This is a genomic window from Streptomyces cyaneus (assembly GCF_004028635.1).
Taxonomy (GTDB): Bacteria; Actinomycetota; Actinomycetes; order Streptomycetales; family Streptomycetaceae; genus Streptomyces; species Streptomyces cyaneus.
Genome location: NZ_RQJW01000011.1, coordinates 1 through 230,686, shown reverse-complemented (window position 1 = coordinate 230,686; position 230,686 = coordinate 1). Strand labels below are relative to the sequence as shown.

The 230,686-nt window shown below is 70.4% G+C and carries 194 protein-coding genes, 5 tRNA genes, 2 pseudogenes and 1 riboswitch (1 of these 202 cut by a window edge); of the genes and pseudogenes, 63 read left to right on the top strand and 138 right to left on the bottom strand.

The features are described from left to right. On the top strand, window positions 1-1,155 hold the 3' portion of the coding sequence (locus EHO50_RS34860; protein WP_128435237.1) for a sulfotransferase family protein. The gene continues 33 nt to the left of window position 1, outside the view; the window shows 1,155 of its 1,188 coding nt (coding positions 34-1,188); its start codon lies beyond the left edge, outside the window; the stop codon is at window positions 1,153-1,155. A gap of 24 nt (window positions 1,156-1,179) precedes the next feature. On the opposite strand, the gene EHO50_RS34855 is transcribed toward EHO50_RS34860, so the two are convergent. From EHO50_RS34855 to EHO50_RS34825, 7 genes are all read right to left on the bottom strand, one after another. Beyond that, complete coding sequence (locus tag EHO50_RS34855) at window positions 1,180-1,896, bottom strand: glycoside hydrolase family 12 protein (RefSeq protein ID WP_164905035.1); 717 nt, start codon at window positions 1,894-1,896, stop codon at window positions 1,180-1,182. Window positions 1,897-1,944: 48 nt separating this feature from the next. Then, the gene (locus tag EHO50_RS34850) at window positions 1,945-4,164 is read right to left on the bottom strand and encodes a glycosyl hydrolase family 95 catalytic domain-containing protein (RefSeq protein ID WP_128435235.1); all 2,220 of its coding nucleotides are present in this window, start codon (window positions 4,162-4,164) and stop codon (window positions 1,945-1,947) included. Next, window positions 4,161-6,155, bottom strand: a complete 1,995-nt coding sequence (locus EHO50_RS34845) for a beta-galactosidase (protein WP_128435234.1) — start codon at window positions 6,153-6,155, stop codon at window positions 4,161-4,163. The genes EHO50_RS34850 and EHO50_RS34845 overlap by 4 nt, the downstream gene beginning before the upstream one ends. Continuing rightward, window positions 6,155-8,380 (bottom strand): WD40/YVTN/BNR-like repeat-containing protein, encoded by a 2,226-nt coding sequence (locus EHO50_RS34840; protein WP_128435233.1) that lies wholly within the window; start codon window positions 8,378-8,380, stop codon window positions 6,155-6,157. The genes EHO50_RS34845 and EHO50_RS34840 overlap by 1 nt, the downstream gene beginning before the upstream one ends. Window positions 8,381-8,508: 128 nt before the next feature. After that, a complete protein-coding gene (locus EHO50_RS34835; RefSeq protein ID WP_128435232.1) occupies window positions 8,509-9,444 on the bottom strand; it encodes a carbohydrate ABC transporter permease in 936 nt (311 codons plus the stop codon). Beyond that, window positions 9,441-10,475 (bottom strand): ABC transporter permease, encoded by a 1,035-nt coding sequence (locus tag EHO50_RS34830; RefSeq protein WP_128435231.1) that lies wholly within the window; start codon window positions 10,473-10,475, stop codon window positions 9,441-9,443. Before EHO50_RS34830 ends, EHO50_RS34835 begins: the two co-directional genes overlap by 4 nt. A gap of 27 nt (window positions 10,476-10,502) precedes the next feature. Then, a complete protein-coding gene (locus EHO50_RS34825) occupies window positions 10,503-12,194 on the bottom strand; it encodes an extracellular solute-binding protein (RefSeq protein ID WP_128435230.1) in 1,692 nt (563 codons plus the stop codon). Window positions 12,195-12,566: 372 nt separating this feature from the next. Between EHO50_RS34825 and EHO50_RS34815 the strand changes: the two genes are divergently transcribed. Beyond that, entirely contained in the window at window positions 12,567-15,407 is a 2,841-nt protein-coding gene (locus EHO50_RS34815) for a glycoside hydrolase family 3 C-terminal domain-containing protein (protein WP_128435229.1), read from the top strand. Between the two features lie 136 nt (window positions 15,408-15,543). Here the strand turns inward: EHO50_RS34815 and EHO50_RS34810 are convergent, their stop codons facing one another. From EHO50_RS34810 to EHO50_RS34800, 3 genes are all read right to left on the bottom strand, one after another. Continuing rightward, a complete protein-coding gene (locus tag EHO50_RS34810) occupies window positions 15,544-16,989 on the bottom strand; it encodes an aldehyde dehydrogenase family protein (RefSeq protein WP_128435228.1) in 1,446 nt (481 codons plus the stop codon). A 349-nt stretch (window positions 16,990-17,338) separates the two neighbouring features. Beyond that, window positions 17,339-19,018 carry a PucR family transcriptional regulator gene (locus EHO50_RS34805; protein WP_128435227.1) on the bottom strand — a complete coding sequence of 560 codons (1,680 nt, stop codon included), beginning with the start codon at window positions 19,016-19,018 and terminating at the stop codon, window positions 17,339-17,341. 181 nt (window positions 19,019-19,199) lie between these two features. Continuing rightward, on the bottom strand, window positions 19,200-21,611 hold the full coding sequence (locus tag EHO50_RS34800; RefSeq protein ID WP_128435226.1) for a type IV secretory system conjugative DNA transfer family protein: 2,412 nt from the start codon (window positions 21,609-21,611) through the stop codon (window positions 19,200-19,202). Between the two features lie 250 nt (window positions 21,612-21,861). Here EHO50_RS34800 and gabT point away from each other — a divergent pair, with 250 nt between their 5' ends. Both gabT and EHO50_RS34790 read left to right on the top strand, forming a co-directional pair. Next, window positions 21,862-23,196 carry a 4-aminobutyrate--2-oxoglutarate transaminase gene (gene gabT, locus EHO50_RS34795; protein WP_128435225.1) on the top strand — a complete coding sequence of 445 codons (1,335 nt, stop codon included), beginning with the start codon at window positions 21,862-21,864 and terminating at the stop codon, window positions 23,194-23,196. Between the two features lie 221 nt (window positions 23,197-23,417). Continuing rightward, complete coding sequence (locus EHO50_RS34790) at window positions 23,418-24,251, top strand: phosphatase PAP2 family protein (protein ID WP_246101716.1); 834 nt, start codon at window positions 23,418-23,420, stop codon at window positions 24,249-24,251. On the opposite strand, the gene EHO50_RS34785 is transcribed toward EHO50_RS34790, so the two are convergent. From EHO50_RS34785 to EHO50_RS34750, 8 genes are all read right to left on the bottom strand, one after another. Continuing rightward, complete coding sequence (locus tag EHO50_RS34785) at window positions 24,190-25,989, bottom strand: chitinase (RefSeq protein ID WP_164905034.1); 1,800 nt, start codon at window positions 25,987-25,989, stop codon at window positions 24,190-24,192. The two genes, EHO50_RS34790 and EHO50_RS34785, sit on opposite strands and share 62 nt — an antisense overlap. Window positions 25,990-26,092: 103 nt before the next feature. Further along, the gene (locus EHO50_RS34780; RefSeq protein ID WP_128435223.1) at window positions 26,093-26,545 is read right to left on the bottom strand and encodes a hypothetical protein; all 453 of its coding nucleotides are present in this window, start codon (window positions 26,543-26,545) and stop codon (window positions 26,093-26,095) included. 135 nt (window positions 26,546-26,680) lie between these two features. Beyond that, window positions 26,681-28,108: an NAD(P)/FAD-dependent oxidoreductase gene (locus EHO50_RS34775; RefSeq protein WP_128435222.1), complete on the bottom strand. Its 1,428-nt coding sequence runs from the start codon at window positions 28,106-28,108 to the stop codon at window positions 26,681-26,683. A gap of 22 nt (window positions 28,109-28,130) precedes the next feature. Next, window positions 28,131-28,931 carry an ABC transporter permease gene (locus tag EHO50_RS34770; protein ID WP_128435221.1) on the bottom strand — a complete coding sequence of 267 codons (801 nt, stop codon included), beginning with the start codon at window positions 28,929-28,931 and terminating at the stop codon, window positions 28,131-28,133. Next, window positions 28,932-29,861 (bottom strand): ABC transporter permease, encoded by a 930-nt coding sequence (locus EHO50_RS34765; RefSeq protein ID WP_048587175.1) that lies wholly within the window; start codon window positions 29,859-29,861, stop codon window positions 28,932-28,934. It lies immediately after the preceding gene. Continuing rightward, on the bottom strand, window positions 29,861-31,024 hold the full coding sequence (locus tag EHO50_RS34760; protein WP_181449740.1) for an ABC transporter ATP-binding protein: 1,164 nt from the start codon (window positions 31,022-31,024) through the stop codon (window positions 29,861-29,863). Before EHO50_RS34760 ends, EHO50_RS34765 begins: the two co-directional genes overlap by 1 nt. Before the next feature lie 5 nt (window positions 31,025-31,029). After that, window positions 31,030-32,277, bottom strand: coding sequence for an ABC transporter substrate-binding protein (locus EHO50_RS34755; RefSeq protein WP_128435219.1), 1,248 nt, complete (start codon window positions 32,275-32,277; stop codon window positions 31,030-31,032). Window positions 32,278-32,372: 95 nt separating this feature from the next. Continuing rightward, on the bottom strand, window positions 32,373-33,953 hold the full coding sequence (locus EHO50_RS34750; protein WP_128435218.1) for a gamma-aminobutyraldehyde dehydrogenase: 1,581 nt from the start codon (window positions 33,951-33,953) through the stop codon (window positions 32,373-32,375). A 200-nt stretch (window positions 33,954-34,153) separates the two neighbouring features. On the opposite strand from EHO50_RS34750, the gene EHO50_RS34745 reads away from it, so the two are divergent. Beyond that, window positions 34,154-34,708, top strand: a complete 555-nt coding sequence (locus EHO50_RS34745) for a riboflavin biosynthesis intermediates N-glycosidase (RefSeq protein WP_246101692.1) — start codon at window positions 34,154-34,156, stop codon at window positions 34,706-34,708. Between the two features lie 279 nt (window positions 34,709-34,987). Here the strand turns inward: EHO50_RS34745 and EHO50_RS34735 are convergent, their stop codons facing one another. Continuing rightward, the gene (locus tag EHO50_RS34735; RefSeq protein WP_246101690.1) at window positions 34,988-35,233 is read right to left on the bottom strand and encodes a DUF4190 domain-containing protein; all 246 of its coding nucleotides are present in this window, start codon (window positions 35,231-35,233) and stop codon (window positions 34,988-34,990) included. Between the two features lie 205 nt (window positions 35,234-35,438). Between EHO50_RS34735 and EHO50_RS44280 the strand changes: the two genes are divergently transcribed. From EHO50_RS44280 to EHO50_RS34725, 3 genes are all read left to right on the top strand, one after another. Then, a complete protein-coding gene (locus EHO50_RS44280; protein ID WP_164905030.1) occupies window positions 35,439-35,618 on the top strand; it encodes a hypothetical protein in 180 nt (59 codons plus the stop codon). A gap of 502 nt (window positions 35,619-36,120) precedes the next feature. Next, window positions 36,121-37,182 carry an adenosine deaminase gene (locus EHO50_RS34730; RefSeq protein WP_128435216.1) on the top strand — a complete coding sequence of 354 codons (1,062 nt, stop codon included), beginning with the start codon at window positions 36,121-36,123 and terminating at the stop codon, window positions 37,180-37,182. An 82-nt stretch (window positions 37,183-37,264) separates the two neighbouring features. After that, window positions 37,265-37,948 (top strand): glycerophosphodiester phosphodiesterase, encoded by a 684-nt coding sequence (locus tag EHO50_RS34725; protein ID WP_181449739.1) that lies wholly within the window; start codon window positions 37,265-37,267, stop codon window positions 37,946-37,948. Here the strand turns inward: EHO50_RS34725 and EHO50_RS34720 are convergent. Then, window positions 37,945-38,547 (bottom strand): NADPH-dependent F420 reductase, encoded by a 603-nt coding sequence (locus tag EHO50_RS34720; RefSeq protein WP_128435214.1) that lies wholly within the window; start codon window positions 38,545-38,547, stop codon window positions 37,945-37,947. The two genes, EHO50_RS34725 and EHO50_RS34720, sit on opposite strands and share 4 nt — an antisense overlap. A 40-nt stretch (window positions 38,548-38,587) precedes the next feature. Between EHO50_RS34720 and EHO50_RS34715 the strand changes: the two genes are divergently transcribed. Continuing rightward, a complete protein-coding gene (locus EHO50_RS34715; RefSeq protein WP_128435213.1) occupies window positions 38,588-38,947 on the top strand; it encodes a winged helix-turn-helix transcriptional regulator in 360 nt (119 codons plus the stop codon). Here the strand turns inward: EHO50_RS34715 and EHO50_RS34710 are convergent. Further along, the gene (locus tag EHO50_RS34710) at window positions 38,929-40,623 is read right to left on the bottom strand and encodes an RNA polymerase sigma factor (protein ID WP_246101689.1); all 1,695 of its coding nucleotides are present in this window, start codon (window positions 40,621-40,623) and stop codon (window positions 38,929-38,931) included. The two genes, EHO50_RS34715 and EHO50_RS34710, sit on opposite strands and share 19 nt — an antisense overlap. Before the next feature lie 374 nt (window positions 40,624-40,997). Between EHO50_RS34710 and EHO50_RS34705 the strand changes: the two genes are divergently transcribed. After that, complete coding sequence (locus EHO50_RS34705) at window positions 40,998-42,158, top strand: serine hydrolase domain-containing protein (RefSeq protein ID WP_128435211.1); 1,161 nt, start codon at window positions 40,998-41,000, stop codon at window positions 42,156-42,158. On the opposite strand, the gene EHO50_RS34700 is transcribed toward EHO50_RS34705, so the two are convergent. Further along, a complete protein-coding gene (locus tag EHO50_RS34700) occupies window positions 42,148-42,684 on the bottom strand; it encodes a hypothetical protein (protein ID WP_128435210.1) in 537 nt (178 codons plus the stop codon). The genes EHO50_RS34705 and EHO50_RS34700 overlap by 11 nt on opposite strands. Before the next feature lie 119 nt (window positions 42,685-42,803). Between EHO50_RS34700 and EHO50_RS34695 the strand changes: the two genes are divergently transcribed. Continuing rightward, window positions 42,804-44,153, top strand: coding sequence for a diacylglycerol/lipid kinase family protein (locus EHO50_RS34695; protein ID WP_128435209.1), 1,350 nt, complete (start codon window positions 42,804-42,806; stop codon window positions 44,151-44,153). 7 nt (window positions 44,154-44,160) lie between these two features. Here the strand turns inward: EHO50_RS34695 and EHO50_RS34690 are convergent, their stop codons facing one another. Both EHO50_RS34690 and EHO50_RS34685 read right to left on the bottom strand, forming a co-directional pair. Next, window positions 44,161-45,351 (bottom strand): polyamine ABC transporter substrate-binding protein, encoded by a 1,191-nt coding sequence (locus EHO50_RS34690; protein ID WP_128435208.1) that lies wholly within the window; start codon window positions 45,349-45,351, stop codon window positions 44,161-44,163. A 108-nt stretch (window positions 45,352-45,459) separates the two neighbouring features. Then, the gene (locus EHO50_RS34685) at window positions 45,460-46,899 is read right to left on the bottom strand and encodes a gamma-aminobutyraldehyde dehydrogenase (RefSeq protein ID WP_128435207.1); all 1,440 of its coding nucleotides are present in this window, start codon (window positions 46,897-46,899) and stop codon (window positions 45,460-45,462) included. 190 nt (window positions 46,900-47,089) lie between these two features. On the opposite strand from EHO50_RS34685, the gene EHO50_RS34680 reads away from it, so the two are divergent. The 7 genes from EHO50_RS34680 to EHO50_RS34650 all read left to right on the top strand — a co-directional run bounded on the left by EHO50_RS34680 (window position 47,090) and on the right by EHO50_RS34650 (window position 53,954). Further along, complete coding sequence (locus EHO50_RS34680; protein ID WP_128435206.1) at window positions 47,090-47,608, top strand: Lrp/AsnC family transcriptional regulator; 519 nt, start codon at window positions 47,090-47,092, stop codon at window positions 47,606-47,608. A gap of 19 nt (window positions 47,609-47,627) precedes the next feature. Then, window positions 47,628-49,001, top strand: coding sequence for an aspartate aminotransferase family protein (locus tag EHO50_RS34675; protein ID WP_128435205.1), 1,374 nt, complete (start codon window positions 47,628-47,630; stop codon window positions 48,999-49,001). Between the two features lie 257 nt (window positions 49,002-49,258). Then, complete coding sequence (locus EHO50_RS34670) at window positions 49,259-49,999, top strand: ABC transporter ATP-binding protein (protein ID WP_128435204.1); 741 nt, start codon at window positions 49,259-49,261, stop codon at window positions 49,997-49,999. Beyond that, entirely contained in the window at window positions 49,981-51,399 is a 1,419-nt protein-coding gene (locus EHO50_RS34665) for a hypothetical protein (protein ID WP_128435203.1), read from the top strand. Before EHO50_RS34670 ends, EHO50_RS34665 begins: the two co-directional genes overlap by 19 nt. 128 nt (window positions 51,400-51,527) lie before the next feature. Then, the gene (locus EHO50_RS34660) at window positions 51,528-51,947 is read left to right on the top strand and encodes a VOC family protein (RefSeq protein WP_128435202.1); all 420 of its coding nucleotides are present in this window, start codon (window positions 51,528-51,530) and stop codon (window positions 51,945-51,947) included. A 45-nt stretch (window positions 51,948-51,992) separates the two neighbouring features. After that, window positions 51,993-53,114: an LOG family protein gene (locus EHO50_RS34655; protein WP_128435201.1), complete on the top strand. Its 1,122-nt coding sequence runs from the start codon at window positions 51,993-51,995 to the stop codon at window positions 53,112-53,114. 126 nt (window positions 53,115-53,240) lie between these two features. Beyond that, window positions 53,241-53,954: an LAETG motif-containing sortase-dependent surface protein gene (locus EHO50_RS34650; RefSeq protein ID WP_128435200.1), complete on the top strand. Its 714-nt coding sequence runs from the start codon at window positions 53,241-53,243 to the stop codon at window positions 53,952-53,954. Between the two features lie 62 nt (window positions 53,955-54,016). On the opposite strand, the gene EHO50_RS34645 is transcribed toward EHO50_RS34650, so the two are convergent. The 11 genes from EHO50_RS34645 to rpsB form a co-directional block, all read right to left on the bottom strand. Continuing rightward, window positions 54,017-54,814 (bottom strand): maleylpyruvate isomerase family mycothiol-dependent enzyme, encoded by a 798-nt coding sequence (locus EHO50_RS34645; RefSeq protein WP_128435199.1) that lies wholly within the window; start codon window positions 54,812-54,814, stop codon window positions 54,017-54,019. Window positions 54,815-54,839: 25 nt separating this feature from the next. Continuing rightward, window positions 54,840-55,859, bottom strand: a complete 1,020-nt coding sequence (locus EHO50_RS34640) for an ABC transporter ATP-binding protein (protein WP_128435198.1) — start codon at window positions 55,857-55,859, stop codon at window positions 54,840-54,842. Beyond that, entirely contained in the window at window positions 55,860-57,542 is a 1,683-nt protein-coding gene (locus EHO50_RS34635) for an ABC transporter permease (RefSeq protein WP_128435197.1), read from the bottom strand. After that, entirely contained in the window at window positions 57,518-58,627 is a 1,110-nt protein-coding gene (locus EHO50_RS34630) for a thiamine ABC transporter substrate-binding protein (RefSeq protein WP_128435196.1), read from the bottom strand. The genes EHO50_RS34635 and EHO50_RS34630 overlap by 25 nt, the downstream gene beginning before the upstream one ends. A 79-nt stretch (window positions 58,628-58,706) precedes the next feature. Further along, window positions 58,707-58,812, bottom strand: a riboswitch (TPP riboswitch). A gap of 24 nt (window positions 58,813-58,836) precedes the next feature. Further along, window positions 58,837-59,943: a dual-specificity RNA methyltransferase RlmN gene (gene rlmN / locus EHO50_RS34625; RefSeq protein ID WP_128435195.1), complete on the bottom strand. Its 1,107-nt coding sequence runs from the start codon at window positions 59,941-59,943 to the stop codon at window positions 58,837-58,839. Between the two features lie 118 nt (window positions 59,944-60,061). Then, window positions 60,062-60,511: an SRPBCC family protein gene (locus tag EHO50_RS34620; protein ID WP_128435194.1), complete on the bottom strand. Its 450-nt coding sequence runs from the start codon at window positions 60,509-60,511 to the stop codon at window positions 60,062-60,064. Between the two features lie 107 nt (window positions 60,512-60,618). Beyond that, window positions 60,619-61,776, bottom strand: a complete 1,158-nt coding sequence (locus EHO50_RS34615; protein ID WP_128435193.1) for a phosphatidate cytidylyltransferase — start codon at window positions 61,774-61,776, stop codon at window positions 60,619-60,621. Further along, complete coding sequence (gene frr / locus EHO50_RS34610; RefSeq protein ID WP_030943211.1) at window positions 61,776-62,333, bottom strand: ribosome recycling factor; 558 nt, start codon at window positions 62,331-62,333, stop codon at window positions 61,776-61,778. Before frr ends, EHO50_RS34615 begins: the two co-directional genes overlap by 1 nt. A 170-nt stretch (window positions 62,334-62,503) precedes the next feature. Next, window positions 62,504-63,262: a UMP kinase gene (gene pyrH, locus EHO50_RS34605; protein WP_128435192.1), complete on the bottom strand. Its 759-nt coding sequence runs from the start codon at window positions 63,260-63,262 to the stop codon at window positions 62,504-62,506. Window positions 63,263-63,457: 195 nt separating this feature from the next. After that, window positions 63,458-64,294 (bottom strand): translation elongation factor Ts, encoded by an 837-nt coding sequence (gene tsf / locus EHO50_RS34600; RefSeq protein WP_128435191.1) that lies wholly within the window; start codon window positions 64,292-64,294, stop codon window positions 63,458-63,460. A gap of 182 nt (window positions 64,295-64,476) precedes the next feature. Then, entirely contained in the window at window positions 64,477-65,397 is a 921-nt protein-coding gene (rpsB, locus tag EHO50_RS34595) for a 30S ribosomal protein S2 (RefSeq protein ID WP_128435190.1), read from the bottom strand. Between the two features lie 305 nt (window positions 65,398-65,702). Here rpsB and EHO50_RS34590 point away from each other — a divergent pair, with 305 nt between their 5' ends. After that, on the top strand, window positions 65,703-66,293 hold the full coding sequence (locus tag EHO50_RS34590; protein ID WP_246101687.1) for a murein hydrolase activator EnvC family protein: 591 nt from the start codon (window positions 65,703-65,705) through the stop codon (window positions 66,291-66,293). Window positions 66,294-66,436: 143 nt separating this feature from the next. On the opposite strand, the gene EHO50_RS34585 is transcribed toward EHO50_RS34590, so the two are convergent. From EHO50_RS34585 to EHO50_RS34500, 18 genes and pseudogenes are all read right to left on the bottom strand, one after another. Continuing rightward, window positions 66,437-66,994, bottom strand: coding sequence for a TetR/AcrR family transcriptional regulator (locus EHO50_RS34585; RefSeq protein ID WP_128435331.1), 558 nt, complete (start codon window positions 66,992-66,994; stop codon window positions 66,437-66,439). A 95-nt stretch (window positions 66,995-67,089) separates the two neighbouring features. After that, complete coding sequence (whiG, locus tag EHO50_RS34580; RefSeq protein ID WP_128435188.1) at window positions 67,090-67,932, bottom strand: RNA polymerase sigma factor WhiG; 843 nt, start codon at window positions 67,930-67,932, stop codon at window positions 67,090-67,092. Between the two features lie 305 nt (window positions 67,933-68,237). Then, window positions 68,238-69,398 carry a DNA-processing protein DprA gene (gene dprA / locus EHO50_RS34575; protein WP_128435187.1) on the bottom strand — a complete coding sequence of 387 codons (1,161 nt, stop codon included), beginning with the start codon at window positions 69,396-69,398 and terminating at the stop codon, window positions 68,238-68,240. Then, window positions 69,395-71,020 (bottom strand): YifB family Mg chelatase-like AAA ATPase, encoded by a 1,626-nt coding sequence (locus EHO50_RS34570; RefSeq protein WP_128435186.1) that lies wholly within the window; start codon window positions 71,018-71,020, stop codon window positions 69,395-69,397. The genes dprA and EHO50_RS34570 overlap by 4 nt, the downstream gene beginning before the upstream one ends. 1 nt (window position 71,021) lies before the next feature. Further along, on the bottom strand, window positions 71,022-71,384 hold the full coding sequence (locus EHO50_RS34565; protein WP_128435185.1) for a YraN family protein: 363 nt from the start codon (window positions 71,382-71,384) through the stop codon (window positions 71,022-71,024). Window positions 71,385-71,535: 151 nt separating this feature from the next. After that, a complete protein-coding gene (locus tag EHO50_RS34560) occupies window positions 71,536-71,844 on the bottom strand; it encodes a DUF2469 domain-containing protein (protein WP_003965949.1) in 309 nt (102 codons plus the stop codon). Between the two features lie 56 nt (window positions 71,845-71,900). After that, entirely contained in the window at window positions 71,901-72,437 is a 537-nt protein-coding gene (locus tag EHO50_RS34555; RefSeq protein WP_425472333.1) for an NUDIX hydrolase, read from the bottom strand. Further along, window positions 72,427-73,203, bottom strand: a complete 777-nt coding sequence (gene lepB, locus EHO50_RS34550; RefSeq protein WP_128435184.1) for a signal peptidase I — start codon at window positions 73,201-73,203, stop codon at window positions 72,427-72,429. Before lepB (EHO50_RS34550) ends, EHO50_RS34555 begins: the two co-directional genes overlap by 11 nt. Window positions 73,204-73,349: 146 nt before the next feature. Next, window positions 73,350-74,318, bottom strand: coding sequence for a signal peptidase I (lepB, locus tag EHO50_RS34545; protein ID WP_128435183.1), 969 nt, complete (start codon window positions 74,316-74,318; stop codon window positions 73,350-73,352). Then, window positions 74,206-75,297: a signal peptidase I gene (lepB, locus tag EHO50_RS34540; RefSeq protein ID WP_128435182.1), complete on the bottom strand. Its 1,092-nt coding sequence runs from the start codon at window positions 75,295-75,297 to the stop codon at window positions 74,206-74,208. The genes lepB (EHO50_RS34545) and lepB (EHO50_RS34540) overlap by 113 nt, the downstream gene beginning before the upstream one ends. Then, window positions 75,290-76,006 (bottom strand): signal peptidase I, encoded by a 717-nt coding sequence (gene lepB, locus EHO50_RS34535; protein WP_128435181.1) that lies wholly within the window; start codon window positions 76,004-76,006, stop codon window positions 75,290-75,292. Before lepB (EHO50_RS34535) ends, lepB (EHO50_RS34540) begins: the two co-directional genes overlap by 8 nt. Window positions 76,007-76,066: 60 nt before the next feature. Next, window positions 76,067-76,417: a 50S ribosomal protein L19 gene (gene rplS / locus EHO50_RS34530; protein WP_128435180.1), complete on the bottom strand. Its 351-nt coding sequence runs from the start codon at window positions 76,415-76,417 to the stop codon at window positions 76,067-76,069. Window positions 76,418-76,551: 134 nt separating this feature from the next. Continuing rightward, complete coding sequence (trmD, locus tag EHO50_RS34525) at window positions 76,552-77,385, bottom strand: tRNA (guanosine(37)-N1)-methyltransferase TrmD (RefSeq protein ID WP_128435179.1); 834 nt, start codon at window positions 77,383-77,385, stop codon at window positions 76,552-76,554. Continuing rightward, the gene (rimM, locus tag EHO50_RS34520) at window positions 77,382-77,927 is read right to left on the bottom strand and encodes a ribosome maturation factor RimM (RefSeq protein WP_128435178.1); all 546 of its coding nucleotides are present in this window, start codon (window positions 77,925-77,927) and stop codon (window positions 77,382-77,384) included. Before rimM ends, trmD begins: the two co-directional genes overlap by 4 nt. A 163-nt stretch (window positions 77,928-78,090) precedes the next feature. Further along, window positions 78,091-78,330 carry an RNA-binding protein gene (locus EHO50_RS34515; RefSeq protein ID WP_003973401.1) on the bottom strand — a complete coding sequence of 80 codons (240 nt, stop codon included), beginning with the start codon at window positions 78,328-78,330 and terminating at the stop codon, window positions 78,091-78,093. A gap of 2 nt (window positions 78,331-78,332) precedes the next feature. Continuing rightward, window positions 78,333-78,752 carry a 30S ribosomal protein S16 gene (rpsP, locus tag EHO50_RS34510; RefSeq protein ID WP_030048919.1) on the bottom strand — a complete coding sequence of 140 codons (420 nt, stop codon included), beginning with the start codon at window positions 78,750-78,752 and terminating at the stop codon, window positions 78,333-78,335. Window positions 78,753-79,183: 431 nt separating this feature from the next. Beyond that, entirely contained in the window at window positions 79,184-79,780 is a 597-nt protein-coding gene (locus EHO50_RS34505; protein WP_062709177.1) for a hypothetical protein, read from the bottom strand. A 261-nt stretch (window positions 79,781-80,041) separates the two neighbouring features. Next, window positions 80,042-80,374, bottom strand: a pseudogene (locus EHO50_RS34500) (proline--tRNA ligase); the annotation flags it as partial. 302 nt (window positions 80,375-80,676) lie between these two features. On the opposite strand from EHO50_RS34500, the gene EHO50_RS34495 reads away from it, so the two are divergent. Then, a complete protein-coding gene (locus tag EHO50_RS34495; RefSeq protein WP_128435177.1) occupies window positions 80,677-81,534 on the top strand; it encodes a class I SAM-dependent methyltransferase in 858 nt (285 codons plus the stop codon). 39 nt (window positions 81,535-81,573) lie between these two features. Here the strand turns inward: EHO50_RS34495 and ftsH are convergent, their stop codons facing one another. The 6 genes from ftsH to nsdA all read right to left on the bottom strand — a co-directional run bounded on the left by ftsH (window position 81,574) and on the right by nsdA (window position 91,342). Further along, window positions 81,574-83,511 (bottom strand): ATP-dependent zinc metalloprotease FtsH, encoded by a 1,938-nt coding sequence (ftsH, locus tag EHO50_RS34490; RefSeq protein WP_128435176.1) that lies wholly within the window; start codon window positions 83,509-83,511, stop codon window positions 81,574-81,576. A 121-nt stretch (window positions 83,512-83,632) separates the two neighbouring features. After that, window positions 83,633-85,186 carry a signal recognition particle protein gene (gene ffh / locus EHO50_RS34485; protein ID WP_128435175.1) on the bottom strand — a complete coding sequence of 518 codons (1,554 nt, stop codon included), beginning with the start codon at window positions 85,184-85,186 and terminating at the stop codon, window positions 83,633-83,635. Between the two features lie 118 nt (window positions 85,187-85,304). Beyond that, a complete protein-coding gene (locus EHO50_RS34480; RefSeq protein WP_128435174.1) occupies window positions 85,305-87,752 on the bottom strand; it encodes a [protein-PII] uridylyltransferase in 2,448 nt (815 codons plus the stop codon). Between the two features lie 70 nt (window positions 87,753-87,822). Continuing rightward, a complete protein-coding gene (locus tag EHO50_RS34475; protein ID WP_003997576.1) occupies window positions 87,823-88,161 on the bottom strand; it encodes a P-II family nitrogen regulator in 339 nt (112 codons plus the stop codon). Then, a complete protein-coding gene (locus EHO50_RS34470; protein ID WP_128435173.1) occupies window positions 88,158-89,513 on the bottom strand; it encodes an ammonium transporter in 1,356 nt (451 codons plus the stop codon). The genes EHO50_RS34475 and EHO50_RS34470 overlap by 4 nt, the downstream gene beginning before the upstream one ends. Before the next feature lie 335 nt (window positions 89,514-89,848). After that, the gene (gene nsdA, locus EHO50_RS34465) at window positions 89,849-91,342 is read right to left on the bottom strand and encodes a transcriptional repressor NsdA (RefSeq protein ID WP_128435172.1); all 1,494 of its coding nucleotides are present in this window, start codon (window positions 91,340-91,342) and stop codon (window positions 89,849-89,851) included. A 458-nt stretch (window positions 91,343-91,800) separates the two neighbouring features. Here nsdA and EHO50_RS34460 point away from each other — a divergent pair, with 458 nt between their 5' ends. Continuing rightward, window positions 91,801-92,457, top strand: coding sequence for a bifunctional DNA primase/polymerase (locus tag EHO50_RS34460; RefSeq protein ID WP_128435171.1), 657 nt, complete (start codon window positions 91,801-91,803; stop codon window positions 92,455-92,457). 133 nt (window positions 92,458-92,590) lie between these two features. Here EHO50_RS34460 and ftsY read toward each other — a convergent pair whose 3' ends face one another. After that, on the bottom strand, window positions 92,591-93,802 hold the full coding sequence (ftsY, locus tag EHO50_RS34455) for a signal recognition particle-docking protein FtsY (RefSeq protein WP_128435170.1): 1,212 nt from the start codon (window positions 93,800-93,802) through the stop codon (window positions 92,591-92,593). Window positions 93,803-93,908: 106 nt separating this feature from the next. Between ftsY and EHO50_RS34450 the strand changes: the two genes are divergently transcribed. Further along, window positions 93,909-94,880 (top strand): LLM class flavin-dependent oxidoreductase, encoded by a 972-nt coding sequence (locus EHO50_RS34450; RefSeq protein ID WP_128435169.1) that lies wholly within the window; start codon window positions 93,909-93,911, stop codon window positions 94,878-94,880. 52 nt (window positions 94,881-94,932) lie between these two features. Continuing rightward, window positions 94,933-95,310, top strand: coding sequence for a hypothetical protein (locus EHO50_RS34445; RefSeq protein WP_128435168.1), 378 nt, complete (start codon window positions 94,933-94,935; stop codon window positions 95,308-95,310). A gap of 128 nt (window positions 95,311-95,438) precedes the next feature. Here EHO50_RS34445 and EHO50_RS34440 read toward each other — a convergent pair whose 3' ends face one another. The 4 genes from EHO50_RS34440 to EHO50_RS34420 all read right to left on the bottom strand — a co-directional run bounded on the left by EHO50_RS34440 (window position 95,439) and on the right by EHO50_RS34420 (window position 101,864). After that, a complete protein-coding gene (locus EHO50_RS34440) occupies window positions 95,439-96,854 on the bottom strand; it encodes a sugar porter family MFS transporter (RefSeq protein ID WP_128435167.1) in 1,416 nt (471 codons plus the stop codon). A gap of 239 nt (window positions 96,855-97,093) precedes the next feature. Next, window positions 97,094-100,741 carry a chromosome segregation protein SMC gene (smc, locus tag EHO50_RS34435; protein ID WP_128435166.1) on the bottom strand — a complete coding sequence of 1,216 codons (3,648 nt, stop codon included), beginning with the start codon at window positions 100,739-100,741 and terminating at the stop codon, window positions 97,094-97,096. Between the two features lie 253 nt (window positions 100,742-100,994). Continuing rightward, window positions 100,995-101,198, bottom strand: a complete 204-nt coding sequence (locus EHO50_RS34430) for a hypothetical protein (RefSeq protein WP_007493378.1) — start codon at window positions 101,196-101,198, stop codon at window positions 100,995-100,997. Between the two features lie 384 nt (window positions 101,199-101,582). Next, complete coding sequence (locus EHO50_RS34420) at window positions 101,583-101,864, bottom strand: acylphosphatase (protein ID WP_128435164.1); 282 nt, start codon at window positions 101,862-101,864, stop codon at window positions 101,583-101,585. Window positions 101,865-102,016: 152 nt separating this feature from the next. Between EHO50_RS34420 and EHO50_RS34415 the strand changes: the two genes are divergently transcribed. After that, window positions 102,017-103,171, top strand: a complete 1,155-nt coding sequence (locus tag EHO50_RS34415) for a CAP domain-containing protein (RefSeq protein ID WP_128435163.1) — start codon at window positions 102,017-102,019, stop codon at window positions 103,169-103,171. 3 nt (window positions 103,172-103,174) lie between these two features. On the opposite strand, the gene EHO50_RS34410 is transcribed toward EHO50_RS34415, so the two are convergent. Then, a complete protein-coding gene (locus EHO50_RS34410) occupies window positions 103,175-103,531 on the bottom strand; it encodes a hypothetical protein (protein WP_246101685.1) in 357 nt (118 codons plus the stop codon). Between the two features lie 150 nt (window positions 103,532-103,681). Here EHO50_RS34410 and EHO50_RS34405 point away from each other — a divergent pair, with 150 nt between their 5' ends. Beyond that, entirely contained in the window at window positions 103,682-104,083 is a 402-nt protein-coding gene (locus EHO50_RS34405; protein ID WP_128435162.1) for a winged helix-turn-helix transcriptional regulator, read from the top strand. Here the strand turns inward: EHO50_RS34405 and mutM are convergent. The 8 genes from mutM to EHO50_RS34365 form a co-directional block, all read right to left on the bottom strand. Beyond that, window positions 104,056-104,916, bottom strand: a complete 861-nt coding sequence (gene mutM, locus EHO50_RS34400; protein WP_128435161.1) for a bifunctional DNA-formamidopyrimidine glycosylase/DNA-(apurinic or apyrimidinic site) lyase — start codon at window positions 104,914-104,916, stop codon at window positions 104,056-104,058. The two genes, EHO50_RS34405 and mutM, sit on opposite strands and share 28 nt — an antisense overlap. 108 nt (window positions 104,917-105,024) lie before the next feature. Then, on the bottom strand, window positions 105,025-105,831 hold the full coding sequence (gene rnc, locus EHO50_RS34395) for a ribonuclease III (RefSeq protein ID WP_425472329.1): 807 nt from the start codon (window positions 105,829-105,831) through the stop codon (window positions 105,025-105,027). A gap of 7 nt (window positions 105,832-105,838) precedes the next feature. Beyond that, window positions 105,839-106,012: a 50S ribosomal protein L32 gene (rpmF, locus tag EHO50_RS34390; protein ID WP_015657589.1), complete on the bottom strand. Its 174-nt coding sequence runs from the start codon at window positions 106,010-106,012 to the stop codon at window positions 105,839-105,841. Window positions 106,013-106,014: 2 nt separating this feature from the next. Further along, window positions 106,015-106,656, bottom strand: a complete 642-nt coding sequence (locus tag EHO50_RS34385) for a YceD family protein (protein ID WP_128435160.1) — start codon at window positions 106,654-106,656, stop codon at window positions 106,015-106,017. Between the two features lie 138 nt (window positions 106,657-106,794). After that, the gene (locus EHO50_RS34380; RefSeq protein WP_128435159.1) at window positions 106,795-107,874 is read right to left on the bottom strand and encodes an ATP synthase F0 subunit B; all 1,080 of its coding nucleotides are present in this window, start codon (window positions 107,872-107,874) and stop codon (window positions 106,795-106,797) included. Between the two features lie 58 nt (window positions 107,875-107,932). Further along, window positions 107,933-108,412 carry a pantetheine-phosphate adenylyltransferase gene (gene coaD / locus EHO50_RS34375; RefSeq protein WP_181449745.1) on the bottom strand — a complete coding sequence of 160 codons (480 nt, stop codon included), beginning with the start codon at window positions 108,410-108,412 and terminating at the stop codon, window positions 107,933-107,935. Between the two features lie 26 nt (window positions 108,413-108,438). Next, on the bottom strand, window positions 108,439-109,026 hold the full coding sequence (gene rsmD / locus EHO50_RS34370) for a 16S rRNA (guanine(966)-N(2))-methyltransferase RsmD (RefSeq protein WP_128435157.1): 588 nt from the start codon (window positions 109,024-109,026) through the stop codon (window positions 108,439-108,441). An 80-nt stretch (window positions 109,027-109,106) separates the two neighbouring features. Beyond that, window positions 109,107-112,337 (bottom strand): helicase-related protein, encoded by a 3,231-nt coding sequence (locus tag EHO50_RS34365; RefSeq protein ID WP_128435156.1) that lies wholly within the window; start codon window positions 112,335-112,337, stop codon window positions 109,107-109,109. A gap of 190 nt (window positions 112,338-112,527) precedes the next feature. On the opposite strand from EHO50_RS34365, the gene EHO50_RS34360 reads away from it, so the two are divergent. Continuing rightward, window positions 112,528-114,363, top strand: coding sequence for an HSP90 family protein (locus tag EHO50_RS34360; RefSeq protein WP_128435155.1), 1,836 nt, complete (start codon window positions 112,528-112,530; stop codon window positions 114,361-114,363). After that, entirely contained in the window at window positions 114,363-117,326 is a 2,964-nt protein-coding gene (locus EHO50_RS34355) for a tetratricopeptide repeat protein (RefSeq protein ID WP_128435154.1), read from the top strand. Before EHO50_RS34360 ends, EHO50_RS34355 begins: the two co-directional genes overlap by 1 nt. A 16-nt stretch (window positions 117,327-117,342) precedes the next feature. On the opposite strand, the gene EHO50_RS34350 is transcribed toward EHO50_RS34355, so the two are convergent. After that, on the bottom strand, window positions 117,343-119,328 hold the full coding sequence (locus tag EHO50_RS34350) for a DAK2 domain-containing protein (RefSeq protein WP_128435153.1): 1,986 nt from the start codon (window positions 119,326-119,328) through the stop codon (window positions 117,343-117,345). 248 nt (window positions 119,329-119,576) lie between these two features. Here EHO50_RS34350 and rpmB point away from each other — a divergent pair, with 248 nt between their 5' ends. The 3 genes from rpmB (at window position 119,577) to EHO50_RS34335 (ending at window position 124,153) form a co-directional block, all read left to right on the top strand. After that, a complete protein-coding gene (gene rpmB, locus EHO50_RS34345; RefSeq protein WP_003993230.1) occupies window positions 119,577-119,762 on the top strand; it encodes a 50S ribosomal protein L28 in 186 nt (61 codons plus the stop codon). A 132-nt stretch (window positions 119,763-119,894) separates the two neighbouring features. Beyond that, window positions 119,895-122,912, top strand: a complete 3,018-nt coding sequence (locus EHO50_RS34340; RefSeq protein ID WP_128435152.1) for an AfsR/SARP family transcriptional regulator — start codon at window positions 119,895-119,897, stop codon at window positions 122,910-122,912. A gap of 35 nt (window positions 122,913-122,947) precedes the next feature. Continuing rightward, on the top strand, window positions 122,948-124,153 hold the full coding sequence (locus EHO50_RS34335) for an FAD-dependent monooxygenase (protein WP_128435151.1): 1,206 nt from the start codon (window positions 122,948-122,950) through the stop codon (window positions 124,151-124,153). On the opposite strand, the gene thiD is transcribed toward EHO50_RS34335, so the two are convergent. Further along, the gene (gene thiD / locus EHO50_RS34330) at window positions 124,128-124,928 is read right to left on the bottom strand and encodes a bifunctional hydroxymethylpyrimidine kinase/phosphomethylpyrimidine kinase (RefSeq protein WP_128435150.1); all 801 of its coding nucleotides are present in this window, start codon (window positions 124,926-124,928) and stop codon (window positions 124,128-124,130) included. The genes EHO50_RS34335 and thiD overlap by 26 nt on opposite strands. Beyond that, entirely contained in the window at window positions 124,925-125,893 is a 969-nt protein-coding gene (locus EHO50_RS34325) for a thiamine-phosphate kinase (RefSeq protein ID WP_128435149.1), read from the bottom strand. Before EHO50_RS34325 ends, thiD begins: the two co-directional genes overlap by 4 nt. Before the next feature lie 206 nt (window positions 125,894-126,099). Here EHO50_RS34325 and EHO50_RS34320 point away from each other — a divergent pair, with 206 nt between their 5' ends. After that, the gene (locus EHO50_RS34320; RefSeq protein WP_003997603.1) at window positions 126,100-126,333 is read left to right on the top strand and encodes an Lrp/AsnC family transcriptional regulator; all 234 of its coding nucleotides are present in this window, start codon (window positions 126,100-126,102) and stop codon (window positions 126,331-126,333) included. 20 nt (window positions 126,334-126,353) lie between these two features. Then, window positions 126,354-126,887 (top strand): DUF3515 domain-containing protein, encoded by a 534-nt coding sequence (locus tag EHO50_RS34315; RefSeq protein WP_128435148.1) that lies wholly within the window; start codon window positions 126,354-126,356, stop codon window positions 126,885-126,887. On the opposite strand, the gene EHO50_RS34310 is transcribed toward EHO50_RS34315, so the two are convergent. The 3 genes from EHO50_RS34310 to EHO50_RS34300 form a co-directional block, all read right to left on the bottom strand. Beyond that, window positions 126,880-128,037: a D-alanine--D-alanine ligase family protein gene (locus EHO50_RS34310; protein WP_128435147.1), complete on the bottom strand. Its 1,158-nt coding sequence runs from the start codon at window positions 128,035-128,037 to the stop codon at window positions 126,880-126,882. The genes EHO50_RS34315 and EHO50_RS34310 overlap by 8 nt on opposite strands. Before the next feature lie 70 nt (window positions 128,038-128,107). Further along, window positions 128,108-129,118, bottom strand: coding sequence for an NAD(P)H-dependent glycerol-3-phosphate dehydrogenase (locus EHO50_RS34305; RefSeq protein WP_128435146.1), 1,011 nt, complete (start codon window positions 129,116-129,118; stop codon window positions 128,108-128,110). Further along, window positions 129,115-129,930 (bottom strand): lysophospholipid acyltransferase family protein, encoded by an 816-nt coding sequence (locus EHO50_RS34300; RefSeq protein ID WP_128435145.1) that lies wholly within the window; start codon window positions 129,928-129,930, stop codon window positions 129,115-129,117. The genes EHO50_RS34305 and EHO50_RS34300 overlap by 4 nt, the downstream gene beginning before the upstream one ends. A gap of 169 nt (window positions 129,931-130,099) precedes the next feature. Between EHO50_RS34300 and cofC the strand changes: the two genes are divergently transcribed. Both cofC and EHO50_RS34290 read left to right on the top strand, forming a co-directional pair. Continuing rightward, a complete protein-coding gene (cofC, locus tag EHO50_RS34295) occupies window positions 130,100-130,738 on the top strand; it encodes a 2-phospho-L-lactate guanylyltransferase (RefSeq protein WP_128435144.1) in 639 nt (212 codons plus the stop codon). Window positions 130,739-130,777: 39 nt separating this feature from the next. Beyond that, a complete protein-coding gene (locus tag EHO50_RS34290; RefSeq protein ID WP_128435143.1) occupies window positions 130,778-130,981 on the top strand; it encodes a hypothetical protein in 204 nt (67 codons plus the stop codon). Between the two features lie 74 nt (window positions 130,982-131,055). On the opposite strand, the gene EHO50_RS34285 is transcribed toward EHO50_RS34290, so the two are convergent. The 4 genes from EHO50_RS34285 to leuC form a co-directional block, all read right to left on the bottom strand. Beyond that, window positions 131,056-131,700, bottom strand: a complete 645-nt coding sequence (locus EHO50_RS34285; protein ID WP_128435142.1) for an HU family DNA-binding protein — start codon at window positions 131,698-131,700, stop codon at window positions 131,056-131,058. A gap of 137 nt (window positions 131,701-131,837) precedes the next feature. Continuing rightward, window positions 131,838-132,068, bottom strand: coding sequence for an SCO5555 family protein (locus EHO50_RS34280; protein WP_128435141.1), 231 nt, complete (start codon window positions 132,066-132,068; stop codon window positions 131,838-131,840). A gap of 279 nt (window positions 132,069-132,347) precedes the next feature. Beyond that, window positions 132,348-132,941 (bottom strand): 3-isopropylmalate dehydratase small subunit, encoded by a 594-nt coding sequence (gene leuD / locus EHO50_RS34275; protein WP_128435140.1) that lies wholly within the window; start codon window positions 132,939-132,941, stop codon window positions 132,348-132,350. A 6-nt stretch (window positions 132,942-132,947) separates the two neighbouring features. After that, complete coding sequence (gene leuC / locus EHO50_RS34270) at window positions 132,948-134,378, bottom strand: 3-isopropylmalate dehydratase large subunit (RefSeq protein ID WP_128435139.1); 1,431 nt, start codon at window positions 134,376-134,378, stop codon at window positions 132,948-132,950. Window positions 134,379-134,577: 199 nt separating this feature from the next. Here leuC and ndgR point away from each other — a divergent pair, with 199 nt between their 5' ends. Beyond that, a complete protein-coding gene (gene ndgR / locus EHO50_RS34265) occupies window positions 134,578-135,294 on the top strand; it encodes an IclR family transcriptional regulator NdgR (RefSeq protein ID WP_010984119.1) in 717 nt (238 codons plus the stop codon). A 72-nt stretch (window positions 135,295-135,366) separates the two neighbouring features. Here ndgR and EHO50_RS34260 read toward each other — a convergent pair whose 3' ends face one another. Continuing rightward, window positions 135,367-135,888 carry a DUF4188 domain-containing protein gene (locus tag EHO50_RS34260; protein ID WP_128435327.1) on the bottom strand — a complete coding sequence of 174 codons (522 nt, stop codon included), beginning with the start codon at window positions 135,886-135,888 and terminating at the stop codon, window positions 135,367-135,369. Between the two features lie 87 nt (window positions 135,889-135,975). Between EHO50_RS34260 and EHO50_RS34255 the strand changes: the two genes are divergently transcribed. Next, complete coding sequence (locus tag EHO50_RS34255) at window positions 135,976-136,620, top strand: MerR family transcriptional regulator (protein ID WP_128435138.1); 645 nt, start codon at window positions 135,976-135,978, stop codon at window positions 136,618-136,620. Between the two features lie 51 nt (window positions 136,621-136,671). On the opposite strand, the gene EHO50_RS34250 is transcribed toward EHO50_RS34255, so the two are convergent. The 9 genes from EHO50_RS34250 to EHO50_RS34210 form a co-directional block, all read right to left on the bottom strand. Next, window positions 136,672-136,747: transfer RNA gene (locus tag EHO50_RS34250), tRNA-Glu, on the bottom strand. A gap of 28 nt (window positions 136,748-136,775) precedes the next feature. Next, window positions 136,776-136,847, bottom strand: a tRNA-Gln gene (locus EHO50_RS34245). Between the two features lie 20 nt (window positions 136,848-136,867). Then, window positions 136,868-136,940, bottom strand: a tRNA-Glu gene (locus tag EHO50_RS34240). 29 nt (window positions 136,941-136,969) lie between these two features. Next, window positions 136,970-137,042 (bottom strand) — tRNA-Glu (locus EHO50_RS34235). Window positions 137,043-137,063: 21 nt separating this feature from the next. After that, window positions 137,064-137,135 (bottom strand) — tRNA-Gln (locus EHO50_RS34230). A gap of 93 nt (window positions 137,136-137,228) precedes the next feature. Further along, window positions 137,229-137,972 carry an HAD family hydrolase gene (locus tag EHO50_RS34225; RefSeq protein WP_128435137.1) on the bottom strand — a complete coding sequence of 248 codons (744 nt, stop codon included), beginning with the start codon at window positions 137,970-137,972 and terminating at the stop codon, window positions 137,229-137,231. A 36-nt stretch (window positions 137,973-138,008) separates the two neighbouring features. Further along, complete coding sequence (locus EHO50_RS34220; protein ID WP_128435136.1) at window positions 138,009-140,222, bottom strand: hypothetical protein; 2,214 nt, start codon at window positions 140,220-140,222, stop codon at window positions 138,009-138,011. A gap of 166 nt (window positions 140,223-140,388) precedes the next feature. Beyond that, complete coding sequence (gltX, locus tag EHO50_RS34215) at window positions 140,389-141,873, bottom strand: glutamate--tRNA ligase (protein ID WP_128435135.1); 1,485 nt, start codon at window positions 141,871-141,873, stop codon at window positions 140,389-140,391. Then, entirely contained in the window at window positions 141,857-142,642 is a 786-nt protein-coding gene (locus tag EHO50_RS34210) for a fumarylacetoacetate hydrolase family protein (RefSeq protein WP_128435134.1), read from the bottom strand. Before EHO50_RS34210 ends, gltX begins: the two co-directional genes overlap by 17 nt. Window positions 142,643-142,910: 268 nt before the next feature. Here EHO50_RS34210 and EHO50_RS34205 point away from each other — a divergent pair, with 268 nt between their 5' ends. Together EHO50_RS34205 and EHO50_RS34200 are read left to right on the top strand one after the other, a co-directional pair. Continuing rightward, window positions 142,911-143,351, top strand: a complete 441-nt coding sequence (locus EHO50_RS34205; RefSeq protein ID WP_128435133.1) for a peptidase inhibitor family I36 protein — start codon at window positions 142,911-142,913, stop codon at window positions 143,349-143,351. 113 nt (window positions 143,352-143,464) lie between these two features. Further along, window positions 143,465-144,385 carry a hypothetical protein gene (locus EHO50_RS34200; protein ID WP_128435132.1) on the top strand — a complete coding sequence of 307 codons (921 nt, stop codon included), beginning with the start codon at window positions 143,465-143,467 and terminating at the stop codon, window positions 144,383-144,385. Window positions 144,386-144,449: 64 nt separating this feature from the next. On the opposite strand, the gene EHO50_RS34195 is transcribed toward EHO50_RS34200, so the two are convergent. Beyond that, window positions 144,450-144,641: a hypothetical protein gene (locus tag EHO50_RS34195; RefSeq protein ID WP_128435131.1), complete on the bottom strand. Its 192-nt coding sequence runs from the start codon at window positions 144,639-144,641 to the stop codon at window positions 144,450-144,452. A 605-nt stretch (window positions 144,642-145,246) separates the two neighbouring features. Between EHO50_RS34195 and EHO50_RS34190 the strand changes: the two genes are divergently transcribed. The 8 genes from EHO50_RS34190 to EHO50_RS34155 all read left to right on the top strand — a co-directional run bounded on the left by EHO50_RS34190 (window position 145,247) and on the right by EHO50_RS34155 (window position 155,772). Then, window positions 145,247-148,972: a sensor histidine kinase gene (locus tag EHO50_RS34190; protein WP_128435130.1), complete on the top strand. Its 3,726-nt coding sequence runs from the start codon at window positions 145,247-145,249 to the stop codon at window positions 148,970-148,972. Between the two features lie 9 nt (window positions 148,973-148,981). Continuing rightward, window positions 148,982-149,395 carry a roadblock/LC7 domain-containing protein gene (locus EHO50_RS34185; RefSeq protein ID WP_128435326.1) on the top strand — a complete coding sequence of 138 codons (414 nt, stop codon included), beginning with the start codon at window positions 148,982-148,984 and terminating at the stop codon, window positions 149,393-149,395. A gap of 113 nt (window positions 149,396-149,508) precedes the next feature. Continuing rightward, window positions 149,509-149,907 (top strand): DUF742 domain-containing protein, encoded by a 399-nt coding sequence (locus EHO50_RS34180; protein ID WP_003997626.1) that lies wholly within the window; start codon window positions 149,509-149,511, stop codon window positions 149,905-149,907. Continuing rightward, window positions 149,888-150,463 carry a GTP-binding protein gene (locus tag EHO50_RS34175; protein WP_030051303.1) on the top strand — a complete coding sequence of 192 codons (576 nt, stop codon included), beginning with the start codon at window positions 149,888-149,890 and terminating at the stop codon, window positions 150,461-150,463. The genes EHO50_RS34180 and EHO50_RS34175 overlap by 20 nt, the downstream gene beginning before the upstream one ends. Before the next feature lie 388 nt (window positions 150,464-150,851). Beyond that, a complete protein-coding gene (locus EHO50_RS34170) occupies window positions 150,852-154,118 on the top strand; it encodes a sensor histidine kinase (RefSeq protein ID WP_164905033.1) in 3,267 nt (1,088 codons plus the stop codon). 10 nt (window positions 154,119-154,128) lie between these two features. Then, window positions 154,129-154,542 carry a roadblock/LC7 domain-containing protein gene (locus EHO50_RS34165; RefSeq protein ID WP_004983065.1) on the top strand — a complete coding sequence of 138 codons (414 nt, stop codon included), beginning with the start codon at window positions 154,129-154,131 and terminating at the stop codon, window positions 154,540-154,542. A 95-nt stretch (window positions 154,543-154,637) separates the two neighbouring features. Further along, entirely contained in the window at window positions 154,638-155,210 is a 573-nt protein-coding gene (locus EHO50_RS34160; protein ID WP_128435128.1) for a DUF742 domain-containing protein, read from the top strand. Then, window positions 155,191-155,772, top strand: a complete 582-nt coding sequence (locus EHO50_RS34155; protein ID WP_026248371.1) for a GTP-binding protein — start codon at window positions 155,191-155,193, stop codon at window positions 155,770-155,772. Before EHO50_RS34160 ends, EHO50_RS34155 begins: the two co-directional genes overlap by 20 nt. Before the next feature lie 444 nt (window positions 155,773-156,216). Here the strand turns inward: EHO50_RS34155 and EHO50_RS34150 are convergent, their stop codons facing one another. From EHO50_RS34150 to EHO50_RS34140, 3 genes are all read right to left on the bottom strand, one after another. Continuing rightward, window positions 156,217-156,411: an acyl-CoA carboxylase subunit epsilon gene (locus EHO50_RS34150; RefSeq protein WP_128435127.1), complete on the bottom strand. Its 195-nt coding sequence runs from the start codon at window positions 156,409-156,411 to the stop codon at window positions 156,217-156,219. A 57-nt stretch (window positions 156,412-156,468) separates the two neighbouring features. After that, window positions 156,469-158,052, bottom strand: coding sequence for an acyl-CoA carboxylase subunit beta (locus EHO50_RS34145; protein ID WP_128435126.1), 1,584 nt, complete (start codon window positions 158,050-158,052; stop codon window positions 156,469-156,471). A gap of 154 nt (window positions 158,053-158,206) precedes the next feature. After that, on the bottom strand, window positions 158,207-160,531 hold the full coding sequence (locus EHO50_RS34140; protein WP_128435125.1) for a polysaccharide lyase 8 family protein: 2,325 nt from the start codon (window positions 160,529-160,531) through the stop codon (window positions 158,207-158,209). A 177-nt stretch (window positions 160,532-160,708) separates the two neighbouring features. Between EHO50_RS34140 and EHO50_RS34135 the strand changes: the two genes are divergently transcribed. Further along, the gene (locus EHO50_RS34135) at window positions 160,709-161,263 is read left to right on the top strand and encodes a YceI family protein (protein ID WP_128435124.1); all 555 of its coding nucleotides are present in this window, start codon (window positions 160,709-160,711) and stop codon (window positions 161,261-161,263) included. A gap of 229 nt (window positions 161,264-161,492) precedes the next feature. On the opposite strand, the gene EHO50_RS34130 is transcribed toward EHO50_RS34135, so the two are convergent. Continuing rightward, on the bottom strand, window positions 161,493-162,062 hold the full coding sequence (locus EHO50_RS34130; RefSeq protein WP_128435123.1) for a YdeI/OmpD-associated family protein: 570 nt from the start codon (window positions 162,060-162,062) through the stop codon (window positions 161,493-161,495). Between the two features lie 99 nt (window positions 162,063-162,161). Between EHO50_RS34130 and EHO50_RS34125 the strand changes: the two are divergent. From EHO50_RS34125 to EHO50_RS34115, 3 genes and pseudogenes are all read left to right on the top strand, one after another. Next, window positions 162,162-163,102, top strand: a pseudogene (locus EHO50_RS34125) (MFS transporter). A 16-nt stretch (window positions 163,103-163,118) separates the two neighbouring features. Beyond that, window positions 163,119-163,349 carry a hypothetical protein gene (locus tag EHO50_RS34120; RefSeq protein ID WP_128435122.1) on the top strand — a complete coding sequence of 77 codons (231 nt, stop codon included), beginning with the start codon at window positions 163,119-163,121 and terminating at the stop codon, window positions 163,347-163,349. A gap of 186 nt (window positions 163,350-163,535) precedes the next feature. Next, complete coding sequence (locus EHO50_RS34115; protein WP_128435121.1) at window positions 163,536-164,318, top strand: S1 family peptidase; 783 nt, start codon at window positions 163,536-163,538, stop codon at window positions 164,316-164,318. An 81-nt stretch (window positions 164,319-164,399) separates the two neighbouring features. On the opposite strand, the gene EHO50_RS34110 is transcribed toward EHO50_RS34115, so the two are convergent. The 11 genes from EHO50_RS34110 to ureA all read right to left on the bottom strand — a co-directional run bounded on the left by EHO50_RS34110 (window position 164,400) and on the right by ureA (window position 178,598). After that, the gene (locus EHO50_RS34110; protein ID WP_128435120.1) at window positions 164,400-165,761 is read right to left on the bottom strand and encodes a hypothetical protein; all 1,362 of its coding nucleotides are present in this window, start codon (window positions 165,759-165,761) and stop codon (window positions 164,400-164,402) included. Window positions 165,762-165,845: 84 nt separating this feature from the next. Then, window positions 165,846-168,872 (bottom strand): glycoside hydrolase family 3 protein, encoded by a 3,027-nt coding sequence (locus EHO50_RS34105; RefSeq protein ID WP_128435119.1) that lies wholly within the window; start codon window positions 168,870-168,872, stop codon window positions 165,846-165,848. A 195-nt stretch (window positions 168,873-169,067) separates the two neighbouring features. Next, window positions 169,068-169,508 carry a VOC family protein gene (locus tag EHO50_RS34100; protein ID WP_128435118.1) on the bottom strand — a complete coding sequence of 147 codons (441 nt, stop codon included), beginning with the start codon at window positions 169,506-169,508 and terminating at the stop codon, window positions 169,068-169,070. A 55-nt stretch (window positions 169,509-169,563) separates the two neighbouring features. Next, window positions 169,564-171,168: a citramalate synthase gene (gene cimA / locus EHO50_RS34095; RefSeq protein ID WP_128435117.1), complete on the bottom strand. Its 1,605-nt coding sequence runs from the start codon at window positions 171,166-171,168 to the stop codon at window positions 169,564-169,566. Between the two features lie 307 nt (window positions 171,169-171,475). Continuing rightward, a complete protein-coding gene (locus EHO50_RS44275; RefSeq protein ID WP_164905032.1) occupies window positions 171,476-172,741 on the bottom strand; it encodes a TolB family protein in 1,266 nt (421 codons plus the stop codon). Window positions 172,742-172,800: 59 nt separating this feature from the next. Further along, a complete protein-coding gene (locus EHO50_RS34085; protein ID WP_128435115.1) occupies window positions 172,801-173,889 on the bottom strand; it encodes a TolB-like translocation protein in 1,089 nt (362 codons plus the stop codon). Window positions 173,890-174,012: 123 nt separating this feature from the next. Next, window positions 174,013-174,561: a TetR/AcrR family transcriptional regulator gene (locus EHO50_RS34080; RefSeq protein ID WP_128435325.1), complete on the bottom strand. Its 549-nt coding sequence runs from the start codon at window positions 174,559-174,561 to the stop codon at window positions 174,013-174,015. A gap of 56 nt (window positions 174,562-174,617) precedes the next feature. Beyond that, complete coding sequence (locus EHO50_RS34075) at window positions 174,618-175,109, bottom strand: hypothetical protein (protein ID WP_128435114.1); 492 nt, start codon at window positions 175,107-175,109, stop codon at window positions 174,618-174,620. A 9-nt stretch (window positions 175,110-175,118) separates the two neighbouring features. Beyond that, window positions 175,119-176,168 carry an agmatine deiminase family protein gene (locus tag EHO50_RS34070; RefSeq protein WP_128435113.1) on the bottom strand — a complete coding sequence of 350 codons (1,050 nt, stop codon included), beginning with the start codon at window positions 176,166-176,168 and terminating at the stop codon, window positions 175,119-175,121. Window positions 176,169-176,208: 40 nt separating this feature from the next. Beyond that, complete coding sequence (locus EHO50_RS34065) at window positions 176,209-177,882, bottom strand: urease subunit alpha (protein WP_128435324.1); 1,674 nt, start codon at window positions 177,880-177,882, stop codon at window positions 176,209-176,211. A gap of 5 nt (window positions 177,883-177,887) precedes the next feature. Beyond that, window positions 177,888-178,598 (bottom strand): urease subunit gamma, encoded by a 711-nt coding sequence (ureA, locus tag EHO50_RS34060; protein WP_128435112.1) that lies wholly within the window; start codon window positions 178,596-178,598, stop codon window positions 177,888-177,890. Window positions 178,599-178,729: 131 nt separating this feature from the next. Here ureA and EHO50_RS34055 point away from each other — a divergent pair, with 131 nt between their 5' ends. Next, complete coding sequence (locus EHO50_RS34055) at window positions 178,730-180,181, top strand: cytosine permease (protein ID WP_128435111.1); 1,452 nt, start codon at window positions 178,730-178,732, stop codon at window positions 180,179-180,181. Here EHO50_RS34055 and EHO50_RS34050 read toward each other — a convergent pair. Beyond that, window positions 180,178-181,266 (bottom strand): branched-chain amino acid aminotransferase, encoded by a 1,089-nt coding sequence (locus tag EHO50_RS34050; RefSeq protein WP_128435110.1) that lies wholly within the window; start codon window positions 181,264-181,266, stop codon window positions 180,178-180,180. The two genes, EHO50_RS34055 and EHO50_RS34050, sit on opposite strands and share 4 nt — an antisense overlap. A 275-nt stretch (window positions 181,267-181,541) precedes the next feature. Next, window positions 181,542-182,585, bottom strand: coding sequence for a 3-isopropylmalate dehydrogenase (locus EHO50_RS34045; RefSeq protein ID WP_128435109.1), 1,044 nt, complete (start codon window positions 182,583-182,585; stop codon window positions 181,542-181,544). Between the two features lie 142 nt (window positions 182,586-182,727). Between EHO50_RS34045 and EHO50_RS34040 the strand changes: the two genes are divergently transcribed. Next, window positions 182,728-184,326: a purple acid phosphatase family protein gene (locus tag EHO50_RS34040; RefSeq protein ID WP_128435108.1), complete on the top strand. Its 1,599-nt coding sequence runs from the start codon at window positions 182,728-182,730 to the stop codon at window positions 184,324-184,326. 112 nt (window positions 184,327-184,438) lie between these two features. Here EHO50_RS34040 and EHO50_RS34035 read toward each other — a convergent pair whose 3' ends face one another. Both EHO50_RS34035 and EHO50_RS34030 read right to left on the bottom strand, forming a co-directional pair. Next, entirely contained in the window at window positions 184,439-184,579 is a 141-nt protein-coding gene (locus tag EHO50_RS34035; RefSeq protein WP_107083653.1) for a hypothetical protein, read from the bottom strand. A gap of 259 nt (window positions 184,580-184,838) precedes the next feature. Further along, window positions 184,839-185,396 (bottom strand): GNAT family N-acetyltransferase, encoded by a 558-nt coding sequence (locus tag EHO50_RS34030; protein ID WP_128435107.1) that lies wholly within the window; start codon window positions 185,394-185,396, stop codon window positions 184,839-184,841. Window positions 185,397-185,483: 87 nt separating this feature from the next. On the opposite strand from EHO50_RS34030, the gene EHO50_RS34025 reads away from it, so the two are divergent. Continuing rightward, a complete protein-coding gene (locus EHO50_RS34025) occupies window positions 185,484-185,690 on the top strand; it encodes a DUF5988 family protein (protein ID WP_128435106.1) in 207 nt (68 codons plus the stop codon). Between the two features lie 68 nt (window positions 185,691-185,758). Here the strand turns inward: EHO50_RS34025 and pruA are convergent, their stop codons facing one another. Further along, window positions 185,759-187,390, bottom strand: coding sequence for an L-glutamate gamma-semialdehyde dehydrogenase (gene pruA, locus EHO50_RS34020; RefSeq protein WP_128435105.1), 1,632 nt, complete (start codon window positions 187,388-187,390; stop codon window positions 185,759-185,761). 40 nt (window positions 187,391-187,430) lie between these two features. Further along, entirely contained in the window at window positions 187,431-188,357 is a 927-nt protein-coding gene (locus tag EHO50_RS34015; RefSeq protein WP_128435104.1) for a proline dehydrogenase family protein, read from the bottom strand. Window positions 188,358-188,530: 173 nt separating this feature from the next. On the opposite strand from EHO50_RS34015, the gene EHO50_RS34010 reads away from it, so the two are divergent. The 5 genes from EHO50_RS34010 to EHO50_RS33990 all read left to right on the top strand — a co-directional run bounded on the left by EHO50_RS34010 (window position 188,531) and on the right by EHO50_RS33990 (window position 195,154). Continuing rightward, window positions 188,531-189,868 (top strand): PucR family transcriptional regulator, encoded by a 1,338-nt coding sequence (locus EHO50_RS34010; protein ID WP_128435103.1) that lies wholly within the window; start codon window positions 188,531-188,533, stop codon window positions 189,866-189,868. A 352-nt stretch (window positions 189,869-190,220) separates the two neighbouring features. Continuing rightward, window positions 190,221-191,717: an ABC transporter substrate-binding protein gene (locus EHO50_RS34005; protein ID WP_128435102.1), complete on the top strand. Its 1,497-nt coding sequence runs from the start codon at window positions 190,221-190,223 to the stop codon at window positions 191,715-191,717. Next, window positions 191,714-193,504 (top strand): ABC transporter permease subunit, encoded by a 1,791-nt coding sequence (locus EHO50_RS34000; protein WP_128435101.1) that lies wholly within the window; start codon window positions 191,714-191,716, stop codon window positions 193,502-193,504. The genes EHO50_RS34005 and EHO50_RS34000 overlap by 4 nt, the downstream gene beginning before the upstream one ends. Next, complete coding sequence (locus tag EHO50_RS33995; protein ID WP_128435100.1) at window positions 193,494-194,477, top strand: ABC transporter ATP-binding protein; 984 nt, start codon at window positions 193,494-193,496, stop codon at window positions 194,475-194,477. Before EHO50_RS34000 ends, EHO50_RS33995 begins: the two co-directional genes overlap by 11 nt. Beyond that, window positions 194,474-195,154, top strand: coding sequence for an ATP-binding cassette domain-containing protein (locus EHO50_RS33990; RefSeq protein WP_128435099.1), 681 nt, complete (start codon window positions 194,474-194,476; stop codon window positions 195,152-195,154). The genes EHO50_RS33995 and EHO50_RS33990 overlap by 4 nt, the downstream gene beginning before the upstream one ends. On the opposite strand, the gene EHO50_RS33985 is transcribed toward EHO50_RS33990, so the two are convergent. Further along, window positions 195,141-195,725, bottom strand: a complete 585-nt coding sequence (locus EHO50_RS33985; RefSeq protein WP_128435098.1) for a TetR/AcrR family transcriptional regulator — start codon at window positions 195,723-195,725, stop codon at window positions 195,141-195,143. The genes EHO50_RS33990 and EHO50_RS33985 overlap by 14 nt on opposite strands. A gap of 96 nt (window positions 195,726-195,821) precedes the next feature. Here EHO50_RS33985 and EHO50_RS33980 point away from each other — a divergent pair, with 96 nt between their 5' ends. Next, a complete protein-coding gene (locus EHO50_RS33980; protein WP_128435097.1) occupies window positions 195,822-197,366 on the top strand; it encodes an MFS transporter in 1,545 nt (514 codons plus the stop codon). A gap of 24 nt (window positions 197,367-197,390) precedes the next feature. Here EHO50_RS33980 and serA read toward each other — a convergent pair whose 3' ends face one another. The 6 genes from serA to EHO50_RS33945 all read right to left on the bottom strand — a co-directional run bounded on the left by serA (window position 197,391) and on the right by EHO50_RS33945 (window position 207,514). Further along, window positions 197,391-198,980 (bottom strand): phosphoglycerate dehydrogenase, encoded by a 1,590-nt coding sequence (gene serA / locus EHO50_RS33975; protein WP_128435096.1) that lies wholly within the window; start codon window positions 198,978-198,980, stop codon window positions 197,391-197,393. Between the two features lie 231 nt (window positions 198,981-199,211). Continuing rightward, entirely contained in the window at window positions 199,212-200,210 is a 999-nt protein-coding gene (gene ilvC / locus EHO50_RS33970) for a ketol-acid reductoisomerase (protein WP_126395275.1), read from the bottom strand. A 176-nt stretch (window positions 200,211-200,386) separates the two neighbouring features. After that, complete coding sequence (ilvN, locus tag EHO50_RS33965) at window positions 200,387-200,911, bottom strand: acetolactate synthase small subunit (protein WP_043504310.1); 525 nt, start codon at window positions 200,909-200,911, stop codon at window positions 200,387-200,389. A gap of 21 nt (window positions 200,912-200,932) precedes the next feature. Beyond that, on the bottom strand, window positions 200,933-202,789 hold the full coding sequence (locus tag EHO50_RS33960; protein WP_128435095.1) for an acetolactate synthase large subunit: 1,857 nt from the start codon (window positions 202,787-202,789) through the stop codon (window positions 200,933-200,935). Window positions 202,790-203,137: 348 nt separating this feature from the next. Then, window positions 203,138-206,179 (bottom strand): putative bifunctional diguanylate cyclase/phosphodiesterase, encoded by a 3,042-nt coding sequence (locus EHO50_RS33955; protein ID WP_246101683.1) that lies wholly within the window; start codon window positions 206,177-206,179, stop codon window positions 203,138-203,140. A 393-nt stretch (window positions 206,180-206,572) separates the two neighbouring features. Next, window positions 206,573-207,514 (bottom strand): 2-hydroxyacid dehydrogenase, encoded by a 942-nt coding sequence (locus tag EHO50_RS33945; RefSeq protein ID WP_128435094.1) that lies wholly within the window; start codon window positions 207,512-207,514, stop codon window positions 206,573-206,575. Window positions 207,515-207,590: 76 nt separating this feature from the next. On the opposite strand from EHO50_RS33945, the gene EHO50_RS33940 reads away from it, so the two are divergent. After that, window positions 207,591-208,589, top strand: coding sequence for an aldo/keto reductase (locus tag EHO50_RS33940; protein ID WP_128435093.1), 999 nt, complete (start codon window positions 207,591-207,593; stop codon window positions 208,587-208,589). 651 nt (window positions 208,590-209,240) lie between these two features. Continuing rightward, the gene (locus EHO50_RS33930; protein WP_164905031.1) at window positions 209,241-210,389 is read left to right on the top strand and encodes a PQQ-dependent sugar dehydrogenase; all 1,149 of its coding nucleotides are present in this window, start codon (window positions 209,241-209,243) and stop codon (window positions 210,387-210,389) included. Between the two features lie 10 nt (window positions 210,390-210,399). On the opposite strand, the gene EHO50_RS33925 is transcribed toward EHO50_RS33930, so the two are convergent. From EHO50_RS33925 to EHO50_RS33895, 7 genes are all read right to left on the bottom strand, one after another. Continuing rightward, window positions 210,400-210,657 carry a DUF6191 domain-containing protein gene (locus tag EHO50_RS33925; protein WP_128435091.1) on the bottom strand — a complete coding sequence of 86 codons (258 nt, stop codon included), beginning with the start codon at window positions 210,655-210,657 and terminating at the stop codon, window positions 210,400-210,402. 38 nt (window positions 210,658-210,695) lie between these two features. Further along, on the bottom strand, window positions 210,696-213,785 hold the full coding sequence (locus EHO50_RS33920; protein ID WP_181449743.1) for a helix-turn-helix transcriptional regulator: 3,090 nt from the start codon (window positions 213,783-213,785) through the stop codon (window positions 210,696-210,698). Between the two features lie 179 nt (window positions 213,786-213,964). Then, window positions 213,965-214,162: a hypothetical protein gene (locus EHO50_RS33915; RefSeq protein ID WP_128435090.1), complete on the bottom strand. Its 198-nt coding sequence runs from the start codon at window positions 214,160-214,162 to the stop codon at window positions 213,965-213,967. A 216-nt stretch (window positions 214,163-214,378) separates the two neighbouring features. Next, window positions 214,379-214,957 carry a hypothetical protein gene (locus EHO50_RS33910; protein WP_128435089.1) on the bottom strand — a complete coding sequence of 193 codons (579 nt, stop codon included), beginning with the start codon at window positions 214,955-214,957 and terminating at the stop codon, window positions 214,379-214,381. Window positions 214,958-215,022: 65 nt separating this feature from the next. Further along, entirely contained in the window at window positions 215,023-215,598 is a 576-nt protein-coding gene (locus tag EHO50_RS33905) for a GNAT family N-acetyltransferase (protein ID WP_128435088.1), read from the bottom strand. Then, window positions 215,576-217,822 (bottom strand): MMPL family transporter, encoded by a 2,247-nt coding sequence (locus EHO50_RS33900; RefSeq protein WP_128435087.1) that lies wholly within the window; start codon window positions 217,820-217,822, stop codon window positions 215,576-215,578. Before EHO50_RS33900 ends, EHO50_RS33905 begins: the two co-directional genes overlap by 23 nt. A gap of 211 nt (window positions 217,823-218,033) precedes the next feature. Continuing rightward, complete coding sequence (locus tag EHO50_RS33895) at window positions 218,034-218,390, bottom strand: hypothetical protein (protein ID WP_128435086.1); 357 nt, start codon at window positions 218,388-218,390, stop codon at window positions 218,034-218,036. Between the two features lie 188 nt (window positions 218,391-218,578). On the opposite strand from EHO50_RS33895, the gene EHO50_RS33890 reads away from it, so the two are divergent. Beyond that, on the top strand, window positions 218,579-219,382 hold the full coding sequence (locus EHO50_RS33890) for an SAM-dependent methyltransferase (protein WP_128435085.1): 804 nt from the start codon (window positions 218,579-218,581) through the stop codon (window positions 219,380-219,382). 62 nt (window positions 219,383-219,444) lie between these two features. On the opposite strand, the gene gatB is transcribed toward EHO50_RS33890, so the two are convergent. The 6 genes from gatB to EHO50_RS33860 are packed head-to-tail and all read right to left on the bottom strand — an operon-like array spanning window position 219,445 to window position 223,993. Continuing rightward, window positions 219,445-220,959: an Asp-tRNA(Asn)/Glu-tRNA(Gln) amidotransferase subunit GatB gene (gatB, locus tag EHO50_RS33885; RefSeq protein ID WP_128435084.1), complete on the bottom strand. Its 1,515-nt coding sequence runs from the start codon at window positions 220,957-220,959 to the stop codon at window positions 219,445-219,447. A 15-nt stretch (window positions 220,960-220,974) separates the two neighbouring features. Further along, the gene (locus EHO50_RS33880; protein ID WP_128435083.1) at window positions 220,975-221,217 is read right to left on the bottom strand and encodes a hypothetical protein; all 243 of its coding nucleotides are present in this window, start codon (window positions 221,215-221,217) and stop codon (window positions 220,975-220,977) included. Continuing rightward, window positions 221,214-222,707, bottom strand: a complete 1,494-nt coding sequence (gatA, locus tag EHO50_RS33875) for an Asp-tRNA(Asn)/Glu-tRNA(Gln) amidotransferase subunit GatA (RefSeq protein WP_128435082.1) — start codon at window positions 222,705-222,707, stop codon at window positions 221,214-221,216. Before gatA ends, EHO50_RS33880 begins: the two co-directional genes overlap by 4 nt. Window positions 222,708-222,714: 7 nt before the next feature. After that, window positions 222,715-223,011: an Asp-tRNA(Asn)/Glu-tRNA(Gln) amidotransferase subunit GatC gene (gene gatC, locus EHO50_RS33870; RefSeq protein ID WP_007384860.1), complete on the bottom strand. Its 297-nt coding sequence runs from the start codon at window positions 223,009-223,011 to the stop codon at window positions 222,715-222,717. 43 nt (window positions 223,012-223,054) lie between these two features. Further along, a complete protein-coding gene (locus EHO50_RS33865) occupies window positions 223,055-223,597 on the bottom strand; it encodes a cupin domain-containing protein (protein ID WP_128435081.1) in 543 nt (180 codons plus the stop codon). A gap of 24 nt (window positions 223,598-223,621) precedes the next feature. Beyond that, a complete protein-coding gene (locus tag EHO50_RS33860; RefSeq protein WP_128435080.1) occupies window positions 223,622-223,993 on the bottom strand; it encodes a DUF4267 domain-containing protein in 372 nt (123 codons plus the stop codon). A gap of 109 nt (window positions 223,994-224,102) precedes the next feature. Here EHO50_RS33860 and EHO50_RS33855 point away from each other — a divergent pair, with 109 nt between their 5' ends. After that, window positions 224,103-224,690 (top strand): TetR/AcrR family transcriptional regulator, encoded by a 588-nt coding sequence (locus tag EHO50_RS33855; protein WP_128435079.1) that lies wholly within the window; start codon window positions 224,103-224,105, stop codon window positions 224,688-224,690. Window positions 224,691-224,741: 51 nt separating this feature from the next. Here EHO50_RS33855 and EHO50_RS33850 read toward each other — a convergent pair whose 3' ends face one another. The 3 genes from EHO50_RS33850 to EHO50_RS33840 all read right to left on the bottom strand — a co-directional run bounded on the left by EHO50_RS33850 (window position 224,742) and on the right by EHO50_RS33840 (window position 230,465). Further along, window positions 224,742-226,976 carry a putative bifunctional diguanylate cyclase/phosphodiesterase gene (locus EHO50_RS33850; protein ID WP_128435078.1) on the bottom strand — a complete coding sequence of 745 codons (2,235 nt, stop codon included), beginning with the start codon at window positions 226,974-226,976 and terminating at the stop codon, window positions 224,742-224,744. Window positions 226,977-227,249: 273 nt separating this feature from the next. Continuing rightward, window positions 227,250-229,442, bottom strand: coding sequence for an NAD-dependent DNA ligase LigA (gene ligA / locus EHO50_RS33845; RefSeq protein ID WP_128435077.1), 2,193 nt, complete (start codon window positions 229,440-229,442; stop codon window positions 227,250-227,252). Window positions 229,443-229,457: 15 nt separating this feature from the next. Further along, on the bottom strand, window positions 229,458-230,465 hold the full coding sequence (locus tag EHO50_RS33840) for a methionine synthase (RefSeq protein WP_128435076.1): 1,008 nt from the start codon (window positions 230,463-230,465) through the stop codon (window positions 229,458-229,460). Window positions 230,466-230,686 lie beyond the last annotated feature (221 nt).

The window sequence follows — 230,686 nt, the reverse complement described above, 5'->3', positions numbered from 1 at the left end:
GACCTGCTGCTGCGTCCGGGCTTCGGGTCCCGCCGCGGGCACGACCGGGTCTTCGACCGGATCGCGGTGGAGGCCGGGCAGACGCCGGGAGACCGGCAGTTCGTCGACGACTTCCGGTCGCTGCTGGGCTGGTGGGCGCGGGCCGAGAATCTGACCCCGGTCGGCTGGCAGTCCGCGCAGGTCTTCGTGCGCCGGCATCTCACCAACCGGGCCCGGGTGCGGCGGTTGATCGCCGAGCATCCCGAGATCGAGCGGGAGCCGATCGAGAAGCCGGTGTTCGTCGTGGGTCTGCCACGCACCGCGACCACCGTCACGCACGCCGTACTGTCCCTCTCTGCCGAGCATCGAAGCCCGCTGCTGTGGGAACTGCTCGCGCCCGACCTGGAGTTGCCGCCCCGGCAGCGCCGGAAGGCGGTCACGGCGGGGCGTCGTCTGGTCCAGGGCACCAACCTGTTCGCGCCGCGCTTCCGCGACATCCACGCGATGGCCGCCGAGGGCCCCGAGGAGTGCACCTTCGCCCTGCCGCACGCCCTGATGCCGCTGTCGCAGGCGCTGATCCCCGAGTACGCGGCGTGGTACCGCGAGCGGGACTTCGTCGACGACTACCGGTACCTCGAGCAGGTGTTCCAGGTCCTGCAGTACGGCCGCCCGCGCCGCCGCTGGATCCTCAAGTCCCCCCTGCACCTGGGCAACCTCGACGCGCTGCGCACGGTCTTCCCGGACGCCACGATCGTGTGGTGCCACCGCGATCCGGTGACCGTCGTGGCCTCCTTCTGCAGCCTGATCGAGCACGGCATGGCCGTCAGCACCCGCCCCCTCGATCTGCACGGCATCGGCACCCTCTGGCTCGACCTGCTGAGCCGCGCCATGACCCGCGGCCTCGCGGCCCGCGCCGCCATCCCGCCCCACGCCCTGGTGGACGCCCCGTACGCCTGGCTCGCCGCCGAGCCGGCCACGGGCGCCCCCAAGCTCTACGACGCGATCGGCGCCCGCTGGTCCGACATCGAGGCCGCCCGGCTCCCCGGTGCAGTCGCCCGCCCGAAGGGCACCCGACCGCACCGCTACGACCTGGCCCGCTACGGTCTGACCCGCGCCGAGGTCGAGTCGGCGTTCGCGGACTACAACGCGCTGCGGGCCGAGGTCGACCCCACCTGAGGCGACCCCGGCCCTGTTGGCACGTCAGCTGCTGCTGACGGTCAGGTTGTTGGTGGTGAAGTCCAGACCGCCGGACGACGAGGTGATCTCGTAGCCGAACTGGACGTCACCGATGGTCTCGTTGGAGGACATCCAGCCCTTGGTGCCCGAGATCCAGGTCAGGATCGGCTTGATGTTCACGGTGCCGGAGCTGGAGTCGGAGGTCCGCAGGAACGAGAACACCTCGTTCGCCCCGTTGGTGCCCTTGTAGACGGTCCAGGTGTGGCCGCCGAGCGTGACGTTGCCCTGCGAGGTGCCGAGCGGACCGACGGCTCCGTTGTAGTTGACCCAGAGCATGATCTCGTAGTCGTAGTCGGTGTCCCAGATGTCGTACGACGTGTTGTACGCGCCGGAGGACGGGACGGTGACGTTGTAGCTGCTGGTGAGCGAGCCGAGGGAGGCGATCGTCTTGTTGATCACCTTCTTGGAGTTGGGGTAGGACTTGATACCGCCGGTGTTGGGGTGGTTGGCCCAGACACCCCAGTTGGTACCGGAGTTGGCCCATATGCACTGGCTGCCGGCGCCGGAGCCCCAGATGTTGTTGTAGAGCGTGTAGCCGTTCAGGCTGGTGTTGCCCCACTGGTCGCAGGAGTTCCAGACCGCGGCCGAGGCGGGGGCGGAGGCGAGGCCGACGACGGCACCGAGGGCCATCGCCGGAGCCAGCACGGCCGTGGTGATCTTGCGCAGTGCGCTCTTTGCCATGGTGTCCCTTTCCATGGGTGGGGGGAATTGCGGGGGATTTGTGGGGGGTTACCACGTCCCCAGGGTGAGGACGTGATCTTCTCCGGCGACGAGGTCGAGCGGTTGTGCGTCACCGTCGCCGAAGGAAGTCCGGAGTTCGATGCGGAGGGAGCGGGACGGTTGCAGGACGGCCGTGGCCCCGTCCGGCGTCCAGGTCAGATCGATCTCGGCGCCGAACCGCGTACGCACGCCTCGGAGTCGGCCCTCCGGGAGGGCGGCCGGCAGCGCGGGCAGCAGGACCAGCCGGTTTGGGGTCGACTGCACCAGCATCTCGATCAGTACGGCGGGCAGGGTGTGCGCGGCGTCCGCGTTGTAGACGTCGCGCTTCGGGTAGTGGGCGCTCATCAGGGAGGCGTGGAAGAAGTCGCCGTCCAGCACCTGGTCGAGGGCATGGGCGACCCGGCCGCCGTCCCTGAGGCGGGCCGCGATCAGGGCGTGATGGAGGTGGCCGTGCGCTGAGTCGTTCTCGGCGCCGCGGAGTTCCAGGGCGCGGTGGGCCGCTGCCGCGAGGTCGGGGGTGTCGTACGGGGTGATCTCGTCGAGCGGCCAGACGCCATAGAGGTGGCTGAGGTGGCGGTGGTCGTAGGTGTCCTCCAGGCCTGGCCAGGCCCATTCGGCGAGGGCGCCGTCGTCGTTGATCCGGTGCGGCGGGAGGCGGTCGGCGAGAGCGCGCCAGCGGTCGGCGTCCGGGGTGCCCGGGTGGTAGTCGGCGGCCGTGCGCAGGGCGTGCCGGGCCGCCGAGAGGTCCATGGCGGCGTTGAGCGTGCCCCAGCTCGCGTTCGCCGGGCGGTTCTCGGGTGAGTAGGAGGGGACGACGACCAGGTTGCCGTCGCTGTCGGTCCGGGTGAGGAAATCCTCGTAGAACCGGGCCACTTCGGCGAGGAGGGCGGCGGTGCGCGGGTCACGGTCGCCGCGTGTCTCGTCGTGGTCGACGAGGGGCTTGAGGAGCCAGTCGGCGCCCGCGGTCCACAGGTGGAGGGGGTACTCGCGGCTGAAGTGGTAGAGGTGACCGGACTCGCCGTCGGTGTGGGCGGGGGCCACCACGCCACGGGTGCCGAAGATCGCGCGGGCGTTGTCGCGCCAGTGGTCGACCTGGCCGTGGATCAGGGCGGCGTGGGCCTCGGTGACCTCCGGGAGCGCTGCGGCGGCGGCCGACGCGGTCTGGAGGTTGACGTTGGCATCGGTGGTGAACGCGCCGGACCACGCCGTGTCCCAGTCGCCGGTCCACAGGCCGGTGAGGCGGGGCGGGAGCATGCCGGAGGCGGAGAGGAGATGGTAGCGGCCGGCCGCGAAGAGACGTTCCAGCAGGGCGGGGCTCTTCGGGCGGCGCACCAACTCCGAGCCGGGCAGGGCCCTTTCGCTGTCGTCGGCGCCGAGGTCGAGGCCGACGCGGTGGTAGGCCGGGCGGTGCAGGTCGGCGTGGCGGGCGAGGAGGTGGTCGTACGGGTTCTCGTCGCCGTCGGGGAGCAGGGCGCGCAGTGCGCGCGCCTCGGCGAGGGCGTCCAGCTCGCCGGTGTGGCGCTGGACCCGGGTGAGGAGGAGCAGTGACCGGGCGCTCTCGACGCGCATGCCGGGCAGGGAGGTGCGGGTGCTGCCGCCGGTGACCAGGGCGAGCGTGACGCCGGTGTACGCGCGGTCGCTGCCGGGGTAGCGGACGCGGAGGGTGAGGAGTGCGCCGTCGGGGGTGAGGACGGCGCTGTGTCCGACCGCCAGGTTGTAGAGGGCGCCGGGCAGTTGGTGGTCCAGGGTCACGTCGGCGGTGAGGCCGGGTTCGGTGACGTACTGGACGATGACGTCGTCCGCGCGGGAGACGAAGACCTGGCTCCGCCAGCCGCCGCGAGTGGCCGTGCAGGCGCCGGTGGTGAAGTCGACCTCGCGGCGGTAGTCGTCGGGTTCCCCTCCGGCTGCCGACCGGCGCAGCCGTATCTGGAAAGCGGGATGGAAGGGCTGCACCCACTGCAGCTCCCGTCCGTCGGTGAAGCCCTCAGCCGCCGTGACGTCTCCGGCGAGCAACCGGTCCTGAAGCCGCGGGAGTTCGGCGGCGAGGGCCGGTGGGCGGGCGTGTTCGCTGCCGTTGGGGCGGACCAGGGTGTGGTGGTTGACGATGACCCGGTCGCTGTTCGGATCTCCGAACGCCATGATGCCGTGTCGGCCGTTGCCGCTCAGGAAGGCGTCCTCCCAGCGGGCGGCGGGTGCCGGTTCCCAGGTGTCGTGTACCGGTCCGCTCATGAGGCGGCCTCCAGCACGGCCACGCCGTACCGGCCCAGCTCCACCGCGTCGGTGACATCCGCGCCGGTCAGCAGGGAGCGGTGGCGTCCGGGCACCGGCACGGTGACACCGTCGCGCCCGTGGTTGAGCAGGAACAGCAGCCCGCCCCGGCGGACCGCCTCCACCCCGGCCGGGAGCCCGGTGAGGGTCGGTCGTACGCCCGCGTCGGCGGCGATGTCGGCGAGCAGTGTGCGCAGCGTGTGCGGCTCGGGAAGGGTGGAGACGTACCAGGCGCGGCCCCTGCGCAGGACCGCGGGGAGCCCGTCCAACTCGCCGCCCTTGTAGGGCATCACGGCGTCCACGTCGTCCGCCGCCTCGATCTCCTCGGACCACAGGGTGCCGTGGAAGCCCTCGACTTCGGCCTTCTCCCCCGCGTCCAGCGGCCACCACTCGTGCAGGACGCGAATGCCGAAGAGGTCACGGAGACGGGCGTCCATGCCGCCCGCCCGCACCCGGTCGTCCTCGTCGGCGACGCCGGTCTGGAAGCCGGCGACGAGGGTGCCGCCGCCCTCGACGTAGGCGAGGAGGTTGTCGATGGCCGCGTCCGTCATCAGATACAGCTGCGGGACGACGACCAGCTTGTACGTGGACAGGTCGTGCTCGGGGTGGGCGAAGTCGGCGACGGTGTGCGCCTCCCACAGGGCGCGATGCCAGGCGCGGACCACCTGCGGGTAGTCGGCCTCGGAGGACAGCCGCCCGTCCTGCTGGCTCGCCCACCACGCGTTCCAGTCGAGGAGTACGGCGACCTCGGCGGCCTCGACCCGGGCGTCGGCCACCTTCTCGCTCAGCAGGGCGAGTTCGGCGCCGATCCGCTTGACCTCCTGGAAGGTACGGCCGTGCTCCCCCGCGTGGCTGACCATCCCGGAGTGGAACTTCTCCGAGCCCTGCCGGGACTGGCGCCACTGGAAGTAGCAGACGGCGTCGGCGCCGCGGGCCACGGCCTGCAGGGACCACAGGCGGTTGAGGCCGGCCGGCTTGGGGTGGTTGACCCCGCGCCAGTTGACCGGCCCTGCGGCCTGCTCCATGACCATCCAGGGGCCGCCGCACGCCTGCGAACGCGTCATGTCGTGCACCAGCGCCCCGTACTGCCCGCCGAACGGATCACGCGGATCCGGATAGATGTCGACGGAGACGACGTCCTCCCGCTCCGCCCAGACCCACGCGTCCTGCCCCTGCCAGAACGGCATGAAGTTGGTCGTCACCGGGATGTGCGGGGTGTGCCGGGCGACGATGTCCCGCTCGGCGAGGTAGCACTCCAGCAGCGCGTCGGAGGTGAACCGCTTGAAGTCGAGCACCTGGCCGGGGTTCTTCATGTAGTGCGCCCGGCGCGGCGGCAGGACCTCGTTCCAGACGCCGTAACCCTGGCTCCAGAAGGCCGTTCCCCAGGCCTCGTTGAGGGCGTCGAGGGTGCCGTACTTCTCCTGCAGCCAGCGGCGGAAGGCGGCCTCGGCCTCGTCGCCCCAGTCGTAGGTGCAGTACTCGTTGTTGATGTGCCACATCCGCAGGGCCGGGTGGCTGCCGTAGCGGGCGGCGAGGTCCTCGGTGATGGCGGCGGCGTAACGCCGGTAGGTGGCGCTGGAGTGCGAGAAGTGCTGGCGGGAGCCCCACCATTCGGTCCGGCCGTCCTCGTCGCGCGGGAGCGTCTCGGGGTGCAGCCGGCCCATCCAAGGCGGGGGCGAGGAGGTGGGGGTGGCGAGGACGACACCGATGCCGTTGTCGTGCATCAGGTCCATCAGCCGGTCCAGCCAGCCGAACTCCCGTGCCCCGGGGCGGGGTTCGAGCTTCGCCCAGGAGAAGACGCCGAGGGTGACCGAGTTGACCCCGGCGTCCTTCATCAGCCGGACGTCCTCGTGCCAGGTCTCCTCGGGCCACTGCTCGGGGTTGTAGTCGCCGCCGAAGAGGATGCGGCCACGGGTGGCGTCGGCGAGGCTCGGCCGCTGTGGCTCCGGCATCACACCAGGTCCCCGTACTGGACGCCGCGCCCGTTGGTGGCGACGTAGACGCGGCCGTGGATCCGCGGGTCACCGGTGATCGTCTCGCCGATCCAGCCCCACTGGTGCTGGTCGTCGTTGATCCGCACCCAGGTCTTCGCCCCGTCGTCGGAACGGTGCACGGCGGTGATCGTCCCGGTGGAGCCGACCATGTAGATCGCCGGGTAGTCGGCGCCGTCGGCGGCCTTGCCGAAGCCGAGGGTGTACGAGGCCCAGCAGCTGGCGACCTTGGTGAAGGTCGCGCCGCCGTCGGTGGACCGGTAGAGCCCGTTCCCCTTGGTGGAGAGCCACAGATCACCGCTCCGCCCGGGCGCCGCGACCAGCTCGAACTGGCTGTCCCCGGAGGGCAGTCCGCTCGCCCGGGCGGTGAAGGTACGGCCACTGTCAGTGCTGGCGAGTAGCGTTCCTGTGTCGGTGTCGTACGCGTAGAAGAGCGTCGGGTCGGCCGGGTCGGCTACCGGCGTGGCGCCCTTCGGGAAGGAGGAGACCTCGGACCAGGTGGCGCCGTTGTCCGCCGAGCGGTAGGCGGGGTACTTCGTGCCGTCCCAGTGCACGAAGACCCAGAGCAGCACACTGCCGTCGGCGTTGGTGGCGATCGGCCCCGGTGCGTCCTTGGCGATGGAGGGCTGGGCCGCGAAGGGCGCCCAGGTCTGCCCGCCGTCGTTCGAGTAGGCGCCGTTGCCGTGGTCGCCCCAGCCGGTACGGACGACATACGCCGACTTGGCCGCCGCCTGGGCGAGCCCCGTCGCCGACCCGAACACGGGGTTCGATGCCATGCCGCGCGAGGGGGATGCCGTGAGCGACTCGTGGTACATCACGCCGATGTCCCCGTTGCCGCTGATCAGATGCGCAGCTCCGACCGGCGGCGAGATCAGCTGGCGAACGGACGTCTCCTCCAGGCCGCGGATCTGCGGGGCCCAGTTCCTCAGGTCCCGCGTGCCGTAGAGGGTCGCGCCGGTGCCGTAGACGATGTGCCGGGAGTCGTACGGGTCGAGGGCGAGGGCCTGGATCCACCAGCCGAACTTGGGCTTGTCCTGGCCCCACTTGAGGAAGGGGGTCTCGGAGACGTCGAGGACGGCCGTGTCCTTCAGGGACGTCCAGGTGCGGCCGCCGTCGGTGCTGCGGAACACCGTGTCGACCGCCGCCCAGCGGTTGTTGGTGGAGACGACGAGCGTGCCGGGCCGGCGGGCGTCGACGGCGACACCGCCGTACCCGAAGGTGTCGGCCGATCCGTCGGCGGTGGTACCGCCGGGCTTCACGGGCGTGACCTCGGTCCACTTGCCGTTGAGGGTGCACAGCTTGTGCACACTGCCGTCGGACTGGCCGTTGGGGCCGGGTGCGTTGGCGTACGTCACGTACAGGTGGCTGGTGCTCCGGTCGTACGCGGCGCGGATCGGGACCTTGGCGGCGGTGCCGGAGGGCTGGCCGGGGACGGCTTCCCAGGTGGTGCCGTCGCTGGTCCGGTACAGGTTCTTCGTCCCCGACGTGCCGTCGCCGTCACCCCACCCGGCGTAGAGGGTGCGCCCGGCGGCGACGAGGAGGGTGACGCCCTGGCCGCTCGCGCTCGGGGTGCCCGGGAAACCGGAGGCGGCGGCCCAAGTGGCCCCTCGGTCGCTCGACTTCAGCAGCCCGTCGTGCCGGGTGCCCAGCCACAGCGTGTCGCTGTCCCTCGGATCGACGAGCAGCCGCTCGCCCGCACCCCGGCCGTCCTCATTGCCGCCGAGCTTCACGGTGAGGTCGGTGCGAGCCCAGGTGGCGCCGCGGTCGTCGGAGCGCAGGACGGCACCGTTGGTGGCCCAGGACTGGGCGTAGGTGCCGAGGGCGAGGTAGAGGCGGCCCGGGTGGGCGGGGTCGACGGCCATGGCCTCGACACCGAGAAGGTTCCAGTCGTCCCAGCCGAGGTGGTCGGTCAACGGGGCCCAGTTCGCGGTGCGGTCGTCCCAGCGGTAGGCGCCACCGATGTCGGTACGGGCGTAGGCGAGGCCGCGCACGGAGGGGTGGAAGAGGACGCCGGTGACGAATCCGGTACCGCCCATGACGGCGGTGCGCCAGCGGTAGGCCTGGCCGGCGGCGGCAGCGGGCTCGGCGGCGGAGGCGTGCCCCACGAGGGGCGGGAGGGCGGTGACCGCGGCGGCGGCTGCGGTGCCGGCGAGAACGGCTCGTCTGCTAGGGCGGGACGCGTGCATGACACATACCTCGTTGTTGAAAGAAGGGGGAGTGGAGCGCCCCAAAGGGGCGCGGGGAACTGCGCGACCAGCCACATACGACCCGCAGCCGCCGGACGAACCGAAGCACCCCACTGAGAGGGCGCCAATCAACCCTTGACGGCCCCGGTGAGCATGCCCTTCTTGAAATGCCTCTGGACGAAGGGCGAAAGCACAGCCACCGGCAGCAAAGCCATCACCATTACCGCCATCTGCACAGCCAGCCCCGAAAGCTGCCCCGTCTTGATGGCCTGCCCCAGCCCGACCGGGGCCTCCTGCTTCTGCACCAGCTGGATCATGACGTTCTGCAGCGGCATCATGTCCTGGTCGTTCAGATACAGCGACGCGTTGAACCACGCGCTCCAGTACCCGACCGCGTAGAACAGCGTGATCACCGCGATGACGGCGCGCGAGAGCGGCATGACGATCTGCCAGAGGATCCGGAAGTCCCCGGCCCCGTCGATCCGCGCACTGTCGGTCAGCTCCGGCGAGATCCCCATGAAGAATCCGCGCAGCACCAGAATGTTGAAGACACTGATCGCGCTCGGCAGGATCAGCGAGAGATAGCTGTCCGTCAGCCCGAGCGTCTGCACCAGCAGATACGTCGGGATGAGACCGGCGCTGAAGAACATGGTCGCGAGCAGGGTCATCAGAATCCAGCGATGCCCCAGCGACCCGGTCCGCGACAGCCCGTACGCGCACAGCACGGACACGGTCATGGAGAAGGCCGTACCGACCAGGGTGACCAGGACGCTGATGATCGCCGCGCGGGTGACCTGACCGCCGCTCAGCAGCTCCTGGTAGGCGATGAAGGTGATGTCCTTCGGCACCATCACCAGACCGCCGGCCTCGTCGATGGTCTTGCGCGTGGAGAGGCTGGTGACGATGACGATCCACAAGGGGAAGAGGATCGCGAGGCAGGCAAGGCCGAGGACGAGACCCTTGCTCGCCAGCCCTACCTGGCTGGGCCGCTCCTCCCATACGGGCCGGGGCGGCGCGCCCCACCGGCCGGGCTTGGGTACAGGCTTGTCGATCACGGCGGTCATTTCTTGTACACCCCCTGCTCGCCCATCAGATGGGCCACCTTGTTCGCGGCCAGGACGAGACCGATGCTGATGACGCCCTTGACGAGTCCGGCGGCGGCCGCGTAGCCGAAGTCCTGGTTGCGGACGCCGTTCCACCACACGAAGGTGTCGAGCACTTCCGCCGCGCCCGGTCCCACGGCATCCCGTTGCAGCAGGATCTGTTCGAAGCCGACCGTGAGGGCATCGCCCACGCGCAGGACCAGCAGCAGCGCGATGACCGGCCGCAGCGCGGGCAGGGTGACGTGCCACATACGACGCCAGCGTCCGGCGCCGTCCATCGCGGCGGCCTCGTAAAGGTCGGGGCTGACCGCGGCCAGCGCGGCGAGGAAGACGATGATCCCCCAGCCCGCGTCCTTCCACACCGCCTGCGCGGTGACCAGGAACTTGAAGGTACTCGGGTCGGTCATGATGTCGAGGCCGTCGTACCCGTGATCGCGCAGCAGCGTCGAGAGCAGTCCTGCGCCGCCGAGCAGTTGCTGGAAGACCGCGATCACCAGCACCCACGAGAAGAAGTGCGGCAGATAGAGAACGGCCTGCGCGATCGCCCGAACCCGGGGCCTGACCACGCTGTTGATGAGCAGCGCGAGCAGGATGGGAATCGGGAAGAACAGCACGAGCTGGAGGAAGAACAGTACGAGGGTGTTCTGGACCGCCTGCCAGAACGCGGAGTCCTCGAAGATCCGCTGGAAGTTCTCCAGCCCCACCCACGGGCTGTTCAGCATGGACACGACGCCGTTGTCGCTGATGTAGGGGTCGTAGTCCTGGAACGCCACCACATTGCCGAGGATCGGCACGTAGTTGAAGAGCAGGACCAGGGCGACCGCCGGCAGCGTCATCAGGAGCAGGACGCGGTCGCGTCTGAGCCTGATCCGCAGACTCAGCTTTCCCGAGGGTGGTTTCCTACCGGATCCGGTAGCGCCGCCGGATGCCGCCGGGGTCTTCGCCGTCGTGTCGGCCTCGGTCCTGCTCCGAGGCACCGTGCTGTGGGACACGGCCGTTCTCCTTGCCTCGGTACCGGGTCAGCTGGCCGCGGAGCCGTTCTCGTCGAGGATCTGCTTGTACCAGTCGCGCAGCTTGTCGCCGCCCTTGCTCTTCCAGTCGGAGACGGCCTGCTGCATGTCGCTGATCTTCTTGCGGCCGCGGACGATGTCGTCCTCCAGCTGCTCGAAGTCGTTGGCGAGGTTGGTGTAGCGGTTCGGCTCGGTGATCTGCATGCCCCAGAAGGTGGACTTCTTGGTGAAGGCGCCCATCCGCTGCTGCCACTCGACCTGGCCCTTGGCGACATCGGGGAAGTCGGGGTGCGCGATGGTCGAGGCGGGGCCGTCCACCATGACGTAGGCGTTCATCACCTCCAGGTTGCCCTGGTCGGTCTTGGTGGGGACGCCGTCCTTGACGGTGTAGTGGGTGCCCTCCACGCCGTAGTTGGTCATCATGTACTCCTTGGTGCCGTACGGCGCCGCGGTGACGTTCGCGACGGCCAGCACGTCGCGGATGACCGACTCGGGGGCCTTCTTGTTGACGAAGGCGAAGATGCCGGCGGGCTGCTCGGCATAGATGGTGGGGTTGCCTCCGTCGTGGCCCCAGACGTCCATGCCCCAGATCTTGAAGTCCGGGTTCTGGATGGCCTGTTCGGCGGTGCGGCCCCACCACTGGGAGATGTTCTGGGCGTAGATGAGGAACTCGCCCTTCGCGAACTTGGGGCCCGGGTCGGGGGCGTTCTTGCCCATCTCGGCATCGGGGTGGACGACCCCCGCCTCGAAGAGCTTGCGGGACCACTCCAGCGCTTCGAGGTACTGCTCGGTCTCGATGCGGTAGACCAGTTTGCCGTCGACCATGTTCCAGCCGAGGGGCTTCTCGCTGCCCGAGAAGACACCGAAGGCCTGCCAGGCGGTCCACTTCATGTCCAGACACGCCCAGCGCTTGGCCTTGGCGTTGGTGATCTCCTTGGCCAGCGCCATGAACTCGTCGCAGGACTTGGGTATTTCGTACCCTTCCTTCTCGAAGATGTCCTGGCGGTACAGGGGCACGATGCTGGGGGCCCACGGCGCCGGCTGCGGCAGGCCGCGCAGCTTGCCGCCGAAGATGGAGCGCTGCCAGGCTTCCGAGGGGATCGCGGCGAGGTTCGGGTACTCCTTCACCGCGTCGCCGGACAGGTAGGGGCCGAGGTCGGCGAACTTGCTGATGATGGCGGTGGGTATCTTGCCGTTCATGTTCCAGCCGGGGACGACCACCACGTCGGGGACGTCGCTGGAGGCCAGCACCGCGCCGAGCTTCTGCTCGTAGGTGTTGCCGTCCTGGTTCTGCCAGGCGACGTCGACGCCGATCAGGTCGTTCATCGCCTTGTAGTAGGCGTTGCCGCTCTTCGGCGGGGAGCCCCAGAACGGCGACATGATGGTGACCTTGCCGCCCTTGCCGAGCTTCTTCGGGACCGAGGTCTTGAGGGTGGCCAGGTCCAGCTTGCTGGTGAAGCCGACCGCCGAGCCGTTCTTGGACGGGATGTCCGGCGTCACCACATTGCTGGCCACGTACGCCGGAAGGATCTTCTTCGCGTCCTTGCCCGACGTGGTGCCGTCTCGCGACCCACTGTCCGACCCACCGCAGGCGGAGAGCAGCGGCATCCCTCCCGCCACCGCTGCGGTGGCGACCGCCGTAGAGGCGAGGAAGCTTCTCCGGCTGGGTCCGGAGGAGGCGGAGGCGGCATTCGGCGTCATTGCGTCAACCCTTCATGGCGCACCTGGACACCCGGCGGTGGGCCGTCGGCTGCGGTGTCTTAAGTGGATCTGGCTGAGCTGAAGCGATCCTTCGACCACTGCCGAGGGCCGTGCACCCCTGAAGTGGACGAGCCTCGTAGTCGAAGCGCTTCGATGTTGCTGCGAGGTTAAGTGAAGGCATGGGGGCGCACAAGGGTCGCTTCCAAGATTCCTCGGGGCCGTAGAGGATCCGACCACTCTCTTACAGTGCTTGAAATAACGGTCAGGAGTCGGAGTTGTTGCGCCGGGGTGTCTTGACACCCACCCCTGGATCGAATGAGCATCGAAGCGCTTCGAAAGCGCCTCGCCGCTCCACCGCAAGGGGATCCCCACGTGACCGCACAAACGCCGCCTACGCCGCCTTTCCGCGATCAGCGACTGCCGTTCGCGAAGCGCATCGACGACCTGCTGTCGCGGCTCACCCTCGACGAAAAGATCGGATTCCTGCACCAGTTCGCCCCGGCCGTCGAGCGGCTCGGCATCGCCGAGTTCCGCACCGGCCAGGAAGCGCTGCACGGCGTGGCCTGGATGGGTCCGGCCACCGTCTTCCCCCAGGCGGTCGGCCTCGGCGCCACCTGGAACACCGATCTCGTACGACGGGTCGGCGAGGCGGTGTCCAAGGAGGTCCGGGCGATGCGCGCCCGCGACGACCGCGTGGGCCTGAACGTCTGGTCCCCCACCGTCAACCTCCTGCGCCACCCCTTGTGGGGCCGGGGCGAGGAGGGCTACTCCGAGGACCCGAAGCTCACCTCGGCCATCGCCACCGCCTACACCCAAGGCCTGCGCGGCGAGCACCCGACGTACTGGCGCACCGCCCCCGTCCTCAAGCACTGGCTGGCCCACAACAACGAGACGGGCCGCGACGTCACGTCCTCCTCGGTGCGCCCGCGCGTCCTGCACGAGTACGACCTGCGCGCCTTCCGCGAGACGGTCGAGGCCGGCGCGACGGCCGGGGTGATGCCGGCGTACAACCTGGTCAACGGCCGCCCCAACCACGTCTCGCCGTATCTGCGCGAGCACCTGCGCGCCTGGACCGACGAGGACCTGCTGGTCTGCTCCGACGCGGGCGCGCCCTCCAACCTGGTCGACTCCGAGCACTACTTCGACACCCACGAGGAAGCCACGGCCGCCGCGATCCTCGCCGGCGTCGACAGCTTCACCGACCACGGCACCGACAGCTCGAAGATCACCGCACGGGTCCGCGGTGCCCTGGAGCAGGGCCTGCTGACCGAGGCCGACATCGACACCGCGGTCCGCCGCCAGCTCTCGGTCCGCTTCCGCCTCGGCGAGTTCGACCCGGAGTACGACCCGCACGCCCTCACCAGGGACTTCGACACCCCGGCCCACCGCGCCCTCGCGCAGGAGGCCGCCGAGCAGTCGGTCGTCCTGCTCAAGAACAGCGGCGGGCTGCTGCCGCTCGCGCCCGACACCCGGCTGGCCGTGGTCGGCCTGCTCGCCGACGAGTGCAAGCTCGACTGGTACAGCGGCACACTCATCCACCGCTCCACCCCGCTGGAGGGCCTGTACGAGCGGTTCGGCGCGGAGCGGGTCGAGTTCGCCGAGGGCGTGGACCGCATCCGCCTGAAGACCTCGGCCGGAGCCTTCCTGCACGTCCCCGAGGCAGACGCCGCCGACGAGGTCCGCGGCGCCGAAGGTGCCCTCGACCCGGCCCTGCTCGCCGGCCGTACGGATCTGCCCCCGCTGGCCACCGACCCGACCGGCACCGAGTTCGCGCTCGTCGACTGGGGTGAGGGCGTGCTGACCCTGCGCGCCCCCGACGGCCGCTATCTCTCCGTCGCCGAGGACGGCTGTGTCCGCGCCTCCGCCGACCAGCCCGGAGGCTGGGTCGTCCAGGAGACGTTCCGCCTGGAACCCCACGAGAACGGACACCTCCTCCGGCATCTCGGCACGGGTCGCCACGTCTCAGTCGCCGCCGAGGGCGTCAGGGTTGCCGAAGCGAATCCGGAAATCTTCGAGCTCATCGTCGTCGAAAGCGGCGAAGACGCAGTGACCAGGGTCACCTCACAGGCGGACGTGGTCCTGGTGGTCGCGGGCAACGACCCGCACATCAACGGCCGCGAGACCGAGGACCGTACGACGCTCACCCTCCCCGCCCACCAGGAGCGCCTGCTACGCGCCGCCCACGCGGCCAACCCGAACACGGTGCTGGCACTGGTCTCGGCGTACCCCTACGCCGTCGACCCGGCCGCCCTCCCGGCGATCCTCTGGACGTCCCACGGCGGCCAGGCAGCCGGCACCGCCCTCGCCCGGATCCTGGCCGGCGACGTCTCCCCCGCCGGCCGCCTCCCGCAGACCTGGTACGCCGACGACGCCGACCTGCCCGACCTCCTCGACTACGACGTGATCGGCAGCCGCCAGACATACCTGTACTTCGAGGGGACCCCGCTGTTCCCGTTCGGCCACGGCCTGTCCTACGCGACCTTCTCCTACGCCGACCTGAAGACCCGCGTGACGGACGAAGCGCTGCACCTCTCCTTCACGGTCACCAACACCGGTGACGTGCCGGCCGACGAGGTCGCCCAGCTCTACACCCGGGCCGTGGACCCGGCGGTGCCGCGCCCGCGGCGGGAGCTGGTGGCGCACAGCCGGGTGCGGCTGGAGCCCGGCGAGCAGCGGGAGCTCACCTTCGAAGTCCCCTTGTCGTCCTTCGACTTCTGGGACGTGGCGCGAGGTGGCTGGCGCCGCGAGCCGGGCCCGTACGAGATCCTGGCCGGCGCCTCCAGCGAGGACATCCGCCTGCGGACGACCGTGCTGCTGGACGGCGAGGCGGCCGCACCACGCCCCGTGCTCCGACGCGGACTGCAAGCGGCCGACTTCGACGAGCAGAGCGGCGTCGCGATCGTCGACCGCACGAAGGCGTCGGGTGACGCGGTGACGCCGGCGCAGGGCAGGTCGGGCGAACTGGTCTACCGCGACTGCGACTTCGAAGACGGCGTCACGGCGGTGACGGCGACCGTGTCCGGCGACGGCGCGGTCGAGGTGTCGCTGGACGGGGGCCCGGTGCTCGCCGTGCTGACGTCCCGGGCGCCGGACGACGCGAGCCCGTACGACTACTCGACGCAGCGCGCCGAGATCATCGCCGAGGGCGTCCGGGACGTCCACCTCAGGCTGCGCGGCCCGGTGCGGCTCGCGCACGTCGGCTTCTCCGGTTGAGGGTCCGGAGCAGCCGACGTAAATGAAGGGGCCCGGCACCGGAAGGCATCGGTGCCGGGCCCCTTTTTTCATCCCGGGATGCGGACCACTCTAGCTGAAAACGATTGTCACAAGCTAGAGCGGATCCCGAATCGGCTCAGAGAGCGAGGCCGGTGAGAACCATCACCCGCTCATACGTGTAGTCGTCCATCGCGAACTTCACGCCCTCACGACCCACACCGGACTGCTTGGCGCCGCCGTACGGCATCTGGTCGGCGCGGTAGGAGGGCACGTCACCGATGACGACGCCGCCGACCTCGAGGGCGCGGTGGGCCCGGAAGGCGGTCTGCAGGTCGTGGGTGAACACACCCGCCTGGAGGCCGTACTTGGAGTCGTTGGCGGCAGCGAAGGCGGCGGCCTCCCCGTCGACCTTCTGCACGGTGAGGACGGGCCCGAAGACCTCCTCGCAGGCGAGGGTGACGTCGGCCGGTACGTCGGTGAGGACGGTCGGCGCGTAGGAGGCACCGTCGCGCTTGCCACCGGCGAGGAGGGTGGCTCCGGCAGCGACAGCCTCGTCGACCCACGTCTCGACACGCTTGGCGGCGTCCTCGCTGACCAGCGGCCCGACGTCGGTCGCGTCGTCACCCGGGTCACCGGTGACCTGGGCCTCGACGGCGGCGACGATGCGCGGCACAAGCCGGTCGTACACGGAGGCGTCGGCGATCACCCGTTGCACGGAGATGCAGGACTGGCCGCCCTGGTAGTTGGAGAAGGTGGCGATACGGGTGGCGGCCCAGTCGAGGTCCGCGTCCGAGGCGAAGTCGGCGAGCACGACCGCCGCGCCGTTGCCGCCCAGCTCCAGGGTGCAGTGCTTGCGCGGCACCGAGTCCATGATCGCGTAGCCGACCTTCTCGGAGCCGGTGAAGGAGATGACCGGCAGACGCTCGTCCTGGACCAGGGCGGGCATACGGTCGTTCGACACCGGGAGGATGCTCCAGGACCCTTCCGGCAGCTCGGTCTCGGCGAGGAGCTCACCGATGACGAGCCCGGAGAGCGGGGTGGCCGGGGCGGGCTTCAGGATGATCGGCGCGCCGGCGGCGATGGCCGGGGCGATCTTGTGGGCGCACAGGTTGAGCGGGAAGTTGAAGGGCGCGATGCCGAGGACGACGCCCTTGGGGAAGCGCCGCGTGAACGCGAGCCGCCCCTGACCGCCGAGGTCGGTGTCGAGCCGCTGGGCCTCGCCGCCGTTGAACCGCCGGGCCTCCTCGGCCGCGAACCGGAACACGGACACGGCACGGCCGACCTCGCCGCGGGCCCACTTCATGGGCTTGCCGTTCTCGGCGGAGATCAGCCGGGCGATCTCCTCGGTCCGCTCCACGAGCCGCCTGCTGACGTGGTCGAGCGCGGCGGCCCGCACGTGGGCCGGGGTCGCGGCGAAGTCGTCGCGGACGGCGTACGCGGCGGCCACCGCCTCCTCGATCTGCGCGTCCGTCGGCACACTCACCTTGCCGACGACCCGCCCGTCCCACGGGGAGGTCACATCAAAGCTGTCCTCGCCGCTGACCTGGCGGCCGGCGAGCCAGAAAGCGTGGGTGGAAGTCATGTGGATTCCCGGCCCTTCCGCGTTAGGGGTGTCCTGGTGTGTTGGGGTCCACGGTAGGGGGGCGGGGACGGAGGGACGTTTGTCCGCGATGTAGTGGTGGGGGCAGGGGGTGCGCCGGTTTGGCGGGGTGGGTGGTGCGGCCCGGAAATTCTCGCCCCCGCCGCCCCTACCCGTCCCGTTCCCAGGGGGCTCCGCCCCCTGGACCCCCGCTCCTCAAACGCCGGAGGGGCTGAATTCCAGCCCGTCCGGCGTTTGAGGACGAGGCCCGTTCAGGGCCGAAGCGGGGGTCTGGGGGCGGCAGCCCCCAGGGACGGGAAGGGTAGGGGCGGCGGGGGCGAGGAAAACCCGCCTACTCCCCCGAGGTCGCCTTCAACGCCAGCCAAAGCTCCATCCGCACATCCGCGTCATCCAGCGACCGCCCCAGAATCTCCTCCACCCGCCGCATCCGATACCGCAACGTGTGCCGATGCACCCCCAGATCCGCAGCCGCCGCGTCCCACTGCCCGTGCCGCGACAACCACGCCCGCAGCGAGGCGACCAGATCCCCCCGCCCCGTAGCGTCATGTTCGTGCAGCGCCCGCAGCAACCCGTCCGCGAACGCCTTCACCGCATCGTCCGCGAGCAACGGCAGCACCGACCCCGCCGCCAGCTGCTCGTGCTCCACACACACCCGCCCCCGCCGCCGAGCCACCGACAGAGCCTGCTCGGCCTGCTTGTACGCCGCCGCGGCGGCGATGGGCCCGGCCGGCGCCGAGAGCCCCACGACCAGCTCGTCCTCGCCGACGCCGCCCGGCGGCTCGGGTACGTCCCCCGCGCGCGCCGCCTCCAACGCCGCCGCGTAATCCGCACATGCCGCCACCGCCGCACCCCCGTCCGTGGCGAGCACCACGAGCCGCGCCGCTTCGCCCTCCCCCTCCGGCACGACGAGCACCGCCTCCCCGGCCCGGGCCGCCGCGGACTCCACGATCTCGGTGAGGGCGCCCAGCGGATCGCCGTGCGTGTCGGACGCGGCGGCCAGCACCGCGGCGGACGCCTTGGTGAGCGCCACCCGCGCCCCGGAGTCCACCACCCGCGCCGCCGACACCGGCGCCGCCTCGGCGACGATCACTCGGAACGGCGCGTCCAGCAGCCCGCCGTAGAGGTCTCCCGCCACGGCCCGCGCATGGTCCGGCTCCCCGGCGAGCAGCATGCGCAGCACCGCCGCGCCCACCCGCTGCTCGGCCGCGTGCAGCGACCGCGACCGCTCGGTGGTCAGCGTCAACAGCGCGATCGCCGAGTGAACGGCGTACCGCTCGGCCGTGCCCAGCGCCGCCGCCGTCCCCACGGCCAGCGCGGCCCGCGGCCGGCGCCCCGTGCCCAGGGTGTGCAGTTCGACCCGGTCCTCGTGTTCCGGCCCGCCGACCACGGACGACGCCGGCGCGGGCCGCTCCCTCAGTCGCTCCACGTCCGCCGTGAGCCGCGCCGCCCGCCGTCCCGCCCACTCGGGTGCCGTCGCGACCACGGCACCGGACGCGTCGTACAGTGCCGCCCAGCCGTCCACCTGGGACGCCAGCGCGGCCAGCAGGCCCTCCGGCCCGTCGGTCAACGCCTGCTTCGTCAGCTCCCGTTGCGCCGCGAACCCCGCCGTCACCGCCCGGTACTGGTCCGCCGCGATCGCCGCCGACACGGCCTTGCTGATGGCGAGGAACGGTGTGCGGCGCGGCACCTCCAGCAGCGGCAGGCCCTCCTCCGCCGCCGCGTCGACCAGCGCGGTGGGGATGTCCTCGTAGTTGACGCCGACCGCGAAGCCGAGCCCGACCACGCCCGCACCGACCAGCCGCCGCACATAGCGCCGCATCGCCTCGGGGTTCTCCGCGTCCAGCTTGAGCGCGGTGATCAGCAGCAGTTCCCCGCCCTCCATGTAGGGGACGGGGTCGGCGAGCTCACTGACGTGCGCCCAGCGCACGGGCACGTCCAGGCGGTCCTCGCCCGCCCGCACGGTCAGCTTGAGCGCGGAGTGGTGGACGAGCGAGGCGAGCGTGGGGGGCATGAGGCCTTCAAGTCGGTGTGATCGCGGTGATCGCGGTGATCGTGATGACCATCGGCGTGATCTCGGTGATCTCTGAAATCTCAGCGATCCTTGTGATCTTTTGGCCGCCGCGTATGAACGACCTGTGCCGATTCTGCCTCACCGTACGGTCACCGCGTGACCTGCCGCCCGGACGCCGAGGTCAGCCCCGCAGGTCCACCAGCAACGGCGGCGCGTGCTCGCCCTGGACGCTGGTGAGCGACAGCACCGCATGGCCCGGCGGCACGCCGTGCGCCAGCTCGGACGCCGACCACCGCTCCCGCTCGACCTGCTTCACGGTCACCGCGTCCGTCGTCACGGCCTTGCCGGTGACGAGCTTGCGCAGGGCGTGGATCAGGCGGGTCATCGGCTGGTCGGCGAAGACCGTGTGCTTGGCCACCTCCCGCGTCTCCACCCATTCGGTGCCCCAGGCCTGCGCGAACCGGCTGCCGTCCCATGTCGTCACGCCGGAGAACGCCATACGGCAGCCGATCGCCCCGTACAGCGGACCGTGCAGGGCCTCGGGGACGTCGCCGATCGTGCGCAGGGCGAGGACGACGCCCGCGTTCTGGGAGCGCAGCCGCTGGATCCGGCGCACCGACTCGGCGGTGACCGCCCCGGTGGCGTCGTCGAGGACCAGACAGGCGAAGTGGCGGTGCTTCCCGCTGCGTACGACCGCGCTGAACTGGGCGAGGACGAGCCTCGTCAGCAGGCGGGCGGCCTCCTCGTGGTTCTGTTCCGGGAGGTCGATACGGACCCGCAGCGGGTGATGGGCCACGGCACGCAGGGAGAACGGCCGGGTGTCACCGCCCCCGCCGAAGAACTCGGTGAAGGCCGGCCGGTTGAGGAGTGCGAGCCGGTCGGAGAGGGCGCGGCCCACATCGGCCGGGCTCCCCATCTGCCGGATACGGGCCTGCAGTTCACGGCGCATCACGGTGTCGCCGTCGGACGACAGCGCGCCCTCCAGGGCGGACAGCGCCGAGGGCTCGCCCTCCAGGAGCTCACGCAGTACCGGCAGGGTCGGGAAGCGGCCGTGCACCGCCCGGTAGGGGCCGAGCAGCTGGGCGAGCGCGGTGGCGGCGCTCTGGCTGCCCACCGTGTCGAGGTCGCCCACCAGGCCCTCGGCGAGAATGGCGGCCGCCTCGTCCGGGTCCTCCGACTCCGCGTACGGATCCAGGTCGTGGACGGAGGTGGGATCCCCGATCCGTACGACCACGTCGAACGCCGAGTCCGCGGCGAGCCGGGTGCCCGCGGCGGAGACCGCGACGACGGCGCACCGCCCGGCGAGCGCCTGCAACGCGAGCGACTCCGTCACGGGCTCGATCAGGTTCCGCGTCTTGCCCGCCCCGGACGGTCCGATCGCGAGGAGCGAGGTACCCAGCACGTCCGGGCCGAGCGCGGCGCCCACGTCGTGGTAGGCGCGCGGAGCCCGTTCGGCGGCCACCCAGCGCCCGATGCGCACCTGTCCTTCGAGCAGGTCGTGGCCGGCCGCGCGGCGGGGCAGGTCCCTGGCTCCGGAGGGGTGGGTCCAGGACGCGCCACCCTGTCGCAGCACGGTGTCGCGGAAGGTCTGGAGAGAACCGTCCTGCCGCGCCACGGTCCAGGCGTGCTCCAACCGGGCGCAGTCCACGTCGTTCATACGGTGGCCGGCCACCTCGCCGGTCAGCAGGTCGGCCGCCTCGTGCTGTCCCGCCCGCCGTAGTTCGGGCCACTCGGCGCGGGGCCGGTCCACGGCCGCAGCCGTGTTCTCCTGCGCCGCGGCACCGCGCGCGGCGAGGCGCGCCTTCACATATCCCCACCAGTCGCCGACCCGGGCGAACGGCCACACGACCAGCACGGTGACGACCGTGTACAGACTGTCGGTGAACAGCACCGAGGTGAACAGGTCGAAGCCGCCCGAGATCAGGGCGACGAGGGAGAACAGGGGGGCGACGACGGGGAGAGCGTCCCAGGTGACGCCGGGAAAGGCGCTCGGGAACACAAAGCTCAGCGTGACCAGGGCGCCCAGGGCGGCGAGCAGCGCCCGCGCGGGCTGTGGCCGGTTGCCCACGAAGTGGCGGACGACATCGGGCCAACTGCCCAGTCGGCCCATCGCGTAGACGAGCACGGCGAAGAAGAGACCGTTGTAGACGACGAGGGCCTCCTGCCCCTGCCAGTCCTTGGCCGACGCGAGCGTGCCGCCCCACCACCAGTCGTCCGGCGTGAACAGCCGCAGCACGGAGAACTGGTACGGGATGCTGCCTCGCCGCCACAGCGACCACACGAGCAGCGCCACGACCAGCGGGACGAGCAGCCCGACGACAGTGACCGGCGCCAGCCGTTCGGCACCTTGCTGCGCGGCCTTCGGCAGCCGGTATCCGAGCCGCCAGATCCCGGGCCGGGCGTCCGGCCGGGGCTCATTGAGCCAGTCGGCCACGGAACCGGGCCGTGGCTGCGCGAACCGCTCCGGCCCGCCCTGCGCACCGGGTGCCCGCGTCGGCCGCGGCGGCACCGCGGGCGCCTGAGGGGGCACCGCTGGACGCGGCACAGGCGTCGCGTGCGCACCCCGCGCGTCCTGCGTCCCGTCGCTGTCCATCGCCCTTGCCCCCTGACCAGCCGTTCCATCCGCCATCAGCGAGCCAATCTAACGCCCTCCTCTGGGGAGTTCACCGCTTACGCGGCCGACGGGGCGGAAGACGGGTCCCGGCCACGTCGGCGTCGCTATGTCCACCACGGACAACCGGACTCGCTGACAACGCCCACATGGAGCATGCCCACCCCCCGCTCCCCGCCCTAGCCTGCGAAAAAGAGAAGACAAGCATCCGCAAAACCCCCAGGAGCCCCTCATGAGCGCACTTCCGCAGGAGCGCCGCGTCGTCACCGCCATCCCCGGCCCGAAGTCGCAGGAGCTGCAGGCCCGCCGTACCGCCGCGGTCGCGCAGGGCGTGGGCTCCGTGCTGCCCGTGTTCACGGCGCGTGCGGGCGGCGGAATCATCGAGGACGTCGACGGCAACCGGCTCATCGACTTCGGCTCCGGCATCGCCGTGACGTCCGTCGGCGCCTCCGCCGAGGCCGTCGTACGCCGCGCGAGCGCCCAGCTCGCCGACTTCACCCACACCTGTTTCATGGTCACCCCGTACGAGGGCTACGTGGAGGTCGCCGAGGCCCTCGCCGAGCTCACCCCCGGTGACCACGCCAAGAAGTCCGCGCTGTTCAACTCCGGCGCCGAGGCCGTCGAGAACGCCGTCAAGATCGCGCGGTCCTACACCAAGCGCCAGGCCGTCGTCGTCTTCGACCACGGCTACCACGGCCGTACGAACCTCACCATGGCACTGACCGCGAAGAACATGCCGTACAAGCACGGCTTCGGTCCGTTCGCGCCCGAGGTCTACCGGGTGCCGGTGGCCTACGGCTACCGCTGGCCGACCGGCCCGGAGAACGCGGGCCCGGAGGCCGCCGCGCAGGCCATCGACCAGATCACCAAGCAGGTCGGCCCGGAGAACGTGGCCGCGATCATCATCGAGCCGGTGCTCGGCGAGGGCGGCTTCATCGAGCCGGCCAAGGGCTTCCTGCCGGCCATCAGCAAGTTCGCCTCCGACAACGGCATCGTCTTCGTCGCCGACGAGATCCAGTCCGGCTTCTGCCGTACGGGTCAGTGGTTCGCGTGTGAGGACGAGGGCATCGTCCCCGACCTGATCACGACCGCGAAGGGCATCGCCGGCGGCCTCCCGCTCGCCGCCGTGACCGGCCGCGCCGAGATCATGGACGCCGCGCACGCGGGCGGCCTGGGCGGCACCTACGGCGGCAACCCGGTGGCGTGCGCCGGCGCGCTCGGCTCGATCGAGACGATGAAGGAGCTCGACCTCAACGCCAAGGCGAAGAACATCGAGGCGATCATGAAGGCCCGCCTCACCGCCATCGCCGAGAAGTTCGACATCGTCGGCGATGTGCGTGGCCGTGGCGCCATGATCGCCATCGAGCTGGTCAAGGATCGCGCCACCAAGGAGCCGAACCCGGAGGCGACCGCCGCGCTCGCCAAGGCCTGCCACCAGGAGGGCCTGCTGGTCCTGACCTGTGGCACTTACGGCAACGTGCTGCGGTTCCTGCCCCCGCTGGTCATCGGCGAGGACCTGCTGAACGAGGGCCTCGACATCATCGAGCAGGCCTTCGCCCGTATCTGAGGTCACAGCAAAACCACTGGTGAACGCCGGTTCCCCGGCCCGGGAACCACATCCGCCCCAGCCCTGACACCGTCCGCGGTTCCGGCGCTGGGGCGGCGGTAGTCAGAGCGTGTGAAGAAGGTGTGCGAGGTGGATGTCAGGACGCGATTCCGTCTGTCTTACGCCCTCCCGCTGTCGTAGGTTCTAGGCAGATGAGAGATACACCCCGCCCAGAGGGGACTCTGGGTGACATCAGGCCGGGGCCTCCCCAGCTTCGACCTGGTCGTGCCCTCGCGCACACAACCGGAGCCTCCGGCTCCGGATCTCCTCACCGATCGGACAGTCGCCCGCCCCAAACCCCCCGGGGCGGCCGACCATCCGATCCGGACGGGCGCCTCGGAACCACCCCCCCTGTTCCGGGGCGCCCGACCTCCCTCTTCCTCCTTCTCGGTCTTCCGGCCCTCCTCTTCGCCCTGCTCACCTGGCAGGTCGTCGCGGACGGGCCGCTCTTGCGTGTGGACGAGCGGGTCAGCCGGGCCCTGGTCGACCCGGACCGGTTCTCCGAACTCCTGGCTGACCTGGGCAATGTCCAGGTGGCGGTCCCGGTCCTCGCCGTGGTCCTCGTCCACACCGCCTGGCGGTCCCGCCGCACTGGTACAGACCGGTGGTGGTTGCCGACCACCGCGGCTGCCGTCGTGATGGCACTGGTCCCGGCCCTGATCGTGCCCCTCAAGGAACTCACCGACCGCCCGGGCACCCCGGCCGTCCCCCCGGCGACCGGTTACTACCCCTCCGGCCACACCGCCACGGCGGCCATCGCCTACGGCGCCGCGACCCTGCTCCTCCTCCCCTGGCTGCGCAGCGCCTACGCCCGCCGCGAGCTCGTCATCGCCTGCGCGGTCGTCAACGCGGCCGTCGGCTTCGGCCTGGTCCGCCGCGGCTACCACTGGCCACTGGACGTCGTGGCCAGTTGGTGCCTCTGCACGGTGCTCCTGTCCTCGCTGTGGCTGTTCCTCAGCCGAAGTAGCCGTCGAACGTCCGCTGGAACTCCCAGCCGCCGTACCGGTCCCAGTTGATCGACCACGTCATCAGGCCGCGCAGCGCCGGCCAGGTGCCGTGGGTGGTGTACGAGCCGCAGTTCGTCTTCTTCGTCAGGCAGTCGAGGGTCTTGGTGACCTCGGCCGGCGGGACATGACCGTTGCCCGCGTTGGTCGAGGCGGGCATGCCAATCGCGACCTGGTCGGGGCGCAGGGGAGGGAAGACGTTGCTCGCGTTGCCCGCGACCGGGAAACCGGTGAGCAGCATGTCGGTCATCGCGATGTGGAAGTCGGCGCCGCCCATGGAGTGGTACTGGTTGTCGAGGCCCATGATCGGGCCCGAGTTGTAGTCCTGGACGTGCAGGAGCGTCAGGTCGTCGCGCAGCGCGTGGATGACCGGGAGGTACGCCCCTGCCCTCGGGTCCTGGCCGCCCCACTGGCCGGTGCCGTAGTACTGGTAACCGAGCTGGACGAAGAAGGTCTCCGGGGCCATCGTCAGCACGAAGTCGTCGCCGTACTTCGCCTTCAGGGTATTCAGGGCCGAGATCAGGTTGACGATCACCGGCGTCTTCGGGTTCTTGAAGTCCGTGTCGTCGGCGTTCAGGGAGAGCGAGTGGCCCTCGAAGTCGATGTCCAGGCCGTCGAGCCCGTACTCGTCGATGATCTTCGAGACCGACGTCACGAAAGTGTCCCGCGCCGCGGTGGTGGTCAGCTGCACCTGGCCGTTCTGGCCGCCGATGGAGATCAGCACCTTCTTGCCGGCCGCCTGCTTGGCCCTGATCGCCGCCTTGAAGTCGGCGTCGTTCTCGACGTTCGGGCACTCGGTCGCCGGGCAGCGGTCGAAGCGGATGTCGCCCGAGGTGACCGACGTCGGCTCGCCGAAGGCCAGATCGATGACGTCCCAGCTGTCGGGGACGTCGGCCAGGCGCGTGTAGCCGGAGCCGTTGGCGAAGCTCGCGTGAAGGTAGCCGACCAGGGCGTGGGCCGGGAGGTCCGTGCCCCCGCCGCCCGGTTGGGCGGTGGTCGTGGCCGTGGCCGTGACGGTGGCCGACTTCGCGGACTCGCCCGCCTCGTTCAGCGCGGCGACCTGGAAGCTGTACGCCGTGGAGGGCGAGAGTCCGGCGATCGTCGCCGAAGTTCCGGTCACCGTCTGGACCTTGGCACCGTCGCGGTAGACGGCGTAGCTCGTCGCGCCCGCGACCGCCGACCAGGACAGGGCGACGCTGGACGACGTGACCGTTCCGCTCTTCAGGCCGGTCGGCGCCGCGGGTGGTTGGCCTGCGTCCACGCCGGGTCCGACGAGCGAGATGTCGTCGGCGTGATAGGCGCCCGTGCCGTACCAGCCGTGGGTGTAGACGGTGACGCGGGTGGTGGAGGGGCCGGTGCGGAAGGTCGTCGTGAGCTGTTGCCAGGCGGGGGCCGACTGGGTCCAGGTGGAGACGTCGGTGGTGCCGGTGCCGCTCGCGCCGAGGTAGACGTACGAGCCGCGGACGTAGCCGGACAGCGTGTACTGGGAGTCCGGCTGCACGGTCACCGTCTGCCCGCACCGGGCGTTGTCGCTGCCGGCCGGGGTCGCCTGGAGTGCGGAACTTCCGCTGCGCACGGGTGAGTTGACGGTCGTACCGGCCGTGCAGGTCCAGCCGTCCAGGCCGGCCTCGAAGCCTCCGTTGCGAGCCAGATCGGCGTCGGCCGCACGGGCGGCCGACGAGAGTGCGGTGAGGCCGGGCAGGGTCAGGGCCGCGGCGGCGAGCAGGGCGAGAGGTCTGGAGCGATCCACAAGTGCCTCCGGACGTGGGGGAATTGGAGGGCGGAGCCGCACACAACTTGGTCCAGACCAATCTGTCTGTCAAGGGTTCAAGGGGTGCCGAGGGTTGCGCAGGCTAGCCCTCCCCCTCCGAGGCCAGCCGCGCCGCCGCCTCGTGCATGGCCAGTTCGAGGAGTGCCGGGTCGGTGAGGGTGCCGGTGCCGTCCGGTGGGATCAGCCAGCGGATGCCGCCGGTGGCGCGGCCCGGGTACGGGACGACGATCCAGGTGCCGGCCCCGGCCGTACGGATACCGGTGCCGAGCCAGCGGGCAGCCGTGCCGGGCGGCACGAAGAAGCCCATGCGCGAGTCGCCGAAGTCGACCAGGACCGGGCCGAGTTGGTCGATGATGCGGGTGAGGACGTCGAGCGTGGGATAGCCGAGCTCGGCCGGCAGGATGAGCACGTCCCAGGCCTTGCCGGCCGGGAGCAGCGCGACCCCGAGGGGGTTGCGCTCCCACTCCCAGCGGCAGGCTTCGGGATTCGGCGCAACGGATGCCAGCCACTCGACCGCCGTCTTCGCCCCTGTCATGACGGTGACCTCCCTGTTCTTTCGTGGACGCTGATCGCGTCATGAGGGAGAGGGAGGTCACTGCCAGGCATTACGCGGGTTCCCGCCACCAATTCATAGTGACCTGAGTCACATTGTCCGACTCGCGCGTCACCTTCAGCTGTCGAAGCCGAGGCCGAGTCGGTCCATCGCCTTCAGCCACAGGTTGCGCCGCCCACCGTGTGCGTCGGCCCGGGCCAGCGACCACTTGGTGAGCGCGATACCGGTCCAGGCGAAGGGCTCCGGCGGGAACGGCAGGGGCTTCTTGCGGACCATTTCGAGCTGCGTCCGCTCCGTGGGCTCCCCCGCCAGCAGGTCCAGCATCACGTCCGCGCCGAACCTGGTCGCGCCGACGCCGAGGCCCGTGAAGCCCGCCGCGTACGCCACCTTGCCCTGATGGGCCGTCCCGAAGAAGGCCGAGAAGCGCGAGCAGGTGTCGATCGCGCCGCCCCACGCATGTGTGAAGCGGATGCCCTCCAGCTGCGGGAAACAGGTGAAGAAGTGCCCGGCCAGCTTGGCGTACGTCTCCGGGCGGTCGTCGTACTCGGCGCGGACCCGGCCGCCGTACGGATAGATGGCGTCGTAGCCGCCCCAGAGGATGCGGTTGTCGGCGGAGAGGCGGAAGTAGTGGAACTGGTTCGCCGAATCGCCGAGGCCCTGTCTGTTCTTCCAGCCGATCGACGCCAGTTGCTCCGCGCTCAGCGGCTCGGTCATCAGGGCGTAGTCGTAGACCGGGACGGTGTAGGCGCGCACGCGCTTGACCAGGCTCGGGAAGATGTTCGTACCGAGGGCGACCTGGCGGGCGCGGACCTGGCCGTAGGGGGTGCGTACGGCCATGCCGGCGCCGTACGGCTTCAGGGTGAGGGCAGGGGTGTGCTCGTGGATGCGGACGCCGAGGTCCAGGCACGCCCGCTTCAGTCCCCACGCCAGCTTGGCCGGGTTGACCATGGCCACGCCCCGGCGGTCGTAGAGGCCCGCCTGGAAGGTCGGTGAGTCGACTTGGGCCCGTACCTCCTCGGTGTCCAGGAACTCGATGCCCTCGGCCAGGCCCTTGTCCCGCAGCTCCTCGTACCAGTCGCGCAGCTCCCACGCCTGGTAGGTCTCGGTGGCGACGTCGATCTCGCCCGTGCGCTCGAAGTCGCAGTCGAGGGAGTAGCGGGCGACCGCCTTCTCGATCTCGTCGAGGTTGCGGGCGCCCAGCTCCTGGAGTCTGTGGATCTCGTCGGGCCAGCGGGCAAGTCCGTTGGGCAGACCGTGGGTGAGGGAGGCGGCGCAGAAGCCGCCGTTACGACCCGAGGCGGCCCAGCCCACCTCGCGGCCTTCGAGCAGGACCACATCCCGCTGCGGGTCGCGCTCCTTGGCGATGAGCGCGGTCCACAGTCCGCTGTAGCCGCCGCCGACGACCAGCAGGTCGCAGGTCTCGGCCGTGGTGAGGGCGGGCTCGGGGTGGGGCTTGCCGGGGTCTTCCAGCCAGTACGGGACCGGCTGGGCTTCAGAGAGTGCCTTTGTCCAGTGATTGCCAGAACTCATGGCGCTTGGGGCCATGATTTCAACTCCCTACAGGGGCTTATGCCTTTTGCTTGTTACGGCGGTTACTGATGGCCATGGAGGCCAGGACGAACAGTACGGCGACGACGAACATGGCCGTACCGATGACATTGATCTGAACGGGCGTTCCGCGCTGGGCCGAGCCCCAGACGAACATCGGGAAGGTGACGGTGGAGCCCGCGTTGAAATTGGTGATGATGAAATCGTCGAAGGAGAGCGCGAAGGCGAGCATCGCGCCCGCCGCGATTCCGGGGGCGGCGATCGGCAGGGTGACCCGGACGAACGTCTGGAACGGTCCGGCGTAAAGGTCCTGCGCGGCCTGCTCCAGCCGCGGGTCCATCGACATCACACGTGCCTTGACCGCCGTCACGACGAAGCTCAGGCAGAACATGATGTGGGCGATGAGGATCGTCCAGAAGCCCAGCTGGGCGCCCATGTTGAGGAACAGGGTGAGCAGCGAGGCCGCCATGACGACCTCGGGCATCGCCATCGGCAGGAAGATCAGCGAGTTCACGGCGCCCCGCGCGCGGAAGCGGTAGCGGACCAGCGCGAAGGCGATCATCGTGCCGAGGAGCGTGGCGCCCAGCGTCGCCCAGAACGCGATCTGGAGGCTGACCGACAGCGAGCCGCACAGGTCGGAGACGCCGCACGGGTCCTGCCAGGCGGCCGTGGAGAACTCCTGCCATTCGTAGTTGAAGCGCCCCTTCGGTTTGTTGAAGGAGAAGACCGTGACGACGACATTCGGCAGAAGGAGATAAGCGAGCGTCAGCAGTCCCGCGATGACGACGAGATTGCGCTTGAGCCAGTTGACGAAGGTCATTTAAACCAGATCCTCCGTGCCGGACCTACGGATGTAGACGGTCACCATGACGAGGATGGCGGCCATGAGGATGAAGGAGAGGGCCGCGGCCGTCGGATAGTCCAGAATGCGCAGGAACTGCGTCTGGATGACATTGCCGACCATGCGGGTGTCGGTGGAGCCGAGCAGATCGGCGTTGACGTAGTCGCCGGCGGCCGGGATGAAGGTCAGCAGCGTGCCGGAGACGACGCCCGGCATCGACAGCGGGAAGGTGACCTTGCGGAAGGTGGTGATCGGCTTGGCGTACAGATCACCGGCCGCCTCGTGCAGCCGGCCGTCGATGCGCTCCAGCGAGGTGTAGAGCGGCAGCACCATGAACGGCAGGAAGTTGTACGTCAGACCGCACACCACCGCGAGCGGTGTGGCCAGCACGCGGTCGCCGGAGGTCATGCCGAGCCAGCTGGTGACGTCCAGGACGTGCAGGGTGTTGAGGGCGCCGACGACCGGGCCGCCGTCCGCGAGGATCGTCTTCCAGGCGAGGGTGCGGATCAGGAAGCTGGTGAAGAACGGCGCGATCACCAGGATCATGATCAGGTTCTTCCAGCGGCCCGCGCGGAAGGCGATGAGGTACGCGAGCGGGTAGCCGAGGATCAGGCACAGGATCGTCGCCGAGCCGGCGTAGAGCACCGAGCGCAGGAACTGCGGGTAGTACTCGGACAGCGCGTCCCAGTAGGTGGCGAAGTGCCAGGTGACCTTGTAGCCCTCCTCCAGGGAGCCCGTCTGCACGGACGTGGAGGCCTGGTAGATCATCGGCAGCGCGAAGAAGACCAGCAGCCACAGGATGCCGGGGAGCAGGAGCCAGTACGGGACGAGACGGCCGCGCTTGCGCGGGGGCTTCTTCTCGGGAGCCGTCGGGGTCAGAGGCGGTGGCGCCTCGGTCAGTGTCGCCATCAGACCGCCGCCTCTTCCTGGATGCCCGCGGAGCCCGTTGTCCCAGCAAGCAGGGACTGTGCGGCATCCAGGCCGAAGGTGTGCGCCGGGTTCCAGTGCAGGACGACCTCGGCGCCGGGCACGAGCCGGGCGTCACGGTCGATGTTCTGGGCGTAGACCTCGAACTCGGAGCAGACCGGGCTGTCGACGACGTACTGCGTGGAGACGCCGATGAAGGAGGAGTCGGCGATCTTGCCGGTGATGCGGTTACGGCCCTCGGGGATATCACCGGCATCGTCGGCGGGGGTGAGGGAGATCTTCTCCGGGCGGACGCCGACCAGCACCTTGCCGCCGGTCGCCGTGGGCGCGCTGCACCGCGCCTCGGGGAGGACGAGCTTGCCGCCGCCCGCCTTCAGCACGATGTCGTCGCCGCTCTTGGAGTCGACCTCGGCCTCGATGAAGTTGGAGGTGCCGAGGAAGTTGGCGACGAAGGTGGTGCGCGGGTTCTCGTACAGGTCGGTCGGCGAGCCGAGCTGCTCGACGCGGCCCGCGTTCATCACGGCGACCGTGTCGGCCATCGTCATGGCCTCCTCCTGGTCGTGCGTGACATGGACGAAGGTGATGCCGACCTCGGTCTGGATGCGCTTGAGCTCCAGCTGCATCTGGCGGCGCAGCTTGAGGTCGAGGGCGCCGAGGGGCTCGTCGAGCAGGAGCACCTTGGGGTGGTTGATCAGCGCACGGGCCACGGCGACCCGCTGCTGCTGGCCACCGGAGAGCTGGTGCGGCTTCTTGCGGGCCTGCTCGCCGAGCTGGACGAGGTCGAGCATGTCCTCGACCTGCTTCTTCACCGACTTGATGCCGCGTCGGCGCAGGCCGAAGGCGACGTTCTCGAATATGTCGAGGTGCGGGAAGAGGGCGTACGACTGGAAGACCGTGTTCACCGGCCGCTTGTACGGCGGGAGGGCCGTCACGTCCTGCTCGCCGAGGTGGACGGTGCCGGAGGAAGGTTCCTCCAGGCCGGCGATCATGCGCAGGGTGGTGGTCTTGCCGCAGCCGGAGGCGCCGAGCAGGGCGAAGAAGGAACCCTGCGGCACGGTCAGGTCGAGCGGGTGTACGGCGGTGAAGGAGCCGTAGGTCTTGCTGATGCCGGAGAGGCGGACGTCGCCGCTGGTGTCGTTCGTCATGGTGGTCACGCCCCTGTGAGCTTCGCGAACTTCTCTTCGTAGGCCGTCTCTTCCTTCGAGCTCAGTGAGCGGAAGGCATGGGAGGCGGCCTGCATGGCCTTGTCGGGGAGGATCAGCGGGTTGTTCGCCGCGTCCTCGTCGATCTTCGCAAGCTCTTCCTTCACGCCGTCCACGGGACAGACGTAGTTGATGTAGGCGGCGAGCTCGGCGGCGGCCTTCGGCTCGAAGTAGTAGTCGATGAGCCGCTCGGCGTTCGTCTTGTGACGGGCCTTGTTGGGGATCAGCAGGTTGTCGCTGGACGTCATGTAGCCGCTGTCCGGGATCAGGAAGTCGATGTCCGGGCTGTCGGCCTTGAGCTGTACGACGTCACCGGCCCAGGCGAGGCAGGCCGCGAAGTCGCCGCTGGTGAGGTCGGAGGTGTAGTCGTTGCCGGTGAACCGGCGGATCTGCTTCTTGTCGACGGCCTTCTGCAGGCGCGCGATCGCCGCGTCGTAGTCGTCGTCGGTGAACTTGGCGGGGTCCTTGCCCATGTCGAGCAGGGTCATCCCGATGGTGTCGCGCATCTCGGTGAGGAAGCCGACGCGGCCCTTGAGCTTGGGGTTGTCGAGCAGGTCGGAGACCGTCTTCACCTCGACGCCGTCGAGCGCCTTCTTGTTGTAGGCGATGACTGTGGAGATGCCCTGCCAGGGGTAGGAGTACGCCCGTCCCGGGTCCCAGTCGGGGCTGCGGAACTGCTGCGACAGGTTGGCGAAGGCGTGCGGAAGGTTGGACGGATCCAGTTTCTGGACCCAGCCGAGGCGGATGAGTCGGCCGGCCAGCCAGTCGGTGAGGACGATGATGTCGCGGCCGGTGTCCTGCCCGGCGGCCAGCTGCGGCTTGATCTTCCCGAAGAACTCGTTGTTGTCGTTGATGTCCTCGGTGTACTTGACCTTGATGCCGGTCCGCTCGGTGAACTGCTCCAGCGTCGGATGGTGCTTGCCGCTGTCGTCGACGTCCATGTACTCGGTCCAGTTGGAGAAGTTGACGACCTTCTCCTCGGCCGAGTGGTCCTCGGCGGACGTGCCGCCCTGGGTCTTGCCGGCCGCGGGGATCCCGCAGGCGCTGAGCGTGCCCAGTCCGCCCAGCGCGAGCGCGCCGCCCGTGGAAGCGCGCAGCAGGGAACGGCGGGTCATGGCGGCCCGGCCGTTGCGCAGGCTGCGCCGCATGGCGGCCACTTGGGCCGGGGACAGGCGGTCGGGCTCGTACTGCTCCATGCGCGTGGTGCCCTTTCGGGAGAGATCGGAAAGGTTGGGGAGGCCGGTCGCTGGTCGGGCACCCGGCTGCTCCCGCCTGATCTGGTCCGGTCTGACTATCGGTCCCCGAAGACGGTGCGGTGCCAGTCCTTCCTGGCCACCGCGGTGTTGTCGAACATGACGTGCTTGATCTGCGTGTACTCCTCGAACGAGTACGCGGACATGTCCTTGCCGAAGCCGGACGCCTTGTAGCCGCCGTGCGGCATCTCGCTGATGATCGGGATGTGGTCGTTGACCCAGACACACCCCGCCTTGATCTCGCGGGTGGCCCGGTTCGCCCGGTAGACGTCACGGCTCCAGGCGGAGGCGGCGAGCCCGTACGGGGTGTCGTTGGCGAGCCGGATCCCGTCGTCGTCGCCGTCGAACGGTACGACGACCAGAACCGGCCCGAAGATCTCGGACTGGACGATCTCACTGTCCTGGGCGGCGTCGGCGACAAGGGTGGGCCGATAGTACGCACCGTTCTTGAGATCGCCCTGTGGGGCCTCACCGCCGGTGACCACGCGCGCGTAGGCACGCGCACGGTCGACGAACCCCGCGACCCGGTCGCGCTGGACGTGGGAGATCAGCGGCCCGAGATCGGTGCCCGGCGCGAACGGATCACCCAGCCGGACACTCTCCATGAGGGCGGCGGTCCGCTCGACGAACTCCTCGTACAGCGATCGCTGCACGTACGCGCGCGTGGCCGCCGTGCAGTCCTGCCCGGTGTTGATGAGCGCGCCCGCGACCGCGCCGTGCACGGCGGCTTCGAGGTCGGCGTCGTCGAAGACGACGAAGGGCGCCTTGCCGCCGAGCTCCAGATGGATCCGCTTGACGGTCGCGGTGGCGATCTCGGCGACGCGCTTGCCCACGGCGGTGGACCCGGTGAAGGAGGTCATGGCGACGTCGGGATGCCCGACGAGATGCTCGCCGGCTTCCCTCCCGGTCCCGGTGACGATGTTGATGACACCGTCCGGGATCCCGGCGTCGGTGGCGGCCTGCGCGAAGAGGAGCGAGGTGAGCGGGGTGAGCTCGGCGGGCTTGAGCACGATGGTGTTGCCCGCGGCGATCGCCGGGAGGATCTTCCAGGCGGCCATCTGCAGGGGGTAGTTCCAGGGGGCGATGGAGCCCACGACACCGATGGGTTCGCGGCGGACGTAGGAGGTGTGGTCGCCGGAGTACTCCCCCGCGGACTGCCCCTGGAGATGCCGGGCGGCGCCGGCGAAGAACGCGGTGTTGTCGATGGTCCCCGGCACATCGAACTCACGGGTCAGCTTCAGCGGCTTCCCGCACTGCAGGGACTCGGCGCGGGCGAAATCCTCGGCGCGGTCGGCGAGGACGGCGGCGAAGCGGTGCAGCGCGTCGGAGCGCTCGCCCGGGGTGGCCGCCGCCCAGCCGGGGAAGGCCGCGCGCGCGGCGGCGACAGCGGCGTCGACGTCATCGGTACCGGCCAGGTCGTACCTGTACACCTCCTCGCCGGTGGCAGGGTCGACGACGGCGTGCGTACGACCCGAGGTCCCCTTCGCCGGCCGGCCCGCGATGTACTGCGCGCCCCCCGCGAAGCGGTCCTGGGCCGGGAAGCGTCCCGAGGTGGCGGTTTCCGGGGTTGCGGTGGCCGGGGTGGCGGTGGCCGGGGTGGCGGTGCCCGGGTTCTGCATGTCGCTCTCCTCCGTGTCCCCGTGGTGGGGCCGGCGTGGCTCAGGCTCGATTTGAGTGCCGATCCTGACAGAGCAGCAGGACTCCAACAAGTGATTCCGTTGTTGCCTTTTGGTTACGCGACGGAATCTGTCGACCAGGTGTCGAGTTGGCCAGAAAAACGCGGGACGGATTGTCGGTGGTGCGTGCCATGCTCGGGGGCATGGCGAAGATCGATTCTTGGGATGTCCTGATCAGGGAGGTCCGTGCGGGGGCGAGGGTCAAGTATCTGCACTTCTGGGGTCACCGGCCGTTGCCGGACGGCCGGGTGGGCGCGAGCTGTCTGAGCCAGTGGTGGCCGTCGCCGTTCACCGTGGACGGGGTGGAGTACGCGACCGCCGAGCACTGGATGATGGCCGAGAAGGCGCGGCTGTTCGGGGACGCGGAGGCGGAGCGGGGGGTGCTCGGGGCCGGGCATCCGTCGGTGGCGAAGAAGGCCGGGCGGCTGGTGCGGGGGTTCGACGACGCGATATGGGAGCGGGAGCGGTTCCGGATCGTCGTCGAGGGGTCGGTCCACAAGTTCGGCGCGGATGAGGATCTGCGGGAGTTCTTGCTGGGTACCGGGGATCGGGTGCTGGTGGAGGCCAGTCCGGTGGACCGGGTGTGGGGGATCGGGCTCGCGGCGGGGGATGAGGGGGCGGGGGATCCGGGGCGGTGGCGGGGGCCGAATCTGTTGGGGTTCGCGTTGATGGAGGCGCGGGAGCGGTTGCGGGGGTAGGGGTGTTTCTCGCCCCCGCCGCCCCTACCCCTTCCCGTCCTTGAAGGGGCTCCGCCCCTTCGACCCCGCCAGGGGGCTCCGCCCCCTGGACCCCCGCTCCTCAAACGCCGGAGGGGCTGAGTTTCTGGGGCTTCACCTCTCAGCGCCGGCCAGCATCATCCAGCCCGTCCGGCGTTTGAGGACGAGGCCCGTTCAGGGCCGAAGCGGGGGTCTGGGGGCCGCAGGCCCCCAGGTACGGGAAGGGTAGGGGCGGCGGGGGCGAGGAAAACCCGGCGGTTCCTACGACGTGGCGATCACAAGCGCCAGCATGACCAGCCCGAGCACCACACCCGCCGCCCCACAAATGACCCCGGCCAAGGCCTGCCCCGGATTCGTCGCCTCGCCCCGCCGCGCCTTGCCCCGCCCGATCGAACCGAAGATCAGAGCCAACACACCCAGGATGATCGCTATCGGCCACAGGCAGAAGACCACCGCGGAGATGATCCCGAGCACAAGCCCGGCCGTACCCATCCCGTTGCTCGGCATGCCCTGCATACCAGGCCAGCCGTAGTAGCCCCCGGCACCGAGCCCCGGCACCGGCGGCGGCGGGTACCCGTGCCCCCCGTGCCCCCCGGGATAGCCGTACGGAACCTGCCCCGGCCCGTCGGGACCGATGGGCGGCGGCGGGACGGGCTCACCGTGAGCGGCGTAGGGACCGGGCGCGGTCGGTGGCGCGAAGGGATTGCCCGGTGTGCCGACCGGCGTGGAAGACGTGGGCCCGGGAGGCGCGAAGGGGTTCCCTGTCGAGCCGTGCGTTGGCGTCAACGGGCCCGGCCCGGCCGACGGGTTCATCCACGGCGACGCCGGCGGCACCGCGTCCCGCGGCTCGGACGGCACACCCATGGGCGGCACGGACGTGACCGTCTGCTGATCGTGCACGGAAGGAGCCGGCCAGACCGGCGGCCCGTTCGAGGCGACGGTGTACCCGGGACCGCCCGGCGCGGAGGGAGACGCCTGCGCACCCGCGGCCGGAGGCGCCCACGGATCCGACTCGGGTCGGCCTTCCGGCCCACCGGGCACCGCACCACCCTGGCCCGCCGCCCCCGACTTGTCCAACGAGGTCTTCCGCTCCTTCTCCAGCGAAGTCCCCGACCCGCCTACCGCCGCGTCCCCTGGTCCCCCCGGTCCCCTCAGCATCCCCGATCCCCCCGATCCCCCCGGCCCCTCCGATCCCTCGGATCCCTCCGGCGCCTCCGGCGTCTGCGCGTCGTCGGACATGCGCGGGCCCCCTCCGTCGTACGTGCCGTCATGCTAAGGCCCGGGCATCACCGTCGCGGGCCCGGCCTACGATGATCCCGAGTAACCGATCAGCCGATCACCCGCGTCCCGCCGCCCGCACACCCGGCCGCGGACGCCGTTCCCGGGGAGGAACCTTGACCGACCGTCTCGTCGACGCCCGCGTCCCGCGCGACCTGCACGCCTTCATCGCCGGACTGCCCAAGGCCGAACTGCACGTCCACCACGTCGGCTCCGCCTCCCCCCGCATCGTCGCGGAACTCGCCGCCCGCCACCCCGACTCCAAGGTCCCCACCGACCCCGAGGCCCTGGTCGACTACTTCACCTTCACGGACTTCGCCCACTTCATCGAGGTGTACCTGTCCGTCGTGGAGCTGATCCGCACCCCGGAGGACGTACGGCTGCTGACGTACGAGGTGGCCCGCGACCTGGCCCGGCAGCAGGTGCGCTACGCCGAGCTGACCATCACCCCGTTCTCCTCCACTCGCCGCGGCATCGACGAGGTTGCGTTCATGGCGGCGATCGAGGACGCCCGCAAGGCAACCGAGGCCGAGTTCGGGACCGTACTGCGCTGGTGCTTCGACATCCCCGGCGAGGCCGGCCTGGAGGCTGCCGAGGAGACCGTGCGGCTCGCCACCGACGACCGGGTGCGCCCGGAGGGCCTGGTCTCCTTCGGGCTCGGCGGACCCGAAATAGGCGTACCGAGGCCGCAGTTCAAGCCGTACTTCGACCGGGCGATCGCCGCCGGACTGCGCTCCGTGCCGCACGCCGGCGAGACCACCGGGCCGGAGACGGTCTGGGACGCCCTCACCCACCTTCGGGCCGAGCGCATCGGGCACGGCACGAGCTCGGCGCAGGACCCGAAGCTGCTCGCGCACCTCGCCGAGCACCGGATCGCGCTGGAGGTGTGCCCGACCTCCAACATCGCCACCCGCGCGGTCCGCGACATCGACGAGCACCCGATCAAGGAGTTCGCGAAGGCCGGCGTGGTCGTCACCATCAACTCCGACGACCCGCCCATGTTCGGCACCGACCTCAACAACGAGTACGCGGTCGCCGCGCGCCTTCTCGACCTGGACGAGCGGGGCCTGGCCGCCCTGGCCGGTAATGCCGTGGAGGCGTCCTTCCTGGACGAGCCCGGCAAGGCCCGGATCAAGGACGAGATCGACACGTACACGACCACATGGCTCGCCTCCTGACGCCCCGCGCCTGAGTCCACCCGCCACCCGCCACCCCATCCCCCCACCCACGCCCGCCCGCCCGCCCGCCACAATGACGTCCATGCAGAACGTGACCGCCGTCGCGCACCGCGGCGACCCTTACCGCGTCCGCGAGAACACGCTCGACTCCCTGCGCTCCGCGCTCCGACTGGGCGCGGACGCCGTGGAGATCGACGTACGGCTCACCAAGGACGGTGTGCCGGTGCTGCTGCACGACGAGACGCTGAAGCGGCTGTGGGAGCAGGACCGGCCGCTGCTCGCGCTGTCGGCGGCCGAGGTGCGGGGGCTGACGGCGGGCGGGGTGCCGACGCTGGAGGAGGCGCTCGCGGCGTGCGACGGGAGCCGGGTGATGCTCGACCTGCCGGGCACGCCCGATGTGCGGGCGGCGCGCCGGGTCGTGGACGTGGTGCGCGGGTGCGGGGCGCATGACCGCGTGTACTACTGCGCGGGCGCCCCGGCGATGCTCGCCGTGCGCGCCGCCGACCCGGCCGCCGAGATCGCCCTGACCTGGACGACACTGGCGCCGCCGCGCCCCGCGCTGCTGGCCGCGGTACGCCCGCGCTGGCTCAACTACCGCTTCGGCCTGGTCGATCACGCCCTCGCCGAGCGCGTCCACCGCGACGGCTACTTGCTCTCCGTCTGGACCCCGGACACCCGACGCTCCATGCGCCGCCTGCTGGACGTAGGCGTCGACTCGATCACGACCAACCGCATCGACGTCCTCCTGGGCCTGCGCACGGCCTAGGCACGGTCATCGGCGAACGCGAGCGGCGGCGCGATCGCCTGTGCGTCCGCCCCCTCCCCCACCCACAGCCCGATCAGCAGCGCCGCCGTCGCCTCCACCAGCCCGGACCGGTCCAGTCCGCCGGCGTTCAGCGGCTCGCAGCCGAGGTCGCGCACGAGTCGTCGTACGACGGACAGGGCCGCCTCGTCGTCCCCGCACAGCGGCACCGCCAGCGGGCGGCCGTCGAAGACGGGCGGCGTCATCCGCCAGACGTCGACGTGGCACAGGTTGAAGGCCTTGACCACGTGCGCGGCGGGCGCGGCGGCCGCGATGCGCTGGGCCGCGGCGGGGCCGCCCGCCGTGAGCAGCCCGAAGCCCGGGCCCACCGGGTTGGTGCAGTCGATCAACACCCTCCCGCGCAGCACCGGTTCGAGCCCGGCGACCACCTCGACCACCGCCGCGTACGGCACCGCCAGCAGCACCGCGTCCGTCCCGAACACGGCGGCCTCCCGCAGCCCGCCCGCCGAGCGGCCACCGGCGACCACCTCGTGCCCGGCCCGCCGCCACTGCGTCCCCAACGCGTCCGACATACCGCCCGTACCGAGAATCCCGATTCGCATGTGCCTGACTGTAGGAAGCCGCTCGGGCACCATTCGGTAAGTGACCACCGATCAGCCCTTCCTCGCCGACTGCCGGGCCCGCCTCGCCTTCGACCTGCTCTCCAACACCTGGAACGCCGTGGCGCTCTGGGCGTTGCGGCACGGTCCCGTGCGCCATGGAGAGCTCAAGGACCGCATCGGCGGGATCAGTCAGAAGGTGCTCACCGAGACGCTGCGGCGGCTGGCGTTCAACGGGCTCGTCGAACGTCACGCGTACGACGGTTCGCCGCCCCGCGTTGAGTACGAACTCACCGAGCTGGGCAGGACGTTGCTGGCTCCCATCGACGCCTTCGGCGCCTGGGCCTTCGAACACGGCGACGAGGTGATGCAGGCCCAGGAGCGCTACACGCGCGAGCGCTGAGCCACCGTCGCCGGGTCGGCCGGTGTCTCGCGGGTGACGTACTGCGGCACCGGCGCGGTGTCCTTGCCGTTGTCGCGGACCAGGCCGTAGCGGATGGCGCCCTGCGGGGGGCCGTATCGCACGTCCTCGGTCACCTTGCCCCAGCTCGACGGCATGACGGTCAGGCCGTAGGAGGCGCCGCGCTCGTTCTGGTTGAGGGTGACGGTGCCGTCGAGGTAGAAGTACTCGTTCTGCCACATCTGCTGGGTGCCGTCGGGCAGCACCGTGTAGCCGATGTCCGGGCCGCCCATGCCGGTGACGTAGCCCCGGTCGGAACCGTCCCCGATGACGTCGTCCATGCGGCGGCCGCCACCGGAGGCGACGTGGAAGATCTTGCCCTTCAGGCCGGTCCAGGTCGGCATGGTCAGCCCGCCGGGCCGGTCGTGCGGCGCGATCTGCCAGCGCACCAGGAGATAGCCCTGTCCGCTGAGCGTGACGTTCTCGCCGCGGTGCTGCATGACGGCCTTCGCACCCCCGGTGCTGGTGATGCCGGACTCGGGGCGACGGGGAAGGGCGGCGGGCTCGGTGTTCGGGTCCGGGGCCTGGTCGACGGCGTCGACGACCGTGCCGTACAGGTCGACCTTCTTCGTCGCCGACGGCGACGGTGACAGTGACGAGGCAGGTGTGGCCGTCGGCGTCACGGACGGCGTGGACGACGGCGGGCGGGCCGTGCTTGCCGCCGTGGGGGCGGCCGCGCGCGGCGGCGGGACGTCCGGGGTCTGGGTGACGACGTACGCGCCGCCCGCGACGATCGTCGCGCCGGCCGTCACCGCAACGGCCGGCTGGGTGAGCGCGGCCATCACCTTCGCGGACCAGCCGACGGAGGTCGCCGTGGCCGTGGCCGTCGCCGCGACCGCCGTCTTGCCGCCGAGGGCCAGGGAGAGGGTGAAGCCGACGGGGATCGGGACGAGCGCGATGCCGACGAGGAGGCGTTCCGCCGGTACGACGGCCTCGTGGGTGTCCCCGCAGTAGCCGCAGCCCCTGATGTGCCGGGCCAGCCGCTTGCGCCAGACCGAGTCGGGGCGGCCGTTCCAGCGGGCGGTCAGTTCGCGCAGGTCGGGGCAGGCGCCGTCCAGCGCACGGACGATGCCGCGCGCGGTCTCCAGCCGCTCCTTCACCCGCTGGACGCGCACCGCGGCGTGCTGCCGGCTGATCCCGGCCGCCGCGGCCAGTTCGCGCCGGGTCAGCTCGCCCGCGACCTCCAGCCACCACAGCGACAGCAGCTGCCGGTCCTCGTCGTCCAGCCAGCGCACCGCCTCCGCGACCTCGCGCCGCTGCCCCTCCAACTGCAGCCTCAGCACGGTGAGTTCGGCGAAGTCGGTGGCTTCCCGCGCGGCCGACTCGTCGAGCTGGACGGGCTGTCGGCGCCGCGCCCGGTCCCGTATCTGTCGCATGGCGATGGCGACGAGCCAGGAGCGGAAGCTGTCCGGGTCGCGTAGCGAGCCGAGGTTGTCGACGGCGCGCAGCATGGTCTCCTGGACGACGTCGTCGACGTCGGCATGCCCGTTCAGGGCGCGCCCGACCACGTTGTAGACCAGCGGCAGCCAGCCCTCGACCAGCTCGTCCAGCGCATGCCGGTCACCGGCCTGTGCCGCCGCGATGGTGGAGCGCCACTGCCTGCCGGCTGCCTCGTCCACGTACGTCCTCTCCCGGGTCACTTGCTGCCCGTACGCACCTTCTCAGCCTGACCAGCACCTTTGGCTATGTCGGAGATCACATTCCGCTTTCGGTGCGAGCGAGGCGACGGGTGCGACATGGGGCGGCTCCCGGGTGTGGGGGGCGGGGGACGCGAGTGGAGACGCGGTGAAGGGGGCGGCGATAACACTTTTTCGGCGACCGGAGCCGCGACCCCGGCCCGTAAGGGCGATCCCTTACAACGCCCTTGTTCCGTACTGCACTTGCTCCGGGGAAGCCCAGGGTCCGAGCCCCTCCTCACCGACGATCCGGCCGGGCGCGTACGGCCCGACGATGATCACGGACCTCCCGACCGACCCGACTCCAGGAGCAGCAGATGCCCGTACGCCCGCTTCCCGCCCTCCTCACCTCCGCGCTCGCCCTGACCCTGGCCGCGCTGCCGCTGGCCGGGACGGCCTCCGCGCGCCCCACGTCGTCGTCGTGCAGCGCGCAGGCGATCGAGACCGCCCCGGCGGACGGCCCCGACGTCAAGGCGCTGTGTGCGGCACTCGCCGGACTGCCCGACAAGGACGCGACGGCCGCGCTGATCCGCGTGGGCGGCAAGGGAAGCTGGCACGGCGTGGCCGGGGTGCGCGACATGAGAACCGGTGCACCCGCGCTGGAGAACGCCCGCTTCCGCGCCGGTTCGACGACGAAGATCGTGACTTCGGCGATCGTGCTGCAACTCGCCGCCGAGGGGCGGATCTCCCTCGACGCGACCGTGCAGCAGTACCTGCCCGGCCTGCTCACGAAGGACTTCGCGCCGATCACCGTGCGCCAGCTGCTGAACTTCACCAGCGGCCTGCAGCCGGGCGCGTCCCTCGGCGAGGACGTCGACGACGGCTACGCCCACCGCTTCGAGACACTGACCCCCGAGGAGGTGGTGGCCGCGTCGGTCGCCAAGGGCCCCGACCCGGACCACGCGCCCGGCGAGCACCAGCGGTACGGCAACATCCACTACACCGTGCTGGGCATGCTGATCGAGAAGGTCACCGGCGACTCGTACGCCCATCAGGCGGCCGTGAGGATCTTCCGCCCGCTCGGCATGCGGCACACCTCCTTCCCCGCCGGCCCCGACCCCCGCATCCACGGTCCGCACAACCGCGGCTACGACTGGATCGACGGCAAGCTGGTCGACGTGACCGAGTGGAACATGTCGGACCGGTTCGCGGCCGGCGACATGATCTCGACGACGGCGGACCTGGAGCGGCTGCTGTTCGCCCTGTTCCGCGGTCAGGTGGTGCCCGAACCGCAGCTGCAGGAGATGTTCACGGTCCCCGACCTCGACGGGGCCACCATGAGCGCGGGGCTGCAGCGGTTCGAGCTGAACGGCAAGGTCATATGGGCCAAGACGGGCGCCCGCCCCGGCTATCACACCGTGGTCGCGGCCACCCGTGACCTGTCCCGGACGGTGGTCTACTCCGCCAACTCGACCGACGCGAAGGGCGACGGCCTGGCCATCGCCCAGCGCTTCGCGTTCCCGGCGTTCAACCGCTGACGGCGACGGCGGCGGCTGGAGGTGCCGCCGCTTCGGTCAGCGCCTCCAGCCGCTTGATCTTCTTGCGTACGACGTACAGCGGGATCACCCCGAAGACACCGAACGACATGTCGATCACCGACCACCAGAAGGGAATGTCGCGGATCGGCCCGCAGATGAGGGCGAGCGGGATGATCCCGGCGCAGGCGATCATCCCGAACTCGACGACCCAGATGTTGCGGACGGGGTCGCGGTAGGGACCGTAGAAGGCGACCGCGATGACGAGGTGGGCGAAGGCCAGCCAGTCCGTGCCGTAGAGCAGGAAGGGGTAGTCGGCGTCGGCGGTGTCGAGCCCCCGCCGGACGCGCTCGATCCAGTCCATGAGGCCGGGAAGGTGCTCCGGCACGGACAGGGCGCGCAACAGGTCCTCGGTCCAGTGCAGTTCATGGACGAGGGGGAAGGCCGTGGCACCGCTGAGCACCAGGCAGACGACGAAGGAGAACAGCCAGACACGGATGCCCTTGAGCAGGGCGGCTCTGTCGCTCATGAGGGCAGCGTACGCCTAGAGTTGAACGCGTTCGAAAGCGAGGTCGCGCAAGGCCCTCCCCTCTGCCCTCCGGTCCGTGACGGACCGGCTCTACGATGTCCGCGGCGAACGGAGAAGTCATGGGCTTGGACTTGAGCGGGCGGGCCTACCGACATCAGCGGTGGGCGGCGCGAACCGCGTTGGCCGCGGCGGGGCTGGCGGTGCTCGTGCCGCTCGCCTACGGCGGTGTCGGCGGCGTCCTGCTGCTGGTGGCCGGTGCCGCGGGTCTGGGCCTCAGCGCAGTCGCGGTGTGGTGGACGCTGACCCTGCGCGGACCGCTGCGCTGGGCCGCAGCCGTCCTGGCCCTGGCGGTGCCGGCCGCTGTCGTGGCCCTGTTCGCTGCCACCCTCTTCTGGGCGCTGCTGGCGTCCGTGGCGCTGTGGACGGTGGCCGTGTGGAGCGGGCGGTACGCGCTGCGGGGCGCGGGCAGTCCTCGGGTGCGGGTGATGCGGGAGCGGAAGGCACCGCCGCCGCAGCGACCGTATCTGATCATGAACCCGCGCTCGGGTGGCGGGAAGGTGGTCCGCTTCGAGCTCCAGGAGAAGGCCGAGCGCCTCGGCGCCCGCGTCATCCTGCTCGACCCGGACCAGCACGAGGACGTCACCGCCCTGGCCCGCAAGGCCGTGGCGGACGGCGCTGATCTGCTGGGCGTCGCGGGCGGTGACGGCACCCAGGCGCTGGTCGCGGCCGTCGCCGCCGCGTACGACATCCCGTTCCTGGTGATCAGCGCCGGCACCCGCAACCACTTCGCCATGGACCTGGGCCTGGACCGCGACGACCCCGCCGCCTGCCTCGACGCGCTCACCGACGGCGTGGAACTCCGCGTCGACCTCGGCTTCGCGAACGGCCGGCCCTTCGTCAACAACGCCTCCTTCGGGGCGTACGCGGCCATCGTGCAGAGCCCCGGCTACCGCGACGACAAGATCGGCACCAGCCTGGAGCTGCTGCCCGACCTGCTCACCCGCCAGCAGGGCCCGCGGCTGACGGCCCGTGCGGCGGGCACCACGCTCGACGCCCCGCATGCCGTGCTGGTCAGCAACAACCCCTACCGCACGGACGATCCCTTCGGACTCGGCCGCCGCGACCGTCTCGACGCGGCCGTCCTCGGCGTCCTCGGCATCAGGGTGGACAGCGCGGCCGAGGCCGCCGCACTGCTCCTCGACCCCGCGCCGGGCGGCCTGACCATCCTCACCGCACCCGACGTGGTCATCGAGGCCGACCGCGCGGAGATCGAGGCCGGCATCGACGGCGAGGCCCTCGTCCTGCCCGCCCCGGTCCACTGCCGCATCACACCCGGCGCCCTACGCGTCCGCGTCCCCCGCAAACGCCCCGGCATCCCGCAGCCCGCCCCCCGCCTGGACTGGCGTCGGCTGCGCAAACTGGCGGCGACGGTGGGACGTACGGCGGTGCACCACCGGAGCCGGGCGTAGCCGCTCCCTACAAACCCGCGATCGCGTTCCACCGTTTCCCGAACTCCACCCGCTCCTCGGACGTGATGTCCCGCGCGATGGCGAGGTGTTCGCGCATCGCCCTGTCCGGGAAGATCAGCGGGTCCTCCGCCAGGGCGGCCGTCTCCTCGTCCTTGGCGGAGGCGAGCACGTCCTGGGCGGCCGGGACCGGGCAGACGTAGTTGACCCAGGCGGCCAGTTCGGCGGCGACCTCGGGCTCGTAGTAGTAGTCGATCAGCCGCTCGGCGTTGGTCTTGTGGCGGGCCAGGTTGGGGATCATCAAGGACTCCGACCACAGCTCGGCGCCCTCCTCGGGGACAACGAAGCGGATGTCGGGATCGTCGGCCTGGAGCTGGATGACGTCGCCCGAGTACGCCTGGCAGGCCAGTACGTCGCCGCTCGACAGGTCCTTGATGTAGTCGTTGCCGGTGAAGCGGCGGATCTGGCCCTTGCGGACCTGCTTCTCGACCTGGTCGCAGACGGTGTGGAAGTCGTCCGCAGTCCAGCGGGTGATGTCGACGCCGTTGCCCTGCATGAGCAGGGCGAACGCCTCGTCCAGGCCGGAGAGCAGGGTCATCCGGCCCTTCAGGTCGCTCGCCCACAGCTCGGACACGCTGTGTATCTCGCGGCCCAGCCTGCGGCGGTTGTACGCGATGCCGGTGATGCCGGACTGCCACGGCACGGTGAACTTCCGTCCGGGATCGAAGGCAGGTGAACGCAGCAGCGGGTCCAGGTACTCGGTCACGTTCGGCTGCCGTGCCCGGTCCATCTCCTGTACCCAGCCCAGCCGTACGAACCGGGCGCACATCCAGTCACTGATGACGACGAGGTCGCGGCCGGTGCGCTGATGGTTCATCAGGGCTGGGCTGATCTTGCCGAAGAACTCGTCGTTGTCGTTGATCTCCTCGACGTACTCGACGGAGATGCCGGTGCGCTTCCGGAAGGCCTCCAGCGTCGGCCGCCGCGTCGCGTCCTCGTCGTCGGTGTCGATGTACAGCGGCCAGTTGGCCCAGGTGAGCCGCTTGTCGGTGGCGGAGAGATCGGCGGCGGCCCGCTCGCTGGGCGGCACGTAGGCGGCGGGCACACCACAGCCGGCGAGCCCGCCGAGCAGCGTGCCCGCGCCAAGGGAGCGCAGCAGGTTCCGGCGAGACAGCACGGAGTTCTTCGACGAGAGGGCCATGGCCGCAGCATGCCACCGCGGCAACGCCCTGAGGGGCGCGGGGCGGTGCCCGATATGCGGCTCCGCCGCGGGTGCGCGACCAGCCCCCACGCACCCGCAGTCGAAGAACTACACGTCCAGGGACGTCATCACGTGCTTGATCCGCGTGTAGTCGTCGAACCCGTAGGCCGAAAGGTCCTTGCCGTACCCGGACTTCTTGAACCCACCGTGCGGCATCTCCGCCACCAGCGGAATGTGCGTGTTGATCCACACGCACCCGAAGTCCAGCGCCTTGGACATCCGCATCGCCCGCCCGTGGTCCTTGGTCCACACCGACGACGCGAGTGCGTACTCGACACCGTTCGCCCACTCGACGGCCTGCGCCTCGTCCGCGAAGGACTGCACGGTGATGACCGGCCCGAAGACCTCCTTCTGGATGATCTCGTCGTCCTGCTTCAGCCCGGACACGACGGTCGCCGCGTAGAAGTACCCCTTCTCACCGACCTGGTGGCCACCGGCCTCGACCTTGGCGTGGGCGGGCAGCCGCTCGATGAACCCGGAGACCTGCTTGAGCTGGTTGGGGTTGTTGAGCGGGCCGAACAGCACGTCCTCGTCGTCCGGCTGCCCCGTCTTGGTGTCGGCTGCGGCCTTCGCGAGCGCCTGCACGAACTCGTCGTGGATGGCCTCGTGGACGAGCACGCGCGTGGCGGCCGTACAGTCCTGCCCGGCGTTGAAGAAGCCCGCGACGGAGATGTCCTCGACGGCCTTGGCGATGTCGGTGTCCTCGAAGACGACGACCGGCGCCTTGCCGCCCAGCTCCAGGTGAACCCGCTTGAGGTCCTTCGACGCCGACTCGGCGACCGACATACCGGCCCGCACGGAGCCGGTGATGGACGCCATCGCCGGAGTCGGGTGCTCGACCATCAGCCGGCCGGTGTCACGGTCGCCGGTGATGACGTTGAAGACGCCCTTGGGCAGGATCGAGCCGATGATGTCGGCGATGAGCACGGTCGACGCCGGCGTCGTGTCCGACGGCTTCAGCACGACCGTGTTGCCCGCCGCGATCGCCGGCGCGAACTTCCATACGGCCATCATCATCGGGTAGTTCCAGGGCGCGACCTGCGCGCAGACACCGACCGGCTCACGGCGGACGATCGAGGTCAGGCCCTCCATGTACTCACCGGCCGACCGGCCCTCGAGCATCCGGGCCGCACCCGCGAAGAAGCGGATCTGGTCCACCATCGGCGGGATCTCCTCGGACCGCGTGAGCCCGATCGGCTTGCCGGTGTTCTCCACCTCGGCCGCGATGAGCTCCTCGGCCCGCTCCTCGAACGCGTCCGCGATCTTCAGCAGGGCCTTCTGCCGCTCGGCGGGGGTCGTGTCACGCCAGCCCGGGAAGGCCCTGGCGGCGGCCTCCATCGCGGCGTCGACGTCCGCCTGCCCGGACAGCGGCGCGGTCGCGTACGCCTCGCCCGTCGCGGGGTTGACCACCTCGGTGGTCCGTCCGTCGGCGGCGTCCCGGAACTCACCGTCGATGTAGTTGCGCAGACGACGCAGCTCGGTGCTCACTGCCGGCCTCCTGTCAGGTCTTCTCTGCTTCTGGACTGCTTCTGACTGTCCACTCTCTGAGACACCCACCCTAATCGCCGTGCCCACGTTTTCAACACCCCCACTGTCGCCACTTCTGCGAAATCCGCAGACCTCAGTCACGTAAACAACGAATTTCATCGCCGCGGCCTTGCGGAACTGTCGAGACGTCGTGCACAGTGACGTCGTGGCCAGTCGAAGCGCAGAGCACAGGGACTCCCGCGAGTCCAGGAACGGCGGCGGTCCCCAGCTGGACGCCGTCTCCCTCGCCATCATCGAACAACTTCAAGAGGACGGCCGCCGGCCGTACGCCGCCATCGGCAAGGCCGTGGGCCTGTCCGAGGCGGCCGTGCGCCAGCGCGTCCAGAAGCTGCTCGACCAGGGCGTGATGCAGATCGTCGCCGTCACGGACCCGCTCACCGTGGGCTTCCGGCGCCAGGCGATGGTCGGTGTCCACGTCGAGGGCGACGTGGAGTCCGTGGCCGACGCCCTGACCGCCATGGCCGAATGCGAGTACGTGGTGATGACGGCCGGGTCCTTCGACCTGATGGTGGAAATCGTCTGCGAGGACGACGACCACCTCCTGGACGTCATCAACCGACGCATCCGGGCCGTCCCCGGAGTGCGCTCGACCGAGAGCTTCGTCTACCTCAAGCTCAAGAAGCAGACCTACATGTGGGGAACCCGATAACCGTGAGGACCCGATAACCGTGAGCACCGACACCCCTCAGGACCTCAGCAGGACCGCGTACGACCACTTGTGGATGCACTTCACGCGCATGTCCTCGTACGAGAAGGCCCCCGTGCCCACCATCGTCCGCGGCGAGGGCACCTACATCTACGACGACAAGGGCAAGCGCTACCTCGACGGTCTCGCCGGCCTGTTCGTGGTCCAGGCCGGGCACGGCCGCGTCGAGCTGGCCGAGACCGCCTTCAAGCAGGCGCAGGAGCTGGCGTTCTTCCCGGTCTGGTCCTACGCCCACCCGAAGGCCGTCGAACTCGCCGACCGCCTCGCGGACTACGCGCCGGGCGACCTCAACAAGGTCTTCTTCACCACCGGTGGCGGTGAGGCGGTGGAGACCGCCTGGAAGCTCGCCAAGCAGTACTTCAAGCTGGTCGGCAAGCCCACCAAGCACAAGGTGATCTCGCGTGCCGTCGCCTACCACGGCACCCCGCAGGGCGCCCTGTCCATCACGGGCGTGCCGGCCCTGAAGGCCCCGTTCGAGCCCCTCGTCCCGGGCGCCCACAAGGTCCCCAACACCAACATCTACCGCGCCCCGGTCTTCGGCGACGACCCTGAGGCCTTCGGCCGCTGGGCCGCCGACCAGATCGAGCAGCAGATCCTCTTCGAGGGCCCGGACACGGTCGCCGCGGTCTTCCTGGAGCCGGTGCAGAACGCGGGCGGCTGCTTCCCGCCCCCGCCCGGCTACTTCCAGCGGGTGCGCGAGATCTGCGACCAGTACGACGTGCTGCTGGTGTCGGACGAGGTCATCTGCGCCTTCGGCCGCCTGGGCACGATGTTCGCCTGCGACAAGTTCGGCTACGTCCCGGACATGATCACCTGCGCCAAGGGCATGACCTCGGGCTACTCCCCGATCGGCGCGTGCATCATCTCGGACCGCCTCGCCGAGCCCTTCTACAAGGGCGACAACACCTTCCTGCACGGCTACACCTTCGGCGGCCACCCGGTCTCCGCGGCCGTCGGCGTCGCCAACCTCGACCTGTTCGAGCGCGAGGGCCTCAACCAGCACGTCCTCGACAACGAGGCGGCGTTCCGCGCCACGCTGGAGAAGCTGTACGACCTGCCGATCGTCGGCGACGTCCGCGGCAACGGCTTCTTCTACGGCATCGAGCTGGTCAAGGACAAGGCGACCAAGGAGTCCTTCAACGCGGACGAGACCGAGCGCGTCCTGTTCGGCTTCCTCTCCAAGAAGCTCTACGAGAACGGCCTGTACTGCCGTGCCGACGACCGTGGCGACCCGGTCATCCAGCTCGCCCCGCCGCTGATCGCCAACCAGGAGACGTTCGACGAGATCGAGCAGATCCTGCGGGCGACGCTGACGGAGGCGTGGACCAAGTTGTGACGCCCGGATCGTTCGCCGGACCCTTCGCCGACCCGCCTCCCGGACCGGTGTTCGACGGAAGTCGATCTTCCGGCTGAATGATCAACACACCGGCCCCGGTGCCGCCCGTTCGAGTGAGACACGGCGGCCCGGGGCCGTGTGCTGTCCGGGCTCCGGGCGGCGGCTGCCTAGCGTGCCAGTGACCGATCAGCCCAGCCTTCGTTCCCCCGCACGAGGGATCAGGCCTGGGAAAACGGATCAGAACCGAGGTGTACGCGATGGTGGCCCCGCCGGACAACGACGTGCTCTGGGCACGCGCCCTGCACTTCACGCACAACGACGGTTCGCCCGCGCTCAGCGGCGTCTCGCTCGGGGTACAGGAGGGCGAGGTCCTCGCCGTCATCGGCCCGCGCGGCAGCGGGAAGACGACTCTCCTGCGGTGTCTGTCCGGGCTGGCCGCGGTGCGGCGGGGCGAGGTCTGGTTCAACAGCGTGCCGGTGCACAAAATGGGCCCGACGGCCCGCGAACGGCTCCGTCGCGACCGTTTCAGCTGGATCGACCCGGCACCGTCGCTCGTCCCCGAGCTGAACGTCTGGGAGAACACCGCCCTCCCCCTGATGCTGCGCGGCACCAGCCGCCGTCGCGCCAAGGCGGCCGCACTGGAGTGGCTGGTACGCCTGGACGTCGGCGAGGTGGCCCGCAAGCGCCCGCACCAGCTGGTCCAGGCCGAACGCCAGCGCGTCTGCATCGCCCGTGCGCTGGCCCCCTCACCCACGGTCCTGTTCGCCGACGAGCCGGCCGCCCCCCTGCACCGCGCCGACCGCGCGCACATCCTGCGCACCCTGACCGCAGCCGCCCGCTCGCACGGCATCACGGTCGTCCTCGCCGGCCTGGACGCGGACCCGGCGACCCTCGCCGACCGCACGGTCACGCTCCTCGACGGGCGGCGCGTGAACACGGTGCACCTGCCCCCGGCGACGGAGACGGAAGGCCGGGCCGCGTGCTCGCTCTCCGTCTGACCCGAGGCGCCCAACCGGCCGTACAGCTGCGCCGCCTGCTGGTGGCGGCGGCGTCGGCGGGCACGGGCTTCCTGCTGCTCTGCGCGCTGGGCTACGCGATGTCCCACGCCTCCCCCGCCGAGTCGCTCCTGCGCCTGGCCTGGTGCGCACCCCCGCTGGCCGCGACGGTCCACTTCGCCGTGGCCGCGGCCCGAACCGACCCCGGCACCAGCCCCCGCTCCGGCCTCGCGGCCATCGGCCTGGGCCCGGCCCGCCTGATGGCCGTCTCGGCCACCACCACGGCCCTGTCCTGCACCCTCGGCTCCACGGTGGCCCTGCTGTTCTTCCTCCACCTCCGGGGCGACCTGCTGGGCATGCCCTTCGACGGTGCGGTCTCGGAGTTCCTGGCAGCGGGCAGCCCCCTGCCCGTGCCGGCCACGCTGACCCTGCTGACGCTGGTCCCGGGGATCGCGTCGGTGATGGTGGCGTTGGCCCTGCGCCCGAAGGAACTCGGGCCCACCACCGCCCGGGGCACGGGACGGGCGTACGTCCGCTTCGGGGCGTACGGCAGGTCGGTGGCGCGGGAGACGTTCGGGGCGTACGGGCGGTTCGGCGCCCGACTGCGGCGTGGCGAGCGTGGCAGCGCGGACGCGAACGGGCGCCCGCAGCCTGGCGACGGCACCCCGCAGGCAGGCGACCCGGCCCGGACGCCGGCCCCCACCACGGCCACTCCACCGACCGACTGGACCGAAGCGGTAGCCGACCCCGCTCCCCCAGCCGACTCGGGCCGCGCACGCCCTGTCGCCCCCCGCAAACCCCCCGCCGGCCTCCCCTGGGGCATCGCGGTCCTCGCCGCGGGCCTCGCCGTGGAGGCCTATGCCGGCCGCACGACGACCGGCACCGCCGTCACCATGCCCGCCGCCCTCCCCACCGGCACCGCCGGAGTCGTCGTCGGCTGGCTGCTCACCGCCCTCGGGCTCGCCCTGGCCGCCCCCGGCCTCACCCACTTCTGCGGCCGCCTCCTGCAGACCGCACGCCCGGGCGCCCTGCGCCTGCTGGCCGGCCGTGTCCTGATGGAGGAAGCCGTCCGCATCGGCCGCCCCCTCGGCATCGTCTGCGCCGTCACCTCCGCCGTGTACGCCATGACCCCGCTCTCCGACCACGCGGCCACCCCGCCCTTCGGCCCCCTCACCGCCCTCGGCGTCACCCTGGTCACCGGCTGCACCGTGGCCACCCTCCTCACGGCCGCCGTGGAGGCCAAGCAGGCCCGCGCCGACACCACGGCCGCGCTGCTCCGCCTCGGCGCCCCCACCGCGCTGCTCCGCAGCGCCGCCGCTCTGCGGGTCGGCATCCTGCTGGCCTTCTTCGGCCCGCTCACCCTGATCGTGGCCGAGCTGGCCGCGCTTCCCCTGGCACAGTGAGGCCGTCGAGCGGGCCCCGACCCCCGGCGAAAAACTCGTAGGAAAAAAGTCTCCGCCCGGCGATGAGTTCCGGCCGGCCCCCCGGTCTACCCCACCGAACAGCAGCCACCCCGATGGGAGAGACCGCGATGACCGCCCCCGCGTACCAGCAGATGATCTTCGTGAACCTGCCCGTGAACGACCTCGACGCCTCGAAGAAGTTCTTCACGGAGCTCGGCTACTCGATCAACCCGCAGTTCAGTGACGAGAACGCGGCATCCGTCGTGATCAGCGACACCATCGTCGCGATGCTGCTCACCAAGCCGTTCTACTCGACCTTCACCAAGAAGGAGATCGCGGACGCCACGACGACCAGCGAGGTGCTGATCTGTCTGAGCGCCGAGAGCCGCGAGAAGGTCGACGAGCTGGTCGAGAAGGCGGTCGCCGCGGGCGGCACGGCCTCGGACCAGGTCCAGGACCCGGGTTTCATGTACGGCCGCGCCTTCGACGACCTCGACGGCCACACCTGGGAGGTCGTGTGGATGGACCCGTCGGCCATCGAGGGCTGAGGCCCGCCACACCGCCACCCTTCGCACGGTGCCTAGCATGGGCGGGTGCAGACGATGCCCGCCCATGCGGCCCACCACAACGACCGTGAGATAGAGACCCTGGAGGAGTTCGACGCGACCGTCACGGCGCGCGGCACCCTCGCCGGATTCCGTGTCCAGGCCGTCGATCTGACGGACCGTACGCGCGAACTGCTCACCACGGACACGGCAGGCGCCGTCTTCCTCGGCTGCCCGATGCGCGAGGACGCCGCCGCGAAGATCCGCACGGACGGCGCCCTGGTCTTCCCGCCCGTCCCCGGCCTGCCCTTCGACCCGTACCGGGGCCTGGTCTACTCCCCCGACGAACTCTTCGCGTCCCTGACGGACGGCTACGAGAACACGCCCGACGCCCGCGCCTACGCCTGGTTCCAGCGGACCAAGGCGGACGGGGACATCTACGCCTCCATGCTCCGCGCGGTGCACGACGACTCCGTCTCGGACGCGCTCGACGAACTCCTGTCCGGCGCCCGGGTGGTGGGCGTCATGGGCGGCCACGCCATGGGCCGCGGCACCCAGGCGTACGAGGGTGCCGCGCGGCTCGGCCGGGAGCTGGCCCGTGCCGGTTTCACGGTCGCCACCGGCGGCGGCCCCGGCGCGATGGAGGCGGCGAACCTCGGCGCGTACGCGGCCCCGCACGGCGACGAGATGCTCGCCGATGCGCTTCGACTCCTCGCCAAGGCACCGAAGTTCACGCCCTCGATCACCGAGTGGGCATCAGTCGCCTTCGAGGTGCGCTCCCGTTGGCCGAAGGGCGGCCGCTCGGTCGGCATCCCGACCTGGTTCTACGGCCACGAGCCGCCGAACCCCTTCGCCTCCCACATCGCCAAGTACTTCGCCAACGCCACCCGCGAGGACGGCCTGCTGGCCCGCTCGAACGCGGGCGTCGTCTTCCTGCCGGGCGCCGCCGGCACCGTACAGGAGATCTTCGACAACGCGACGCCGAACTACTACGAGTCGCGCGGTGAGCCCACCCCCATGGTCCTGGTCGACCGCACCCACTGGACCGAGAAGCTGCCGACGTGGCCCCTGCTGAAGTCCCTCGCCCGGGACCGCTCGATGGAGTCCCGTATCGCCCTCGTTGACCGTATCGAGGAGGCTCCAGCGGCGCTGAAACGTCTCAGCGATTAATAAGACGGCAAAGCCAACGCCCGTGGACTGCATATGCGTTGACACTGCTTATGCCACGCTTATAAACCTGTGAGACTCCTGGGGACGGTGATGTCACATCACCGCCTCGTTCAACCCCCCTCAGTGATGCAACTCGTAAGGACAAACGTGTCCATAAACCGCCGTACTGTTGCGCGTTCCGTGCGCGCTCTTGGTGTTGCCTCCGCATCGGCCGCGATCGCGCTCGGCTTCGCGGGCAACGCGCTCGCGTGCAACATCAGTGAATTCTCCGCCGAAGCCAAGTGCGACGGCGACAAGGGTGTCATCACGGTCACCGACGTGGACCCCAGCGGCATCCCGGCGACCATCAGCGTGTACCTCCAGAACAACGGCGCCGACCTGAAGAAGGTCGGCGAGCAGGAGGTCAAGGGCTCGCGCGAGGGTGTCACCATCACCTTCGCCGAGGACTGGAAGCCGAACGCCGAGTACCGCGTCCACGTCAAGGCCGCCGGCTACGTCGACGAGGACATCAAGCCGAACCTGACGACGCCATCCACGGCCTGCAAGAAGGACGAGGAGCCGCCGGCTCCGTCGGACACCCCGACCCCGTCGGACTCCGCCTCGACCCCGGCCGAGGAGACCGACACACCGACCCCGACGCCCTCTGAGAGCGAGAGCACCGCTCCCGCGGACACCGCGAGCAGCGCCCCGTCCCCGGCGGCCGGTGACTCCAACCTCGCCGAGACCGGCGCCAACTCCAACACCGGCCTGATCGCCGGCATCGCGGTCGCCCTGGTCGCGATCGGCGGCGGCGCGGTCTTCTTCGGCCTGCGCCGACGTGGGGCGAGCAGCGACCGCTGACGCACCCGCACAGCAACAGCCTTGTGGCCCGTCCCCTTCCCCGGGGGCGGGCCGTTCGCCTGTCAGCCGAAGGTCGCCCGCGCCAGCCAGAACTCCAGCAACTCCCGCTCGCCCAGGATCTCCAACTCCGCGCTGTCCAGCGGCAGTCGACGGTAGAAGGCGAGCAGTACGGCGGTGAGTGGCCCCCTGAGCGCGACCGTCGCCTTCTCATGGCCCCGCCGCCAGGCGATGACGTCCCCGGAGAGGTCGATGAACCACTCCCCGTTCACCTCGGGCGTGGTGTCGGTGGCGTGCATATGGATACTGCTCCCCGGCCGACGCAGTTCCCGCGCCGGGTCGTCCGGCAGCGTCCGCTGCGCCCACTCCACGATCTCCAGCCACTCGTCGATCGCGTCGGCGGCGACGTCCGGCGCGACTTCGTAGGGCAGCCCGGCGGCGAGGGCGGCGTCCGCCCGGTGGATCGTGATCTCGTGGGTCATACGGCGGGCCCAGAACCCGGCGTTGAGCACCCCGGCCCAGCCCCACACCTTCGCGTCGGGACCGGCCTCCCGCAGCGCGGCGACAAGCATCTCGCCGGTCTCCGCGAGCCAGGCGTCGAGTGCGGCGGGGTCGCCCTGTCCGTCGGGTCCGCCGCCGAGCGGGATCTTCTCCTCCGGGACCTCCTCCTGCGCCCGCGTCCGCACCATCAGCTCCACCCAGCGCAGGGCGCCGCCCGTGTGCCGTACGAGCTGCTCCAGCGACCAGTCCGGGCAGGTCGGCACGGTGGCGGACAGGTCGGCGCCGGAGGTCACCACGGCCCTCAACAGGCCGACCTGGTGGGCGATTTCGTCGCAGTAGCGATCGTGCGGGAGGGGCGTCATGCCCGGCACCCTACGTGCCGGGCGATCAGCCCAGCAGCACAATTTCCGCCGCGTCGAACTCCACCCCGACCGCGTCCCCGACCTCCGGCGCGTCCCGCAGGGCGCAGGCCGCCTCGAGGCGCGGCGCGTCCTCCGGCTGGAGGTGCACGGCGACGTGCGTGCCCCGGAACGTCCGCGCCGCGACCGTGCAGCGCAGCCCCGCGTCGGCGGCCACGAGCCGCACTCCGGCCGGCCGTACGAGCAGCGTCCGCGTTCCCTGTGCGGCGCCCTCGCCCACCGGGAGCTTCCCCCAGGGAGTGTCCGCGGCCTCTCCGGCGACCGTGCCCTCGACGACGTTGTCGAACCCGAGGAAGCGCGCCACGAACTCGTCCACCGGACGTTGCCACACTTCCAGCGGCGTACCGCTCTGGGCGATCCGCCCGTCCCGCATCACCACGACCCGGTCGGCGAGCGCGAAGGCCTCACCCTGGTCGTGCGTCACGGCGAGCACAGTGGTGCCCAACCGCCCGAACAGCTCCCGGAGTTCGACGACAAGGCGCTCCCTGAGCGAACGGTCGAGCTGGCCCAGCGGCTCGTCCAGCATCAGCAGCCTCGGCCGGGGCGCGAGCGCACGAGCCAGCGCCACCCGCTGCTGTTCCCCACCGGAGAGCGAGGCGACGGCACGACGGGCGGCGCCCGGCAGTCCGACCAGATCGAGCAACTCCCCTACCCGGTCGGCCTGTTCGCCCTTCGATGCACCGTGCATGCGCGCCCCGAAGGCCACGTTGCCGGCGACGTCCCGCTGCGGGAACAGCTGGTGATCCTGGAACATCAGCCCGACGCCCCGCTTGTGCGCGGGCACCCCCGCCTGATCGCGCCCGTCGAGCAACACCCGCCCGTGGGACAGGGGTTGGAGCCCGGCCACCGCCCGCAGGAGGGTCGACTTGCCGCTGCCGCTCGGCCCCAGCACGCACACGATCTCGTGCTCGGCGACATCGAGGCCGACCCCGTCCAGCACGGCCCGCCCGTCGAACCGTACCGTCGCGTCCTCAAGGCTCAGCAGCATCTAGAACTCCCCGGTCCGGTCGGTGCGCAGTCGCTCCAGCACGAGCAGCGCCACCGCGCACACGATCATCAGAATGGTCGAAAGGGCCATCGCCTGCCCGTAGTTGAGATCACCGGCCCGGCCGAGCAGCTTCGCCACGGCGACCGGCAGCGTCGGATTGTCGGGCCGCGCGATGAACACGGTCGCCCCGAACTCGCCCAGCGACACCGCGAAGGCGAACCCGGCCGCGATCAGCAGCGCCCGCCGCACCATCGGCAGATCCACCTCACGCCAGACCCGCCACGGCGAGGCCCCGAGCACCGCCGCCGCCTCCCGCAGCCGCTGGTCCACGGCCCGCAGCACGGGCAGCATGGTCCGGACGACGAAGGGCACCCCGACCAGCGCCTGGGCCAGCGGCACAAGGATCCAGGTGCTTCTGAGGTCCAGCGGCGGCTCGTCCAGGGCGATCAGGAACCCGAACCCGACCGTCACCGCGGACACCCCGAGTGGCAGCATCAACAGCGCGTCGAAGCCCCGCACGAACCGCCCCGCGTCCCGTCGGGTCAGCGCGGCCGCGGCCAGCCCGCCGATCAGCACGGCGATGAGGGTGGCGACGACGGCGTACTGCAGCGAGTTGCCGATCGCCTCGATCGGCGCCACCAGGAAGACCCCGCCGTCGTCGCTGGTCAGTGCCCGGTAGTAGCCGAAGTCGGGCGCGTCCAGCGACCGCTGCACCAGCACGGCCAGCGGCAGCAGCAGGAGTACGGCGATGACGGCCAGGACACCGGCCAGCAGCGCCCACTGCCCCGCCCCGCGCGGCCGGCGCGCGGTCACGGACGCGTCCACCAGGCGCAGGGCGCTCTCCCGCCGCCGTACCGTCCACGCGTGCACGGCGAGGATCGCGCCCACCGCCAGGAACTGGATGATCGTCAGGACGGCGGCCGTGGACAGGTCGAAGATCTCGGACGTCTGCCGGTAGATCTCCACTTCGAGGGTCGAGAAGGTCGGCCCGCCGAGGATCTGGACGACACCGAAGGAGGTGAAGGTGAACAGGAAGACCATGAGCGCGGCGGAGGCCACGGCAGGCGCGAGGGCCGGGAGGGTGACGGTCCGCCAGGCGGTGAGGCGTGATGCCCCGAGCATCCGCGCGGCCTCCTCCTGCCGCGGGTCGAGCTGCGACCAGAGCCCGCCGACCGTCCGTACGACGACGGCGTAATTGAAGAAGACGTGTGCGAGCAGGATGGCCCACACGGTGGTGTCGAGCCGTACGCCCCACCACTCGTCGAGGAGTCCGCCGCGGCCGACGAGCGCGAGGAACGCCGTGCCGACGACGACCGTCGGCAGCACGAAGGGGACGGTCACCACGGCCCGCAGGACCTGCTTGCCGGGGAAGTCGAAGCGGGCGAAGACGTAGGCGCCCGGCAGTGCGATCAGCAGGGTCAGCGCGGTGGAGGCGAGCGCCTGCCAGGTGGTGAACCACAGCACGTGCCGGATGTCGGACTCTCCGAGCACATCCGCCAGGCGCCCGAACTGCCAGACCCCGTCGACCTTCAGACCGCGCGCGACGATCGCGGCGACGGGGTAGGCGAAGAAGACCGCGAAGAACGCGACGGGCACGGCGACGAGGCCGAGCCGCACCGCCGCGCTCCGCGCGCGTCCCTTACGCGGGACTGCTTCGGCTACTTCAGTACGAGCGAGGTCCACGACTTGACCCAGTCGTCACGGTTGTCGGCGATCTTCGCCGGGTCCATGGTCTCGGGATCCTTGGCCTGCGGGCCGTACTTCACGAACTCCTCAGGCACCTGGGCGGCCTCCCGCACCGGGTAGACGAACATGTTGAGCGGCATGTCGTCCTGGAAGGTCTTGGTGAGCATGAAGTCGAGGAGCGCCTTGCCGCCCTCGGCGTTCTCGGCGTTGCTCAGCAGGCCCGCGTACTCGACCTGGCGGAAGCAGGTGCCGGTCGCGACGCCCGTCGGCGCGGTCGTCGGCTTCGGGTCGGCGTAGATCACCTCGGCGGGCGGGGAGGAGGCGTACGACACGACGAGCGGCCGGTCGGCCTTGGCCTTCTTGCCGCCGGCCGAGCCGGAGAACTCCTCGTTGTAGGCCTGCTCCCAGCCGTCGACGACCTTGACGCCGTTGGCCTTCAGCTTCTTCCAGTAGTCCTGCCAGCCGTCGTCGCCGTACTTGGCGGCGGTGCCGAGCAGGAAGCCGAGGCCGGGCGAGGAGGTGGAGGCGTTCTCGGTGACGAGGAGGTCCTTGTACGCGGGCTTGATCAGATCGTCGAACGAGCTGGGCGGGGTCAGCTTGTGCTCGCTGAAGTACGCCTTGTCGTAGTTGACGCAGATGTCGCCGGTGTCGATCGGGGTGACCCGGTGCTGGTCCTGGTCGGCCCGGTACTCGGGCAGGATCAGGTCGGAGCCCTTGGGCTCGTACGACTGGAACAGCTCGTTGTCGAGCGCCCGCGACAGCAGGGTGTTGTCGACGCCGAAGAAGACGTCGCCCTGCGGGTTGTCCTTGGTCAGGATCGCCTTGTTGACGGCCTGCCCGGCGTCGCCGTCCTCGAGGACCTTGACCTTGTAGCCGGACTGCTTCTCGAAGGCGGCGAGGACGGACTTGGAGACGGCCCACGAGTTGTGGCTGACGAGCGTGACGGTCTTGGAACCGCCGCCGCTGCCGCTGCCGCTGTCGCCGTCACTGTCGGACGATCCGCACGCGGCCAACGCGGGCAGCGCGACGAGACCGAACCCGACGGCGAAAACCGTGGCCTTGGCCTTCTTGGTGATGCTCACTGAATTCCTCCTGGGGTTGACCAGGAAGAGACGCGGCCCTGCCCGAAACCTCTGAAAGGCTCCGGGCAGGGCGCAACAGCTCGAGTGGTGACCGATCTCCCTACCCAGAATGACCTGGGCCAGGTTCGGAGGGTCTGCGGCCGGTGCCGCACTCTCAGCGCTGTGGCGCTCCCCTGTCGGAATATGAAGATGTACTTACGGCGGTCAGACTACCGCTCGGTCGCGGCGAGCTGCCCACACGCCCCGTCGATCTCCTGCCCACGGGTGTCCCGGATCGTCACCGGCACACCATGGGCGGCGATGGCCTCGACGAACGCCTTCTCGTCCTCGGGCCGGGAAGCGGTCCACTTGGACCCCGGAGTCGGGTTCAGCGGAATCAGATTCACATGCACCGGCTTGCCCCTGAGCAGCCGCCCGAGCCGGTCACCACGCCAGGCCTGGTCGTTGATGTCCCGGATGAGGGCGTACTCGATGGACAGCCGACGGCCCGACTTCTCGACGTACTCGAACCCGGCGTCGAGCACCTCGCGCACCTTCCACCGCGTGTTCACGGGGACGAGGGTGTCGCGCAGCTCGTCGTCGGGCGCGTGCAGCGAGATGGCCAGCCGGCACTTGAAGCCCTCGTCGGCGAACCGGTGGATGGCCGGGACGAGCCCGACCGTCGAAACCGTGATCCCGCGCTGGGACAGCCCCAGCCCATCGGGCTCCGGATCGGTGAGCCGCCGAATGGCCCCCACGACCCGGTTGTAGTTGGCGAGCGGCTCGCCCATGCCCATGAAGACGATGTTGGACAGTCGAGCAGGCCCCCCAGGCACTTCCCCGTCCCTGAGCGCCCGCATCCCGTCCACGATCTGATGGACGATCTCGGCGGTGGACAGATTCCGGTCCAGCCCCGCCTGCCCGGTCGCACAGAACGGGCAGTTCATCCCGCACCCCGCCTGCGAGCTGATGCACATGGTCACCCGGTCCGGGTACCGCATCAGCACCGACTCGACGAGCGTCCCGTCGAACAGCCGCCACAGCGTCTTGCGCGTGTCGCCCTGGTCGGTCGACAGATGCCGTACGACGGTCATCAGCTCGGGGAACAGCTCCTCCCGCAGCTTGGCGCGCGACCCGGCAGGGATGTCGGTCCACTGCTCCGGGTCGTGCGTGTACCGCGCGAAGTAGTGCTGCGAGAGCTGCTTGGCACGAAACGGCTTCTCGCCGACAGCGGCAACGGCGTCTTTACGCTCACCTGGCGTGAGATCGGCAAGATGCCGCGGCGGCTTCTTGGCTCCGCGGGGGGCGACGAATGTGAGTTCTCCGGGCTTAGGCATGGCTGTACCAGTGTCGCAGATCCACTGGCGTAGCCCGCTCCACCATGGACCCGCCGCCCAGGACGACAAGAAGGCCGTCCTGAACGGCCACACCGACCCGGACACCGGCAGGGACGGCTCAGTCGGTCGGGCGCTCCAGCCGGTCCTTGAGGAGTTGCTCGTCGCGTGGCAGTTCCTTGCGGACCTGTGGGCGCACTACGAGGGGCACGAGGAGCTTGCCTACGCCGTGCCCTTCGAAGTCGATGTCTATCGTCAGGCGGGAGCGCCGGCCGTCGTCGAGCGGCTCGATCTCGCCGTGGCTGCGTGGCCTGACGGGGCCATCGACGCCGTGCAGGTCCCAGCTGTGCGGAGGGTCGAGTTCGTCGTACTCCACGGTCATCGGGATCTCACGGTTCCCGATGCGCCGGGTGACCCGCACCCGGGAGCCGGGGTGGACGGGACCCGCGTCGAGCAGCTCCGCGGAGACGGCGCTCAGCTGCCATTCCGGCAGATGGGACGGGTCGGTGATATACGCGTAGACCTCGTCCGGCGTGCAGTCGAGGTCGATGACTTCTCGGATGGCGGTCATGATGACCCCCTTAGAGTGCCTTTACGGGCGTACACCGGAATCGTCCCACATACCAAGGAGCCTCCGCTCTGCAAGGGCGGAGGCTCCTCGAATGCTGTCCGATCCCGTCAGCCGGACCCCACGAACAGCACCAGCAGCAACCACACCACCGGCGCCGTGGGCAGCAGCGAGTCCAGCCGGTCCATGATCCCGCCGTGCCCCGGCAGCAGCGTGCCCATGTCCTTGATGCCCAGGTCCCGCTTGATCATCGACTCGCCGAGGTCACCGAGCGTGGCGCTGGCCGCGACCGCGAGGCCCAGCAGCAGGCCCTGCCACCAGGTGCCGTCGTCGATCAGGAACTCCATGCACAGCGCGCCCGCCACCATCGCGAAGCTCACCGCGCCGAGCAGGCCCTCGCGGGTCTTGCCGGGGCTGATGCGCGGGGCGAGCTTGTGCTTGCCGAAGCGCCAGCCGACGGCGTACGCGCCGGTGTCGCTGACGACGGTCAGGAGCAGGAACGTCAGAACGCGGAACGCCCCGTCGTCGGCGGTGAGCATCATCGCGACGAACGTCGCCAGGAACGGCACGTAGAACGCTGCGAAGACGCCCGCGGTGACGTCCTTGAGGTAGCCCTCGGGCGGCTCCGTCATCCGCCAGACCAGTACGGCCAGCGCGGTCAGCGCCATCGACACCCAGGCGCCCTCGGCGCCCCGGACGTACCCGGCGACGACCATGGCCGCACCGCCCAGCGCGAGCGGGACGAGCGGCACCTTGATGCCCTTGCGCTCGTCGAGCCGCTTGGCCAGTTCCCACAGGCCCACGACGACGGCGACCGCGACGACACCGACGAACACGGCCTTGACGACGAACAGCGACGCGATGATCACCACGCCGAGCCCGATACCGACCCCTATGGCCGCGCCCAGGTCGCGCCCCGCGCTCTTCTTCTGCGGCGGGGGCGCCGGCTGCGAGGCGTCGGGCATGGGCTCCGGATTCTGCGGCGCCGCCTCGGAGGGCCGCGCCTGCGGCGTGTCGTAAGGCCGCGTCTGCGGCGGCCGGTTGCTGAACGAGGGGCCGCTCAGCCGAGCGGCCCCCCGGTCGTCATCCTGGTCTCCGCCATACGCGGGTACGTCGGGCACGATGGGCATGGGGCGAGTCTGCTGCGCCTCAGGCGCATCGTACGCGGGACCCGCCGGGGCAGCCCCCTGGACAGGTCCACGCTCGGCGGCCCCCCAGTACCCGGCTTGCCCGGCTTGTGGCGGTGCCCCCCAGGAAGAGTCGTTCATCAGACCTCGAGCAGCTCCGCTTCCTTGTGCTTCAGGAGCTCGTCCACCTGGGCCACGTACTTGTGGGTGGAGTCGTCGAGCTCCTTCTCCGCACGGCGGCCCTCGTCCTCGCCGACCTCGCCGTCCTTGATCAGCTTGTCGATGGCGTCCTTGGCCTTGCGGCGCACGGAGCGGATGGAGACCCGGGCGTCCTCGGCCTTGCCCTTGGCGACCTTGATGTAGTCGCGGCGGCGCTCCTCGGTCAGCTCGGGGAACACCACTCGGATGATGTTGCCGTCGTTGCTCGGGTTGACGCCCAGGTCGGAGTCCCGGATCGCCTGCTCGATGTTGCGCAGCGCGGTCTTGTCGAACGGGGTGACGACCGCCATGCGCGGCTCCGGCACGGAGAACGAAGCCAGCTGGTTGATCGGCGTCGGCGCGCCGTAGTAGTCGGCCACGATCTTGTTGAACATCGCCGGGTGCGCACGGCCGGTGCGAATCGCGGCGAAGTCCTCCTTGGCGACCACGACGGCCTTCTCCATCTTCTCCTCGGCCTCGAGGAGGGTCTCTTCGATCACCACTTGCTCCTGCGTGTCTTGAGTTAAAGGCCCGGCTGCGGTTCCTGCGTGGGGGCGGCGGCCGGCTGCGTCGCGTCTTCTTCCTGCACGGTTCCCGACCGGCAGGACATTGTCCATCCCCCGGTCAGGGTCCGTCCCGTCCGTCCCCCGGACGGGCTTGCTCTCGGGCGTCAGCCCTGGCTGCCCTGCTCACCCACCAGCGTGCCGATCTTCTCACCCTTGACGGCGCGGGCGATATTGCCCTCCGCCAGAAGCTCGAAGACGAGGATCGGGAGCTTGTTGTCGCGGCACAGGGTGATGGCGGTCATGTCGGCGACCTTGAGGTCGCGGGTGATGACCTCGCCGTAGCCGAGGGAGTCGAACTTGACGGCGTCCGGGTTGGCCTTCGGGTCGGAGTCGTAGACCCCGTCCACCCCGTTCTTGCCCATCAGCAGCGCCTCGGCGTCGATCTCCAGGGCGCGCTGGGCGGCGGTGGTGTCGGTGGAGAAGTACGGCATGCCCATACCGGCGCCGAAGATGACCACGCGGCCCTTCTCCAGGTGCCGTACGGCGCGCAGCGGGATGTACGGCTCGGCGACCTGCCCCATGGTGATCGCGGTCTGCACCCGGGAGTCGATCCCCTCCTTCTCCAGGAAGTCCTGGAGGGCGAGGCAGTTCATCACGGTGCCGAGCATGCCCATGTAGTCGGAGCGGGCCCGGTCCATGCCGCGCTGCTGAAGCTCGGCCCCGCGGAAGAAGTTGCCGCCGCCGATGACGACCGCGATCTGCGCGCCGTCGCGGACGACGGCGGCGACCTCGCGGGCGATCTTGTGCACCACGTCGGGGTCGACGCCGAGGCCCCCGCCGCCGGAGAAGGCCTCTCCGGAAAGCTTCAGCAGAAACCGGCCGGGTACTTTGCCGTCGTCGCTCTTCTGGGCCTTGGTGGTCATCGAGATCCCGCCTTTGTTACGTGGTGCACATACGAAGAAGGCCATTGCCGGTTGGGGCGTGTTTCGCATCCCATGCGCGGCAATGGCCTCCTCGTCAGATCTGCTGTCGTCCGTCACGCGCGCGTGCGTGGTGACGGCGTCCGCGGACGACTTACCTCGACCCTATCGGGGTCGGGCGTCGATCGCGGTACGGACTCAGATGCCGACCTTGATGCGCGAGAAGCGCTTCAGGGTGACACCGGCCTCGTCCAGAACCTTCTGGACGGACTTCTTGTTGTCGAGCGCGTACGGCTGACCGAGCAGCGTGGCGTCCTTGAAGAAGCCGTTGAGGCGACCCTCGACGATCTTCGGCAGGGCGGCCTCGGGCTTGCCCTCGGCGCGGGTGGTCTCCTCGGCGACGCGGCGCTCGGACTCGACGACCTCGGCCGGCACGTCCTCCTTGGAGAGGTACTTCGGCGCGAAGGCGGCGATGTGCTGGGCGACGCCCTTGGCGACCTCGGCGTTCGGCTTGTCCAGCTCGACGAGGACACCGATCTGCGGGGGCAGGTCGGGCATCGTGCGGTGCATGTACGCGACCACGAAGCCGTCGGCGAACTGCGCGAAGCGGTCCAGGACGATCTTCTCACCGAGGTTGGCGTTGGCCTCGTCCACGAACGCCTGGACGGTCTTGCCGGCCTCGATCTCGGAGGCGAGCAGGGCCTCGATGTCGGCCGGGGAGGTCTTCGCGACGTGCTCGGCGATGGCGTTGGCCACGGCCTGGAACTTCTCGCCCTTGGCGACGAAGTCCGTCTCGCACTTCAGCTCGACGATGACACCGGAGGAGTTGTCGTCGGCGATGATCGAGACCACGGCGCCGTTCTCGGCGGAGCGGCCCTCGCGCTTGGCGACGCCCTTCTGGCCCTTGATACGGAGCGCCTCGACGGCCTTCTCGACGTTGCCCTCGGCCTCGTCCAGCGCCTTCTTGCAGTCCATCATGCCGGCGCCGGTGAGCTCGCGGAGCTTCTTGACGTCGGCGGCGGTGTAGTTCGCCATGAGTCTGTGAATCTTTCTCGAAGTCTGGAAGATCGAAGATCTACGGGGTCTACGGCCCCCATGAAGGCGGAAGCCGCTGACCTTCCGTCGACCTACGGGTGAACGGCGGGAGCGGACTTCACCGCGCCGGAGGCGCTATTGGTTGCAGTACCGCTCCCGCCGTCAACTCTGACGCTGACGGGTCAGGCCTGCTCGGCGTCCGCGGCCGGAGCCTCGGCAGCCGGAGCCTCAGCCGCGGGGGCCTCGGCGGCGGGGGCCTCAGCAGCGGGGGCCTCAGCAGCGGGGGCCTCAGCAGCGGCCTCGGCCGGCTTCTCGGCCTCGTCGGCCTTCTTCTCACCCTCGAGCAGGTCGCGCTCCCACTCGGCGAGCGGCTCGCCCGCAGCCTTCTCGCCCTTGTCGCCGGTGGCGACGCCGGAACGGGCGATGAGGCCCTCGGCGACGGCGTCGGCGATCACACGGGTGAGCAGGGTGACGGAGCGGATCGCGTCGTCGTTGCCCGGGATCTTGTAGTCGACCTCGTCGGGGTCGCAGTTGGTGTCGAGGATGGCGACGACCGGGATGTTGAGCTTCCGGGCCTCGCCGACCGCGATGTGCTCCTTCTTGGTGTCCACGATCCAGACGGCGCTGGGCACCTTCTGCATCTCGCGGATACCACCGAGGGTCTTCTCCAGCTTGGCCTTCTCACGCGAGAGGACCAGGAGCTCCTTCTTGGTCAGACCCGAAGCGGCGACGTCCTCGAAGTCGATCTGCTCGAGCTCCTTGAGGCGCTGCAGACGCTTGTAGACGGTCGAGAAGTTGGTGAGCATGCCGCCCAGCCAGCGCTGGTTGACGTAGGGCATGCCGACGCGGGTGGCCTGCTCGGCGATGGCCTCCTGCGCCTGCTTCTTCGTGCCGACGAACATGACCGTGCCGCCGTGGGCGACGGTCTCCTTGACGAACTCGTAGGCGCGGTCGATGTACGACAGCGACTGGAGCAGGTCGATGATGTAGATGCCGTTGCGCTCCGTGAAGATGAAGCGCTTCATCTTCGGGTTCCAACGACGGGTCTGGTGACCGAAGTGGACGCCGCTCTCCAGCAGCTCCCGCATCGTGACGACGGCCATGGCCGCTCTCCTTGAATGTTCTCGGTTGTGCCGCGGATGCCGGACGGCTTCCGCGCCTGACGCCCACATGCGCCGTGCCACGAAGGACCGAGGGGCGCTGATACGAGCCGTTGCCGGTGGTCGTATCGGGGCGTGCGAAGTCGACCCGGTGACCCGGATCGCCAGAAGAAGTGTACGGGACCCGCGAGGCCCCGGGTGACGCCGCTGTCCACAACCCGGGAGTTATCCACAGATCCCGGCCATGATCGGCTCGGATGCGGGACGGTTCCGACATGCGATGGAAGCGGCGATTGAAGCGATGTGCGATGACGGCAGGGACGTGCGGGCGGCTGGTGTTGCTGCTGCTCCTGACGGCGACCGTCCTGTTGACACCGGCCCCACGGCTGACCCTCACCGGCACGAGCGCGCCCGCCGAACCGGCCCCCGGCGCCCCGGTGCCGACGGTCGGCCGAGCATGGCCCGTGGGAGTACGTCCGCCGATCCTCCGCGGCTGGGAACCCCCGGCGACACCGTACGGCCGCGGCCACCGGGGCGTGGACCTCGCCGCCACAGCCGGGGCACCGGTACGGGCGGTGGCGCCGGGGCGGGTGTCCTTCGCGGGCCGGGTTGCGGGCAAGTGGGTGGTGTCGGTGGAGCTGACGGGGACGGGGGATCCGCCGCTGCGGGTGACGTACGAGCCGGTGCGGGCGGTGGTGCAGAAGGGCGACGAGATGGCGGCCGGGGAAGTCGTGGGCACGGTGGAGGCGACCGGCTCGCACTGCACGGGGACCTGCGTGCACTGGGGCTTGCGCAGGGGCGAGGCGTACCTGGACCCTTTGTCGCTCCTCCCCCCATGGCTGCTGCACAGGGGCCCTTCGAGACTGCTGCCGGTGCTGGGGGTGCCGTTGCCCTCTTAGCTCAGCATCGGCACCGACAGCCGGCGCAGCTGCGGGCAGTCGTGCCGCTGGGGCGGCTCCCGTCCCCAAGGAGCGGCACGCCCGCCGGCGCCGGGCTGCGCGGCCCACCCCAACACCCTCCGACCGCAGCAGTACAGCCGACGTCAGCCCGTGACGCCCCTCAAGGCCATGGCCACAGCGGCATCGGTAATCGCCCCGGGCTCCTCCGCCGCGCCCAGCTCGATCCGCCGCACAGCCGCGTCCACGACCCCCTGCAACAACATCGCCGCCAGTCGAGGCTCCCCGTGCCCCATCTCCGCCAGCGCCTCGACGATCATCGCGACCAGCCCGCCGTGCGCGGCCCGGATCTTCTCCCGGGCTCCCGCGTCCAGCTCGCTCGCGGAGATCGCCACCACGGCCCGGTGCCGCCGGTCCCCGACCAGCGCGAGCTGCCGGCGCACATACGCCTCGACCTTGCCCTCGGCCGTCGGCTCCCGCTCCATGGCCGCCGAAACCTCAGCGGCCCACACAGGAAAGTCGACCTCGCACAGCTCCTCGACGACGGCGGCCCGCGACCGGAAGTACTCGTACACGGACGACCGCGCGAGCCCCGTCCGCTCGGCGAGGGCCGGGAAGGTCAGCGCCTCCGTCCCACTCTCGGACAACAGGGAACGAGCCGCGTCCAGCAGGGCGGCTCGCTGCATCGACCGGTGCTCGGCCACGGAGGCCGCTCGAATCCTTGGCACGTCAACCACTTTACGGACGCACCACCCCCGACGGGAGTGTCTCCGCAGAACCCCACCCTCATCACGCCAGGTCAACGCCCGAAGCCGGCCAGTTTCGCCCGCAGCTGCAGCACCGACTTGGTGTGGATCTGGCTCACCCGGCTCTCGGTCACCCCCAGCACGTTCCCGATCTCGGCCAGCGTGAGCCCCTCGTAGTAGTAGAGCGTCACCACGGTCTTCTCCCGCTCGGGCAACGTGTTGATCGCCCGCGCCAGAAACCGCCGCAGCTCCCGGTCCTCGGCCACCTCCACCGGATTGTCCGCGGCGGTGTCCTCCAGCGTGTCCATGACGCTCAGCCCGTCGCCGCCCTCGCCCCCGCCGTGCAGCAACTCCTCCAGCGCCACCACGTTCGCCAGCGACAACTGGCTGAAGACCGCGTGGAGTTCGTCCACCGCGATCCCCATCTCGACGGCCACCTCGGCCTCCGTCGGCGTCCGCCGCAGCCGCGCCTCCAGCGTCGCGTACGCCCGCTCCACGTTCCGCGCCTTCTGCCGCACCGACCGCGGAATCCAGTCCAGCGCCCTGAGCTCGTCGATCATCGCGCCGCGGATCCGGGTGATCGCATACGTCTCGAACTTGATCTCCCGGTCGATGTCGAACTTCTCGATCGCGTCGATCAGCCCGAACACCCCCGACGACACGAAGTCCGCCTGCTCCACATTGGGCGGCAGACCGACGCTCACCCGGCCCGCCACATACTTGACGAGCGGCGAGTAGTGCAGGATCAACTGCTCGCGCAACCGCTCGTCCCCCGTCGCCTTGTACGACCGCCACAGCTCGTCGAGCGTCGAGGGAGCGGGCGGCCGCACGCTGCCATCGTCACGGGCGGCTGGGGGGATCGCCGCCCGGTCGGAGCCGGAGGTGTGCTGGGGCATTCGTTGCCTTGTGCCGTTCTGCCGTGAAGTGGGGGTGCTTTGGGGGAGCTGTCGGTCTGTGGTCGCGCTGGTGCCGTTCTGGGGACCTTCCGGTGTCGAGGGGCCGGTCTGCGCCGGAATCCTCGTGAGCGTAGCGTGACTGCAGCGTCGCGGTGCGCGAAGGGCGGAGCACAAGCCGTACGCAGATACGTTCCGCTGGACGCCCCGCCAGGTCATATCGATCGCTCTACGTGATCACCCGAACACCCCAACTGGGGGAATTCACAAGGGCGTCCGTGTTCCCCCGTACGGCCGAACACGCTCGGTCAACATCCACTCCGACCGGCGCGAACAGAGATCATCGCCTGGCGTGTCAACTTCCAGCCGTCGCCGTGTCGTTCGACGTAACCAAGTGAGCGGAGTTCGTACAGTCTCGCGATCGCGTCGTCCTCGGTGGTCTGCGCACCCCGTGCGACCTCCTCCGCCCGCGCCTCGCGGCGACCGGGCAGCGCGGCCAGGACTCTGCGCGCCCCCGGCTCCAGCAGATCGCGCGGCAGGACGGGCCCACGCCGCTCGGGCGCCAGCTCTCCCATGTCGCCCACGAGCTCGACGACCTCGGCGGCGTCGGTGACCAGCACGGCATCACCGCGCAGCAGTTCGTGCACGCCCGCGGAGAGCCCACTGGTGGCCGGGCCGGGGACGCCCATCGTGTGACGCCCCAATCGCTGTGCCGCCCGGGCGGTGACGAGCGAGCCGCTGCGAAGGGCGGCCTCCACGACGACCGTGCCCCGGGTCAGCGCCGCGATCACCCGGTTGCGCACGATGAACCTGCTGGGCGTGGGATGGTCCCCCGGCGGCAGCTCCCCGATCACGAGTCCCTGTTCCGCGATCCTGTTGATCAGCTGGGTGTGCCCGCGCGGATAGGGCCGGTCCACGCCGCAGGCGAGCACGGCGACGGTGGCCCCACCGGTGCCGAGCGCACCCCGATGAGCGGCGCCGTCGACGCCATAGGCGCCGCCGGACACGACCACCCACCCCCGCTCGGCGAGCCCGCCGGCGAGGGTGGCCGCCATGTGCGCCCCGTACTCGGTGCAGGCCCGCGCCCCGACGACGGCCACGGACCGCAACGCCCACATCCGCAGACTGGCCCGCCCGCGAACCCACAGCCCGACGGGCCGCGCGTCCCCGAGATCATCGAGCTGCCCCGGCCACTCGACGTCTCCCGGACACAGGAACCGCACCCCGGTCTCCAGGGCGACGGCAAGGTCCCGTCCGGGCTCGGCCCGCACCGCCCGAGCCCGTAACCCGTCCCACCGCTTGTAACTCACCCCCGGCAAGGGCTCCGCCCCCTCCCGCAACCGCCGCACCACTTCCCCCACCCCGTACTCCCGCACCCATCGCCCGGCCACCTCGTCACCGGGCTCGACGACCCGGCTGAGAAACACCCGGCCGAGCAGTTCGTCGTCGGGCTCCTCACGCCCGCTCACGTCAGCGCTCCGATGGTCATGGGCACGCCCCGCGGCACACCGGTGCGCAGTTGCAGTGCCAGGGCGACGTCCGTCGCGTCGGGCCGGTCATGACCGACGAGGTCGGCGACGGTCCAGGCGACGCGCAGGACGCGGTCGAGCCCGCGGGCGGTCAGCACGCCGCGCTCCAGGTTCCGTTCCGCCTCGTCCATGGCGCCGATCGAGGCGTACCAACGGCTGCGCAGCTCACGTCCGGGGATCTCGCTGTTCGTCCGCCACGGCGTACCGGAGAGCCGGGCCGACGCCCGCTCCCGGGCTGCCCGCACCCGATCCGCGACCGTCGCGGTGGACTCGCCCCGTGCCCCGCGCTCGGTCAGCTGGGCGCGCGTCACACGGTCCACCTCGACCCGGAGGTCGACCCGGTCGAGCAGCGGCCCGGACAGCCGGGCCTGATAGCGGCGGATCGCCGAGGGCGGGCACTCGCACATGTGGTCCGTCTGGGAGAAGCGGCCACAGGGGCAGGGATTGGCCGCCAGCACCATCAGGAACTTCGCCGGGAAGCGCACGACGCCCGCGCTGCGCGCGATCACGACATGGCCGGCTTCCAGCGGCTGCCGCAGGGCGTCGAGGGCATGGCTGTTGAACTCCGGCGTCTCGTCCAGGAAGAGCACGCCGCGGTGGGAGAGCGACACCGCACCGGGCCGCGCGATGCCGGCACCCCCGCCGACGAGCGCCTGCATCGTCGCCGAGTGATGCGGTGCGCAGTAGGGAGCCACGTCGATCAGGGGCTTGCCCGGGGGCAGCAGACCCGCCACCGAGTGGACCGCGGTGACCTCCAGCGACTCCTCCCTGCTGAGCCTGGGCAGGATGGCCGGCAGCCGCTCCGCGAGCATCGTCTTGCCGGCGCCCGGTGGCCCCTCCAGGAACAGGTGGTGCCCACCCGCGGCGGCGACCTCCACGGCCGTACGCGCCGAGAACTGGCCCACCACATCGGCGAGGTCGTGACCGTGGTCGGGCTGGGCGGCGCCCATGCTGTGCATGCCCGTGGCCGCGCCTGTCCCCGGCACGCGCAGACCCGCGAGCAGCGGATCAGGGCGGCCCTGCTCGTCCGGTTCCTCGTCGGGCACGGGTTCGTCCGCGAGGACGGCGATCAGCTGGCGCAGGCTGCGCACTCCCAGTACGGAGACTCCAGGCACCAGCGACGCCTCGGCCGCTGCGCACTCCGGGACGACCACCTGCTCGTAGCCGGCGTCGGCGGCGGCCAGCACGGCGGGCAGGATGCCCCGGACGGGACGCACCCGTCCGTCCAGGCCCAACTCGCCGATCATCACGATGTCGGCGAGAACCCGTGGGTCGATCCGCTCGGCGGCACCGAGGACGGCGCATGCCACGGCCAGGTCGAAGCCGCTGCCGGCCTTGGGCACTGATGCCGGGCTGAGCCCGACGGTGAGCTTCTTCTGAGGCCACGCGCCGCCCGAGTTCACGACCGCCGCCCGAACCCGGTCCCGGCTCTCCGACAGACTCTTGTCCGGCAGCCCCACCAAGGTGAACGCCGCCACCCCGGGCTCCAGGTCCGCCTGGACCTCGACCACAACCCCTTCGACGCCCACCAGGGCCACCGAGCACGTACGCGCGAACGCCATGTCAGGCCACCCCCCGCGCGTGCTCGACCACGGGCGCGCCGCGGTGGGGCAGGACGATGCCGACCAGGTCGATACGGACGCCTCCGGGTGGAGCTCCTCCGTGAGCGTGGATCCAGCGTTCCGCGAGGCCTCGCAGCCGCTGTGCCTTCTCGGGGGTGACTGCGGCCATCGGATGCTCGTAGCCGCTGGTCCTGCGGGTCTTCACCTCACAGACGACCACCACGTCGCCGTCCCTGGCGACAATGTCGATCTCCCCGGTCCTGCCACAGCGCCAGTTGCGCTCCAGAACCGTCATCCCGGCCTCGACCAGCCGCCGCGCGGCCAATTCCTCGCCGTACCTGCCGAGTGCACTGCGTGCGTTCATGTCGGCACCACCTCCGGCGCCAACAATGAGGGCAGCTCAGCGAGCTATTGGATCTTGGTGGACAAGTCCGCGACTGTGGATAACTCCCTCACCCCTGCGGGTGAAAACAGCGCCGAGCATCACTGATGCATTACCGACGCGATACCGAACGTCATCCGCCCGGAAGCTCCAGATCGCTCTTGTTCAGCTCCTCGATGTTCACGTCCTTGAACGTAAGCACCCGGACCTGCTTTACGAACCGCGCCGGCCGGTACATGTCCCACACCCAGGCATCCGCCATGGACACCTCGAAGAACACCTCACCCTGGACCGAATGCACCTGCATCTCGTAGTCGTTGGTCAGGTAGAAGCGCCGCTCGGTCTCGATCACATACTTGAACAGACCGACGACATCGCGGTACTCCCGATAGAGCTTGAGCTCCATCTCGGTCTCGTACTTCTCGAGGTCCTCGGCGCTCATGGCATGTTCCCCTTCAGCCGTGCGATCCCACCATTGTGCGCCAGTCCCGTCAGCACCTAGACAATTTCGGGGTCAAGGGTCACGGGCCCGGCGGGGGGACCTTCGTCGAGCAGTGTGCGCAATAGCTCGGCGAGTCTGGTCGGATACACCGTCTCATGTGCCCGGGCAAGTTCCCGACACGTCCACCAGCGCGCTCCGGCGACGCTGCGCCGCTCCAGCTCGGTGAGCCCCACGGGCCGGGTCGCCGTCTGCGTCGTACGGGCCAGGTAGTACCACTCGTCCTGGTCCCAGCGGCGTCCCGCGAACGGGAAGGAGCACCTCCGCCGCCACAGCACGGGACCGAGTTCGACCTCCGTGATGCCGGTCTCCTCGGCGAGTTCCCGCAACGCGGCTTCCTCACGGCTCTCGTCGCCCTCGATGCCGCCGCCCGGGGTGAACCACCAGTCGTCAGCCGGATCCTCCGGCTCATGTCCGTGCAGCAGCAGAATGCGGTCCTGCGGGTCGAGCAGCACGACCCGAGCGACCTTGCGCAGTCCACCGTCGTACGTGTCGCCGTAAGGGCTCTGGCCCATACCCGTGGCCTCAGCGGTCACCCGCGGGCTCCGTCCGGGGCCTGGCTCGCTTGGCCGACCTGTTCGCGATCGGCCCGTACGCCCCGCCGCCCAGGACCAGCACACCGCCCACGGCGATCAGCGCGAGGACCGTCCGCAGCGGCCCCGGCGACGACAGCGCGCCGAGTTGTTCGAAGCCCGTGGGGCGTTCCAGCATGCCGTCCATGGGCCAGACGACGGCGTCCACCCGGGCCGACACGGCGCTGCGCGCGACGGTGCCGCGGGCGGCGTCCGTGAGGTGGGCGGTGGAGTCCAATGAGCCGCTGCGCTCGTCACCGAGCAGGAAGAGCCTGCCCTTCGGCACAGTCACGCTCGGGAAGTCCTGGATCTCGGCCAGGCCGTCCTTGGCCAGATAGGGCTCGTCGATCTGCTTGCCGTTGACAGTCAGCTTGCCGTCGGTGCAGCAGGCGACCGTGTCCCCGCCGACGGCGACCACACGCTTGACCACGGGCGCGTTGGACACCCACGTCTTGTCGGTGAACACGACGACGTCACCACGGCGGACCTCACCGCCGTCGACGCGCTGGGCCAGCACCCGGTCACCCGCGCCGATCGTCGGCGCCATCGAACTGGTGGGCACGGTGTACGGCCGGTAGAGAACCGCTCCCCAGACGAACCCGCCGAGGAACAGCAACAGGCCCAGCGCCACGGCCAGCCCGGACAACCGCTGTCCGGTCCGGCTGCCCGCCGGGCCCCTGCTCGCGCCACTCTCGCGCTGCGCCGTACGTGTCGTGCTCTCGCCACCCATGGGTCCGCACCCTACCCGTCGGTACCGACAACGGGCAGCCCCTCCCGAGCACCCGCGGCCACAGGCTCGGCAAAGCTTTCCCAAGCTCGCCGCCCCAGGAAGAGAGGGGCAAGGGGAAGGACGGCGACAGGAAGGGCGCCCGGCAGTCAGCGCGTCTCGGCCGCCTTGATCCGCTGCCGGCGCCACAGCACCAGCGGCACCGCACCGACCAGGGCGAGTCCCTGCGGCGCGACCGTCAGAGCGGCGGACCGGGCGTCCAGGTTCTGCTCGAAGGTGTCCGGGACCGGCAGGTTGTCCCAGCGGTTGATCGGCCAGGCGATCACGATGGCGCGGCCGACGACCTCGTCGACGGGGACCATGCCGTGGTTCTTGTCGGCCTGGTTGTAGCGCGAGTCGCGGGAGTTCTGCCGGTGGTCGCCCATGACCCAGATGGAGCCCTCGGGGACCTTCACCTTGAACTGGCCGCCCTGGTCGTCCTGGCTGCAGGGGGTGTTGCCCGGGTAGACGTACGGCTCGTTCAGTGCTTTGCCGTTGACCTTCAGCGGCCCGGTGCGGTTGCACTCGACCGTGTCGCCGCCGACGCCGACGACGCGCTTGATGAGGTCCTTCTCCTCCGCGGACGGCATCAGGCCGATCCAGCTGAGGAAGGTCTGCAGCGCATTGGGGTCGGGGGTGGGCTCACCCGCCAGCCAGTTGTCCGGGTCGTGGAAGACGACGACCTCGCCGCGCTCGGGCTCGGAGCCGAACCAAGGGGTGAGCTTGTCGACCAGGACGCGGTCACCCTGCTGGAGGGTGTTCTGCATCGAGTCGGAGGGGATCGAGAACGCCTGCACCAGGAACGTCTTGATCAGCAGCGCGAGGACGAGCGCGATGCCGATCAGGATGGGCAGCTCCTTCCAGAAGGAGCGCTGCTTCTTCGGCGTGGGGGAAGCCCCGCCCGACCCCTGTTCGTCGGTCGGGGGCTGCCCGCCCGACCCTTCGCCGTCTCCGGCCGCTCCGGGGTCATTCCCGGAGGTCACGGCGCCGTCCGCGGCCGGGTCGGCTGCTCCCACGGGGTGTCCGCGGTGCTCCTCGCCGTCGTGCCCGGATCGTGCGCCAACCGCCACATCCCCCACGCCAACTCCTTACTCTGTGCCGCCGCCTGCCCCATACGCGGCGCAGGCCCACCACTCCCATAACGAGCGGGAGTTCCGCAGGGGTCGGGAGTTGGATCGTTCCGTTCGAATCGTCGGAAGCAACCCTATGCGACTGCTGGACGGACGCGGTCGACCCGGTCGCCGAGTCGGAGACCGAAGCGTAGGTTTTCGGTTCTTCCAGGGAGGTCCAGTGACCGAGGGGCCAGGCGATGACCATGGCCCGCCCCACCACCTCCTCCTCGGAGACCGTGCCGCCGTAGTCCTGGTCCTGGTGCGAGCGGGAGTCCGCGGAGTTGGCCCGGTGGTCGCCCATCACCCACAGCCGGCCTTGCGGGACGGTGATCTCGAACTGCGCGTTGGAGGGGGCGTTGCCGGGGTAGAGATAGTCCTCGTTCAGGGGAATGCCGTTGACGGTGACCCGCCCTTGCGTGTCACAGCACTTGACGCGGTCGCCGCCGACACCGACGACACGCTTGATGAGGTCCTTCTCGTCGTCGGACGGCAGCAGGCCGATGAAGGTGAGCGCCTCCTTGACCTGCTTGATGACGACGGGGTCCTCCTTCTTCACCGTCGTCTGCTCGTCCTGGAGCCAGCCGCCGGGGTCCTTGAAGACGACGACGTCCCCGCGCTGCGGCTTGGAGCCGAACCAGGGCGTGAGCTTGTCGACCAGGACGCGGTCGCCGATCTGGATCGTCTGCTCCATGGAGCCGGACGGGATCACGAAGGCCTGGACGAGGAAGGTCTTCAGGACGAGCGCTATGAGGACCGCTACGCCGACGAGGAGGGGTATCTCCTTCATCGCGGAGCGCCTGCGGCGCCGCTTGACCTTGCGCTGGAGCTTGCGCCGCTCCGCGCGCGTACGACCGCCGGCGGGGCTGGCGGCGCGCCGGGAACCGGTGGGCAGCAGATTTTCGGCAGGACTGCTGGGTACGCCACGCGGCTTGCCACGGTTACCCATGCGTGCCCTCCGCTACGGGCACGCGCGCGTAGGCGTCCGGACGGTGCAGGCGGGTCCAGTGCGCGGTCGGCCATACGATCCAGTCGGCGCGGCCGATGACGTCGTCGACCGGGATCATGCCGCCGCCGGGCGAGCCCAGGTGGTCGCGGGAGTCGCTGGATTCGCTGCGGTGGTCACCGAGGACGAACAGGGTGCCGTCGGGCACGACGACGTCGAACGGCACCGTGGACGGGCTGTCGCCGGCGTACAGGAATGTCGACTCGTCGACCGACCGGCCGTTCACCTGGATCCTCCCCTCCTTGTCGCAGCAGACCACGTGGTCTCCCCCCACACCCACAACGCGTTTGATGTAGTCGGCATCCCCGAAATACCCAGTTCCGTCGAACACGACAACATCACCGCGCCGCGGCTCGGCACCGAAACGGTACGCCAACTTATTTACGAGAACGCGGTCGCCGATCCTCAATCCGGACTCCATGGATCCGCTGGGAATCTCGAACGGCCGCAGCACGAACGTGTTGAGCAGCAGCAGAAACGCCAGGAAGACCAGCAGGGTCAGGCTGAGCCGCCCACCCGGGAGCCGATCGGTGATCCGCGACACCAACGCGAAGCGCGACCGTCCCTCCTGACCCTCTGTGTCCGAGATCTCCTCGGAATCGGAAGGGCGGGAGGAGCGGTCGCGCTCCGTCGGCTGTGCTTCGGTGTCCATCGGGGCCAGATGCTATCCGGCCCCGATTTGAACCCCGTGGGGGCGAGCCCCCTGAAGCGCTCAGTTCTCGCGCTTCTCCTTGATCTTCGCCGCCTTGCCGCGCAGGTCGCGCAGGTAGTACAGCTTGGCGCGGCGGACGTCACCCTTGGTGACCAGCTCGATCTTCTCGACGATCGGGGTGTGCACCGGGAAGGTGCGCTCGACGCCGACGGAGAAGGAGACCTTGCGGACCGTGAAGGTCTCGCGCACGCCGGCGCCCTGGCGGCGGATCACAACGCCCTTGAACTGCTGCACACGGGAGCGGTTGCCCTCGATGACGCGGACGTGGACGTTGACGGTGTCGCCCGGGCGGAAGGCCGGGACGTCGCTGCGCAGCGACGCGGAGTCGACGGAGTCGAGCAGGTGAGACATTTCGTCTGCTTTCTTCGCCCATGCCACAGGTCATAGGCGGGAGCTAGGTGTTTCGTGAGGATGCTGTCCGTGTCGGGGCGGGCGTCGTGTCCCCCTGTGGCAGGGGCGCACGCCGGACGACGCACAACAGCGACTTATTCTTCCACGCCGTCTGTCCTGCGCCAAAATCGGCCGAACCGCTCACCCTCCGGGTCGGGCATCCAGCCCAGGATGGAGAGCATCTCGCGGTCCTTCTTGTCGAAGGCCTTGGGGTCGCAGCGCTCTATGAGGTCGGGCCGGTTGACCGTGGTACGCCTGAGCGCCTCGTCGCGGCGCCAGCGGGCGATCTTGCCGTGGTGGCCGCTGAGCAGCACCTCGGGGATGTCCCGGCCGCGCCACTCCGGCGGCTTGGTGTAGACGGGGCCTTCGAGGAGGTTGGCCATCGCGCCGGGCGCGAAGGAGTCGTCCCGGTGGGACTCCGCGTTCCCCAGAACGCCGGGCAGCAGGCGTGCCACGGCTTCCGTGATGACCAGGACGGCCGCCTCGCCACCGGCGAGGACGTAGTCACCGATGGACACCTCATGGACGGGCATACGGGTTGCGTACTCGTCGATGACGCGGCGGTCGATGCCCTCGTAGCGGGCCGGCGTGAAGATCAGCCAGGGCCGCTCGGAGAGCTCGACGGCGAGTTCCTGGGTGAAGGGACGGCCGCTGGGGGTGGGGACGATCAGGGTGGGTGCGCCGGAGCCACTCTCGTAGCCGTCCGCCAGGACCGAGTCCAGCGCGTCGCCCCAGGGCTCGGTCTTCATGACCATGCCGGGTCCGCCGCCGTACGGCGTGTCGTCGACCGTGTTGTGGCGGTCGTACGTCCACGTACGGAGGTCGTGCACATGGACGTTCAGCTGCCCACGCGCGCGTGCCTTGCCGACCAGGGAGACGTTCAGGGGCTCCAGGTATTCGGGGAAGATCGTGACGACGTCGAGTCTCATGCCTGCTCGTCCCTCGACGAGGCGACCTCGGCCCGGTCGTCGATCAGGCCCGGCGGCGGGGAGACGATCGCCCGCTGCTCCTCCAGGTCGATCTCGGTGACGATCTCCTCGACGAAGGGGATCATCACCTCGCTCCCGTCGGGCCGCTCGACGATGAACAGGTCCTGGGAGGGCAGATGCGAGATCTCGGTGATACGGCCCACCTCGACGCCGTCCTTCGTCACCACGTCGAGGTCGATGAGCTGGTGGTCGTAGTACTCGTCCTCTTCCTCGGGCAGCTCGTCCGGGTCGACCTCGGCGATGAGGAGGGTGTTGCGCAGCGCCTCGGCTGCGGTGCGGTCCTTGACCCCCTCGAAGCGCAGGAGGAGACGGCCGCTGTGGACACGGCCCGTCTCGATGGTGAGCGGCCCGGTGGCGGCCGGGTCGGTGGCCAGGACGGCGCCGGGGGCGAGCCGCAGCTCCGGCTCGTCCGTACGAACCTCCACGGTGACCTCGCCCTTGATGCCGTGGGCACGGCCGATCCGTGCGACTACCAGCTGCACTGTGCTTGCTCTCCTGTCAGACGACCGGCCGTACGAGACGGCCATACAACTCGAGGACGGCCATAGGACTTGAGACGGCCGCAGGACTTCGGACGGCCATACGACTACGGGCCGGGGACGGCCCAGTGGCCCTCCCCGGCCCGAGCCGGTGCTGCGTTCGGCGTCAGCGGACGTGGTCCACGTCGACGAGGTCGACGCGGACACCGCGGCCGCCGATGGCACCCACGACGGTGCGCAGAGCGCGTGCGGTGCGGCCGTTGCGGCCGATCACCTTGCCGAGGTCGTCGGGGTGGACCCGGACCTCCAGCACCCGCCCGCGACGCAGGTTGCGCGAGGCGACCTGCACATCGTCAGGGTTGTCGACGATGCCCTTCACGAGGTGCTCGAGAGCCTCCTCGAGCATGCTCAGGCCTCGGCCGACTCGGACTCGGCGGCAGCCTCGTCCTTCTTCTCCGCCTTCTTCTTCTGGGTGATCGCCTCACCCTTGCCCTCGTCGTCGCCACCAAGGGCCTCGAACGACGGGCGCGCCTTCTTCGGCTCGGCAACCAGCAGCGGAGCCGGGGCGGGCTCGCCCTTGAACTTCTGCCAGTCGCCGGTCTTCTTCAGGATGGCGAGGACGGGCTCGGTCGGCTGCGCGCCGACACCCAGCCAGTACGCCACGCGATCGGCGTCGACCTCGATGACCGAGGGGTTGTACGTCGGGTGGTACTTGCCGATCTCCTCGATCGCACGGCCGTCACGACGGGTGCGGGAGTCGGCGACGACGATGCGGTAGTGAGGCGAACGGATCTTGCCCAGACGCTTCAGCTTGATCTTGACTGCCACGGGAGTGGGTTCTCCTGGTTTTGACGTGGTTGGGCACGGCGAGATGGCCGCGTGGGGTTGCGGTACCCGAGTGCCCGATGGACGCGTCAGCCGGAGGAGAGAGGGGTCCTGTGCGACTGTCGAGTACAGCTAGCCATTGTGCCACACGCTGCGGGTCACTTCTGGCCGAGGGGGCGGCGGGGGTGCCTGGGCATGGCTGAGGGGCACCCGGCGACCGGGGTGCCCTGGAAGTGGGTCGCGCGGCCCGGCGCCACGGGGTGCCGCCTGCGCCCACCCGTACCGTCCGAGCGGTACGACTGCCCGCAGGCGGCGCGGGCTACAGCGGCACCCCGGCGCCACGCGCACCGGCCACGCGCACCAATGCGCCATGCGTTCGGACGGGCCCGCGTTCCGACCGGCAGCCACGAGATGCCGGTGCGGGGGCCGCGCCGTTACGCCGCGCCCACGACCTCCGGGATCCGGAACGGCTTCCCACAGCCGCCGCATACGATCGGCGCCTGCGCCAGCACCGAGGGGACGACCCGGACATTGCGGCCGCAGTCGCAGACCGCCTTGACGCGGACGCCGCCCCCGGAGGAGCCGTGACGGGCGGCCGGGCCGCGGAAGGTCCGGCTGGTGTCGGCGGAGGTCGCCGCGGTGTGGGCCTTCAGGGCGCGCTGGAGGCGTTCGATGGTCGGGCGGTAGCGGCGCTTGGCCTCGGGGTTGAGTGTGACCAGGGAGAAGCCGCTGCTCGGGTGCGGCTCCTCGGGGTGGTCCAGGCCCAGCTCCTCGGCGATGGAGAGGAATCTGCGGTTGTGGTAGCGGCCGGCGCGGGAGGTGTCGCGGACGCCGCGCGCGGCGGCGATGCCATGGACTGCCTCGTGAAGCAGTCGCTCGAAGGAGAGCTCGTGACCGCACGCGGACGACGACTCCCCGATCAGGGACTCTGGCGCGGCGAGATCCGGCAGCTCGGGGTGGTACCGCTGAATGTCGGCCCACGCCTGTGCCAGCTCTGCGGCGAGAACAGGTGGTGTCTGTGTCGTGCTCACGTAATGACAACGAGCCGGAGTGCCGCTGTGTTCCGATTCCGGGCCATCCCAAATAATTTGCACGTACCCGTCAGTTGCGAATGATGCGCCACGACGAGGGCGGGTGCGCCGATCTGCGGAGAAGCCTCGCAGGTCATACCCAACCGGCGCGTAGCCTGACGTACGCACCGGCGCGTACGCCCCGTCCACACGCCGGGGCGGCTGTGGTTTGCGGGTGCGCAAGAGGCGTTTCGGCCGCTCTCGTTCCACACGGGCGTCATCTCAATCAGCGTGCGCAGCAACGGCGACGTTACCGGGTGCGTCATCGGCGTCCGGCACCGACCCGTCCTCGGCGACCAGACACCGTACGGTCACCGCGTGCTCGGCCGGCCTGGCCTCGCCTTCTTCGCCGAGCGTCGCCCACGGCATGCGCTCCCAGCCGCCGGCGCCGGCCGCTTCGACGGCCTGCTCGATCGTCGACACCTCGGAGGTACGGGACTCGCGGCGCTGTGCGGCGGGCCGGCATCGCCGTGCGTCGACCTGGACGCGGAGGCGGGCCGCCTTCAGCTTGTCGCCGAGTTCGTGGACCTTGGCCAGAACCGCGTCGTCGCCCTTGTGGCCCTCCTGACGCAGGAACTCGGTCGTACGCAGGACACCCGCGGCCGCAGCTCCCAACGCACCATGTTCGCCCACTGGTTGATCAACAAGGGGCATCCGCTCCCACAGCCCGTGTGGTCCACATTGCCGGCATGTGAATTCTCGCCAGTGGCACATGCGACTTCCCAGCAGGGGCCGCTTTCCACTGGACGCACGGTCCCGGGCGGAGTTACCTGGCATACGGGGGGAGTGCGAGCGCATGCCACGGGGGCTACGGAAACGGGCACAGGGGCAACTCTCGGCGGATTGGGGCGCTTTAGATGACACCTACGCTCGTGCGGCAGCACCTACCTCATGCGGGCGCGACGCCCCGCGTGGACCTGTGTGCACGCGCGCGTGACTGGTCCGAAATCCAGGAGCGGATGCTGGTCCCGCTCTACGAGGCGGTATACGAGCGACTGGACGTGGGCCCGGGCACACGGCTGCTCGGCCTCGGTTGCGGCAGTGGGCTGGCACTTGTGATGGCGGCCTCCAGAGGCGCGGCCGTCACGGGTGTCGAGCCTTCCTGCCCCGAGCGGCTGGCTCTCGCACGGCAACGGCTGCTGCCCGAGGCGCGGGACACGCGCGCGCGTGCCGAGACCCGGCTCGTCGACGGCTCACCGCGGGACGCGGCCGACGCGGAGACGCCCGCGTACACGCTGGTGACCGCCTTCGAGCCCATCGGGTGCCTCGCGGGCGACTCGGAGGGGCTCGGTGAGGCCCTCGCGGCCGCGACGCCGCTCGCCGAGCGGGGGGCGGCCGTGGTGCTCGCCGGCTGGGGTCCGCCGGAGCGCTGCGCCACGTCGTCCGTGCTGCGGGTCGCCACCAAGTTGGCCGATCCTTTGCGCAGCACGGGCAGTTGGCGCCCCGCCCTGCGCGACGACCTGGAGGAGGTCGCCCAGCGCGCGGGCCTGAGGCCCGACGGCTCCGGGCGGGTGGCCTGCCCCTTCGGGTACGCGGACGTCGACAGTGCCGTACGGGGGCTGTTGTCGACGGGGTTGTTCGACTCGGCGATCGCCGCGACCGATCAGGTGCAGGTGGACAAGGAGTTGACGGAGGCACTGCATCCGCATCTGCGGCCGGACGGCACGGTGTGGATGCCGAACGTCTTCCGGTACCTGATCGCGCGCGTGCCCTGATCGCGTGTGCCCTGATCGCGCATGCACTGAGCGGGCCCGTTACGCGTCGGCCTCCTTGGTCAGCCGGGTGATGCCCGCGATCCGGTAGGCGTCCGCCTCCTCCAGCGTCTCGTTCTCCAGCAGAGCCTCCGCCAGCGCCTCCAACTGCCGGTGGTGGTCGCGGAGTTTGCTGCAGGCCTCCTCGTAGCACTCGTCGACGATCCGGCGCATCTCGGCGTCGATCACGTCGAGGGTCTGCGGGGCGGCCGCGAGCCCGTACGCCTGCTGGGCGTCGCTGGGCAGGGCGGACAGCCGGCCGACCCGCTCGCTCATTCCCCAGCGGGCCACCATGCCGCGCGCGATGTTGGTGACCTGTTCCAGGTCGTTCTCCGCGCCCGTGGTGACGACCCCGTAGACTACTTGTTCGGCCGCCATGCCGCCCAGTGCGCCGATGATGCGGCCGCGCAGGTACTCCTCGGAGTGCGCGTACCGCTCCACCTCGGGCGTCGACATCGTCACCCCGAGCGCCCGGCCGCGCGGCACGATGGTGATCTTGCGGACGGGGTCGGCGCCGGGCTGCAGCATGCCGAGGAGGGCGTGCCCGCTCTCGTGGTACGCGGTGCGCCGACGATCCTCCTCGGGCATCACGAGGGTGCGCTCGGCGCCCAGTTGCACCTTCTCCAGGGCCTCGGAGAGGTCCGAGGCGGTCACCTGCTCCTGGCCCCGCTTGACCGCGAGCAGTGCCCCTTCGTTGGCGAGGTTGGCCAGATCCGCACCTGTCATGCCCGGGGTCGTACGGGCGAGCTGGGTGAGATCGACGTCCTCGGCGAGCGGGATGTCACGGGTGTGGATCTTCAGGATCGCCTCGCGTCCACCGCGGTCGGGCGGGGAGACGTTGACCACCCGGTCGAAGCGGCCGGGGCGGGTCAGCGCCGGGTCCAGGATGTCGGCGCGGTTCGTGGCCGCGATGACGATCACGCCCTCGGAGCCGGAGAAACCGTCCATCTCCGTGAGGATCTGGTTCAGCGTCTGCTCGCGCTCGTCGTGGCCGCTCACGGACGCGCCGCCGCTGCGCACCCGTCCGATGGTGTCGATCTCGTCGATGAAGATGATCGACGGCGCCACCTTGCGTGCCTCGGCGAACAGCTCCCGGACGCGGGACGCGCCGACTCCGACGATCATCTCGATGAACTCGGACGCGGAGGCCGAAAAGAACGGCACGCCCGCCTCGCCCGCCACGGCACGCGCCAGCAAGGTCTTGCCGGTGCCGGGCGAGCCTGCGAGCAGCACGCCGCGCGGCATCTTGGCGCCCATCCTGCGATAGGCGTCGGGATGCTCCAGGAAGTCGACGACGTCGTCCAGCTCGCCCTTGACCTCGTCGATGCCGGCCACGTCCGCGAACGTCGTGCGCTGGGTCCCCGGCCTCAGCTCGACCGGCTTGGGCGGCGCCTTGCGCCCGAACATGCCGCCCGCGCCGCCCTTGCCCGCGCCGAACCGCCGGGCGACGAAGATCCACACCGCGACGATGATCACGATCGGTGCCAGCGAGATCAGCAGGTTGGAGAGGAGACCGCGCTCCTTCACGACCGGCTGCGCGGTCACCGTGACGTCGCGGCTGTTCAGCTTCTGCCAGAGGTCGTCGTCCGCGAAGGCCGGCCGCTGCGTCTTGAACTTGGTGTAGTCGCCGTCGCCCTCGGGGTTGTCCCGGGCGTCCTTGAGCTCGCCCTGGATCGCGTCGCCCTTGGAGTAGATCTTGTCGACATTGCCGGCGTCGACCTGCCTGCTGAACTCCGTGTAGGAGATCGTCGGCTCATTACCCCGGTCGAGGTACGTCAGCCCCACATAGGCGAGCAGGAAGACGATCACCGCGGTGAGGAGCAGGCTCCACCAGCGGCCGCGCATCCGTCGCCCACCTGGCCGCCCGGGCGGCTCCTCCGGCGTGCCCTCGGTGCGCCACGGCTGGTCAGGGGCCTTGCGTGGTGGCGCCGCATTGCTCATATCTGGACGTTACGGCAGGCGGCGGGCCACGGCATGCGCAGAGGGCGCCCCTCCTGGAGAAGGGCGCCCTCTGCGACGTACGGGACGGGCCTCGGCCCGTGAACTTCTTGAACTGAACTGGTCAGCCCATGAACTTCTTGAACTCGTCCGGCAGCTCGAAGTCCTGCCCGGCCTGCTGGCCCGGCAGCCCGAAGGCGCCTCCGCCCTGAGCGGCGGCGGCCCTGCGGGCGGCCTCCTCCTGCTCCTGCTGCTTGCGCTTCATCGGGTTGCCGGAGCGCTGCTTGCCCTTGGCCTTCTTCGGCGCCTTCTTGGTGCGGCCGGGGCCGCCACCCATGCCCGGCATCCCCGGCATCCCGGGCATGCCGCCGCCCTGGGCCATGCGGGACATCATCTTGCGGGCCTCGAAGAACCGCTCGACGAGGTTCTTGACCGCGCTGACCTCGACACCGGAACCGCGGGCGATACGGGCGCGCCGCGAGCCGTTGATGATCGTCGGCTCCTGGCGCTCGGCCGGGGTCATCGACTTGATGATCGCGGCCGTGCGGTCGACGTCCCGCTCGTCGAGGTTGTTGATCTGGTCCTTGATCTGGCCCATGCCCGGGAGCATGCCGAGCAGCTTGGAGATGGAGCCCATCTTCCTGACCTGCTCCATCTGGGCCAGGAAGTCGTCGAGAGTGAAGTCCTGGCCCTTCTTGGAGGCCAGCTTCTCGGCCATCTTCTGGGCTTCGGCCTGGTCGAAGGTCTTCTCCGCCTGCTCGATCAGGGTGAGCAGGTCACCCATGTCGAGGATGCGAGAGGCCATCCGGTCCGGGTGGAAGGCGTCGAAGTCGTCGAGCTTCTCGCCGTTCGACGCAAACATGATCGGCTTGCCGGTGATCTGCCGGATCGACAGGGCCGCACCACCGCGGGCGTCACCGTCGAGCTTGGAGAGCACCACGCCGTCGAAACCGACACCGTCGCGGAAGGCCTCCGCGGTGTTGACGGCGTCCTGACCGATCATCGCGTCGACGACGAAGAGGATCTCGTCCGGCGAGACCGCGTCCCGGATGTCCGCGGCCTGCTGCATCATCTCCTGGTCGATGCCCAGGCGGCCGGCGGTGTCCACGATCACGATGTCGTGGACCTTGGCCTTGGCGTGCTCGATGGAGTCCTTGGCGACCTTGACCGGGTCACCGACGCCGTTGCCCGGCTCCGGCGCGAAGACCGCGACACCGGCGCGCTCGGCGACCACGCTGAGCTGGTTCACGGCGTTGGGGCGCTGGAGGTCGGCGGCGACCAGCAGCGGCGAGTGGCCCTGCTCCTTCAGCCAGTGGCCGAGCTTGCCCGCGAGGGTGGTCTTACCGGCACCCTGCAGACCCGCCAGCATGATCACGGTCGGCGGCTGCTTGGCGAAGCGCAGGCGGCGGGTCTCGCCGCCGAGGATCGTGACGAGCTCGTCGTTGACGATCTTCAGGACCTGCTGGGCCGGGTTCAGCGCCTTGGAGACCTCGGCGCCGAGGGCGCGCTCCTTGACGTTCTTGATGAACGTCCGGACGACGGGCAGTGCCACGTCCGCTTCGAGGAGCGCGATGCGGATCTCGCGCGCGGTGGCGTCGATGTCCGCCTCGGAGAGCCGTCCCTTGCCGCGCAGGTTCTTGAAAGTCGCTGAGAGGCGATCGGAGAGAGTATCGAACACGGCGCTCGCGGTCCTCGGGGTCGGTGGCAGCTGGGAATCGCCCTCCAGGGTATCCCGGCGGCGCAGGTTGCCGGGATCCCTGGTCCAGGGCCTGTCTTTCGGATGAGCTCGGCGGGGCCTAGCCCCGCAGCGTCTCCTCCAGCTTGCGCGCCACGGAGGCCGCTTCCTCGCTGGGCAGCGGCGCGCCCTCCGGCCCTGTGACATAGAACGCGTCTACGGCGTTGGCGCCCAGGGTGCTCACGTGCGCACTGCGCACCCGCACGCTCGCGTCCTCCAGCGCCCGGCCGATCCGGAACAGCAGTCCCGGCGCGTCCTGTGCGCGGACCTCGATCACCGTGGCGAGGCGGGAGGCGGCCGGGTGGACCGACACCCTCGCCGCCGGCGCCACGACGCCCCGACGGCGCGGATACGCGGCGTCCCGCTCGGCAAGGCGCCCCGCAATGTCCAGGGAGCCGTCCAGGGCCCGTACCAGGTCGGCGCGCAGCCGGGCGGCCTGCGGCAGGGAGCCGTACTCGGCGGCGACCCGCCAGTCCAGCAGCAGGACGGAGCCCTCGACACCGTCGGGGAGATCCAGGGCGCGCAGCTCGGCGGTGCGGACGGTCAGGCGGTGCATCGCCAGGACGCCGGCCACCGCGGGCAGCACGCCCGGCTGGTCCGGTACGGCGATGAGCAACTCCACGCCGAGCGGCTCCGGGTCGCCCGAGAGCTGCTCCTCCGTCGGCGGCTCGGTCTGCGCGCGCAGGGCCAGCACCGGGCTGCCGGTCGCCATCGCCTCGATGGCGAGCCGCTCCTGCTCGGCGGTGGGCGCGGCGGCCTCGGGCTCGTCCAGGTCGTCCCCGGCGAGTACGGCCGCGACCCGTTTCACCAGGTCGGCGACGAGCGAACCCCGCCACGACGACCAGGCTGCCGGGCCGGTGGCCAGCGCGTCCGCCTCGGTCAGGGCGTGCAGCAGCTCCAGGGTGCCCTGGGAGCCGACCGCATCCGCGACCGAGCGCACGGTGGCCGGGTCCTCCAGGTCACGCCGGGTGGCCGTCTCGACGAGCAGCAGGTGATGGAGTACGAGGGTGGAGAGCACGGCCACGTCGTCGCGGTCGAAGCCGATGCGCGCGGCCACGTCCTTGACGATGATCTCGCCGGCCACCGAGTGGTCGCCGGGCCAGCCCTTGCCGATGTCGTGCAGCAGCGCGGCGACCAGGAGGAGGTCGGGGCGGTGGACGCGGCGGGTGAACTCGGAGGCCCGCACGGCCGTCTCGATGAGATGCCGGTCGACGGTCCAGATGTGCACGGCGTTGCGCTGCGGGCGGCAGCGCACCCGCTCCCAGTCGGGGAGGAAGCGGGTGATCAGCCCTTCGGCCTCCAGTGCCTCCCACACCTCGACCGTCGGACGCCCGGACCCCAGCAGGGTCACGAGCTGCTCACGCGCCTCGGCGGGCCAGGGCGTGGGCAGCGGGCGCACGGTGGCCGCCATGCGCCGTACGGCGTGCAGGGAGAGCGGGAGTCCGGCCTGCGCGGCGGCGGCCGCGGCACGCAAGGGGAGCACAGGGTCGCGTTCGGGGCGCGCGGCGCGGGCGAGCACCACCTCGCCGTCCTGCTCCACCACGCCCTCGGCCAGCGGTGAGCGCTCGGCGGTCGGCTTCCCGCCGCCCAGCATGGCGCGCAGACGCGGCCGTACGGCACGCGAGCGCAGCACCCGCCCCACTTCGCGCCAGGTGACATCGCTCGCATACGAGATGACCCGCGCCGCCTCGTACACCTGCCGCAGCAGCGTGTCCGCGTCGAGCAGGCCCAGCTCGGCCGCGACCTGGTCCTGCTCCTGGAGCGCGAGCCGGTCCGTCGCGCGCCCCGTCGTCAGATGCAGGGCGTCGCGCGCGTCGAGCAGTCGGCGCCGGGCGTCGTCGAGGCCCTCGCGCGGGGCGTCGGCCAGCCAGGAGGCGGCGACGGCGCGCAGGATGGTGGCGTCCCGCAGACCGCCGCGGGCTTCCTTCAGGTCGGGTTCCAGGAGGTACTGGAGCTCGCCCTGGCGCTCGGCGCGCTCGGCGGACAGCTCCTGGAGTTCGGGCAGGCGCTTGGGCGCCTGATTACGCCAGTCGGCCAGGACCGCCGTCCGCAGTCCGGCCGTAAGTCCGAGGTCGCCCGCGATGTGGCGGGCGTCCAGCAGGCCCAGCTGGACCTTGAGGTCCTCGCCGGCGGTCTTGCGGGCCTCGGCCGGCGTACGCACGGAGTGGTCGAGGGCGAGGCCGAGGTCCCAGACGGGGTACCAGATGCGGTCGGCCAGGGCGGCCACGGCCGCGGGGTCGCTGCCGTCGTGGAGCAGGAGCAGGTCGAGGTCGCTGCGCGGGGACAGCTCGCCTCGGCCGTAGCCGCCGACGGCGATCAGGGAGGCGCCGCGCAGTCCCTCGGCCCCGGCGGCGAACAGGCCGGTCAGCCAGTCGTCGGTCAGGTTCGCGAGGGCCGAACGGCGCGGCGGCCCGGACTGCGCCCCCTCGGTGAGGAGACGCAGCCGGGCCGCCGCATAGCCGCTGGGTCCCGAGTCCTCTGCATCCTTACGAACGTCCGTACCCGACACCCAGCGACTCCTGTCCTTCTTCTTCTCTCAGAGCGCGTTCTCTTGGAGTTCTGCTCTCAGAACGCGCTTCTCAGAGCGCGTCCGGTCCGCGCTCGCCGGTCCGCACCCGTACGGCCGTCTCGACCGGCAGGGACCAGACCTTGCCGTCACCGATCTTGCCGGTGCGGGCGGCCTTGACGATGACGTCGATCAGCTGCTCGGCGTCGTCGTCCTCGGCCAGCACCTCGATGCGGATCTTAGGGACCAGGTCGACGGTGTACTCGGCACCGCGGTAGACCTCGGTGTGGCCCCGCTGACGACCGTAGCCGCTCGCCTCGGTGACCGTCAGGCCGTGCACTCCGAAGGCCTGGAGGGCCTCCTTGATCTCGTCGAGCCGGTGCGGCTTCACGACGGCGGTGATGAGCTTCATGCGTCCACCTTCTTGCTCGCAGCCGCGGCGACCGGGGCCGTGACGGCGGTCTTGGCAGCACCGCCACCGGCGCCACTGAAGTCGTATGCGGTCTCGGCGTGCTCGGCCTGGTCGATGCCGGCCACCTCCTCGTCCTCGGAGACCCGCATACCGATGGTCTTGTGCAGGACGAAGGCGATGAGCGCGGAGGCGATCAGGGAGTAGGCGAGGACACCGCCGACACCGGCGAGCTGCTTCCACAGCTGGTCGAAGCTGTGGTCGCCGTAGAAGACGCCCGTGGCCTCGGACTGGCCCTTGCCGCTGGCGAAGAAGCCGATCAGGATCGAGCCGACGACACCGCCGACCAGGTGGACACCGACGACGTCCAGCGAGTCGTCGTAGCCGAACTTGTACTTCAGGCCGACGGCCATGGCGCACAGGACACCGGCGATCGCGCCGACGGCGATCGCGCCGATCGGGGTGACCGAACCACCGGCCGGGGTGATCGCGACCAGACCCGCGACCGCGCCGGAGGCGGCGCCCAGCGTGGTGAACGCGCCGTGGCGGATCTTCTCGTAGATGAGCCAGGCCAGCATGGCGGCGGCGGTGGCGACCTGCGTGTTGACGAACATCAGCGAGCCCACGCCGTCGTCGTTGCCGAGCCACGAACCGGCGTTGAAGCCGAACCAGCCGAACCACAGCAGACCGGCGCCGAGCATCACCAGCGGGAGGCTGTGCGGACGCATCGGGTCCTTCTTGAAGCCGACACGCTTGCCGATCACGAGGATCACGCCGAGCGCCGCGGCACCGGCGTTGATGTGGACCGCCGTACCACCGGCGAAGTCGATCACGCCCATGTCGAAGGCCCAGCCGCCGTCACCCCAGACCCAGTGGGCGACGGGGAAGTACACGACCGTGGCCCACAGCGCGATGAACAGCGCCCAGGCGGAGAACTTCACGCGGTCGGCGAGCGCACCGCTTATCAGGGCGGGAGTGATGATCGCGAACATCAGCTGGAAGACGAAGAAGACCAGCAGCGGAATGTTGTACGTCGTACCGGCCGAGCTCCACAGCTCGCCCTTGTCGACGCTGCTGAGGCCGACCCAGTCGGAGTTCCAGCCGATGAGACTGCCGGAATCCGTGCCGAAGGCGAGGGAGAAGCCGTACAGCACCCACAGGATGGTGACGATCCCCAGGCTGATGAAACTCATCATCAGCATGTTCAGGGTGCTCTTGACGCGGACCATGCCTCCGTAGAAGAAGGCCAGGCCCGGGGTCATGAGCATCACCAGGGCGGAACAGATGAGCATGAAACCTGTGTTGGCGGGCGACAGCTCTACCTTGTCTGCCGCCATCATGATGGCTGGAGCCATCGGCGTCTCCTCGTGTTGGTACGGCCCCGTGCGGGCGAAGCCTGAGCGGAATTGAGGGGCGGGCCGGTTATGCGCCATGAGATTGGCGCAGCGCGGTTTCGTTGGAAGCCCCTCGTTGTTTCGCCGCCGTGACGAAGACGCCCTGCGTGTTACGCGTTGATGAACTGCGAGATGTTCGGCTGCCTGATCGTTATCGTGGCGCAACCTTCACTGAAGGAAGAAAAGCCGGCCGCGGTCGGCCTTCCGATGACCTGGCATGGGGGAGCCGAGTCGGGCAGTTCGGGAGGGCCGGCCGCGGCCGGGGTTCTGGGGTTTCCGGGATTCACCCGGGGCCGTCAGACCGCCTCCGCGGTCTCCGGCAGCTCCACCGCGAGCTTGTCGGTGAGGTCCACGACCTCGGCGAGATCCCCGAAGTCGCGTACGGCCGTGTCGACCGTCTTTCGAATACGAGTGTTGACGCGCTCGGAGCGCACCTTCTTGGCGATCTGCATGGCCTGCTCCGCATAGACCGCGCTCTGCTCGGGCTCGCGCCGCAGCAGATGAACCGTGGCCATGCCGATGAGGTTCAGTGCGTACGACCGCTGGTGCTCACCGTCGTTCGCGAACAGGTCCACGGCCTGCTGCATCAGGGGCTCGGCCAGCGAGGCGTACGTGGGGCTGCGGCCTGCGACGTAGGCCAGGTCGCGGTAGGAGTGGGAGTTCTCGCCGTACAGCTCGGCCTCGGAGAAGAAGCGGATCCAGTCGGGGTCCGGCTCGTCCCACTCGTCGGCCTCGGAGAAGGTGTCCTCGGCCATCCGGACCGCCCGCTTGCACTTGCCGGGCTGGCCCATGTTGGCGTACGCGCGGGCCTCCATCGCATACAGCATGGACTGGGTGCGCGGGCTCGCGCAGTCCCGGCTGCCGTACTGCGCGAGGTGGACCAGCTCCAGGGCGTCGTCGGGCCGGCCGAGGTGGATCATCTGGCGGCTCATGCTGGAGAGGATGTACGAGCCGAGCGGCCGGTCGCCCGCCTCCTTGGCGGCGTGCAGGGCGAGGACGAAGTACTTCTGGGCGGTGGGCTGGAGCCCCACGTCGTACGACATCCAGCCGGCCAGCTCCGCCAGCTCGGCGGCGACCTTGAACAGCTTCCTGGTGGTGGCCTCCGGCTGGGGCTCCTGGAGCAGGTCGGTCACCTCGTGCAGCTGGCCCACGACCGCCTTGCGGCGCAGCCCGCCGCCGCACTGGGCGTCCCACTGCCGGAACATTACGGTCGTGGACTCCAGCAGGTCCAGCTCAGGCCTGGACAGGCGGCCACGCGCGCGCGAGGACGGGACGGGCCGGGGCTCCTGGTACGGCGCCGGGGGCGCGGGGACCAGCCAGCGCTGCATCGGTTCGATGAGGGCCGGGCCCGCGGACAGGGCCAGCGAGCTCCCGAGGAAGCCGCGCCGCGCCAGCATCAGGTCGCTGCGCGAGAACTCGCTGAGCAGGGCCACCGTCTGCGGACCCGTCCAGGGCAGGTCGACGCCGGACACGGAGGGTGACTGACGGGCGGCCCGCAGGCCGAGGTCCTCGACGGAGACGACGCAGCCGAACCGCTCGGAGAACAGCTCGGACAGGATCCGCGGGATCGGCTCGCGGGGGTTCTCGCCGTCCAGCCAGCGCCGTACGCGGGAGGTGTCGGTCGAGATGTGGTTGGCGCCCAACTGGCGGGCACGGCGGTTCACCTGGCGGGCGAGTTCGCCCTTCGACCAGCCGCTGCGCACGAACCAGGACATGAGCAGCTCGTTCGGGCGCTTGTCGGCGTGCGATGCGCTACCGGCATTCGTACCGCTTCCGCTGTTGCCGCTCACTGGAACGCCCCCATCCCTTGGACCACTTGTCACCGAGTGCGCCAAGCCCTATCAGAATGCCGGTAAATACGGCCGTCCGTCCGGCAGTTGTCACCCTTCGAACGGAAAGCCGACTTGCCTCCGGCATACCCACGAGTGCATGTGCCCCCAAGGGCCGTGCACTCACGGTAATCCTACGATCACGGGCCCAGCCATGGCGATCCCGGAAACGCCACCATTCGCCACCCCTTCGAATGAACTAACGGTGGCCTCCACGCGATTCACTTGACATAGGACGGCCGGAAGTGGGCGGAGCGAAGCACTCGGGGGCGCGTGTCGCCAAGCCCACAACCCGGAGCACTTCCAGGCGCCGCGTGGACCGAGCGGCGCCAGCGGGTAACCGGCGATCCAGGAACACACAGGGTCACGTAGCGAATCCGTGCCGTAACCACCGGCGCGCTGGACCCGTTGGAGGGGGCATGGGCTTCACGATCGGCGGCATCCGGGAGATCCGATCCGGCTCGCGACGACGCGGCCGCTCCTCGGAGTGCACCACCGTCGCCGAGTTCACCGGACTGTGGAGCTGGGACGTGGTGCCCGGCGCGCGAGCCGCGGCAGGCGCCTGCTCGTGCGGCCGCTCCGACTGCCACGCCCCCGGCGCACACCCCCTCGACTTCGCGCCCGAGGTCCCGGCAGGGGCCACGCTCGACGAGGTCGGCAGGGCCTGGGCGGAGGTGCCGGGCGCCTCGGTGATGCTGCCGGTCGGGCGGGCGTTCGACGTGATCGAGGTGGCCGAGCCCGCCGGCCGCCGCGCGCTGACCCGGCTCGAGCGCATGGGCCTCCCCCTCGGCCCGGTCACCGCCACCCCCGAGGGCCGCGCCCACTTCTTCGTCGCCCCCGGTGCCGCCGCGGAACTCCCCGAGCTCCTCTACCGCATGGGCTGGGACGACCAGACCCACCTCGACCTGCGCGGCCTCGGCCCCGGTACGCACATCACAGCCCCGCCGTCCGACCGGGGCGGGCTGGGGCCGGTGCGGTGGCTGCGGCCACCCGAGCTGGACTCGGCGACGAGGCCCCCGGCCGCGCGCCTGCTGCTGGGGACGCTGGCGTACGTGGCGCATCGGTCGCGGGTGTAACGGCCGTAGCGCAGGGCACAGTCGCCACAGTTCGTCACAGCCGTCACAGTCGTACACAGCGAAGCGCCCGTCCCCCAACTGCACCTTGGGGAGCGGGCGCTTCTTCGGCCACCTAGGAAATTTCCCAGGTGGGTCACTCTCCGATAAGGGCATCGACGAACGCCTCCGGCTCGAACGGCGCCAAGTCATCGGCGCCCTCGCCCAGCCCGACCAGCTTCACCGGCACGCCCAGCTCGCGCTGGACCGCGACGACGATGCCGCCCTTGGCCGTGCCGTCGAGCTTGGTGAGCACGATGCCGGTGATGTCGACGACCTCGGCGAAGACGCGGGCCTGGACCAGACCGTTCTGCCCGGTCGTCGCGTCCAGCACGAGCAGGATCTCGTCCAGCGGCGCGTGCTTCTCGACGACCCGCTTGACCTTGCCGAGCTCGTCCATGAGGCCGGTCTTGGTGTGCAGGCGCCCGGCGGTGTCGATGAGGACGACGTCCGACCCCATCTCCTTGCCCTCCTTCACCGCGTCGAAGGCGACGGAGGCGGGGTCGCCGCCCTCGGGCCCGCGCACGGTGTAGGCGCCGACGCGCTCGCCCCAGGTCTGGAGCTGGTCGGCGGCGGCGGCACGGAAAGTGTCGGCGGCGCCCAGGACCACGCTGCGGCCGTCGGCCACGAGGACGCGGGCGAGCTTGCCGGTGGTGGTGGTCTTACCGGTGCCGTTGACGCCGACGACCATCACGATGCCGGGCTTGCTGGTCTCCGGCTCCGTCTTCACCGTGCGGTCGAAGTCGGTGCCGACCAGCTTGAGCAGCTCCTCGCGCAGCAGGCCGCGCAGCTCATCGGGGGTGCGGGTGCCGAGGACCTTCACGCGCTCGCGCAGCCCGTCGACCAGTTCCTGGGTGGGCAGCACGCCGACGTCGGCGGTGAGCAGCGTGTCCTCGATCTCCTCCCAGGTGTCCTCGTCGAGGTGCTCGCGCGACAGGAGCGTGAGCAGCCCCTTGCCGAGGGCGTTCTGCGAGCGGGAGAGCCGGGCGCGCAGGCGGATCAGGCGGCCGGCGGTGGGCTCCGGGACCTCGATCTCGGTCGGCGGGAGCTCTTCGACGACGGGCGGTTCCTCGACGGCGGTCGATGCTCCGCCGCCCGGAAGGTCCACCTCCTCTATGGTCCGGCGCGGTTCGTCGCGCGGCGTTTCGGCCTCGTCGCCGACGTGCGGCTCGGCCGGAGGGGCGGTGATGTCGGGGGCGGCGGGGGGCGGCGGGGGCAGCTGCTTCTTACGGCGCGTGCCGACGATGAGCCCGCCGAGCGCGCCGAGCACCACCACGGCGATGACTACAGCAAGGATGAGGATGTCCATAACGCGTCCAGTATCCGCCATGGAATATGGGTTACGCTGGCCTGGATGTCTGACACACCGTCAGCTAACGTCCTCCCCCACACCCGCCCGGTGAAGGGGGACCCCCATGCCCGTCACGGTCGTACGTTTCAACCTCGTCGAGCCCGACGCCACCCCCGCCTCGCTCGCCGCCCGCTATCAGGCGGCCCTGCAGATGGCCGCGTACGCCGACGAGCACGGCATCACCACCGTGCAGACCGAGGAGCACCACGGCGCCGACAACAACTGGCTGCCGTCACCTTTCGCCTTCGCGGCGGCGGTCTTCGGCGCGACGCGACGGATCGCGGTCACCGTCTCGGCGATCATCGGCCCACTGCACGACCCGCTGCGGCTGGCCGAGGAGATCGCCGTACTGGATCTGCTGAGCGGCGGCCGGCTGGTGACCGTCGCCGGGATCGGGTACCGGCCCGAGGAGTACGCCCTGTTCGACGTGGAGTGGAAGCGGCGCGGCAAGCTCCAGGACGAGCTGCTGGAGACGCTGCTGAAGGCGTGGACCGGCGAGGAGTTCGAGTACCGGGGCCGTACGGTACGGGTCACCCCGCGCCCGTGTACCGACCCGCACCCCCTGCTCCTGGTCGGCGGCTCCTCGAAGGCCGCCGCCCGCCGGGCCGCCCGGCTCGGCCTGCCGTTCTTCCCCAGCGCGCATCTGCCGGAGCTGGAGGCGTATTACAAGGAGCGGCTCGTGGAGTACGGCACCGAGGGCTGGACGATGATGCCGGCCGCGGAGACGCCACTGCTGCATGTCGCCGAGGATCCCGACCGGGCGTGGGCCCAGTACGGAGGGCACTTCCTGCACGAGGCTCGGACGTACGCCTCCTGGCAGTCCGGGGATGTGCGGTCCGCCGTGAAGTCGGGGGCCACGACGGTGCAGGAGCTGCGCGCGGAGGGCGTGTACCGGATCGTGACGCCTCAGGAGTGTGTGGCGCTGGGGTTCGACAACTACGTGCTGCATCCGCTGTCGGGCGGGATGCCGGTGGAGGAGGGGTGGCGGAGCCTGCGGTTGTTCGCGCAGGAGGTGCTTCCGGCGCTGGGCCACTGACCCTCGCGGATATTCGATGGCCCGGCAGGGCGGCGGCTGATCCACTGGGCGCATGAGTCTGCTGGTGGAAGTGTTCGTCCGGGAACCGGACGGGAAGAGGCAGATACTCGACGTGCCGGACGACGTCTATCAGTCCGGCGGCTTCGAGTCTTGGCGTAGGACCGTGTGGGGGTCTCAGTTCGTGCGCTCGCTGGGTGCGCGCTTCCTCCCCGTGCTGGCCGAGCGGGATCTGGAGGTGGAGGCCGAGCAGGTGCCGGAGTTCCTGAGCGAGGTCGCACTGCTGCGTGCCCACTTGGACGCGATCGCTCATGGCACTGAGCACCCGCGGACGGTCGAGGAACACCGGGACGGGATCGAGCTGCGTTTGCGGATCATCGAGGAGAGCGCCCTCAAGGCCGTGGAGATCGGCGGCGGCGTCCTCATCTGGTGACGTACGGAATTCGGTGATGTACGAAACCGCCGCCCCGGCTCGGGCAGTGGCCGAGCCGGGGCGGCGGCGGGGTTACGGGGAGAGGGGCAGCGGGGACTTGGCCCTTCCCCCCGAGTTCGGAGGGCCGGTCAGCCCATCTCCTCCAGCTTCTTGCCCTTGGTCTCGGGCACGAACTTGAGGATGAACGGGATGGAGAGGAAGGCGAACACCGCGTACATGACGTAGGTGAGCGACAGGTTCCAGTCCGACAGGTCCGGGAAGGTGATCGTGATCACCCAGTTGGCGATCCACTGGGCCGAGGCGGCCACGCCCAGGGCTGCGGCGCGGATCTTGTTCGGGAAGACCTCGCCGAGCATGACCCAGACGACCACGCCCCAGGACAGGGCGAAGAAGAGGACGAAGGCGTTGGCGGCGATGAGAGCCACGTAGCCCTGCGCGGTCGGCAGCGGGTCGTTGCCGTTCTGGAAGGAGAAGGCCCAGGCGGCCGCCGCGAGCGAGAGGCCCATGCCGACGGAGCCGATGAGGGCGAGCGGCTTACGGCCGATGCGGTCGACGAAGATCATCGCGATCACGGTGCCGACGATGTTGATGATCGAGGTCTCGAACGAGTAGAAGAACGAGCTCGACGGGTCGACGCCCACGGACTGCCACAGCAGGTTCGAGTAGTAGAAGATGACGTTGATGCCGACCAGCTGCTGGAAGACGGACAGGCCGATACCGATCCACACGATCGGCAGCAGGCCGAAGCGGCCGCCCAGCAGGTCCCGGAACGTGGACTTGTGGTCGCTGCGCATGGCCTGGTCGATCTCGGCGACCCGGCCGTCCAGGTCCACGCCGCCCTCGACGTCGGCGAGCACCTTCTTCGCGTCCTCGACGCGGCCGACGCTGATCAGGTAGCGCGGGGACTCGGGGATGGCGAAGGACAGCAGGCCGTAGATCACGGCGGGTACGAGCATCACGCCGAGCATCCACTGCCAGGCCTCCAGGCCCGCGACCGTGCCGCGCTCCTCACCGTCGGCCATGTTGAGGATGGCCCAGTTGACGAGCTGGGAGACGGCGATGCCGATGACGATGGCGGCCTGCTGGAACGAGGCGAGCCTGCCGCGGTAGGCCGGCGGGGCGACCTCGGCGATGTAGGCCGGGCCGATGACCGAGGCCATGCCGATGGCGATGCCGCCGAGGACACGCCAGGCGGCGAGGTCCCACGCGGCGAACGGGAGCCCGGAGCCGACGGCGCTCACAGCGAACAGCACCGCCGCGATCTGCATGACGCGGATCCGGCCGATGCGGTCGGCTATGCGGCCGGCGATCGCGGCACCGAGGGCGCTGCCGAGCAGGGCGCTGGCGGCGACGGTACCGGTGACGCCCGAGCTGAGGTCGAACCGGGCCTGGATGCCACCGTTGGCTCCGTTGATGACGGAGCTGTCGTAGCCGAAGAGGAAGCCGCCCATGGCGGCCGCCGCGGTGATGAAGACGACGTGCCCGAGATGTTCGGGGTGAGCCGTCCTGGCTCCTGACGTAGGTGCCTGCGCTGTGCTGGTCACGTGTACTCCTCGGGCCACCGGCAACGCTGCCGGGTGGGGGTCAGCCGCTCCAAGTAGTGATACCTGAAGGTAAAAGCAACGTTGCAGAGACTATGCCTTCAAGTTTCGAAGTCAATAGGCGGATGGCTATGAGTTTCGAGACGCGACTAGCTGACGTGTGTTCACTTCTTGAAGTGATGGTGAAAGTGGCTGGGTATGGCCCCGGGTGCTGCCGGCGGGCTCCTACCCCGAAGCCGACCTCAGCGAAGCCGCTGGCTGATGACCTTTGACACACCATCGCCCTGCATGGAGACGCCGTACAAAGCGTCGGCGACCTCCATCGTGCGCTTCTGGTGGGTGATCACGATCAGCTGCGAGGCTTCCTGCAGCTCCTGCATGATGCGGATCAGCCGCTGCAGGTTGGTGTCGTCGAGGGCGGCCTCGACCTCGTCCATGACGTAGAACGGGCTCGGCCGGGCCTTGAAGATCGACACCAGCAGGGCAACGGCGGTTAGTGAGCGCTCACCACCCGAGAGCAGCGACAGCCGCTTGACCTTCTTGCCGGGGGGACGTGCCTCGACGTCGACACCCGTGGTGAGCATGTTGTCGGGATCGGTCAGGATCAGCCGTCCCTCGCCGCCGGGGAACAGCCGGCTGAAGACGCCCTCGAACTCCCGGGCCGTGTCCCGGTACGCCTCGGTGAAGACCTGCTCGACGCGCTCGTCGACCTCCTTGACGACCTGGAGCAGGTCGGCACGGGTCTTCTTCAGGTCCTCCAGCTGCTCGCTGAGGAACTTGTGCCGTTCCTCCAGCGCGGCGAACTCCTCCAGGGCGAGGGGGTTGACCTTGCCGAGCTGCTGGTAGGCGCGCTCGGCGGCCTTGAGCCGCTTCTCCTGCTCGGACCGGACGAAGGGCTTGGGCTGGTTGCGGGGGTGCTCGGGGTCCTCGGGGAGCTGCTCGCCCTCGGCGGCCAGGGAGGGCGGTACGAGCTGGTGCGGGCCGTACTCGGAGACGAGCCCGGCGGGCTCCACGCCCAGCTCCTCCAGCGCCTTGGTCTCCAGCTGCTCGATCCGCATCCGCTTCTCGGCGCCGAGGACTTCGCCACGGTGGACGGAGTCCGTCAGCTTGTCGAGTTCGGCCTTGAGATCGCGGCCTTCGTTTCGGGCGGCGGCCAGCTCCTGCTCACGCCGTGCCTTGGCGGCCTCGGCGGCGGTGCGCTCCGCGTCGGCGCGGGCGAGGGAGACCTCGACGTGCGCGAGGAGTTGGCGCGCGCCTGAGGCGACGGCTTCCGCGACGGCCGCCTCGTGGCGCAGCCGCGCCCGCCGCTGCTCGGCACGCGCGCGTGCGTCTCGCTCCGCTCGGGCGGCGCGGTCGAGGGAGTCGGCACGCCCGGCGAGTCCCTTGACCCGCTCCTCATGCGTACGGACCTGGAGCCGGGCCTCCATCTCGGTCTGCCGGGCGTTGGCGCCATCGGCGGCGAGACGGTCCCGTACCGACGTGTCGGGCTCTTCCTCGACCGGCATCTCCTCGGCCACGGCGAGCCGCTCGGCCAGCTCCTCCACCTCCTGGAGGGCCTTGTCGAGTGCGTCCTGTGCCCGCGCGGCGGCGGCGACGGAGCGCTCCGCTTCGCCCGCCGCGCCCCTTGCCTGGCCTGCGAGCCGGCCGAGCTGCTGGGCCACGGCCGACTTCTCCCGGTCGGCCGCCCGACGCCGCTCCCCCAGCTCTTCGACGAGCGCGGCGGATGCCTTGCGGCGCTCGGCCGCCGCGTGCTGGGCCTCGGTGAGTTCTTCGCAGCGGACGGCCAGCTCTTCCAGCTCGGCGGCGGCCTCGTCCACGGAGGCCTGTACTTCGAGGAGGCTGGGGGCGCCGGCGGAGCCGCCGTGCGCGAAGTGGGCGCCGAGGAGGTCGCCTTCGGCGGTTACGGCGGTGAGGTGGGGGTGGGCGTAGACGAGCTCCTCGGCGTCTTCGAGGGTGGGGACGACGATGATGCCGTGGAGTAGGCGGCGTACGGCGGGCATGAGCTCGGAAGGGCCGCGGACGAAATCTGCCGCGAGACGCTCCGCGGGTTGTGCCGCGACAGGAAGTGCCGCGTCATGTGGTCGGGCGTCTGCGGGTTCATCGTGGCTGGTCGCGCAGTTCCCCGCGCCCCTTTGGGGCGCTGCCGTACCTGCCTCTGTCAGCACTTCCGGCTCCCCCGCCAGCAGCAGCGCCGCTCGACCGCCGTCCTGCTTGCGCAGCAAACGGATCGCCTCCGCCGCGGCGGACGGCGACGTCACCGCGATCGCGTCCGCCGCCGCGCCGAAGGCAGCCGCCAGGGCCACCTCGTAGCCGGGTGTCACCGTCAGCATTTCCGCCGCCGGGCCGAGGAGACCGGTCAGTCGGTCGCGGGCACCAAGCAGTATCCCGGTGCCGTCCTTGCGGCGCAGGCCGAGCGCCAGTGCGTCGCGGCGGGCCTCGGTCGCGGCGCGCCCCCGTTCCACCGCCGTGGCCGCCTCGCGGGCCGCCGTCAGAGCGGCCTCCGCCTCCGCGAGCTGCTGCTTCGCCTCCTCGTGCTGCTCGCCCAGTTCCGCGTCGCCGGCGTCGAGGCCGTCGACCTCGGCCTTCAGGGCCTCGTACTCCTCCTGCGCGGCGAAGGCCCGCTCCTGGGCCTCGTCCCGGGCGGCGGCCAGGCGGTCGATCTCGGCCTGGGCGGAGGCCGCGCGCGAACGGGCCGCGTTGACCTGCCCGTTCAGTCGGGCCAGGCCCTCGCGGCGATCCGCGATGGCACGCGCGACGTCCTTCAGGCGCCGTTCCTCCTGCGCGAGCTCGCGTTCCAATTCGGCACGGTGGGCGACCGTGTCCTCCAGGGCCCGCTCGGCCGCCTCCAGGGCTGCTTCGAGCTCGGCCTCCTGCTCGCGGATGCGGGCGGCCTCGCGCTCCATGTCCTCGGGGTCACGGCCTCGCCGCTCCTCCGGCGGCGCGGACGTCGCGCTCTTCACGCGCGCGTCGGCCAGCGAGATCGTGCCGCGCACCCGCTCGGCGAGCTGGGACAGCTCGTACCAGGTCTGCTGGGCGCGCTGGAGGCGTGGCGTGAGCTGTCGTACCTCGTCCTCCAGGAGCGCCTCGCGCTGGAGCGCCTTCTTCAACTGCTGCTCGGCGGCTTCCTTGCGCTCCTTCAGCGCGGCCTCGTCGGCGACCTCGGCCTGGAGCGCCTCCCGGAGCCGTACGAGATCGTCGGCGAGGAGGCGAAGGCGGGCGTCGCGCAGATCCGCCTGGATGACGGCGGCCCTTCTCGCCACCGCCGCCTGGCGGCCCAGCGGCTTCAGCTGCCGGCGCAGCTCGTCCGTCAAGTCCTGCACGCGCGCGAGGTTGGCCTGCATCGCGTCCAGTTTCCTGAGGGCCTTCTCCTTGCGCTTGCGATGCTTGAGGACGCCGGCGGCCTCCTCGATGAAGGCGCGGCGGCCCATGGGGTCGGCGTGCAGGACGGAGTCGAGCTGGCCCTGGCCGACGATCACGTGCATCTCGCGGCCGATGCCGGAGTCGGAGAGCAGCTCCTGGATGTCGAGGAGGCGGCAGGTGTCGCCGTTGATCTGGTACTCGCTGCCGCCATTGCGGAACATGATCCGCGTGATGGTGACCTCGGCGTATTCGATGGGCAGTGCGCCATCGGAGTTGTCGATGGTCAGCGAAACCTCGGCACGGCCAAGTGGCGGACGGCCGGTCGTGCCGGCGAAGATGACGTCCTCCATCTTGCCGCCGCGCAGCGACTTGGCACCCTGCTCGCCCATGACCCAGCTGAGCGCGTCCACGACATTGGACTTGCCCGAGCCGTTCGGACCGACGACACACGTGATGCCCGGCTCGAACCGGAGCGTGGTCGCCGAGGCGAACGACTTGAACCCACGGAGGGTCAGGGCCTTGAGGTGCACGCCGCTGGACTCTACCTTCCGCCCGGATGTCACTCCATGAACCCACGGTTTCACCGATGAACGTGCAGGGCACACCAGACGTTAAAGAGGGTGAAAGGATGCGCGGGGCATTAAGCCGGGGGCAAGAAAGAAGGGACGCCGAAGCGTCCCTTGCAACTTCTGACGACCGGCGAGCCAGTCGTCTGACAACTACCTAGCGGTTGGATACGGGCCGCCCAACCACTGCTTGTGCTGTTGTGGAGCGATGCAGTGATCAGGTGAGCGCAGGCTCCGCCTGGTGTGCGTCGATGCTCTCCATGATCCTGTCGTGAGAAGCGGCAGCCTGCAGAGCGTCGTTCTCCGCCTGGATTCGTCCGAGTTCGGATTCCAGGTCCTGTACGCGCTGCTGGAGCCGTCGCATCTCGGCGAGGAGTCGAGGGTCGGAGCCGCCGACGTAACCGAGAAGCGCCTTTGCCATGATGGATGGTCCTCCACACTGAGTGACCGACCGATGCGGTGTGGGTCGTGAGGGATTCGCACCCGCGGTTGCTTGGCCAGGCTTGGAGTTGTGCTGCCGTTCAGCCACGCCAAACAGCGAAGGTGCGCGGGGCTTTCAGCGTCTCACCAAAAAGTTTGACGGTCAACACGATCACGCCCCGTATTGGTGGGCAAACCCGGGGGCACACGGCCGAATGGCGGCTGCGCGGCGACTCCTGCGGGCCCCTCGGGGCGTGGCGATCATCCTTACGTGCGGAGCCTGCCACTGCAAGCGGTTCTTGGCAACCACCTGCTCCTTTCTGCTTGGGGCAGTTGCCGGTGGCACGTCTTTCCGCTTGCACCAGGGCCGCTTTACAGATTCGGCTCAGCGGATGGCGAAGCCGTCGTAACCCCCGCGAGGTGTGTCCCAGATCTCGGTGACACCGTCCACGCGCCCGGGCGTGTCGTCACCCTGGAGCCAGTCCAGAAGTCCCTCACAGCCCTTCCGCGAGCCCTCCGCGACGACCTGGACCCGTCCGTCGTCCAAATTGAGAGCAAAACCACTCAGGCCGCCGATCTCGAGCGCCTTGGCCCGCGTGAACCAGCGAAAACCCACACCTTGGACGCGTCCACGCACCCAGGCGACCAGCCGTACATCCTCGCTCATGAGTGCAACCTAACGGGCCAATGTCTCTCGGGGCACTTCCTCCTCTGGCGCCATGCGGTACCGTCCCCACCCAATGAATCCCATATGAAACTCACACGATCGAGTGAGTTCTGTGAGGACGTTGAGACCGCACGGACGAGGAAGGCCAGAACATGGGACGCCACCGACGCTCCGCCGCCGGCCGCGCCGCCACGGGCCGCGCCACGGGGGTCACACATACGGACGGCTCCTATACGGAGGGCCACAACCCGCGGGACTCGTACACGAGCGACCGCCCCGCGACGATGGGCATCGCGCCCTATCTGAACCCGGAGGCGTACGCCGAGGCCTACGCGAAGAGCGACGCCTACCTGTTCGCCTCGGACGACGACTACGACCGGATCACCGGCACCACGACCTTCCCGAGCGACGACACCGAACCCACTGCGGTCTTCCGCAGTGAGGGCTTCACGCCCGCCGGCGACTCCCGGCGGCCCGGGGGCGGCTCGCACCGCCGCCGCAAGAAGAAGGCCGGCGCTCCGGTCAAGACCGGGCTGCTCGGTGTCTCCGCGGCGGTCGCGCTGGGCACGGTCGCGGTCGCCACGGGCGTGGTGCCCGGCATCGACAACTACCAGCTCGGCGGCTCGGGCGGCGCGGACAAGGTGCAGGCCGCCGACACCCCGACCAACTCCGCGAGCGAACAGGGCGGCACGTCCGGCAGCGCCGACAGCCACGACAACGGCGGCTCGACGAGCCGCGACGCCCAGCGGCCCGCCTCGCCGGCCCCGTCGACCTCGTCTGCCGCGCCGACGAAGACCCCGTCGAAGAAGCCCTCGGCCACGCCCAGCAAGAAGCCGGAGGCGAAGGAGACGCCTTCACGTACGGCCACGAAGGCGCCCGAGAAGGAGCCGGAGAAGGAGAAGACCAGCGCCCCCGTGACGGTGTCCGCCGAAGCCGCCGCCGCGGCCGAGGTGCTGAGGCTCGTCAACGACGAGCGCGCACAGGTGGGCTGCAGCGCGGTCGCCGCCAACAGCTCGCTGGCCGATCTGGCCCAGGACTTCAGCGAGGACATGGCCCAGCGCGGCTTCTTCGACCACACCGACCCCAGCGGGGCCTCTCCGTGGGACCGGGCCGCGAAGGCGGGCATAACCGACCTCGGCGGCGAGAACATAGCCCGCGGCCAGGCCGACGCCGCCGCCGTGATGGACGCCTGGATGAACAGCCCGGGCCACAAGGCCAACATCCTGAACTGCGACTTCAAGACGCTGGGGGTCGGTGTGCACTTCGGCTCCGGCGGGCCCTGGTGGACGCAGGACTTCGGGTACTGACGGTCAGTCCTCGGCGAGCCCCAGCGGGCGCAGGGCCGACCTGTAGTCGCCGGTCGCGACGAGGTGGTCGATGACGTGGACCATTGCCGGGATGCCCGGGTCTCGGACGATCAGGTTGTCCCAGCCGTAGAAGTAGCGCCCGCCGAGGTTCTCGCCGGTGTCCTGCCAGCGGTCCATCAGGCGGCGCGCCTCGTCGAGGGTGCAGACGCTCCCCGACCACCGCTGTCCGTCGGCGAACGTGACCCACATGTCGATGTCGCAGACCGCATCGAGGTCCTCCCCCGCGCTCGGGACGAAGCAGATCTCGTACCCGTCCCTGCGCACCCGGTAGAACGGGCCGTCCCACACACCTACCCCCAAGGCGCCGTCCCCCAGCGGCCGGCTCGGTGGGCAGGCTACTGCGGGGACGGCGCGTCGTGCGCGTTCATTACGGCGCCACCCAGGTGGCAAGCGCTAGCTTCTGGTTAGTGCAATCTGCTGGTTAGCGCTATATGCGAGTACGCTTGAGGCATGGACACCACGCAGGAGCGCACGGAGGCGCAGAACCTCCCGTTCGACGTGTTCGCCAAGGCCTGTCCCTCGCGCGGCACCCTGGAGCACGTCACGGGCCGCTGGGGCGGACTCACGCTCGGCGCCCTGTACGACGGCTCGCTGCGCTTCAACGAGCTGCGCCGCCGCGTCGACGGCGTCAGCGAGAAGATGCTGTCCCAGACGCTGCACGCCCTGGAGCGCGACGGCCTGGTGCACCGCGAGGCCCAGCCGACCAATCCGCCACGCGTCGACTACGAGCTGACGCCGCTGGGGCGCGGGGTCGCGGAGCGGCTGCTGACGCTCATCCACTTCGTGGAGGGGCAGATGGACGACGTACTCGAAGCGCGTCAGCGTTACGACGAGACGCGCGGCGCCCGCTGACACTTCGGGCAGAAGTAGCTGGACCGGTTCATCCAGGGCCGCCTGCGCATCGGCGTACCGCACCGCTTGCACGGCAGCCCTTCACGGCCGTACGCGTCCAGCGACCGGTCGAAGTAGCCCGACTCGCCGTTGACGTTGACGTACAGGCTGTCGAAGCTCGTGCCGCCCACCGCGAGGGCGGCGTTCATCACGTCCCTTACGTGGCCCAGGAGTTCGAGGCTGCGCGGGCGGGTGAAGGTCGCGGTCAGGCGGTCGTAGTGGAGGCGGGCGCGCCAAAGGGCCTCGTCCGCGTAGATGTTGCCGACTCCGCTGATCAACGACTGGTCGAGCAGGGCCCGTTTGATCGTGGTGCGCTTGCGGCGCAGGGCCTGGTGGAAGGCCTCGTCGTCGAAGAGCGCGTCGAGGGGGTCGCGGGCGATGTGCGCGATCACGTCGGGCAGGCCGTCGGGGGTGTTGTCGTGCAACGACAGGCCGCCGAAGGTGCGTTGGTCGACGAAGCGCAGTTCAGTGCCGAGGGTGTCCGCGAACCGCACGCGGATCCTGAGGTGCTTCTCGTCGGGCGCGGTGTGCGGCTGGACCAGCAACTGACCGCTCATGCCGAGGTGCGCCAGGATCGACTGGCCGGTGTCCTCCAATGGCAGCCACAGGTACTTGCCGCGGCGGCTGGGGACCCCGATGCGGTGGCCCTTGAGGCGGTGCGCGAAGTCGTCCGCGCCGGCGATGTGCCGGCGTACGGCACGCGGGTGCAGCACCTCGGCGTCGGCGACGGTGCGATGGGCGACCCACCGCTCCAGACCGCGCCGGACCACCTCGACCTCGGGCAACTCGGGCATGACTCCCCCGTACTCCCCCGTGTTCCTACGACCGTGTTTCTACGACTGAGGATATGAGCCGAGCGCCCGGCCCAGGGCGGGCACGGGCGCTCGGATCGCGCTGTTCGGTCAGGCGGAGGCCGACGACGCGTCGGCGTCCGGCTCGGCGGCATCGGCTGCCGCCTTCGCCTGCTTGGCGCGCTCGTCCGCCGCGGCCTTGATGGACCGCCACGCGGATTCCGCGGCCTGCTGCTCCGCCTCCTTCTTGCTGCGGCCGGTGCCGGTGCCGTACGAGACGCCTCCGACGCGGGCGGCAGCAGTGAAGGTCTTCTCGTGGTCGGGACCGGTCTCCGTGACCAGGTACTCGGGGACACCGAGCCCCTCGGTCGCGGTGAGCTCCTGGAGGGACGTCTTCCAGTCCAGGCCGGCTCCGAGGTTCGAGGACTTCTCGATCAGGGGGTCGAACAGGCGGTGCACCAGCTCCGCCGCCGAGTCCAGGCCCTGGTCGAGATAGACCGCACCGATCACCGCTTCCAGGGTGTCGGCGAGGATGGACGCCTTGTCCCGGCCGCCCGTGCCCTCTTCACCGCGGCCGAGCCGGATGAAGGAGCCGAGTTCGAGGCCACGACCGACCTCCGCCAGCGCACGCGAGTTGACCACCGCGGCCCGCAGCTTGGCCAGCTGGCCTTCGGGCAGGTCGGGGTGGGTGCGGTACAGCGTGTCCGTAACCACGAGGCCGAGGACGGAGTCCCCGAGGAACTCCAGGCGCTCGTTGGTGGGCAGACCGCCGTTCTCGTATGCGTACGAGCGGTGGGTCAGCGCACGCACCAGAAGGGCGGACTCGAGCTTGTACCCGAGCCGCCCTTCCAACAGCGTGTGGGACGAGGCCGTGTTGTCCGCTGCGTTCTTCTTAGGCGTGGACACAGTGCCTCTCACCAGCCGCTCAGACCTCGAGGACCTGGCGCTTGTTGTAGGTGCCGCAAGACGGGCACGCAATGTGCTGCTGCTTGGGCTCGTGGCAGCGCTCGCACGCAACCAGGGGGGTGACCGCAGCCTTCCACTGCGACCGGCGGTGGCGCGTGTTGCTGCGCGACATCTTCCGCTTCGGAACAGCCACGGCTACTTCTCCTGCTTCTCGTCGACGCCAGGTTCGGCGCCGCTCTTCTCGTCCTTCTCGCCGTCTCCGAGTGAACCGGCGAGTCCCTGCAGTGCCGCCCAACGGATGTCGACGGCGTCATGGTGGTGGTCCGGGTCGTCCGCGAGGCGTGCGCCGCACTCGGCGCACAGTCCCGGGCAGTCTTCCTGGCACACCGGCTGCATCGGCAGTGCAAGCACCACCGCATCGCGCAGCACGGATTCGAGGTCGAACATGCCGTCCTCGAGAAAGAGCCTGTCCTCGTCGTCCTCGGCGTCGTCGCCGGGTTCCGCATGGTGCACGCGGCCCCGGTCGTCGGCGTCAGGGTACGAGAACATCTCCTGGAAGTCCGCTTCGACGTCGAGCTGAAGCGGCTCCAGACACCTTACGCACTCCCCCTCGGCCTGTGCACGGCCGGTGCCTGTGACAAGCACACCTTCCATGACCGACTCGAGCCGGAGCTCGAGCTCCACCGGAGCGCCTTCCGGCACTCCGACGACCCCTTGGATACCGAAGTCCTTGGGAGCGTCGACCGTGCGGGTCAGGCGCTGCAGCGCACCAGGCCGCCGGCCCAGCTCGTGCGTGTCGAACACGAGGGGGTTGCGGTGGTCGAGGCGGGCTGTCACGCCATTCCTGCTTTCGATCTGCTGAGCTCAGAGGGTTGCTGCCCTGCGGTGTTCCCGGGCAGCGTTGATCGCGGACGTACGCGCGACCGAAGAGCCAGGATACTGGACCTTTCGCTCACGGCCCAATCGGGTGGCCCCTTACTGGCCGCGCCCCTGCTCGTAGGCCCGCAACTGCTCCGCACTGATCATGCTGGTGTCGAAGAGGCTGGTCTCGTCGAGGGCGTAGCCCTGGGTGCCCTGCGAGGTCTGCTGGGCGGCCTGGTGCTGGGGCTGGTTCGGGTCGTAGGCGGCCTGCTGGGGGGCGTAGCCCTGATAGGCGTAGGGGTCGGCCTGCTGGTAGCCGTACGGATCCTGCTGGCCGCCGTAGCCCTGCTGGTAGCCGCCGTACGGATCCGCGTTCTGCTGCTGGTAGCCGTACGCCGGCTGCACGGCCGGCTGCTGGTCGTACTGCTGCTGTTGCTGTGCGGGCTGCTCGGCGGGGGCCGCCGGGGCGTCCTGCTCCGCGAGGGCGGCGAGGTCGGCGAGGTAGTCGGCGTCGCTGGAGTGCTGGACGGTGCTGAGGTCGTCGGCGAGGGCGCCGAGGTCGTCGGTGGCGATACGGCCGTGCAGCTTCTGGCGGCCTCGGCCGACGGCCTCCAGGGTCTTGGCCAGGACCGCCTCGAAGGCGCCGAGCTTGACGTCGACGTACTCGTCGGCGGTGCGGCGCAGGGTCTCGGGGTCGTGGCTGCGCTCGGGGGCGTCCTCGTCCTCGTAGCCCTGCTCGTCGGTGCCGGGGCCGGTGCCGAGGAGTTTCTCGCGGCCGCGGCCGACGGAGCCGAGGGTCTTGGTGAGGACGACCTCGAAGTTGGCGAGCTTGGAGTCGACGTAGTCGTCGGCCTCCGCACGGATGTCCTCGGCCTCCTTGCGGGCCTCGGCGAGGATGCGGTCGGCCTCGGCCTGGGAGCGGCGGGCGACCTCGGTGTCGGAGATCAGGGAGCCGCGCTCGGCGTGCGCGGAGTGGATGATCCGCTCGGCCTCCTGACGGGCCTGCTCGACCATCTGCTCGCGGTCGCCGATCAGCTCCTGGGCCTGGGCGAGGGAGCCGGGCAGGGCCTCGCGGACCTGCTCGAGCATCGAGAGCAGTTCGGCTCGGTTGACCACGCACGAGGCCGACATGGGCATCGACCGGGCACCCGAGACGGCCGCGACGATCTCGTCGAGCTTCTTCTGTACGTCCACCGTGTGCTCGCCACTCTCTACAGCTGTGATGGAGACGGACGGGACGACTGTAGCCCCATCAGTCCCTGCGGAGGCGCTTGTTCAGGGCTTCGAGGACCACGGGCGGCACCAGGTGGGAGACGTCCCCGCCCCAGGTGGCGACTTCCTTGACGAGCGAGGAGGACAGGAAGCTGTAGGTCGGGTTGGTCGGCACGAACAGCGTCTCGACGCCGGACAGGCCGTTGTTCATCTGGGCCATCTGCAGCTCGTAGTCGAAGTCGCTGACCGCGCGCAGGCCCTTGACGATGGCGGGGATGTCTCGCTGCTTGCAGAAGTCGACGAGGAGGCCGTGGAAGGCCTCGATCCGCACGTTCTCGTACTCGGCCGTGACCTGGCGGATCAGGTCGAGCCGTTCGTCGACCTCGAACAGGCCCTTCTTGGCCTTGTTGATCATGACTGCGACGTAGACCTCGTCGTACAGCCTGGAGGCGCGGGAAATGATGTCGAGATGTCCGTTGGTGATCGGGTCGAACGACCCGGGACAGACGGCGCGGCGCACTAGTGATCCCTCGCTCTCCGGTCCGGTCATCGTGCGTCTTCGCACGTAGAGGCGGCGCGACCGTACCAAAACGTTCCCTCGCCGTAGCGACGGGCCCGGAGCGCTTCGAAGCCGCCCGGCCACCGGAATTCTCCGCCTCTGGTGCTGCGCTCCACGGTGACGAGAGCCTCCGGCGCGAGCCAGCCCCCTGAGCGGAGTGTGAGGAGAATCTCGCGAAGATCGTCGTCCGTGACGGCGTACGGGGGGTCGAGGAAGACGATGTCGTACGGCTCGGTCGGCGCCGGGGTCTGGATGATCTGTTCGGCTTTGCCCGACCTCACCTCGGCGCCGGGGAGGCCGAGATTCTTCACGTTCTCGCGGACGACGCGGGCGGCTCGGGCGTCGGCCTCGACGAGGAGGGTGTGGGCGGCGCCGCGGGAGAGTGCCTCCAGGCCGACTGCGCCTGAACCTGCGTACAGGTCGAGGACCCGCTCGCCGTCCAAGGGGCCGCCGAGGAGGGACTGCCAGGTGGAGAGGAGACCTTCGCGTGCGCGGTCTGAGGTGGGGCGGGTGCCGGTGCCTGGCGGCACGGCCAGACGACGTCCGCCGGCTGCGCCGGCGATCACGCGGGTCATCTTCGGTCCTTGGTTGTGGGCGGCTTCAGGTATCAGTGTGGCTGGTCGCGCAGTTCCCCGCGCCCCTGGGCTGGCATTCCTCACCCCTTTTCCAGGTACTGCTCTCTCTCCTCGTCCACGAGGGCGTCCAGGGCCGTGCGCAGGCCAGGAAGGCCCGTCAGCTCCGGATCGGCCGCAACCACCGCCGCCGCCTCCTCCCTCGCCTCCGCGATGATCTCCTCGTCCTCGATGACCGCCAGCATCCGCAGGCTGGTGCGGGCGCCCGACTGGGCCTGGCCGAGGACGTCGCCCTCGCGGCGCTGTTCCAGGTCGATGCGGGAGAGTTCGAAGCCGTCGAGGGTGGCGGCGACCGCGTTGAGGCGCTGGCGGGCCGCGCTGGCCTCCGGCATTTCGGTGACCAGGAGGCACAGGCCGGGGGCGGAGCCACGGCCCACTCGGCCGCGCAGCTGGTGGAGCTGGGAGACGCCGAAGCGGTCGGCGTCCATGATCACCATGGCGGTGGCGTTCGGGACGTTGACGCCGACCTCGATGACCGTCGTGGCGACCAGGACGTCCGTCTCGCCGGCGGCGAAGCGGCGCATGACGGCGTCCTTGTCGTCGGGGTGCATACGGCCGTGCAGGACCTCGACCTTGAGGCCTTGGAGCGGCCCAGTGGCGAGCTGGTCGGCGACGTCGAGGACGGCGAGCGGCGGGCGCTTCTCGGCCTCGTCCTCGGGGGACTTCTTCTTGCCGGTCTTCTTCGGGTCGTCCTCCTCGTCCCCGATGCGGGGGCAGACGACGTACGCCTGATGGCCGTTCTCCACCTCCTCCCGCACCCGCTCCCAGGCGCGGGCCAGGAAGTGGGGCTTGTCGGCCGCCGGGACCACGTGGCTGGCGATCGGGGAGCGTCCGGCCGGGAGCTGGTCCAGGACCGAGGTCTCCAGGTCACCGAAGACGGTCATGGCGACCGTGCGCGGGATGGGCGTCGCCGTCATGACGAGCAGATGGGGCGGCTGCTTGCCCTTGCCGCGCAGGGCGTCGCGCTGCTCGACGCCGAAGCGGTGCTGCTCGTCGACCACGACCAGGCCGAGGTCGTGGAACTGCACCTTGTCCTCGATCAGCGCGTGCGTGCCGATCACGATCCCGGCCTCTCCGGTGACGAGGTCGAGCAACGCCTGGCGGCGGGCGGCGGCTCCCATGGAGCCCGTCAGCAGCACGACCTTCGTGGCCTGCTCGGCCCCGCCCAGCATCCCGCCCTCGGCCAGCTCGCCCATCATCTCGACGATCGACCGGTGATGCTGCTGGGCGAGCACTTCGGTGGGCGCGAGCATGGCGGCCTGACCGCTGGCGTCGACGACGGCAAGCATGGCGCGCAGGGCCACCATGGTGTTGTGCGTGACAGTGAAGTTGTCGGTGACGTAGGCATGGCTCGGGTGTGCGACGCTGATGCACTGGACCGGCTTCCGCCCCACATACTCGACCGCCCGAATCCCGCGTCGCAGCGTGTTGTATTTCGGGCGGGGGCCCAGCTGTTCCGCCTTGCGTGTCAGCCTGAACGGGGCGTACGCGTCAGGCAGGGATACGGACACGTTGAACGCCGCTCGCTTCGGCAAGATTCGTGCCCGGCCTCCCAGTGAGCGCGCCAGCCAGGCGACGTCCTCCGCGAGAGTCCGCGAGGCCGAACAGAACGAGGCGCTGAATCCGCCCGTGTGGACGGTGCCGTCGGTGTCCATAAGCCCTTGGAGCACAGCCAGGCGGTTCTTGACAGACGTGTTCTTGAACGCTTCGGGAACGAATTTGCCATGCGACGTCACGCCCCAGAGGCTCAGCTCCCGCATGGCCTGGATCACTGGATTGCGAGAGCCGCCCGTACGGCGGGTCAGCTGGATCGTGTAGTCGCAGCGGGATCCCTTCACCGGGACGAGTTGGCACTCGGGGGCCACGGCCGCCGCCACCGCGTCGCGGATCTCGGCGTCGATCGTGGACAGACGCAAGTTGTGCCGGAATGAGCCGCCGCCCAGAAGGAGGCCGAACAGGTACGGATCGAGAGGGAGCCCGCAGTCGTCCCCGAGGTCAACCGGGGTGGCCACCGGGAGGTACCACTTCGAAGATCCGTTTGCCTTGAACGTGTCCAGGCGGATCTCCCGAGTCGTCATGACTTTGGGGGACTGGCCACGGTGCCATCCACAACTCGTGCCGACGATCCAGAGATGCTCGTCGTCGCACTCGACGGAACTTCCGTCGGAAAGGACCATTCGCCAGACATCGCGCTCTCCCTGGGGGAAGAGGCCGTCGATCAGCGCGATCTCCCCGTCCGGCACGACAACTTCGTCCCCCACCCTCAAGTCGCCCATACGGCGGAAGCCAGTGGGTGCGAGCACGAGGGAATCGAGCGGCTGGGCCTTCCCCGACCCCACCTCCCCTTGGAGCAACCGGTGCATCGGGTGCTCGGTGGCCAGGTCGTCGAAGATCTCCCTGGAGACCTTCTGCTGGCCTTCGGTGAGGGTGAAGGGGAGGCGGTCGTCGAAGGCCGCCAGGAGGCCGTCCGGCTTGGGTTTGCGGGCGACCGCCGGGAGTTGGGCGTCGGCGTGGCGGCGGCGGGCGAGGGCGACCTGGAGGACGAAGGCCTCGTCCCACTTGAGGCGGGAGCGGGCGTCCTCGATGTCCGCCTTGGTGTGCGGGCGGTGGATCTTGAGGAGGGCCTCGGGGAGAGGGACCAGGCCCCGGCCCTCGCGGAGGGTGTCGGGGAGGGGGTCGATCGCTTCTTGGGCGCTGGGGAGGACCGTCTGGATCGCCTTGCCGATCTTCCAGGACTCCAGTTTGGCGGTGGCGGGGTAGATGGGGATCAAGGCGCCCGCCCAGGTCTCCACGGTTTCGGCTGCCTCGTCGTCGGCACCGCGCAGCAACTCGTACGCCGGGTGCGCCAGTTGGAGGCGGCGGTTGAAGACGGAGACCTTGCCCGCGAACATCGCGCGTGTGCCCGGCAGGAGCTCCTTGTGGGGCTTGTGAACGCCGTTGCCGAAGAAGACCAGTTGGAGGCGGCCGCTGCCGTCCGTGATCGTGACTTCGAGGCGCTGGCCCTTGCCCCGGGGGGCTTTGGAGGAGGCGAAGGTGTGCAGGCGGGCGTCGGCGACCATGGCGACCACCGTGACGTGCTCGTCCATGGGGAGGTCGGCGAGGTGGGTGAGCTGGCCGCGCTCCTCGTATCTGCGCGGGTAGTGGTGCAGCAGATCGCCGACGGTGTGCAGGCCGAGGTGCTCGGCCATCACCTTCGCGGTGGGAGGGCCGAGCACTTTCTTCAGTGGTTCTTCCAGTGCGGGCACGAGATCCATTCCACACCACGGCACTGACAATGCCGTAGAGGTCGCGGCGACCGTCCCGGTAAACGTCCCGGAAACCCCTGGTCAGACGGTTCGTTTCGGCTCTAGGATGGCGCGCTCCGGCCATCCTTTCGCGGTCACCGCCTCACCGGGGCCGCCCGACCCCGCGCCGTCGCGAAGTCCCCCCACCGGCGCAGCGACGATGGACTCCCAGACCTCACAGTCATCCCAGGCACCTCAGCCGCCCCAGTCACCTCACACCTTCCAGGTCGACCTGCGTGGTCTGGTGGACCTGCTCTCCCATCACCTCTACTCCAGTCCCAAGGTCTATCTGCGCGAGCTGCTGCAGAACGCCGTCGACGCCATCACCGCCAGACGCGCCGAGGAGCCGGGCGCGCCGGCCAAGGTGCGGCTGTACGTCGAGTCGGGCGCCCTGCGGGTCGAGGACTCCGGGGTCGGGCTCACCGAGGCGGACGTGCACAACCTCCTCGCGACCATCGGGCGCAGCTCCAAGCGTGCCGAGGGGCTGCAGGAGGCCCGGTCCGACTTCCTGGGGCAGTTCGGCATCGGTCTGCTGGCCTGTTTCGTGGTCGCCGAGCGGATCCGGGTGGTCAGCCGCAGCGCCCGTACGCCGGACGCGCCGCCCGTGGAGTGGACGGCCACGGACGACGGTTCGTACACCGTGCGGACGCTGCCGGACGACGCCCGCGCCGAACCGGGCACCACCGTGCACCTGGTGGCGCGGGCCGGGGCCGCCGAGTGGCTGGCGGAGGACCGGGTTCTCGCGCTGGCGCGGGACTTCGGGTCGCTGCTGCCGTACGACGTCCGGGTCGGCCACGAGGCGGTCACCGATCTGCCCGCGCCCTGGGACCGGTCGTACGCCTCACCCGCCAACCGGAGGGTGGCTCTGGCGCGGCACTGTCACGACCTGTTCGGCTTCACGCCGCTGGACTCGATCGAGCTGGACGTGCCGCTCGCGGGGATTCGTGGCGTGGCCTACGTCCTTCCCTCGGCGGTCAGCCCGGCCCAGCGGGCGGGGCATCGCGTCCACCTCAAGGGCATGCTGCTGACCGAGCGCGCCGAACAGCTGCTGCCCGACTGGGCGTTCTTCGTGCGCTGTGTCCTGGACACCGACAGCCTCAGGCCGACGGCCTCGCGTGAGTCGCTGTACGAGGACGAGACGCTGGCGGGCGTACGGGAGGCGCTCGGCGAAAGGATTCGGTCCTGGCTGACGGGGCTGGCGGCCGGTGATCCGGAACGGCTGGAGGCATTCCTGTCCGTGCACCATCTGGGCGTGAAGTCCCTCGCGCGGCACGACAAGGAGATGCTGCGCACGATGCTGCCGTGGCTGCCCTTCGAGACGACCGACGGACGGTTGTCCCTGGAGGAGTTCGCCCAGCGGCACCCGGTGGTGCACTTCACGCGGACCGTGGAGGAGTACCGGCAGGTCGCGCCGATCGCGTCCGCGCAGGGCGTCGGGGTGATCAACGGCGGTTACACGTACGACAGCGAGCTGGTCGAGGCGCTGCCGTCGGTGCGGCCGGGGACGGTCGTCGCAGAGCTGGACGCGGACACCGTGACCGCCCATCTGGACGCGGTCGACCCGGCCGAGGAGCTGGCCCTGGCCGGCTTTCTGGCGGCCGCGCGGGCGAAGCTCGACCCGCTGGGCTGTGATGTCGTCCTGCGCGCCTTCCATCCGCTGTCCGTGCCCGCGCTGCACCTCGACGACCGGGCGGCCCGGCACGAGCAGGCACGTGCGGAGGCGGAGGAGCAGGCCGACGACCTGTGGGCGGGCATCCTCGGCTCGCTGCGCGGCAGCGCGCCACGCGCGCGTCTGGTGCTCAACCACCTCAACCCGCTGATCCGGCGGATCAGTTCCCTGGGCGACCCGGAGCTGATCGGCACCGCCACCGAGTCCCTGTACGGGCAGGCGCTGCTGATGGCGCAGCGACCACTCAGGCCCGCGGACTCGGCGCTGCTGAACCGGGCCTTCATCGGGCTGCTGGAATGGGCCACGAACGGCGACGGAGGCCGCTGATGAGTGAGATCACCGACTTCGACTCGCTGCGCCGGGCGATGGCGGAGAACGCCGAGGAGCCGGAGGGTCCCGCCCGCAACGCGCGCGCGGAGCAGCTGCTCGCCGAGGCCGAGAAGCTGAACGTCCCGCTCGCCGTGATCGAGGCGCTCGGGCACCAGCTGAAGGTCTACAACTACAGCTCCGAGAAGGACAAGATGTTCGTCCCGTTCGCGCGTCTGCTGCGCATGTGGGACGAGCGGCCCGAGGACTTCGACGAGTACGAGACGCATTCGCTGCACTGGGTCTTCAAGTGGATGTCGTCCGGCATGCTCGACCAGCCGCACATCCCGCTGGCCTCGATCGAGAAGTGGCTCGGCGAGATGGAGCACCGCTACCGGCTCGCCGGGCACTCCGAACGGGCGGTGCGCAGCGCCGAGTTCAGCGTGGCCGCGCATGTCGGGGACGTGGCGCGGGCCGAGCGGGCGTACGGCGCCTGGCTGGCCGCCGACCGGGACAGCATGGCCGACTGCCACGCGTGCGAGCTGCACGGGCAGGGGTGGTGGCAGGCGGAGCGGGGCCGGGACGCGGAGGGGCTGCAGCTGTGGGGGCCGGTCCTGGAGGGCGAGTTCACGTGCGCCCACGAGCCGCACACGGTCCTCGCGTCCTCCCTGGCGCCACTGCTGCGCCTGGGCCGCGTCGACGAGGCCCGCGCCAACCATCTGCGGGGCTTCAGGCTCGTACGGGCCATGGAGAGCATGCGCGGGGCCTACGCGGACCACGTGGAGTTCTGCGTGCTCACCGGCAACGAGGCGCGCGGCCTGGAGCTGCTCGCCGAGCGGCCCGCGTACTTCACGGACGACGGGCATCCGCGCAGCAAGCTGGAGTTCATGACGGTGGTGGCCCTGCTCATGGACCGCCTGACCGGGCTCGGGCTCGGGGATCAGCAGGTGCCCGGTCCGGCGGGCCGTACCTGGAGCGCCCGGGAACTCGCCGTCCACGCGCGCGCGGAGGCCCTCGACCTGGCCGCGCGTTTCGACCAGCGCAACGGCACGGGGCACATCAGCGAGCGGGCACGCGCGCGTATGGAGCAGCGGCCACTGGTGGAGCGCCTGCCGCTGGGCGTGCGTACGCCGGCTCGGCCGACGGCGGTGGCGTTGCCCGTGCCGACTGCGGCAAGCGCGCCGGAGGATCCGGACACGCGGCTCGACCTGGCCACGCTGCTCGCCGAGGCACGACGCCTGTCGGACACCCTGCAGCCGAACGCCATCGAGGCCTGGGCGGCCGTCTCGCGGGCCGCCGAGGGCGTCGAGCTGGACGCCCTCGACCGCGCGGAGATCGCCGATCACCGGGCGGTGGACCTGGGCCCCGAGGGCATCGCCCTGTTCGAGGAGGCCGCCGGGCTGTACGCGGAGGCGGGCGACCCCGGGGAGGCCCTGGCGGCACGCGCGCGTGGAGCGTACGTACGCGCACTCACGGGCGAGGTGTCCGAGGCCCTCACGACGATCGCCGACCTGTACGACCGGATTCTCGCGCTGTACGCCGAGGACGGCACGGAGGTCCGTCAGACGGCAGCCGTGCTGATGAGCCGGGCGCGGATCCTGATGCGGCGGGTGCACGAGGCGGAGGACGCGGTGCAGGGCGCCGTCCTGGCCGACGCCGAGACCGCCGCGCGGGAGGTGCTCGCGCTCGTAGACGGGCGGGCCGGGGACGACGTACGGCTCATCTCGCGGGCCGCGGAGGCGCAGGCGATGCTCGCGGAGCTGGCGGCGCTCACCGGGGACGTGGCGGGGGCCGCGGAGCTGTTCGCGCGGGCCTCGGAGGCGTTCGTCGAGGCGGGGCTGCCGTGGTTCGCGGTGGAGTACGAGGCCCGGCTGGCCGGACTCGCGCACCATCTCGGCGACACGGCGGAGGCCGAGCGGGCGCTGCGGGCGGCCCTGGAACACGGCGGGCCGCACCTGGAGGCGACCGGGCGGGCCCAGCTGAACCTCCAGCTGGCCGAGTTGCTCGGCGGCCGTGGGCTGTCCGAGGAGGCCGCCGAACACGCCCTTCAGGCGGCGCACTGGGCCGACGAGGCGGGCGAGAGCCGCACGCTGGGCGCCTGGGGGCGGCAGCAGCTCGGCGGGTTCCTGCTGCGGCAGGGACGGTTCGCCGAGGCGGCCGAGGTGCTGGAGTCGGCGCTGCCCGACCTGACCGCCGAGACGCACGGCGACGGGGCGGTCGTCCAGACGCAGTGGTGGCTCGGCGACTGTCTGAGCGAGCTCGGCGAACACCGCGCGGCGGCCGAACGCCGGTTGCAGGCCGCCGAGATCGCCCGGCACTGGCCCGAGCAGCACGACCACGCCACGCTCGCCCACCTCGCCGCCGAGTCCCTGAGCCACGCGGGCCTGCACGCCGAGGCGGACCGGGCGTACACGCGCGCGGGCACGCTGTGGCGCTCCCTCGGCAACGTCCACGGCCTCGTCCGCTCCCTGCGCGCCCGCGCGTGGCTGGCGCTGCGCGCGGAGGACGTGGCGGGCGAGGGCGTGGCGGGGAGGGACGGCACGGCGTCCGAGTTGATGGCGAGCGCGGTCGACGAGTGCGTGGCGGCGCTGGACGCCGCGGACGACGAGGAGGCGCGGCAGCGGCTCACCGCAGAGCTCGGCCACACCCACCGGCAGTTCAGCGACCTGCTCGCCCGTTCCGCCACGGAGGACGCCGAGGACGAGTCGATCCGGGCCGCGCTGGAGGAGGCCCTGTCCCAGGTGACGCGGGCCGCCGCGGTGTTCGCCTCCCTCGGCGACGACGCCCTGCACAGCCGCACCGGCGCCGAACTCGCCGCGGGCTGGCTGGAGGCCGACCTGAGCCGCCCGGACCGGGCGGCGGCACGCGCGCGTGCGGTGCTGGCGGCGTACGAGGGCTGTGACGAGGGCGACGAGGCGGCGCAGGAGCGACGGTCCGAGGCCCGGCAGATGCTTCAGGTGGTGGAGGAGCAGGACACGGAGTAGGACCCGGCCGCGCGGCTCACTCCACGCCGATGAGCAGCAGCGCCCCTTGCCGCCCGCCCCGGTACACCACCGTGTCGACGGCGAGATACGACTCACGCACGCGTGCTTCGAGGTGCTCGGCGATCGCCTCCGGTGCCTCGTCGCCGAGGACGATCGTGACGAGTTCGCCGCCGGCCGCGATCATGCGGTCGAGGACGGTCTCCGCGGTGGCCGTGACATCTGAGCCGATCACGGCCACGTCGCCGTCGATCAGGCCGAGGATGTCGCCGGCCTGGCAGATGCCGGCCATGGTCCAGGACTGGCGCTCCGCGACGGCGACCTCGCCGTACCGGGTCGCGCCGGCCGCCGAGGTCATCGACACGACGTCCTCGTCGAAGCGGCGTTCCGGCTCGTGCACGGCGAGCGCCGCGATGCCCTGGACCGCGGAGCGGGTCGGGATCAGCGCCACGCGGATGCCCTCCGCGCGGGCCTGCTCGGCCGCGGCGGCCGCGGTGTGGCGCAGCTCGGGGTCGTTGGGCAGCAGCACGACCTCACGCGCGTGGGCCCGCCGTACGGCGTCGACGAGTTCCCCGCTGGCGGGCGGCTCCCCGGGCCGCGCGAGCACGGCGGTCGCGCCGGCCTCGGTGTACAGCCCGGCCAGGCCCTCACCCGGCACGACGGCCACCACGGCGCGCTGAACCCGCTCCCGCAGTGGCCGCTCGCCGCCGGTGGTGTGGACGTCGCCGAGCCCGAAGTGGGTGATCCGGATCCGGTACGGCCGCCCGGCCTCGACGCCCGCCTCCACGGCGGCGCCCGCGTCGTCGACGTGCACATGGACGTTCCACAGCCCGTCGCCGCCGACCACGACGAGGGAGTCCCCGAGGGCGTCGAGCCGGGCCCGCAGCCGGGCAACGGCCGCGTCATCGGCCTCCAGGAGGTAGATCACCTCGAAGGCGGGGCCACCTCCGCCGTGTCCGGCCGGACCGTCGGCGCAGTCGTCGAGGTCGCCCGGGACGGCGGAGCCCCCGCGCGCGTGCGCCGCGGTTGCCGCTTGCCCCGGCACGTGGGACGCGAGGTGTTCGTCGCTCCCGGGAAAGGCACCCCACTCCAGGTCCGGCCCGGGAAAGGCACCCGGCTCCAGGTCCATGGGCGGCATCCCGGTGCCGCGCTCCACGCGCGTGCGTGCGGTGTCGCCCGCCGTCGTCTCCGCAGTCTCCACACGTGCGTGCGATCCACCGCCCTCGCCGCCCCCGCCGTCCCCTGCGAGCCCCTGCTCATCCCCGGCCCCACCGCGCCCCCCGCGCGCGTACGTCCCGGAACCCGAACCGGAACCCTTGGCCAAGGACCCGACCGCCCGCGGCGCCTCCCCGGTGAACGTCTCCACCAGCGCCGCAAGCACCGCCACCAGCCCTCGCCCACCCGCGTCGACGACCCCGGCGCGCTCCAGGACGGCCAGCTGGCCGGGCGTCGCGGCGAGGGCGGCACGCGCCCCCTCGTAGGCAGCCCGCGCGACCGTCCCGCAGTCGCCCTCCGCTCCGTCGGCCGCGTCGGCGGCGGCCGAGGCGACCGAGAGCACCGTGCCCTCGACGGGATGGGCCACGGCCTCGCGCGCGGAGTCGGCGGCGCGCCGCAGGGCGAGCCGCAGGCCCCCTCCGCCGGTGTGAGCCGCCTCCCCGTCGGCGGCGAGCACCTGCGCCATGCCACGCAGCAGCTGCGCCAGGATCGTCCCGGAGTTCCCCCGGGCCCCGATCAGAGCCCCGTGTGCCATCGCGCGCACGGCGTCGGCCAGCGAGGGGCTCCCGGTCCGCGCGGAATCCACCTCGTGCCCGGCGAACACCGCCTCGACCGCGGCCACGGACGACTCCACGGTCAGATACAGGTTCGTCCCGGTGTCACCGTCGGCCACCGGATAGACGTTGATCGCGTCGATCTCCTCACGCGCGCGACCCAGCGACTCCAACGCGAGGCCGCACCAGGTGCGCACCGCGAGAGCATCGAAGAATGTCTGCGGCACGTGCGCCACCTGCGCCTCCTTGAGCTGCTGGACGTGGCTCGCAGCGTAGACCCAGGGCCGGTGTGCGGCGGAAGAGGGCCGGGAGCGGGGCCCTGAGCAGCCATGGTAGTTTCGTTGCACTGGCGCAGTCGTTGTATGCTGCTCCGGTTGCCCGATCTGATCGGGCCGTTCCCCTGGCAACGCCACTCAGATCCTAGATCTCGATCCCGGCCTGCCGGGATTAACCGTAAGTGCATCTGAAGTCTTTGGAGTGACCCGTGGCTGCCAACTGCGACGTCTGCGGCAAGGGGCCGGGCTTCGGCAACAACATCTCGCACTCGCACCGCCGTACGTCCCGTCGCTGGAACCCGAACATCCAGCGCGTCCGTACCGTGGTCGGCGGGACGCCGAAGCGCGTGAACGCTTGCACCTCGTGCATCAAGGCCGGCAAGGTCTCGCGCTGACGCACAGCTAAGCGCGCGGCCACTGCTGGTTCGTTGCACTGAGCCGGTCCACCTGACGGTGGGCCGGCTTTTTGCTGTCCCTGAAGTTTTTTGCTGTCCCTGGCATCGCGCTGAACTGCCAGAATCCCGAGCATGCGCTTCGGCATCCTGGGCCCACTGGAGATACGCACCGACGACGGCACCCCCGTCGACCCCGGCGGCCCCCGGCCTCGCGCCCTGCTCACCCTCCTGCTCCTCGACGCGGGCCGGGCGGTCTCCATGGAGCGCCTGTTGGACGGCCTCTACGGCAGCCGGCCGCCCGCCGGTGCCGCCAACGCCCTCCAGTCGCAGATCTCCCGCCTGCGCAGGCGCCTCGCCCCGCACACGGAGATCGAGGCGACCCCGACCGGCTACCGCATCGCCACAGCTCCCGACACGGTGGACGCCCACCGGTTCGAGCAGCTGGCCGCCGACGGACGTGCCGCCCTCGCCGCCAAAGACCACCGGCGGGCCGCGGCCGGGCTTCTGGGCGCGCTCGCCCTGTGGCGTGGCCCCGCCCTGCCCGACCTCCCGGACGCGCACGCCGAGCGCACCCGGCTCGACGAGCTCAGGCTGGCCGCCGTACAGGACCGCATCGAGGCGGATCTGGCGCTCGGCGGCGGTCCGGAACTCATACCGGAGCTTCGGGCGCTGCTCTCCGCGCACCCCCTGAGCGAGCGGCTGTACGGCCAGCTGATGCGCGCCCTGCACGCGGTCGGGCGGCCCGCCGAGGCGCTGACGGTGTACGAGGAGGCCCGGCGGGCGCTCGCGGAGGAGCTGGGTGCGGACCCCTCCGCCGAGTTGTCCGCGCTGCACCTGGAGCTGCTCCGGGGACAGCGGGACGACCGCCGACGCGTCCCCGTCCAGCTCACCCGCTTCGTGGGCCGGGAGACAGAGCTCGTACGGATCTCTGAGCTGCTGAGCGGGGGAGCGGGCTCCCGTCTCGTCACGCTCACCGGCCCCGGCGGCGCGGGCAAGACCCGGCTGGCGATCGAGGCGGCGAGCGGGCACAGCGACGTCTGTTACGCCGAGCTGGCACCCCTCACCGACGGGGCGCAGATCCCGTACGCCGTACTGACCGCCCTCGGAGTGCGCGACGGCTTGCGCACCCCCGCGACGGACGGCACCGAGCGACTGCTGGCCGCGCTGGAGGACCGCGAGCTCGTTCTCGTCCTCGACAACTGCGAGCACCTGGTGACGGACGTGGCCCGGCTGTCCGCGCTGCTGCTCGGCGCGTGTCCCGGGGTGCGCGTGCTCGCCACGAGCCGTGAGTCGCTCGGCATCACCGGTGAGGTCCTGATCCCCGTACCGCCGCTGCCGCCGGAGCCCGCGGGCAGGCTCTTCCTCGATCGCGCGCGGGCCGTGCGTCCCGGATTCGAGGGCCACGCGCGTGTGGCCGACATCTGCGCGGCCCTCGACGGGCTGCCTCTCGCCATCGAGCTGGCGGCGGCCCGGCTGCGCACCCTCACCCCGGACGAGTTGGCGGACCGCTTGGGCGACCGGTTCCGCCTTCTCTCCCGCGGCGACCGTTCCAAGGCTCCCCGGCATCGGACCCTGCGCGCCGTCGTGGAGTGGAGCTGGGACCTCCTGGACGAGGAGGAGCGGGAGCTCGCGACCCGGCTGACGGTCTTCGTGGGCGGGGCCACCCTGGAGGCGGTCGAAGCGGTGTGCGCGACCCCGCATCCGGAGGACCTGCTGGCCTCGCTGGTCGAGAAGTCGTTCCTGGAAGTGTCCGAGGGCCGCTACCGGATGCTGGAGACCATCCGCGCGTACGCCGCCGAGCGGCTGGCGGACGAGCACCGGCTGCGGGACGCCCACGCGGCGTACTTCCGGGCGCTGGCCGAGCGCGCGGAGCCGTGTCTGCGCGGTGGCGGCCAACTCCCCTGGCTGGCCCGTCTGGACACCGAGCGGGACAACCTGGACGCGGCTCTGCGCCATCTCGTCGCCACGGCCCCCGAGGGCGCCCTGCGGCTGATGGCGACCCTGTCCTGGTTCTGGCGGCTGCGCGCCCCGTACGGCGAGCAGGTGCCCTTGGCTCGCGCCCTGCTGGCGGCGGTCGGCGAGGCACCGCCGCCGGGGCTGGCGGAGGAGTACGCGCTGTGTCTGATGAACACGGTCACCGGCCGCGGCGACGATCCGGGCGAACCCGACCGCATCGCGCGTGTGGCCGCGCTCATGCGCGCCCTGGACGAGCCGCTGCGGCTGCCTTTCACCATGGTCCTGTGGTCGCTGGCCGCCGGCCCGCTGTACGCGGTGGACGACGACCTGCTCGCCGTCCAGGTCGGCGACGCACCGTGGGGCCGCGCGCTGCTGGATCTGGGACTCGCCTACCAGGCGCAGTTCACGGGCGACCCGGTGGCCTCCGAGGCGGCCTTCGCGCGCTCACTGGCCGGATTCCGTGCGACCGGTGACCGCTGGGGCATGGCCAACTGCCTGGATCCGCTGGGTGGCTTCGCGGGCCGGCGCGGCGACTACGACCGCGCCCTGGAGCTGTTCGACGAAGGCCTGGAGTACGTCCAGGAACTGGACGCACCCGAGGAGACCTCCGACCTGCTGCGCTCCCGCGCCACCGTGCTGCTGTACCGCGGCGACAGCGAGGACGCGGTGGCGCTCTTCACGCGAGCCGCCGACCTGGCCCGCGCGGCGGGTGCCCCGGACAAGGTGGCGGCCGCCCGGCGCGGCCTGGGCGACGCGGCCCGGCTCTGCGAGACCGGGGACACCGCCCACGCGCGCGTGCACTACGAAAGCGCTCTCCAGGCCTGCGCGGCGAACTGGTTCAGCGTCGGCGAGACCGTCCTGATCCTGATCGGGCTGGGCCGCACGGCGGCCGCCGAGGGCGATCTCGACCAAGCCCGCGACTGGTTCGCCCAAGCCCGCACGCACGCCTTGGACGTCCCCGACACCCTCGCCCTGGCGGCCGTCGCCGAGGCCCTGGCCTCCGTCGCCCCGCACCCCGAGCGGGCGGCCGAACTCCTGGGCGCCGCGGAGGGCCTGCGGGGCGCGTCGACCGATGGCGACCCCGATGCCGTACGGACGCGGAAGGAGGTACGCGAGAAGTTGTCCCGCGAGGCATACGAGAAGGCCTTCGAGCAGGGCCGCGCGCTACGGTCAGCGGCGGTCAGCGAACGGTAGGAGGACGGTCAGCGGCCGCGCGGAAGCTGCCGTGCATGACGAACAAGACGCACGACCTCGGCCACCTCACCGTCCTCATCTCCGGCGCCAGCGTCGCCGGTCCCGCCCTCGCCCTGAACCTGGCCCGCTACGGCGCACGCGTCACCGTCGTCGAGAAGGCGCCCGCGCTGCGCGGTGGCGGCTTCGCGGTCGACTTCCGGGGGCACGTCCACCGCACGGTCCTCACCTCGATGGGCATCTGGGACGAGATCCACGCCCACCAGACCCATATGGGCCGCCAGAGCGTCGTGGACGCGGACGGGCACGCGCGCGTGGACCTGCCTTCGGAGATGATGAGCGGCGATGTGGAGATCTTCCGGGGGGAGCTCGCGCGGATCATGTACGAGCGCACCAAGGACCGCGTCGAGTACGTCTTCGGCGACTCGATCGCCACGCTCACCGACACGCCCCACGGTGTCGACGTCACCTTCGACAACAGCCCGTCCCGCCGCTTCGACCTGGTGATCGGCGCGGACGGCCTCCACTCGCACACCCGAGGTCTCGTCTTCGGCGACGAGTCCCGCTACCTGCGCTTCTTCGACCACTACGTCGCGGGCTTCGAGGTCCCCAACGACCTGGGCCTGGACCGCACGGGCCGCCTCTACAGCGAGCCTGGCCGCGCGATCGCCCTCGGCAACTACGACGGCGACCCCGACCGCGCGGGCGCGCTGCTGGTCTTCCGGTCCGAGCGGCTGTCCTACGACCGCCGGGACACCGCCGCGCAGAAGCGGATCCTCGCCGAGCGGTTCGCGGGGATGGGCTGGGAGGGGCCGAACGTCCTCAAGGCGCTGGAGGCGGCCGACGACCTGTACTTCGACGCGATCGCCCAGATCCACGTCGACCGGCTCACCAAGGGGCGCGTGGCGCTGCTCGGGGACGCCGGGTACGGCGCCACGATGGGCGGCATGGGCACCGGTGTGGCGATCGTCGGCGCGTACGTCCTGGCCGGTGAACTCGCCCTGGCGGGCGGGGATCACCGTATGGCGTTCGCCGCGTACGAGAGCCGGATCCGGGACTTCGCCAAGGGCTGTCAGAAGACGTCGGGCAACGCGGGACCGTTCTTCGCCCCGGCCACCGAGCGGCGGATCCGCAGCCGGGACCGGATGTACCGGCTGCTCGCCTCCCGCCCGCTGGCGGCCTTCTTCAAGCGGCTCACCGAGAAGTCGGCGACCGGCATCAAGCTCCCGGAGTACCCCGTGTGAGGGCCCAGCCGTGGTCGACAGGCCCGATCCCGCCGCCGAGCGCGAACCCGGCCGCGATCGCCCCCGTGACGTACTCCTTGGCCGCCGCCACCGCCTCCGGCACGGACTGCCCCTTCGCCAGCTGCGACGCGATCGCCGACGCGAGGGTGCAGCCCGTGCCGTGCGTGTGCCGGTTGTCGTGGCGCGGGGCGCGCAGCCAGTGCTCCTCGGAGCCGTCCGTGAGCAGGTCCAGGGCGTCGCCCGCGAGATGGCCGCCCTTGACCACGACCCAACGGGGCCCGTACGCCAGCACGGCCGCCGCGGCTCGCCGCAGGTCGTCCTCCGACTCCACGTGTACGCCGGTGAGTTGGGCCACCTCGTCGAGGTTCGGGGTGGCGACGGTCGCGACCGGCAGCAGCTTGGTGCGCACCGAGTCGAGCGCGGAAGCCGCCAGCAGCGAGTCGCCGTGCTTGGAGACCCCGACCGGATCGACCACGGCGGGCGCGTCCGTCCCCCCGATCAACTCGGCCACCGCCTCGACGAGTTCGGCCGACGCGAGCATCCCCGTCTTGATCGCCTGTACGCCGATGTCGTCGACGACGCTGCGGTACTGCGCCCGCACCGCCTCCACCGGAAGCTCCCAGGCCCCCTGCACACCGAGGGAGTTCTGGGCGGTGACCGCGGTGATCACGCTCATGCCGTGCACGCCGAGCGCGAGCATCGTCTTCAGGTCGGCCTGGATGCCCGCGCCGCCGCCGGAGTCGGAGCCCGCCACCGTGAGGACGCCCGGGATCATGACTCGATGTCCCCGCCGAAGTGGTCCCAGCCGCCCTTGCTGGTCCACGGCGCCCCGTCCACCGTCACCTGCGGCAGCGCCGAGGGGTTGAGGACCTCGCCGATGACCTTCCAGCGGGCCGGCAGCTTCACGTCCGGCGGGAAGGTAGCCACGATCGCGTGGTCCTCTCCCCCGGTCAGCACCCACTGCATGGGGTCGACGCCGACGGCCTGCCCGATGTCGTTCATCTGGGTCGGGATGTCGATCGCGCCCGAGCGGATGTCGATGCGGACCTTGCTGGCCTCGGCGATGTGCCCGAGGTCCGCGATCAGCCCGTCGCTGACGTCGCACATCGCGGTCGCGCCGAGCCCGGCGGCGGCCGGACCCGCGTGATACGGCGGCTCGGGGCGCCGGTGCGCCTCCACGAAGGCACGCGGCGAGCGGAAACCGCGGGAGAGCACGGCGTATCCGGCGGCGGACCAGCCCAGCCAGCCGGTCACCGCGACGAGGTCGCCGGGCTGGGCGCCGGCCCGCGTCACGGGCTCCTGGTTGCGCAGATCGCCGAGCGCGGTGATCGACACCATGATGGTGTCGCCCCGTACGACGTCCCCGCCGACCACCGAGGCGCCCGCGACCTGGCACTCGTCGCGCAGACCGTCCATCAGTTCGCTCGGCCAGGTCACCGGGAGTTCGGCCGGCACGACGAGGCCGAGCAGCAGCGCGGTCGGTACGGCGCCCATGGCGGCGATGTCCGCGAGGTTCTGCGCGGCGGCCTTGCGGCCCACGTCGTAGGCCGTGGACCAGTCACGGCGGAAGTGCCGCCCCTCCAGCAGGATGTCGGTGCTGGCGACCACCCTGCGGTCGGGCGCGGCCACCACCGCGGCGTCGTCGCCGGGGCCGACCCGGACCGCCGGGGTGGTGGTGAGACGGGAGGTGAGCTCCCTGATGAGCCCGAACTCGCCGAGCTCACCAACAGTGCCCTTCATTACCCTTACGCCCCTTCTGTCCCTGTCCGTACCCGGTCGCGCGGCACTACTGTCCTCGCTACGGTCGAGGTGTACGTCAACTTCTGTCGTGCCGGTACCCCGGCGCGCAAGCCCCGGCCCTCGCAGGTCTCCCCGCGGCGAGCGGCGACGCGATACCGTGGCGTTCCTTTTCCCCACATGATCCTCGTGGCCGCCCTGGAGGTTCCGTGGTACAGGCGTACATCCTGATCCAGACGGAGGTCGGCAAGGCGTCGACCGTCGCCGAGACGATCAGCAAGATCCCTGGAGTCATCCAGGCCGAGGACGTGACGGGACCCTACGACGTCATCGTGCGCGCCCAGGCCGACACAGTCGACGACCTGGGTCGCATGGTGGTCGCGAAGGTCCAGCAGGTGGACGGCATCACCCGCACCCTGACCTGCCCGGTCGTACATCTGTAGCCCCCGTCTAACCTTGGGCGGTGAACTCTTTCCGTCACCGGCACATTTCTGTCCTCGGGCTGCCCGCGCTCGTCCTGCTGATCACCGCCGCGGGCTGTTCATCAGCAGACGACAGCGCGTCCGTGGCGGTTCCCAGCCCCGACGCGAAGGCCACGAAGCTGTGCCAGGACCTGGACAAGGTACTGCCGGCCAAGGTGGACGGTGAGAGCCGTGAGGATCCCTCGCCCTCGTCCGCGCTGACTGCGGGCTGGGGGGACGACCCGGCGATCATACTGCGCTGCGGTGTACCACGGCCGCCCAAGATGGTCGACCCGAAGGTGGCGACCGGCGACGACCCGAAGGCGATCGGCGGTGCGGTGAACGGCGCCGAGTGGCTGATGGAGAAGCAGGACGACGGTTCGACCCGCTTCACCACGGCCAATCGCAAGGTGTACGTCGAGGTGACGGTGCCGAAGGGCCTGGACAACGCGGGAATGCTCACCGACATGGCGCCGGCCATCAAGAAGGCGATCCCCAAGGGGACCGCCAACCTGGAACTTGCGCCTCCTACCTGAGCCCGGTGGACCGCCGCAACGCCGCCTGGATCAGCTTGTCCACGAGGTCCGGGTAGCTGATCCCGCTCGCCTGCCACATCTGCGGGTACATCGAGATCGGCGTGAAACCGGGCATCGTGTTGATCTCGTTGATCACGAACTCCCCGTCCTCGGTGAGGAAGAAGTCCGCGCGCACCAGGCCCTCGCACGAGGCCGCCTCGAAGGCGTCCACCGCCAGGCGCTGGACCTCGGCCGTCTCCTGCGCCGTCAGAGGCGCGGGCACGATCCCGGGCGTCGAGTCGATGTACTTGGCCTCGAAGTCGTAGTACGCGTGGGCGTCCGGCGGCGGGATCTCGGCCGGCGCGGAGGCGCGCGGCCCGTCCTCGAACTCCAGCACCCCGCACTCGATCTCACGGCCGCGCAGCGCCGCCTCGACAAGGATCTTCGGGTCGTGCCGCTGCGCCTCGGCGATCGCCTCGTCCAGGCCGGACAGATCCTCGACCTTGGTGATGCCGATCGACGAACCCGCGCGCGCGGGCTTCACGAAGAGCGGCCAGCCGTGGTCGCCGGCGAGGTCGATGATCTTCTTGCGGGCGGCGGACTCGTCCTGCTCCCACTCCCGCGGCCGGATCACCACGTACGGGCCCACCTTGAGCCCGAACGAGGTGAACACCCGCTTCATGTACTCCTTGTCCTGGCCGACGGCCGAGGCGAGCACGCCGGAACCCACGTACGGCACCCCGGAGAGCTCCAGCAGGCCCTGCAGGGTGCCGTCCTCGCCGTAGGGGCCGTGCAGCACCGGGAAGACGACGTCGATCTCGCCCAGCGCCTTGGGTACCGATCCGGGCTCGGTGTAGACGACTTCGCGGTTCGCCGGGTCGACGGGGAGCACCACGCCGCCCTCGCCGGCGTCGGTGAGGTCCTCGACCTCGGGCGTACGGCGATCGGTGATCGCCATCCGTTCCGGTTCGTCCGCGGTGAGCACCCAGCGGCCTTCCCGCGTGATGCCGATCGGCAGGACGTCGTACTTCGCCCGGTCGATCGCGCGCAGTACGGCGCCGGCGGTGACCATGGAGATCCCGTGCTCGGAGCTGCGACCGCCGAACACGACGGCCACGCGCGGCTTGCGAGGCTGCTGGTCTGGGCTCTGGGGGAGGTTCTCGGTGCTCATATCGCGATGAGCGTACCCGCCCGTAGGGTCCGAGTCAGCGTCCGGAGGGTGGCGTTCCCCTCGGCGTCGCTCAGCGTCGCTCGGGCTTTGCGCTGCGCGACATCAGCTCCTTGAGCGCGACCACCGGCGGCTTGCCCTCGTGCACGATGCCGACGACCGTCTCCGTGATCGGCATGTCGACGCCGTGCCGGCGGGCCAGATCCAGCACGGACTCACAGGACTTGACGCCCTCGGCGGTCTGCTTGGTGACCGCGATGGTCTCCTGGAGGGTCATGCCCTTGCCGAGGTTGGTGCCGAAGGTGTGGTTGCGGGACAGCGGCGAGGAGCAGGTCGCCACCAGGTCGCCCAGGCCCGCGAGTCCGGAGAAGGTCAACGGGTCGGCGCCCAGCGCGACGCCGAGTCGCGTGGTCTCGGCGAGGCCGCGTGTGATGAGCGAGCCCTTGGCGTTGTCGCCGAGGCCCATGCCGTCCGCGATGCCGACGGCGAGGCCGATGACGTTCTTCACGGCACCGCCCAGTTCGCAACCCACCACGTCCGTATTGGTGTAGGGGCGGAAGTACGGTGTGTGGCTGGCGGCCTGGAGGCGCTGGGCGACGGCCTCGTCGGTGCATGCGACCACCGCGGCGGCCGGCATCCGCGCGGCGATCTCGCGGGCGAGGTTGGGTCCGGTGACGACGGCGATGCGGTCGTGGCCGACCTTGGCCACGTCTTCGATGACCTCGCTCATCCGCATGGTGGTGCCGAGTTCGACGCCCTTCATCAGCGACACGAGAACCGTGCCCGGCGCCAGCATCGGGGTCCACTCGGCGAGGTTGGCGCGCAGCGTCTGGGAGGGGACGGACAGCACCGTGAAGTCTGCGCCGGCCATGGCCTCGGCGGGGTCCGTGGTCGCCCGCATGCCTTGCGGGAGCTCGACGCCGGGGAAGTAGTCGGGGTTCGTGCGGGTCGAGTTGATGGCCTCGGCGACCTCGGCGCGACGGGCCCACAGGGTGACCTCGCACCCGGCGTCGGCGAGGACGATGCCGAAGGCCGTACCCCATGAACCGGCACTCAGAACTGCCGCCTTGACGGGCTTGCTCACGTGCCCTGCCCCTCTTCCTGCTCGGCCTTTTCCTGTTCGGCCCTCGGCTGCTGCGACGCCTGCTGGGACTGCCGGTTCTGCGCGGCGGTCCTGCGGCGCTGCTCGATGCGCTCCTGGCGCGGATCGTACGGCGTCTCGGGCGCCTTCTCGCCGCGGATCTCCTCCAGCTGGCGGGTGATGGCGGCCATGATGACCTCGGTCGCCTCCTTGAGCAGGTCCGGGGTCATCTCCTTGTCGTAGAAGCGCGCGAGGTCCACGGGCGGGCCCGCGAGCACCCGGTGGGTCTTGCGCGGAAGGACGTTGGCCTTCTTCGCGTAGGGCGGCAGCAGTTCGTTGGCGCCCCACTGCGCGACCGGGATCACCGGGCACTTGGTCTGCAGCGCGACCCGTGCGGCACCGGTCTTGGCGGTCATGGGCCACTGGTCGGGGTCGCGGGTGATGGTGCCCTCGGGATAGAACGCGACGCACTCGCCGCGCTCCACGGCGTCGATCGCGGCGCGGAAGGCGCTCAGCGCGTCCGTGGTTTCCCGGTAGACGGGGATCTGCCCGGTGCCGCGCATAGCGGCGCCGACGAATCCCTTCTTGAAAAGCCCGCTCTTCGCGAGGAATCGCGGAACCCGGCCGGTGTTGTACTGAAAGTGCGCGTACGCGAAGGGATCGATGTGCGAATTGTGGTTCACCGCGGTGATAAATCCACCCTCGGCCGGAATGTGCTCCATTCCGCGCCAGTCCCGCTTGATCAGAACCACCAGCGGCGGTTTGCAGAGCACCGCGGCGAAGCGGTACCAGAAGCCGATTCTGCGGCGGGGCACGCGGACACCTTCCTCTAGGGACCAAGGTCATCGGGCCGGGGGGCCGCACAAGTGTCGCCCCAGGCCGCCGGTCTGTCGAGAACACCGTACGCCTCGCCGCCGCAACCGCCAGATGCCCCTGGTGACGGCTGAGTGACAATGGCCGCGACTAGAGAGGGACGAAACGCTCGTGCAGTGGACCTTGGTGATACCCCTGAAGCCCCTGTCGCGGGCGAAGAGCAGGCTCTCGGACGCCGCGGCCGACGCACTGCGTCCGGGCCTGGCCCTCGCCTTCGCCCAGGACACCGTCGCGGCGGCGCTGGCCAGCCCGGCGGTGAAGGATGTGGCAGTCGTCACGAACGACGCCCTGGCCGGCCGCGAGCTGGGCGCACTTGGCGCCCACATCGTCCCGGACGAGCCGGACGACGGCCTCAACGCGGCGCTGGCGCACGGGGCGGCGATCGTACGCTCCTGTCGCCCCGAAAGCGCCGTAGCAGCCCTGAACGCCGATCTCCCCGCCCTGCGCCCGCTGGAATTGGCCCGAGTCCTGGACTCGGCCGCGGAATTCCCACGCGCATTTCTACCGGACGCGGCAGCAATCGGCACGACACTGTTGGCCGCAGCCCCGGGGCAGGAATTACTGCCGGCATTCGGCACGGATTCCCGGGCCCGCCATCGCGAGTCCGGGGCGATGGAACTCGACCTCGACGAGGTGGATTCCGTACGCCAGGACGTGGACACCGGCGCCGACCTGCGAGCGGCATTGACCTTGGGTGTGGGCCCACGAACGGCGACGGCAGCGGCACGCCTGCTGATCAAGGAACAGTAACCGCAACGCCGAACCACGACCCGTCGTAAGGTGGCAGCCATGCAGGCCACCGCATACACCTACGACGCCGACACCCACTCCGGCAGCGTCCTCCTTGACGACGGCACCCCCGTCCCCTTCGACGCCCCCGCCTTCGACGCCGGAGGCCTACGGCTGCTGCGCCCCGGGCAACGGGTCCGCATCGAGACGGAGGGCGAAGGCGAGTCCCTGCGCATCACGCTGGTGACGTTGCAGACCCTCTGAACCACCGAACCCGAACACGCCGCGGGCCGGACTCCACACGGAGTCCGGCCCGGCGCGTGAGTGCCCCTGCGGCTCTACCTCTTGCGAGCGGTGGCCTTCTTGGCGGTGGTCTTGCGAGCCGTCGACTTCTTGGCGGGCGCCTTCTTGGCGGTCGCCTTCTTCGCCGGGGCCTTCTTGGCCGTCGCCTTCTTCGCGGTGGTCTTCTTCGCCGCGGTGGTCTTCTTGGTGGCCGTCGTGGTCTTCTTCGCCGGCGCCTTCTTCGCGGTGGTCTTCTTGGCGGCGGCCGTGGTCTTCTTGGTCGTCGTCTTCTTCGCGGTGACCTTCTTCGCGGCCGCCTTGGTGGTCTTCTTCGCGGCGGCCTTCTTGACCGTCGCCGCGGCACCACCGGTCAGGCTGCCCTTGGGCGCCTTCTTGACGGCGACCTCGCCGCCCCGGGGGAGCTTCTTCGAGCCGCTCACCAGGTCCTTGAAGCCCTGACCCGCACGGAAACGCGGAACGGAGGTCTTCTTGACCCGAACCCGCTCGCCTGTCTGAGGGTTACGGGCGTAACGAGCAGGACGGTCGACCTTCTCGAACGAACCGAAGCCGGTGACCGAGACCCGCTCACCCGCGACGACCGCGCGGACGATCGCGTCCAGTACGTGGTCGACAGCATCGGCGGCCTGCTGGCGGCCGCCCATCTTGTCGGCAATCGCTTCTACGAGCTGCGCCTTGTTCACGTCTTCCCCTTCGGAGACATCGCCAGAACGAAAGTGTTCAAGCTTTTTCGCACGTTAGGCAGATATATACCGCAAATCAAACACGAAACGGGCTAATCACCCTTGTGCCGCAACAGACTCGACGATCTCGAAGGTGTTCAGCGTTCCTCTTCGGGGAATCGCCCCGCGTCGAGGTCCGCGATGAACGCCTCCAGACGCCTTGTCGCTTCGGCGACGTCGTGCTTGGCCGCGGCCGTAATGACCAGCAGCTTCCGGGTCAGCGCCATCCGTACGCCCTCCGGGACTTGCAGTGCGCGCACTCTTGTGTGCGCTTCCTTCAGTTGGTCCGCGACTGCCGCATAGAGCTCGAGTTGGCCGTCGTGTTCCATGCACAGATTGTGCCATCTGGGGCGAGTTGTCGCCTGCCAGGGGTGCAACTCCGGCCTCAAATGGCCTTCCGGGCACTTGCGGAAGCCACGGCTACAACACTCGCGTACCCCGGCAACACCCGTCGTAACGTGGGAAGTTGAGTGCCGCACCCACACAGCGCAGGGCCGTTCGGGTGCAGACATGGCAGTACCCCCGATCGGGGCTGATCGGGGGTACTGCGCGGGTGTTGCGGTGGCCGAAAGTCGCCTTGCGGCGAAGCCTTGGCTCGGACTTTCGGATCAGGCCTGGAGCGTGCGCGGCTTGAACGACGGCCGCTTCGCCTCGTAGGCGGCGATGTCGGCCTCGTTCTGCAGGGTGATCGAGATGTCGTCGAGGCCGTTCAGCAGCCGCCAGCGGGAGTTCTCGTCCAGCTCGAAGGAGGCGGTGATGCCCTCGGCGCGCACCTCACGAGCCTCAAGGTCCACAGTGACCTCAGCCGTGGGGTCCTTCTCGGTGAGCTCCCACAGCGCGTCCACGATCTTCTGCTCCAGAACCACCGTGAGCAGGCCGTTCTTGAGCGAGTTGCCGCGGAAGATGTCGGCGAAGCGCGAGGAGATGACGGCCTTGAAGCCGTAGTTCTGCAGCGCCCACACGGCGTGCTCACGGGAGGACCCGGTGCCGAAGTCGGGACCGGCGACCAGAACCGTGGCGCCTTCGCGCTCGGGCCGGTTGAGGATGAACGTCTCGTCCTTGCGCCAGGCCTCGAACAGCCCGTCCTCGAACCCGTCCCGAGTCACCTTCTTGAGCCAGTGAGCAGGGATGATCTGGTCGGTGTCGACGTTGGAGCGGCGCAGCGGAACGGCCCGGCCGGTGTGCGTGGTGAATGCTTCCATGACTTCTCAGACTCCAGCGGGCGTACGGGTCTCGACGTCGGACAGATCGGCCGGGGAGGCCAGGTGGCCCAGCACGGCGGTCGCGGCGGCGACCTGCGGCGACACCAGGTGGGTGCGGCCGCCCTTGCCCTGCCTGCCCTCGAAGTTGCGGTTGGAGGTGGACGCGGAGCGCTCACCGGGGGCCAGCTGGTCGGGGTTCATGCCCAGGCACATCGAGCAGCCCGCGTGCCGCCACTCGGCGCCGGCCTCCTTGAAGACGACGTCCAGACCCTCGGAGACGGCCTGCAGACCCACTCGCGCGGAGCCCGGAACGACCAGCATCCGCAGCCCGTCGGCGACTTTGCGGCCCTTCAGCAGCTCGGCGGCGGCGCGCAGGTCCTCGATGCGGCCGTTGGTGCAGGAGCCTACGAAGACGGTGTCCACCTTGATGGACCGCAGCGGCTGACCGGCCTCCAACCCCATGTATTCCAGGGCCTTTTCGGCGGCGAGGCGCTCCGAAGCGTCTTCGTACGAAGCAGGGTCGGGGACGGACGCCGAAAGCGGCGCGCCCTGGCCCGGGTTGGTGCCCCAGGTGACGAACGGGGACAGCTCGGCGGCCTCGATGACGACCTCGGCGTCGAACTCGGCGTCCTCGTCCGTCTTCAGCGTCTTCCAGTACGCGACGGCCGCGTCCCAGTCCTCGCCCTTGGGCGCGTGCGGACGGCCCTCGAGGTAGTCGAAGGTGGTCTGGTCGGGGGCGATCATGCCCGCGCGGGCGCCGGCCTCGATCGACATGTTGCAGATGGTCATCCGGGCCTCCATCGAGAGCTTCTCGATGGCGGAGCCGCGGTACTCCAGGACGTAGCCCTGGCCGCCGCCGGTACCGATCCGGGCGATGATCGCCAGGATCAGGTCCTTGGCGGTGACGCCGTCGGGCAGTTCGCCGTTGACGGTGATGGCCATGGTCTTCGGGCGGACCAGCGGCAGCGTCTGGGTGGCCAGCACGTGCTCCACCTGGGAGGTGCCGATGCCGAACGCCAGGCCGCCGAAGGCGCCGTGCGTGGAGGTGTGGGAGTCACCGCAGACGACCGTCATACCGGGCTGGGTCAGACCCAGCTGCGGGCCGACGACGTGCACGACGCCCTGCTCGACGTCGCCCAGCGGGTGCAGGCGCACACCGAACTCGGCGGCGTTCTTGCGCAGCGTCTCCAGCTGGACCCGGGAGACCGGGTCGGCGATGGGCTTGTCGATGTCGAGGGTCGGGGTGTTGTGGTCCTCGGTGGCGATGGTCAGGTCGAGCCGGCGCACCTGGCGACCGCTCTTGCGGAGGCCGTCGAAGGCCTGCGGGCTGGTCACCTCGTGCAGCAGGTGCAGATCGATGAAGAGGAGGTCGGGCTCGCCCTCGGCGCGCCGGACGACATGGTCGTCCCAGACCTTCTCCGCGAGTGTCCTACCCATCGCTTTCCCTCCGGCCGGCAAGCGTCCACCGGCCCAACTAGAGATCTTGAGGAGGCGACTGCCGCCCGCGCCCCGGTACGGACGCCCGCCGCCAGGCCCGTTCTGGTCCACGGGCCGCTCTGCCTTCGTTCTTCCAGAGTGGCGTGTTCCACGGAAAATTGAACTTGCGTTTCACAGAGTGAGACGCGAGTATCGTTTCATGGACAACAGTAGCGGCGTCGGCGTTCTGGACAAGGCAGCCCTTGTCCTGAGCGCCCTGGAGTCCGGTCCGGCCACCCTCGCGGGGCTTGTGGCGGCCACCGGACTGGCACGACCCACGGCTCACCGGCTGGCCGTGGCTCTGGAACACCACCGCATGGTGGCGCGCGACATGCAGGGCCGTTTCATTCTCGGCCCTCGCCTGGCAGAACTGGCCGCGGCCGCGGGTGAGGACCGTCTCCTCGCCACCGCCGGCCCGGTCCTCACGCACCTCCGTGACGTCACGGGCGAGAGCGCACAGCTCTACCGCCGCCAGGGCGACATGCGCATCTGCGTCGCCGCGGCGGAACGCCTGTCCGGCCTTCGGGACACGGTCCCGGTCGGCTCGACGCTCACCATGAAGGCAGGCTCCTCGGCCCAGATCCTCATGGCCTGGGAGGAGCCGGAGCGCCTGCACCGCGGCCTGCAGGGCGCCCGCTTCACGGCCACCGCGCTCTCCGGCGTACGACGCCGGGGCTGGGCCCAGTCGATCGGCGAGCGCGAGCCGGGCGTCGCGTCCGTCTCCGCGCCCGTACGCGGCCCGTCGAACCGCGTGGTGGCCGCCGTATCGGTGTCCGGCCCCATCGAGCGGCTGACCCGCCACCCGGGCCGTATGCACGCCCAGGCGGTCATCGACGCCGCGGGCCGCCTGTCGGAGGCCCTGCGTCGCACCGGCTGACGTCGGACACGTCAGTGGGGAGGGTCCGCCTCAACGCCGCGGCGAACCCTCCCCACTCCCCCGAGCCCCCGGTCACCTGGCTTCTTCGGCCGCCTTCGCCTTCGACCGGTGCGCGAACCGGTCCTTCGCGTAGCGCCCCCGCTTCTCAAGCGGCACCTGCCCGTGCGCCCCCGCGAGTCCGAACGCCGGCATGTCCACGTAGATCGACTCGTACGACCCCTCGGGCACCACGTAGGCCTCGTGCCACTGCCCCACATGCCCGCGCACCTTGCCCTCCCGCTCCCTGCGGTTGAAGAGCGCCCACGCCCGCTGGTGGAGCATGTCGGGCGAGCTCGCGAACGCGTAGAGCTTCTCCTTGGACTCCCAGTACTGGACCACGTAGTGCGTCCGCGGTGAGGCCGTGAGCATCACATGCCCGAGCAGTCCCCGCTCCGGAGCCTTCTGCAACTGGCGCAGCATCCGCAGCATGCCCAGGGCGACCGGGAACCAGTGATGCACGGCCCAGAAACGGTTGATGCGCATACCGATCAGCAGCACCACGACATCGCCTTCCGCTGCCGCGGTCGTACGGCCCAACGTCGGCTTCACGAACATGGCGACCCCCTGGCTCCCCTCGGATAGCGGCACTATCCTCCTTGGCAATGCTTGGATAGTGGCACTCCCCAAGGAAGGGCGCAAGAGATGAGACTGGCGGAACTCAGTGAGCGCAGTGGGGTGCCCACCGCGACGATCAAGTACTACCTGCGCGAAGGGCTGTTGGCGCCCGGCCGCCAGATCAACGCCCGCACCGCCGACTACGACGAGGAACATCTGCGCCGGCTGCGCCTGGTGCGCGCGATGATCCAGGTCGGGCGGGTGCCGGTGGCGACGGTCCGGGAGGTCCTCGGGCATGTCGACGACGACTCCCTGGGCCGCGCGATCCGCCTCGGCGCGGCGATGTGGGCACTGCCGCAGGTGCCGGAGCCGGACGAGGACGACGAGTACATCCAGGCCGCTCAGCGGGAGGTCGGCGCGCTCCTGGACCGGCTGGGCTGGGAGAACGCCAAGCGGCTCACGACCATCTCCCCCGCGTACCGCTCACTGGTGGTGGCGGTGGCCGCGTTCCGCCGGCTCGGCTACGACTGGGGGGCCGAACTGCTCGCGCCGTACGCCGAGTTGATGCACCGGACAGCCGTCCTCGACCTGGACAACATGGAGACGCACCCGTCGCAGGCGGAGCGGATCGAGTTCGCGATCCTGGGGGCGATCCTCAACGAGCCGGTACTGCAGGCGCTGCACCGGCTGGCCCAGGAGGAGGAGACGACGCGGCGGTACGGCTTCGAGTAGAGCGACGGCGGGCACGACGAAGGCCCTCCGCCGAAGCGAAGGGCCTTCATGTGGTACCCCCGACCGGATTCGAACCGGCGCTACCGCCTTGAGAGGGCGGCGTGCTAGGCCGCTACACAACGGGGGCGTGGAGCCTGCGTTTCCGCAGGTCCGAGCTGGTCTACCTGGACTCGAACCAAGACTAACTGAACCAGAATCAGTCGTGCTGCCAATTACACCATAGACCAATGTGGTTTAGACCAGTCAGTACCCCCGACCGGATTCGAACCGGCGCTACCGCCTTGAGAGGGCGGCGTGCTAGGCCGCTACACAACGGGGGCCCTAGCGATCCCGAGAAGATCGGAATCAGTACCCCCGACCGGATTCGAACCGGCGCTACTGCCTTGAGAGGGCAGCGTGCTAGGCCGCTACACAACGGGGGCGTTGCAGATGAGCTCTGCGAGCTGGCCTACCTGGACTCGAACCAAGACTAACTGAACCAGAATCAGTCGTGCTGCCAATTACACCATAGGCCACTGGAACGCAAGCCCCTGAGGGGGATCTTGTTCTAGTTTGCTCCCCCGGGTTTCCGGCCTCTCGGCCCGCTCCCCGGCGGCGCAGGAAGAACATTACCCGAAGGTGGACGGGGCTCCAAAACGGGTATCCGCGCCGAGGAGCGCCGGGAGTTCGGCGAGGGAGGCGATCCGGTGCGGACTGCCGCTCGCCAAGGAGGGCGCGTCGACGCCGGTGTGCGCCCCGTCACGGTCGATCCACACCGACAGCAGCCCGGCGTCCAAGGCGCCCCGCCCGTCGATCTCCGGATGATCGCCGACGTACGCCACCTGGTGCGGGGCGAGCTCCAGCGCGGCGCAGGCGGCGTGGAAGGCGCCGGCCTCCGGTTTGGAGACGCCGAGCTCGGCCGCGCACAGGACGGCCTCGAAGCGGTCGTACACGCCGAGCACGCGCAGCTTACGGTCCTGGACGTGGATGCTGGAGTTGGACAGCACCGCGTGCCGGTGGCTGGCCGCGAGGGCGTCCAGGACCGGCAGGACGTCGGGGAAGAGGGCCCAGGCGGTCTCGTAGTGCCCGATGTACCGCTCGAACCAGGCGTCGGCCTCGGCGTCGGTCAGCTCCTCGCCGAGGAACACCCGCACCCGGTCGCGGCGCTGCCCCTGGAAGGTGACCTCCCCGGCCGAGAACCGCGCCCACTGGGCGTCGGTGATCGCCCGCCAGCGCACGATGGCCTGCTCGACGCTGTCGTACCCGTCGAGCAGGCCCTCGGCCAGCAGGTGCGCGCGCATGCCCACGCGGTCCGCGGTGGTGTAGTCGAAAATGGTGTCGTCCACGTCCCACACCACGGCCCGAATGCTCATGATCCGACGGTAACTCGGACGGCGGGAGCCTGTCCGTCAGTTGACCGTGGTCGTGCCGGTCGTGGTGAGAGCGGAACCCGCGTTGTCGCGTGGCTCGGCGGTCAGCTTCCAGGTGTACGTGCCGGTGACGCGGCGGCCGTCGCCCCAGTAGCCGTCCCAGGCGGCGCGGACGGCGGCGCCCTTGGTACTGCCGGTGAGGGTGCGGACCACCGTGCCGCTGCTGTTGCTCAGGGTGAGGGTCCAGGTGGCGGGCTTGTTGAGCTGCCAGACGGGCTGCCAGGGGTTCGCCTTCGTCGGGCCGCCCGGCACCGCGTCGGTCTGGGACTCCATCTGCGCGAGCGCCGAGGCGGGGACGCCGCTGGGGACGATCGAGACCTCGCCGTAGGTGCCGTTGAGGTAGGCGATGTGGCCGCCGAAGCGGTCGACGGCCCAGCGGCCGTTGCTGCCGCCGGCGTTCTGGTCGGCGGTGGGCAGCTTGACCAGGGTGCGGGTGGCCGCCGTTCCGGTGTGGAAGTCGGTGAGCAGCAGTTCGTGGGTGGTGCGGTTCTCGCGGAGCAGGAAGCCGTCGGCGAGGCGGGCCGGGCCGTTGTCGGCCGGGACCGTGATGCTGCGGTTGGCCGCTCGGTCGTAGATGCCCGCGTTGCCGCCGCAGGACCAGTACAGCCAGGTGTTCACGGCCTGGATGTCGGTGGGGGCGCAGGGGGCGCCCGTGGCGACGGTGGCGAGCGTCTGGCCGGTCTTGAGGTGCTTTCCGACGACGGAGCCCTGGGTGCTGCCGGGGGTCCACATCACCTGGCCCCAGACGGCGGCGGCGGTGCGGGGCCTGCTGAGGGTGGTCTCGCCGTCGGTCGTACCGCTCGGGAAGTCGACGACCTTCTGGGTACCGGAGCCGCCGTTGTAGAGCACGTATCGGCCGGTGCCGCCGGGGATGCGGCCGCCGGCATCGTCCATGGGCTCGGTGCGGGTGCCGGTGGCGTCCAGGCCGACGTTGGCGACGAATTCCCGGCCTTCGGCGTTGGTCCAGAGGTAGGCGACGCGGCCGTCGCCCAGGGCCTCCAGCTGGGGGCAGGCGGCGTCGCCGGTGAGGCAGGTGACCTCGCTCAGTGCTGGACTGCGAGGGGTCTGCTGACCGGTGGGCCTGCCCGTCGCGTCCAGCTGAAAGCTGTTGAAGCGGGGGTAGCCGCCGCCGGTCGTCCTGCCGAACAGGAACAACTCGCCGCCGGCGAGGGCCAGTCCGTCGACACCGGTCGGGGACGGCTGGATCCGGGCCACCTTCTCGGTGGCGGCTCCGCCGTCCTCGGTGGGCGTGATCCGGTGGACGTTCCAGTCGAGGCTGGAGGGGCCGGCGGTGGCGAGTGCGCCGCCGTCCAGGGTCGGGCCGATGCCGCCGAAGGACGGGGTGAGCACGGTGCTCACGGCCCCGGTCACGAGGGAGCGGGCGTTGAGTGCGGGCTGGGTGCCGGCCGGGAGGAAGTCCGGCTTTCCGGCGAGGACTTGGTCACCCACGACGGCTTCGAGCCGACCGGGCAGTCCGGTGACCGCGGTGGGCTGGGTGCCGGACTCGGCGTCGACGCGGATCGCCTTCCAGTCGGCGACCAGCCAGCGGTCGTTGAAGACGACATCCGAGTCTGCGCGCAGGCCGGTGACGTACGTACGGAAGGCACCGTCCGCGAGGTCGACGAGGCCGACGGACGTCGTGCCGTCCAGCGCGTGGACCACGGCGAGACTGCGGACCGAGCCGCCGGTGACGTAGGCGGTGATCTGGGCGCCCGTCGGGAGCCCGGTGACCGGAACGTCCGTGGTGGTCCCGTCGGCGGCGGCGCGCAGGACGTGCAGGGCTCCGCCCGTGTCCTGAGTCAGCACGCTCCAGCCGACTGCGGCCTTGTAGGCCTGGCCGGACGGGATCGTGACGGTGGCGGTCGCGCCTGTGGAGCGGTGCTTCTGTGTGACCGTGGAGCCGCTGCGGGTGGTGACGACGTCGGTGCCGGTGGCGAGGTCGTCGGGGCCCGCGTGCGCGGGCGGTACGACGTCCGGGTACTCCACCCAGGTGGTGGAGCCGCCGACGGTCGGCCGGTACTGGAAACCGGACGCGCCGGCCCACAGGTACGTGATCTCGATCCGCTTCTCCGAGCTGAGCCGGACCGTCCCCACGGGCGCGTCCGCGGCCTGCGCAGGTGTGATCGGCAGGGCACACGTCAGGGCCACCGCCCCGCTGAGCGCCACCTTGGCAAGTCTTCGTGAACGAGTCACGTTCCCCTCCCCGTGCAACAAGGTGCACATGCGCATCATGTGCACGGGGAGCATCCAACGGCCCGTCGGCAAGCGGTTGTTGGCCGGAAGGGTGAACTCCCGGTGACGGCTGGGCGGACATGCGAAGGGCGGCGCCCGAACCGGACGCCGCCCCACCGTGAACGTGCTACGCGGCCAGCTTCGCCAGCGCCGCGTCGATCCGGGCCAGGGTCTTCTCCTTGCCCAGGACCTCGAGGGACTCGAAGAGGGGCAGACCGACCGTGCGGCCGGTGACGGCCACGCGGACGGGGGCCTGGGCCTTGCCGAGCTTGAGGCCGTGGGCCTCGCCGGCGGCCAGGACGGCCTCCTTCAGCGACTCCGGGGAGGTCCAGTCGGCCGTGTCCAGTTTCTCGCGGGCCGTGCGCAGGAGGGCGTCCGAGCCCTCCTTCATGGCCTTGGTCCAGCTCGCCTCGTCCTGCACCGGCTCCGGCAGGAACAGGAAGTCGACGTTGTCCGTGATCTCCGACAGCACCTTCAGACGGGTCTGGGCGTGCGGGGCGATCGCCTGCCACTTCACCTCGTCGAAGGCCTCCGGGGCCCAGGGGGCGAACGGGGCCTGGAGCCACGGGCGGCAGCGCTCGGTGAAGTCCTTCACATCCAGCAGACGGATGTGGTCGCCGTTGATCGACTCGCACTTCTTCAGGTCGAAGCGGGCCGGGTTGGGCTGCACGTCGGCGATGTCGAAGGCCGCGACCATCTCGTCCGTCGTGAAGATGTCCTGGTCGGCGGAGAGCGACCAGCCGAGCAGGGAGAGGTAGTTGAGGAGGCCCTCGGGGAGGAAGCCGCGCTCGCGGTAGAGGTTGAGCGAGGACTGCGGGTCGCGCTTGGAGAGCTTCTTGTTGCCCTCGCCCATCACGTACGGCAGGTGACCGAACTCAGGGATGCCCTTGGCGATGCCCAGCTCCAACAGCGCCTTGTACAGGGCGATCTGACGAGGCGTCGAGGAGAGCAGGTCCTCGCCGCGCAGGACGTGGGTGATCTCCATCAGGGCGTCGTCGACCGGGTTGACGAGCGTGTACAGCGGGGCGCCGTTCGCGCGGACGATGCCGTAGTCCGGGACGTTCTCCGGGGTGAAGGTCAGCTCGCCGCGGACCAGGTCCGTGAAGGTGATCGTCTCGTCGGGCATGCGGAAGCGGACGATCGGGGTGCGGCCCTGGGCCTTGTACTCCTCGACCTGCGCGTCGGTCAGCTCGCGGCAGTGGCCGTCGTAGCCGGAGGGCTTGCCTGCCGCGCGGGCGGCCTCGCGGCGGGTGTCCAGCTCCTCCTGGGAGCAGTAGCAGTGGTACGCGTAACCGCCGCCCAGGAGCTTGGCCGCGACCTCCTTGTAGAGGTCCATGCGCTGCGACTGGCGGTACGGCGCGTGCGGGCCACCGACCTCGGGGCCCTCGTCCCAGTCGAAGCCGAGCCAGCGCATCGAGTCGAGCAGCTGGTTGTACGACTCCTCGGAGTCGCGGGCCGCGTCGGTGTCCTCGATGCGGAAGACGAGCGTGCCCTGGTGGTGCCGGGCGAACGCCCAGTTGAACAGGGCGGTGCGGACCAGGCCCACGTGGGGGTTACCGGTGGGCGAGGGGCAGAAACGTACGCGGACGGGTGCGCTAGCCACGCTTGACAACCTTGTTGGTGAGAGTGCCGATGCCTTCGATGGTGACGGCGACCTCGTCGCCGACGGAGAGGGGCCCGACGCCTGCCGGGGTACCCGTGAGGATCACGTCGCCGGGGAGCAGCGTCATGGCCTCGGAGATGTTGACGATCAGATCCTCGATCGAGTGGATCATCTCGCTGGTGCGGCCGAGCTGGCGTTGTTCGCCGTTGACGGTGAGCTGGATGGTCAGGTCGGACGCCTTGGCGAGGTCCAGGTCCGTCTCCACCCAGGGGCCCAGCGGGCAGGAGGTGTCGAAGCCCTTGGCCCGCGCCCACTGCTTCTCGCGCTTTTGGACGTCACGGGCGGTGATGTCGTTGGCGCAGGTGAAGCCGAAGATCACGTCCTTGACGCGCTCGCGCGGGACCTCGCGGCACATGCGGCCGATGACGACGGCCAGCTCGGCCTCGTGGTGGAGGTCCTCGGTGAAGGACGGGTACTGGATGTCGTCGCCGGGGCCGATCACCGCGGTGGACGGCTTGAAGAAGGCGAACGGGGCGTCGGGCACTTCGTTGCCGAGCTCGCGCGCGTGCTCGGCGTAGTTGCGGCCGAAGGCCACGACCTTGTTGGGGAGCACCGGGGGCAGCAGCCTGACCTTGCTCAGCGGCACCTTCGTGCCGCTGAGCTCGAAGTCCGCGAACGGGATGCCCTTGATGATGTCGAGGACGAGCTCGTCCGGCTTGTCGCCCTCGACCGCGCCGAAGGCGACGTTCCCGTCGATGGAGAATCTGGCGATGCGCACGGGATCCTTGCGCCCCTCACTGAGATCTGGTGTGCGTGTCGGCGGGCCGGCCGGCCCGCGATCCGACGCTGGACGCTCCAGGCTAACCGGTCGGGCGGCTTGATCATCGGTCGGCCGGGCGGGAGTCCAACCGAAGCCATCGCCTCCGCTTTTGCGTGGCCAGAAAACGCTTGTCGTGATCCGGTCATCCACATAGGCTCTTCACGAAATCGACCGCCGATCATCGGATTGACCACCGATCGGCAAGTTCAAAAACGAGGGGGATTTCATGAAGGCATCACGCAAGGCCCTGTCCATGGCAGTCGCCATTCCCGCCGCGGCGGTAGCGGTGCTGGGTATGGCCCCGATGGCGCACGCCGAGGCGAGAGCGACCTGCCCGGACTGGGAGAAGGACTGCGCCGTCTTCTACTACAACAGCAACAAGGAGGGGTCGCGCACCGCTTTTACGCATGACGGTGTGGCCAACCTCGCCGGTTACACGTTCCTGTCGTCCGGTGCCGGTAAGGGCCTGGCCGTGAAGAACAACGCGGCCTCGTTCTGGAACGCGAGCGTCGACAGCATCGCCACGGTGTTCTACCGCAGCAACTACGACGGCGCCTGCGACACGTTCGCGCCGCTCGCGGACACCGACCGGCTCGCCAAGACGTACAACGAGAACGCCTCGTTCGACTTCGACCGGCGCGGCGACAACTGCTACAAGTGGGACTAGTACGCCACTTGTAGAAAACGGCACATGGCCCCGTACAGGACCATCCGGCCCGTACGGGGCTCCGCCGTATCCGGAAGTCCCGAGTCATGCTTTTCCGAGAGACGTTTGGACTCATGAGACGTTTGGCGATCCCCGTCCTCTCCCTGTCGCTGCTGGTCGGCTGCGCCTCCCAGGAGGCGTCGGACCCGAGTTCCGCCAAGACCTCCGCCGCTGCCCCCGAACCCCGCCCGGACACCTCGTCACCTGCGGCGTCGCCCGGGAAGTACGACTACACGTTCCGGCTGCCCATCGCCGTGTACAGCTACACCGACGCCGAGTACGAGGTGATCCGCTCGGCGGAACAGGTACTGGCCCGTGACTGTATGAAGGGCTTCGGTCTGGCCTACGAGTTGCCGAAGAGTCCCGCTCCCGTGGACGCGCAGGACCGCCGATACGGGATAACGGACATGGACGGCGCGCAACGCTACGGGTACCGGATGCCGCCCCTGCCGGACGCACCGAAAGCGAAACTCACGCAGGACCAGATCCAGGTCCTCTACGGAAAGCGGTCCCTCGAGAACGGCGCGGACGACCGGGCCAAGCTGGAGTACCGGGGGAAGGAAGTACCGGAACACGGCTGCCTGGGGAAAGCGGTCCTCGACTTCCGCAAGCCGTACGAATACCGGGAGGGGTCCGCGGCGGCGAGCCGTATCTCGGGAGACAGCTACGAGGCCTCCCTTTCGGACCCGAAGGTGCAGGCCGGCTTCGGGAAGTGGTCCTCCTGCATGAAGCAGAAGGGGTACGACTACCCCTCTCCGATGGACGCCATCGAGTCGCCGTCCTTCTCCAAGGGAAAGGTCTCGGCCAAGGAAAAGGAAACAGCGGTGGCCGACGTCGCGTGCAAGCAGAGCACCGGCCTGCTGGAAACGTGGTTCAAGGCCGAGGCAGCGATCCAGAAGGACATGATCAAGAAAGATGTGACGCTGCTGCGCAAGCTCGACGAGCTGCACGAGAAAAAGCTGAGCGCGGCCAGAAAAATACTCGCCGACGCATAAGCCCGCACATAAGCCCGCGCATAAGAGAGAGGCTCCCTGGCGGACGACCGGGGAGCCTCACCGACTACTCCGCGACGGCCGACGCGCCGACGGGGGCCTCCATCAGGATCGTGCGCCGGGGGTTGGCGGTCTGCGCCGGGAGGTCGAGGGAGTGCTCCGGACGCTCCAGGGTCTGCAGCTCCCCGGCGTCGTCGAGGTGCGCCAGCGTCGTGCGCCGCGGGTTGGCTATCGTGCGGATCATCGTCGTCGTCTTCACGGTTTTACTGAGCCCTGTCATGACGGGGCGCCGGGGCCGGCCTCGAAGGGCCTGCGTCCGGACGCGGGTTGGCAGAAACATCCCTCTTGTAAAGCGCCAGGCTAAACACGCGGTTCCCCGGGGAAGACGTGTAGACCCCTTCTTCCGCGTGTGAGTTTCCTCACGAGCCTGGGGACAAAACGGTCAATTGAGACCGGTAATCCACCCCAACGAAACGGACATTCGCCCCCTGAAGCCATCATTCCGCTCCTGATCATGGCGACTGGGACACCCCCCGCACCCGAACGGCTCGCGGGCATACGTCCGTTATGGGCGGGATCGCTTTCTACGGGAGGTAATCTCGTACTCACGTGGTGTCACGTATGTCACGGCTCGACCTACGGGCCTTGTTGGAGATCCTGCACTGTGCTGGAATTCCACGGACCGCCGCAGGATCGAGCCGGCGCACAGGGGGCGCATCGAGCGCCGAGTGGCGGCGAGAAGGGGGAGCCAGCGCCGGTCACCCACGACCATCAGGGAGCGTATTCAGGGCGCTCCCGAAAGACGCCGACACCGTGTCCGTCCGCTCACGCGGAGGGGCGCCTGGTCCAGAGGTTGCGACGCTAGTGCAGGGACGTTTCAAGAGGGATGGCAGCGCTTCGGCGGAGCCGGAGCACGGCGGGACCGACCGAGGTCCCTCCCCCCAGCACGCCCAGAACCCGGGCCCGGCCCCGTCCGTCGAGGGCGGTGAGCGCTCCGGGCGCCCCGCCGTGTCGGCGTCCCCGGGGGCGGCGACCCCGCCCGCTCCGTCGGCGAAGGCGGCCCCGAAGAGTTCCGGTGGCCCCGGCGCGCGAATAGCCCTGCGCAACTGGCGCATCTCCACGCGTCTGGTGGCGCTGCTGACGCTCCCGGTGGTCGCGGCCACCTCGCTGGGCGCGCTGCGCATCAGCGACAACATGGACGACATCCAGCAGCTCGACAACATGAAGCTGCTGACGGACATGACCAAGCGGGCCACCGAGCTGGCCAACGCGCTCCAGGACGAGCGCGACCAGTCCGCCGGTCCGCTCGCGCACGGCGCGAAGGCGACGGACTACACGGTCAAGGGCGTCCGGGACAAGACGGACCGGGCCATGGACAGCTTCGTCGAGGCTTCCGAGGAGATCGACAACAACAGCAAGGACGGCAACCTCAAGGGTGTCCGCGACAACCTCGTCCAGCTCGTCGGTGACCTGAGCAACATCGCGAAGATCCGCAACAGCGCCTACGAGGCCAAGAAGAACTCCACCCAGACGGTGGAGGCCTACCACCGTCTGATCACCAACCTGCTCGGCCTCTCGCAGGACATGGCGGAAGCCACCAGCAACCCGGAGATGATCCAGAGCACGCGCGCCCTGTCGGCCTTCTCCACCGCCAAGGAGTACGCGTCCATCCAGCGCGCCGTTCTCGCGGCCGCGCTGCCGGCGAACAACAACTCCGTCGGTGACCTCTCCGAGAACGACCGGCTGTACGCCGAGTCGGCGCTGACGAGCCAGCGGTCCGAGCTGAAGAGCTTCCGGAGCATCTACGGCACGCAGTCGTCCGCCGACCTGCTCAAGTCCATCGAAGAGGGCAACCCGACGATCACGGCGAGCGACAAGTACGCCAACCGTGCGCTCGGCAACCCGAACGCCCTCAACGACCTGGAGAAGCGGTCGTACCGGGACTGGGTGGACGACAGCACCACCAAGATCCAGCAGATGCGCGCCATCGAGACGACGCTGCTGGAGGACATGGAGCAGAAGGCCCGCGAGCTGCGCAACGAGTCGGAGCGCGAGGCGATCATCTCCGGTGCGCTGATCCTGCTCGTGCTCGGTGTCTCGCTGGTCGGCGCCTTCGTGGTGGCCCGCTCCATGATCCGCTCGCTGCGCCGCCTGGAGGAGACCGCCACCAAGGTCGCCCAGGACCGGCTGCCCGAGCTGGTCAAGCAGCTGTCCGAGTCCGACCCGCAGGACGTCGACACCTCCGTCGAGTCGGTCGGTGTGCACTCCCGGGACGAGATCGGCCAGGTGGCCGCGGCCTTCGACGACGTGCACCGCGAGGCGGTCCGCCTCGCCGCCGAGCAGGCCCTGCTGCGGGGCAACGTCAACGCGATGTTCACCAACCTCTCGCGCCGCTCCCAGGGTCTGATCCAGCGCCAGCTGTCGCTGATCTCCGAACTGGAGTCCCGCGAGGCCGACCCGGACCAGCTGTCCTCGCTGTTCAAGCTCGACCACCTCGCGACGCGTATGCGCCGTAACGGTGAGAACCTCCTCGTCCTCGCGGGTGAAGAGCCCGGCCGTCGCTGGACCCGCCCGGTCCCGCTGGTCGACGTGCTCCGTGCCGCCGCCTCCGAGGTGGAGCAGTACGAGCGCATCGAGCTGGCCTCCGTGCCGACCACCGAAGTGGCCGGCCGTGTGGTCAACGACCTCGTGCACCTGCTCGCCGAGCTGCTGGAGAACGCGACCTCGTTCTCCTCCCCGCAGACCAAGGTCAAGGTCACCGGTCACGCGCTGCCCGACGGCCGGGTGCTGATCGAGATCCACGACACCGGCATCGGCCTCTCCCCCGAGGACCTCGCCGCGATCAACGAGCGGCTTGCCTCGCCGCCCACCGTGGACGTCTCCGTGTCCCGCCGCATGGGTCTGTTCGTGGTCGGTCGTCTGTCGCAGCGGCACGGCATCCGTATCCAGCTGCGCCCGTCCGACTCCGGTGGCACGACCGCGCTGGTCATGCTTCCCGTCGATGTCGCCCAGGGCGGCAAGAAGCCCGCTCCGGGCAAGCCCGGTCCGAACGGCCCCGGTGTCTCCGGTGGCCCGGCCGCAGCGCAGGCCGCCGCCGGTGCGGCTGCCGCCCGTCGCCAGGCCCAGGCCGGCAACGGCTCCCTCGGCGCGGGTGCGCCGGGTAGCGGTGCGCTCGGTGCCGGTGCGTCCGGCGGTGGCCGGCTCGGCGCCGGCCAGGGACCGCGGGCCGCGCTGCCCGGACGTGACGGTGGTGGACTTCCCGGTGGACCGGGCGCACCGCGTGGACCGCAGGGTCCGGGCGCGCCGTCGCAGGGTCGGCCGCAGACCGGTGCGGGCGCCGGGTTCGGTGGCCAGGCTCCGGGTGCTCCGCAGGGGCTGCAGGCCGCGGGCACGGGGCAGGACCCCTTCGGCGGCTCCCGTGGCGCCTCCGCCGGCCTCGACCAGTCGCGGCCGGGTGGATCCCCGTCCCCGCAGTCGCCGCCTGCCGGCAGCGACAAGGGCCGCCGTGGCCGTCAGCCGCAGCTGCCGCCGCGCGGTGGTCCGCGTGCCGAGCTGCCGGGCGGCAACCAGCCCTCGCGCCCCAGCTGGAGCGACGAGAACGCGCAGCCGCCGGTGCCGCGCGCCTCGCTCGACACCCCGCGCGGACACGACGAGGACCCCGCACAGACCTCCCGGATGCCGCGGATCGACGACCTCCAGGGCCCCGGCTCGACCACGGAGATCCCGGCGATCGGGCGCCCCGACGGCCGTCAGGGCCCGGGCTCGAACGCCGGCCCGGCGGACTTCGCCCGCCCGGACTTCGACGCCCCCGCCCCGGGTGCGTACGACCCGCAGAACACCGGTCAGTTCGTCCGCTCGGACGTCTTCGGCGCCCCGAACGGGCAGAACAACTCGTCGCAGACGGGCCAGTTCGCCTCGCCGCAGGCGTACGACGGCAGCTCGACGGGCCAGCACGCCCTGCCCGGCCGCCAGAACCCCGACTCCACCGGGCAGTACGAGCGGCCCCAGGTCAACGGCACGTACGGCGGCGGTTCCGACTTCGGTGCCCCGCAGCCCCCGGTCCCGCCGCGTCCGCAGCAGCGGCCCGTCCGCCAGGAGCCCGAGGCGTTGCCGCCGGCGGGTCCCGGTGACGGCCGTACCCCGCTGTACGACACGCTGGAGACCAACTGGTTCCACGGCGGCCCGCAGGGCCGTCAGCCCGGCGCGGGCGGCTCGGCTCCGGCCTCCGCCCCGCAGCAGCCGCAGGCCCCTGCGGCTCCCGCGCAGCCGCCCTCCGCTCCCCAGCGGACCTCATCGACCGCCTGGCGCAGCTCGCCGAACGACGACCTCGTTCGGCAGGCGGAACGCGTCCGGCAACCGGCCGCGGGCGGGGTCACCACCTCCGGCCTGCCGCGCCGGGTACCTCGGGCGAACCTCGTCCCGGGTACGGCTCAGCAGCAACAGCACCAATCCGGTCCGGCTGTCTCGCGTGCGCCTGACGACGTACGCGGCCGTCTGACCAATCTCCGTCGGGGTATCGCGCAAGGTCGCCAGGTCGGTAACGGCCAGACCGGTAGCTTCCCGAACCCCACTCACCAGCAGGAGCGTTAGTTGAGCCAGATGAGCCAAGCGGCACAGAACCTCAACTGGTTGATCACCAACTTCGTGGACAACACCCCGGGTGTGTCCCACACCGTCGTCGTGTCCGCCGACGGTCTCCTGCTGGCGATGTCCGAGGGTTTCCCGCGCGACCGTGCCGACCAGCTGGCGGCCGTCGCATCGGGTCTGACCTCGCTGACGGCAGGGGCCTCCCGGATCTTCGAGGGCGGCCCCGTGGCACAGACCGTCGTCGAGATGGAGCGGGGATTCCTCTTCCTCATGTCCGTCTCGGAAGGTTCGTCCATCGCCGTCCTGGCCCACCCCGAGTGCGACATCGGCCTCGTCGGCTACGAGATGGCGCTGCTGGTCGACCGCGCGGGCGCGGTGCTCACGCCCGACCTGCGCGCCGAGCTCCAAGGCAGTCTGCTCCACTGATCACCCCCGGATCCACCCGTCTCACCAAATCACCGTCCGGCCGCCACAATCCCCCCATCGGCCTTCACCAGACGGCTTGACTGACCGACTTGCTGTCCCCGCCCGGAGGATTCATGACCCCGCCCACCGCCTCTCATGATCCGTACGCGGAGCCGTACGAGGATGAGGGCGACCAGCCGCTGGTACGGCCGTACGCGATGACCGGCGGCCGGACCCGGCCGCGCTACCAGCTGGCCATCGAGGCCCTGATCAGCACCACGGCCGACCCGGCAGCACTCATGGGGCTCCTCCCGGAGCACCAGCGCATCTGCCACCTGTGCCGTGAGGTGAAGTCGGTCGCCGAGGTCTCCGCGCTGCTGTCCATGCCGCTGGGCGTGGCCAGGATCCTGGTCGCGGACCTCGCCGAGGCCGGCCTGGTCGCCATCCACCAGCCGGGCGGCGACGAGAACAACGGCGGCGCACCTGACGTGACGCTGCTCGAAAGGGTGCTCAGTGGACTTCGCAAGCTCTGAACCGGGCCGGGCGACCACCTCTGCCAAGATCGTGGTGGCGGGTGGCTTCGGCGTGGGCAAGACCACGTTCGTGGGCGCCGTCTCGGAGATCAACCCGCTGCGCACCGAGGCCGTCATGACCTCCGCGAGCGCGGGCATCGACGACCTCACGCACACCGGGGACAAGACCACCACCACGGTGGCCATGGACTTCGGCCGCATCACCCTGGACCAGGACCTGATCCTCTACCTGTTCGGTACGCCCGGCCAGGACCGCTTCTGGTTCATGTGGGACGACCTGGTGCGCGGTGCCATCGGTGCCGTCGTCCTGGTCGACACCCGCCGTCTCGCCGACTGCTTCCCCGCGGTCGACTACTTCGAGAACAGCGGGCTCCCCTTCGTCATCGCCCTCAACGGCTTCGACGGACACCAGCCCTACACACCGGACGAGGTGCGCGAGGCGCTGCAGATCGGCCCGGACGCGCCGATCATCACCACCGACGCGCGGCACCGGGCCGATGCCAAGAGTGCGCTGATCACGCTGGTGGAGCACGCGCTGATGGCCCGGCTGAGGTAGATCAAGTCGGAAGCGCCATACGGCAGTTGTCGTAGATGTGCCGGAGCCGACTGTGGCCTTTGACACGGTCGGCTCCCTTGTTCATAACGTTTCGGCAGAGGAATCGGGTGGTATGGCCACTCGTCGCGGTCAAGCGGTGTCGCTGCGCGCACGAACGCCCCGTCTTTTGACGGGGCTCGCTCTTTATGACCGTTTTATCTAGGGCTTACATCACTCGGAATCCACCTCTTCCACTGTTTGGAAGAGCACAGGCCGACGTGCTGGAATGCGAGAACTGCCCAATAGTCAAAGACGTACTCAGCAGTACTGCGTACTCCATGGCGAACTGGGCTCTGAGACACAGCGGCACATACGTAGGTGCCGACCCCGCCGGAAGGTTGTTGGTCGAGTGAGGCGAAGCAAGAGCAGTCCCGAGCCGTCGGCCCGGGGCAACTTCACCCCGCCGCCGCGCGGAGCGGCGCCCGCCCCTGTGCCCGGATCGGAACCAACGGCGGCGCCCGCGCCAAGCGGCGGCCGTCTCTCGCCGCGCAACTGGCGCGTGCCGACCCGGCTGAACGCGATCCTGCTCATACCCGTGCTGGTCGGCCTCGTCATGGGCGGCTTCCAGGTGAAGAGCTCGATCGACACCTGGCAGGAGGCCGAGGACGCGGAGAACACCGCGCGTCTGGTCCGGGCCTCCCTGAACTACGCCGACGCCCTCTACAACGAGCGTGACGTCACCGCAGCGCCGCTGCTGCAGGGCAAGGGCGAGGACGACGAGACGGTCACCACGGCCCGGGACAACACGGACAAGGCAGCCGACGCGTTCGACGCCGCCGCGCAGAACATGCCGCAGAAACCGGGCCTGGAGCGCCGTCTGAAGCTGTTCCGAGATGCCGAGCCGGGGCTCGCCGACCTGCGCGCGGCGGCCTACACCAACAAGCTCACCGGCGTACAGACCGAAGAGGGCTACGTCGAGGTCGCGCACCCTCTGACGGAGTTCGCCAACGAGCTCGGTCTGGGCACCGGCAACATCACCTCCTACGGCCGCACGGTCTACGCCATCGAGCTCACCAAGGCGGCCCTGTCGCTGCAGCGCTCCATCGGCATGCACCTGCTCGTCAAGCCCGGCCCCACCGTGAGCAGCTTCGCCAGCCAGCGGGTCGCTCTCTCCTCGTACGCCTACCTGGAAGGCATCGCCGTCGAGGAGTACAAGGGCGGTGGCACCGAAGCCGACGCGCAGAAGCTCGAGGACGCCAAGAAGGAGATCACGGCCGAGGGCGCGGCCATGGCCAAGGAGGCCGCGGCGAAGGACCCTGACTACGTCCCGCCGCCGGCCAACCCGACCAACATGGTCAAGCTCCTCGTCGGCCTCGAGTCCCCCGCCCCCAGCGCCCGCGCCGCACTCGCCGAGAAGGGCGTCACCGCGCAGAACTGGTGGGCGGTCAACACCCTCAAGTTCAACGCGTACCGCCAGATCGAGTCGGACCTGGCCGACAAGGCGGTGAACGAGGCCTCCGCCATCTCGGACGACGCCAAGCGCGACGCCCTCATCACCGGTGCCGCCGTCGTGGTCGCCCTGCTCGCCGCGTTCATCCTGGCCGGCATGGTCGCCCGCCAGATGTCCCGTGCGATGCGCCAGCTGCGCAACGCCGCCTTCGGCATCGCCGAGCAGCGCCTGCCGATGCTGGTCGACCAGCTCTCGCGCACCGACCCGGGCCGCGTGGACACCCGCGTCCAGCCCATCCCGATCAACACCCGCGACGAGATCGGCGAGGTCGCCCGCGCCTTCGACCAGGTCCACCGCGAGGCCGTCCGGCTCGCCGCCGAGCAGGCCCTGCTGCGGGGCAACATCAACGCGATCTTCACCAACCTCTCGCGCCGCAACCAGTCGCTGATCGAGGGCCAGCTGACCCTGATCACCGACCTGGAGAACAACGAGGCCGATCCGGACCAGCTGGAGAACCTCTTCCGCCTGGACCACCTCGCGACCCGTATGCGCCGCAACGGCGAGAACCTCCTCGTCCTCGCCGGCGAGGAGCCCGGCCGCCGCTGGGACCAGCCGGTCCCGCTGGTCGACGTGCTGCGCGCCGCCTCCTCCGAGGTGGAGCAGTACGAGCGCATCGAGCTGTCGGGCGTCCCGGAGGCCGAGATCCACGGCCGCGCCGTGACCGACCTCGTGCACCTGCTCGCCGAGCTGCTGGAGAACGCGACGACGTTCTCCTCCCCGCAGACCAAGGTCCGCGTGACCGCCACCCGTCTCCCCGACGGCCGGGTCATGATCGAGATCCACGACAAGGGCATCGGCCTCACCGCCGAGGACTTCGCGGACATCAACCACAAGCTGGCCAACCCGCCGACCGTGGACGCCGCGATCTCCCAGCGCATGGGCCTGTTCGTGGTCGGCCGGCTGTCCGACCGGCATGGCATCCGCGTCCAGCTGCGCCCCTCCGGCGAGCAGGCCGGCACCACCTCGCTGGTCATGCTGCCGGACGCGATCACCCACGGCGGTGGCGGCGAGCAGCAGCCGGCCGCCGACGAGTTCACCGTCTCGCAGATCATCCCGGAGACGCACTTCCAGGGTGAGAACTTCAACCAGGTGCCGATGCGTACGGCCGCGGAGCTCGGCTTCGACGACAGCCGCTACACCGAGGTCCCGGACGACATCCGCGAGCTGGACCCCGTCGGCCGTTCCCTGATGCGCGAGGAGCGCCGTGCGGCCCTGGAGGCCCAGAGCCACGGCCAGCAGCCCGGTCAGGAGACCCCTGAGGCACCCGCGTACGACGACTTCACCGGTCAGCCGTCCTACGACGGCCAGAGCGGCTTCCCCGAGCAGCGCGGCGGGTACGACCCGCAGCCGTCGTACGACGAGCAGCGCCAGTCGTACGAGGAGCAGCGGCAGACGCCGTACGAGGAGCAGCAGCGGCCGTCGTACGACGACACGTACTACGCGCCGAACGGCGGTCTGCAGCAGAACGACACCTTCTCGTCGGGCGGCGGCTACCCCGAGCCCTCGTATCCGGAGGCGCCCCGTGAGGAGCCCGCGGCCGCGAGCGCCTCGGCCCCGGAGACCTTCCCGGCCTTCGAGCAACGTCGTCACCAGGACGACTGGCCGCAGCAGCCGCAGTCGAACGGCTATCGCAACGGGTATCAGGACCAGTACGCTCCGGAAACGGAATCTGCGCAGGCCGATGACTCGAACGAGCGCGACCGCGTAGGCTTCGACCGTCCGGGACCGGCCTCCTCCGCCGCCCACGCACTGACCGACGCCGGGCTCCCCCGCCGCGGATCCGGCGCGAGCGGCGCCAACGGCGCCCGGCCGGCGCGGCAGGAGTCACCGGCCCCCACGCCGGAGAGCAACGGCGACAGCAGCTGGCGTTCGGCGAACGACGACCGCTGGCAGCAGGCCGCGCAGCTCCGGAAGCCCAAGGCGGGCGGGGTGACCTCCTCCGGCCTGCCGCGGCGGGTACCCAAGGCCAACCTGGTCGAGGGAGCCGCCGAGACCACCCCCCAGGGAGGTCCACAGATCTCCCGCGCTCCCGAGGACGTCCGGGGCAGGCTGAGCAACCTGCGCCGCGGTGTCCAGCGGGGACGCAGCGCGGGAAGCGAAACGAACGGCCAGGCCACTAGGAATCAACACAGTGGTCCTGACAGCACCTACAACCAGGAGCGTTAGTGTGAGCCCGATGAGCCAGGCGGCACAGAACCTGAACTGGTTGATCACCAACTTCGTGGACAACACCCCCGGGGTGTCGCACACGGTGGTGGTCTCCGCCGACGGACTCCTTCTGGCGATGTCCGAAGGCTTCCCGCGCGATCGCGCCGACCAGCTCGCGGCCGTCGCCTCCGGTCTGACGTCTCTGACGGCAGGCGCCTCCCGCATCTTCGAGGGTGGCAGCGTGAACCAGACGGTTGTGGAGATGGAGCGGGGATTCCTGTTCATCATGTCCATCTCCGACGGTTCGTCACTCGCGGTCCTCGCACACCCGGAGGCGGACATCGGCCTCATTGGGTACGAGATGGCGCTTCTGGTCGACCGTGCCGGTACCGTCCTGACGCCGGATCTTCGTGCGGAGCTCCAAGGCAGCCTGCTCAACTAACAGACAGTCGGTGCGTTTTGGCGTCCCGTGGCCGTAAGGTTTCGGGACGCGGCTCCACATGATGGGTGCCAGGCACAGTCGGAGGAGGAGAGAAAGTGGCAACACCCCCAGACGGTTCGTCATCGGGCAACTGGTCGTACGGCCCTGCCCAGGGGCACGGCGACGGTTCCCAGAACCGGTACAACTTCCCCTCCCAGCCGAGCCAGCGGCAGCCGTACGCCCCCCAGGGCCCCGGCCCCTCGCCGTACGACCAGCCGCCGGCGCCGCGTATCCAGCCGGTGCAGCCGCAGCGACGCGCCCCTGAGCCCGCGCCCGCCGGCTCGTCGAACAACCCCCTGGTGCGCCCGTACGCCATGACCGGCGGCCGGACGCGCCCGCGCTACCAGCTCGCCATCGAGGCGCTGGTGCACACCACCGCGCAGCCGCACCAGATGCAGGGCCAGCTGCCCGAGCATCAGCGGATCTGCAACCTCTGCCGCGAGATCAAGTCGGTGGCGGAAGTCTCCGCCCTCCTGACGATCCCTCTCGGCGTGGCCAGGATCCTCGTCGCCGACTTGGCGGAGGCGGGCCTGGTCGCCATCCATCAGCCCGGCGGCGACGAGAACGCCGGCGGCCAGCCAGACGTGACACTGCTCGAAAGGGTGCTCAGTGGACTTCGCAAGCTCTAGCGGCGGTCCTTCCCGCTCCACCACCTCCGCGAAGATCGTGGTGGCGGGCGGCTTCGGCGTGGGCAAGACCACGTTCGTCGGCGCCGTCTCGGAGATCAACCCGCTGCGCACAGAGGCCGTGATGACTTCCGCGTCGGCGGGCATCGACGACCTCACCCACACCGGAGACAAGACGACCACGACGGTCGCCATGGACTTCGGTCGCATCACCCTGGACCAGGACCTGATCCTGTACCTCTTCGGTACGCCCGGCCAGGACCGCTTCTGGTTCATGTGGGACGACCTGGTGCGTGGCGCGATCGGCGCCATCGTCCTGGTCGACACCCGCCGTCTCGCCGACTGCTTCCCCGCGGTCGACTACTTCGAGAACAGCGGGCTGCCCTTCGTGATCGCACTGAACGGCTTCGACGGCAACCAGCCGTACAACCCGGACGAGGTCCGTGAGGCCCTCCAGATCGGTCCGGACACCCCGATCATCACGACGGACGCCCGCCACCGCGCGGACGCCAAGTCGGCGCTGATCACGCTGGTGGAGCACGCGCTGATGGCGCGGCTGCGGTAGTCGGCTCTCCGGCGGCGGTCTTCGGCACGTTTCGCTTGCGGCCCTCGTTCCTCCTGTGGGAGGGACGGGGGCCGCAGCATTTTCTGCGGCGGGAGCAGGAACGCCGGTTGCCGATGGCCGAGTTGGTGCGGCGGTCCGGCGGATCGTGCGGGAGCCGCCGGTCTTCGAGGCGTAGGCGCGGCTGTCGGTGGCGTACGTGAGGCTGCGGGCCCCGGGGACGGATGGCACACGGGGGCCGCGCGGGAGGGCCTGGAGGACGCTCTCTGCCGCTGTTGCGCCCCGATGTGAGCGACTTGGGCGGGACTGGCCCCTCAGGCCGGGTGCTGCGGCATCAAGTGGCGGATCCTGTAGGCCGATTGCCGGCCGGTCACCATCCGACCGACGCCACGCAGCGGCCCCGCCCTCCAGGTAGCGGAGAGCGGGGCCGTAAGCGCGTTGCGGCAGTCAGCGCCAGCTGTGCGGTGCCCGGAAGCCCGGCTCGCGCTCCAGGCGACGCCAGCCGGCCTTGGCGCGGCCGCGGTGGGCCGGGGTGGGGTCGGACGGCTGGGCGGCGGCGCGGGCGAGGAGGATCGCGGTGATGGCCGCGACTTCCTCGGGCTCGGCGTGGCCCTTCTCGACGCGGATGTCAGGGGAGTTCATAGGTCACAGTCTCCGTGAGAGAGGTTTCCGCGGGGGTACCGCGAAGGATCCGCTGGGTTACTGCGGGGGGTTGCCGTGCTTGCGGGACGGCAGGTCGGCGTGCTTGGTCTGGAGCATCGCCAGGGAACGGACGAGGACTTCGCGGGTCTCCGCGGGGTCGATCACGTCGTCCACCAGGCCGCGCTCGGCCGCGTAGTAGGGGTGCATGAGCTCGGACTTGTACTCCTTGACCATGCGGGCCCGCATGGCCTCGGGGTCCTCGGCCTCGGCGATCTGCCGACGGAAGATGACGTTGGCCGCACCTTCCGCGCCCATGACGGCGATCTCGTTCGTCGGCCAGGCGTAGGTGAGGTCCGCGCCGATGGACTGGCTGTCCATGACGATGTAGGCGCCTCCGTACGCCTTGCGCAGGATCAGCGAGATCCGCGGCACGGTCGCGTTGCAGTAGGCGTAGAGGAGCTTCGCGCCGTGGCGGATGATGCCGCCGTGCTCCTGGTCGACGCCCGGGAGGAACCCGGGGACGTCCAGGAAAGTGACGATCGGGATGTTAAAAGCGTCACACATCTGGACAAAGCGCGCAGCTTTTTCCGATGCCTCGATGTCCAGGACGCCGGCGAGGGACTGCGGCTGGTTGGCCACGATGCCGACCACCTGGCCGTCCAGCCGGGCCAGCGCACAGATGATGTTGCGCGCCCAGCGCTCGTGGACCTCGAGGTACTCGCCGTCGTCGACGATCTCCTCGATGACCTTCGCCATGTCGTACGGCCGGTTGCCGTCCGCCGGGACCAGGTCCAGCAGGACGTCCGACCGGCGGTCGGCGGCGTCCGTGGGCTCCACCCGGGGCGGGTTCTCACGGTTGTTCTGCGGGAGCAGCGAGAGGAGGTAACGCACCTCGGCGATGCACGTCTCCTCGTCGTCGTACGCGAAGTGGCAGACGCCGCTCGTCTCCGCGTGCACGTCCGCGCCGCCGAGACCGTTCTGGGTGATCTCCTCGCCCGTCACCGCCTTGACCACGTCCGGGCCGGTGATGAACATCTGCGACGTCTCGCGGACCATGAACACGAAGTCCGTCAGGGCGGGCGAGTAGGCCGCGCCGCCCGCGCACGGGCCGAGCATGACCGAGATCTGCGGGATGACACCGCTCGCCTTGGTGTTGCGCTGGAAGATGCCGCCGTAACCGGCGAGCGCGGAGACGCCCTCCTGGATACGGGCGCCCGCGCCGTCGTTCAGGGAGACCAGCGGCGCGCCCGCCGCGATGGCCATGTCCATGATCTTGTGGATCTTCGTGGCGTGGGCCTCGCCCAACGCGCCGCCGAAGATGCGGAAGTCGTGCGCGTAGACGAAGACCGTGCGACCCTCCACCGTGCCCCAGCCGGTGATGACACCGTCGGTGTACGGCTTCTTGGCCTCCAGGCCGAACCCGACCGCGCGGTGCCGGCGCAGCTGCTCGACCTCCCGGAAGGAACCCGGGTCCAGGAGCAGCTCGATCCGCTCCCGGGCCGTCAGCTTGCCCTTGGCGTGCTGCGCCGCGGTCGCCTTCTCGCTCGGGCCGGCCAGCGCCTGCGCACGGATCTCGTGCAGCTCGGCCGTCCGCCCGCGGGCGTCGATCGGCTCACCCGGTGCCTCATCCAAAACGGTCATGTAGCGACCTTACGAAGGACACGAAGGAAAGCGAGCCGTTGACTCCGTACAGTCTCCGGAGCGTTTTCCTGGTACCACTGAACAGAACCATCACGGCATGCAGCCTTTCCGACTGCTCAGAGGGCGTCCGCGTTGTTGGGGTCGCACAAAGTCGTCAGCCGAGAGCCACCTCACATCGGTGGGTCGCACATACCACCCCCGGAGTGACACGCAGGCGCAGTCGGCGGCCCGTCGCGAGGATCTCGACCGTGTCGTCGGCATGCAGGACCCGGCGTACGGGGTGATCCCAGGTGATCTCCAGCGGCCGGCCCGTGCGCGGCGGCTCGCTCACGCAGAGCGTAGCGGTACGGCCCCGGCGGCGGAGCAGCACACTCGCGCCGGCGGAGGCGGTAAGCGGGCCCGCCGTGCCCGGCTCCCAGAAGTTGGCCGCCATCAGGCCCAGGGAGGGGACGCGCACCGCCTGGCGCGCACGGTCGTTGGCGAGGACCGACAGCCGGCGGGCGCCTTGCGCGGCCCGGGCCGCCACCTCGTGCCGGTCGGCGCCGGGCATGAGCACGTAGACGTAGGTCGCGTCCGTCGGGTCCGTGCCGTGGTCCAGCCAGAGGGTCTGCCAGCGGCGGGTGCGGCGCTCCGTCGTACTGGTGGTGTTGATGTCGGCCCAGGCGCCGGTGCGGTCCTCGCGCAGGGTGCGCAGATCGCCGTACGGCACCACCCAGCCGCCGTGGCCCTCCAGGTGCGCCCAGCCCGGGCCGCGTACGAGGGCCTGGGTGCCGCCCTCCCCCAGGTTGCGGTTGTCGACGACGGTCTCGACGGGGACGCCGTCGGTGCAGGTGATGCCGGCCCCGAGGCAGATCACGGCGTCCTCGACGCAGAACCACGACTTACGGGCTTCGAGCGTCGACCCCAGCCCCTTCAGGTGCTGCCCGATCGCCGCGTACTCGCCGTCCGTCGTTCCGCCGACCCACCGCACGTCGGGCTTGGGCTCGCCCCACTCGCCGCCGGCCTTGTCGGGGAGGCGGCGCGTGGAGACGGTCGTGCCGGGGAGCCGGTACCAGTCGACGGTCGGCCAGTACCAGTCTGTGTACTGATCGGCCCGGCCCCCGAGGCCCTGCGCCCACCAGGAGAGCATTCCGGCGCCGGTGTGCCAGCCGCGCGGGTTCTCGCCGTTGCCGCACTCGTAGTACGCGATGCGGTCGCAGGCCATGGCGATGTTCGCGACGAAGCGGGGGCGGCGATGCACCGCCCGGTCCATCGCGGCGAAGAGGTGATGGCCAGTGGGCTCGGGTGCGGCGGGGACCGGTGACTCGGCGACGGCATGCAGTCGGGCGAGGTCGGCGACCCCGAACTGACGAGCCGTCAAGATCGGGGTGACGGTGTCCCGTTCGATCCATCCCTTGATGCGGCCGTACCAGCGCTCGCGTTCCGCCGCGCTCGCACCGCCCGCGAGCAGGGCGACGGCGGCAATGATCCCTTGCCCGTGATAGTGGTCGCTGCGCATGACGTGCCGCTCGTCGCTCTTGAGGTAACCGCGGCTGATGGCACGGCCGTTGACGCTGTCCATCACCAACCCGTCGTGGATGAGGGGCGCGTATGCACGCTCGACGCTGTCGAGGACGATCTGCCTGTTGGGGTCGGTCACCTCCCACTCGGATCCGGCGAGCAGGGCGAAGAGGCGGCCGAGGCCGTCGAGGAGGACCTGGCCGTAGGTGCCGGAGTAGGCGACCCAGGTGTGCTGGACGAACGAGCCGTCGGCGTAGAGGCCGTCGCCCTTCGTGACGTACGGGAAGACCGGGGAGAGGGCGTCGCGGGCGAGCGCGATCTTCGCCGGGGCCTGGCCGAGGATGCCGCGCAGGGCGACGCTGCGGCACAGGTCGACGCGGTTGGCGCCGGTGGAGGTGCCGGAGTAGTCCGTCAGCATCGCGTCCGGGATGAAGTGGTCGACGGCCGCGCAGGCGGCGCCGATCTGTGCCGCGGTGAGGTGGTCGTACAGGGCGGCCGTGATGTCCATCAGCAGGCGTGGGCTGCCGATCTGCCATTCCCACCAGTTGCCGTAGCGGGTGGTGGAGGGGTTGTAGATCGTGGCGGAGAGGTGGTCGAGGCCGCGCAGGACGTCGGCGAGGAGTGCCGGGTCGGCGGTGGAGCCGGTGCCGGGCTGGGCGTAGGCCTGGGTCATCGTCCACAGGCGGCTGTAGCTCTGGGTGATGCCGGCGGGCGGGTCGTAGGGGCGGCCGGGCCACAGGGAGGTGGGGGTGGGGGCCATGGTGGCCTGGAAGCCGCGGGCGAGGGTGCCGGTTTCGGCGAGCCGGGAGGCGTACGGCGCCGCCGTCGGGTCGTAGTCGGCGCCGAGGGCGATGTCGAGCCAGCGCAGGCGGAGGGTGTCGTAGGGGTCGGGGGCGGGGCCGGCGGCGGCGCGGGCGGCGGGAGCGGCCGCGGTCATGAGCGCCGCCGCGAGTAAGACGGACCGACGGGTGGGGCTCATGGACGCTCTTCCGGAGGCTCTTCGGCGTGGGTTCATGCCCTGGGCATCTACCACCTCAGAGTAATCACGCCAACACCTTGCGGATGATGTTGAAACTTGAACGGAATAGGTCTACGGTCGGTGTCGTTGATGTAGTTAAAGATTCAACATCACTCCATCACTCCCAAGGAGCACGTCATGGCGACCCCCGACCTCACCGCACTGACCGGCGACTACACCATCGACACGGCCCACTCCACGATCGGCTTCACCGTCCGCCACGCCATGGTCACCAACGTCAAGGGCAAGTTCCTCGACTTCAGCGGCTCGCTGCACCTGGACGGCAGCGACCCGTCCGCGTCCACGGCCTCCATCGACGTCAAGATGGACAGCATCGACACGGGCTCCGCGGACCGCGACGGGCACCTCAAGAGCGCGGACTTCTTCAAGACGGACGAGTTCCCGACGATGACCTTCCGCTCGACCTCGGCGCAGGCCCTCGGCGACGACGACTACCGCATCACCGGCGACCTGACCATCCTCGGCACCACCAAGCCGCTCACCATCGACCTCGAGTTCAACGGCGCCGCGAAGGACCCCTTCGGCAACGAGCGCGTCGGCTTCGAGGGCAAGGCGACGCTCCTGCGTTCCGAGTGGGGGCTGACGTGGAACGCGGCGCTGGAGACGGGCGGGGTGCTGGTCTCCGACAAGATCAAGCTGAACTTCGACATCTCGGCGATCAGGAACGCGTGACGTTCGGCGGGGCCGGATCCGGATCGTGACCTTGGGCGGGGCCGATCCGGATCCAGGCCCTGTCGTCAAATTCCCGTCGTCCGCCCGAAGGGCGGGCCGCGCGGCGTCAGGTGCGTGCTCTCGGCGTGCCGCGTGGAAGCCCTCGTAGCGGAGCTACTTGGGCTTTCGCGCGGTGCGCCGAGAGTGCGTGCATGGCGTCGCGCGGCAGGCGGGAATTTGACGACAGGGCCTAGGACCCCGCCGCCAACTTCGCGACCGCCGCGGCCACTTGGGTCGCTCGGCTCCCCTTGCTCCGGGCCTGGAGCACCCCGAGCATGACGAGGTACTGATCCGTCCTGCCGAGCCCGTCGAAGGCGGCCCTGGCCCGAGGGCTCCGCTCCAGTGCGGCCGCGAGGTCCTCGGGGACGGTGGCGTGCTTCTGCGACTCGTACGCCGCCGTCCACCGCCCGTCCGCCTTCGCGGCGTCCACCTCCGCGAGGCCGGCCGGGCGCATGCGGCCGGCGGCCGTCAACTCCTCGACGCGCCGCACATTGACCATCGACCAGAGGCTGCCCGGCCGACGCGGGGTGATCCTCTGCAGGAAGCAGGCGGCGTCCAGACTCCTGCGCTGACCGGTGATCCAACCGTGGCAGAGGGCCACGTCGTTGACCTCGGCGGCGGTGACCGAGGCGATGCCCGAGCCCTTCTTGCCGACCTTGATCCAGAGGCCGGGGTGGGGGGCGGGGTGGGTGGTCAGCCAGGCGTCCAGGGCGGTGGCGGAATCGAAGGCGTGGGGGGCTGTGCCGTCGGGGGAGGTCATGGGAGGACGGTAGGCCGCCTATAGGTCAGAACCTGACCTATAGGCGACGGCAGTTGGGTGCCCCGCGATCAAAAACGGGTGGAGCCGCCGCTCGAGTTCATGCTGTCCGGGCTGGCGCCGGACATCGCGCGGGAGCTGCGGGTTTCCGTGCCCGCTGCCGGGGCGCTCACCTCTGCCTTTGCCGTGGGGATGGTGGTCGGGGCGCCTGTCACGGCCGGGCTCGCGCGGCGGTGGTCGCGGCAGGGGGCCTTGCTGGTGTTCCTCGGGGTGTTCATCGTCGTCCATGTCGTGGCGTTCTGGGCTGTGGCGCTGCTGTCCGTGCCTGCCGTGCCGGCGGTCGTGCGGTCCGTGCCGGGTGGTACCGCCGACTCCGCGCGGCCTGCCCTGCGGGGCGAACTGCGGTCGCTGCGCAGCCCTCGGCTCCAGGTCACGCTGCTCCTCGGCGCTCTCGTGAACGCCGCCACCTTCTGCACCTTCACCTGTCTCGCGCCGCTGGTCACCAAGGTGACAGGGCTGGAGCGCGGGTGGGGTGCCCGTCGTGCTCGCGTTGTTCGGGGCGGGGGCGTTCGTGGGGGTCGGTGTCGGGGGGCGGTTCGCCGATCGATGGCCCGGCGTGGTGGTGATCGGGGGGCTCCTTCGCGCTCGGTGCCGGGGTGCCTGCCGTGGCGCTCGGGCTCGTCCTCGTGCAGGGCGCCCTGTCCTTCGGCGTCGGACCCACGCTCATCTCCCTGGTGCTGTACGCGGCTCCCGGTGCGCCCACGCTGGGCGGCGGCTTCGCGACGGCCGCGTTCAACGTGGGCGCCGCGCTGGTGGTTCTGGCCCTGGCGGCTGCGGGCGTGGTCGGCGCGACGGGCGGCGATATCGGGGCGCGGCGGGGCCTCGTACTCGGGCATCATCGTCGGCATGACCGTGACCGCCACGTCCCGAGCCGGCTCCTCGATCAGTTCCGCGGCCGGTTCCGCATGGGTCGTCATCGCCTCGTACGAGATCGAGAAGAGGGTCCTGCAGCCCCTGGCCGCCGTTCGCGCTTGACTGCGTGAACGCGGCATCGACTGGATGCCGTTCGGCGCGGGCGAGGTCCGCTGGGATCGCGTGTGCGGGCCCGGGGCCGACGGGCACTGGCGTGCGTGGGTCACGGTCCATGTCGACGCGGGTGCCCTGTGGCGGCTCGGCCTGCATCCCGGTCAGCCGACCGCTGTCGTCGACTGCCCCTCCCCGCCCGGCTGGTGGCATGCCGCCGGAGAGCGGTACGCCCTGCGGTGCTCGGCGGAAAAGTCCGTGTCCTGAACGGGCCGTGGCCGGATTCGACCCCTTGTCCGGACACGCCCGGGATCCAGATAATCCAGCAACAGATTTGACCGGCGCATGTCACAAAAAGGGGCTCTCTTTCCCATTCCCCCCTTGCGCGGCATGCCCCTGACGTATCAGCGCTCTCCACGTTCGTATGTCCAACCCCCCACGGAAGGCATCACGTTGAAGAAGCTCCTCACCGCGCTCAAGAGATGCGCGGTCCTCGGCGCAGCCGCTCTCGCGATCGTCAGCCTTCAGCCCGTCTCGGCCGCGCAGGCCGCCGACTCGCGCGTCGTCGGCGGAACCCGTGCCGCGCAGGGCGAGTTCCCGTTCATGGTCCGGCTCTCCATGGGCTGTGGCGGCGCGCTCTACACCCAGCAGATCGTTCTCACCGCCGCGCACTGTGTGGGCTCGACCGGTGCCAACACCAGCATCACCGCCACCGCCGGCGTCGTCGACCTGCAGTCCACCAGCGGCCGGGTGCAGGTCCGCTCCACGTACGTGTACCGGGCCCCCGGCTACAACGGCAACGGCAAGGACTGGGCGCTCATCAAGCTCGCCCAGCCCATCAACCTGCCGACGCTGAAGATCGCCACGACCACGCAGTACAACACCGGCACCTTCACCGTCGCCGGCTGGGGCGCTGCCACCGAGGGCGGCAGCCAGCAGCGGTACATGCTCAAGGCCAACGTGCCGTTCGTCAGCGACGCCCAGTGCCGTTCCTACAGCGGCTACAGCGGCCTCATCGCGAACGAGGAGATCTGCGCCGGCCTCCCGTCCGGCGGCGTCGACACCTGCCAGGGCGACTCCGGCGGCCCGATGTTCCGCCGGGACGCGAGCAACGCCTGGATCCAGGTCGGCATCGTCAGCTGGGGCATAGGCTGCGCCCGGCCGAACGCCCCCGGCGTCTACACCGAGGTCTCGACCTTCGCCTCCGCGATCGCCTCGGCGGCGGCCGGTCTCTGACCTGCCAGTGCCTCTGATTTTTCAGTACTGCGGGCCCGGCGCCTTCGGACGCCGGGCCCGTGTGGTGTTCCACGCCCAGGGCTAGAAACCTCCCCCGTCGAACCCTCCCCCACCGAAGTCCCCTCCGCCGAAGCCTCCCCCACCGTCGCCCCCGCCCCCGAAGTCCCCGGTGTCGAAGTCCGCGCCGGACACGTCGCCGCCCTCGGAACCGCCGCCGCCGTAGCCGTACCCCGCGCCGTAGTCGGCCGCGTAGGCCGGCATGGCCATCATGCTGCCGAGCATCGTGCCGATGAGGAGGCCGGGGAGGATGCCGCCGCCGAAGTAGCCGCCTGCCCAGGGGCCGTAGGCGGGGCCGGCGTCCCAGTACGGGCGGCGGCCGTACTCCGTGTCCACCTCGCGGATCACGGGGTCGCGGCCTTCGGCGAGGCGGGTGCGGTCGGCCGTGCAGACCGGGACCTCGCGGGTGGTGCCGCCGGGGGGTGTCCAGGTCTCGTCGGCCACCGCCGGGCCGTGGCGGGGGTCGAAGAAGCAGGGCGGCCGGCGTTCCGGAAGGGGGCGGTGCTCCCGGCGGGCGGACAGCTGGGTGAGGGAGAAGCGGCCGTCCTCCAGGGACTGGGTGACGGCCTTGACGTCCTCCGGTTTGCGGGCCCCGTCCATCAGTCGCTTCGCCTGGTCGTAGGAGTCCAGGGCACGTTCGTAGTCCGCGCGCATCGCGTCGTCGGCGCCGCGCTCGGCCGGGTGGAAGTCCAGACGGTCCAGTTCCTCGCCGAAGGCGGTGATGTCCTCGTCGACCACGACCCGCAGCTTCTCCAGCGCCGCTCGCTGTGCGTCCTCGTGGCGCCGCCGGTTGCGCCGCACCAGCGCGTACGCGCCCGCGCCGCCCGCCGCCAGCACCACGCCGACGGCGATCAGCCCGCCGGCGTCCACGCCCTTGCCGTCGCCGCCGTCGCTCCAACTCGCGGGGGCGGTGCCGCCCACGTTCTGCAGCGCCCCGTCGACGAAATCGTTCAGCTGGGCCTTGGGGTCACCGGCGCTCTGCACCGACGTGACCAGGTTGTTCACCGCTTGCCCGGACAGCACCGAGGAGTCGGCCGCCGCGTCGAAGCGATCGTCGACGCGGACGCCGTACAGGCCCGTGATGCCGGTCTCCGTACGGAGGTTCAGGAGGAGGTTCTGGGTCGGCTGATCGGCCGGGAGGACGGCGACGAAGACCGGCTTGTCGGCGTCCTTGATCTTGTCGGCGAGCGCTTCGGCGTCCGCCGACGACAGCTGGTCCGAGGCGGCGGGGTCCACATAGACGGGGCCCTCGCGCAGCTCCTCGGCTACCTTCGAGAGGTCCGTGGCCGCGTGCGCGCCGGGGGCACCGGTCATGAGCACCGCGAACGTCGCGGCGACCGGCACCACAGCTGCGCGCATGAGGCCCCGGAACAGCGGAGTCCTCATACTTCGACGCTACCCGATGGGGCACGAGAACGGGCATCTCTCCCGGCCCGGACCCGCCCCACCGGAAGAGATGCCCTGTACAACTCAGGCCGCTCTGTATGCCGCCGTCAACCTCTCCACCGCCGCCCCGTACCGGCCCGTCAGCAGCAGATGGTCGGCCTCGGCGAACGGCCCCGCCACCGCAGCGGTGATCCCCGTGCCGGCCGCCCTGTGCTGGACGATCAGCCGGGCCTTGGTGACGAGCGCGCGCCCCGCCTCCGCAGCCCCGGCCCGCTCGGCCGCCGTGGCCGCGATGCCGAGCGCCCTCAGCGTCGCGGCGCCGCCGCCCGGCACCTCGGTCAGCGTGGTCAGGCCCCAGCCGTACGGGAACCTCGGGTCGTACGACGCGTCCCCGACGTTGATCGGCAGCTGCGCCTCGTTCTTCGGCCAGGTGACGGGCAGCTGCCCGCTGAAGGGCCGCTTGCCGAACAGGACGTCCGCCACGCCGTCGCCCTCCGTGCCCGGCAGCCACGAGGCGACCAGCGCGTCGATACCGGCCAGCGTCGTGTCGTCGATCAGCTGCGGGCGCCCGGAGACGATCAGCACCGCGCACTTCATCGCGCCGCACACCTTGTCGACGGCCGTCCGGTCGGCGGCGCTCAGCCGGAGGTCGTGGCCGTTGCCGACGTCGCCGACGCCCTCGGCGTACGGGGTCTCACCGACGACGACCACACCGACGTCATGACCGGCTGTCGGGGCCGAGGCGTCCTTGGAGTACGTCAGCTCCGCCGCGTCCTTCCGCATCGCCTCCAGGATCGTCGTACCGGGCGTGATGTCCCCGGACGCGCCCTGCCAGGTGATCGTCCAGCCGCCGCTCTGGTTGCCGATGTCGTCGGCGTTGGATCCGGCGACGTACACCTTCTGCGACTTCCTCAGGGGCAGGAGCCCGTCCGTGTTCTTCAGCAGCACCTGCGACTCGGCCGCCGCCCGCCGTGCCACGGCCCGGTGTTCGGCGGACCCGATCTTCGCCGCGCCGCTCGTGTCGGCGTACGGCTTCTCGAAGAGCCCCAGCCGGAACTTCTGCGTGAGGATGCGGGACACGGCGTCATCGACGCGCTTCTCGCTCACGCGCCCGGCCCGGACCTCCTGGACGAGCGTGGTGTGGAAGTCCCGGAAGGCGTACGGGGCCATGATCATGTCGAGGCCCGCGTTCACCGACGTACGGATGTCGGAGGCGTAGTCGCCGGGGATCTGGTCGATGCCGTTCCAGTCGCTGATGACGAAGCCGTCGAAGCCCATGCGCCCCTTGAGCACGCCGTTGATCATGTCGGCACGGGCGTGCATCTTGACCGGGCCCTGTCCGTCGCCGATGAGGTCGAGCGAGGAGTACGACGGCATGACCGTGCCGACACCCCGGTCGACGGCCGTCTCGTACGGCGCCAGGTGCACGGCCTCCAGCTGCTGCCGGGTGACCTTGGTGACGCCCTGGTCGACGGTGTACGTGCCGGTGGTGGAGGAGCCGTACGCGGTGCCGCCGTCGCCGACGAAGTGCTTGGCGGTGGCGAGGACCTTGTCGTTCCGGTCCAGGTCGCGTCCGTCGGGCCTGCCCTGCAGGCCCTGGATGACGGTCTCCATGGCGTCGACGAGGGCCGGGTCCTCACCGAAGGACTCGTACGCCCGCCCCCAGCGGTCGTCCCGCGTCACGCACAGGCAGGGCGCGAAGTCCCAGGGGATGCCGGTCGCCCGGGTCTCGGCGGCGGTCACCGCGCCGGCCCGGTGGGCGAGCCCCGGGTTCCGGGACGCCCCGAGTCCGATGTTGTGCGGCATGATCGTCGCGCCGACCAGGTTGTTGTGGCCGTGCACCGCGTCGACGCCGTAGATCAGCGGGATCTGGAAGCGGGTCGTCTGCGCCCGGAGCTGGAAGCCGTCGATCATCTCGGCCCAGGCCTCGGCGGTGTTGGGCGTCGGCGTCGAGCCGCCACCGGACAGGATCGAGCCGAGGTCGTAGGCGGCGACGTCACCCGGGTTCGTCAGGGCGCCGCGCTCGGCCTGGGTCATCTGGCCGGCCTTCTCCGCCAGGGAGAGGCGGGAGAGAAGGTCGGCTACACGCTTTCGCACCGGCAACTTGGCGTCGAGATACGGCAGTCCGTGCGCGTCGATGACGATCTGCGGGGTCTCGGTCGGGGCCTTGGCGCCGGTGACCGTCAGCTTCAGCGGGATCGTCTCGGCGGGCTCGGCGGATCTGTCCCTGAGGGTGGGGACGCGGATCTCGCGGGTGGTGCCGGAGACCGTGCCGGCCGGGAAGGTGACGGTTCCGGTGACCGGGCGGTAGTCCTTGCCGGGGTCGGCGGTGCCGCCGGTGGTCTCGTAGGTGACGGTGACGGGTTCGTCGAGGGGCGTGGAGCCCGTGGTGGCGACGGTGAGCTTCGCGGTCGCCGTACCGCCCTCGTCGGTGGGGTGAACGGCGGAGTCGGTGCGGACGGAGGCCTTCAGGGACTGGTCGGCCTTGCCGTACAACTCGACGCCGTCCATGGCGAATCGGGCCTTGATGCCGACCGGGAGGGTGACGGCGTAGCCCCAGGTCTCGGTGAGGCCGAGGATGTGGTCGATGCCGCCGACGGGCTGGTAGTCGGTGCGATAGGTGAAGTCGGTGAACGGCAGCTCGATCTGTTTCCAGCCGGTGAAGTCGTCGGTGAAGGAGGTCGTCCACAGCTCGGAGGCCTCGCCGTTGGCGCCCCCGTCCCGGAGCTCGAAGGCGATCTTCTTGCCGTTGTTCTGGCCGTCCCACCACAGGCGGATGCCCTTGTGGGCGGACCAGTCGTGGGCCGGCTCGGCGAAGGCGAAGCCGTGGGTGAAGCCGCCGTAGCCGCTGATGTCGTACGTGCCGGCCAGGACCTTTTCGCCCTCGGGTGCATCGTCGCGGGCGGTCAGCTGCAGGGCGGGCGGGTCGTCGTTGTCGCTGCCCCAGGTGAAGACGCCCTCGGCGGGCGGGCTCGCGAAGGGCACCTCGCCCTCGAAGCGGTCGACGGGGACCGGGACGGGGTCGTCGGCGCCGGATGCGGGGGCGGCGGCCGTGAGCGGGAGCAGGGCGGTGAGGAGTGCGGCGGAGACGAGCAGGGCGGTTCTTCGCATGGAACGTCCCTCGACTCTCAGACGTCAACATATGACTTAGCTCACGCCGTGAGTTAACTGGCGGTGTCGATTGGCGTCAAGACTTCACGTCAGGACAGGAGTGCACTCAACTCCCGGCCGGATCAGTGGTGTTGCTCCTTCAGCAAGTGAACGCGCGGGCGTGCGCCGAGTTGTCAGCCGGCCGGCCGGTGCGCCTCAGGCGTACGGCTGGCCGATGCCCAGCAGGTTGCCCTCGCTGTCGTGGAACCAGGCGGCGCGTTCACCGCTGAAGCCCTTGCTCGGGTAGTGGCCCTCGATGTCGGCGATGCCGTTCGTGGTGTGGAAGCCGGGGACGTCGACCTCCTCGAACTCCACGCCGCGCCGCCTGAGTTCCGCCACGACCGCTTCGACGTCCTCGACCTGCCAGCCCATCTGGGTGAAGGTGCCGGGGGAGGCTCCCGTGGACCGGTACACGGCGAACTCCGTATTCCCGCACCGGTACAGCAGCCCGCCCGGCCGCTCGTCGACGGGCTCCAGGCCGAGCTTCTCGGCGTAGAAACGCCGCGCCCGCTCCAGGTCCTGGGCGGGCAGGCGGGTCGCCACACCGCCCCGGGCCAACAGGTTCCTGTCGTCCGTGTCCGTGTCCGTGTCGTCCATGGCTCCACTGTGCCGTGGACGACAGGCCCGGGGGCGGCGGCGAGGTCCGTTCGGCCTACTCGGCCGGCGTCACCCCGGCCCGCAGCAGCCCGTACGTGTACGCGTCCTCCAGTGCCTGCCAGGACGCCGCGATGACGTTCTCGGCGACGCCGACCGTGGACCACTCCCCCGCCCCGTCGGACGTGGAGATCAGGACGCGGGTGGTGGACTGGGTGCCGTGCACACCCTCCAGGATGCGGACCTTGTAGTCGACGAGGTCGAGCTTGGCGAGCTGGGGGTAGATCTTCTCCAGGGCGACCCGGAGCGCGCGGTCGAGGGCGTTGACCGGGCCGTTGCCCTCCGCCGTGGCGACGATGCGCTCGCCCTTGGCGAAGAGCTTGACCGTGGCCTCGTTGGCGTGGCTGCCGTCGGGGCGGTCCTCGACGATCGCGCGCCAGGACTCGACGTCGAAGTACTTCAGGGGCTTGCCCTCGACCTCGGCGCGCAGGAGGAGTTCGAAGCTCGCGTCCGCCGCCTCGTACGTGTAGCCCTTGAGCTCCCGCTCCTTGACCCGCTCGACCACCCGGCCGACCAGCTCACGGTCGCCGCCCAGGTCGATGCCGAGCTCCTTGCCCTTGAGCTCGACGGAGGCGCGGCCCGCCATGTCGGAGACCAGCATCCGCATGGTGTTGCCGACCTGCTCGGGGTCGATGTGCTGGTACAGGTCCGGGTCGACCTTGATCGCGGAAGCGTGCAGGCCGGCCTTGTGCGCGAAGGCGGAGACGCCGACGTAGGGCTGGTGCGTGGACGGGGTGAGGTTGACGACCTCGGCGATGGCGTGCGAGATACGGGTCATCTCGCGCAGGTGGCCGTCGGGGAGGACCTTCTTGCCGTACTTCAGCTCCAGGGCCGCGACGACCGGGAACAGGTTGGCGTTGCCGACCCGCTCGCCGTAGCCGTTGGCCGTGCACTGGACGTGGGTCGCGCCCGCGTCGACCGCGGCGAGGGTGTTGGCGACCGCGCAGCCGGTGTCGTCCTGGGCGTGGATGCCGAGCCGGGCGCCGGTGTCGGCGAGGACCGTCGAGACGACCGCCTGGACCTGGGCGGGGAGCATGCCGCCGTTGGTGTCGCAGAGGATGACGACGTCGGCGCCGGCCTCCGAGGCCGTACGGACGACGGATTTCGCGTACTCGGGGTTGGCGCGGTAGCCGTCGAAGAAGTGCTCGCAGTCGACGAAGACGCGGCGGCCCTGCTCGCGCAGGTGGGACACCGTGTCGCGGACCATCTCCAGGTTCTCGTCCAGCGTGGTGCGCAGGGCGAGCTCGACGTGCCGGTCGTGGGACTTCGCGACCAGGGTGATCACCGGGGCGCCGGACTCCAGCAGCGCCTTGACCTGCGGGTCCTCGCTCGCCTTGGCGCCCGCGCGGCGGGTCGCGCCGAAGGCGACCAGCTGGGCGTGCTTGAAGTCGATCTCCTGCTGGGCGCGCGCGAAGAACTCGGTGTCCCGGGGGTTGGCACCGGGCCAGCCGCCCTCGATGAAGCCCACGCCGAAGTCGTCCAGGTGCCGTGCGATGGCCAGCTTGTCGGCGACGGTGAGGTTGATGCCCTCCCGCTGGGCGCCGTCGCGCAGGGTGGTGTCGAAGACGTGGAACGAGTCGTCGAGCTCGCTGGTTACCGTCATGGTCGTAAGGCTCCTGTGTTGGATCTCGGTCTACCGGAATGACCGGTTCCACCGCCCCCACCTATGGTCCCTCACGCTCTCCGCCCGGCTGCGGGTGGGCCGGGAAACAGAAAAACCTCTCGCGGGTGCGAGAGGTCTGCGCGCGGGTCGAGGACGACGGTGTCCACCCGTACCTGGTCGTACGCGGTGGTCACTGCGGACCGGCGCGCCTGCTGCCAATAATCATGGCGAACGAGAGCACGGGGGCAGTCTGGCACAAGTCGCCCCCGTGCTCACCGTCCGTCTCAGGATGCGAGCACTGTGCTGATCACCGCAGGCGGCGCAGGAAGCCGTCGCTCACGCCGTTGGTGTCGCCGGTGACCAGTTGGGCGGAGGTGGATCCGAGGCCGAGGAGCTTGTCGCCGCCGCCGAAGGAGGTGGCGTAGACGTTGTCGTCGGTGACGGGGCCGCCGGTGACCGCCTCACTGGCGAGGCTGGAGGTGCCGGTGCGCAGATCCCGTACGTACATGTTGTCCTGGCCCTGCGAGGCCCTGAATCCGTAAGCGACGTAACGGCCGTTGCGGCTGATCTCGGCGCCGGAGATGACCGCGGGGCCGCCCGTGCCGTCGTGGGTGATGCCGCGGGTGGTGTCGGTCCGCAGGTCGCGCACATAGGTGTCGGTGTTGACCGCGGCGCCGCTCGGGACCAGGTCGTCGCCCCGGTAGGTGAAGGCGACGTAGCGGCCGTCCGCCGAGATCGAGGGGTCCAGGCCGTTGCGCTGGGCGGGCGTGCCCTGCGGGGTGACGTCGACCTGTTCCTCGGTGCCGGTGCGGCGGTCGTGCACCATCATCACGCCGCCCCCGCCCCGCGGGCCGAACTGCTCGTAGACCACGTACCGGCCGTCCGCGCTCAGGTCCAGGTGGTACGAGCCCCAGTCCAGGTGGTCGCGGTTGGTGATCCGCTCGACGGTGCCGGTGCGGCGGTCGGTGACGTACACGGCGGGGTAGATGATCGTCTGGCCGCTCTCCATCTGCTTCGGGCGGGCGTTGAAGGCGACGTACCGGCCGTCGTCGGAGATCGCCGCGACGCCGTGCGCGTAGGCGGAGGCGCCGGTGGGTGTCGTGCTGACCCGCTCGGTGCGGTGGGTGACGCGGTCGTGGACGTAGACGTCCTGGGCCCAGTACTCCTTCGGCTCCGGCCAGTCGGTGAGGTTGTCGGCGGTCGAGACGAGCACCACGTACCGCCCGTTGGCGCTGATGGCCATGGGCGTGGTGCCGCCGTCGACCTGGGTGCCGTCGGACGTGAGGCTGACGCGCTCCACCCGGCCTGTGCGCAGGTCGCGTACGAAGCTGTCCGCCACGCCGTTGGTGTCGCCGGGCACGAGGTTCGGCGCGTCGGACGAGAACGCGGCGTAGCGGCCGTTCGCGCTGAGGTACGGCCCTGCGGAAGAGCTCGTGCCCTGTTCGCCCGTGCCGGACACGGTGATCCGTTCGGTGGACGGGACTCGGGGCGCGGCGCTCGCCGACGTTCCTGTCAGGGCCACCGTGGCGGCGACGAGGGCGGTTGCGAGCGCGGTGCGTGTGCTGGCGTACAAGATCTGTTCCCCCTGTTTGTTGTGCCGTTGTAGTGCTGTGTTGTGGTGCTGGTCGGCGGTCAGTGGATGTGGTCGATGAACACGTCCGACGCCCCGTTGGTGTCGTCCGGGACCAGGTCGTCGGCCGTGGAACTGAAGACGACGGAACGGCCGTTGCGGGTGATCGCGCCCGGCATCGCCGTACCGGTCGCGGTCACCGCCCGCTGCCTGCCGGTGCGTGAGTCGAGCAGCGTCAGGGCGCCGTCCCGGGACAGCAGGACATGGCGTCCGGTGGCGTCGGCCGCGGCGGCGGTGTCCCCGGGTGTGCCGATCGGCTCGGTGCGGGCGGTGCGCAGGTCGTGGACGTAGGGCTGCGGCGTGCCGTCGGCGGACCGGGCGTTGTACAGCACCCGGCGGCCGTCCACGACGAGCGGGAGGAGGCTGGGTGCGCTGAGGGCGGGGCCGTCGGCGAGGAGCCGGGTCTCGCCCGAGTCGCGGTCCTTGACGTAGACACGGTGGGTCACGCCCTGCGCGGTGCGTGCGAACACGGCGTACGCCACCGTGCGGCCGTGCCTGCCGATCGCGGCCTCCCAGATCTGCCCGTCGGCGGGGAGCGCGATCTGCTCGTCGATGCCGGTGACCAGATCGCGGACGTACAGGGCCTGCAACCCGTGCCGGCTGCCGATGCTGTACGCCACCTGCCGGCCGTCGGCGCTGATCGCCTCGGCGTGGCCCAACTCGTAGAACCCGTAGGGCGGCTGGGCGGGCCACAGCTGCACGGTCTCGCCGGTCACACGGTCGTAGACGTACGGCTTCCCGTAGCGGTTGCCGTTGGTGTACGCGACGCGGCGGCCGTCGGCGCTGGTCATCGCGCCCCCGGTGTACTGGAGGTCCTCGGGCACCTGGGTCAGCGTGCCGGTGCGCAGGTCCTTGACGTACACGCGGGAGTTGTAGCCGCCCGTGGGGTCGGCGGAGGTGAAGGCGGTGTAGCGGCCGTCGGCGCTGACCGTGGCGCCGGACGAGGCGACGGGCAGCTGGGTGCCGTCGGTGGCGGTGCTCAGCCTCTCCACCCGGGGGGCGTGCGGCACGCCGGACGCGGTCGTTGCGGTGAGCGCGAGCAACAGCGCCGCCCCAAAGCACGCGCCCGACACACCTGCGGCTCTGGACATGTTCCCCCCTGAAGTCCCCGTGGACGCTTCTCCCCCGGCCCCGCGCCGAGGGCTCCTTACGAGGCAAACGCACCACGAGCTACAGGGTCAATCCGCAAAATTGCGTACAACCAGGACGTGCGCTTACGCGTCCGCGAGGAGATTGTCGTCCAGGAACTCCCGTACGTGGCGCAGAACTTGCGCCCGGTCCGTCCCCCGCAGCCCGATCGCCACATGGATGGAGAACCCGTCGAGCAGCGCCCGCAGCCGGGCGGCGAAACGGTCCGGGTCGACCGGCCGGAACTCGCCTCTCGACACGCCCTCCGCCAGCAGCGCGACCAGATCGCGGTGCCAGGCGCCCTCGATCGCGGCCTGCCGGTCGCGGGCACCGTCGTCGGCGTTCTGCGAGCGGTTCCAGACCTCCAGCCACAGCGTCCAGTGCGGATCGCGGTGGCCGTCGGGTACGTACAGGTCGACGTACGCGTCGAGCCGCTCCCGGACCGTCGCGGACGCCCGCGTCAGCAGCCGGCCGCGCTCGGCGCCCAGTCGGCCCTCGCTCCACTCCAGGGTCTGGAGCAGCAGCTCGTCCTTGGAGTGGAAGTAGTAGAGGAGATGGCCGCTGCTCATCCCGACCGCACGGCCGAGCGCCGCCATGGTGAGCTTCTCCAGACCGCGCTCGGCGATCATCTCCATGGCGGCGACGAGGACGTCCTCACGGGGCGGCGCGGGGGTCCGGCGGCGGGCGGGGGTCACGCGCCGGCCTCCACCCGCACGGCGTCCGGGACGAGCCGTGTCTCGTAGCGGCTCGTGCAGTCGGCGGCGACGATCGCCACCTCCGCCCCGCAGCCACAGAGGTGATTGACCCCGGCCCGGCCGTCCGGACCGCAGCAGCCGATGAGGCGCTGCGACTCGGGGTGCGGGGTGATGGCCAGGACGTCGTCCGGGTGCAGGACGTAGGTGCCGCGCGGCCCGGCGGAGACCAGGAAGCCCCGCTCGTCGGACATCCACATGCCGCCGGGCACGACCCCGTCGTACTCCTCGTCGGGGCCGACCGGCTCGAACGGCCACCCGAACGGCAGCGGGTCGACGACGTACGTCCCGCGCGGGACACTCGCCGGGCCGTGCCGCCGGCCGTCCGGGCCCGGGAGACCGTCCCAGCCGGGGTACTCGGGCGGCTCGTCGAGCTGCCGGACCGGCTCGGTCAGCCGTGTTCCACAGGTGGCGCAGAGCAGTACGTTCACCCGTACGTTCTACCTGACCACGGCCCTCGGCTGCTGCTGAGTGATGCAGTGGATGCCACCGCCGCCCGCGAAGATCGTCCGCGCGTCCACGAGCGTCACCGTCCGCTCCGGGAACAGCCGGCGGAAGATGCCGGCCGCGAGCTCGTCGCGCGGGTCGTCGAAGGCGCACAGGACCACGCCGCCGTTGCAGAGGTAGTGGTTGATGTAGGAGTAGTCCACCCAGTGCCCGTCCGCCTCCAGGACGGTCGGGGCGGGCACCTCGACGACCTCCAGACTGCGGCCGCGCGCATCGGTCTGCGACTTCAGCAGCCCGACGACCTCCTTCGTCACCTCGTGGTCGGGGTGCGCCGGGTCCGGCTGCACATGGGCCACGACCACACCGGGGCGGGCGAAGGCGGCCACGATGTCGACATGGCCGAGGGTGCCGAAGCCGTACGGCGGGTAGTCGCCGGTGAGGCCGCGCGGCAGCCAGATCGCCTTGCGGGTGCCGAGCATCGCGTGGATCTCGGCCTCGACCTGCTCGCGGGTCCAGTGCGGGTTCCGCTCCGGGCCGAGCTGGACCGTCTGAGTGAGCAGGACGGTGCCCTCGCCGTCGACATGGATCGCACCGCCTTCGTTCACGAGTTTCGAGGCGTACATCTTCGCCGACCCGGCGAGGTCGGAGACGTACGCGGCGATCTTCGCGTCGTGTTCCCAGCGGGCCCAGTCCTGCGCGCCCCAGCCGTTGAACGTCCAGTCCACGGCGGCGAGTTCCCCCTTCCCGTTGGTCAGGAAGGTCGGCCCGATGTCACGCATCCACGCGTCGTCCAGATCCCGCTCGACGGTGTCGATGTCCGGGCCCAGGAGCGCGGCGGCCGCCCTGGCCTGCCCCGGCCCGCACACCATCGTCACCGGCTCGAAGCGGCGGACGGCCCGGGCGACCGACGCCCAGGCGGCACGGGAGGCGGCGAGGTCTTCGGGATCGTCGAAGGTCGGGTTCGGGCCCGGCCATGCCATCCAGGTGCGCTCGTGCGGGGTCCATTCGGCGGGCATGCGGAAGCCGTCGGCGGCTGCGGACATGAGTGATCCTCACAGGCTGTGACATTTGAAGCTGTGACATTTAAAGGAAGTACAGGCGGTTGAGGGAGACGGACTCGGCCGGCTCGGAGCGCAGCGGCTCCCCGTCGAGGGTGACCAGACCGGTGCGCTGGTCGACGTCGACGGCTCCGGTACGGGAGTTGAGGCGCAGGTCGGCCGGTCCGATGCCGCGCGTGCCGCGCACGGCGACGCGGCGGCGCCGGGTGGGCATGGCGTCGCCTCCCTGGTCGACGGCGGCCTGGGCGACGAAGGCGACCGAGATGTCGGCGGGGGTGGCGCCGTACGCCCCGAACTGCGGCCCGAGGACGAGGGGTTCGCAGGTGTCGGTGGCGGCGTTCGGGTCGCCGACCACGCCGTACGCCGGGAAGCCGGACTTCAGCACCAGCTGCGGCTTGGCGCCGAAGTACTCCGGCCGCCACAGCACGATGTCGGCGAGCTTGCCGACCTCGATCGAGCCGACCTCGTGTGAAAGTCCGTGCGCGATGGCCGGGTTGATGGTCAGCTTGGCCATGTAGCGCAGGACGCGCTCGTTGTCGTGCCCTGTGTCCGGGGCGCCGAACTCGGCCCTCATCTTCCCGGCCATGGCGAACGTACGGCGCACGGTCTCGCCGGCCCGTCCCATGCCCTGCGCGTCCGACGAGGTGATGCCGATCGCGCCCAGGTCGTGCAGCACATCCTCGGCGCCCATCGTCCCGGCGCGGATGCGGTCGCGGGCCATGGCGGCGTCGCCGGGCAGGTCGGTCTTGAGGTCGTGGACGGAGACGATCATGCCGTAGTGCTCGGCGACCGCGTCCCGGCCGAAGGGCAGGGTGGGGTTGGTGGAGGAACCGATGACGTTCGGGACACCGGCCATCTTCAGCACGTTCGGGACGTGTCCGCCGCCACAGCCCTCGATGTGGAAGGCGTGGATGGTGCGGCCCGCCAGGACGCGGAGGGTGTCCTCGACCGACAGGCATTCGTTCAACCCGTCGCTGTGCAGGGCGACCTGGACGTCGTGCTCCTCGGCCACGCGCAGCGCCGTGTCCAGGGCCCGAGTATGGGCGCCCATGTCCTCGTGCACCTTGAAGCCGGAGGCGCCGCCCTCGGCGAGGGCCTCGACCAGCGGGGCCTCATGGGAGGAGGAACCCCGGCCCAGGAAACCGATGTTGACCGGCCAGGCGTCGAAGGCGTTGAACGCGTGCCGCAGCGCCCACGGCGAGTTGACCCCGACGCCCCACACCGGCCCGAACTCCTGCCCGATGATCGTGGTCACCCCGGAGGCGAGCGAGGCCTCCATGATGCGCGGCGACAGCAGGTGCACATGGGTGTCGACGGCACCGGCGGTGGCGATGAGCCCCTCGCCGGACACGATCGACGTACCGGTCCCGACCACGACATCGACCCCGTCGAGGGTGTCGGGGTTCCCGGCCCGCCCGATCGAGCAGATCCGCCCCTGCCTGATCCCGATGGAGACCTTCCGGATCCCCAGCGCCGCGTCGATCACCACCACATTGCTGATGACGACGTCACAGGTCTCCCGCACGGCGGCGGCCTTGAGGTGCAGTCCGTCGCGGGCGGTCTTGCCGAACCCGGCGAGGAACTCGTCGCCGTAGCGCTGCGAGTCGGCCTCGACCCGGATCGTCAGCCCGGAGTCGCCGAGGCGGATCCGGTCCCCGGCGCGGGGGCCGTGGGTGGCGGCGTACTCGTACGGACTCATCGATTTCATCGATCTGCTCCCTGAAACTCGCCCCCTTGAGCTGCGGCTCCCAGATATCCGCAGGCGGCGGCCCTGCGCAGGGCCTCTTCCTTCACCCCCGGCGCGTCCAGCGCCCCGTCGACCAGGCCCGCGAACCCGATCGCGATCCGGTCGCCCCCGATGGGCACGAGCCCGACCTCGACGCTCTCGCCCGGCCCGAAGCGCACGGAGGACCCGGCCGGTACGGCGAGCCGCATCCCGTAGGCCTTCTCCCGTACGAAGTCGAGGCGCGGGTTGGCCTCGAAGAAGTGGAAGTGGGAGGTGACGGAGACCGGCACCGTGGCGGTGTTGGTGACCGTCAGGCGGACGGCCGCCTCGGGCTCGGCGTGCCCGGGGCCCGGCAGCAGCGCGCCCGGGGCCCGATCGCCGAGGCTCCCGCCGATCGGATCGCTGACGACCGCGAGCCGCGAACCGTCGTCGAAAACCGCCTCGACATGCACCTCGGTGACGACGTCCGCGACACCCGGCAGCACGTCGTGCGGGCCGAGCACCGATTGGGCGCGCTCGACGGCCTCAGCCAGCCGGGCGCCGTCGCGGGCGGCCTCGCACACGGTGTCCGCGATCAGCGCGGTCGCCTCCGGCACATTGAGCGGCAGACCGCGGGCGCGCCGGGCCCGGGCCAGCTCCGCGGCTGAAAACAGCAGCAGCCGGTCACGCTCCGTGGGAGTCAGTCTCACGACCCGGCACCTCCTTGCCTTTCCCAGATTTAGAGCATCACTCTAAACACCAGATTGTAGAAGTCAAAGGGTTGACGCCAAGGGCTAGCACCTCTCAGATTGAACGACACTCAAACCGAGGGAGATCAGCCATGCCGATGGAACAGCGCGGAGTCGACACCATCCCCGACGAGGAACGCACCAGCGGCCCACGGGACCTCGTCTCGATCCTGCTGGGCTCGAACCTCTGCCTGGGGGTGATCGTCTTCGGCTGGCTGCCCCCGTCGTTCGGCCTGGACTGGTGGGCGTCGGTCAGCTCGATCGTGGTGGGCACCCTGGTCGGCACGGCCCTCACCGCACCGCTGGCCCTGATCTCCCTGCGCACGGCGACGAACCTGTCCACGTCCTCCGGCGCCCAGTTCGGCGTGCGCGGCCGCCTGGTCGGCTCGGTGGTCGGGCTCCTGCTCGCCCTCGGCTACACGGCCCTGACCGTGTGGATCGGCGGCGATGTGATGGTGGGCGTGCTGGGCCGGCTCGTCGGGCTGCCGGCGAGCGGGGTGTCGTACGGCGTGGTGTACGGACTGCTGGCTGCGGCGACCGTCGCGGGCGCGGTGTACGGCTACCGAGTGCTGCTCGCCATGTCCCGCGTCCTCGCGGTCGGCATGACGGCCCTGCTGGCCGTCGGCGTGATCGCCTACGCCCCGCACTTCACGACGGACGCGCTGCCCGAGTCCGGCGGCTATCTGCTGGGCGGCTTCTGGCCGACGTGGCTGCTGGCGATGGTGGCGGCGGGTCTGTCCGGCCCGATCGCCTTCATCACGCTGCTCGGCGACTACACCCGCTACATCTCCCCGGCCCGCCACTCCGCACGCCGGGTGCTGCACGCGACATGGCTCGGCCTGCTCCTGGGGCTGCTGGTCCCGCAGCTGTTCGGCACGTTCACGGCGTACGCGGCGCGAGCGGCCCTCGACTACGCGGGGCCCCTGGTCGACGCCTCCCCCACCTGGTACCTGATCCCGCTCCTGCTGGCGGCCTCCGCCGGCTCGGTCGGCAACGCGGGCCTGATGCTCTACTCCATGGGCCTCGACCTGGACGCCATCCTGCCGCGCGCCTCCCGCGCCCGGGCGACCTACGCGGTCGCGGTCGTCGCCACGGCCTGCGTCTTCATCGGCCACTACGCCTCGACGGCACAGGACGCGATGACGTCGTTCGTCCTGCTGCTCACGGCGATCGGTACCCCATGGGCGGTCATCACCCTGATCGGCTTCGCGCGGTGCCGTGGCGTGTACGACGCCGAGGCCCTCCAGGTCTTCAACCGCCGGGCGCGGGGCGGGATCTACTGGTACCGGGCCGGCTGGAACATCCCGGCCACCGTGTCCTGGGCACTGGGCGCGACGGTCGGCCTGCTGGCCGTCTCACTCCCCTCCTACGAGGGGCCGCTGCTGGGGCTGACGGGCGGGGTGGACTGCAGCTTCCTGCTGTCGGGGCTGATCGGAGGCCTCGCGTACGCACTGCTGACGTTCGGTGACGCCGCCCCGGCAGCCGAAAGGGCCGCCACGGACTCCGAGTCCACAGCGGCCCTGACGGTCAAGGCCGAGAGTTAGCCGAGCTTGTGCATCCAGCCGTGCTTGTCCTCGGACTTGCCCCGCTGGATGTCGAGGAGAGCCTCACGCAGCTTCAGCGTGACCTCGCCGGGCTCGCCACCGCTCTGCTGCCACTGCGCACCCGTGCGCTTCACGGTGCCGACCGGCGTGATGACCGCCGCCGTACCGCAGGCGAAGACCTCGGTGAGGGTGCCGTTCTCCGAATCGCGCTGCCACTGGTCGACGGAGATGCGGCCCTCCTCGGCCTCGTAGCCGAGGTCACGGGCGACCGTGAGGAGGGAGTCACGGGTGACTCCCTCGAGGATGGAGCCGGTGAGGGACGGGGTGATGATCTTGTCTCCGTACACGAAGTACAGGTTCATGCCGCCGAGTTCCTCGACCCACTTGCGCTCGACCGCGTCGAGGTAGCAGACCTGGGCGCAGCCCTCGGCGGCGGCCTCGGCCTGGGCCAGCAGGGAGGCGGCGTAGTTGCCGCCCGTCTTCGCGTCGCCCATGCCGCCCGGCACGGCGCGGACGTGGTCCTCGGAGACCCAGATCGACACCGGCTTCACGCCACCGGGGAAGTACGCGCCGGCCGGGGAGGCGATGACGATGAACAGGTACTCGCTCGCGGGCTTCACGCCCAGGCCGACCTCCGTCGCGAACATGAACGGACGCAGGTAGAGGGACTCCTCGCCACCGTGCGCCGGGACCCAGGCCTGGTCCTGGCTCACCAGCACGTCGCACGCCTCGATGAAGGTCTCGACCGGCAGCTCCGGCATGCCGAGCCGGCGGGCGGAGGACTGGAAGCGCTGGGCGTTCTTCTCGGGGCGGAAGGTGGCGACGGACCCGTCGGGCCGGCGGTAGGCCTTCAGGCCCTCGAAGATCTCCTGCGCGTAGTGCAGGACCATGGTGGCCGGGTCGAGGGAGATCGGCGCGTACGGCACGAGCTGGCCGTCGTGCCAGCCGCGGCCTTCGGTCCACTTGATCGTCACCATGTGGTCGGTGAAGTGGCGGCCGAACCCGGGGTTGGCCAGTATCGCCTCGCGGTCGGCGGTGGCGAGCGGGCTGGCGGACGGCTTGAGCTCGATCGTGGGCGTCGTCATGAGTAGATGTCCTTCACCGGTTTCGTTGTGGCGGGCCGCGATCACGCCAGTACTGCCTGTGGCCAGTGCTAGGACGTCCGAGCATTCCTTCGTACCGCGGCTCCGCGTTCGATTATCGCAAGCGGGTGCCGTGGAAGAAATCGGCCTGTTCGGCGTGATCGGCGTGAAATCGCGATCCAGGGGTTGATGGTGTCACCCGGCGGCGGACATGGGGAAGCCGCCGGGTGCGAAGTGACCCGACGGCTTCGAAAGTTGTTCGAGTGGCGCGACGGGCGTCAGCCGGCTACTCGTACGGCCAGCGCGTCGCCGATCTCCGACGTGGAGCGGGCGGGCTTGCCGGTACGCTCCGCGAGGTCGGTGGAGACCGCCTCGTCGATGCGGGCGGCCTCGGCGTCGTAGCCGAGGTGGCGCAGGAGCAGGGCGACGGACAGGACCGTGGCGGTGGGGTCGGCCTTGCCCTGGCCGGCGATGTCGGGCGCGGAACCGTGGACCGGCTCGAACATCGAGGGGAACTCGCCGGACGGGTTGATGTTGCCGGAGGCCGCGACGCCGATGCCGCCGGAGACGGCCGCGGCGAGGTCGGTGATGATGTCGCCGAAGAGGTTGTCGGTGACGATCACGTCGAAGCGCTCGGGCTGGGTGACCAGGTAGATGGTCGCCGCATCGACGTGCATGTACTCGGTGGTGACCTCGGGGAACTCCTCGGCCACCTGGTTGAAGATGTTCGTCCACAGGTGACCGGCGAAGGCCAGCACGTTGTTCTTGTGGATCAGCGCCAGCTTCTTGCGCGGGCGGGCCTGCGCGCGGGCGAAGGCGTCACGGACGACGCGCTCGACACCGAAGGCCGTGTTCACGGAGACCTCGGTGGCGACCTCGTGCGGGGTGCCCTTGCGGATGGTGCCGCCGTTGCCGGTGTACGGGCCCTCGGTGCCCTCACGGACGACGATGAAGTCGATCTCGGGCTGGCCGGCGAGCGGGGTGGCGACACCCGGGAGGAGCTTCGACGGACGCAGGTTGACGTGGTGGTCGAAGAGGAAGCGGAGCTTGAGCAGGAAGCCGCGCTCCAGGACGCCGGACGGGACCGAGGGGTCGCCGATCGCGCCGAGCAGGATGGCGTCGTGCTTCTTGAGCGCCTCGACATCGGCGTCGGTGAGGGTCTCACCGGTGGCGTGGTAGCGCTTGGCGCCGAAGTCGTACTCCTTGGTCTCCAGCTTCACATCCTGCGGAAGGACGGCGGAGAGCACCTTCAGACCTTCGGCCACGACCTCCTGGCCGATGCCGTCACCGGGAATCACTGCGAGATTGAGGCTGCGAGACATGTCGGCACCCTACTCCCCGTCCCATGGGATGACACGGCATGTCCGCCATACGGACAGCCGCGTGTGGCCGGGCGTCAGCCCTTCGGCTGGCGTTCACCCGTATGTAGGGCAGGTGTTGGCGTTCGCTGGGAACTTCACCGCCATGGACCTTCCCGACTTCGGCATCCCACCACAGCTCGCGCGCCGGATGAGCATGGCCGAACAGCACGAGTACCTGCGTACCAAGCTGTTGCGGCGCCGCACATTGGTGACGGCCGGAGCGGTGGCGGGCGGAGCGCTGGCGGGCGGCCTGCTGACGGGATGTTCGACATCGGGGACGACCGCCTCGAGACCCCCTGCCTCTGCCCTTGCCTCGCCCCCCGCCTCCGCCACCACGAAGGTGCCCGGCTCCGTCGCCGCCCCGTTCGGCCGCCATCTCGCCTTCGGCGCCGACCCGAAGACGCAGATGCGGATCTCGTGGCAGGTGCCGGCCGCGGTGCGCAGGCCGTACGTCCGGATCGGGCTGCGCCCCGACGACCTGGACCGGCGGATCGAGGCGGAGCTGCGCGACCTGAAGACCCCGGAGGTGGCGGGTGTGAGCGCGGCGGTCGAGCAGTACTACCTGCACGCGGCCCTGGACGGCCTGCGCCCCGGCACCACGTACTACTACGGCGTCGGACACGACGGCTTCGACCCGGCGTCCCCTGCCCACCGGCCCACGATCGCCTCCTTCCGCACGGCACCCTCGTCCCCGCCCGAGCGGTTCGTGTTCACCGCGTTCGGCGACCAGGGCGTCGGCCTGCACGCCGCCGACAACGACCGCGCCCTGCTGCGCCAGAACCCCGCCTTCCACCTGCACGCCGGGGACATCTGCTACGCGAACCCGACGGGCAAGGGCAAGGACTCGGACGCGTTCCAGGCGGGCATGTGGGACGTGTTCCTCAAGCAGACGGAGTCGGTGGCGAAGTCGGTGCCGTGGATGGTGACGACCGGCAACCACGACATGGAGGCCTGGTACTCGCCGGACGGCTACGGCGGCCAACTCGCCCGTTTCTCCCTCCCGGACAGCGGCTTCGACCCGCGTACGGCGCCGGGGGTGTACGCGTTCACGTACGGCAACGTCGGCGTGGTCGCGCTGGACGCGAACGACGTGTCGTACGAGATCCCCGCCAACTTCGGCTACACGGAGGGGAGGCAGACGAAGTGGCTGGACCGCAAGCTCGGCGAGCTGCGCGCCGACCGCTCGGTCGACTTCGTCGTCGTCTACTTCCACCACTGCGCCTACTCGACGTCGACGCACGCATCCGACGGGGGAATCCGCGCCGAGTGGGTGCCGCTCTTCGCCAAGCACCAGGTCGACCTGGTGATCAACGGGCACAACCACGTGTACGAGCGGACCGACGCGATCCTGAACGGCGAGGTCGGCAGCCCGGTGCCGATCGGCGCGACGACGGACCCGACCCGGGACGGGATCGTGTACGTCACGGCGGGCGGCGGCGGCAAGGACCTGTACGGCTTCCCGAAGGGCGTCGAGGAGAGTTACGAGGGCCATGTCACCGAGCGGGAGTCGGTCGACTCCTTCAAGTGGACCAAGTCACGGGACGCCAAGGCGGAGAGCGTGCAGTGGTCGCGGGTGCGCTACCGGGGCTTCTCGTTCCTCGCGGTGGAGGCGGAGAGCGGCACGAAGCCGCGGCTGAAGGTGTCGGCGCTGACACCGAGCGGGGAGCGCGTCGACCACTTCGAGGTGCGGCGCGGCGGCTGAGCGAACCCGAGGTGCGGCGCGGCGCGTGTGTCCGCGCCGCACCTCTTGCGGGTGCGGCTCCCGGCTTGTGTGCGTCGCTCGTGTGCGTCCGCGCCGACGCGCGGCTGTGGCGTCAGGCCGCCTGGTGGCCGGTGGCTCCGCCGTTGTCCCTGCGGTCGAGGGCGCGCTGGAGGGCGGCGGCGGCGTTCTTACGGTCGGACTCGCTCGTGCGGGAGAGGTGACGGACTCGACGGCGGGCGGTCGTCTCGGCCATGGGAAATCGACTCCTTCGACAATCCGGGAGTGCAGACAGGGGTTACGAGACGCCGGGTGGGGCGGGGAGCGGTGCCGCAGGGGTTGCCTGCAAAGGGCCCGGCTCACGACCGCCATTCGCTTGATCGAGCGAGACGTTCGGCTTCTACAAAACTAAGGGAGGACGGCGCGTCTGTCTCCACAATTACTCGGACTTCCTACTATCTGAGACGGTGGACTGGGTCACACCCCACTGACCTGCGCTTTTACCTCCACCCCAGTCAGAGCACGTCCCCGTCACGCCAGTCGAAGATCAGCTCGAACGCCGGGTCGAGCGGACCGGCGAGGGCAGGCCGCACGAACGTGCTTCCCTCCTCGTCCGGCAGGCGCACGACGCCCTCCGGCCCCAGCGCGCAGACCCGCCCGCCCCACACCTCCCAGCCACGGGCGGCGTACAGGGCGGCCCCCGCGTCGCTCGCGGACAGCATCCCCGCGTCGTACGCCCGGTCGATCACCCGCTCCAGCTCCGCCATCACCCGGCCGCCGAGCCCCGTCCGACGCGCGTCGGGCCGTACGCCCACCGCCTCGACGTACCCGACCCGCAGCCACCGGTTCCGGTGCCGCACCCGCCGCATGATCACCGAACCGTGCGCGACGAGCCGACCGGCCTCGTCGTGGACCAGGGCGTGCATACCGCCGAGCCCGTGCTCGAAGTCCTCGTCGGAGAAGTCGCCGTCGAAGGCGTCGTCCAACAGGGCGCGGATCGCGCGCAGTTCGGCGGAGGTGAGGTCGGCGGTGTGGGCGGTGCGCGGGGTGACGGCGGCTGTCGGTGTGGTCATCCGACCAGTATCGAGGGGATCGCCCACTCGGCTGATCCTGTGCGGGGCGCGGGACACCGGGTCGGGACGAGGGGAACCGGTGAACCCATGAACGACACGTCGAAAGTGTTCCTCGAGGGCGGCCCGGACGACCTGCCCGAACGGATCGTCCCGTCACCGTCCCCCGGCCCGGACGCGAAGATCAAGCTCCGCGGCGGATACGAGCACTTCAGGCCGACAGCGCGGCACACGGACACAACGGAGGGCAGGCTGCCCGTGTACGAGTGGTGGGAGCGCACGGAGATCGCCGAGTAGCCCCTCCCGCGCAGCCCGAGAAGGCCGGGTCCTGAACGGGCCCGGCCTTCTCGAGGTGCGTCTGGGGGTCAGCCCATGTGCGGGTACGTGTAGTCGGTCGGCGCGACCAGCGTCTCCTTGATGGCGCGGGTCAGCGTCCAGCGCATCAGGTTCTGCGGGGCGCCGGCCTTGTCGTTGGTGCCGGAGGCGCGGCCGCCACCGAAGGGCTGCTGGCCGACGACGGCACCGGTCGACTTGTCGTTGATGTAGAAGTTGCCGGCCGCGTAGCGCAGCTTCTCCATCGTGTACGCGGCCGCCGCACGGTCACCGGAGATGACCGAGCCGGTCAGCGCGTACGCGGACACCGACTCCATCTGCTCCAGCATCTCGTCGTACTTGTCGTCCTCGTAGACGTGCACGGCGAGGAACGGGCCGAAGTACTCGGTGGTGAAGACCTCGTTCTCCGGGTCGGTGCACTCGACGACGGTCGGGCGGACGAAGTAGCCGACCGAGTCGTCGTAGGAGCCGCCCGCGACGATCGTGCAGGTCGGGTCGGACTTCGCGCGGTCGATGGCGGCCTTGTTCTTGGCGAAGGCACGCTCGTCGATGACGGCGCCGATGAAGTTGGACAGGTCGGTGACGTCACCCATGGTGAGGTAGTCGACCTCGGCCGCGAACTCCTCCTTGAAGCCGGAGTTCCAGATCGACGCCGGGATGTACGCCCGGGAGGTCGCCGAGCACTTCTGGCCCTGGTACTCGAAGGCACCGCGGGTGAGGGCCGTCTTCAGCACCGCCTTGTCGGCGCTCGGGTGCGCGACGACGAAGTCCTTGCCGCCGGTCTCGCCGACGATGCGCGGGTAGGAGCGGTACTTCTCGATGTTGTTGCCGACCGTCTTCCACAGGTACTGGAAGGTCTTGGTCGAGCCGGTGAAGTGGATGCCGGCGAGGTCGCGGTGCTCGAGAGCGACCTTGGAGACCTCGATGCCGTCGCCGGTGACGAGGTTGATGACGCCCTTGGGCAGCCCGGCCTCCTCCAGCAGCTGCATCAGCAGCACGGCGGCGTGGGTCTGGGTCGGGGACGGCTTCCAGACGACGACGTTGCCCATGAGGGCCGGGGCGGTCGGCAGGTTGCCCGCGATGGCCGTGAAGTTGAACGGCGTGATCGCGTAGACGAAGCCCTCGAGCGGGCGGTGGTCCAGGCGGTTCCACACGCCCGGGGAGTTCGCCGGGGGCTGCTCGGCGAGCAGGTCACGGGCGTACTTGACGTTGAAGCGCCAGAAGTCGATCAGCTCGCAGGGCGTGTCGATCTCGGCCTGCTGGGCGGTCTTGGACTGGCCGAGCATGGTGGAGGCGGCCAGCGTCTCGCGCCACGGGCCGGACAGCAGCTCGGCGGCGCGCAGGATGATCGCGGCGCGGTCGTCGAAGGACATCGCCCGCCAGGCCGGCGCGGCGGCGAGGGCCGCGTCGATGGCGTCCTGCGCGTCCTGCTGGGTGGCGTTGCCGTAGGTGCCGAGGCGGGCCTTGTGGTTGTGCGGCTGCACGACGTCGAACCGCTCACCGCCGCCCAGCCGCTTCTCGCCGCCGATGGTGCAGGGCAGGTCGATCGGGTTCTCGGCGAGCTCCTTGAGCTTGACCTCGAGGCGGGCGCGCTCGGGCGAGCCGGGGGCGTAGCCGTGCACCGGCTCGTTGACGGGGGTGGGGACCTGGGTCACAGCGTCCATGAGATCCGTAACTCCTTGAATGTGAGCGGGTGTTGCGGGCTCAGCCCTTGCTGATCATGCTTCGTGCGAAGAACCGCAGGTTGGCGGGCTTCTCCGCGAGGCGGCGCATGAAATAGCCGTACCAGTCGGTGCCGTACGCCGTGTAGACGCGCATGCGGTGGCCCTCGGCGGCCAACCGCAGGTGCTCGTCGCTCCTGATGCCGTACAGCATCTGGAACTCGTACTCGTCGAGCTTTCGCCCGGCGCGCCGCGCGAGTTCCTGGGCGACGGAGATCAGACGCGGGTCGTGGGACCCGATCATCGGGTACCCGGCGCCCTCCATCAGAACCTTCAGGACACGGACGTACGCCTTGTCGATCTCGTGTTTCTGCTGGTAGGCGACCTCGGCGGGCTCCTTGTAGGCGCCCTTGACGAGCCGTACGCGGCTGCCGTTCGCGGCGAGGCGGCGGGCGTCGGCCTCGGTGCGGAAGAGGTAGGCCTGGATGACGCAGCCGGTCTGCGGGAAGTCCCTGCGCAGCTCCTCGTGGATGGCGAACATCGAGTCGAGGGTGGTGTGGTCCTCGGCGTCGAGCGTGACGGTCGTACCGATGGCGGCGGCGGCCTCGACGACGGGGCGGACGTTGGCGAGGGCCAGCTCGTGGCCGCCCTCCAGTGCCTGCCCGAACATGGACAGCTTGACGGACATCTCGACGCGCTCGCCGAGCTCCAGGTCCTTGATCCGGTCGACGAACCGCAGGTAGGCGTCCCGGGCGGCGGCGGCCTGTTCGGGGCGGGTGATGTCCTCGCCGACGACGTCCATCGTCAGCTCCAGACCCTTGCCGGTGAGGTCCTCGATGATCGGCACGACGTCGTCGACGGACTCACCTGGGATGAACCGGTCGACGACCTGCTTCGTCACCGGAGCCGCCGAGATCAGGCGTCGCATCCGGTCGCTGCGCGACGCGGCGAGAATCACGGGACCCAGCACGGGGCACCTCCACAAACACAGCCGAATGACGGCCGACACCCCGATAAGTGATGTTCCGGGTACGGCACGGAGAACCACCGTGAAACCTAAGGATCCCTCCGAACGGCGGCCATCGACAGCTGTCACGCATCCGTGCCGCAGATCTCAGACAGATGTATGAAGGCTTCGCGAAAATGCGGGAGAATGCCCGGGTGACGCCGGAATTCAAGGACCGCAAGGACGACTACCAGGAGCTGGTCGACGAGATCTCGGAGCTCCTCGGCGCCCCCGCGACGCTGGAGAACCGGGACTTCGAGCTGATCGCCTTCGGTGCGTACGACAGCGAGGGCGAGCTCGACGCATCCGCCCTGGATCCCGTCCGTACCCGCTCGATCCTGACGCGCCGCTCCACGACGGCGGTGCGGACCTGGTTCGAGGGCTTCGGCATCACGCGGGCGACCGGCCCGGTGCGCATCCCGCCGACCCCGGAGGCCGGGGTGTACCGCGGACGTATTTGTCTCCCGGTACGCCACCGGGGTGTGGTGCTGGGCTACGTCTGGCTCCTCGACGACGATCCGGGCCCGACCGAGCGGCAGCTCGCGGCGGCGATGGAGGTGACCGCCCGGATCGGCGCGCTGCTCGCGGACGAGGCGCAGCACGGGGCGGATCTGAGCCGGGAGCTGCGGGCGGTACTGACCGCGGAGCCGGGCTGGCAGGGGGACATGGCGGTCGCCGAGCTGCGCACGGCCCTGGGCTCTCGCGCGGACGGCGTCCATATGGTCGTCTGCGTGGCCCCCTGGCCCTCGGCCGACCCCGACGACGCCCCGTCCGTGCGTACGGTGCCGCACGCGACGGCGCTGTGCACGGTGCCGTGGGACGGGGGTGCCTCCCACGCCCTCAAGGCAGTGGCGGAGACCGGACAGAGCCTTGCGGTGCTCGTACGGCTGCGCTCACCCGAGGTGCGGACGGCGGCGCTGGCGGCGGCGTCCCGCCTGTTGAAGGAAGGCCCGGCCGAATCGCCGTCCCCGACGCCGAGCAAGGGCCCGGACCGGTTCGCGGCCCGCCCCGTGGAGGACCGCCGGCCTCAATCGCCGTCCCGGCTGCCCGCGCAGGGCCGGCCACGGGTGGCGGCCGGCCTCGGCGAACCCCGCACCGGTCTCGCGGATCTGGGCGCCGCCTGGCAGGAGGCGTCGGCCGCGGCGCGCGCGGCGCTGGCGGAACCGCGGTTCGGACCGGTGGCCGAGTGGTCGCGCATCGGGCCGTACCGCCTGCTGACGTCCCTCGCCCCGGAGACGCTCCACGACCGGGCGGTCGCCCCTCTCCTCTCCCCCGCCCACCACGAACTCGCCCGCACCGCCGAGGTCTACCTCGACTGCGCGGGCCAGGCCGGCCGGACAGCCGCCGAACTCGGCATCCACCGCCAGACCCTCTACTACCGCCTCTCCCGCGTCGAACAGCTCACGGGCCTGGACCTGGACGACGGGGAGGACCGGTTGTTGCTGCACATGGTGTTGAAGGGTGCGCGGCTGTAGGAATGCCGGGGCTCGTTCGGCGGGGCGACCGGCGCGGGTGAATCTCTCGGCCGGGCGGTAACGCCCACGCGGCCACCGGTGCGGAGTTGCGCCGCCTGACCGGCCCGACCGGCTTCGTCCAGGCGGTTGCCTGGTCGCCCGACGGCACCCGGATCGCCTCCGTGCCGAACGACAGAACCCTTCGGATCGACACCGCGGAGGAACGGCGGCGCCACGGCCTGCGGTAACGGCGGCGGGCGCCCGGAGCGGGCACGCATAAGGCGAATTATTGGAAATGATTGTCATCATGCTACGGTCACGGCAACCGCTCTCTTGACCGCCCTTTTACCCGCCCTTTCACCCGGAGGGTCCCGTGCGCCTGCCCGCCCGCCACCTGCTCCCCGTCACCGCCGTCACCGCGGCCTCCGCACTGCTCACCGGCTGCTTCGCCGGAGCGGAGTCGTCCGCTGACGCGGGGGCGGGCGGCCAGCGCATCCGTGTCGCGCACATGCTGCCGCCCCGCTCCGGCCTGTCCCCCCTGAGCGACGACGCCTTCAAGCTCTCGCGTTGGTCGACGGCCGAGACCCTGGTGAAGCTCGACAAGGAGGGCGACGCCCGGCCCGCCCTCGCCACCGAGTGGCAGCAGTCCGGCCGCACCTGGACCTTCGAGATACGCGACGGCGTCACCTTCCACGACGGCACGAAGCTCGACGCAAAGGCCGTCGTGCGGTCGCTCACCAAGGCCGTCGGCGCCTCCCCCAAACCCCGCATCCTCGACGGCGTGGAACTGACCGCGAAGGCCGAGGACACCGACACGGTCAAGGTCACCACCGGCACCGAGGACCCTCTCGTCCCGCAGCGGCTGAGCTCGCCCCAGCTGTCGATCCTGGCCGCCAAGGCCTACAAGGGGAAGACGGTGAACCCCGTCGGCGCCGGCACCGGACCCTTCGAACTCGTCAAGGTCAACGGCACCTCCTCCGCCACTCTCGACCGCTACGACAAGTACTGGGGCGGCAAGGCCAAGAGCCCGGGAATCGACGTCACGTTCGTGCCGGACGGGACGGCCCGCGCCGCCGCACTGCGCACCGGCGAGGCCGACATCGTCGAGGCGATTCCGGTCTCCCAGGCCGCCGTCCTCGATCAGGACCTGATCACCGAGGTCCCGATGCCGCGCACCAACACCCTCTACCTGAACACCGAGAAGGGCGCCTTCGAGGACGCCTCGCTGCGCGCCGCCGCCCGGGAGGCGATCGACGCCAAGTCGATCGTCGAGGGCGTGTACGAGGGGCGCGCCGATGTCGCCAAGGGGCTGCTGGGGCCTGCCCTGCCGTGGGCGGCCGAACTGCGCACGCCCGTCAAGCACACGAAGGCCGGCAAGCCGAACGGCACGACGATCACTATCGGCACCTTCACCGACCGGGCCGAACTGCCCGAGGTCGCCGCCACGCTGCAGCAGCAGCTGCAGAAGGCCGGGTTCAAGGTGAAGCTCGACGTCCGCGAGTACGCGAACATCGAATCCGACGCCCTCGCAGGCAAGTTCGACGCGTTCATCCTCTCCCGCGCCACCGTCCTGGACTCCGGCGACCCGGCCGCCTACCTGTACAGCGACTTCGCCTCCGACGGCTCCTTCAACCTCTCCCAGCTCGCCGACTCCTCCGTGGACGCCGCGCTGAAGAAGGCCGGCGAGACGAAGGCCGGCGACGCCCGCCGCAGGGCGATCATCGAGGCCGAGGCCGCCGTGCTCGCCACCGACGCCGCCGTGCCGATGCTCCACGAGCGGGTGATCCAGGGCGACGCCAAGGGTGTCGTGGACGCCGCTCACGACCCGCGCGAGCGCGAACTCGTCACCCTGAACACGTACGTCAAGTGAGGCGCACGGCAAGGAACGTGGTCAGCCCGGCCGGGCTGACCCGCCTCGTCTGTCTGGTCGCCGTCCTGGCCACCGTCGGCCTGCTGCCCTGGCTCTCGCACCGGGACCCGGCGCTCACCGTGCTGCGCGCCCGGTCGGCCGAGCAGGAGCCGACCGAGGAGGCCCTGTCCGCGATCCGCCAGGACCTCGGCCTGGACGCCGGCCCGCTCTCCCTGCTGGGGAACTGGGCCTCGGACCTGCTGCACGGAGACTTCGGCACCTCCTGGGTGTCGGGCACCGAGGTCCTGCCGTCCGTCATCGCCGGCCTCCAGGTATCGCTGGCCCTGATGGGCGCGGCGCTCGGCGTGGCGGTCGTGCTGGCCGCCGTACTGGTGGCGCCGGTGCTGGTCCGGGGGCGTGGGTCGGCCGGGGCGTTCGCCGCGATGCTGGTGGCCCTACCGGAGTTCCTGCTGGCCACCATCGCACTGCTGGTGTGCGGGGTGTGGCTGGGGTGGCTGCCGACGGCCGGCTGGGCGGGTCCCGAGTACCTGGTGCTGCCCGCGCTCGCCCTCGGTGTCCCGGCGGGCGGTCTGCTCGGCCGGCTGGTCGCGGACGCGCTGCCCGCCGTGCTGGACGAGCGGTGGGTGGAGCTGTGGCGGGGTGCGGGAGTGAGCCGTACGAGAGTCTCGGCGGCCGCCCTCAAGCGCGTACTGCCGCCGCTGGTACCGCAGTTCGGGATGGTCGCCGTCGGCCTGACCGGCGGCGCGGTCGCGGTGGAGATGGTGTTCGCCGTACCCGGCATCGGCCGTACGGCTCTCGGCGCGGCCAAGTCGCAGGACCTGCCGCTGCTCCAGGGCTCGGTCCTGGCCCTGCTGCTGCTCGGCCTGGTCGCGGGCGCGGCGGCGGTGGGTGTACGGCGCCGGCTGCTGGGCCCCGCCCTGCGGGACGCCGGGCTGACACTGCCCCCGGCACGTCCGGTCCGTACCCACCCGGCGATCCCGTCGGCCCTGTTCACGCTCCTCGCCGTGACCATCGGCTGGGGCCTGCTGCGCGACCCGTACACCGTGAACACCGGCGCCCGCCTCGCCGCCCCCGCCTGGGCGCACCCGCTCGGCACCGACGCCCTCGGCCGCGATGTGCTCGCCCGGCTCGGCCACGGCGCCGCCTCGACGGTCGGCACGGCCGCCGCCATCTGTGTGCTGAGCCTGCTCGTCGCACTCGCGCTGGGCTTCCTGCCCGGCATCGCGGCCGGCGCGGCCGACATCGCCAACGCCCTGCCCCCGGTGATCGTCGGCATCCTGGTCGCCGCGGCGGCCGGTCCCGGCACCGGGGGCGCGGCCCTCGCGGTCGCCCTGATCTCCTGGCCGGCGCTGTCCGCGCACGCGGCGGCACTGGTGCAGGAGGTGCGGGCATCGGCGTTCCTCACCGCCCAACGAGCCATGGGCGCGACCCCGTTCTGGATCCTCACCCGGCACGTCCTGCCGTCCGTCGCCGCCCCGGTCGCCCGCCACGCCCTGCTGCGCCTGCCCGGCATCGCCCTCGCCCTGGCGTCCCTCGGCTTCCTGGGCCTGGGCGCCCAGCCGCCCACCCCCGAGTGGGGCCTGCTGCTCGACGAGTCCCGCGCCTATGTCGAACGCGCCCCCTGGGCGGCCCTCGCTCCGGCGGTGGCGCTGGCCCTTCTCGCCGGGCTGGCGGTGTCGGGGGCGGCGGCCGTGCAGGGGAGGCGGCCGACCCGCAGGGCCATCGGTGCCTCCAGCACCAGGCGCGGCGCACGCGTCGTACAGAAGGAGACCTCCGTTGGAGTCTGAGCGCCCCCGCGAACCGCTGCTGTCGGTGCGCGAGCTGCGGATCGCCTTCGAGGGGGTCGAGGCCGTGCGCGGCCTGTCCTTCGACGTCCGGCCACGCGAAGTCCTGGCGATCGTCGGCGAGTCGGGGGCCGGCAAGTCCCTCACGGCCCGGGCGCTGCTGGGCATGCTGCCCCGGGGCGCGACGACGAGCGGGACGATCGAGCCGGACCTCGCGGCCCACCGCGGCCGCCGTATCTCCCTCGTCCCGCAGGACGCCCTGTCCGCCCTGTCCCCCGTGCACCCGGTCGGCGACCAACTCGCCGCCGCCGTACGGTCGGTGGCGCGCGTCTCCCGCAAGGAGGCCCGGGACCGGGCGGTAGCCGCGCTCGACCGGGTCGGCATCCCGGACGCCGCCCGCAAGGCACGGGCGTATCCGCACGAGTACTCCGGCGGTATGCGGCAGCGCGCGGTCATCGCGATGGCGACGATCAACGAACCCGACATCGTCGTCGCCGACGAGCCCACCACCGCCCTGGACGAGGAGCACCGCGACCAGGTGCTGCGGGTACTCGCCGAGCAGCGGGAGGCGGTGGGCGCCGCGCTCGTGCTCGTCACCCACGACATGGACGTCGTACGGGACCACGCGGACCGCGTGCTGGTCATGTACGCCGGCCGCCTCACCGAACTCGGCCCGGCGGACGAGGTACTGGGCCGCCCCCGCGCCCCGTACACAGCAGGCCTGCTGGCCTCCCTCCCCCAGCACGCATCCCCCGGCCGCCGCCTCCCCGCCCTGCGCGGCACCCCACCCGCCCCCGGCGCACTCCCACCGGGCTGCGCCTTCGCCCCGCGCTGCCCGCTCGCAACGGACACCTGCCGTACGGAGGAACCGGAGCCGCAGGAGCTGCAGGGACGTCTGGTGGCCTGCCACCACTGGCCGGAACTCCCCCACCCGGCCACGGAGTTGTTCCAGGAAGAGGAGCGGCAACCGGCATGACTGACCCCCTGCTCGACGTCCGCGACCTCGTGGTCCGCTACGGCGACGTCACCGCGGTCGACCACGTCTCGCTCAGCCTGGCCGAGGGCGAGACCCTCGCCCTCAACGGCCCCTCCGGCTGCGGCAAGTCCTCCACGGCCCTGGCCGTCCTCCAGCTGCACCGCCCGCACGCCGGTGAAGTCCGCTTCGAGGGGCGGGAGTTGACGACCCTCACCGAGCGCGAGCTGCGCCCGCTCCGCCCGCGCATGCAGCCCGTCTTCCAGGACCCGTACGGCTCGCTGAGCCCCCGCCACCGCATCCGCGACGCCGTGGCGGAACCGCTGAAGGTCCAGGGCCGCTGGACCGGTGCCGACGGCCCCGCCCGAGTCGCCGAACTCCTCGACCGGGTCGGCCTGGACCCGTCGTACGGTGACCGCCGCCCGCACGAGCTCTCCGGTGGCCAGTGCCAACGCGTCGGAATCGCCCGCGCGTTGGCGTCCGAGCCACGACTGCTGGTCCTGGACGAGCCGGTGTCGGCCCTCGATCCCTCCGTGCGGGCCGGCGTGCTGAACCTGCTCGCCGACCTCCAGGACGACCTCGGCCTCGGCTACCTGTTCATCTGCCACGACCGGGCGGTCGTACGGCATTTCGCGGACCGGACGATCGAGATGCGCGAGGGACGCGTCACTTCCGGGTAGCGGCGTCGATCACCTGGCGGAGGCCTTCGGTGAGCTGCTCGGCGGAAGGGGCGGTCTTGGGGTCGAAGGTCCACTGGGCGATGAGCCCGGTCATCAGGGTCACATAGAACATGCCCAGGGTGTCCGCGGTCTCGTTCAGGACGTCCTCCTCCCGCCCGCCCATCAGCAGCGGAACCAGGCCCCTCCCGGCCTCCCGCTGCGCCACCGCCAAGTGGTCGCGCACCTCGGGCAGTTGGTCGCCCATGACCACGATCTCCATGCTGAGGCGCCACAGCGAACCGGGCTCCCGCATGGTGCCGATGATGTTCGACCACACCTCCCGGAACCGCTCGACCGAGCCGGGCTCGGCGCTGATCCCGGCGGCCCCGTCGCCCTCGAAGGCGTCGCCCATCCCCTCGACCAACGACACGTACGCCTGCGCCAGCAGCGCGTCCTTCGAGCCGTAGTGGTAGCCGATCGAGGCCAGGTTGGTCCCCGACTCCTTGACGATGTCGCGCGCCGTCGTGCGCACGAAGCCCTTGGCCAGCAGGCAGCGCTTGGCGCCTTCGAGCAGATCTTCACGGTGTCCCATGCGGACCAGCCTACTCGCGATCCATACACCCGTCCTAGACGAGCGACTTATACAATCGTTCTAGACAACCGTTTAAAACGTTCGTACAGTCGCGCCATGACGAACTCGACGAACCCCTCCCCGGGCACCCGTGCCGGCCGCCGCGAATGGACCGCCCTCGCCGTACTGATGCTTCCGCTGCTGCTGGTCTCCATGGACGTCTCCGTCCTCTACTTCGCGATCCCCGCGATCAGCGCGGACCTGGAGCCGACCGGCACCCAACAGCTGTGGATCTTCGACATCTACGCCTTCGTGCTGGCCGGCCTGCTGATGACGATGGGCTCGCTCGGCGACCGCATCGGCCGCCGCAGGCTGCTTCTGATCGGCGCCGCCGCCTTCGGCACCGCCTCACTGGTGGCGGCCTACGCCACCAGCGCCGAGACCCTGATCGCGGCCCGCGCGGTCCTCGGCATCGGCGGCGCGACGCTGATGCCGTCGACGTTGGCCCTGATCCGCACGATGTTCACCGACCCCGGCCAACGGGCGAAGGCGATCAGCATGTGGTCCGGCGTCATGACAGCCGGAGTCGCGCTCGGCTCGGTGCTGAGCGGTGTCCTCGTCGAGTACTTCTGGTGGGGCTCGGTCTTCCTGGTCAACCTGCTGGCGATGCTGCTGCTCCTGGCCCTCGGCCCGATCCTGCTCCCCGAGTCCAGGGACCCCGGACCCGGCCGCTTCGACTGGCTGAGCGTCCCGCTGTCCATGGCCGCCGTGCTCCCCGTGATCTACGGCCTGAAGGAGATCCCGTCCGAGGGCTGGAACGTCCGGTACGTCGTCTCGATCACCGTGGGCCTGCTCTTCGCGGCCCTGTTCGTCCACCGCCAGCGCACCGCGGCCGCACCGATGATCTCCCCGGCCCTGTTCCGCGGCCGCGGCTTCGCGCCTTCGGTCGGCCTGAACCTGGTCGCCACGTTCGGGATGATGGGCTCGGCGTTCTTCACCACGCAGTACCTGCAGTCCGTGCTCGGCAAGAGCGCGCTGGAGGCGGCGCTGTGGGCGCTGCTGCCGTCGGTGCCGATCGGGGCCGCGGCGCCGATCGCGACCCAGCTGGTGCAGAAGGGCGCCAACCGCGCGTACGTCGTCACCGCGGGCTTCGCGATCGCCGCGTGCGGCTACGGCCTGCTGGCCCTGGCCGACACGGACTCGATGTGGCTGGTGCTGGCCGCGTGCGGGGTCCTGGCGGTCGGGATCGTCACGGTGATGTCCCAGATCATGGACCTCGCGCTGGGCACCGCCCCGGTGGAGCGGGCGGGGTCGGCGTCCTCCCTGATGGAGACGGGCGCGGAGTTCGGCGGCGCCCTGGGGATGGCGGTCCTCGGCTCGATCGGTACGGCGATCTACCGTCACGAGATGCCGGCGTCGGCACCGGACGTGGCGCACGAGACGCTGGGCGGAGCGCTGGCGGTCGCCGACCGGGTCCCGGGACTGGCGACGGCGGCGCGGGAGGCGTTCACCAGCGGGATGCAGGCGGCGGCGATCGCGGGGGCGGTACTGCTGGCGGGCGCGGCGGGGCTGGCGGCGGTCACGCTGCGCCGGGTCGAGGTGCCGGAGCCCGCATGCGAAACGCCGGACGCGCCGAGCAAGCTCAGCGCGTCCGGCGTTTGAGAGACCTCAGGCCTTCGCGAGACCTCAGACCAGGTTCACCGCACGGGCGGACGTCGCCCCGATCTCCTCGGCGACCTCGGTGAGCACCGCGGCGGGCACCGTGTCGTCGACGGTCAGGACGGCCAGCGCCTCACCGCCGGCGACGGCACGCGAGACCTGCATGCCGGCGATGTTGATGCCGGCCTCGCCGAAGATGCGGCCGACGGTGCCGACGACACCCGGACGGTCCTCGTACTTCAGGACGGCCATGTGGTCGGCGAGCGCGAGGTCCACGTCGTAGTCGCCGACCGCGACGAGCTTCTGCAGGTGCTTCGGGCCGGCCAGCGTGCCGGACACCGACACCTCCTCGCCGTCCGTGAGCGTGCCGCGCACGGTGACGACGTTGCGGTGGTCGGTGGCCTCCGAGCTGGTGGTCAGCCGCACCTCGACGCCGCGCTCCTGCGCGAACAGCGGGGCGTTGACGTACGACACCGTCTCGTCGACGACGTCCTCGAAGACGCCCTTGAGGGCGCTGAGCTCCAGCACCTTCACATCGTGCTGGGTGATCTCGCCGTACACCTCGACGTCGAGGCGGACCGCGACCTCACCGGCGAGCGCCGTGAAGATGCGGCCGAGGCGCTCGGCGAGCGGCAGACCCGGCTTGACGTCCTCGGCGATGACGCCGCCCTGGACGTTGACCGCGTCGGGCACGAGCTCACCGGCGAGGGCGAGGCGCACCGAGCGGGCGACGGCGATACCGGCCTTCTCCTGCGCCTCGTCGGTGGAGGCACCGAGATGCGGGGTGGCGACGACCTGGTCGAACTCGAACAGCGGGGAGTCCGTGCAGGGCTCCTTCGCGTACACGTCGAGACCGGCGCCGGCGACCCGGCCCTCCTTGAGGGCGGAGTACAGCGCCTCCTCGTCGACGATCCCGCCACGCGCGGCGTTGACGATGCGCACGCTGGGCTTGACCTTGCGCAGCGCCTCGTCGCCGATGAGGCCGACGGTCTCGGGGGTCTTGGGCAGGTGGACGGTGATGAAGTCGGAGACCTCGAGCAGCTCGTCCAGCGACAGCACCTTGACGCCCATCTGGGCGGCGCGCGCGGGCTGGATGTAGGGGTCGTAGGCCACGACCTTCATCCCGAAGCCGGACATGCGCTGAGCGACCAGCGCACCGATCCGGCCCAGACCCACGACACCGAGGGTCTTCTCGGCAAGCTCCACACCCGTGTACTTGCTGCGCTTCCACTCGCCGTTCTTCAGCGCGGCGTTGGCCTGCGGGATGTGGCGGGCGGTGGCGACGAGGAGACCGCAGGCGAGCTCGGCGGCGGTCACGATGTTCGAGGTGGGGGCGTTGACGACCATCACGCCGGCCTTGGTGGCGGCGGAGACGTCGACGTTGTCGAGGCCGACGCCGGCTCGCGCGACGACCTTGAGCTTCTTGGCGGCGGCGATCGCCTCGGCGTCGACCTTGGTGGCGGAGCGGATCAGGATCGCGTCCACGTCGGCGATGGCGGGCAGCAGCTCGGCCCGGTCGGCGCCGTTGCAGTGCCGGATCTCGAAGTCCGGACCAAGGGCGTCCACAGTCGCGGGCGAAAGCTCTTCAGCGATGAGTACGACGGGTTTCGAGCTCACGTGAGTCCTCACATGTCCAATGCGGACGGCCGTCCCGACGGCCGCATGCGGTGGAGGGTTAGTGGCCGCGTGGAAGACGCACGACGCTGTGGGCCTGACGCGTATGTAGTACGGCAGTGTAGTGGCGCATCGTGGGTCGTCCTGCGCCTCTGTGTAAGGATCACCCGTCCGTGATGCGACGGGTTGGACAACGGGGCCGGAGCGGCATGCTCCGGCCCCGCCGGCTGAGGCTTACGCCTCCTCGTTCACCCAGCTCATGAGCTTGCGCAGCTCCTTGCCGGTGGTCTCCAGCAGGTGCTCGGAGTCCTGCTGCTTGTACTCGTTGTACTTCTTCAGACCGCCGTGGTACTCGTCCATCCAGGCCTGGGCGAAGGTGCCGTCCTGGATCTCGGCGAGGACCTTCTTCATCTCGGCCTTGGTGGCGTCGGTGATGATCCGCGGGCCGGTGACGTAGTCGCCCCACTCGGCGGTCTCGGAGATCGACCAGCGCATCTTCTCCAGGCCGCCCTCGTACATGAGGTCCACGATCAGCTTCAGCTCGTGCAGGCACTCGAAGTACGCGATCTCCGGCTGGTAGCCGGCCTCGGTCAGCGTCTCGAAACCGGCCTTCACCAGGGCGGCCGTACCTCCGCAGAGGACGGCCTGCTCACCGAACAGGTCGGTCTCGGTCTCCTCGGTGAAGGTCGTCTTGATGACGCCGGCGCGGGTGCCACCGATGCCCTTGGCGTACGACAGGGCGAGCGCGAAGGCGTTGCCCGTGGCGTCCTGCTCGACGGCGGCGATACACGGAACGCCGCGGCCCTCCTCGTACTGGCGGCGGACCAGGTGGCCCGGGCCCTTGGGGGCGACCATGCAGACGTCGACGCCGGCCGGGGGCTTGATGAAGCCGTAGCGGATGTTCAGGCCGTGGCCGAAGAACAGGGCGTCGCCGTCCTTCAGGTTCGGGGCGATGTGCTCCTCGTAGACCTGGGCCTGGATCGGGTCCGGGACGAGGATCATGATGACGTCGGCCTCGGCGGCGGCCTCCGACGGGGTCACCACGCGCAGGCCCTGCTCCTCGGCCTTCGCCTTGGACTTGGAGCCCTCGTGCAGACCGACGCGGACGTCGACACCCGAGTCACGGAGCGACAGCGCGTGGGCGTGGCCCTGGCTGCCGTAACCGATGACCGCGACCTTGCGGCCCTGGATGATGGACAGGTCGGCGTCGGCGTCGTAGAACAGCTCGGCCACTTTGGGTTCTCTCCTTGTGTGCAGGTGTTGCGTCCCACCGTATGACGGCGGGGGTGAGGGAGGTCTCGGGGTCTCGGAATGCGGGCGGCCGGTGAGGTTCCGACCGCCCGATTCCGGTCGTACGTGAATCTTCTACGAGTGGCTCGTCCGGAAGGCCGCGACGAGCCGTACGGGACTCAGGCCGAGCGGTCGAGGGCGCGCAGCGACCGGTCGGTGATCGAACGGGCACCGCGTCCGATCGCGATCGTGCCGGACTGGACGAGCTCCTTGATGCCGTACGGCTCCAGCATCTTCAGCATGGCGGACAGCTTGTCGCTGCTGCCGGTGGCTTCGATCGTGACGGCCTCCGGGGAGACGTCGACGGTCTTGGCGCGGAACAGCTGGACGATCTCGACGATCTGGGAGCGCGTCTCGTTGTCGGCGCGCACCTTCACCAGAACGAGTTCCCGCTGAACGGCCGAACCGGGCTCCAGCTCGACGATCTTGAGCACGTTGACCAGCTTGTTGAGCTGCTTGGTCACCTGCTCCAGCGGCAGGTCCTCGACGTTCACCACGATGGTGATGCGGGAGATGTCGGGGTGCTCGGTGACACCGACCGCGAGCGAGTCGATGTTGAAGCCGCGGCGGGAGAACAGGGCGGCGATCCGGGCGAGGATGCCCGGCGTGTTCTCCACCAGGACGGAGAGCGTGTGCTTGGACATGATCTTTTACGTCTCTCTCGCTCAGTCGTCTTCGTTGTCGCCGAAGTCGGGGCGGACGTCCCGGGCGGCCATGATCTCGTCGTTGGAGGTGCCGGCGGCGACCATCGGCCACACCATCGCGTCCTCGTGGACGATGAAGTCGATGACGACCGGGCGGTCGTTGATGGAGTTCGCCTCTTCGATGACCTTGTCCAGGTCGTCCGGCGACTCGCAGCGGATCGCGTAGCAGCCCATGGCCTCCGACAGCTTGACGAAGTCGGGGACGCGGGTGCCGGCGCTCGGCTGCTTGCCGTCGGCCTCGGGGCCGGAGTGCAGCACGGTGTTGGAGTAGCGCTGGTTGTAGAAGAGGGTCTGCCACTGGCGGACCATCCCGAGGGCGCCGTTGTTGATGATGGCGACCTTGATCGGGATGTTGTTCAGGGCGCAGGTGGTGAGCTCCTGATTGGTCATCTGGAAGCAGCCGTCGCCGTCGATCGCCCAGACGGCCTTGTCCGGGGCTCCGGCCTTGGCGCCCATCGCGGCCGGGACCGCGTAGCCCATCGTTCCGGCTCCGCCGGAGTTCAGCCAGGTGGCGGGCTTGTCGTACTGGATGAAGTGCGCGGCCCACATCTGGTGCTGGCCGACGCCCGCCGCGAAGATCGTGCCCTCCGGGGCGAGTTGGCCGATGCGCTCGATGACCTGCTGCGGGGAGAGCGAGCCGTCCTCGGGCTGGTCGTAGCCGAGCGGGTAGGTGTCGCGCCAGCGGCTGAGGTCCTTCCACCAGGCGCTGTAGTCGCCCTGGTGGCCCTCGGCGTGCTCCTTCTGGACGGCCTGGACCAGGTCGGCGATGACCTCGCGGGCGTCACCGACGATCGGCACGTCGGCGGCGCGGTTCTTGCCGATCTCGGCCGGGTCGATGTCGGCGTGGACGATCTTGGCGTACGGGGCGAAGCTGTCCAGCTTGCCGGTGACGCGGTCGTCGAAGCGGGCTCCGAGGGCGACGATCAGGTCGGCCTTCTGCAGCGCGGTGACGGCGGTGACCGCACCGTGCATGCCCGGCATTCCCACGTGCAGCGGGTGGCCGTCGGGGAATGCGCCGAGCGCCATCAGGGTGGTGGTGACGGGCGCTCCGGTGAGTTCCGCGAGGACCTTCAGCTCGGCGGTGGCGCCGGCCTTGATCACGCCGCCGCCGACGTACAGGACGGGGCGCTTCGCGGAGGTGATGAGCTTGGCGGCCTCACGGATCTGCTTGGCGTGCGGCTTGGTGACGGGCCGGTAGCCGGGCAGGTCCATGGTGGGCGGCCAGGAGAAGGTGGTCTGCGCCTGGAGGGCGTCCTTGGCGATGTCGACCAGGACCGGGCCGGGGCGGCCGGTGGAGGCGATGTGGAACGCCTGCGCGATGATCCGCGGGATGTCCTCGGCCTTGGTGACCAGGAAGTTGTGCTTGGTGATCGGCATCGTGATGCCGACGATGTCCGCCTCCTGGAAGGCGTCCGTACCGATCGCCTTGGAGGCCACCTGCCCGGTGATCGCCACGAGCGGCACCGAGTCCATGTGGGCGTCCGCGATCGGCGTCACCAGGTTGGTCGCACCGGGGCCGGAGGTCGCCATACAGACGCCGACCCTGCCGGTGGCCTGGGCGTAACCGGTGGCGGCGTGGCCGGCGCCCTGCTCGTGGCGGACCAGGACGTGGCGCACCCGGGTGGAGTCCATCAACGGGTCGTACGCCGGAAGGATCGCACCGCCGGGAATGCCGAATACCGTGTCGGCCCCGACCTCCTCGAGAGAGCGGATGAGGGACTGCGCACCCGTGACGTGCTCGGGGGCGGACTGGTGTCCTCCGGATCGGGGCCGCGGCTGCGGGTGATGGGCCCCGGTGGCCTGCTCGGTCATCGGCATTCTCTTCTCGATGCTGAGGGTTTTTGCGAGGTTTGGGCGGAGTTTCGGTGCTGCACGACTCGTGCCTGTGCAACAAAAAACCCCTCGTGCCATAAGGCAAGCGAGGGGAGCGCGCCGGGTGTGGAGGCTGGGAGTTCCGGGTCTGTCCGGACGTCACCAGCTTCAGCCGACGCGCTTTCCAAGTACGAGAATTCGGGTGCGCATGGCACTGACCCTCTCCCCGGCACACACCCACTGTCAAGTGGGTGGGACGGGAGTCTCATTATGTGAGCAAAGGGCACTGCCGCCTCCGAGAACAGCGGTCACACCACCGGTGTACACCCCCGCGCCGCCCCTTTCCATGGTCATTCACCTCCGGGGCGCCACTGTCGGTGTCGAGGCCGCGACCGTGCTCAGCCCTTCGGGCTTCCGCGCTCCCCCAGAGGGGGGACCCCCAGCACCCTCGACACCGACGCGCCCCTGCGGCTCTCTCACGCCCGCGAACGCGGGCTCCGCCGGTCCGTGGGGCACCGGATAGTGGCCGGAACTGAGCGCCCGGCGCAGCCGGTACTCGTCCAGCGGACCGGAGAACGCCATGCCCTGCCCGTGCGTGCACCCCATCGCGCGCAGTGCGACGACCTGTTCCGGCAGGTCCACGCCGTCGGCCACGGAGTGCAGCCCGAGGTCGCCGGCGATCCGCAGCAGCCCACCGGTGATCTTGTGCAGCCGCGCGGACTCGACGACTCCCTCGACCAGACCGCGGTCGAGCTTGAGTACGTCGACAGGGAGCCGGCGCAGGGCCGTGAGCGCCGCGTATCCGCTGCCGAAGCCGTCCAGGGCGACCCGGACGCCGAGTCTGCGCAGGCCGCTCAGGCGGCGCTCCAGTTCGTCCAGCGAGATGCGGGGGTCGAGGTCGGACAGCTCGATGACCAGCGCCCCGGACGGCAGTCCGTGCCGGGTCAGCAGCGCCTCGATCGAGCCGAGCGGCATCGACCGGTCCAGCAGCCTGCGCGCGCCCACCCGCACGGTGACGGGTACGGCGAGCCCGGTCGCGGAGCGCTCGGCGGCCTGTTCGACGGCCTCCTCCAGCATCCAGCGGCTCAGCTCGGCGGTCTTGTCGCTGTCCTCGGCCACCCGCAGGAACTCGGCCGGGGTGAACAGCACCCCCTGCGAGGAGCGCCAGCGGGCCTGGGTGGCGACCGACGTGATCCGGCCGTCCTCCAGACAGACCACCGGCTGGTGCAGCAGCGCGAACTCCCCGTCGTGCAGCGCGGCACGCAGGCGCGTGGCCAGCTCCGCCTTGCGTACGACGTCCTGCTGCATCTGCGGCTTGTACAGCTCGACGCGGCCCTTGCCGCCCGCCTTGGCGCGGTACATGGCCAGGTCGGCGTTGCGCAGCAGCTCGCCGGCGCCGAGGCCCGGCTCGGCGAAGGCGACGCCGATGGAGGCGTTGACACGGACATCGTTGCCGTCGATGAGGTAGGGCTGCGACAGCGTCACCCTGAGGCGGTCGGCGAGCTCCAGGATGTGTCGTTCGCGGGCGGTGCGATCTCGGGTGTTGTCCCCGCCGATCAGGGCCGCGAACTCGTCGCCGCCCAGCCGGGACGCGATGTCCCCGCCCCGGACCGCCTCCTGGAGTCTGCGGGCGGCCTGGACGAGCAGCTCGTCCCCGGCCTGGTGCCCGATCGTGTCGTTGACGCCCTTGAAGCCGTCGAGGTCGATGAAGAGGACGGCCGTGTTGCGCAGGGCCAGACCCCGGTCGGAAGCGCGGCGGCCGGACAGGGCCTGCTGCACGCGCTTGGTGAACAGCGCGCGGTTGGGCAGGTCGGTGAGCGGGTCGTGCTCGGCGTTGTGCTGGAGCTGCGCCTGCAGGCGCACTCTTTCGGTCACGTCCCGGCTGTTGAAGATGAGGCCGCCGTGGTGCCGGTTGACGGTCGACTCGACGTTGAGCCACCCGTCCTCGCCGGACCGGAAGCGGCACTCGATGCGCGTAGTGGGTTCCTCAAGTGGGCTGGCGGCGAGGAAGCGGCGCACCTCGTGCACCACGCAGCCCAGGTCCTCCGGGTGGATGAGATTGGCCAGTTCCGTACCCACCAGCTCCTCGGCGGTGCGGCCGTAGACCCCGGCTGCGGCCGGGGAGACGTACCGGAGCATGCCGTTGGGTGCGGCGATCATGATGACGTCGCTGGAGCCCTGCACCAGGGAGCGGAAGTGGTTCTCCTTCTGCGCCAGTTCCTGGGTGAGGGTGATGTTGTCGAGCAGCATGATGCCCTGGCGCACCACGAGCGCGAGCACGACCGTGCCGCCGGTGATGAGCACCACGCGGTCGACGCTGCGGCCGTTGAGGACGTTGTAGAGGATCCCCAGCGTGCAGACGGCGGCGGCGAGGTACGGCGTGAGCGCGGCCAGGGAGCCGGCGATCGGCCGGTTGGCCGGGTACCGGCTGTGCTCACCTCCCTGCGCGGGCGTGTGGTGATGGCTCGCGCCGCGCTGTCCGGGCACGTGCTCGTGCACCACGCGCGTGTGCCCCGACCCGTCCTGTCGTTCGCCCTCTCCGCCCCGGGGCGCGGCCCACGGGGCGTAGGCCAGGAGCAGCGAGCCGGCGAACCAGCCCGCGTCGAGCAGCTGGCCGGAGCGGTAGCTGTTGTGCAGCAGCGGCGAGGTGAACAGGGCGTCGCACATCACGGTCAGGGCGAGCGCGCCGATCGCGGTGTTGACCGCGGTGCGGTTCGCCGACGAGCGGCGGAAGTGCAGCGCGAGCACCATGCTGACCAAGGCGATGTCGAGCAGCGGGTAGGCGAGCGAGAGCGCGGTGTGCGCCACGCTCGCCCCGCCGCCGGCGTCGATCTTGGCGGCCTGGGCGAGGGCGAGGCTCCACGCCAGGGTCAGCAGCGAGCCGCCGATCAGCCAGGCGTCCAGCCCGAGACAGACCCAGCCGGCCTTCGTCACCGGCCGCTTTGCGAGCACCAGGAGTCCCACGATGGCGGGCGGCGCGAAGCACAGGAAGAACCCGTCGGCGTAGGAGGGGCTGGGCACGGGCTGTTCCAGGACGACCTCGTACCACCCCCAGACCAGGTTGCCGAGGGCCGCCATGGCCGAGGAGAGAGCGAACAGCAGCCAGGCCGGCCGAAACCGGATACGGCGGCTACGGGCGTAGCGGAAGCAGGACACGGCAGCGGCGCCGGCCGCGGCGGCCAGCCCGAAGTCGCCCATGATCAGCGCGACTTGGTCCGAGCCCCAGCCGACCGCGGAACCGAGGGCGTATCCCGCGCACACCAGGGCCAGAACGAGCTGGCGGACGAATCCCTTGCCACCACCGAAGGACGGCCGGCGGGGCAGCATCGCCGCCGACGAGGACTGTGCCCGCAGCGCTCCGTCGAGGGTGGTCGTGCCAGACGGTGGCGAGCTCACCGGGCCCTCCCGGTCCGCGCCACTCCCGGATCCCGAGGGTCCCGGTGCGCTGGGTGCGCATGCCGCCTGCGGCTGCTGTGCCTGCGGTGGTTATGGCTGTGTGGGCAGCCGTGAGCGTCGCGGTGGCCGCGTCTGCGCGCGGACGTGTACCAGGGTCGTCGGCGGCGGCCCCGCCGCGTCGGGTCGTTGGTCCATAGGCCGTGCATCGCCCGTCGCCCCCCTCACAAATCTGAAATATCCATCCCCGGCGCCGAACGAGCGCGGCGCATCCCCTGTCGGGACGATACACCAGTCTCGTCACTCAGGGACATAGTGCCTCTACGCTCCGTGACGACCAGCGCATATGCGAGTACGGACCGCTTCTGTGAGGTTGCGGAGGGTACTCGAAGCGGATTACGAACCGGTCGTAAGGATCACGTTGCGCAGAGGCTCCCGGTTCACGAAACGACTCAACTGGTCCACCAGCAACCTCTTCGCGCGCGGCAGGAACGCCGACGTCGGCCCGCCCACATGCGGACTGATCAGCACACCCGGCGCACGCCACAAGGGGTGTTCGCGGGGCAGCGGCTCCGGTTCGGTGACGTCCAGGGCTGCGGTGATGCGCCCCGTCTCCAGCTCGGCGAGCAGCGCCTTGGTGTCGACGACGCCGCCCCGGGCGACGTTGACCAGCAGCGCGCCGTCCTTCATCCGGGCGAGGAAGTCGGCATTGACCAGGTGCCGGGTGGCGTCCGTCAGGGGCGTGGACAGGATGACGACGTCCGCTTGCGGGAGCAGGGCGGGCAGTTCGGTGAGCGGATGCACGGGTCCGCGCGCCGTGGTGCGCTCAGAGCGCGCGACGCGCGCCACCCGCGCCAGTTCAAAGGGTGCGAGCCGGTCCTCGATCGCGGCCCCGATCGAGCCGTATCCCACGATGAGGACGCTCTTGTCCGCCAGCGCGGGCCGGAATCCGCCGACCCACTCCCCCTTGTCCTGGGCGCGTACGAAATCGGGGATGCCGCGCAGCGAGGCGAGGACCAGCGTGAGGGTGAGTTCGGCGGTGCTCGCCTCGTGCACCCCGCGCGCGTTGCACAGCCGCACGCCCGGCCGGAGGTGCTTGAGGCCCGGCTCCACGTGGTCGGTGCCTGCGGAGAGCGTCTGCACGACCTGTACCGAGCTCATCTCCGGCAGGGGACGCTGCCCGAGCTCGGGCGCCTTCATGTAGGGGACGACGTAGAAGGCGCACTCCGCCGGGTCGGCGGGGAAGTCCTCGGCGCCGTTCCAGAAACGGTAGGTGGGGCCCTCCGGCAGGCCCTCGATCTCTTCCGGCGGGATGGGGAGCCACACATCAGCAGTCATGCTCTGGAGGCTATGTCAGGCGAACAGGTGTGCAGAGGTTAGGTTGGGGTGCCGGAAGAGGGAGGGTTACGGCCAGGTGGAGCGCAGGACGATGGGCGCGGCGGCACTCGCGGTGGGAGCCGTCGGGCTCGGGTGCATGCCGATGAGCTGGGCGTACAGCTCGTCCCGGCAGCGGGGCGAGGAGTCGCTCAGGGCGGTGCACCGGGCGCTCGATCTGGGCTCGTCGCTGCTGGACACGGCCGACATGTACGGTCCGTTCACCAACGAGCTGTTGCTGGGGCGGGCGTTGAAGGAGCGCCGCCAGGACGCGTTCGTGTCGACCAAGGTCGGCCTGCTGGTGGGCGAACAGCACATCGTGGCCAACGGCCGTCCCGGCTATGTGAAGCGGGCGTGCGACGCCTCTCTGCGCCGCCTGCAGACGGACGTCATCGACCTCTACCAACTGCACCGCGCGGATCCCGAAGTCCCGGTCGAGGAGACGTGGGGCGCGATGGCGGAACTCGTCCAGGCCGGAAAAGTACGGTCGTTGGGGCTGTGCGCGGTGGGCGCGCGGAGTGGCCGCCGCTCGGGAACCCGCCTGCACGACGCGACGATCCGCCAGTTGCAGCGGGTGCAGCAGGTGTTCCCGGTGAGCGCCGTGCAGGCGGAGCTGTCGGTGTGGTCGCCGGAGGCCCTGGAGACGCTGCTGCCGTGGTGCGAGGCACGCGGCGTGGGCTTCCTGGCGGCCATGCCCCTGGGCAACGGCTTCCTCACCGGCACGCTGACCCCGGGCCAGGGCTTCGAACCGGACGACGTCCGCGCCCGGCACCCGCGCTTCACCGCCGAGATGATGGCGGCGAACCAGCCGATAGTCGCCGGCCTGCGCCGGATCGCGGCCCGGCACGGGGCCGGCGTCACCCCCGCACAGGTGGCACTGGCGTGGGTGCTGGCCCAGGGCCGCCACGTGGTTCCGGTACCCGGCACCAAGCAGGAGCGCTGGGTGACCGAGAACGCGGGGGCCGAGGGGATACGCCTGACGCCGGAGGACCTGACGGAGGTGGCAGAACTGCCACGAGCACTGGGCTCCTGGGACTGACGCCTCGGGCACTGGCCGCGACGGCCGCCGGGATACGGAGCGAAGACTAGCCGGAGGGTCTGGAGGGCCGCGAGGGCAGGAGGGCCTGGAGGGCCGCAGGGGAGGACTGCGGGGGGGGCCGGAGGGCCTGGAGGCCGGAGGGCCTGGAAAGGCTGGACGCCGGAGGTCTGCGGGCCCGAGGTCCGGGGCTTGAAAGGCCTGGGAGCCTGAGGCCCCGGAACCTGAAGGCCCCGAGAGCCGCCCCCGGAAGCCGGAAGTCCGGAGACTTGGCAAGCCCGGGAGGCCCGGAGGCCCAGAGACCTCAAGGCCCGGAGAGCCAGGCCGGGAAGTCCACAGGCCGGAGGGCCGGGGGCCTGGAGGGCCGGGGGCCGTGGGAGGTGAAGGGCCGCAACTTTGGTGGCCCGCGCCCTGCCACAGCCGCCGCTGGGCAGCCCGGAGGTCTGCCTCAGCTGCCCGGATCCTGATGCCACCAGCCGCCGTGCCCTCGCTCGCCGTCGGCGCACACGCACCGGCTTCCATCTGGGGTGAGCGACGCGGCCGCCGGGCAGTGGTGATTCGGGGTTCTTGGATCGGGAACCTGTGAGGCGCGAGCGGTGTAAGAAAAGTAGAACCCGCCGCGTCGAAGGGACCTTGATCGTGCAACGTCGAGTTGTGACGGCCGTAATGGCCACGGCCGCGCTCCTGCTGACGGTCGGTTGTTCCTCCGACGACGGGGGCTCACCGGGACAGGGCGGAAGCGCGGCATCGAGCACTACGGATTCGGGGTCGCCGCCTTCGCGGCGGACGGCCGAGGAGACCCCGCCGGCACAGGGCTCGGTCAAGGTGCTGCGCACGGTCGCCGAGGGTCTGAACACGCCCTGGGGCCTGGCCCCGCTCCCCGACGGCGACCTGCTCGTCTCCTCCCGCGACGAGGCCACGATCACGCGGATCGACGGGAAGACGGGCAAGAAGAGCGAGTTGGGCGAGGTGCCGGGGGTTTCACCGGCGGGCGAGGGCGGCCTCATGGGCCTGGCACTGTCGCCGGACTACGCCTCGGACCACATGATCTACGCGTACTTCACCTCGGCCTCGGACAACCGCATCGTCCGAATGCTGTACGACGAGCAGAAGCCGTCCGGCGAACAGCTGGGCGCGCCCGACACGATCTTCAAGGGCATCCCCAAGGGCTTCATCCACAACGGCGGCCGGATCGCCTTCGGCCCGGACAAGATGCTGTACGCGGGCACGGGCGAGAGCGGCGACACGGGCCTGTCGCAGGACAAGGAGTCCACGGGCGGCAAGATCCTGCGTCTGACACCGGAAGGTGAGCCGGCCCCGGGCAACCCCTTCCCCGACTCCCCCGTGTACTCGTACGGCCACCGGAACGTCCAGGGCCTGGCCTGGGACTCCAAACAGCGCCTGTTCGCCGCGGAGTTCGGCCAGGACACCTGGGACGAGCTGAACGCGATCAAGCCGGGCGACAACTACGGCTGGCCGGAGGTCGAGGGCAAGTCCGACGACGCCAAGTACCGCAACCCGCTGGCCCAGTGGGGCACGGACGATGCATCCCCCAGCGGCATCGCCTATGCCGAGGGCTCCGTCTGGATGGCGGGCCTGAAGGGCCAACGCCTCTGGCGCATCCCCCTGGACGGCACGGAGGCCTCGGCGGACCCGCAGGCCTTCCTGGAGGGCGAGTACGGCCGGCTGCGGACGGTGGTGTCGGCGGGCGGCGACAGGCTGTGGGTGACGACGAGCAACACGGACGGACGGGGCAACCCGAAGGACGGGGACGACAGAATTCTGGAGGTGCAGGTGAGCTGAGGAGCGGCCGTCACGTCTCCCAGGCGTCGTCCACGCCGTGCACGTCTCCCTCGTCGTGCATGTCTCCCTCGTCGTCCACGTCGTCCGCGTCGCCCTCCTCGGCCGACGGCTCAGGCCGTCGTACGAGTACCTTCCCGGACGCGAGATCTATCGGTCCGCGTCCGGGGTCGTTGTCGCCGACGTCCTCGCGGGTCAGTTCCAGACGGTTCTGTTCGTCGCGGGTGTGTTTGCGGCCGGGTGCGAAGAGTTCCTCGAACGCGTTGAACACGGAGCCTCCCGGGGCCATCGTCCCTTACAGCGTAAACCTCAGCTACTCGTCCCAGACGTGAGCGTTTCGGCCGGAAACAACCCCATCCGATGCGCCACCGCAGCCGCCTCGCCCCTCCCCGAGACGCCGAGCTTCCCCAGAATGTTCGACACATGGACGCTGGCCGTCTTCGGGGAGATGAAGAGTTCCTCGGCGATCTGGCGGTTGGTGCGGCCGACGGAGACCAGGCGCAGGACATCCCGTTCCCGGGTGGTCAGGCCGAGGGCGTCGGCCGGGTCGGTCGTAGGCAGGGGTGCGGCTGCGGTGAGGGTGAGGCGGGCTCGCTGTGCCAGGTGGGTCGTGGCGTCGGCGAGGGGGCGGGCGCCCAGGTGGACGGCGGTGGCTCGGCTCAGGCGGAGCAGTTCCGTGGCGCGGGCGCGCTCGTCCTCGCCTCCGATCGCCAGCAGTGCCTCGGCCAGGCGGTGGCGGACCTGGGCGAGGTCGTAGGGGCGCTCCAGGGCTTCGAAGGCGGTGATCACGTCCGACCAGGTGTCGGGGGTGGCCCGGTTCTCGGCCCGGTCGAGTTCGGCCCGGGTCCACTTCTCGTAGGCCAGCCACAGGGGCGCGCCCGTGGTGAGTTTGCGGACGGCCTCGAAGAGCCGTTCCAGGAAGGCGGCGCGGCCCTCCTGCGCGGCGGGCAGCGCGTGGGCGCGGGCGTCGGACTCGACGACGGCGGCGGCCAGCAGCAGCGGCCAGGCGTAGCGCTGGGTGCCGGGCGGGAAACCGGCGCTCAGGACCCGGTCGGCCTCCGCGCGGGCGTCGAGGATGCGGCCCTCGGCGGCGGCTATGCCGAGAGCGAGGTAGGACATCGGCAGGTTGTTCTGCGGCATGGGGTCGTGGGTGCCGTAGAAGGCGCGACCGGCGGCCAGATGGTGGGCGGCCTCGGCGACCTCGCCGCGGGCGAGCGCGAGGCGGGCGAGGCTGTTGGAGCCGCCACCGCGCGGCTTCGCCGCCTGGCCCGTCTGCTGGGCCTTCGCCGCAGCTTCGGCGGCCTCGTCCCAGCGCCCCAGGGAGATCAGTGACTCGGCGAGGTTCCCCCAGACCCAGGCCTCGGAATCGCGCAGGCCCATCTTCTGGGTCAGCCGCAGGCCCTCGCGCAGGATGCCGACGGCTTCCTCGGAGCGGCCGACACTTTCCAGGACGGAGGGCAGGTTCACATGGCTTCGGCCGACCACCGCGGTGAGGCCACGCGCCACCACCTCGTCCCTGACCTCGTACATCTGGGCCAGTCCGGCCTCGATGTGCCCGGCTTCGACCATGAGTCCGCCGAGTGTGAGGCGCGAGTTGAGTTCGATGCCCTCGGCGCCCACCATGCGCGCGTACTCGACGGCCCGCTCGGCGGCCGACATGGCCTCGGGCCCTGGCTCGCGCAGCATCGACCAGTTGGCCACGCTGGCCAGTACCTCGGCATGCACCTCGGACGGCGGCAGACCGCGCACCAGTTCCTGCGCGGTGCCGAGTTCCTTCCAGCCGTCGCCGCGGGCCAGGGCCTGGACCAGTCGGGAGCGCTGGACCCAGAACCAGGCGGCGCGCAGGGGGTCGCCGCCCTCGTCCTCCAGGAGGTGCAGGGCCCGCTTGGTGATCTTCAGGGCGCGTTCCCGCTCCCCGCACAGCCGTCCGGCGACGGCGGCCTCGGCCATCAGGTCGAGGTAGCGCAGAGGTGTGGTCGCGGGCTCGCAGCCGCTGGGGGTCCCCCCACGCCGTTCAGGCAGTGGGGGAGGGTAGACCTCGGTGTAGTCGACGGGGCGCAGCGTGGCCCTGACGTCCTCCGGCGTGGAGTCCCACAGCTCCATCGCGCGTTCCAGCAGCCGCAGTTGCTCGGAGTGGGCGTGCCGGCGGCGGGCGGTGACGGAGGCGTCGAGGACGGCGGGCAGGGCCTTGGCGGGGTCGTGCGCGTGGTACCAGTAGCTGGCCAGGCGCATGACGCGCTCGTCGGGCGGGACCAGCGTCGGGTCGGCCTCCAGGGCTTCGGCGTAACGGCGGTTGAGGCGGGAGCGCTCGCCGGGCAGCAGGTCGTCGCCGACGGCCTCGCGGACCAGGGAGTGGCGGAAGCGGTAGCCGTCTCCGCTGGGCGCGGCGATGAGGATGTTGGCGTTCACGGCGGCCCGCAGCGCCTCGATGAGGTCGTCCTCGGCGAGTTGGGCGACGGCGGCGAGCAGCCGGTACTCGACGGTGGAGCCACCTTCGGCGACGATCCGGGCGACCCGCTGGGCGGTCTCGGGCAGTCCCTCCACGCGTACGAGGAGCAGGTCGCGCAGGGAGTCGGTGAGGCCGGTGCGGCAGCCCTCGTGGGCGGCGACGGCGAGTTCCTCGACGAAGAAGGCGTTGCCGTCGGAGCGTTCGAAGATCTCGTCGACCTGGGCCGGGTCGGGTTCGGTGGCGAGGATGCCGGCGATCTGGCGGCCGACCTCGATGCGGTTGAAGCGGCCGAGTTCGATACGGCGGACCGTGCGCAGCCGGTCGAGCTCGGCGAGGAGCGGACGCAGCGGGTGGCGGCGGTGGATGTCGTCGGAGCGATAGGTGGCCAGGACGACGAGGCGGCCGGTGCGCAGGGTGCGGAAGAGGTAGGCGAGGAGGTGGCGGGTGGAGGCGTCGGCCCAGTGCAGGTCCTCCAGAGCGACGACGACGGTGCGGCCCGCGGCGACGCGCTCCAGCAGTCGGGCGGTGAGTTCGAAGAGGCGGGCCATGCCCTCCTCGTCGGACCGCTCCGCCCCTCGGGAAGGAGCTGGCTCGCTCAACTCGGGCAGCAGCCGGGCCAGTTCCTCCTCCTGGCCTGCGGCCGCGTCGGCGAGCTCGCCGGGAAGTTCGCGCCGCAGGGCTCGTAGCGCGGTGGAGAACGGGGCGAAGGGCAGCCCGTCGGCGCCGATCTCGACGCAGCCGCCGAGCGCGACGACGGCGCCCTCGCGGCCGGCGGCGGTGGCGAACTCCTCGACGAGACGCGTCTTGCCGACCCCGGCCTCACCCCCGATCACCAACGCCTGCGGGTCGCCTCCGGCGGCGCGGGCGAGGGCTTCGTTCAGGGTCTCCAACTCGGTTGCACGGCCGACGAACACGGGACTTACGGACCTGCTCTCCACGGGCCCGAGCATCGCATGCGCCATCGACAGTCCGGCACCGGTTTTCGCCGCGCTCGCAACGAGGGCGACCGACGGTACGGGCGCCCCCTGCGGGTGGTCGGGGGTCAGGGATGGTGCGGCCTCGTCGCCGGACACCGGACGGGCCGCCCGTTGCCGATCAGCACCGACCCCGGCCCCCGTATCCCCCGCCTTCACGCGGCGCGTGGATGCCGAGGCCTGCGGAGACGGGAGGTATGCGCCTCCGCCTCCGCCGCGCCCTGAGCGGAGCGCTTCGCGGCCTCGCGGCGGGCGGCTCGGCGGGTGCGTACGGCCTCGCGGACCAGGCGTGCGTGCTCGGCCCGGCGGAGCAGTTCGGCGGTACGGAAGTGATGGAGCTCGTACTCGTACATGGCGGATCCCTCGTTTTTCCTGGTGAGAGTCGGGTTTCGGGCTCGCTTGCTGCGATGCCTCCACCTTCGTCTCCCAGGCGGGTCCGCCACATCGGGAGAGTTCCGCATCTTCGGCGGCGGGCGGCGTCTTAGACACGTCTAAGGGGCCTCAGGGCGCCGTCCGATGTACTTACGGCGGCCCTGAGGCCCCTCAGGACCTGCGGTGATTCAGCTGAGTCAGCCCACCGACGGCAGGCCGAGCAGGACGTCGGTGTACTTGAGTACGGCCAGCAGGAGGCCGATGACGCCCAGCGAGACGCCGCCCCAGGCGACCGACTTGATCCACACGGCCTGCGGCTTGCCGGGCGCCCCGAACGCGGGCCGGGCGAGCACGACGACGCCGACGATCAGCGCGGCGAGCGCGAAGACGCCGGCCCACAGGGCGGTGGCGTTCCAGGCGTCCCCGTAGCCCTGCTCGAGCAGCTTGGAGACGTTCTGGGACGACGACGTCGAGGACTCCAGCTGGGCGACCAGGGACTGTCGCGCGGCGGCGACCGTACCGAGCCAGCCACCGCTCAGGGAGACCAGGCCGAGCGCCGCGGAGACGACCGCACCCGCGCCCTGGCCGACGCCGGAGGAGCCCGCTTCCGTCGCCTCGGCGGCCACCTCCTCCTCGACCTCGTCGGTCTCCGTCGCCTCGTCGGCGTCGGTGGAGTCCGTGGCGTCAGTCGTCGTGGCGACGTCCACCTTCTCCTCGTCGGTCTTCGCCTCGGTGCCGGTTCCGGCGCCGGTCTCGTCCACTGTCTTCGTTCCCATGCCTCGCACCGTACGGACGCTGTCTGAGAGGTCTCTTAATGATCGCGTGACGATCGAGAGGACTCTTAATGATCGTTGTGAGCGGCACGCGCGCGTGCCTCACGCCACTCGGGGGCGAGGACGGACCACACCTCGAGGTCCTGGCGCACTCCCCGATAGGGGTAGCTCTGTCGCAGCACACCATCACGCGCCATGCCCAGCCGTCGCGCCACGTTGATGCTCGGTTCGTTGGCGGACGACGCCTGCCACTCCACACGGTGGATGCCGCGCACGTCAACCGCCCAGTCGATGAGGACCCGCATGGCACGCGTGACCAGTCCGCGCCCCGCGCCGGCCGGCTCCAGCCAGCAGCCGACCTCGCAGGTGCCCCGCTCGGCGTCGAAATGCAGGAACAGCACGCCGCCGACGAGCTTTCCTTCCAGCCACAGGCCGTGCAGGCTGCCGGTGTCGGCGGCCCGCTTGTCCGCGTACGACTGAAGGAGTTCCCGCGCGGAGTCGACGTCGGTGGCCTTGGCCCCGAACGGGATGTGCTGCCCGATGAACTCCCTGCCCCGGTCCAGATGCGCCAGGAACTCCTCCGCGTGCCAGGGTTCCAGGGGCCGCAGTTCCGCTCCGTCGTCACCCAGCGATATCGCGTACATCCCGCTGCCGCTCCTCCTTGGCCAGCACGTCCGCCACCTCGGCGTCCGTCGCGGCGGCCAGCCTCTCATGGGCGGCACGGGACTCGGGCGGCTCGATGCTGATGCGGGGCATGCGCTCGTCGAGCCAGCGGGGCAGCCACCAGTTGGCGCCGCCGAGCATGTGCATCAGAGCGGGGACGAGGAGCGTACGGAGCACGAAGGCGTCCAGGGCGACGGCGGCCGCGAGGGCGATGCCGAACATGGCGATCACGCGGTCGCCGCTGAGGACGAAGGCGAGGAAGACCGAGATCATGATGACGGCGGCGGAGTTGATCACCCGGCTGGTTTCGGCGAGGCCGACCCGGACGGCCCGCCGGTTGTCGCCGGTCTCCAGCCACTCCTCGTACATCCGGCTGACCAGGAAGACCTGGTAGTCCATGGAGAGGCCGAACAGCACCGACACCATGATGACCGGGAGGAACGGCTCGATCGGGCCCGCGCGGCCCAGCCCGAGCAGCTCGCTCCCCCAGCCCCACTGGAAGATCGCCACGACGACACCGAAGGCGGCGGCGACCGCGGCCACGTTCATCGCCGCGGCCTTCAGGGGGATGCCGACGGACCGGAAGGCCAGCAGGAGCAGCAGACAGCCCAGGCCGATGACGACGCCGACGAACAGCGGCAGCTTGCCGACGATCACGTCGGCGAAGTCGTCGTAGCCGGCCGTCATGCCGCCGACGTGCACATCGAGCGAGGTGCCGGTCTCGGCGCGCGGCAGGACCTCGGAGCGCAGCCGGTCGACGAGGTCACTGGTCTGCTGCGACTGCGGGGAGGACTCCGGTACGACGGTGAGGTACGCGGTGTCGCCGCCGGTGTTGTACGTCACCGGGGTCACCGCCGCGACGCCCTCGGTGTGGCGGAGGGTGGCGTCGAGGTTGTCGAGGGCGAGCTTGTCGTCGCCGCCGTCGACCTCGGTGACCAGGGTGAGGGGGCCGTTCACGCCGGGCCCGAAGCCGTCGGCGAGGAGGTCGTAGGCCTGGCGTGTGGTGGAGGACTCGGGGTTGTTGCCCTGGTCGGAGGTGCCCAGGCGCAGGCCGAGGGTGGGCAGTGCGAGGACCGTGATGACGGCCAGGGCGATCGCGCCGAGCGCCTTGGGGTGGCGCTCCACGAACGCCGACCAGCGGGCGGCGAACCCGGTCGGCAGCTCGGGCTCGGGCCCGTGCTCCGACAGCCGGCGCCGCTCGCGGCGGCTCAGGGCGCGCATGCCGATGAAGGACAGCAGGGCGGGCAGCAGGGTCACGGAGGCGGCGACCGTCAGGACCACGGTCAGCGAGGCGGCGATCGCGACGCCGTTGAGGAAGCTGAGCTGGAGGATCAGCATCCCGAGCAGGGCGATGCACACGGTGGCACCCGCGAACACGACCGCGCGTCCGGTGGTCGCCACGGCGTTCGTGATCGACTCGGTGACGGACAGCCCGCGTTTCAGCCCGCGCCGGTGCCGGGTGACGATGAACAGCGCGTAGTCGATGCCGACGCCGAGCCCGATCAGCATCCCGAGCATGGGCGCGAAGTCGGCCACGGTCATGGCGTGCCCGAGCAGCACGATCCCGGCGTACGCGGTGCCGACGCTGACCAGCGCGGTGGCGATGGGCAGCAGCGAGGCGGCGAGCGAGCCGAAGGCGAGGAACAGCACGACCGCGGCGACGGCCACCCCGACGACCTCGGCGAGATGCCCGCCCGACGACTCGGTGAGCCCGACGGCACTGCCGCCCAGCTCCACCTGGAGCCCGTCGGCCTCGGCGGCCTCGGCCGCGCTCACCACGGCCTGCGCCTCGCCCTTGTCGAGGGTCTCGGCGCTGCCGTCGAAGGTGACGGTGGCGTACGCGGTGTGCCCGTCCTCGCTGATCTGCGCGGTGCCCTGCTTGTCGTACGGGCTGCCCACGGCCGCGACGCCGGGCAGGTCGGCGATCTCGTCCAGGGTGCGGGTCATGGTCTGCTCGACGTCGGCGGCGCGGACGGTGCCGGACTCGGTGTGCCAGACAACGGTGTCACTGTCGCCGCCGAGGCCGGGGAAGCCGTCCTCGAGCAGCTGGGTGGCGCGGCCCGATTCGGTGCCGGGGACCTGGTAGTCGTTCGAGTACGCGGAACCCATGACGGCTGCGGCCGCACTCACCCCGCCGAAGGCCAGGAGCCACAGCAGAACAGGGAGGAGGCGGCGCTGGACACACCAGCGTGCAAGGGCTGCCACGAACGAGCTCCCAGGGACGATTTATGGATCTTTGACCGGGAACAGTCGTTCATGAAGTGAACAGCCCGCAAAGAACGCGTGAGCGATGTGCAGCAAACTCTTGCAGGCGAAAATGATCGTTTGCCGCGTTCGTGGGTTTATTCACACGAGTGGGAGGCAGATCACAGGACAGTAACGGCCACTCTGTCGTCCCCTGGTGACGCCTGCCACATCAGTCGAACTGGTCGCCCATCGCCATCACCATCACTCCGGCGATCAGCAGCCACAGAGCCCGGCGGGTGCGCCCCCGGGAACCGAGGAACGCGGCGAGCGCACAGACGGCGGCACCGCAGGCGTAGGCGGCCGGGACGAGGGCCGGGGCGGAACCCGTGACACGGAGCGTCGAGGCGGCGAGCCCCGCGAGGGCGAGGAGCACCCCGGTACCGACGGCCAGCCAGCGGGCCCGCCGCGCCTCCTGCGCCGGATCCTCGACGTCCTCGACGTCCTCAATGTCCTGGACGTCCTCGACACCCTCGATGTCTTCGTCCTCCCGCGTCTCGGATATCTCGGAATCACCGCGTCCACTCATGGCGGGCGAGCGTAGCGCGTCGCGCTGAGAAACCGGATGCGGGTCCGTAAGGCGGGCTGCTAGCTTCCGAAGGTCAGCCGTTCCCGCGGCACATCGCCGCTGACCTGGGCAGGTGCATTGTTTGAGCGTCCGGCCGAGCTCCTCCGTATCCCTCTCCGCCTTCCAGGACTCAAGGAGCCCGTTCACCGATGCCAGACATCACCCCGAGGACCTCGAGTGAGGACCTCACCAAGCGGCTGACCCACGCCCGCTACCCGCGCAGCAACAGCTACGACGTCCGCTGGGTCATCGAGAACCAGATGGGCCCGAACGCGCTGTGGCTGCTGGAGTGGCTGGCCCCCGCCCTCGGCCTGGACGCCCTGCGCCCCTGCGCACGCGTCCTCGACCTGGGCTGCGGCCGGGCGATGACCTCCGTCTTCCTGGCCAGGGAGTACGACGCCCAGGTCACCGCCGCCGACCTGTGGGTCAAGCCCGACGAGAACGCCCGGCGCATCGCCGAGGCCGGTTTCGCCGACCGTGTGCTGCCCGTGCACGCCGAGGCGCACGACCTGCCGTTCGCCGAGGGCAGCTTCGACGCGATCGTGAGCATCGACGCGTACCACTACTTCGGCACCGACGACCTCTATCTGCCCACGCTCACCCGGCTGTTGAAGCCCGGCGGGCGGATCGGTGTCGTCGTACCCGCGCTGCGGGAGGAGCCGGAGGGAACCGAGCCTCCGGAGCATCTGAAGCCCTACTGGGAACCCGACTTCTGGTCCTTCCACACCGCCGACTGGTGGCGACGCCAGTGGACGCGCAGTGGGGCCGTGGAGGTCGAGACCGCCGACTGGCTGGACGACGGCTGGCGGGACTGGCTGCTGTGGTGCGACGTGATCGCCGAGGAGAGCCCGGAGGAGTTCCATCGCACGATGGCCCGCCGGGTCGGCGAGATGGTACGGCTCGACGAGGGCCGCACGCTGGGCTTCGTACGGCTCGTAGGCCGCCGTATCTGAGACGTGCCGAGGGGGATGCATCGCCGTTGATGCATCCCCCTCGGGGTTCACGACTGCGGGTGTCAGCCCTCGCTGACGCCCAGCTTCTCCAGGATCAGCTCCTTGACGCGCGCCGCGTCGGCCTGACCGCGTGTCGCCTTCATGACCGCGCCGACCAGAGCGCCGGCCGCGGCCACCTTGCCGCCGCGGATCTTGTCGGCGATGCCCGGGTTGCCGGCAATGGCCTCGTCGACGGCGGTGCCCAGGGCACCCTCGTCGGAGACGACCTTCAGTCCGCGCTTGTCGACGACCTCGTCCGGGGTGCCTTCGCCCGCGAGAACGCCCTCGATGACCTGGCGGGCCAGCTTGTCGTTCAGGGAGCCCTCGTTGACCAGGGCCGTGACCCGAGCGACCTGCTCCGGCGTGATCGCCAGCTCGTCGAGCGCGACGCCCGACTCGTTGGCGCTGCGCGCCAGTTCGCCCATCCACCACTTACGAGCGGAGGCGGCGTCGGCACCGGCGTCGATCGTGGCGACGATCGGGTCCAGCGCGCCTGCGTTGAGGATCGCCTGCATGTCGGTGGCCGAGATGCCCCACTCCGCGAGGAGCCGGGTACGGCGGGCCAGCGGCATCTCGGGAAGCGCCGCCCGGATCTCCTCGACCCACTCGCGCGAGGGGGCCACCGGCACCAGGTCCGGCTCGGGGAAGTACCGGTAGTCCTCGGCCTCTTCCTTCACTCGGCCCGAGGTCGTCGACCCGGTGTCCTCGTGGAAGTGCCGGGTCTCCTGGATGATCGTCCCGCCGCTGCTCAGCACGGCCGCGTGCCGCTGGATCTCGTAGCGGGCCGCGCGCTCCACGGACCGCAGCGAGTTGACGTTCTTCGTCTCCGAGCGGGTGCCGAACTTCTCGGTGCCGTTGGGGCGCAGCGACAGGTTCACGTCGCAGCGCATCTGCCCCATCTCCATGCGGGCTTCCGACACGCCGAGCGCCTTGATGAGCTCGCGCAGCTCACGGACGTACGCCTTCGCGACCTCGGGGGCACGCTCGCCCGCGCCCTCGATCGGCTTGGTGACGATCTCGATGAGCGGGATGCCGGCGCGGTTGTAGTCCAGCAGGGAGTGGGACGCGCCGTGGATACGGCCGGTCGCGCCACCGACGTGGGTGGACTTGCCGGTGTCCTCCTCCATGTGGGCGCGCTCGATCTCCACGCGGAAGGTCTCGCCGTCCTCCAGCTGGACGTCGAGGTAGCCGTTGAAGGCGATCGGCTCGTCGTACTGGGAGGTCTGGAAGTTCTTCGGCATGTCCGGATAGAAGTAGTTCTTCCGGGCGAAGCGGCACCACTCGGCGATCTCGCAGTTCAGCGCGAGACCGATCTTGATCGCGGACTCGACGCCGGTCGCGTTCACGACCGGGAGCGAGCCGGGCAGGCCGAGGCAGGTGGGGCAGGTCTGCGTGTTGGCGTCCTGACCGAGGGCGGTCGAACAGCCGCAGAACATCTTGGTCTTGGTGCCGAGTTCGACATGGACCTCGAGGCCCATGACGGGGTCGTACGACGCCAGCGCGTCCTCGTACGACACCAAGTCGGTCGTGGTGGTCACGGTGAAACTTCCCTCTCAGCCCAGCAGGACGTCGTCGTCGCCCAGCCGCTTCAGCTCGCGGTAGAGGATGGCGAGGCCGGTGACGATGGCGGCGGCGGACACGGCGGCGTCGATCAGGCGGAGCGTGTCGCTCTCGGAGCGGGCCAGCTTGGCCTGCTTGGCGACGCTGACCGCGCCGAACGCGGTGGTGGCCATGGACAGGTACAGGCCGGACTTGGACTTCTTGAAGCCCTTGGCCTTGGACAGTGCCTTACTCACAGCGACGGAGCCTCCTCGAGGAGCGGGTGCCCCCACTGTTCCACGAAGGCGGCCTCGACGGCGGCGCCGACCTTGTACAGGCGGTCGTCCTTCAGTGCCGGGGCGATGATCTGCAGGCCGACCGGCAGGTTGTCCTCCGGAGCCAGACCGCAGGGCAGTGACATGGCCGCGTTGCCCGCGAGGTTCGTCGGGATGGTGCACAGGTCGGCCAGGTACATCGCCATCGGGTCGTCGGCACGCTCGCCGATCGGGAAGGCGGTGGTCGGCGTCGTCGGGGAGACGATGACGTCGACCTGCTCGAAGGCCTTCTCGAAGTCGCGGGTAATGAGCGTACGGACCTTCTGCGCGGAACCGTAGTACGCGTCGTAGTACCCGCTCGACAGGGCGTACGTGCCGAGCATGATGCGGCGCTTCACCTCGGGGCCGAAGCCCGCCTCACGGGTGAGGGAGGTGACCGCCTCGGCGGAGTTCGTGCCGTCGTCGCCGGTACGCAGGCCGTAGCGCAGGCCGTCGAAGCGGGCGAGGTTGGAGGAGCACTCGGAGGGCGCGATCAGGTAGTACGCGGAGAGCGCGAGGTCGAAGGACGGGCAGTCCAGCTCGACGATCTCGGCGCCCAGCTCCTTCAGCAGAGCGACGGACTCGTCGAACCGCTGGATGACACCGGCCTGGTAGCCCTCGCCGCGGAACTGCTTGACGACGCCGACGCGCATGCCCTCGACGCTGCCGTTGCGGGCGGCCTCGACGACCGGCGGGACCGGGGCGTCGATGGACGTGGAGTCGAGCGGGTCGTGCCCGGCGATGACCTCGTGCAGGAGGGCCGCGTCCAGGACCGTACGGGCACAGGGCCCGCCCTGGTCCAGGGAGGACGAGAACGCCACCATGCCGAAGCGCGAGACCGCGCCGTACGTCGGCTTCACGCCGACCGTGCCGGTGACGGCGGCCGGCTGGCGGATGGAGCCGCCGGTGTCGGTGCCGATGGCGAGCGGCGCCTGGAAGGAGGCGAGCGCGGCGGACGACCCACCACCCGAACCACCGGGGATCTTGGTCAGGTCCCACGGGTTGCCGGTCGGGCCGAAGGCGCTGTTCTCCGTCGACGACCCCATGGCGAACTCGTCCATGTTGGTCTTGCCGAGGATGACGACGTCAGCAGCCTTCAGCTTCTTGGTGAGGGTGGCGTCGTACGGCGGAATCCACCCTTCCAGGATCTTCGAACCGACGGTCGTCGGAATGCCCTCGGTGGTGAAGATGTCCTTGAGCGCGAGGGGAACGCCGGCCAGCGGACCGAGCTTCTCGCCCTTGGCCCGCTTCTCGTCGACGGCACGGGCCTGGGCCAGGGCACCCTCGCGGTCGACGTACAGGAAGGCGTGCACCTTCTCGTCGACGGCCTCGATACGGGCGAGGTGGGCCTCGGTGACCTCGACCGCGGTGAGCTCGCCGGAGGCGATCTTCGCGGCGGTCTCGGCGGCGGTGAGCTTAATGATGTCCGTCATGGTGGTCTTAGTCCTCCCCCAGGATCTGCGGCACCTTGAAACGCTGCTGCTCCTGGGCCGGGGCGCCGGAGAGCGCCTGCTCGGGGGTGAGCGAGGGACGGACCTCGTCCGCGCGCATGACGTTCGTCAGCGGCAGCGGGTGAGAGGTCGGCGGTACGTCTTGGTCGGCGACCTCGCTGACGCGGGCCACCGCGCCGATGATGTCGTCCAGCTGTCCCGCGAAGTGTTCAAGCTCTTCGGGCTTCAGCTCCAGACGCGCCAGCCGGGCGAGGTGGGCGACCTCCTCGCGCGTGATGCCAGGCATGCAGCGATCCTCTGGGGTGAGTGTGTGTGGTTTGGGGCCAATCCTATGGGGCGGGGGACGATGCCCGTGAAACGGTTTCCCCGCGCCGCGCTCCCTGATGGCGCCGGTCCCACGCCTCGCTCTGCAGGAAGTGGTTGTCGTACAGCTCCTGCACCTCCAGCAGGCTCTCCCGGGTGACCTCGCCGAGGCGGATGCGCTGCAGGTGGCGGAAGTATTCGAAGCGTTCGACTCCCGGCGTGATCACGATGAGGATGTCGGCGGTGCTTCCGGGGGCGGCGGCGAAGGCGTGCGCCTTGCCCGGTGGGACGACGACGAGGTCGCCGCGCTCGGCGGTCACGATGTCGTCGCCGGACAGGAGCCGGGCCTCGCCGTCGAGCAGGAAGAACATCTCGGCGGAGTTCCTGTGCAGGTGCGGCCGCGCCCCGTCGGCCCCCTCCCCGAGGGTGACCCGCACGGTGGACAGCGCACCACCGGTCGCACTGCTGTCGGCCAGCAGCTTGACGGCGACGGGAGCAGCGCCGACCACCTCGGCGTCCGTGTCGCGCACCACCACGGACTCGTCGAACTTCGGAATGAACAGCGACACGGCCCAGTTCCCCCTTGCTTGTCGTCAGACGGCGAACAGCAGTCCGGCACTGATGAGTACAACGACCGCCGTCGCGAAGTGAATCCCGAACGCGACGGCCTTCGTGCCGCCGTGGCGCAGCACTATCAGGGTGTCGAACAGCGGAATCACGGCGACGCAGAGCATGAACCAGGCCTCGGCCTCGGCTCCGACGAACGCGAGCAGCGCCAGACCCAGAAGGCCGAAGGCGCCGTCTCGCAGGCCCTTGATCGTGAGGTACGCGGAGGCGTCGCCGTCGGCGTCGGCCGGGACGCCGTAGCCGAGGGCGGCGAGGCGGGGCTGGAGCAGGAAGCGGGCCCCGATGAACAGGACGAACACATTGAGTACGACGGCCAGGGTGTACGCGGTGACGGTCATGCCGGGTCTCCTCGTCAGGGTCGGGCGAGCTGATTCCTAGCAACGCTAGCGACAGGAGCGAAGCTAGCAGAGCGGCGGCAGATTCGCTAGCACTGCTAGAATCAAGGCCATGTCCATCCAGACGCGCCGGGAGCGCGAACGAGCGGAGCGCGAGCGGCTGATCGTCACGGCCGCGCGGGAACTGGCGGAGGCCGAGGGTTGGGAGGCGGTCACCACGCGCCGCCTTGCGGCCGAGATCGAGTACAGCCAGCCCGTCCTCTACAGCCACTTCAAGGGCAAGGAGGCGATCATGGCGGCGGTGGCGGTGCAGGGCTGCGCCGAGCTCGCCGCCGAGATGCGTACGGCATCCCGGGCGGCGAAGGGCAAGCGCGGGAGGCTCACGGCGGTGGGCGAGGCGTACACGGCGTTCGCGCGGCGCCGACCGGCGCTGTACGACGCGATGTTCACGCACCGCGTGGACCTGCCGTTCGCCACGCCCGAGGCCCCGGCGGAGCTGCAGGAGGCGTTCGCCGAACTGCTGGCGGCGGTCGAGCCGATCGCCGCCGAGGGCGACGACCCTGGCCTGCTGACGGAGACCTACTGGGCCGGACTGCACGGCCTGGTGACGCTGATGCGCAGCGGGCGGCTACCGGAGGGAGCACACGAGAGGCGACTGGAGCTTCTGACGGGCCACTTCACGGCGGAGGCGAGCCGTTAGCGCGCAGAACTCCTACGTGCGGGAAGACCGCTACGCCCTCGTGCGGGAAGCTCACTCGGCCGCAGGAAGCGCCGCCTTCGGCCGCACCCACCCCCGCGAACCCCGCGCCCGCAGCCACGCCGTCGTCTCCTCAGGCGGCATCGCCGCCGCGACCAGCCAGCCCTGCACGGCGTCGCAGCCCAGGTCCCGCAGGCGTTCCCAGGTCTCGTCGTCCTCGACGCCCTCGGCGACCACGAGCAGGCCCAGCGAGTGCGCGAGATCCACCGTGCAGCGCACGATCTCCGCGTCCTCGTTGTCCACCGCCAGCCGGGCCACGAACGAGCGGTCGATCTTCAGCTCGCTCACCGGCAGCCGTCTCAGGTGCACGAGGGACGAATACCCCGTGCCGAAGTCGTCCAGAGACATCTTCACGCCGTGTCCGGTCAGCCCGGCGAGGGTGTCGGCGGCGCGCTGCGGGTCCTCCAGGAGGACGTGTTCCGTTATCTCCAGCTGGAGCGCTCCCGCCGGGACGCCGTGCCGGGCGAGCCGGGCGGCGACGGAGCCCGCGAATCCGGGGGTGTGCACATCACGCGGGGAGACGTTGACCGCGACCGGCACGTACAGGCCCTGGGAGCGCCATTGCGCCACCTGCCCGAGCGCTGTCTCCAGCACGTACTCCGTCAGATGCGGCATCAGCCCCGACGACTCGGCGATCGCTATGAACTCGTCCGGCGGCACCTTCCCGCGCTCGGGATGTACCCAGCGCACCAGGGCCTCAAGGCCGACGACCTGTCCGTCGAAGCGGACTTTCGGCTGGTAGTGCAGCTCGACCTCGTGCGCGTCGAGGGCTCGGCGCAGATCCCCCAGCAGCCCCAGCCGGTCCGGGGTGTTCGAGTCCCGCTTCGACTCGTAGACCTCTACGCCCGTACGGTCCCGCTTCGCCTGGTACATCGCCACGTCCGCGCGCCGCAGCAGCCCCTCGGCGTCGAGGGCGTGGTCCGGGAAGACGGCGACGCCGGCGCTGGCCTCCAGGACCAGGGTGAGCCCGTCGAGGTCGAGCGGGGAGCTGAGGGCGGTGACCAGGCCGCGGGCGACCCGGGTCGCGGACGTGGTGGAGTCGGCGACGGGCAGTAAGACGGCGAACTCGTCGCCGCCGAGTCGCGCGGCCTCCGCTCCGCGCGGCAGGGCGAGGCGCAGCCGGTCCGCTATCTGCAACAGCAACCGGTCACCGGCGAGATGACCGAGCGTGTCGTTGACCGACCGGAAACGATCGAGGTCGATCAGCATCAGGGCGGACCGGGCGCCGATGCGCTCGGCGTCGTCGAGGGCGGTCCAGATGCGTTCCAGCAGCCACTGCCGGTTGGGCAGTCCGGTCAGCGGATCGCGCAGCTGCTCCTCCGCCCTGGCCCGCGCGATCCACAAGGTGGAGTCGAGGGCGATGAGGGGGATGGAGAACAGCGGCAGCAGCAGGGGCTTGGCGGTGGCGACCACGCACACCAGCGGGGCGATACCGAGCAGGGCGACAGCGACCAGACCCTGCCTGACCAGCGCGGTGCGCGCGACGGTGGGCAGGCCGCCGCGCGGGGCGTGCAAGTACCAGAGCAGAACACGGGTGACCGCGAGATAGGCGGCGGCGACAAGCACCACACCGGGGGCGGTGTAGAGCGTCCAGGTGTCGGGGTTCCAGGGGTTCTCGACGGTCGGTACGCGACCGAAGGCGGCCAGCACGAGGGCCCCGGCGGCGATGCCGAGGATGTCCACCGCGCCGTGCAGCACGCCCTGCCGCCAGCGGCCCCGGCGGGCGATGCCGACCAGGACGACGACGGTGAGGCTGACCATGCCGGCGGGCACCCAGCCGTACAGCATCAGCACGGCTAGGGTGAGGGCGGCGCCGGAGCCGGTGCCGCCCCACCAGCGGGCGCGGCCGAGCATGACGAGGTGGCCGACGATGACGCCGGTCAGCACGGCCAGCGACCAGCCGACGGTGCCGGACGGGAAGAGCGCGTGGTGGCCGGTGAACGCCCGGTAGAACCCGGCGCCGAGGACGAACCCGGCCGCCGCGACGACCGCCGCGGGCAGGGCGGGCCAGGACAGGTGCCGTTCGTGTTCGGCGTCCGGCAGGTCGGTGGCGCGCTCGGCGCCGAGTTGCGCGGTGGTGCGGCCCTCCGGCGCGGTGCGCTGCCCGGCGGCGCTCCCCGCGCCTCTTTCCGAGCGCGAACGCTCCGCGGTCCGCGCCGCCCACCCCCGCCATGCGCCGGCCATCCGGCGCAGCCGTGAGTTCGGGGCGGCGCTCTCGGTCGGTTCCATTCCCGTCCCTCTCACAGCCGGCGGTGCCCACGCCACGCGGCCCGATGCCCGACAACAACCTTCAACGGCACCGCGTTGGAAAACCCTTCCCCTCGCCCTTTCAAAGCCCTCTCAGAGCAAGGGGATGCCCCAACCGCAGCTGGGCACGGCAGGCGCACCCCTCAACAGTAGGCCGCAGAAGGCTTCCACGGGCAGCGGTCGTCAACGGTTGCCCGAATGCGCCCCAGCCACCCGTATGCATCTGGTATGCGCCGATCCGGGGGCCTTCAACCGCTACTCCTCTGTAGGGAGCGCAACTTCGGCCGCCGCTTCGGGCCCCTGTTCCAACAGGACATTGAAGCCGTCCTCGTTCAGAACAGGCACCTTGAGCTGCATGGCCTTGTCGTACTTGGACCCGGGACTGTCGCCCACGACGACGAAAGACGTCTTCTTCGAAACGGAACCCGTCACCTTCGCTCCGCGACTTTGCAGTGCCTCCTTGGCACCGTCGCGGGTGAAATGCTCCAGCGTTCCGGTGACGACGACGGTAAGCCCTTCCAGCGGACGCGGTCCTTCGTCCTCGCCGGAGCCCTCTTCCTCCATGCGGACGCCGGCGGCTTTCCACTTGCGGAGGATCTCCTGGTGCCATTCCTCGGCGAACCACTCCTTGAGCGAGGCGGCGATGATCGAGCCAACCCCGTCGGTGTTCGCCAGCTCCTCCTCACTGGCCTGTTCGATGCGGTCGATGGAGCGGAACTCGCGGGCCAGCGCCTCGGCGGCGACCGGGCCGACATGACGGATCGACAGGCCGGTGAGGATACGGGCGAGCGGGCGCTCCTTGGCGGCTGCGATGTTCTCCAGCATCGCGACCGCGTTCTTCTTGGGCTCGCCCTGCTGGTTGGCGAAGACCGTGGCGATCTTCTCCTCGCCGGTCTTCGGGTCACGCTTGGGCAGACCGCTGTCCTGGTCGAGGACGTAGGCCTTGATGGGCAGCAGCTGCTCGACGGTCAGATCGAACAGGTCGCCCTCGTCCACCAGCGGCGGCTCGGCCGGCTCCAACGGCTTGGTGAGGGCGGCGGCCGCGACATAGCCGAAGTGCTCGATGTCCAGCGCCTTACGGCCCGCGAGGTAGAACAGGCGCTCGCGCAACTGGGCCGGGCAGGTGCGGGCGTTCGGGCAGCGCAGGTCGACGTCGCCCTCCTTCATGGGCCTGAGCGCCGTACCGCACTCGGGGCACTCGGCCGGCATCACGAACTCGCGCTCGCTGCCGTCGCGCAGGTCGACGACGGGCCCGAGGATCTCCGGGATGACGTCACCGGCCTTGCGCAGCACGACGGTGTCGCCGATGAGGACGCCCTTCAGCTTCACGACGTCCTGGTTGTGCAGGGTGGCGAACTCGACCTCCGAGCCCGCGACCGTGACCGGCTCGACCTGGGCGTACGGCGTGACCCGGCCCGTACGACCCACGCCCACACGGATGTTGATGAGCTTGGTGTTGACCTCCTCCGGCGCGTACTTGTACGCGATCGCCCAGCGCGGCGCGCGTGCGGTGGAGCCGAGGCGGCCCTGCAGACGGATCTCGTCGAGCTTGACGACGACTCCGTCGATCTCGTGCTCCACGGAGTGGCGGTTCTCGCCGAAGTACGCGATGAACTCCCGTACGCCGTCGAGGCCTTCGGCCACCTTGTTGTGCCGGGCGGTGGGCAGGCCCCAGGACTTGAGCAGGTCGTAGGCCTCGGAGAGGCGGGTCATGCCGTCGAAGCCCTCGAGGGCGCCGATGCCGTGGACGACCATGTGGAGCGGACGGGTCGCGGTGACGCGGGGGTCCTTCTGCCGCAGTGAACCGGCGGCCGCGTTGCGCGGGTTGGCGAAGGGCTTGTCGCCGGCCTCGACCAGGCGGGCGTTGAGCTCCTCGAACTTCTCCATCGGGAAGTAGACCTCGCCCCGGATCTCCACGAGGTCCGGGATGCGGTCACCCTTGAGGCGGTCCGGAATGTCCGCGATCGTACGGACGTTGGGGGTGATGTCCTCGCCGGTGCGGCCATCGCCTCGCGTCGCCGCGCGGGTGAGGCGGCCGTGCTCGTAGGTGAGGTTGACGGCGAGGCCGTCGACCTTGAGTTCGCAAAGGAAGTGGTACGTGGACGTACCGACGTCCTTGTGGACGCGCTCGGCCCAGGCTGCGAGCTCGAGATCGTCGAAGGCGTTGTCCAGCGACAGCATGCGCTCGCGGTGCTGGACCGCCGTGAACTCCGTCTCGTACGCGCCCGCGACCTTCTGCGTCGGCGAGTCCGGCGTGCGCAGCTCCGGATACTCGTCCTCCAGCGCTTCGAGCGAGCGCAGGAGCTTGTCGAACTCCGCGTCGCTGATGACGGGAGCGTCCTTCACGTAGTACCGGAAGCGGTGCTCCTCGATCTGCTCAGCGAGCTTCGCGTGCTTCTCCCGTGCCTCGGCGGGCACCGTCGTCTCCGCTTGCTTGTCGCCGGCCACCGTGTTGTCCTCCCGTTACTCTGGGTTGTCCGCGAGGGATCTCGCCGCCTGGACGCAGTGGGCGAGTGCCTTGCGCGCGTACTCGGGGGAGGCCCCCGCGAGTCCGCACGACGGCGTGATGGTGACCGCCTCCGCGAGAAGCCCCGGTGACAGCCCCAGCCTGCGCCACAACGTCCTGACACCCATGACGCTACCGGCAGGGTCTGACAATGGGCCGTCCGTGCCCGGGACGACACCGGCGAAGAGCCGCGCACCCCCTTCCACCGCCTCGCCGATCACGTCGTCGTCACGTTCGGTGAGGAGCGAGAAGTCGAAGGAGATCGCCGCCGCGCCCGCCCGGCGCAGCAGGGCGAACGGGACGTCCGGTGCGCACGAGTGGACCACGACGGGGCCGTCGCCGTGAACCCCGACGACATCCCTGAGAGTTGCCTCGACGAGCTGCCGGTCCACGGCCCGGTGGGTGCGGTAGCCGCTGGCGGACTTGACCTGGCCGCGCAGTACGGCGATGAGGGAGGGCTCGTCGAGCTGGAGGACGAGCTGGGCGCCGGGTACGCGCCGCCGGACCTCCTCCAGGTGCAGCCGCAGGCCCTCGGCGAGCGAGGCGGCGAGGTCGCGGCAGGCGCCGGCGTCGGAGAGGGCGGCCTCGCCGTTCTTCATCTCCAGTGCGGCGGCCAGCGTCCAGGGGCCGACGGCCTGCACCTTCAGCTGTCCCTCGTACCCCTGGGTGAACTCCTCCAGCGCGTCGAGGTCCTCCCCCAGCCAGGACCGGGCCCGCTTGGTGTCCCGCCCCGGCCGGTCGCCGATCCGCCACCCGCTGGGCTCCACGCGCGCGTACAGCTCGACCAGCATCCCGGCGGTCCGGCCGATCATGTCCGCGCCGGGGCCTCGGGCGGGGAGTTCGGCGAGGTACGGGAAGTCCTCGACGGATCCGGTGACGGTCTTGGCGGCCTCGCGGGCGTCGCCGCCGGGCATGGAACCGATGCCGGTGGCGGGGGCGAAGGTGAACGGGGTGTTTGCACTCACACGGTGAAGCCTACGTATGCCGTCGCCGGGGCCGGGGCGCTGGTGCGGACCTCGGCCTTCCTCGCCCCCGCCGCCCCTACCCGTCCCGTCCTCCAGGGGCTCCGCCCCTTCGACCCCGCCAGGGGGCTCCGCCCCCTGGACCCCCGCTCCTCAAACGCCGGAGGGGCTGATTTCAGGTGGCCTCACCCCTCGACGCCGGTCCAGGCATTCCAGCCCGTCCG

Coding starts and splice junctions, on each gene's coding strand:
- EHO50_RS34855 (WP_164905035.1), bottom strand. CDS start 1,896: ATGGCAAAGAGCGCACTGCGCAAGATCACCACGGCCGTGCTGGCTCCG.
- EHO50_RS34850 (WP_128435235.1), bottom strand. CDS start 4,164: ATGAGCGGACCGGTACACGACACCTGGGAACCGGCACCCGCCGCCCGC.
- EHO50_RS34845 (WP_128435234.1), bottom strand. CDS start 6,155: ATGCCGGAGCCACAGCGGCCGAGCCTCGCCGACGCCACCCGTGGCCGC.
- EHO50_RS34840 (WP_128435233.1), bottom strand. CDS start 8,380: ATGCACGCGTCCCGCCCTAGCAGACGAGCCGTTCTCGCCGGCACCGCA.
- EHO50_RS34835 (WP_128435232.1), bottom strand. CDS start 9,444: ATGACCGCCGTGATCGACAAGCCTGTACCCAAGCCCGGCCGGTGGGGC.
- EHO50_RS34825 (WP_128435230.1), bottom strand. CDS start 12,194: ATGACGCCGAATGCCGCCTCCGCCTCCTCCGGACCCAGCCGGAGAAGC.
- EHO50_RS34810 (WP_128435228.1), bottom strand. CDS start 16,989: ATGACTTCCACCCACGCTTTCTGGCTCGCCGGCCGCCAGGTCAGCGGC.
- EHO50_RS34805 (WP_128435227.1), bottom strand. CDS start 19,018: ATGCCCCCCACGCTCGCCTCGCTCGTCCACCACTCCGCGCTCAAGCTG.
- EHO50_RS34800 (WP_128435226.1), bottom strand. CDS start 21,611: ATGGACAGCGACGGGACGCAGGACGCGCGGGGTGCGCACGCGACGCCT.
- gabT (WP_128435225.1), top strand. CDS start 21,862: ATGAGCGCACTTCCGCAGGAGCGCCGCGTCGTCACCGCCATCCCCGGC.
- EHO50_RS34780 (WP_128435223.1), bottom strand. CDS start 26,545: ATGACAGGGGCGAAGACGGCGGTCGAGTGGCTGGCATCCGTTGCGCCG.
- EHO50_RS34775 (WP_128435222.1), bottom strand. CDS start 28,108: ATGGCCCCAAGCGCCATGAGTTCTGGCAATCACTGGACAAAGGCACTC.
- EHO50_RS34770 (WP_128435221.1), bottom strand. CDS start 28,931: ATGACCTTCGTCAACTGGCTCAAGCGCAATCTCGTCGTCATCGCGGGA.
- EHO50_RS34765 (WP_048587175.1), bottom strand. CDS start 29,861: ATGGCGACACTGACCGAGGCGCCACCGCCTCTGACCCCGACGGCTCCC.
- EHO50_RS34760 (WP_181449740.1), bottom strand. CDS start 31,024: ATGACGAACGACACCAGCGGCGACGTCCGCCTCTCCGGCATCAGCAAG.
- EHO50_RS34755 (WP_128435219.1), bottom strand. CDS start 32,277: ATGGAGCAGTACGAGCCCGACCGCCTGTCCCCGGCCCAAGTGGCCGCC.
- EHO50_RS34750 (WP_128435218.1), bottom strand. CDS start 33,953: ATGCAGAACCCGGGCACCGCCACCCCGGCCACCGCCACCCCGGCCACC.
- EHO50_RS34745 (WP_246101692.1), top strand. CDS start 34,154: ATGGCGAAGATCGATTCTTGGGATGTCCTGATCAGGGAGGTCCGTGCG.
- EHO50_RS34735 (WP_246101690.1), bottom strand. CDS start 35,233: ATGCCGAGCAACGGGATGGGTACGGCCGGGCTTGTGCTCGGGATCATC.
- EHO50_RS34725 (WP_181449739.1), top strand. CDS start 37,265: ATGCAGAACGTGACCGCCGTCGCGCACCGCGGCGACCCTTACCGCGTC.
- EHO50_RS34720 (WP_128435214.1), bottom strand. CDS start 38,547: ATGCGAATCGGGATTCTCGGTACGGGCGGTATGTCGGACGCGTTGGGG.
- EHO50_RS34705 (WP_128435211.1), top strand. CDS start 40,998: ATGCCCGTACGCCCGCTTCCCGCCCTCCTCACCTCCGCGCTCGCCCTG.
- EHO50_RS34700 (WP_128435210.1), bottom strand. CDS start 42,684: ATGAGCGACAGAGCCGCCCTGCTCAAGGGCATCCGTGTCTGGCTGTTC.
- EHO50_RS34695 (WP_128435209.1), top strand. CDS start 42,804: ATGGGCTTGGACTTGAGCGGGCGGGCCTACCGACATCAGCGGTGGGCG.
- EHO50_RS34690 (WP_128435208.1), bottom strand. CDS start 45,351: ATGGCCCTCTCGTCGAAGAACTCCGTGCTGTCTCGCCGGAACCTGCTG.
- EHO50_RS34670 (WP_128435204.1), top strand. CDS start 49,259: ATGGTGGCCCCGCCGGACAACGACGTGCTCTGGGCACGCGCCCTGCAC.
- EHO50_RS34660 (WP_128435202.1), top strand. CDS start 51,528: ATGACCGCCCCCGCGTACCAGCAGATGATCTTCGTGAACCTGCCCGTG.
- EHO50_RS34650 (WP_128435200.1), top strand. CDS start 53,241: ATGCAACTCGTAAGGACAAACGTGTCCATAAACCGCCGTACTGTTGCG.
- EHO50_RS34645 (WP_128435199.1), bottom strand. CDS start 54,814: ATGACGCCCCTCCCGCACGATCGCTACTGCGACGAAATCGCCCACCAG.
- EHO50_RS34640 (WP_128435198.1), bottom strand. CDS start 55,859: ATGCTGCTGAGCCTTGAGGACGCGACGGTACGGTTCGACGGGCGGGCC.
- rlmN (WP_128435195.1), bottom strand. CDS start 59,943: ATGCCTAAGCCCGGAGAACTCACATTCGTCGCCCCCCGCGGAGCCAAG.
- EHO50_RS34620 (WP_128435194.1), bottom strand. CDS start 60,511: ATGACCGCCATCCGAGAAGTCATCGACCTCGACTGCACGCCGGACGAG.
- EHO50_RS34615 (WP_128435193.1), bottom strand. CDS start 61,776: ATGAACGACTCTTCCTGGGGGGCACCGCCACAAGCCGGGCAAGCCGGG.
- pyrH (WP_128435192.1), bottom strand. CDS start 63,262: ATGACCACCAAGGCCCAGAAGAGCGACGACGGCAAAGTACCCGGCCGG.
- tsf (WP_128435191.1), bottom strand. CDS start 64,294: ATGGCGAACTACACCGCCGCCGACGTCAAGAAGCTCCGCGAGCTCACC.
- rpsB (WP_128435190.1), bottom strand. CDS start 65,397: ATGGCCGTCGTCACGATGCGGGAGCTGCTGGAGAGCGGCGTCCACTTC.
- EHO50_RS34590 (WP_246101687.1), top strand. CDS start 65,703: ATGACGGCAGGGACGTGCGGGCGGCTGGTGTTGCTGCTGCTCCTGACG.
- whiG (WP_128435188.1), bottom strand. CDS start 67,932: ATGCCCCAGCACACCTCCGGCTCCGACCGGGCGGCGATCCCCCCAGCC.
- EHO50_RS34570 (WP_128435186.1), bottom strand. CDS start 71,020: ATGGCGTTCGCGCGTACGTGCTCGGTGGCCCTGGTGGGCGTCGAAGGG.
- EHO50_RS34565 (WP_128435185.1), bottom strand. CDS start 71,384: ATGAACGCACGCAGTGCACTCGGCAGGTACGGCGAGGAATTGGCCGCG.
- EHO50_RS34560 (WP_003965949.1), bottom strand. CDS start 71,844: ATGAGCGCCGAGGACCTCGAGAAGTACGAGACCGAGATGGAGCTCAAG.
- lepB (WP_128435184.1), bottom strand. CDS start 73,203: ATGGGTGGCGAGAGCACGACACGTACGGCGCAGCGCGAGAGTGGCGCG.
- lepB (WP_128435182.1), bottom strand. CDS start 75,297: ATGGGTAACCGTGGCAAGCCGCGTGGCGTACCCAGCAGTCCTGCCGAA.
- lepB (WP_128435181.1), bottom strand. CDS start 76,006: ATGGACACCGAAGCACAGCCGACGGAGCGCGACCGCTCCTCCCGCCCT.
- rplS (WP_128435180.1), bottom strand. CDS start 76,417: ATGTCTCACCTGCTCGACTCCGTCGACTCCGCGTCGCTGCGCAGCGAC.
- trmD (WP_128435179.1), bottom strand. CDS start 77,385: ATGAGACTCGACGTCGTCACGATCTTCCCCGAATACCTGGAGCCCCTG.
- EHO50_RS34515 (WP_003973401.1), bottom strand. CDS start 78,330: ATGCTCGAGGAGGCTCTCGAGCACCTCGTGAAGGGCATCGTCGACAAC.
- EHO50_RS34495 (WP_128435177.1), top strand. CDS start 80,677: ATGACACCTACGCTCGTGCGGCAGCACCTACCTCATGCGGGCGCGACG.
- ftsH (WP_128435176.1), bottom strand. CDS start 83,511: ATGAGCAATGCGGCGCCACCACGCAAGGCCCCTGACCAGCCGTGGCGC.
- EHO50_RS34475 (WP_003997576.1), bottom strand. CDS start 88,161: ATGAAGCTCATCACCGCCGTCGTGAAGCCGCACCGGCTCGACGAGATC.
- EHO50_RS34470 (WP_128435173.1), bottom strand. CDS start 89,513: ATGGCTCCAGCCATCATGATGGCGGCAGACAAGGTAGAGCTGTCGCCC.
- EHO50_RS34460 (WP_128435171.1), top strand. CDS start 91,801: ATGGGCTTCACGATCGGCGGCATCCGGGAGATCCGATCCGGCTCGCGA.
- ftsY (WP_128435170.1), bottom strand. CDS start 93,802: ATGGACATCCTCATCCTTGCTGTAGTCATCGCCGTGGTGGTGCTCGGC.
- EHO50_RS34450 (WP_128435169.1), top strand. CDS start 93,909: ATGCCCGTCACGGTCGTACGTTTCAACCTCGTCGAGCCCGACGCCACC.
- EHO50_RS34445 (WP_128435168.1), top strand. CDS start 94,933: ATGAGTCTGCTGGTGGAAGTGTTCGTCCGGGAACCGGACGGGAAGAGG.
- EHO50_RS34430 (WP_007493378.1), bottom strand. CDS start 101,198: ATGGCAAAGGCGCTTCTCGGTTACGTCGGCGGCTCCGACCCTCGACTC.
- EHO50_RS34420 (WP_128435164.1), bottom strand. CDS start 101,864: ATGAGCGAGGATGTACGGCTGGTCGCCTGGGTGCGTGGACGCGTCCAA.
- EHO50_RS34415 (WP_128435163.1), top strand. CDS start 102,017: ATGGGACGCCACCGACGCTCCGCCGCCGGCCGCGCCGCCACGGGCCGC.
- EHO50_RS34405 (WP_128435162.1), top strand. CDS start 103,682: ATGGACACCACGCAGGAGCGCACGGAGGCGCAGAACCTCCCGTTCGAC.
- mutM (WP_128435161.1), bottom strand. CDS start 104,916: ATGCCCGAGTTGCCCGAGGTCGAGGTGGTCCGGCGCGGTCTGGAGCGG.
- rsmD (WP_128435157.1), bottom strand. CDS start 109,026: ATGACCCGCGTGATCGCCGGCGCAGCCGGCGGACGTCGTCTGGCCGTG.
- EHO50_RS34365 (WP_128435156.1), bottom strand. CDS start 112,337: ATGGATCTCGTGCCCGCACTGGAAGAACCACTGAAGAAAGTGCTCGGC.
- EHO50_RS34360 (WP_128435155.1), top strand. CDS start 112,528: ATGGACTCCCAGACCTCACAGTCATCCCAGGCACCTCAGCCGCCCCAG.
- EHO50_RS34355 (WP_128435154.1), top strand. CDS start 114,363: ATGAGTGAGATCACCGACTTCGACTCGCTGCGCCGGGCGATGGCGGAG.
- EHO50_RS34340 (WP_128435152.1), top strand. CDS start 119,895: ATGCGCTTCGGCATCCTGGGCCCACTGGAGATACGCACCGACGACGGC.
- EHO50_RS34335 (WP_128435151.1), top strand. CDS start 122,948: ATGACGAACAAGACGCACGACCTCGGCCACCTCACCGTCCTCATCTCC.
- thiD (WP_128435150.1), bottom strand. CDS start 124,928: ATGATCCCGGGCGTCCTCACGGTGGCGGGCTCCGACTCCGGCGGCGGC.
- EHO50_RS34325 (WP_128435149.1), bottom strand. CDS start 125,893: ATGAAGGGCACTGTTGGTGAGCTCGGCGAGTTCGGGCTCATCAGGGAG.
- EHO50_RS34310 (WP_128435147.1), bottom strand. CDS start 128,037: ATGAGCACCGAGAACCTCCCCCAGAGCCCAGACCAGCAGCCTCGCAAG.
- EHO50_RS34290 (WP_128435143.1), top strand. CDS start 130,778: ATGCAGGCCACCGCATACACCTACGACGCCGACACCCACTCCGGCAGC.
- EHO50_RS34280 (WP_128435141.1), bottom strand. CDS start 132,068: ATGGAACACGACGGCCAACTCGAGCTCTATGCGGCAGTCGCGGACCAA.
- leuD (WP_128435140.1), bottom strand. CDS start 132,941: ATGGAAGCATTCACCACGCACACCGGCCGGGCCGTTCCGCTGCGCCGC.
- leuC (WP_128435139.1), bottom strand. CDS start 134,378: ATGGGTAGGACACTCGCGGAGAAGGTCTGGGACGACCATGTCGTCCGG.
- ndgR (WP_010984119.1), top strand. CDS start 134,578: ATGGACAACAGTAGCGGCGTCGGCGTTCTGGACAAGGCAGCCCTTGTC.
- EHO50_RS34260 (WP_128435327.1), bottom strand. CDS start 135,888: ATGTTCGTGAAGCCGACGTTGGGCCGTACGACCGCGGCAGCGGAAGGC.
- EHO50_RS34255 (WP_128435138.1), top strand. CDS start 135,976: ATGAGACTGGCGGAACTCAGTGAGCGCAGTGGGGTGCCCACCGCGACG.
- EHO50_RS34225 (WP_128435137.1), bottom strand. CDS start 137,972: ATGAGCATTCGGGCCGTGGTGTGGGACGTGGACGACACCATTTTCGAC.
- EHO50_RS34205 (WP_128435133.1), top strand. CDS start 142,911: ATGAAGGCATCACGCAAGGCCCTGTCCATGGCAGTCGCCATTCCCGCC.
- EHO50_RS34200 (WP_128435132.1), top strand. CDS start 143,465: ATGAGACGTTTGGCGATCCCCGTCCTCTCCCTGTCGCTGCTGGTCGGC.
- EHO50_RS34185 (WP_128435326.1), top strand. CDS start 148,982: ATGAGCCAAGCGGCACAGAACCTCAACTGGTTGATCACCAACTTCGTG.
- EHO50_RS34180 (WP_003997626.1), top strand. CDS start 149,509: ATGACCCCGCCCACCGCCTCTCATGATCCGTACGCGGAGCCGTACGAG.
- EHO50_RS34165 (WP_004983065.1), top strand. CDS start 154,129: ATGAGCCAGGCGGCACAGAACCTGAACTGGTTGATCACCAACTTCGTG.
- EHO50_RS34150 (WP_128435127.1), bottom strand. CDS start 156,411: ATGAACTCCCCTGACATCCGCGTCGAGAAGGGCCACGCCGAGCCCGAG.
- EHO50_RS34145 (WP_128435126.1), bottom strand. CDS start 158,052: ATGACCGTTTTGGATGAGGCACCGGGTGAGCCGATCGACGCCCGCGGG.
- EHO50_RS34140 (WP_128435125.1), bottom strand. CDS start 160,531: ATGAGCCCCACCCGTCGGTCCGTCTTACTCGCGGCGGCGCTCATGACC.
- EHO50_RS34135 (WP_128435124.1), top strand. CDS start 160,709: ATGGCGACCCCCGACCTCACCGCACTGACCGGCGACTACACCATCGAC.
- EHO50_RS34130 (WP_128435123.1), bottom strand. CDS start 162,062: ATGACCTCCCCCGACGGCACAGCCCCCCACGCCTTCGATTCCGCCACC.
- EHO50_RS34120 (WP_128435122.1), top strand. CDS start 163,119: ATGCCGTTCGGCGCGGGCGAGGTCCGCTGGGATCGCGTGTGCGGGCCC.
- EHO50_RS34110 (WP_128435120.1), bottom strand. CDS start 165,761: ATGAGGACTCCGCTGTTCCGGGGCCTCATGCGCGCAGCTGTGGTGCCG.
- EHO50_RS34105 (WP_128435119.1), bottom strand. CDS start 168,872: ATGCGAAGAACCGCCCTGCTCGTCTCCGCCGCACTCCTCACCGCCCTG.
- EHO50_RS34100 (WP_128435118.1), bottom strand. CDS start 169,508: ATGGACGACACGGACACGGACACGGACGACAGGAACCTGTTGGCCCGG.
- cimA (WP_128435117.1), bottom strand. CDS start 171,168: ATGACGGTAACCAGCGAGCTCGACGACTCGTTCCACGTCTTCGACACC.
- EHO50_RS34085 (WP_128435115.1), bottom strand. CDS start 173,889: ATGTCCAGAGCCGCAGGTGTGTCGGGCGCGTGCTTTGGGGCGGCGCTG.
- EHO50_RS34080 (WP_128435325.1), bottom strand. CDS start 174,561: ATGGAGATGATCGCCGAGCGCGGTCTGGAGAAGCTCACCATGGCGGCG.
- EHO50_RS34070 (WP_128435113.1), bottom strand. CDS start 176,168: ATGTCCGCAGCCGCCGACGGCTTCCGCATGCCCGCCGAATGGACCCCG.
- EHO50_RS34065 (WP_128435324.1), bottom strand. CDS start 177,882: ATGAGTCCGTACGAGTACGCCGCCACCCACGGCCCCCGCGCCGGGGAC.
- EHO50_RS34055 (WP_128435111.1), top strand. CDS start 178,730: ATGCCGATGGAACAGCGCGGAGTCGACACCATCCCCGACGAGGAACGC.
- EHO50_RS34050 (WP_128435110.1), bottom strand. CDS start 181,266: ATGACGACGCCCACGATCGAGCTCAAGCCGTCCGCCAGCCCGCTCGCC.
- EHO50_RS34045 (WP_128435109.1), bottom strand. CDS start 182,585: ATGTCTCGCAGCCTCAATCTCGCAGTGATTCCCGGTGACGGCATCGGC.
- EHO50_RS34040 (WP_128435108.1), top strand. CDS start 182,728: ATGGACCTTCCCGACTTCGGCATCCCACCACAGCTCGCGCGCCGGATG.
- EHO50_RS34035 (WP_107083653.1), bottom strand. CDS start 184,579: ATGGCCGAGACGACCGCCCGCCGTCGAGTCCGTCACCTCTCCCGCACG.
- EHO50_RS34030 (WP_128435107.1), bottom strand. CDS start 185,396: ATGACCACACCGACAGCCGCCGTCACCCCGCGCACCGCCCACACCGCC.
- EHO50_RS34025 (WP_128435106.1), top strand. CDS start 185,484: ATGAACGACACGTCGAAAGTGTTCCTCGAGGGCGGCCCGGACGACCTG.
- pruA (WP_128435105.1), bottom strand. CDS start 187,390: ATGGACGCTGTGACCCAGGTCCCCACCCCCGTCAACGAGCCGGTGCAC.
- EHO50_RS34010 (WP_128435103.1), top strand. CDS start 188,531: ATGCGGGAGAATGCCCGGGTGACGCCGGAATTCAAGGACCGCAAGGAC.
- EHO50_RS33990 (WP_128435099.1), top strand. CDS start 194,474: ATGACTGACCCCCTGCTCGACGTCCGCGACCTCGTGGTCCGCTACGGC.
- EHO50_RS33985 (WP_128435098.1), bottom strand. CDS start 195,725: ATGGGACACCGTGAAGATCTGCTCGAAGGCGCCAAGCGCTGCCTGCTG.
- EHO50_RS33980 (WP_128435097.1), top strand. CDS start 195,822: ATGACGAACTCGACGAACCCCTCCCCGGGCACCCGTGCCGGCCGCCGC.
- ilvN (WP_043504310.1), bottom strand. CDS start 200,911: ATGTCCAAGCACACGCTCTCCGTCCTGGTGGAGAACACGCCGGGCATC.
- EHO50_RS33960 (WP_128435095.1), bottom strand. CDS start 202,789: ATGCCGATGACCGAGCAGGCCACCGGGGCCCATCACCCGCAGCCGCGG.
- EHO50_RS33945 (WP_128435094.1), bottom strand. CDS start 207,514: ATGACTGCTGATGTGTGGCTCCCCATCCCGCCGGAAGAGATCGAGGGC.
- EHO50_RS33920 (WP_181449743.1), bottom strand. CDS start 213,785: ATGCTCGGGCCCGTGGAGAGCAGGTCCGTAAGTCCCGTGTTCGTCGGC.
- EHO50_RS33915 (WP_128435090.1), bottom strand. CDS start 214,162: ATGTACGAGTACGAGCTCCATCACTTCCGTACCGCCGAACTGCTCCGC.
- EHO50_RS33910 (WP_128435089.1), bottom strand. CDS start 214,957: ATGGGAACGAAGACAGTGGACGAGACCGGCGCCGGAACCGGCACCGAG.
- EHO50_RS33905 (WP_128435088.1), bottom strand. CDS start 215,598: ATGTACGCGATATCGCTGGGTGACGACGGAGCGGAACTGCGGCCCCTG.
- EHO50_RS33895 (WP_128435086.1), bottom strand. CDS start 218,390: ATGAGTGGACGCGGTGATTCCGAGATATCCGAGACGCGGGAGGACGAA.
- EHO50_RS33890 (WP_128435085.1), top strand. CDS start 218,579: ATGCCAGACATCACCCCGAGGACCTCGAGTGAGGACCTCACCAAGCGG.
- gatA (WP_128435082.1), bottom strand. CDS start 222,707: ATGACGGACATCATTAAGCTCACCGCCGCCGAGACCGCCGCGAAGATC.
- gatC (WP_007384860.1), bottom strand. CDS start 223,011: ATGCCTGGCATCACGCGCGAGGAGGTCGCCCACCTCGCCCGGCTGGCG.
- EHO50_RS33860 (WP_128435080.1), bottom strand. CDS start 223,993: ATGACCGTCACCGCGTACACCCTGGCCGTCGTACTCAATGTGTTCGTC.
- EHO50_RS33855 (WP_128435079.1), top strand. CDS start 224,103: ATGTCCATCCAGACGCGCCGGGAGCGCGAACGAGCGGAGCGCGAGCGG.
- EHO50_RS33850 (WP_128435078.1), bottom strand. CDS start 226,976: ATGGAACCGACCGAGAGCGCCGCCCCGAACTCACGGCTGCGCCGGATG.